Annotated in this window: 207 protein-coding genes, 2 tRNA genes and 2 pseudogenes (2 of these 211 cut by a window edge); 134 read left to right on the top strand and 77 right to left on the bottom strand. The window is 65.1% G+C overall.

Annotation, left to right across the window (positions count from 1 at the left end; translation table 11 throughout):
• Positions 1-1,170, top strand: the 3' portion of a protein-coding gene (locus AB4Z42_RS07355) for a thiolase family protein (protein ID WP_442008468.1). The gene continues 6 nt to the left of window position 1, outside the view; the window shows 1,170 of its 1,176 coding nt (coding positions 7-1,176); its start codon lies off the left edge, out of view; it ends in the stop codon at positions 1,168-1,170.
• Positions 1,171-1,232: 62 nt separating this feature from the next.
• Here AB4Z42_RS07355 and AB4Z42_RS07350 read toward each other — a convergent pair whose 3' ends face one another.
• On the bottom strand, positions 1,233-1,970 hold the full coding sequence (locus AB4Z42_RS07350; protein WP_442008467.1) for a TetR/AcrR family transcriptional regulator: 738 nt from the start codon (positions 1,968-1,970) through the stop codon (positions 1,233-1,235).
• Positions 1,971-2,141: 171 nt separating this feature from the next.
• Here AB4Z42_RS07350 and AB4Z42_RS07345 point away from each other — a divergent pair, with 171 nt between their 5' ends.
• The 10 genes from AB4Z42_RS07345 to AB4Z42_RS07300 all read left to right on the top strand — a co-directional run bounded on the left by AB4Z42_RS07345 (position 2,142) and on the right by AB4Z42_RS07300 (position 12,679).
• On the top strand, positions 2,142-2,903 hold the full coding sequence (locus AB4Z42_RS07345) for a crotonase/enoyl-CoA hydratase family protein (RefSeq protein ID WP_442008466.1): 762 nt from the start codon (positions 2,142-2,144) through the stop codon (positions 2,901-2,903).
• Positions 2,904-2,916: 13 nt separating this feature from the next.
• Positions 2,917-3,714 carry an SDR family NAD(P)-dependent oxidoreductase gene (locus tag AB4Z42_RS07340; protein ID WP_442008465.1) on the top strand — a complete coding sequence of 266 codons (798 nt, stop codon included), beginning with the start codon at positions 2,917-2,919 and terminating at the stop codon, positions 3,712-3,714.
• A 9-nt stretch (positions 3,715-3,723) separates the two neighbouring features.
• Positions 3,724-4,731 (top strand): dihydrodipicolinate synthase family protein, encoded by a 1,008-nt coding sequence (locus AB4Z42_RS07335; RefSeq protein ID WP_442008464.1) that lies wholly within the window; start codon positions 3,724-3,726, stop codon positions 4,729-4,731.
• A gap of 94 nt (positions 4,732-4,825) precedes the next feature.
• A complete protein-coding gene (locus AB4Z42_RS07330) occupies positions 4,826-5,728 on the top strand; it encodes an enoyl-CoA hydratase (protein WP_442008463.1) in 903 nt (300 codons plus the stop codon).
• On the top strand, positions 5,725-6,933 hold the full coding sequence (locus tag AB4Z42_RS07325; protein ID WP_442008462.1) for an amidohydrolase family protein: 1,209 nt from the start codon (positions 5,725-5,727) through the stop codon (positions 6,931-6,933). Before AB4Z42_RS07330 ends, AB4Z42_RS07325 begins: the two co-directional genes overlap by 4 nt.
• 2 nt (positions 6,934-6,935) lie before the next feature.
• Positions 6,936-8,552: an acyl-CoA synthetase gene (locus tag AB4Z42_RS07320; protein ID WP_442008461.1), complete on the top strand. Its 1,617-nt coding sequence runs from the start codon at positions 6,936-6,938 to the stop codon at positions 8,550-8,552.
• Positions 8,549-9,385 (top strand): amidohydrolase family protein, encoded by an 837-nt coding sequence (locus tag AB4Z42_RS07315; RefSeq protein WP_442008460.1) that lies wholly within the window; start codon positions 8,549-8,551, stop codon positions 9,383-9,385. The genes AB4Z42_RS07320 and AB4Z42_RS07315 overlap by 4 nt, the downstream gene beginning before the upstream one ends.
• A gap of 2 nt (positions 9,386-9,387) precedes the next feature.
• The gene (locus tag AB4Z42_RS07310) at positions 9,388-10,452 is read left to right on the top strand and encodes an acyl-CoA dehydrogenase family protein (protein WP_442008459.1); all 1,065 of its coding nucleotides are present in this window, start codon (positions 9,388-9,390) and stop codon (positions 10,450-10,452) included.
• A 12-nt stretch (positions 10,453-10,464) separates the two neighbouring features.
• Complete coding sequence (locus tag AB4Z42_RS07305; protein ID WP_442008458.1) at positions 10,465-11,667, top strand: acyl-CoA dehydrogenase family protein; 1,203 nt, start codon at positions 10,465-10,467, stop codon at positions 11,665-11,667.
• 28 nt (positions 11,668-11,695) lie between these two features.
• The gene (locus tag AB4Z42_RS07300) at positions 11,696-12,679 is read left to right on the top strand and encodes an NAD-dependent epimerase/dehydratase family protein (protein ID WP_442008457.1); all 984 of its coding nucleotides are present in this window, start codon (positions 11,696-11,698) and stop codon (positions 12,677-12,679) included.
• A gap of 12 nt (positions 12,680-12,691) precedes the next feature.
• Here AB4Z42_RS07300 and AB4Z42_RS07295 read toward each other — a convergent pair whose 3' ends face one another.
• Entirely contained in the window at positions 12,692-13,921 is a 1,230-nt protein-coding gene (locus AB4Z42_RS07295) for an amidohydrolase family protein (protein WP_442008872.1), read from the bottom strand.
• Positions 13,922-13,923: 2 nt separating this feature from the next.
• Positions 13,924-15,072 (bottom strand): thiolase family protein, encoded by a 1,149-nt coding sequence (locus AB4Z42_RS07290; RefSeq protein WP_442008456.1) that lies wholly within the window; start codon positions 15,070-15,072, stop codon positions 13,924-13,926.
• Between the two features lie 67 nt (positions 15,073-15,139).
• Between AB4Z42_RS07290 and AB4Z42_RS07285 the strand changes: the two genes are divergently transcribed.
• On the top strand, positions 15,140-17,434 hold the full coding sequence (locus tag AB4Z42_RS07285) for a molybdopterin-containing oxidoreductase family protein (protein ID WP_442008455.1): 2,295 nt from the start codon (positions 15,140-15,142) through the stop codon (positions 17,432-17,434).
• Between the two features lie 47 nt (positions 17,435-17,481).
• On the opposite strand, the gene AB4Z42_RS07280 is transcribed toward AB4Z42_RS07285, so the two are convergent.
• A complete protein-coding gene (locus AB4Z42_RS07280) occupies positions 17,482-18,693 on the bottom strand; it encodes a CaiB/BaiF CoA transferase family protein (protein WP_442008871.1) in 1,212 nt (403 codons plus the stop codon).
• A gap of 180 nt (positions 18,694-18,873) precedes the next feature.
• Between AB4Z42_RS07280 and AB4Z42_RS07275 the strand changes: the two genes are divergently transcribed.
• Positions 18,874-20,337: an aldehyde dehydrogenase family protein gene (locus AB4Z42_RS07275; RefSeq protein ID WP_442008870.1), complete on the top strand. Its 1,464-nt coding sequence runs from the start codon at positions 18,874-18,876 to the stop codon at positions 20,335-20,337.
• Between the two features lie 3 nt (positions 20,338-20,340).
• Here AB4Z42_RS07275 and AB4Z42_RS07270 read toward each other — a convergent pair whose 3' ends face one another.
• The 3 genes from AB4Z42_RS07270 to AB4Z42_RS07260 all read right to left on the bottom strand — a co-directional run bounded on the left by AB4Z42_RS07270 (position 20,341) and on the right by AB4Z42_RS07260 (position 23,035).
• Positions 20,341-20,982, bottom strand: a complete 642-nt coding sequence (locus tag AB4Z42_RS07270) for a TetR/AcrR family transcriptional regulator (RefSeq protein ID WP_442008454.1) — start codon at positions 20,980-20,982, stop codon at positions 20,341-20,343.
• A gap of 3 nt (positions 20,983-20,985) precedes the next feature.
• Positions 20,986-22,194, bottom strand: coding sequence for a cytochrome P450 (locus AB4Z42_RS07265; RefSeq protein ID WP_442008453.1), 1,209 nt, complete (start codon positions 22,192-22,194; stop codon positions 20,986-20,988).
• A 64-nt stretch (positions 22,195-22,258) separates the two neighbouring features.
• Positions 22,259-23,035, bottom strand: coding sequence for a coniferyl-alcohol dehydrogenase (locus AB4Z42_RS07260; RefSeq protein WP_442008452.1), 777 nt, complete (start codon positions 23,033-23,035; stop codon positions 22,259-22,261).
• 117 nt (positions 23,036-23,152) lie between these two features.
• Here AB4Z42_RS07260 and AB4Z42_RS07255 point away from each other — a divergent pair, with 117 nt between their 5' ends.
• Positions 23,153-24,601, top strand: coding sequence for a coniferyl aldehyde dehydrogenase (locus AB4Z42_RS07255; protein WP_442008451.1), 1,449 nt, complete (start codon positions 23,153-23,155; stop codon positions 24,599-24,601).
• An 18-nt stretch (positions 24,602-24,619) separates the two neighbouring features.
• Here AB4Z42_RS07255 and AB4Z42_RS07250 read toward each other — a convergent pair whose 3' ends face one another.
• Genes AB4Z42_RS07250 through AB4Z42_RS07235 form a run of 4 tightly spaced genes read right to left on the bottom strand, consistent with a single transcriptional unit; the run spans position 24,620 to position 28,534 of the window.
• Positions 24,620-26,278 (bottom strand): acyl-CoA synthetase, encoded by a 1,659-nt coding sequence (locus AB4Z42_RS07250; RefSeq protein ID WP_442008450.1) that lies wholly within the window; start codon positions 26,276-26,278, stop codon positions 24,620-24,622.
• Between the two features lie 8 nt (positions 26,279-26,286).
• Complete coding sequence (locus tag AB4Z42_RS07245; protein ID WP_442008449.1) at positions 26,287-26,913, bottom strand: PaaI family thioesterase; 627 nt, start codon at positions 26,911-26,913, stop codon at positions 26,287-26,289.
• A complete protein-coding gene (locus AB4Z42_RS07240; protein ID WP_442008448.1) occupies positions 26,910-27,539 on the bottom strand; it encodes a cysteine hydrolase in 630 nt (209 codons plus the stop codon). The genes AB4Z42_RS07245 and AB4Z42_RS07240 overlap by 4 nt, the downstream gene beginning before the upstream one ends.
• Positions 27,536-28,534, bottom strand: coding sequence for an aromatic ring-hydroxylating oxygenase subunit alpha (locus AB4Z42_RS07235; RefSeq protein ID WP_442008447.1), 999 nt, complete (start codon positions 28,532-28,534; stop codon positions 27,536-27,538). Before AB4Z42_RS07235 ends, AB4Z42_RS07240 begins: the two co-directional genes overlap by 4 nt.
• Positions 28,535-28,712: 178 nt before the next feature.
• Between AB4Z42_RS07235 and AB4Z42_RS07230 the strand changes: the two genes are divergently transcribed.
• The 6 genes from AB4Z42_RS07230 to AB4Z42_RS07205 all read left to right on the top strand — a co-directional run bounded on the left by AB4Z42_RS07230 (position 28,713) and on the right by AB4Z42_RS07205 (position 34,953).
• The gene (locus tag AB4Z42_RS07230; RefSeq protein WP_442008446.1) at positions 28,713-29,645 is read left to right on the top strand and encodes an acyl-ACP desaturase; all 933 of its coding nucleotides are present in this window, start codon (positions 28,713-28,715) and stop codon (positions 29,643-29,645) included.
• A 98-nt stretch (positions 29,646-29,743) separates the two neighbouring features.
• A complete protein-coding gene (locus tag AB4Z42_RS07225; RefSeq protein ID WP_442008445.1) occupies positions 29,744-31,369 on the top strand; it encodes a flavin-containing monooxygenase in 1,626 nt (541 codons plus the stop codon).
• On the top strand, positions 31,366-32,493 hold the full coding sequence (locus AB4Z42_RS07220; protein ID WP_442008444.1) for an alpha/beta hydrolase: 1,128 nt from the start codon (positions 31,366-31,368) through the stop codon (positions 32,491-32,493). The genes AB4Z42_RS07225 and AB4Z42_RS07220 overlap by 4 nt, the downstream gene beginning before the upstream one ends.
• A complete protein-coding gene (locus tag AB4Z42_RS07215) occupies positions 32,490-33,542 on the top strand; it encodes a phosphotransferase (RefSeq protein WP_442008443.1) in 1,053 nt (350 codons plus the stop codon). The genes AB4Z42_RS07220 and AB4Z42_RS07215 overlap by 4 nt, the downstream gene beginning before the upstream one ends.
• The gene (locus AB4Z42_RS07210) at positions 33,539-33,913 is read left to right on the top strand and encodes a nuclear transport factor 2 family protein (protein ID WP_442008442.1); all 375 of its coding nucleotides are present in this window, start codon (positions 33,539-33,541) and stop codon (positions 33,911-33,913) included. Before AB4Z42_RS07215 ends, AB4Z42_RS07210 begins: the two co-directional genes overlap by 4 nt.
• Positions 33,910-34,953 carry a TIGR03857 family LLM class F420-dependent oxidoreductase gene (locus AB4Z42_RS07205; protein ID WP_442008441.1) on the top strand — a complete coding sequence of 348 codons (1,044 nt, stop codon included), beginning with the start codon at positions 33,910-33,912 and terminating at the stop codon, positions 34,951-34,953. Before AB4Z42_RS07210 ends, AB4Z42_RS07205 begins: the two co-directional genes overlap by 4 nt.
• Before the next feature lie 56 nt (positions 34,954-35,009).
• Here AB4Z42_RS07205 and AB4Z42_RS07200 read toward each other — a convergent pair whose 3' ends face one another.
• The gene (locus tag AB4Z42_RS07200) at positions 35,010-36,506 is read right to left on the bottom strand and encodes an acyl-CoA carboxylase subunit beta (RefSeq protein WP_442008440.1); all 1,497 of its coding nucleotides are present in this window, start codon (positions 36,504-36,506) and stop codon (positions 35,010-35,012) included.
• 86 nt (positions 36,507-36,592) lie between these two features.
• Here AB4Z42_RS07200 and AB4Z42_RS07195 point away from each other — a divergent pair, with 86 nt between their 5' ends.
• Both AB4Z42_RS07195 and AB4Z42_RS07190 read left to right on the top strand, forming a co-directional pair.
• Positions 36,593-37,618, top strand: coding sequence for an LLM class F420-dependent oxidoreductase (locus tag AB4Z42_RS07195; protein WP_442008439.1), 1,026 nt, complete (start codon positions 36,593-36,595; stop codon positions 37,616-37,618).
• A 25-nt stretch (positions 37,619-37,643) separates the two neighbouring features.
• Positions 37,644-38,864, top strand: a complete 1,221-nt coding sequence (locus AB4Z42_RS07190) for a cytochrome P450 (protein WP_442008438.1) — start codon at positions 37,644-37,646, stop codon at positions 38,862-38,864.
• Positions 38,865-38,915: 51 nt separating this feature from the next.
• Here AB4Z42_RS07190 and AB4Z42_RS07185 read toward each other — a convergent pair whose 3' ends face one another.
• Both AB4Z42_RS07185 and AB4Z42_RS07180 read right to left on the bottom strand, forming a co-directional pair.
• Positions 38,916-39,521, bottom strand: a complete 606-nt coding sequence (locus AB4Z42_RS07185; protein ID WP_442008437.1) for a chitin-binding protein — start codon at positions 39,519-39,521, stop codon at positions 38,916-38,918.
• Positions 39,522-39,672: 151 nt separating this feature from the next.
• Positions 39,673-40,971, bottom strand: coding sequence for an amidohydrolase family protein (locus AB4Z42_RS07180; RefSeq protein ID WP_442008436.1), 1,299 nt, complete (start codon positions 40,969-40,971; stop codon positions 39,673-39,675).
• Positions 40,972-41,078: 107 nt separating this feature from the next.
• Between AB4Z42_RS07180 and AB4Z42_RS07175 the strand changes: the two genes are divergently transcribed.
• The gene (locus tag AB4Z42_RS07175; RefSeq protein WP_442008435.1) at positions 41,079-41,663 is read left to right on the top strand and encodes a carboxymuconolactone decarboxylase family protein; all 585 of its coding nucleotides are present in this window, start codon (positions 41,079-41,081) and stop codon (positions 41,661-41,663) included.
• A gap of 6 nt (positions 41,664-41,669) precedes the next feature.
• On the opposite strand, the gene AB4Z42_RS07170 is transcribed toward AB4Z42_RS07175, so the two are convergent.
• Both AB4Z42_RS07170 and AB4Z42_RS07165 read right to left on the bottom strand, forming a co-directional pair.
• The gene (locus AB4Z42_RS07170; protein WP_442008434.1) at positions 41,670-41,861 is read right to left on the bottom strand and encodes a YbdD/YjiX family protein; all 192 of its coding nucleotides are present in this window, start codon (positions 41,859-41,861) and stop codon (positions 41,670-41,672) included.
• Positions 41,807-44,122 carry a carbon starvation CstA family protein gene (locus AB4Z42_RS07165; RefSeq protein ID WP_442008433.1) on the bottom strand — a complete coding sequence of 772 codons (2,316 nt, stop codon included), beginning with the start codon at positions 44,120-44,122 and terminating at the stop codon, positions 41,807-41,809. Before AB4Z42_RS07165 ends, AB4Z42_RS07170 begins: the two co-directional genes overlap by 55 nt.
• Before the next feature lie 156 nt (positions 44,123-44,278).
• Here AB4Z42_RS07165 and AB4Z42_RS07160 point away from each other — a divergent pair.
• Positions 44,279-44,699: pseudogene (locus tag AB4Z42_RS07160) on the top strand (pyridoxamine 5'-phosphate oxidase family protein).
• Between the two features lie 21 nt (positions 44,700-44,720).
• Complete coding sequence (locus AB4Z42_RS07155; RefSeq protein ID WP_442008432.1) at positions 44,721-45,167, top strand: pyridoxamine 5'-phosphate oxidase family protein; 447 nt, start codon at positions 44,721-44,723, stop codon at positions 45,165-45,167.
• A gap of 5 nt (positions 45,168-45,172) precedes the next feature.
• On the opposite strand, the gene AB4Z42_RS07150 is transcribed toward AB4Z42_RS07155, so the two are convergent.
• From AB4Z42_RS07150 to AB4Z42_RS07140, 3 genes are read right to left on the bottom strand one after another with little or no spacing between them, the layout of a single operon-like run.
• Positions 45,173-46,720, bottom strand: coding sequence for an ATP-dependent DNA ligase (locus tag AB4Z42_RS07150; protein WP_442008431.1), 1,548 nt, complete (start codon positions 46,718-46,720; stop codon positions 45,173-45,175).
• A gap of 21 nt (positions 46,721-46,741) precedes the next feature.
• Complete coding sequence (locus AB4Z42_RS07145; RefSeq protein WP_442008430.1) at positions 46,742-47,110, bottom strand: glutamyl-tRNA amidotransferase; 369 nt, start codon at positions 47,108-47,110, stop codon at positions 46,742-46,744.
• A gap of 42 nt (positions 47,111-47,152) precedes the next feature.
• Entirely contained in the window at positions 47,153-48,685 is a 1,533-nt protein-coding gene (locus AB4Z42_RS07140) for a molybdopterin-dependent oxidoreductase (RefSeq protein ID WP_442008429.1), read from the bottom strand.
• A gap of 98 nt (positions 48,686-48,783) precedes the next feature.
• Between AB4Z42_RS07140 and AB4Z42_RS07135 the strand changes: the two genes are divergently transcribed.
• The 3 genes from AB4Z42_RS07135 to AB4Z42_RS07125 all read left to right on the top strand — a co-directional run bounded on the left by AB4Z42_RS07135 (position 48,784) and on the right by AB4Z42_RS07125 (position 52,122).
• Positions 48,784-49,551, top strand: a complete 768-nt coding sequence (locus AB4Z42_RS07135) for an SDR family NAD(P)-dependent oxidoreductase (RefSeq protein ID WP_442008428.1) — start codon at positions 48,784-48,786, stop codon at positions 49,549-49,551.
• Between the two features lie 120 nt (positions 49,552-49,671).
• Positions 49,672-51,030 carry a neutral zinc metallopeptidase gene (locus tag AB4Z42_RS07130; protein ID WP_442008427.1) on the top strand — a complete coding sequence of 453 codons (1,359 nt, stop codon included), beginning with the start codon at positions 49,672-49,674 and terminating at the stop codon, positions 51,028-51,030.
• A gap of 24 nt (positions 51,031-51,054) precedes the next feature.
• On the top strand, positions 51,055-52,122 hold the full coding sequence (locus AB4Z42_RS07125; protein ID WP_442008426.1) for a phosphotransferase family protein: 1,068 nt from the start codon (positions 51,055-51,057) through the stop codon (positions 52,120-52,122).
• On the opposite strand, the gene AB4Z42_RS07120 is transcribed toward AB4Z42_RS07125, so the two are convergent.
• Positions 52,119-52,883: a sulfite exporter TauE/SafE family protein gene (locus AB4Z42_RS07120; protein ID WP_442008425.1), complete on the bottom strand. Its 765-nt coding sequence runs from the start codon at positions 52,881-52,883 to the stop codon at positions 52,119-52,121. The two genes, AB4Z42_RS07125 and AB4Z42_RS07120, sit on opposite strands and share 4 nt — an antisense overlap.
• Positions 52,884-52,956: 73 nt before the next feature.
• Here AB4Z42_RS07120 and AB4Z42_RS07115 point away from each other — a divergent pair, with 73 nt between their 5' ends.
• The 4 genes from AB4Z42_RS07115 (at position 52,957) to AB4Z42_RS07100 (ending at position 55,705) form a co-directional block, all read left to right on the top strand.
• Positions 52,957-53,418: a MarR family winged helix-turn-helix transcriptional regulator gene (locus tag AB4Z42_RS07115; protein WP_442008869.1), complete on the top strand. Its 462-nt coding sequence runs from the start codon at positions 52,957-52,959 to the stop codon at positions 53,416-53,418.
• Complete coding sequence (locus AB4Z42_RS07110; protein WP_442008424.1) at positions 53,415-54,233, top strand: ATP-binding cassette domain-containing protein; 819 nt, start codon at positions 53,415-53,417, stop codon at positions 54,231-54,233. Before AB4Z42_RS07115 ends, AB4Z42_RS07110 begins: the two co-directional genes overlap by 4 nt.
• A 58-nt stretch (positions 54,234-54,291) precedes the next feature.
• The gene (locus tag AB4Z42_RS07105) at positions 54,292-55,044 is read left to right on the top strand and encodes an ABC transporter permease (protein ID WP_442008868.1); all 753 of its coding nucleotides are present in this window, start codon (positions 54,292-54,294) and stop codon (positions 55,042-55,044) included.
• Between the two features lie 157 nt (positions 55,045-55,201).
• Positions 55,202-55,705: a homocitrate synthase gene (locus tag AB4Z42_RS07100; RefSeq protein ID WP_442008423.1), complete on the top strand. Its 504-nt coding sequence runs from the start codon at positions 55,202-55,204 to the stop codon at positions 55,703-55,705.
• Here AB4Z42_RS07100 and AB4Z42_RS07095 read toward each other — a convergent pair.
• Both AB4Z42_RS07095 and AB4Z42_RS07090 read right to left on the bottom strand, forming a co-directional pair.
• Positions 55,702-56,082 carry a hypothetical protein gene (locus AB4Z42_RS07095; RefSeq protein ID WP_442008422.1) on the bottom strand — a complete coding sequence of 127 codons (381 nt, stop codon included), beginning with the start codon at positions 56,080-56,082 and terminating at the stop codon, positions 55,702-55,704. The genes AB4Z42_RS07100 and AB4Z42_RS07095 overlap by 4 nt on opposite strands.
• Before the next feature lie 2 nt (positions 56,083-56,084).
• The gene (locus AB4Z42_RS07090; protein WP_442008421.1) at positions 56,085-57,566 is read right to left on the bottom strand and encodes a cytochrome P450; all 1,482 of its coding nucleotides are present in this window, start codon (positions 57,564-57,566) and stop codon (positions 56,085-56,087) included.
• Between the two features lie 119 nt (positions 57,567-57,685).
• On the opposite strand from AB4Z42_RS07090, the gene AB4Z42_RS07085 reads away from it, so the two are divergent.
• Positions 57,686-58,324 (top strand): TetR/AcrR family transcriptional regulator, encoded by a 639-nt coding sequence (locus AB4Z42_RS07085; RefSeq protein WP_442008420.1) that lies wholly within the window; start codon positions 57,686-57,688, stop codon positions 58,322-58,324.
• Positions 58,325-58,334: 10 nt separating this feature from the next.
• Entirely contained in the window at positions 58,335-59,207 is an 873-nt protein-coding gene (locus tag AB4Z42_RS07080; RefSeq protein ID WP_442008419.1) for an SDR family oxidoreductase, read from the top strand.
• On the opposite strand, the gene phoA is transcribed toward AB4Z42_RS07080, so the two are convergent.
• The 3 genes from phoA to AB4Z42_RS07065 all read right to left on the bottom strand — a co-directional run bounded on the left by phoA (position 59,204) and on the right by AB4Z42_RS07065 (position 62,434).
• Positions 59,204-60,712 carry an alkaline phosphatase gene (phoA, locus tag AB4Z42_RS07075; RefSeq protein ID WP_442008418.1) on the bottom strand — a complete coding sequence of 503 codons (1,509 nt, stop codon included), beginning with the start codon at positions 60,710-60,712 and terminating at the stop codon, positions 59,204-59,206. The genes AB4Z42_RS07080 and phoA overlap by 4 nt on opposite strands.
• A gap of 91 nt (positions 60,713-60,803) precedes the next feature.
• On the bottom strand, positions 60,804-61,844 hold the full coding sequence (locus AB4Z42_RS07070; RefSeq protein ID WP_442008417.1) for a DNA polymerase IV: 1,041 nt from the start codon (positions 61,842-61,844) through the stop codon (positions 60,804-60,806).
• A complete protein-coding gene (locus AB4Z42_RS07065; RefSeq protein WP_442008416.1) occupies positions 61,841-62,434 on the bottom strand; it encodes a helix-turn-helix domain-containing protein in 594 nt (197 codons plus the stop codon). The genes AB4Z42_RS07070 and AB4Z42_RS07065 overlap by 4 nt, the downstream gene beginning before the upstream one ends.
• 91 nt (positions 62,435-62,525) lie before the next feature.
• Between AB4Z42_RS07065 and AB4Z42_RS07060 the strand changes: the two genes are divergently transcribed.
• The 4 genes from AB4Z42_RS07060 to nrdE all read left to right on the top strand — a co-directional run bounded on the left by AB4Z42_RS07060 (position 62,526) and on the right by nrdE (position 66,372).
• Positions 62,526-63,068: an NADPH-dependent FMN reductase gene (locus tag AB4Z42_RS07060; protein WP_442008415.1), complete on the top strand. Its 543-nt coding sequence runs from the start codon at positions 62,526-62,528 to the stop codon at positions 63,066-63,068.
• Positions 63,069-63,517: 449 nt separating this feature from the next.
• Positions 63,518-63,766 (top strand): redoxin NrdH, encoded by a 249-nt coding sequence (locus tag AB4Z42_RS07055; protein WP_442008414.1) that lies wholly within the window; start codon positions 63,518-63,520, stop codon positions 63,764-63,766.
• A gap of 30 nt (positions 63,767-63,796) precedes the next feature.
• A complete protein-coding gene (nrdI, locus tag AB4Z42_RS07050; RefSeq protein WP_442008413.1) occupies positions 63,797-64,240 on the top strand; it encodes a class Ib ribonucleoside-diphosphate reductase assembly flavoprotein NrdI in 444 nt (147 codons plus the stop codon).
• On the top strand, positions 64,207-66,372 hold the full coding sequence (gene nrdE, locus AB4Z42_RS07045) for a class 1b ribonucleoside-diphosphate reductase subunit alpha (RefSeq protein ID WP_442008412.1): 2,166 nt from the start codon (positions 64,207-64,209) through the stop codon (positions 66,370-66,372). The genes nrdI and nrdE overlap by 34 nt, the downstream gene beginning before the upstream one ends.
• Before the next feature lie 272 nt (positions 66,373-66,644).
• Here nrdE and AB4Z42_RS07040 read toward each other — a convergent pair whose 3' ends face one another.
• Positions 66,645-67,019 (bottom strand): DUF5997 family protein, encoded by a 375-nt coding sequence (locus AB4Z42_RS07040; RefSeq protein WP_442008411.1) that lies wholly within the window; start codon positions 67,017-67,019, stop codon positions 66,645-66,647.
• 41 nt (positions 67,020-67,060) lie between these two features.
• Here AB4Z42_RS07040 and AB4Z42_RS07035 point away from each other — a divergent pair, with 41 nt between their 5' ends.
• A complete protein-coding gene (locus AB4Z42_RS07035; protein ID WP_442008410.1) occupies positions 67,061-67,774 on the top strand; it encodes a LysR family transcriptional regulator substrate-binding protein in 714 nt (237 codons plus the stop codon).
• 67 nt (positions 67,775-67,841) lie between these two features.
• On the opposite strand, the gene AB4Z42_RS07030 is transcribed toward AB4Z42_RS07035, so the two are convergent.
• The gene (locus AB4Z42_RS07030) at positions 67,842-69,026 is read right to left on the bottom strand and encodes an NAD(P)/FAD-dependent oxidoreductase (protein WP_442008409.1); all 1,185 of its coding nucleotides are present in this window, start codon (positions 69,024-69,026) and stop codon (positions 67,842-67,844) included.
• A 151-nt stretch (positions 69,027-69,177) separates the two neighbouring features.
• On the opposite strand from AB4Z42_RS07030, the gene AB4Z42_RS07025 reads away from it, so the two are divergent.
• The 4 genes from AB4Z42_RS07025 (at position 69,178) to nrdF (ending at position 73,505) form a co-directional block, all read left to right on the top strand.
• Complete coding sequence (locus AB4Z42_RS07025; RefSeq protein ID WP_442008408.1) at positions 69,178-69,918, top strand: TetR/AcrR family transcriptional regulator; 741 nt, start codon at positions 69,178-69,180, stop codon at positions 69,916-69,918.
• Between the two features lie 55 nt (positions 69,919-69,973).
• Positions 69,974-70,720 carry a hypothetical protein gene (locus AB4Z42_RS07020; protein ID WP_442008407.1) on the top strand — a complete coding sequence of 249 codons (747 nt, stop codon included), beginning with the start codon at positions 69,974-69,976 and terminating at the stop codon, positions 70,718-70,720.
• Positions 70,721-70,826: 106 nt separating this feature from the next.
• Positions 70,827-72,353, top strand: a complete 1,527-nt coding sequence (locus tag AB4Z42_RS07015) for a flavin-containing monooxygenase (protein ID WP_442008406.1) — start codon at positions 70,827-70,829, stop codon at positions 72,351-72,353.
• A 189-nt stretch (positions 72,354-72,542) separates the two neighbouring features.
• On the top strand, positions 72,543-73,505 hold the full coding sequence (gene nrdF / locus AB4Z42_RS07010) for a class 1b ribonucleoside-diphosphate reductase subunit beta (protein ID WP_442008405.1): 963 nt from the start codon (positions 72,543-72,545) through the stop codon (positions 73,503-73,505).
• Positions 73,506-74,852: 1,347 nt separating this feature from the next.
• Here the strand turns inward: nrdF and AB4Z42_RS07005 are convergent.
• Together AB4Z42_RS07005 and AB4Z42_RS07000 are read right to left on the bottom strand one after the other, a co-directional pair.
• Positions 74,853-75,455: a hypothetical protein gene (locus AB4Z42_RS07005; protein WP_442008404.1), complete on the bottom strand. Its 603-nt coding sequence runs from the start codon at positions 75,453-75,455 to the stop codon at positions 74,853-74,855.
• 275 nt (positions 75,456-75,730) lie between these two features.
• The gene (locus tag AB4Z42_RS07000) at positions 75,731-76,609 is read right to left on the bottom strand and encodes a DUF6308 family protein (protein ID WP_442008867.1); all 879 of its coding nucleotides are present in this window, start codon (positions 76,607-76,609) and stop codon (positions 75,731-75,733) included.
• Between the two features lie 134 nt (positions 76,610-76,743).
• Between AB4Z42_RS07000 and AB4Z42_RS06995 the strand changes: the two genes are divergently transcribed.
• On the top strand, positions 76,744-78,573 hold the full coding sequence (locus AB4Z42_RS06995; protein ID WP_442008403.1) for a serine/threonine-protein kinase PknH/PknJ: 1,830 nt from the start codon (positions 76,744-76,746) through the stop codon (positions 78,571-78,573).
• Positions 78,574-78,768: 195 nt separating this feature from the next.
• Entirely contained in the window at positions 78,769-79,356 is a 588-nt protein-coding gene (locus AB4Z42_RS06990; protein ID WP_442008866.1) for a recombinase family protein, read from the top strand.
• Between the two features lie 154 nt (positions 79,357-79,510).
• Here the strand turns inward: AB4Z42_RS06990 and AB4Z42_RS06985 are convergent, their stop codons facing one another.
• Complete coding sequence (locus AB4Z42_RS06985; RefSeq protein ID WP_442008402.1) at positions 79,511-79,987, bottom strand: hypothetical protein; 477 nt, start codon at positions 79,985-79,987, stop codon at positions 79,511-79,513.
• A gap of 178 nt (positions 79,988-80,165) precedes the next feature.
• Between AB4Z42_RS06985 and AB4Z42_RS06980 the strand changes: the two genes are divergently transcribed.
• A complete protein-coding gene (locus AB4Z42_RS06980) occupies positions 80,166-81,209 on the top strand; it encodes a DUF2971 domain-containing protein (RefSeq protein ID WP_442008401.1) in 1,044 nt (347 codons plus the stop codon).
• A gap of 799 nt (positions 81,210-82,008) precedes the next feature.
• Here the strand turns inward: AB4Z42_RS06980 and AB4Z42_RS06975 are convergent.
• On the bottom strand, positions 82,009-82,314 hold the full coding sequence (locus AB4Z42_RS06975) for a hypothetical protein (protein ID WP_442008400.1): 306 nt from the start codon (positions 82,312-82,314) through the stop codon (positions 82,009-82,011).
• 491 nt (positions 82,315-82,805) lie between these two features.
• Between AB4Z42_RS06975 and AB4Z42_RS06970 the strand changes: the two genes are divergently transcribed.
• From AB4Z42_RS06970 to mgtA, 5 genes and pseudogenes are all read left to right on the top strand, one after another.
• Complete coding sequence (locus AB4Z42_RS06970) at positions 82,806-83,573, top strand: hypothetical protein (protein WP_442008399.1); 768 nt, start codon at positions 82,806-82,808, stop codon at positions 83,571-83,573.
• A 295-nt stretch (positions 83,574-83,868) separates the two neighbouring features.
• Positions 83,869-83,955: pseudogene (locus AB4Z42_RS06965) on the top strand (hypothetical protein); the annotation flags it as partial.
• A 243-nt stretch (positions 83,956-84,198) separates the two neighbouring features.
• On the top strand, positions 84,199-85,152 hold the full coding sequence (locus tag AB4Z42_RS06960; RefSeq protein ID WP_442008398.1) for a 1-phosphofructokinase family hexose kinase: 954 nt from the start codon (positions 84,199-84,201) through the stop codon (positions 85,150-85,152).
• Positions 85,153-85,304: 152 nt separating this feature from the next.
• Positions 85,305-87,230, top strand: coding sequence for a propionyl-CoA synthetase (locus AB4Z42_RS06955; protein ID WP_442008397.1), 1,926 nt, complete (start codon positions 85,305-85,307; stop codon positions 87,228-87,230).
• Positions 87,231-87,248: 18 nt separating this feature from the next.
• Complete coding sequence (mgtA, locus tag AB4Z42_RS06950; protein WP_442008396.1) at positions 87,249-89,885, top strand: magnesium-translocating P-type ATPase; 2,637 nt, start codon at positions 87,249-87,251, stop codon at positions 89,883-89,885.
• A gap of 107 nt (positions 89,886-89,992) precedes the next feature.
• On the opposite strand, the gene AB4Z42_RS06945 is transcribed toward mgtA, so the two are convergent.
• The gene (locus AB4Z42_RS06945) at positions 89,993-90,613 is read right to left on the bottom strand and encodes a hypothetical protein (protein ID WP_442008395.1); all 621 of its coding nucleotides are present in this window, start codon (positions 90,611-90,613) and stop codon (positions 89,993-89,995) included.
• A gap of 293 nt (positions 90,614-90,906) precedes the next feature.
• Here AB4Z42_RS06945 and AB4Z42_RS06940 point away from each other — a divergent pair, with 293 nt between their 5' ends.
• From AB4Z42_RS06940 to AB4Z42_RS06900, 9 genes are all read left to right on the top strand, one after another.
• On the top strand, positions 90,907-91,365 hold the full coding sequence (locus AB4Z42_RS06940) for a hypothetical protein (protein WP_442008865.1): 459 nt from the start codon (positions 90,907-90,909) through the stop codon (positions 91,363-91,365).
• Positions 91,362-91,496 (top strand): hypothetical protein, encoded by a 135-nt coding sequence (locus AB4Z42_RS06935; protein WP_442008394.1) that lies wholly within the window; start codon positions 91,362-91,364, stop codon positions 91,494-91,496. Before AB4Z42_RS06940 ends, AB4Z42_RS06935 begins: the two co-directional genes overlap by 4 nt.
• Positions 91,497-92,309: a 1-acyl-sn-glycerol-3-phosphate acyltransferase gene (locus AB4Z42_RS06930; RefSeq protein WP_442008393.1), complete on the top strand. Its 813-nt coding sequence runs from the start codon at positions 91,497-91,499 to the stop codon at positions 92,307-92,309. It abuts the gene before it with no gap.
• A 183-nt stretch (positions 92,310-92,492) separates the two neighbouring features.
• A complete protein-coding gene (locus tag AB4Z42_RS06925) occupies positions 92,493-92,783 on the top strand; it encodes a hypothetical protein (protein WP_442008392.1) in 291 nt (96 codons plus the stop codon).
• Between the two features lie 376 nt (positions 92,784-93,159).
• A complete protein-coding gene (locus AB4Z42_RS06920) occupies positions 93,160-94,971 on the top strand; it encodes an NAD(P)H-dependent oxidoreductase subunit E (protein ID WP_442008391.1) in 1,812 nt (603 codons plus the stop codon).
• Complete coding sequence (locus AB4Z42_RS06915) at positions 94,968-95,684, top strand: 2Fe-2S iron-sulfur cluster-binding protein (RefSeq protein WP_442008390.1); 717 nt, start codon at positions 94,968-94,970, stop codon at positions 95,682-95,684. The genes AB4Z42_RS06920 and AB4Z42_RS06915 overlap by 4 nt, the downstream gene beginning before the upstream one ends.
• The gene (locus AB4Z42_RS06910) at positions 95,681-96,298 is read left to right on the top strand and encodes an NADP oxidoreductase (protein WP_442008389.1); all 618 of its coding nucleotides are present in this window, start codon (positions 95,681-95,683) and stop codon (positions 96,296-96,298) included. Before AB4Z42_RS06915 ends, AB4Z42_RS06910 begins: the two co-directional genes overlap by 4 nt.
• Positions 96,299-96,313: 15 nt before the next feature.
• On the top strand, positions 96,314-97,795 hold the full coding sequence (locus AB4Z42_RS06905) for a Ni/Fe hydrogenase subunit alpha (protein ID WP_442008388.1): 1,482 nt from the start codon (positions 96,314-96,316) through the stop codon (positions 97,793-97,795).
• Positions 97,792-98,274, top strand: coding sequence for a hydrogenase maturation protease (locus AB4Z42_RS06900; protein ID WP_442008387.1), 483 nt, complete (start codon positions 97,792-97,794; stop codon positions 98,272-98,274). The genes AB4Z42_RS06905 and AB4Z42_RS06900 overlap by 4 nt, the downstream gene beginning before the upstream one ends.
• Here AB4Z42_RS06900 and AB4Z42_RS06895 read toward each other — a convergent pair.
• Positions 98,265-100,031: an AMP-dependent synthetase/ligase gene (locus tag AB4Z42_RS06895; protein WP_442008386.1), complete on the bottom strand. Its 1,767-nt coding sequence runs from the start codon at positions 100,029-100,031 to the stop codon at positions 98,265-98,267. The two genes, AB4Z42_RS06900 and AB4Z42_RS06895, sit on opposite strands and share 10 nt — an antisense overlap.
• A 263-nt stretch (positions 100,032-100,294) precedes the next feature.
• Between AB4Z42_RS06895 and AB4Z42_RS06890 the strand changes: the two genes are divergently transcribed.
• Positions 100,295-101,659 carry a wax ester/triacylglycerol synthase domain-containing protein gene (locus AB4Z42_RS06890; RefSeq protein ID WP_442008385.1) on the top strand — a complete coding sequence of 455 codons (1,365 nt, stop codon included), beginning with the start codon at positions 100,295-100,297 and terminating at the stop codon, positions 101,657-101,659.
• On the opposite strand, the gene AB4Z42_RS06885 is transcribed toward AB4Z42_RS06890, so the two are convergent.
• Entirely contained in the window at positions 101,608-103,560 is a 1,953-nt protein-coding gene (locus AB4Z42_RS06885; protein ID WP_442008384.1) for a pyruvate kinase, read from the bottom strand. The two genes, AB4Z42_RS06890 and AB4Z42_RS06885, sit on opposite strands and share 52 nt — an antisense overlap.
• 533 nt (positions 103,561-104,093) lie before the next feature.
• Here AB4Z42_RS06885 and AB4Z42_RS06880 point away from each other — a divergent pair.
• On the top strand, positions 104,094-104,741 hold the full coding sequence (locus AB4Z42_RS06880; RefSeq protein ID WP_442008383.1) for a DUF5994 family protein: 648 nt from the start codon (positions 104,094-104,096) through the stop codon (positions 104,739-104,741).
• Positions 104,742-104,843: 102 nt separating this feature from the next.
• On the opposite strand, the gene AB4Z42_RS06875 is transcribed toward AB4Z42_RS06880, so the two are convergent.
• From AB4Z42_RS06875 to ppsA, 5 genes are read right to left on the bottom strand one after another with little or no spacing between them, the layout of a single operon-like run.
• Positions 104,844-105,854, bottom strand: a complete 1,011-nt coding sequence (locus AB4Z42_RS06875) for a dihydroorotate dehydrogenase-like protein (protein WP_442008382.1) — start codon at positions 105,852-105,854, stop codon at positions 104,844-104,846.
• Complete coding sequence (gene nifJ, locus AB4Z42_RS06870) at positions 105,854-109,426, bottom strand: pyruvate:ferredoxin (flavodoxin) oxidoreductase (protein WP_442008381.1); 3,573 nt, start codon at positions 109,424-109,426, stop codon at positions 105,854-105,856. The genes AB4Z42_RS06875 and nifJ overlap by 1 nt, the downstream gene beginning before the upstream one ends.
• Positions 109,423-111,054, bottom strand: coding sequence for an NAD(P)-binding protein (locus AB4Z42_RS06865; protein ID WP_442008380.1), 1,632 nt, complete (start codon positions 111,052-111,054; stop codon positions 109,423-109,425). The genes nifJ and AB4Z42_RS06865 overlap by 4 nt, the downstream gene beginning before the upstream one ends.
• Entirely contained in the window at positions 111,054-114,731 is a 3,678-nt protein-coding gene (gene otsB / locus AB4Z42_RS06860) for a trehalose-phosphatase (protein WP_442008379.1), read from the bottom strand. Before otsB ends, AB4Z42_RS06865 begins: the two co-directional genes overlap by 1 nt.
• Positions 114,728-117,124 (bottom strand): phosphoenolpyruvate synthase, encoded by a 2,397-nt coding sequence (ppsA, locus tag AB4Z42_RS06855; RefSeq protein WP_442008378.1) that lies wholly within the window; start codon positions 117,122-117,124, stop codon positions 114,728-114,730. The genes otsB and ppsA overlap by 4 nt, the downstream gene beginning before the upstream one ends.
• 327 nt (positions 117,125-117,451) lie before the next feature.
• Between ppsA and AB4Z42_RS06850 the strand changes: the two genes are divergently transcribed.
• Entirely contained in the window at positions 117,452-118,852 is a 1,401-nt protein-coding gene (locus AB4Z42_RS06850) for a WS/DGAT/MGAT family O-acyltransferase (protein WP_442008377.1), read from the top strand.
• Positions 118,853-118,860: 8 nt separating this feature from the next.
• Complete coding sequence (locus AB4Z42_RS06845; protein WP_442008376.1) at positions 118,861-119,196, top strand: dsRBD fold-containing protein; 336 nt, start codon at positions 118,861-118,863, stop codon at positions 119,194-119,196.
• 29 nt (positions 119,197-119,225) lie between these two features.
• Here AB4Z42_RS06845 and AB4Z42_RS06840 read toward each other — a convergent pair whose 3' ends face one another.
• The 4 genes from AB4Z42_RS06840 to AB4Z42_RS06825 form a co-directional block, all read right to left on the bottom strand.
• Complete coding sequence (locus AB4Z42_RS06840; RefSeq protein ID WP_442008375.1) at positions 119,226-120,122, bottom strand: 3-oxoacyl-[acyl-carrier-protein] synthase III C-terminal domain-containing protein; 897 nt, start codon at positions 120,120-120,122, stop codon at positions 119,226-119,228.
• Positions 120,106-121,209: a 3-oxoacyl-ACP synthase III family protein gene (locus AB4Z42_RS06835; RefSeq protein ID WP_442008374.1), complete on the bottom strand. Its 1,104-nt coding sequence runs from the start codon at positions 121,207-121,209 to the stop codon at positions 120,106-120,108. The genes AB4Z42_RS06840 and AB4Z42_RS06835 overlap by 17 nt, the downstream gene beginning before the upstream one ends.
• A gap of 137 nt (positions 121,210-121,346) precedes the next feature.
• A complete protein-coding gene (locus tag AB4Z42_RS06830; protein ID WP_442008373.1) occupies positions 121,347-122,585 on the bottom strand; it encodes an NRAMP family divalent metal transporter in 1,239 nt (412 codons plus the stop codon).
• Positions 122,582-123,433, bottom strand: coding sequence for a magnesium transporter (locus AB4Z42_RS06825; protein ID WP_442008372.1), 852 nt, complete (start codon positions 123,431-123,433; stop codon positions 122,582-122,584). The genes AB4Z42_RS06830 and AB4Z42_RS06825 overlap by 4 nt, the downstream gene beginning before the upstream one ends.
• A 273-nt stretch (positions 123,434-123,706) precedes the next feature.
• On the opposite strand from AB4Z42_RS06825, the gene gap reads away from it, so the two are divergent.
• Entirely contained in the window at positions 123,707-124,723 is a 1,017-nt protein-coding gene (gene gap, locus AB4Z42_RS06820; RefSeq protein ID WP_442008371.1) for a type I glyceraldehyde-3-phosphate dehydrogenase, read from the top strand.
• A 20-nt stretch (positions 124,724-124,743) separates the two neighbouring features.
• On the opposite strand, the gene AB4Z42_RS06815 is transcribed toward gap, so the two are convergent.
• The 6 genes from AB4Z42_RS06815 to AB4Z42_RS06790 form a co-directional block, all read right to left on the bottom strand.
• Entirely contained in the window at positions 124,744-125,379 is a 636-nt protein-coding gene (locus tag AB4Z42_RS06815; RefSeq protein ID WP_442008370.1) for a cutinase family protein, read from the bottom strand.
• Between the two features lie 95 nt (positions 125,380-125,474).
• The gene (locus AB4Z42_RS06810) at positions 125,475-126,935 is read right to left on the bottom strand and encodes a sugar transferase (RefSeq protein ID WP_442008369.1); all 1,461 of its coding nucleotides are present in this window, start codon (positions 126,933-126,935) and stop codon (positions 125,475-125,477) included.
• Positions 126,936-127,057: 122 nt separating this feature from the next.
• Positions 127,058-127,426: a GAF domain-containing protein gene (locus AB4Z42_RS06805; RefSeq protein WP_442008368.1), complete on the bottom strand. Its 369-nt coding sequence runs from the start codon at positions 127,424-127,426 to the stop codon at positions 127,058-127,060.
• 154 nt (positions 127,427-127,580) lie between these two features.
• Positions 127,581-128,627, bottom strand: coding sequence for an NAD(P)-dependent alcohol dehydrogenase (locus AB4Z42_RS06800; protein WP_442008367.1), 1,047 nt, complete (start codon positions 128,625-128,627; stop codon positions 127,581-127,583).
• Positions 128,628-128,742: 115 nt separating this feature from the next.
• Complete coding sequence (locus AB4Z42_RS06795) at positions 128,743-129,018, bottom strand: YciI family protein (protein ID WP_442008366.1); 276 nt, start codon at positions 129,016-129,018, stop codon at positions 128,743-128,745.
• Between the two features lie 10 nt (positions 129,019-129,028).
• The gene (locus tag AB4Z42_RS06790) at positions 129,029-130,156 is read right to left on the bottom strand and encodes an iron-siderophore ABC transporter substrate-binding protein (RefSeq protein ID WP_442008864.1); all 1,128 of its coding nucleotides are present in this window, start codon (positions 130,154-130,156) and stop codon (positions 129,029-129,031) included.
• 161 nt (positions 130,157-130,317) lie between these two features.
• On the opposite strand from AB4Z42_RS06790, the gene ctaD reads away from it, so the two are divergent.
• Entirely contained in the window at positions 130,318-132,063 is a 1,746-nt protein-coding gene (ctaD, locus tag AB4Z42_RS06785) for an aa3-type cytochrome oxidase subunit I (protein ID WP_442008863.1), read from the top strand.
• Between the two features lie 106 nt (positions 132,064-132,169).
• Positions 132,170-133,384: a phosphoserine phosphatase SerB gene (serB, locus tag AB4Z42_RS06780; protein WP_442008862.1), complete on the top strand. Its 1,215-nt coding sequence runs from the start codon at positions 132,170-132,172 to the stop codon at positions 133,382-133,384.
• Between the two features lie 3 nt (positions 133,385-133,387).
• Here serB and yczR read toward each other — a convergent pair whose 3' ends face one another.
• Positions 133,388-134,830: a MocR-like transcription factor YczR gene (gene yczR, locus AB4Z42_RS06775; protein WP_442008365.1), complete on the bottom strand. Its 1,443-nt coding sequence runs from the start codon at positions 134,828-134,830 to the stop codon at positions 133,388-133,390.
• Between the two features lie 88 nt (positions 134,831-134,918).
• Between yczR and AB4Z42_RS06770 the strand changes: the two genes are divergently transcribed.
• From AB4Z42_RS06770 to AB4Z42_RS06735, 8 genes are all read left to right on the top strand, one after another.
• A complete protein-coding gene (locus AB4Z42_RS06770) occupies positions 134,919-135,050 on the top strand; it encodes a hypothetical protein (RefSeq protein ID WP_442008364.1) in 132 nt (43 codons plus the stop codon).
• Between the two features lie 56 nt (positions 135,051-135,106).
• Positions 135,107-135,775 (top strand): membrane protein YczE, encoded by a 669-nt coding sequence (gene yczE / locus AB4Z42_RS06765; RefSeq protein WP_442008861.1) that lies wholly within the window; start codon positions 135,107-135,109, stop codon positions 135,773-135,775.
• On the top strand, positions 135,733-136,575 hold the full coding sequence (locus AB4Z42_RS06760) for an ABC transporter ATP-binding protein (protein ID WP_442008363.1): 843 nt from the start codon (positions 135,733-135,735) through the stop codon (positions 136,573-136,575). Before yczE ends, AB4Z42_RS06760 begins: the two co-directional genes overlap by 43 nt.
• 100 nt (positions 136,576-136,675) lie before the next feature.
• Positions 136,676-137,467, top strand: a complete 792-nt coding sequence (locus AB4Z42_RS06755; RefSeq protein WP_442008860.1) for an NUDIX hydrolase — start codon at positions 136,676-136,678, stop codon at positions 137,465-137,467.
• Positions 137,464-138,111: an enoyl-CoA hydratase gene (locus tag AB4Z42_RS06750; protein WP_442008362.1), complete on the top strand. Its 648-nt coding sequence runs from the start codon at positions 137,464-137,466 to the stop codon at positions 138,109-138,111. Before AB4Z42_RS06755 ends, AB4Z42_RS06750 begins: the two co-directional genes overlap by 4 nt.
• Positions 138,112-138,122: 11 nt before the next feature.
• Positions 138,123-139,127, top strand: a complete 1,005-nt coding sequence (locus AB4Z42_RS06745) for a class I SAM-dependent methyltransferase (RefSeq protein WP_442008361.1) — start codon at positions 138,123-138,125, stop codon at positions 139,125-139,127.
• Positions 139,124-140,287, top strand: coding sequence for a THUMP-like domain-containing protein (locus AB4Z42_RS06740; protein ID WP_442008859.1), 1,164 nt, complete (start codon positions 139,124-139,126; stop codon positions 140,285-140,287). Before AB4Z42_RS06745 ends, AB4Z42_RS06740 begins: the two co-directional genes overlap by 4 nt.
• Positions 140,288-140,373: 86 nt before the next feature.
• On the top strand, positions 140,374-141,078 hold the full coding sequence (locus tag AB4Z42_RS06735) for an esterase (RefSeq protein WP_442008360.1): 705 nt from the start codon (positions 140,374-140,376) through the stop codon (positions 141,076-141,078).
• Here the strand turns inward: AB4Z42_RS06735 and AB4Z42_RS06730 are convergent.
• Entirely contained in the window at positions 141,075-142,361 is a 1,287-nt protein-coding gene (locus AB4Z42_RS06730; protein ID WP_442008359.1) for an outer membrane protein assembly factor BamB family protein, read from the bottom strand. The genes AB4Z42_RS06735 and AB4Z42_RS06730 overlap by 4 nt on opposite strands.
• A gap of 138 nt (positions 142,362-142,499) precedes the next feature.
• Between AB4Z42_RS06730 and AB4Z42_RS06725 the strand changes: the two genes are divergently transcribed.
• Positions 142,500-143,237 (top strand): acyltransferase, encoded by a 738-nt coding sequence (locus tag AB4Z42_RS06725; RefSeq protein ID WP_442008358.1) that lies wholly within the window; start codon positions 142,500-142,502, stop codon positions 143,235-143,237.
• Positions 143,238-143,254: 17 nt separating this feature from the next.
• Positions 143,255-144,568 (top strand): carboxylesterase family protein, encoded by a 1,314-nt coding sequence (locus AB4Z42_RS06720; protein WP_442008357.1) that lies wholly within the window; start codon positions 143,255-143,257, stop codon positions 144,566-144,568.
• Here the strand turns inward: AB4Z42_RS06720 and AB4Z42_RS06715 are convergent.
• The 4 genes from AB4Z42_RS06715 to AB4Z42_RS06700 form a co-directional block, all read right to left on the bottom strand.
• Entirely contained in the window at positions 144,552-144,863 is a 312-nt protein-coding gene (locus AB4Z42_RS06715; protein ID WP_442008356.1) for a hypothetical protein, read from the bottom strand. The two genes, AB4Z42_RS06720 and AB4Z42_RS06715, sit on opposite strands and share 17 nt — an antisense overlap.
• Positions 144,864-144,938: 75 nt before the next feature.
• Complete coding sequence (locus AB4Z42_RS06710; protein ID WP_442008355.1) at positions 144,939-146,180, bottom strand: glycosyltransferase family 4 protein; 1,242 nt, start codon at positions 146,178-146,180, stop codon at positions 144,939-144,941.
• Positions 146,177-147,676 carry a 1,4-alpha-glucan branching protein domain-containing protein gene (locus AB4Z42_RS06705; RefSeq protein ID WP_442008858.1) on the bottom strand — a complete coding sequence of 500 codons (1,500 nt, stop codon included), beginning with the start codon at positions 147,674-147,676 and terminating at the stop codon, positions 146,177-146,179. The genes AB4Z42_RS06710 and AB4Z42_RS06705 overlap by 4 nt, the downstream gene beginning before the upstream one ends.
• Before the next feature lie 53 nt (positions 147,677-147,729).
• On the bottom strand, positions 147,730-148,500 hold the full coding sequence (locus AB4Z42_RS06700) for a class I SAM-dependent methyltransferase (protein ID WP_442008354.1): 771 nt from the start codon (positions 148,498-148,500) through the stop codon (positions 147,730-147,732).
• Positions 148,501-148,694: 194 nt separating this feature from the next.
• Between AB4Z42_RS06700 and AB4Z42_RS06695 the strand changes: the two genes are divergently transcribed.
• The 6 genes from AB4Z42_RS06695 (at position 148,695) to mnmA (ending at position 154,696) form a co-directional block, all read left to right on the top strand.
• Positions 148,695-149,486 (top strand): electron transfer flavoprotein subunit beta/FixA family protein, encoded by a 792-nt coding sequence (locus AB4Z42_RS06695; RefSeq protein WP_442008353.1) that lies wholly within the window; start codon positions 148,695-148,697, stop codon positions 149,484-149,486.
• A gap of 41 nt (positions 149,487-149,527) precedes the next feature.
• Entirely contained in the window at positions 149,528-150,484 is a 957-nt protein-coding gene (locus AB4Z42_RS06690; RefSeq protein ID WP_442008352.1) for an electron transfer flavoprotein subunit alpha/FixB family protein, read from the top strand.
• 189 nt (positions 150,485-150,673) lie between these two features.
• The gene (locus AB4Z42_RS06685; protein WP_442008351.1) at positions 150,674-151,534 is read left to right on the top strand and encodes a GNAT family N-acetyltransferase; all 861 of its coding nucleotides are present in this window, start codon (positions 150,674-150,676) and stop codon (positions 151,532-151,534) included.
• Entirely contained in the window at positions 151,531-152,361 is an 831-nt protein-coding gene (locus AB4Z42_RS06680) for a lysophospholipid acyltransferase family protein (RefSeq protein WP_442008350.1), read from the top strand. The genes AB4Z42_RS06685 and AB4Z42_RS06680 overlap by 4 nt, the downstream gene beginning before the upstream one ends.
• 47 nt (positions 152,362-152,408) lie before the next feature.
• Positions 152,409-153,629: a cysteine desulfurase family protein gene (locus AB4Z42_RS06675; RefSeq protein ID WP_442008349.1), complete on the top strand. Its 1,221-nt coding sequence runs from the start codon at positions 152,409-152,411 to the stop codon at positions 153,627-153,629.
• The gene (mnmA, locus tag AB4Z42_RS06670) at positions 153,629-154,696 is read left to right on the top strand and encodes a tRNA 2-thiouridine(34) synthase MnmA (protein ID WP_442008348.1); all 1,068 of its coding nucleotides are present in this window, start codon (positions 153,629-153,631) and stop codon (positions 154,694-154,696) included. The genes AB4Z42_RS06675 and mnmA overlap by 1 nt, the downstream gene beginning before the upstream one ends.
• Positions 154,697-154,702: 6 nt before the next feature.
• Here the strand turns inward: mnmA and AB4Z42_RS06665 are convergent, their stop codons facing one another.
• A complete protein-coding gene (locus AB4Z42_RS06665) occupies positions 154,703-155,344 on the bottom strand; it encodes a sensor domain-containing protein (RefSeq protein ID WP_442008347.1) in 642 nt (213 codons plus the stop codon).
• Between the two features lie 57 nt (positions 155,345-155,401).
• Between AB4Z42_RS06665 and AB4Z42_RS06660 the strand changes: the two genes are divergently transcribed.
• The 4 genes from AB4Z42_RS06660 to AB4Z42_RS06645 all read left to right on the top strand — a co-directional run bounded on the left by AB4Z42_RS06660 (position 155,402) and on the right by AB4Z42_RS06645 (position 158,321).
• On the top strand, positions 155,402-156,412 hold the full coding sequence (locus tag AB4Z42_RS06660) for a methionine synthase (RefSeq protein ID WP_442008346.1): 1,011 nt from the start codon (positions 155,402-155,404) through the stop codon (positions 156,410-156,412).
• An 81-nt stretch (positions 156,413-156,493) separates the two neighbouring features.
• A complete protein-coding gene (locus AB4Z42_RS06655) occupies positions 156,494-156,988 on the top strand; it encodes an SRPBCC family protein (protein WP_442008345.1) in 495 nt (164 codons plus the stop codon).
• The gene (locus AB4Z42_RS06650; protein ID WP_442008344.1) at positions 156,985-157,311 is read left to right on the top strand and encodes an ArsR/SmtB family transcription factor; all 327 of its coding nucleotides are present in this window, start codon (positions 156,985-156,987) and stop codon (positions 157,309-157,311) included. The genes AB4Z42_RS06655 and AB4Z42_RS06650 overlap by 4 nt, the downstream gene beginning before the upstream one ends.
• 116 nt (positions 157,312-157,427) lie before the next feature.
• On the top strand, positions 157,428-158,321 hold the full coding sequence (locus AB4Z42_RS06645; protein ID WP_442008343.1) for a hypothetical protein: 894 nt from the start codon (positions 157,428-157,430) through the stop codon (positions 158,319-158,321).
• Here AB4Z42_RS06645 and AB4Z42_RS06640 read toward each other — a convergent pair.
• Positions 158,307-159,914, bottom strand: a complete 1,608-nt coding sequence (locus tag AB4Z42_RS06640) for a 4-coumarate--CoA ligase family protein (RefSeq protein WP_442008342.1) — start codon at positions 159,912-159,914, stop codon at positions 158,307-158,309. The genes AB4Z42_RS06645 and AB4Z42_RS06640 overlap by 15 nt on opposite strands.
• A 33-nt stretch (positions 159,915-159,947) precedes the next feature.
• Positions 159,948-160,355, bottom strand: coding sequence for an MmcQ/YjbR family DNA-binding protein (locus tag AB4Z42_RS06635; RefSeq protein ID WP_442008341.1), 408 nt, complete (start codon positions 160,353-160,355; stop codon positions 159,948-159,950).
• A gap of 103 nt (positions 160,356-160,458) precedes the next feature.
• Between AB4Z42_RS06635 and ligA the strand changes: the two genes are divergently transcribed.
• Positions 160,459-162,531, top strand: coding sequence for an NAD-dependent DNA ligase LigA (gene ligA / locus AB4Z42_RS06630; RefSeq protein ID WP_442008857.1), 2,073 nt, complete (start codon positions 160,459-160,461; stop codon positions 162,529-162,531).
• A gap of 9 nt (positions 162,532-162,540) precedes the next feature.
• Here ligA and AB4Z42_RS06625 read toward each other — a convergent pair whose 3' ends face one another.
• Positions 162,541-163,197, bottom strand: coding sequence for an amino acid-binding protein (locus AB4Z42_RS06625; RefSeq protein WP_442008340.1), 657 nt, complete (start codon positions 163,195-163,197; stop codon positions 162,541-162,543).
• Between the two features lie 129 nt (positions 163,198-163,326).
• Between AB4Z42_RS06625 and gatC the strand changes: the two genes are divergently transcribed.
• Genes gatC through gatB form a run of 4 tightly spaced genes read left to right on the top strand, consistent with a single transcriptional unit; the run spans position 163,327 to position 167,683 of the window.
• Positions 163,327-163,626 carry an Asp-tRNA(Asn)/Glu-tRNA(Gln) amidotransferase subunit GatC gene (gene gatC / locus AB4Z42_RS06620; RefSeq protein WP_442008339.1) on the top strand — a complete coding sequence of 100 codons (300 nt, stop codon included), beginning with the start codon at positions 163,327-163,329 and terminating at the stop codon, positions 163,624-163,626.
• Positions 163,623-165,107, top strand: a complete 1,485-nt coding sequence (gene gatA, locus AB4Z42_RS06615; protein ID WP_442008338.1) for an Asp-tRNA(Asn)/Glu-tRNA(Gln) amidotransferase subunit GatA — start codon at positions 163,623-163,625, stop codon at positions 165,105-165,107. Before gatC ends, gatA begins: the two co-directional genes overlap by 4 nt.
• Positions 165,108-165,124: 17 nt before the next feature.
• On the top strand, positions 165,125-166,156 hold the full coding sequence (locus AB4Z42_RS06610) for an ATP-dependent 6-phosphofructokinase (protein WP_442008337.1): 1,032 nt from the start codon (positions 165,125-165,127) through the stop codon (positions 166,154-166,156).
• A 24-nt stretch (positions 166,157-166,180) separates the two neighbouring features.
• Positions 166,181-167,683, top strand: a complete 1,503-nt coding sequence (gene gatB, locus AB4Z42_RS06605) for an Asp-tRNA(Asn)/Glu-tRNA(Gln) amidotransferase subunit GatB (protein WP_442008336.1) — start codon at positions 166,181-166,183, stop codon at positions 167,681-167,683.
• Between the two features lie 18 nt (positions 167,684-167,701).
• Here gatB and AB4Z42_RS06600 read toward each other — a convergent pair whose 3' ends face one another.
• On the bottom strand, positions 167,702-168,823 hold the full coding sequence (locus tag AB4Z42_RS06600; RefSeq protein WP_442008335.1) for a PQQ-dependent sugar dehydrogenase: 1,122 nt from the start codon (positions 168,821-168,823) through the stop codon (positions 167,702-167,704).
• Between the two features lie 139 nt (positions 168,824-168,962).
• Between AB4Z42_RS06600 and AB4Z42_RS06595 the strand changes: the two genes are divergently transcribed.
• Positions 168,963-169,796 (top strand): DoxX family protein, encoded by an 834-nt coding sequence (locus AB4Z42_RS06595; protein WP_442008334.1) that lies wholly within the window; start codon positions 168,963-168,965, stop codon positions 169,794-169,796.
• Between the two features lie 4 nt (positions 169,797-169,800).
• Here AB4Z42_RS06595 and AB4Z42_RS06590 read toward each other — a convergent pair whose 3' ends face one another.
• Entirely contained in the window at positions 169,801-170,142 is a 342-nt protein-coding gene (locus AB4Z42_RS06590; RefSeq protein ID WP_442008856.1) for a PH domain-containing protein, read from the bottom strand.
• Positions 170,143-170,476: 334 nt separating this feature from the next.
• On the opposite strand from AB4Z42_RS06590, the gene AB4Z42_RS06585 reads away from it, so the two are divergent.
• From AB4Z42_RS06585 to ilvC, 3 genes are read left to right on the top strand one after another with little or no spacing between them, the layout of a single operon-like run.
• A complete protein-coding gene (locus tag AB4Z42_RS06585; protein WP_442008333.1) occupies positions 170,477-172,342 on the top strand; it encodes an acetolactate synthase large subunit in 1,866 nt (621 codons plus the stop codon).
• Entirely contained in the window at positions 172,342-172,848 is a 507-nt protein-coding gene (ilvN, locus tag AB4Z42_RS06580; protein ID WP_442008332.1) for an acetolactate synthase small subunit, read from the top strand. The genes AB4Z42_RS06585 and ilvN overlap by 1 nt, the downstream gene beginning before the upstream one ends.
• 54 nt (positions 172,849-172,902) lie before the next feature.
• Positions 172,903-173,904 carry a ketol-acid reductoisomerase gene (gene ilvC, locus AB4Z42_RS06575; RefSeq protein ID WP_442008855.1) on the top strand — a complete coding sequence of 334 codons (1,002 nt, stop codon included), beginning with the start codon at positions 172,903-172,905 and terminating at the stop codon, positions 173,902-173,904.
• A gap of 54 nt (positions 173,905-173,958) precedes the next feature.
• Here the strand turns inward: ilvC and AB4Z42_RS06570 are convergent, their stop codons facing one another.
• Positions 173,959-174,408, bottom strand: a complete 450-nt coding sequence (locus AB4Z42_RS06570) for a phosphoribosyltransferase (RefSeq protein WP_442008331.1) — start codon at positions 174,406-174,408, stop codon at positions 173,959-173,961.
• A 54-nt stretch (positions 174,409-174,462) separates the two neighbouring features.
• Positions 174,463-174,849 (bottom strand): hypothetical protein, encoded by a 387-nt coding sequence (locus AB4Z42_RS06565; RefSeq protein ID WP_442008330.1) that lies wholly within the window; start codon positions 174,847-174,849, stop codon positions 174,463-174,465.
• 160 nt (positions 174,850-175,009) lie between these two features.
• On the opposite strand from AB4Z42_RS06565, the gene AB4Z42_RS06560 reads away from it, so the two are divergent.
• Complete coding sequence (locus AB4Z42_RS06560; protein WP_442008329.1) at positions 175,010-175,864, top strand: MerR family transcriptional regulator; 855 nt, start codon at positions 175,010-175,012, stop codon at positions 175,862-175,864.
• A gap of 15 nt (positions 175,865-175,879) precedes the next feature.
• On the opposite strand, the gene AB4Z42_RS06555 is transcribed toward AB4Z42_RS06560, so the two are convergent.
• On the bottom strand, positions 175,880-177,310 hold the full coding sequence (locus tag AB4Z42_RS06555) for a phytoene desaturase family protein (protein WP_442008328.1): 1,431 nt from the start codon (positions 177,308-177,310) through the stop codon (positions 175,880-175,882).
• A 30-nt stretch (positions 177,311-177,340) separates the two neighbouring features.
• On the opposite strand from AB4Z42_RS06555, the gene serA reads away from it, so the two are divergent.
• From serA to AB4Z42_RS06540, 3 genes are read left to right on the top strand one after another with little or no spacing between them, the layout of a single operon-like run.
• A complete protein-coding gene (serA, locus tag AB4Z42_RS06550) occupies positions 177,341-178,927 on the top strand; it encodes a phosphoglycerate dehydrogenase (protein WP_442008327.1) in 1,587 nt (528 codons plus the stop codon).
• Complete coding sequence (locus tag AB4Z42_RS06545; protein WP_442008326.1) at positions 178,924-179,934, top strand: 3-isopropylmalate dehydrogenase; 1,011 nt, start codon at positions 178,924-178,926, stop codon at positions 179,932-179,934. The genes serA and AB4Z42_RS06545 overlap by 4 nt, the downstream gene beginning before the upstream one ends.
• Before the next feature lie 8 nt (positions 179,935-179,942).
• Positions 179,943-180,539, top strand: coding sequence for a hypothetical protein (locus AB4Z42_RS06540; RefSeq protein ID WP_442008325.1), 597 nt, complete (start codon positions 179,943-179,945; stop codon positions 180,537-180,539).
• On the opposite strand, the gene AB4Z42_RS06535 is transcribed toward AB4Z42_RS06540, so the two are convergent.
• Positions 180,527-181,708 (bottom strand): MFS transporter, encoded by a 1,182-nt coding sequence (locus AB4Z42_RS06535; RefSeq protein WP_442008324.1) that lies wholly within the window; start codon positions 181,706-181,708, stop codon positions 180,527-180,529. The two genes, AB4Z42_RS06540 and AB4Z42_RS06535, sit on opposite strands and share 13 nt — an antisense overlap.
• A 114-nt stretch (positions 181,709-181,822) precedes the next feature.
• On the opposite strand from AB4Z42_RS06535, the gene AB4Z42_RS06530 reads away from it, so the two are divergent.
• The 4 genes from AB4Z42_RS06530 (at position 181,823) to AB4Z42_RS06515 (ending at position 184,411) form a co-directional block, all read left to right on the top strand.
• Complete coding sequence (locus AB4Z42_RS06530; RefSeq protein WP_442008323.1) at positions 181,823-182,611, top strand: fumarylacetoacetate hydrolase family protein; 789 nt, start codon at positions 181,823-181,825, stop codon at positions 182,609-182,611.
• An 11-nt stretch (positions 182,612-182,622) separates the two neighbouring features.
• A complete protein-coding gene (gltX, locus tag AB4Z42_RS06525; protein ID WP_442008854.1) occupies positions 182,623-184,089 on the top strand; it encodes a glutamate--tRNA ligase in 1,467 nt (488 codons plus the stop codon).
• 116 nt (positions 184,090-184,205) lie between these two features.
• Positions 184,206-184,280 (top strand) — tRNA-Gln (locus AB4Z42_RS06520).
• Between the two features lie 58 nt (positions 184,281-184,338).
• Positions 184,339-184,411 (top strand) — tRNA-Glu (locus tag AB4Z42_RS06515).
• A gap of 134 nt (positions 184,412-184,545) precedes the next feature.
• Here the strand turns inward: AB4Z42_RS06515 and AB4Z42_RS06510 are convergent.
• Complete coding sequence (locus AB4Z42_RS06510; protein WP_442008322.1) at positions 184,546-185,247, bottom strand: IclR family transcriptional regulator; 702 nt, start codon at positions 185,245-185,247, stop codon at positions 184,546-184,548.
• A gap of 38 nt (positions 185,248-185,285) precedes the next feature.
• On the opposite strand from AB4Z42_RS06510, the gene leuC reads away from it, so the two are divergent.
• The 3 genes from leuC (at position 185,286) to AB4Z42_RS06495 (ending at position 188,155) form a co-directional block, all read left to right on the top strand.
• On the top strand, positions 185,286-186,719 hold the full coding sequence (leuC, locus tag AB4Z42_RS06505) for a 3-isopropylmalate dehydratase large subunit (protein WP_442008321.1): 1,434 nt from the start codon (positions 185,286-185,288) through the stop codon (positions 186,717-186,719).
• 11 nt (positions 186,720-186,730) lie between these two features.
• Positions 186,731-187,324, top strand: coding sequence for a 3-isopropylmalate dehydratase small subunit (leuD, locus tag AB4Z42_RS06500; RefSeq protein ID WP_442008320.1), 594 nt, complete (start codon positions 186,731-186,733; stop codon positions 187,322-187,324).
• A gap of 192 nt (positions 187,325-187,516) precedes the next feature.
• Positions 187,517-188,155 (top strand): HU family DNA-binding protein, encoded by a 639-nt coding sequence (locus tag AB4Z42_RS06495; protein WP_442008319.1) that lies wholly within the window; start codon positions 187,517-187,519, stop codon positions 188,153-188,155.
• A gap of 93 nt (positions 188,156-188,248) precedes the next feature.
• On the opposite strand, the gene AB4Z42_RS06490 is transcribed toward AB4Z42_RS06495, so the two are convergent.
• The 3 genes from AB4Z42_RS06490 to cofC are packed head-to-tail and all read right to left on the bottom strand — an operon-like array spanning position 188,249 to position 192,151.
• Complete coding sequence (locus tag AB4Z42_RS06490) at positions 188,249-189,178, bottom strand: NUDIX hydrolase (protein WP_442008318.1); 930 nt, start codon at positions 189,176-189,178, stop codon at positions 188,249-188,251.
• A 51-nt stretch (positions 189,179-189,229) separates the two neighbouring features.
• Entirely contained in the window at positions 189,230-191,449 is a 2,220-nt protein-coding gene (locus tag AB4Z42_RS06485; protein WP_442008317.1) for an RNA degradosome polyphosphate kinase, read from the bottom strand.
• A 54-nt stretch (positions 191,450-191,503) separates the two neighbouring features.
• On the bottom strand, positions 191,504-192,151 hold the full coding sequence (gene cofC / locus AB4Z42_RS06480; RefSeq protein WP_442008316.1) for a 2-phospho-L-lactate guanylyltransferase: 648 nt from the start codon (positions 192,149-192,151) through the stop codon (positions 191,504-191,506).
• A gap of 44 nt (positions 192,152-192,195) precedes the next feature.
• On the opposite strand from cofC, the gene AB4Z42_RS06475 reads away from it, so the two are divergent.
• The 3 genes from AB4Z42_RS06475 to AB4Z42_RS06465 all read left to right on the top strand — a co-directional run bounded on the left by AB4Z42_RS06475 (position 192,196) and on the right by AB4Z42_RS06465 (position 195,493).
• Complete coding sequence (locus tag AB4Z42_RS06475) at positions 192,196-193,194, top strand: NAD(P)H-dependent glycerol-3-phosphate dehydrogenase (RefSeq protein WP_442008315.1); 999 nt, start codon at positions 192,196-192,198, stop codon at positions 193,192-193,194.
• A 6-nt stretch (positions 193,195-193,200) separates the two neighbouring features.
• Positions 193,201-194,304 carry a cystathionine gamma-lyase gene (locus AB4Z42_RS06470; protein ID WP_442008314.1) on the top strand — a complete coding sequence of 368 codons (1,104 nt, stop codon included), beginning with the start codon at positions 193,201-193,203 and terminating at the stop codon, positions 194,302-194,304.
• Between the two features lie 61 nt (positions 194,305-194,365).
• Positions 194,366-195,493 carry a D-alanine--D-alanine ligase family protein gene (locus AB4Z42_RS06465; protein ID WP_442008313.1) on the top strand — a complete coding sequence of 376 codons (1,128 nt, stop codon included), beginning with the start codon at positions 194,366-194,368 and terminating at the stop codon, positions 195,491-195,493.
• On the opposite strand, the gene AB4Z42_RS06460 is transcribed toward AB4Z42_RS06465, so the two are convergent.
• Positions 195,490-196,071, bottom strand: a complete 582-nt coding sequence (locus AB4Z42_RS06460; RefSeq protein ID WP_442008312.1) for a DUF3515 domain-containing protein — start codon at positions 196,069-196,071, stop codon at positions 195,490-195,492. The two genes, AB4Z42_RS06465 and AB4Z42_RS06460, sit on opposite strands and share 4 nt — an antisense overlap.
• A 10-nt stretch (positions 196,072-196,081) precedes the next feature.
• Complete coding sequence (locus tag AB4Z42_RS06455; RefSeq protein WP_442008311.1) at positions 196,082-196,324, bottom strand: Lrp/AsnC ligand binding domain-containing protein; 243 nt, start codon at positions 196,322-196,324, stop codon at positions 196,082-196,084.
• A gap of 75 nt (positions 196,325-196,399) precedes the next feature.
• Between AB4Z42_RS06455 and AB4Z42_RS06450 the strand changes: the two genes are divergently transcribed.
• Together AB4Z42_RS06450 and AB4Z42_RS06445 are read left to right on the top strand one after the other, a co-directional pair.
• On the top strand, positions 196,400-197,374 hold the full coding sequence (locus AB4Z42_RS06450) for a thiamine-phosphate kinase (RefSeq protein ID WP_442008310.1): 975 nt from the start codon (positions 196,400-196,402) through the stop codon (positions 197,372-197,374).
• Between the two features lie 11 nt (positions 197,375-197,385).
• Complete coding sequence (locus tag AB4Z42_RS06445) at positions 197,386-198,069, top strand: uracil-DNA glycosylase (protein ID WP_442008309.1); 684 nt, start codon at positions 197,386-197,388, stop codon at positions 198,067-198,069.
• A 23-nt stretch (positions 198,070-198,092) separates the two neighbouring features.
• Here AB4Z42_RS06445 and rpmB read toward each other — a convergent pair whose 3' ends face one another.
• Positions 198,093-198,287, bottom strand: coding sequence for a 50S ribosomal protein L28 (gene rpmB / locus AB4Z42_RS06440; RefSeq protein WP_442008308.1), 195 nt, complete (start codon positions 198,285-198,287; stop codon positions 198,093-198,095).
• 224 nt (positions 198,288-198,511) lie between these two features.
• Between rpmB and AB4Z42_RS06435 the strand changes: the two genes are divergently transcribed.
• Genes AB4Z42_RS06435 through AB4Z42_RS06425 form a run of 3 tightly spaced genes read left to right on the top strand, consistent with a single transcriptional unit; the run spans position 198,512 to position 203,090 of the window.
• The gene (locus AB4Z42_RS06435) at positions 198,512-200,146 is read left to right on the top strand and encodes a DAK2 domain-containing protein (RefSeq protein ID WP_442008307.1); all 1,635 of its coding nucleotides are present in this window, start codon (positions 198,512-198,514) and stop codon (positions 200,144-200,146) included.
• 2 nt (positions 200,147-200,148) lie between these two features.
• A complete protein-coding gene (gene recG / locus AB4Z42_RS06430; protein WP_442008306.1) occupies positions 200,149-202,386 on the top strand; it encodes an ATP-dependent DNA helicase RecG in 2,238 nt (745 codons plus the stop codon).
• Complete coding sequence (locus AB4Z42_RS06425; protein WP_442008305.1) at positions 202,383-203,090, top strand: HNH endonuclease family protein; 708 nt, start codon at positions 202,383-202,385, stop codon at positions 203,088-203,090. Before recG ends, AB4Z42_RS06425 begins: the two co-directional genes overlap by 4 nt.
• Positions 203,091-203,098: 8 nt before the next feature.
• On the opposite strand, the gene AB4Z42_RS06420 is transcribed toward AB4Z42_RS06425, so the two are convergent.
• Together AB4Z42_RS06420 and AB4Z42_RS06415 are read right to left on the bottom strand one after the other, a co-directional pair.
• Complete coding sequence (locus tag AB4Z42_RS06420) at positions 203,099-205,954, bottom strand: MMPL/RND family transporter (protein WP_442008304.1); 2,856 nt, start codon at positions 205,952-205,954, stop codon at positions 203,099-203,101.
• Positions 205,951-206,385: an MmpS family transport accessory protein gene (locus AB4Z42_RS06415; protein ID WP_442008303.1), complete on the bottom strand. Its 435-nt coding sequence runs from the start codon at positions 206,383-206,385 to the stop codon at positions 205,951-205,953. Before AB4Z42_RS06415 ends, AB4Z42_RS06420 begins: the two co-directional genes overlap by 4 nt.
• A gap of 205 nt (positions 206,386-206,590) precedes the next feature.
• Here AB4Z42_RS06415 and AB4Z42_RS06410 point away from each other — a divergent pair, with 205 nt between their 5' ends.
• Complete coding sequence (locus AB4Z42_RS06410; protein ID WP_442008302.1) at positions 206,591-207,199, top strand: TetR/AcrR family transcriptional regulator; 609 nt, start codon at positions 206,591-206,593, stop codon at positions 207,197-207,199.
• An 11-nt stretch (positions 207,200-207,210) separates the two neighbouring features.
• On the opposite strand, the gene AB4Z42_RS06405 is transcribed toward AB4Z42_RS06410, so the two are convergent.
• Positions 207,211-208,053, bottom strand: coding sequence for an aldo/keto reductase (locus AB4Z42_RS06405; protein WP_442008301.1), 843 nt, complete (start codon positions 208,051-208,053; stop codon positions 207,211-207,213).
• A gap of 5 nt (positions 208,054-208,058) precedes the next feature.
• Positions 208,059-208,889, bottom strand: a complete 831-nt coding sequence (locus tag AB4Z42_RS06400; protein ID WP_442008300.1) for an aldo/keto reductase — start codon at positions 208,887-208,889, stop codon at positions 208,059-208,061.
• On the opposite strand from AB4Z42_RS06400, the gene AB4Z42_RS06395 reads away from it, so the two are divergent.
• From AB4Z42_RS06395 to smc, 14 genes are all read left to right on the top strand, one after another.
• Positions 208,888-209,985 (top strand): alpha/beta hydrolase, encoded by a 1,098-nt coding sequence (locus AB4Z42_RS06395; RefSeq protein WP_442008299.1) that lies wholly within the window; start codon positions 208,888-208,890, stop codon positions 209,983-209,985. The two genes, AB4Z42_RS06400 and AB4Z42_RS06395, sit on opposite strands and share 2 nt — an antisense overlap.
• Positions 209,986-210,019: 34 nt before the next feature.
• Positions 210,020-210,805 (top strand): DsbA family protein, encoded by a 786-nt coding sequence (locus tag AB4Z42_RS06390; RefSeq protein ID WP_442008298.1) that lies wholly within the window; start codon positions 210,020-210,022, stop codon positions 210,803-210,805.
• Positions 210,802-211,434, top strand: a complete 633-nt coding sequence (locus tag AB4Z42_RS06385; RefSeq protein ID WP_442008297.1) for a vitamin K epoxide reductase family protein — start codon at positions 210,802-210,804, stop codon at positions 211,432-211,434. The genes AB4Z42_RS06390 and AB4Z42_RS06385 overlap by 4 nt, the downstream gene beginning before the upstream one ends.
• A gap of 23 nt (positions 211,435-211,457) precedes the next feature.
• Complete coding sequence (locus AB4Z42_RS06380; RefSeq protein ID WP_442008296.1) at positions 211,458-214,853, top strand: pyruvate carboxylase; 3,396 nt, start codon at positions 211,458-211,460, stop codon at positions 214,851-214,853.
• Positions 214,850-215,401 carry a 16S rRNA (guanine(966)-N(2))-methyltransferase RsmD gene (gene rsmD / locus AB4Z42_RS06375; protein WP_442008853.1) on the top strand — a complete coding sequence of 184 codons (552 nt, stop codon included), beginning with the start codon at positions 214,850-214,852 and terminating at the stop codon, positions 215,399-215,401. Before AB4Z42_RS06380 ends, rsmD begins: the two co-directional genes overlap by 4 nt.
• Before the next feature lie 81 nt (positions 215,402-215,482).
• The gene (gene coaD, locus AB4Z42_RS06370; RefSeq protein WP_442008295.1) at positions 215,483-215,968 is read left to right on the top strand and encodes a pantetheine-phosphate adenylyltransferase; all 486 of its coding nucleotides are present in this window, start codon (positions 215,483-215,485) and stop codon (positions 215,966-215,968) included.
• An 84-nt stretch (positions 215,969-216,052) separates the two neighbouring features.
• Complete coding sequence (locus tag AB4Z42_RS06365) at positions 216,053-216,619, top strand: hemerythrin domain-containing protein (protein ID WP_442008294.1); 567 nt, start codon at positions 216,053-216,055, stop codon at positions 216,617-216,619.
• 198 nt (positions 216,620-216,817) lie between these two features.
• Positions 216,818-217,555, top strand: coding sequence for a cell division protein SepIVA (gene sepIVA / locus AB4Z42_RS06360; protein WP_442008293.1), 738 nt, complete (start codon positions 216,818-216,820; stop codon positions 217,553-217,555).
• Between the two features lie 32 nt (positions 217,556-217,587).
• Positions 217,588-218,163 (top strand): YceD family protein, encoded by a 576-nt coding sequence (locus tag AB4Z42_RS06355; RefSeq protein WP_442008292.1) that lies wholly within the window; start codon positions 217,588-217,590, stop codon positions 218,161-218,163.
• The gene (rnc, locus tag AB4Z42_RS06350) at positions 218,156-218,860 is read left to right on the top strand and encodes a ribonuclease III (RefSeq protein ID WP_442008291.1); all 705 of its coding nucleotides are present in this window, start codon (positions 218,156-218,158) and stop codon (positions 218,858-218,860) included. Before AB4Z42_RS06355 ends, rnc begins: the two co-directional genes overlap by 8 nt.
• Positions 218,853-219,725, top strand: coding sequence for a DNA-formamidopyrimidine glycosylase (gene mutM, locus AB4Z42_RS06345; RefSeq protein WP_442008290.1), 873 nt, complete (start codon positions 218,853-218,855; stop codon positions 219,723-219,725). Before rnc ends, mutM begins: the two co-directional genes overlap by 8 nt.
• 103 nt (positions 219,726-219,828) lie before the next feature.
• Positions 219,829-220,245, top strand: coding sequence for an OsmC family protein (locus AB4Z42_RS06340; protein ID WP_442008289.1), 417 nt, complete (start codon positions 219,829-219,831; stop codon positions 220,243-220,245).
• Positions 220,229-220,513: an acylphosphatase gene (locus tag AB4Z42_RS06335; protein WP_442008288.1), complete on the top strand. Its 285-nt coding sequence runs from the start codon at positions 220,229-220,231 to the stop codon at positions 220,511-220,513. The genes AB4Z42_RS06340 and AB4Z42_RS06335 overlap by 17 nt, the downstream gene beginning before the upstream one ends.
• A 26-nt stretch (positions 220,514-220,539) precedes the next feature.
• Entirely contained in the window at positions 220,540-224,127 is a 3,588-nt protein-coding gene (gene smc, locus AB4Z42_RS06330; protein WP_442008287.1) for a chromosome segregation protein SMC, read from the top strand.
• A 51-nt stretch (positions 224,128-224,178) separates the two neighbouring features.
• On the opposite strand, the gene fni is transcribed toward smc, so the two are convergent.
• Entirely contained in the window at positions 224,179-225,180 is a 1,002-nt protein-coding gene (gene fni / locus AB4Z42_RS06325; RefSeq protein WP_442008852.1) for a type 2 isopentenyl-diphosphate Delta-isomerase, read from the bottom strand.
• Between the two features lie 76 nt (positions 225,181-225,256).
• Between fni and ftsY the strand changes: the two genes are divergently transcribed.
• The 4 genes from ftsY to AB4Z42_RS06305 form a co-directional block, all read left to right on the top strand.
• A complete protein-coding gene (ftsY, locus tag AB4Z42_RS06320) occupies positions 225,257-226,570 on the top strand; it encodes a signal recognition particle-docking protein FtsY (protein WP_442008851.1) in 1,314 nt (437 codons plus the stop codon).
• Positions 226,571-226,744: 174 nt separating this feature from the next.
• Entirely contained in the window at positions 226,745-228,127 is a 1,383-nt protein-coding gene (locus AB4Z42_RS06315; RefSeq protein WP_442008286.1) for an ammonium transporter, read from the top strand.
• Positions 228,128-228,133: 6 nt separating this feature from the next.
• Positions 228,134-228,472 carry a P-II family nitrogen regulator gene (locus AB4Z42_RS06310; protein WP_006242172.1) on the top strand — a complete coding sequence of 113 codons (339 nt, stop codon included), beginning with the start codon at positions 228,134-228,136 and terminating at the stop codon, positions 228,470-228,472.
• A gap of 79 nt (positions 228,473-228,551) precedes the next feature.
• Positions 228,552-230,686, top strand: the 5' portion of a protein-coding gene (locus AB4Z42_RS06305) for a [protein-PII] uridylyltransferase (RefSeq protein WP_442008285.1). Its footprint extends 343 nt past the window's final position; the window shows 2,135 of its 2,478 coding nt (coding positions 1-2,135); the start codon lies at positions 228,552-228,554; its stop codon lies off the right edge, out of view.

Here is a 230,686-nt window from a genome sequence, read left to right as displayed (position 1 = left end):
ACACCCGTCATCGTCGGTGCAGCCAGAACGGCAATCGGCCGTTCCTTCAAGGGGACGTTGGTCAACACCCCGCCCGAGACACTGATCACCACCGTGCTGCCAGAGGTGGTCCGCCGGTCAGGTGTGGACCCCGCCGATATCGACGACATCATCTTCGCCGAATCGCATTACGGCGGCGGCGACCTCGCGCGCTATGCCGCCGATGCCGCCGGGCTGCATCACGTTCCCGGCCAGTCGGTGAACCGGCACTGCGCGGGCAGCCTGACGGCGATCGGCAACGCGGCCGCGCAGATAGGCTCCGGCATGGAGCGGGTGCTGATCGCGGGCGGTGTGCAATCGCTGTCGATGACGCCGCTGACGAACTGGCGGATTCCCGGCCCCGAGCTGAAGTTCGAGGAGCGGTGGATGCCGCCGACGCATGTCGAGACACCCGACGCACCGGCGAAGGACATGTCGATCACGGTGGGCTGGAACACCGCCCAAGCGGTCGGCATCACCCGCGAGGAAATGGACGCATGGGCGGCACGGTCGCACCAGCGCGCCGTCGCCGCACAGGACGCGGGCAAGTTCCTCGACGAGATCATCCCGCTGAAGATCCAGCAGTTCGACGGATCGGTGGTCGACTTCAGCGTTGACGAGCATCCCCGTCGGGACACCACCGTCGAGAAGCTGGCGGGGCTCAAGGTTCTGCACCCCGAGATCGAGGGCTTCTCGATCACCGCGGGAAACAGCAGCGGCACCAATGATGCCGCCGCGGGTGTCGCGCTCGTCGAGCGTGCGTACGCCGAGGCCAACAACCTTTCGGTGATGGGCACTGTGAAGGCTTGGGGCGCAGCGGGAGTCCCGGCTCGCGATTGCGGGCTCGGCGCGGTGAAGGTGATCGGCAAGGTGCTCGACCGTGCAGGTCTCAAGCCGTCGGATGTCACGCTCTGGGAGATCAACGAAGCATTCGCATCGGTGCCGATCGCGGCGTGCCGCGAGTACGGCATCGACGAGGAGCTGGTCAACTTCTCCGGTAGCGGTTGCAGCCTCGGCCATCCCATCGCCGCCTCCGGTGCGCGCATGGTGACGACGCTGCTGTACGAACTTCAGCGACGTGGCGGTGGCATCGGTGTGGCCGCGATGTGCGCGGGCGGCGGCCAGGGTGGCGCTGTCATCGTCGAGGTCTAGACCATTGTGATTTCGGCGTGCTGAGTCTCGCTGAGCGTGACTGGGCACGCCGAAATCGCTGACTAACGCTTGCGGGCGGGTTTCTTCGCCGGCGTGGCATTGGCCTTGTCGATCAGCCGACCAGCGTGGTCGAGAATGCATTCGAGACCGAACTCGAAGTTCTTCTCGTCGGCCGCGCCGAGGTGATGGCCCTTTTCGGTGACCAGGGCGAGCAGCGGAGTGGATTCGCTGTCGATCGCCATCGCTTCGTCGATATCGCTGGGGCCGTCGTCGGTCGCCCGGTTCTTCTCGCGCAGGCGCTGCAGCACCACTGAACCGCGCACGTGCACCGACACCGCGGAATAGGTGTCGAAGGCGTCGTCGGCCGACAGGCCCGCCTCGGTCAGGCTGCCGATCGCCTTCTCTACCTCCTGCACACCGAGGCGCGCGGTCCGCGGGCTCAGCGCTGACCGAATGAGAATCAGGTCGCACAGAATCGGGTTGCCCAGGAACGTCTTTCGCATCGATCGGGCGTGATTGCGAAGCGTCTCGCGCCAGTCCCTGGCTTCGACGTAGGGCGTCGCGAAGACGTACTGGCGCAGCGCCCGGTCCGTCATGGCGTTGAGTAGGTCGTCCTTCTTGCGGAAGTACCAGTAGATGCTGGTGACGCCAACCCCGAGGTGCTTACCGAGCAGCGGCATGGACAGGTTGTCGATGCCCACGTCTTCGGCGAGCTCGAACGCGCCCTTGATGATGTCGTCGGGATTGATGGACCCGCGCTCGCGCCGTGGCCGCTTCTCCGCGGTCGCTTGCCTTGCCACGAACGGCACCTCCATCAAAATCGGCTGGTGGACTGAATGTACCGGCAATCCAGCTCTGATCTGCATCTACGCAGGTGTGTCGCCACTTCGCCGGTGCCGTGCCCACCGTTTCGCTTCTTTACTGTAAGTCCTATAGTAAGTGTTTCTAGCAAGAGAAGCGAAAGGCGAAGTGTGTCGGAGGAAATCCTGACAGAGCGCCGGGGGCGCGTCCTTGTCATCACGATCAATCGGCCGGAATCGCGAAACGCGGTGAATCTTGCAGTCAGCCAGGGATTGGCAGACGCGGTCGACGAACTCGACGAGGACAAGGACCTGTCGGCGGCGGTGCTGACGGGAGCCGGTGGCAACTTCTGCGCAGGCATGGACCTCAAGGCCTTCGCCGCAGGCGAGATGGTCGCGATCCCCGGGCGCGGCATCGGGTTCACCGAGCGACCGCCGAGGAAACCACTCATCTCAGCCGTCGAGGGCTATGCGCTGGCCGGCGGCACCGAAGTGGTGCTCGCGACGGATCTGGTGGTGGCCTCACGATCGGCGAAATTCGGCATCCCCGAAGTCAAACGCGGTCTCGTGGCCGCCGGCGGCGGGCTGTTGCGCCTGCACAGGCGGATCCCGTATCAGAAGGCACTCGAGCTGGCGCTCACCGGCGAAAGCTTCACCGCCGAACAAGCCGAGGCGTGGGGATTCGTCAATGTCCTCACCGAGCCGGGCGGAGCACTGGACGGCGCAATCGAATTGGCCGAACGTATCACCGCCAACGGCCCGCTCGCGGTGGCGACCACCAAGGAGATCCTCGTCAAGTCCGTCGGCTGGAGCGAGGACGAGATGTGGAAAAAGCAACTGGAATACATCATTCCGATCTTCTCGTCGAACGACGCCAAAGAAGGAGCGATCGCGTTCGCGGAAAAGCGGTCGCCCAACTGGACCGGTACCTGACGGCGCGCACGCCATGGATCTCGGGTTGAAGGATGCGGCCGCGGTGGTTGTCGGAGGCGGCCGGGGTATGGGGCTTGCCGCCGCCCGCTGCCTTGCCGAGGACGGCACGCGGGTGGCCGTCGTCGGCCGGACACAGGCGGTACTCGACACCGCAGCAACGGATTTGGCCGAGCGGGGAAGTCCTGACGCGCTGGCACTGGTGGCCGACACCACCGACGCCGACCAGGTGCAGCGGGTGTTCGACGAGCTGAGTGCGCGCTGGGATGGCGAAGTCAACATTCTCGTCAACGCGGTCGGTCCGGGATCCGTCGGCACCTTCGACGATCTCACCGACGATCAGTGGCGCGCAGCGTTCGACGACGGCGTGATGGGGATGGTGCACTGCGTGCGGTCCGCGCTGCCGCTGCTGCGAAAAGCGCAGTGGGCGCGCATCGTCAACTTCTCCGCCCACTCGACACAACGTCAGAGCGCCATCCTGCCCGCCTACACGGCTGCCAAGGCGGCGTTGACGAGCATCTCGAAGAACCTCTCACTGCAGCTGGCGAAGGACGAGATCATGGTCAACGTCGTGTCCCCGGGCAGCATCGCGTCGGAGGCATTGGTCGGCTGGGCGGCGTCGGTCGGGGTCGACGGCGACGATCCGTACGCGTTGATGTCTGCCATCGACGAACACTTCGGGCATCCTGCGCACTTGCCGCGTGCGGGTCAGCCCGACGAAATCGGTCCCGTCGTAGCGTTTCTCGCTTCGCGGCGGAATTCCTACATGACCGGTGCCAACGTCAATGTCGACGGAGGCAGCGACTTCACCTGAGGAGGCAGCATGGCGACGGCCAAGGAAGCGCGTGAGTGGGCCCGCAGCAATCTGCGGGGTATCGGCAATTCCCTCTACACGCCGTTCTGCGGTGAGGACGGCGACGACATCGACTGGGACGCGTACCGAACGTTGGTGCGCCACTGCGTCGGCGAGCTGCGTCACCCGATGCTGTGGTGCACCAGCGGTATCGCGGAGTTCTGGTCGCTGACGTCCGATGAGCGAAAACGCTTGTTGGAGGTGGCGATCGAAGAGGGCCGAGCGGCTGATCCCGATGTCGTCGTGCAGGCGTGCACCGCCGCCACCTCGGCGAAGGACTGTCTGGACCTGACGCTGCACGCCCAGCAGGCGGGGGCCGACATCGTCTACATCCAGACCCCGATGATGGAGGCGCACGGCGGCGAGGGGGTGCTGAATTTCTTCCGGTACATCGCCGACCGCAGCGACATCGCGCTGGGCATGTTCAACTCGCCGTCGTCGGGCTACGTGCTGACACCTGCCGAGGGGGCGCGGATCTACGACGAGATCCCAGCGGTATGCGCGACCAAGGAAGGCGCTTTCCGGCCGACGGCCAGCCGGCAGCTCCACAACCTTGCACCCGACCTGACGATCTGGGAATGCGAGACGACGGTGTACCGCGCCGGCTGGCTACGCGCGGGGGTTGTCGGGCCCGCCCAATTGGGTACGTCCGGCTATCTCTACGAAACCCTGCAACATCGGGTGTTCTCGGAATACTGGGAACTCGTGTGGAGCGACAAGCTGTCCGAGGCGATCGACTACGCGGAGAAGGCGGGGCTCGACCAGTTCACCGTCGACATCGGTGGGTGCTTCACGTGCTATCCCGGGCGGCCGGACTATTTCACCCACTGGGGCGGGGCGTTCAAGTACGCGGCGTCAGTGCTTGGCCTACCCATCGGGTCCTACCCTCACTCGCGGCCGCCGCAGGCCGTGCTGCCTGACGATGCCAAGGCCCGGATCGACGCCGCCTATCAACGGTTTGGGCTGGTCGGCGGCTGAGATGCGCTGCCGTGAGACGGTTGCGGAAGGTACTACCGATAGGTGTACAGTAAGTGCAAACATCCAGTTCGAACCGCCTGAGGAGGGCTGACGGGTGAGCGTTGGAGACCGCGTCGCTGACCCCTTGGACCTCAACGCCTCCGACCAGAGCGCACCGGTGCTCTACGAGGTCCTCGACACCGGCGTCGCGGTCCTGACACTCAACCGCCCCGAACGTATGAACGGCTGGGGCGGCGGCCTGGCCACGACGTTCTATCTGCGTCTCGACGACGCCGAGGCCGACCCCGACGTGCGCGCCGTCGTGGTGACCGGTAACGGCCGTGCCTTCTGTGCGGGGGCGGACATGGGCGACCTGACGTCGATCAGCGCCGCCACTGTCGACGCCGCTGCGGACACAGACGTCGGCAAGTTTGTCGGTGCGCGTCACCCGCACTTCGCGACGACGATGCGAAAACCCGTCATCGCGGCAATCAACGGCGCCTGCGCGGGCATGGGTATGACGATGGCGTTGATGTGCGACGTGCGGTTCGCCGCCGATGGTGCGAAATTCACCACCTCGTTCGCGCGTCGCGGACTTATCGCGGAGTACGGGATCTCCTGGATCCTGCCGCGCATTGTCGGCCAGGGTGTGGCGCTAGACCTGCTGTTGTCCGGCCGGGTTTTCCTGGCCGACGAGGCACAGCGCCTGGGTCTGGTCAAAGAAGTCGTGGCACCCGACGAGCTGTTGCCACGTGCGATCGCCTACGCCGAGGACATTGCCGCCAACTGTGCGCCGAGCTCGCTGGCGGTGATCAAGCAACAGGTGTACGCAGACACCATGCGCGATGTCTGCGATGCCAGCGACATAGCGGAGAAGCTGATGCACGAATCCATGCAGCGCCCGGACTTCATCGAAGGCATCACCAGCTTCTTCGAGAAGCGTCAGCCCAACTTCCCGCCGCCCCAAGGACCAGCCGAAGGATCGGCCCAAGGATCTTTGAAAGGACAGGAACCGTGACCCTGGACTACATGGCCATCGACGTCGACAACCACTACTACGAGACGGTCGACTCGTGCACCCGGCACCTGCCCAAGGAGTTCAAACGCCGTGGCGTGCAGATGCTCACGGAGGGCAAGCGCACATTCGCCGTCATGGGCGGCGTGGTCAACCACTTCATCCCGAATCCCACGTTCGACCCGATCATCGAACCCGGATGCCTGGATCTGCTGTTCCGCGGCGAGATCCCCGAAGGCGTCGACCCGGCTTCCCTGATGAAGGTCGACCGGCTGCCTGACCATCCCGAGTACCAGAATCGCGATGCGCGGGTGAAGATCCTGGACAAGCAGAATCTCGAAACCGTATTCATGCTGCCGACTTTCGCGTGCGGTGTCGAAGAAGCCCTCAAACACGACATCGAGGCGACCATGGCCACGGTGCACGCGTTCAATCTGTGGCTGGACGAAGACTGGGGCTTCGACCGTCCCGACCACCGGTTCCTCGCGGCGCCGATCATCTCGCTGGCCGACCCGGACAAGGCCGTAGAAGAAGTCGAATTCGTCCTGTCCCGCGGCGCCAAGAACGTGTGTGTGCGGCCCGCGCCCGTCCCAGGTCGGGTCAAGCCGCGTTCGCTCGGTGATCCGTTGCACGATCCGGTCTGGGCCAGACTGGCGGAGGCCGGCGTTCCGGTCATCTTCCACCTGTCCGACAGCGGCTATCTCGCGATCGCGGCATTGTGGGGCGGCAAGGCCACATTCGAGGGGTTCGGTAAGAAGGACCCGCTCGATCAGGTGCTGCTCGACGACCGTGCCATCCACGACGCGATGGCGTCGATGCTTGTGCACCAGGTGTTCACGCGGCACCCGAAGCTCAAGGTCGCCAGCATCGAGAACGGGTCCTACTTCGTCTACCGCTTGATCAAGCGACTCAAGAAGGCCGCCAACACCGCGCCGTACCACTTCAAAGAGGATCCCGTCGAGCAGCTGCGCAACAACGTGTGGATCGCGCCGTACTACGAGGACGACGTCAAACTGCTCGCTGCCACCATCGGCGTCGACAAGATCCTGTTCGGCTCGGACTGGCCACACGGCGAGGGTCTGGCTGATCCGATGACGTTCACCGCCGACATCCCGCAGTTCCCCGAATTCAGCTACGAGGACACTCGGAAAGTCATGCGCGACAACGCACTCGAGTTGCTCGGTGCGAACGTGACGGCGTCCGCCTAGCCATGGGCGAATGGACCATCGGGGCGGTACTCGACGCGATCGCCGACGCCGATCCCGACCGGTTGATGACCGTCTGCGGCACGCGTCGCAGCACGTTCGGAGAGTCGGCGGAGCGGACCCGCCGGCTGGCCAACTCCCTGGCCGGGCGGGGTTTGGGCGCGCACCGCGAACGGGCCGACCTCGCGAACTGGGAATGCGGGCAGGATCGTGTCGCGCTCATCATGCACAACGATCTCTATCCGGACATGGTCATAGGTTCGCTGAAGGCGCGAACCGTGCCGGTCAACGTCAACTACAACTACGCCCCGCGTGAGGTCGCCGAACTACTGGACTACCTGCGGCCGAGGGCGGTGATCTATCACCGCTCGTTCGGGTCCAAGTTCGCCGACGTGCTGCCGCCCTCCTCCGCGGACGTGATGATATCGGTGGACGACGACAGCTCTGCGCCGCAGCTTCCCGGTGCCATCAGTTTGGAAGATGCTCTCGCTCAAGGTGATACGGATCACGACATCGCATCATCGCCCGACGATGTGATGATGGTGTGCACCGGCGGCACCACGGGCAGGCCCAAAGGGGTCATGTGGCGACAGAGCGACACGTATGTGGTGTCGATGAACGGTGCCGACCATGACTCCGTCGACGAGATTCACGCCAAGCTCGGATTTCAAGGGCAGCCGTGGTTCGCCGTGTCACCGCTGATGCACGCCGCAGGCATGTGGACGGCTTTCGCGGGGCTCCTCAACGGGCTGCCCATCGTCCTCTACGACAAGACGCGCTTCGATCCGTGTGCGGTGCTCGAGACGGCGGCGCGCGAAAAGGTCGGGATGATGACGATGGTCGGCGACGCTTACGCGGCACCGCTGGTCGAGGAACTGCGCAACGGTTCCTACGATCTGTCGTCGATGTATGCGATCGGAACCGGTGGAGCGGCGACCAACCCGAAACACCAACGCGCGCTGCTCGAATTGCTGCCGCAGATCACCTTGATCAACGGATACGGATCGTCTGAGACGGGCAACGTGGGCTTCGGGCGCAGCCAGCACGGGGAGCAGAAGGACACTTTCGAACTCCGTGAAGGCGCACTGGTGCTTTCCGAGAACTACGGACGCTTCCTGCAACCGGGGGAGCAGGAGGTCGGCTTCGTCGCGCGCGCCGGACGTATCCCGCTCGGCTACTTCGACGACGAGGCCGCCACCCGGAAGACGTTTCCCGTCGTCGATGGCCAGCGTGTGGTGATATCCGGCGACCGTGGCTCACTGGCCGCCGACGGCTCACTTCAGTTGTTCGGGCGAGATTCGCTTGTCGTCAACACCGGGGGCGAGAAGGTCTTCGTCGAAGAGGTCGAAGAGGTGTTGCGTGCATACGCGGGGGTGTCCGACGCGCTGGTGGTCGGCAGAGCGAGTGAGCGATGGGGTGAAGAGCTCGTCGCGCTGGTGGCCCTGCAGCCGGATGTCGACATCACCTCCGAACAGCTGCATAGTCAATGCACATCGCATCTCGCGCGGTTCAAGGCGCCGAAGGAGTTCATCATCGTCGATCAGGTGCGCCGACTCGGAAACGGCAAACCCGACTACCGCTGGGCGAAAGCCACTGCGGCGCAAGAGGCATCCCTGACATGACTCCGAAAGCGATTGATTGTCTGGTCAACGTCCATTTCGGCGAGACCGAGAAGCAGCCCGAGTTCATGCTCAAGGTGCGCGACGACTACTTCAAGGGACCCCAGTCACTTTACGACCAGGTGGAGCTGCCCCAGTTGCTCGAGGAGATGGACGAGCGCGGTGTCGAGAAGGCCATCCTGATGGACAACCTGACGAAGCCGTCGGTGACGGCGCGCAAGTTCGTCGATGAGCGGCCCGACAAGTTCGCACTTGCGATGGGCGGCGTCAACCTGCTGCGGCCGATGCCGTCGCTGCGCGAGCTCAGCGCCATCGTGCGCGATCTGCCGGTGGCGTACACCGCGGTGGGGCCGAGCTTCTGGGGTGATGGCCAGTATCCGCCGAGCGATGCCGTCTACTACCCGCTCTACACCAAATGTGCCGAACTCGGTCTGCCGCTGTGTATCAACACCGGCTTGCCGGGACCGCCGATCCCCGGTGAGGCGCAGAACCCGATCCACCTCGACCGCGTATGTGTGCGGTTCCCGGAACTGAAGCTCTGCATGATCCACGGGGCGGACCCGTGGTGGGACGTCGCGATCCGCCTGATGATCAAGTACAAGAACCTGCGCCTGATGACGTCGGCGTGGTCGCCCAAGCGCCTGCCGGATAGCCTTCTGCACTACATGCGCACCCGCGGACCGGACAAGGTGATCTTCGCCTCGGACTGGCCGGTGCTGCGAATGCATCGGGTGGTGCCAGAGGCGTTGGCGCTGGACCTGCCCGCCGAGGCGCTCGAGAACTACCTCTATAACAATGCGAACGACTTCTTCTTCGGACCGCGAGAGGATCAGTGACGATGGATCGTTACGAACTGCGGAGGCTGGACTACAGCCTGTCAGAGGACCACGAGGCGGTGCAGTCCGCATATCGGGAGTTCTTCAAGACGCACTGCCCGATCGAGACCGTCCGCGCCGCCGAGGAGTCGGGGTTCGACAAGAACCTGTGGGAACGCCTGTGCGCCATGGGCGCAACCAGCATGGCGCTCCCGGAGAGCTCCGGAGGCGACGGGGCCACACTCGTTGATCTGACGTTGGTGGCCGAGGAACTCGGTCGGGCACTTGCCCCGGTTCCGTGGATCGACCATGTCTGCTCGGCGCGACTGCTGGCACGGCTGGGCACGGTCGAGCCGGACGTCGTCAACGGTCAGCAATTGGTGGCGCTCGATCCTCGACAGGACAACGTGGCTGGGGTCCGCCTGATCCCGACGGGGTCGATCGCCGATCACATCATCGTGCGCGACGGTGACGACGTCGTGCGCCTGACGTTCGGGACCCGGCCGGTCAAAGTCGACAACATCGGCAGGCTGCCGATGGCATGGGTCGACCCGGCCGCCGCTGATGACCGAACGGTTCTGGGAAGCGGTGCGGATGTGCTGGCCGCATACCAACGGGCACTGGATGAATGGCGGGTGCTGACCGCCGCGGCATTGGTCGGTCTCGTCGAGGAGACGATGACCATCGCCGCCGAGTTCGCCAAGTCCCGCTACACCTTGGGTGTGCCGATCTCGACGTTGCAGGGCATCTCGCATCCGCTGGCCAACATCGCCATCACCGTGCAGGGCGGGCGCAATCTGGCCCGGCGCGCGGCGTGGTTCCTCGACAACGAGCCCGACGAGCGGCCGGAGCTGGCGCCGTCGGCGTTCGTGTTCATGGCCGAAGAGGCGTCGAAGGCGGCGACGATGGCGGTGCACGTCCAAGGTGGCCTTGGTGTCTCGGCAGAAGCCGCCGCCACCGCGTATCTGGTGCGGGCCCGCGGATGGTCGCTGGCCGGCGGTGACCCCGGTGTCACTGCCAAGTACATCGCCGAGATCGTAGTCGCGCGTGAAAGTCCGATGAGCGCCGGCGCGAAGAGCGAAAGGTAGATAAGGGCCGCAATGGATTTCTCACGGGTCGAACTCTCCGACGACGATCAGGCGTTCCTCGACGAGACGCGCGACTTCCTGCGCACCCAGGTCACCGACGAGGTGCTTCGCCGCGACCGCGAGACCGGCGACAACTTCGACGAGGGCGTGCACCTGGCGCTCGGCGCGGCGGGATATCTGGAAAAAGAGTGGAAGCCGGAATCCGAGGGCGGTTTCGATCGTCTCCGGGCCCGAATCTGGGCACTCGAGAAGCGGCGCGCCCACGTGCCGTGGGTCACCTCGGGTACCACCGCCATGATCGCGCATTCGGTGGAGAAGTTCGGATCGCCCGAACTGAAAGCCGAAGTGATGCCGCTGGTGTACAGCGGCCACGCCCGCCTCTGCCTGGGCTACACCGAACCCGAGGGCGGTTCCGACGTCGCCACCTGTAAGACCCGCGCGGTGCGCGACGGCGACGGTTGGGTGATCAACGGGTCGAAGATGTTCACCACCGGCGCGCACAATTGCCAGTACGTCTTCCTGATCACCAACACCGATCCTGCAGCGCCGAAACACAAGAGCCTCACCATGTTCCTGGTGCCGCTCGATTCGCCCGGCATCGAGATCCAGGGCGTCCGTACCGTCGACGGCGACCGCACGAACATCGTGTACTACAGCGATGTGCGCGTCGATGACAAGTATCGACTCGGGGAGGTCAACGACGGCTGGACCGTGGTGCGCGAACCCCTCAACGTCGAACACGGTGCGGTGCAAGCCGCACAGGACGGTCTGCAGGACGTGTCGATCATGATGCATCAGGCCGGTTTCATGGCTGCCGCGGTCGACAAGGCGGCCGCCAAGGTCGCCGAGGTGGGTCCGGACGGTCGCCGGCTGATCGACGACGGCTCGGTTGCGTACCGGCTGGGGCGAAGCGTCGCCCGAATGGAGGCATCGCTGAGCGCGTCGAGCATCTTCGGCCGTGTGGCGCTCGCCCAGACCATGCGCGACATCTCGCCGGATCTGATGGACATCCTGGGGACTGCCGCGTCGCTGCCCATCGGCACCGACGGGGCCGCCGATGACGGCGCCGCCGAATACGTCTACCGGTTCGCCCCACTCGTCGGCATCTACGGCGGCACCCTCGAGGTGTTCCGAAACATGATCGCGCAGTACATGCTTGGCCTCGGGAAGCCGGCGTACGCACCCCCGACCGATAAAGCGAAGAAGGCGTCGTAACTTGCCTGCTCCGCGTAAGGCTCTCGTCATGGGTGCGAGCGGCTTTGTCGGGTCCCATGTCACCCGGAAACTCGCCGAGCGCGGCGACGATGTTCGGGTGTACCTCCGCAGGTCCAGCAAGACGATGGGTATCGACGACCTCGACATCGAACGGTGCTACGGCGACCTGTACGACGAGAAGGCCTTGCGCGCGGCGATGGCCGACCGCGACGTCGTCTACTACTGCGTGGTGGACACCCGCTTCCATCTACGTGATCCGGCGCCCCTTTTCGAAACTAACGTCAACTGCTTGAAGCGGGTGCTCGATATCGCAACGGAGGCCGATCTGTATCGGTTCGTGTTCTGCAGCACTATCGGCACGATCGCCCTCGGCGAAGGCCGTCCCGCGACCGAGGACGATGCGTTCAACTGGCCGGGAATCGGCGGACCGTATATCGAGTCGCGGCTCAAGGCAGAGGAACTGGTCCTGCGCTACGCCCGCGAACGGGCACTGCCCGCAGTCGCGTTGAATGTGTCGAACCCATATGGACCGCTGGACTTTCAGCCGAATCAAGGGCTGATGGTGAAACTGGCTGCCCATGGCCAGCTTCCGGTGTACGTCAAAGGGGTGTCCACGGAGGTGGTGGGTATCGAGGACGTCGCAGACGCGTTCCTTCTCGCCGCCGAACACGGCCGGGTCGGCGAGCGCTACATCATTTCCGAGACCTACATGCCCATGCGGGAGCTGCTGACGACCGCGGCGACCGGGGTCGGTGCGCGCCCGCCGCGCTTCGGCATTCCGCTGGCGGTGATGTACGCCGCGGGGTTCCTCAACGGTGTGGGGTCCCGATTGCTGCGACGTGATCCCGTCATCGACGTGACGGGTGTGCGACTTCTGCACACCACATCGGCCGCGGATCACGGTAAGGCGACGCGCGAACTCGGCTGGAAACCGCGCCCCGCCGCCGAGTCGATACGCAAGGCCGCGCGGTTCCACGTCGACCATGCAAAGGACGTGTCCCGCCGCGCTTGAACCGGCGATATGTCAGGCGTCGGCCAGCGCAGGCGGTTCGATCGCCGCCGGATCGGGGTTGGCGATCGGCAACCCCATGAAGCGCCGGGCGTTGTCGCCCATGAAGTCGTACGTGCGCCGCTCGTCCATTCCCTCGGCGTACTTCCAGAACCCCTTCGGCTCGGCCAGCCCCTCCGGGTGCGGATAGTCGGAACCGAACAGCACCTTGTCCCAGCCGACGGTAGTCACGACGTCGGAGACGCAGCCCTCCCAGAACGGGCTCACCCAGATATTGCGCCGGAACACCTCGTGCGGATGTTCTGGAAAGTTCTGCGGCATCTTCTTGTACAGGTCTTCGAAGTCGTTGAACAACGGGAAGATCCACGAGCTGCCATTCTCGACACTTGCGATACGCAGCTTCGGGAATCGGGTGAGTGTGCCGTGACAGATCAAGGCGGCGATCATGTCGGAGATCTCGCGGTGGCCAAGCACCATCCAGCGAAATGCACTCTGGACCATGAAGTTCTGGGTATACGGGGGCTCCCATTTGCCGACGTAGTCGTCGAGCGGGGGATAGCTGGCATGTAGGACGACCGGTAGGCCTGCGGCCTCGACGTCGCGCCAGAACGGGTCGAATTCAGGCAGTGCAGGTGAACGCCAGCCGCGAATCCCGTTGACCGGACCTGGTTTGATCAACACCACCTTGACGGCGTTGGTGAGCAGATACTCCAGTTCGCGCCGGGCGCCGTCGACCTCGGAGAGGTTGATGATCGGTGTCGAATACACGCGATCGGCGTAGTTGAACGTCCAGTGCTCCAGCATCCACTGGTTGAGTGCGTGGATGACGGCGAGCGACAGTTCAGGGTCGTCTGCGGTCGCGTGTTCGATGAGGCTGGCCAGCGTCGGGTAGTTCAACGCTTCGACGACGCCCTGGCGGTCGAGTTCGGCGACGCGGTCGACGGGGTTGCGCGTCGCCGCAGGCGCATCGATGGCGGGTCCCTGCATTTCGCGCAGAGTGAGACCTTCGGTGTTCTCGCCTGCGAAGAATTTCTCATGCGCACCGGGCGCCGCGACACGCTCGAATGTCGGGTTGGGGATGAAGTCGTTGACCTTGTTGTTGATCACGATCCTCGTGTGCCGGCCGAACTGAGCGAATTGCACAGCACGCAAGTACTTCTCGGGCAGGAACTTCGTCAGCGATTCTGGCGTCTCGTACATGTGCTGGTCGGCGTCGAAGATCGGCGCGCCGGTGAACTGGGTCATGGTCACCTCGTGAGGATCGTCGCAGCTGCGGTGCCGGGTGCACCGTAGAGCTGGGCGAAGCCGACCTTCGGCTCGCCTGGCACCTGCCGGTCGCCCGCCTCGCCGCGCAATTGGCGTACCAACTCGTGGATCTGGCGCAGGCCCGAGGCGCCGATGGGTTCACCGTTGGCGATCAGTCCGCCGTCGGTGTTGATGGGCAGTGCGCCATGGATTTCGGTGGCGCCGTCGGCCAGCAGCTTCTCCTGGTCGCCGTCGGCGCAGAACCCGCACTCGGCCATGTGGATGATCTCGGCTCCGGCGTCGGTGTCCTGCAGCTGGATCACGTCGACGTCCTCCGGCGCCACACCGGCCTTTTCGAACGCGGATCTGGCGGCGTAGACGGTGGGCGCCACATCCTCCTCGACGGGGGCGAAGGTCGTGTTGACCTCATACGCGCCATATCTCCGGGTCCGCACCTCGACCGCCTTCAGGTACACGGGCTTGCGGCTGTACCGGTGCGCGATGTCGGCGCGACACATGACGACGGCGGCCGCCCCCTCGTCGGGTGCACAGAACATGTATTGGGTCAGGGGATAGTTCAGCATCGTCGAGTTGAGGATGTCCTCCTCGGCGATGGGCTTGCGGCGGAACGCGTTCGGGTTCAGCGCGCCGTTACGGAAGTTCTTGGCCGCGACCTTGGCCAGCGTCTCCTGCGAGATGCCGTGGTCATGGAGATACCTGTTGGCTTTCATCCCGAAGAATTGCGTGGTGAGGTATTGACCGTTCTCGGCGTACCAGCTCGGCATCCCCACCAGCGCCGGGTCTTCGGTGAATGCGCCCCGAGGGTGCTTGTCCAAGCCGATCGCGATGCCGATGTCGTAGTCGCCCAGCCGGATTCCGTCGGCGCAGGCTTTCGCAGCACTCGCGGCCGTAGCGCACGCGTTGAACACATTGGTGAACGGGATCCCCGACAGGCCGACCATGCCGACGATGGCGTCCGGGTTGGCGACGGTCCAGCTGCCGCCGGTGGCGGCCTGGATGTCGTTCCAGTCGATGCCGGCGTCGGCGACGGCGGAGAAGATGGCGTCGACGCCCATCGCCATCGCCGACTTGCCCTCGAACCGGCCGAACGGATGCAGCCCGACACCGATGATGGCGACGTCGTGGTTCATGTGCGAAGCCTCCCTAGTCGGGCGATCAGCCTATCCCAACTGTAACTATTACAGTATCGTAGTCGGCGTGGCACCGGTGATTGAGCACAAGCCCACGTTCTGTCGGATATGTGAGCCGCTGTGCGGCATGATCGCGACCGTCGAGGACGGCCGCCTCGTCGCTTTGCGCCCCGACAAGGAACATCCGCTGTCGGCAGGTTTTGCGTGCCAGAAGGGCATCGCCTTCACCGAGGTGCAGAACGACCCGGACCGCGTGACGACACCGCTGCGGCGCCGGCGGGCTGGGCCCACGCCCGAAGGGCAGGGGAGAGCGGAGCGACCCGGGGATGAAGGGGGGCGGAACGGATTCGAGCCGGTCACCTGGGACGAGGCGATGTCCGATATCGCGGCGCGGCTGTCTGAGGTGCTGCGCCGGCACGGTTCCGGTGGTGTCGGCTGGTACATGGGCAATCCCGGCGCGTTCAGTTACGCGCACACCTTCGCGGCACTGCTCTTCATCAAGGGTCTGGGACGGCATGGGCACTACTTCACCGCCTCGTCGCAGGACACCAACAGCAGGTTGATCGCCAGCCAATTGCTCTACGGCGTGCCGACGTCGGTCCCGATTCCCGATCTGACGCGTACCGACCTGCTGGTGATGATGGGCGCCAACCCGGTCGTCTCGCACGGCAGTTTCCTGACGGCGCCCCGCATCAAGGACCGCATGCACGACATCGTCAAGCGCGGCGGGCGCGTGGTGGTCGTCGATCCCCGCCGGACCGAAACCGCCGTCGCGTTCGAATGGCTCGGCATCGTTCCCGACTCGGATTCCTACCTGCTGCTCTCGCTGCTGCAGGTGATGTTCTCCGAGAACCTTGTCGATTTCGCCCGGGTGAAGCGGGATGCCGACAGCGTGGATTGGCTGCGAGCACTGAGCCAACCGTTCACGCCGGAGGCGACGGCCGACAACACCGGCATCGACCCCGCCAGCGTCAAGGCGCTCGCGCGCGACCTCGTGCGAACGCCACGCGCCGCCGTCTACGGAAGGCTGGGAACCTGTGTCGGCCGTTACGGCACGCTCACCACGTATCTCATCGACGCGGTCAATCTGATCGCGGGAAACCTCGATGTCCCGGGCGGTTCGGTCTTCAGTTCGATGGAAACCGTTGGACAGCGATGGCAGAACGTCATGATGGGCGCCGTGATGCGGCGGTCGAGGCGGCGGAAACGATCGCGTGTCAGCGGGATCCGCAGTGCGATCGGCTCCGAGCCGGCTGCCCTGATCGCCAAGGAGATCACCACCCCCGGTGATGGCCAGATCAAGGCGATGTTCGTATCGGCGGGCAACCCCGTGTTATCAGTGCCGAACGGCGATGAACTCGAGGCGGCGTTCGAAACCCTTGAACTGTCGGTGGCGCTCGATTTCTATGTCACCGAGACGACCGCTCGATGCGACTACATCCTGCCCGTCACGACGATGTACGAGCGCGATGACTTCCCCTATACCTTCCAGGCTTTTCAGGCGACGCCGTTCCGTCAGGCCACCGAAGCGGTCGTCGCGCCGGCGGGCGAGTCGCGCAGCGAATGGGACATCGTCGACGATCTCGCGCGCCGACTCGGACGGCGGGTACCGGCATTCGCGGCCTTCAGCGTTGCGCGAAAGACGTTGAGCGCCTTCGGGACCGCCCTCACACCGCGCCTCATGATGGATGCATTGATCCGGATGTCGCAGGGCGGTGACCGTTTCGGTCTTCGCCGTGGCGGGCTGTCGCTGCGCGGTTTGACCGAAGAGCATCCGCACGGCGTCGTGCTGGCACCGCACATCCGGACCGGGGTGCTGCGTGACGCCGTCGGCTATCTGTCTCGACGTGTCCGGCTGGTCCATTCCGATATCGCCGACGAGGTCGCCAAGCTGTCACACAGTGGGCATCTGGAGGGGTATCCGTTGCGGATGATCGGCATGCGGGAGCCGCGCTCGGAGAACTCGTGGATGCACAACTCACCGTTGTTGATGCGCGGCGAGCGTCGTCACCACGCGCTGATGCACGTCGACGACGCCGCTCAGCTGCAGATCGCCGACGGCGACGTCGTGCAGATCAGCTCGCCCTACGGCCAGATCACCGTTCCGGTCACCTCGACGAAGGACCTCATGGCCGGTGTCGTCGCCATTCCGCACGGCTGGGGTCACAAGGGCACGGGCGGCTGGCAGCTGGCCAACCGCGCGGGCGGGGCGAATGTCAACCGCCTGACGTCGAGTGAGCCCGGCGATGTCGAGTCGATGTCCGGAATGGCCTGGCTGACTGGCGTTCCCATCCGCGTCGAGCGGATTGACTTCCCCAGCTTGCGCGTGGGCCCAGCGTGCACGCCGCAGAACGTCGAGTAAGTACGGCCTGAGCGCTGGGCCCACGCGCAGCTGGGGAAGTCAACGACTCAGGCGATGGCGCCCGAGTCCTTGAGCGCCTCGATACGGTCCCAGTCCATCCCGAGTTCCATCAGCACGATCTCGGTATGCTCGGACGCCTGCGGTGCCCTCGTCGTCTCCAGCGGTTCGTGGTTGAACTGCACCGGCCCGCGTACGACCTTGAACGGTGCTCCGCCGTCGCTGGCCTCGACTTCCACGATCATGTCGTTGGCGATCGCCTGCTCGTCGGAGGCCAGGTCGATGAGGCTCTGGAACGGCGCCCACTGGCCTCTCATCGTCTTGAGGTGCTGGCGCCAGTAGTCGAAGGGCTTGCTCCTAATGGCTTCGGCGATGAGTTCCACACCGGCCTCGGCATTCTGGATCAGCGGCATGACATCGCAGAACCGTGGATCGTCGGCGAGTTCGGGCAGTCCCAGATGTTCGAAGACGTCCCGGATGTATCCGGTCGGGCTGACGATGCACAGATTGATCGTGCCGCCGTCCGACGTCAGATAGTTGGCCATGAACGGGTTGACCGACGCGGTGGTACCCGGCATCAGCGAGCGCATCGTCTCACCGGTCTCCATGCCTTGAGTCACGCTGGCCCCCGCGGCCCACCACGCGGTGCTCAGCAGCGAGACGTCGAGTTCGACCGCTTCGCCCGTGCGTTCCCGGTGGAACAACGCCGCAGAGATCCCGCCCGCGATGTTCATGCCGCCGATCGAATCGCCGAACGCGGGAATGCCCTGCGGCAGCGCCCCGCCGATCTCCTCGGGTGTCAGGGCATGGCCCACACCGCTGCGCGTCCAGAACGCGGTGCCGTCGAATCCGCCGGTGTCGCGTTCGATGCCCTTGTCCCCGTAGGCGCTTCCGCGCGCGTAGATGATGTTCGGGTTGGCCGCCCGGATGTGTTCGATATCGAACTTGTTCTTCTGCCGCTGGGCGGGCATGTAGTTGGTCAGGAACACGTCGGCGGTCTTGGCGATCTCGTACAGGACCTCTTGGCCGCCGGGGGTGGACACGTCGATGCCGACGCTGCGCTTGCCGCGGTTGGGGTGCTCGATCAGCGGATGCCGCTCCGGGTCGAGCTGGAAGCCGCCCATGTTGATGAAGCCGCGCTGGGTATCGCCGCGAATGGGATGCTCCACCTTGATGACGTCGGCGCCCCAATCGGCGAGTATCGCGCCTGCCGCCGGGACGAACGTGAACTGTGCAACCTCGAGGACGCGAACGCCGTCCATCACCTTGATCAAGTCGACTTCTCCGTTGTTGTATTCGCCTACTGTAATAGTTACAGTTGAGCGTCCAGCATTGTTCTGATTGTACGAGGTAAATGGGTGAGTTCCACCGAAGTTCCAGTAGAGCAGTCGGAAACCAGCGTCGATTTCGGTAGGCGGGCGGCGACGCGCGCAGAATCCCGCATGCTCATTGACGGTCACCTCGTGGACTCGGCCTCCGGCGAGACCTTCGACAACGTGAGCCCGGCGACCGGTCTGCTGTTGGGCGCCACAGCCGCCGCCGACCCCAGGGATATGAGTCGCGCCATCGCGGCGGCCCGGCGCGCATTCGACGAAGCCGACTGGGCGACCAACGGCGCCCTGCGAAAGCGATGCCTGGCACAACTGCAATCGGCCATCGAGAACGAGAAGGACGACCTCCGCGAAGAACTGATCGCCGAGGTCGGCTGTCCCGCGATGACAACGCAGTCCGCACAGCTGGACTGGCCGCTCGCTGAAGCGCTGCGCTTCCCGGCGGGTCTGATCGACGACTTCGAGTGGGAGCGCACACTCGACGGCGGTGGGCTGTTCGGCGAGCGCAACGTGCGCACCGTCGTGAAAGAATCGGTCGGCGCCGTCGCAGCGATCACGCCGTCGAACTTCCCGATCGAGGTCATCCTCAACAAGCTCGGACCCGCGCTGGCCGCAGGCAATACGGTTGTGCTGAAGCCCGATCCGCATACACCGTGGAACGCGACCCGGCTGGGCAGGCTCGTCGCCGAGCACACCGATATTCCCGCGGGCGTGCTGAACGTGGTCACCACTCCGTCGAACGACGTCGCTTCGATCCTGGCCACCGATCCCCGCGTCGACATGATCTCGTTCACGGGGTCGACAGCCGTAGGCAAGCTGCTGATGCGTCAGGGCGCCGACACCATGAAGCGGATGTTCCTCGAACTCGGCGGCAAATCCGTGGCCATCGTGCTCGACGACGCCAATCCCGCCGCGATCCTGGGCGCCGCGATCGGAGTGTGCGTCCACGCCGGACAGGCGTGCGCGGCCACCACCCGCATGCTCGTGCATCGGTCGCTGTACGACGAGGCCGTCGCCGCCGTCACCGCCGCGTACCAGGGCGTGCCGGTCGGCGATCCGGTTCTGCCGGAAACCCTTGTCGGGCCGGTGATCAGCGCCGCGCAGAAGGAGCGCGTACTCACGGCTGTGGAGCGGGCGCGAGGCGACGGCGCCGAGATCACCACCGGGGGAGGCGTGGTCGAAGCGTTGCCCGAGCATCTTGCGGGCGGGCATTATGTGCAACCCACGGTGATCGTCGGGGTCGACAACCGCGCGGCGATCGCTCAGGAAGAAGTCTTCGGCCCTGTGCTCATCGTGATGCCGTTCGACGACGACGATCACGCCATCCGCATCGCCAATGACAGTGCGTACGGCCTTGCAGGCGCCGTCATCTCGCGGTCGATGGAGCGAGGCATGAACATCGCCCGGCGTATCCGCACGGGATCCTTCGGGGTCAACGGCGGAATGTTCTACGGCGCCGACGCGCCATTCGGCGGCTATAAGAACAGCGGCGTGGGCCGGCAGTGCGGAATCGAGGGCTTCGCGCAATACCTCGAGACGAAGACCATCGGATACCGGGTGCCCCGGCAGAAATGAGCGTTAGGACGCGTCGATGAGCGTCTGTGCGTGGTCGAGGATGCTCTCGAGGATGTAGTCGAAGTCGATGTCGTCGGCGAACCCGACGTAGCGCTTACCGTTTGAGCGCTGGGCGGGAAAGCCCTCGGTCTTCTGCTGGATGCGCTCCAGCACCGCCGACCCCCGGGTATGCACCGAGATCGCCCCGTACGTGGCGGCGGCCTGCGGGCGGTCGAGGCCCGCCTCGATCAGCGCCGAGATCGGCTGCTCGATCTTCTGCAGCGCTCCGCGCACCGCGCCGCCGCCGAACTGACCGCGTATGAGGACGAGATCGCACAGGATGGGATTGTCCCGGAAGTGGCCGCGCATCGTCTGCGCGTGATCGCGAAGGGAGTCACGCCAATTGGATGCGTCGATGGTGGGCACGGTGAACTCGAACTGCTCCAGCGCGCGATCGGTCATCGCATCGAGAAGGTCGTCCTTGCGACGGAAGTACCAGTAGATGCTCGTGACTCCGACGTCGAGATGCTTGGCCAGCACCGGCATGCTGAGGTTGTCGATCGACACCTGCGTGGCGACGTCGAAGGCACCCGCGAGGATCTCGTCGGCGCTGATGGAACCGCGGTCCCGCCGCTTACGCGTGTCGGTCTTCGCGTTGGCGCCCACAGCTCAGCCGGCTGCGGCGAACGTCACGGGAATGGCCGTCGGGGAGCGGAAGGGCTGTCCGTGAATGTAGGGGTTGTCGTCGGTGACAAGCTGGATGTCGGTCAGACGGTCAAGCAGGCATTCGAGCGCCACACGTGTTTCCATTCGCGCCAGGTGCAGCCCCATGCAGGTGTGCTCGCCTGCGGCAAAAGATATGTGCGGCACGCGTTTGCGGTGGATGTCGAACTCTTCTGAGCGTTCCCAGCGCTGCGCGTCGCGGTTGGCCGATCCGATGCACACGTCGATGACCGCGCCCCGCGGAAGGGTGACACCCTCGAGTTCGGTCTCCTCGGTGGCGTAGCGCTGCACCGTCGTCAGCGGCGTCTCATACCGCAGTCCTTCTTCGATCGCGGGTCCGATGAGGTCGCGGTCCGTCTGTACCGCGTGGAACTGTCCGGGGTGAGTGAGCAGAAGGAACAGCAGGTTCCCCGATGAGCGGTAGGTGGTCTCCAACCCGGCAGGCAGCAGCAGTCGCAGGAAGGAGTAGATAGCTTCGTCGGTCAGCTTCTCGCCGTCGATCTCGGCGCTCACCAGATCGCCGATGATGTCCTCGGTCGGCTTACTCCTGCGCTGCTCGATCTGTTGCAGGAAATAGTCTTTCAGCTCCGCAGACGCCTCGAACGCGCGCTTCCACTTCACGGTGTAGCTGATCAGCTCCACGGCGCGCTTGCGGAACCACGGGAGGTCTTCTTCGGGAAGGCCCAGCAGCTTCGAAATCACCCGGGTGGGAAACTCGAGCGTGAATTGCTTGACCAGATCGGCGTGCCCGACATCGATGAACTCGTCGATCAGCCCGTTGACGACCGGCCGGACGATCTCGGGTTCCCACCTTGCCAGCGATCTCGTCTTGAAGGCGGCGGAGACGAGATTGCGGTGCTCCCAGTGCTTCTTGCCTTCCATCGCCAGGATTGTCGGACCGATGAACAGGCCGATGGTGCTGTCGTAGATATGAGAGTTGAACACCTTGCTTTCCCGGAACACCCGGTTCACCGCGTCGAAAGACACCGCGGCGTAGAGGTGTTCGGGGAGCATGGACTCGGGTGTCTTTGACCAGTCCATGACGCTGCCCTTGAAGACGCCGAACTGCTGCCGCCTCCGCGCGAACAAAGGGTAGGGGTCACGAACGAGGTCAGCCGCCTCCTCGACCGTGACGTTGTGCACTGTGCTCTCCACAATTGCTCCAGCATCTCCGGGTCCGGGTGGGTCCTGCGAACGGTACTGTAAATCTTACAGTAGACTATAACAGCTGGACAGGGGGTCCAGCCGTCATCGAGGTGACGAAGCCCGCATCGACGTGAATGTCCTGGCCGGTGATCCAGCGGGCTTCCGGGGAGCCGAGGAACGCGATCACGGGAACGACGTCGTCGACGCTGGCGTGGCGACCCACCGTGGCGCGACACATGTCGAGGATCTCCTTACCCATCGTCTGCTCGAAGTCGGAGAGGATCGGTGTCTCGACGGGGCCCGGACTGACGGTGTTGATCCGGACTCCATATTTGGCCCATGCGGGCCCGGCAAGTCGCTTGGCGTAGAGGATCGCCGCCTGCTTGGACGTCGTGTACACCGGAAACGCCGGATCCTGGCCTTCTTGCCATCGTGCGACGGCCTCGCTGTCGGTGAGTTCGAGCAGTTCGGTCAGGATGTCGATCCGCTGATCCCAGCCGAGCGCGGCCGTCGAAGCGACCGTGACGATCGATCCGCCCTCAGACAGCAGCGGCAGCATGCCTTCGGCCATCAGCCGCATGCCGAGATAGTTGACGTTCAAGACGTCTGCGGCAGGTGCGGTGCCGGGGATCCCGGCGACATGGGCGAGCATGTCCCAGCCGGAGCCGATATCGGCGAGGAGCGCGCTGATGTTTTCGGCGTCGCGAAGATCGCACTGCCGGTACTCGGAGGCCGACGTCTGCTGTTCGCGGATGTCGACCGCAAGCACGTGGTCGCCCAGGCGATGAAAGTGTTTCGCAACGGCGGCACCGATACCCGATCCCGCACCGACGACAACGATTCTGCTCATCTGCACCCAATTCTTTCGACCCAGCGCACTGCCGTCGTAACATCGAATGGCCGACAGTAAGCTCGACAGTAAACAATTCTGGTGGCCCAGACAATCACCTCTCCGAACGGTGGTGCGATGAACACGAGCATGGCCGACGTCTTGGACCGCCAACGACAGGCGTTCATGGCCGACGGTCCAGTGAGCGTTGCCGTGCGGCGTCATCGCATCGACCGACTGCTGGCGCTGGTGCTGGAGAATGCCGACGCATTCGTCGACGCCATGGCAGCGGATTTCGGTACCCGGCCCCGGGCGGGGACGCTGTTCACCGAGGTCCTGGGCATGATCTCGGTGATCGAGCACACCAGATCACATGTGCCGCAATGGATGCGCGCGACACGGCTCATGCGCGCCGGACGGCTTTTCGGGCTGCGGGCAGAGGTGCAGCCGTCGCCACTGGGTGTCGTCGGAATCATCGGACCGTGGAACTTTCCGCTCAATCTCGTGGTGCTGCCCGCGTCGGCGGCATTCGCCGCAGGCAACCGTGTGATGATCAAGATGTCGGAGGTGACGCCGCGGACGGCTGACCTGATGGCGGTGACCGCACCGAACTATTTCGACCCGGCCGAGCTGAGCGTGGTCACCGGTGGGGCCGACGTCGCCGGCGCCTTTTCGGCGCTGCCCTTCGATCACCTGTTTTTCACGGGTTCGCCGTCCGTCGGCGCACTCGTGCAGCGCGCCGCAGCCGACAATCTCGTACCGGTGACGTTGGAGCTGGGCGGCAAGAACCCGGTCGTGGTGTCGCGCGATGCGGATCTCACCCGCGCGGCGACGCGAATCACGCAGGGACGCATGATCAACGGCGGGCAGGTCTGCGTATGCCCGGATTACGTCTTCGTGCCGGAGGACAGGATGGAGGCGTTCGTCGGCGTCGCGCGGGCGACATTGCGTGGCATGTTCCGATCGATCGTCGACAACGACGACTACTGCTCCTCGGTGAACGAGGCGAACTTCGACAGGGTCGTCGGCCTCATCGATGATGCGCGTGACAACGGCGCCACCGTCGAAAGTGTCGTCCCGCACGGTGAGTCGCTGCCCGACCGCGGATCCCGCAAGGTCGCACCCACCATCGTGTGCGATGTCGACGACCGGATGCGCATCGCCAACGAGGAGATTTTCGGTCCCGTGCTTGTCGTGCGGCCGTATTCGGAGGTGGCCGACGCCATCGACTACATCAACCGGCGGCCCGCACCGCTCGTCGCGTACTGGTACGGCCCCGACGACGATGACTTCCGCCATTTCGTGCGCAATACCCGCAGTGGCGGTGTCGCCCGCAATGACTTTGCCGCGCAGATGATTCCGTCGGCCGCGCCGTTCGGCGGCGTCGGCCGCAGCGGGACGGGCGCCTACCATGGCAAGGCCGGGTTCGACGCCTTCAGTCACTACCGCACGGTGGTGGGCACCGATCTGCCGTTCACCATCACGGGCCGGGCCGCTCCGCCGTACAGCGGGTCGATGCAGGCGGGATCACGCTTCGCACTGCGGATGGCGCGCAACCGCACACGTCGTCGGCTGCGGCGCGGATGATTCGCTCGCAAGCGTCGCTCAAGCGCTCCCGCTGATCGCCTGCTCACGTGCCCAGCGGTAGTCAGCCTTCCCCGCGGGGCTCCGTTCGATGACGGGCCGGAACACCACTGCCTTGGGCAGTTTGTACCGCGCGATGGAGTTCGATGCGTGGTCGATCAGCTCCTGGGCGTCCGCATTCGCACCGTCCACGAGCGCCACGATGGCGACGACCTCCTGGCCCCACCGCTCGCTCGGTCGACCGGAGACCACGACATCGGCCACCGCAGGATGGGACAGAAGCGCGGTCTCGACCTCTTCGACGAAGATCTTCTCCCCGCCCGAGTTGACGGTCTGAGACTCGCGGCCGAGCAGTTCGATTCCGCCGTCGGCGAGGTGGCGTGCACGGTCGCCCGGTATGGAGAATCGCACGCCGTCGATCACCGGAAATGTCTTGGCCGTCTTGGCTTCATCGCCCTTGTAGCCCAGCGGCACAAACCCACGCTGTGCCAGCCAGCCGATTCCGTCGTGACCCGGCTCGAGAATTGAATCGAGCTCCTCGGACGCCACGAAGGTGTCCGGTCCCGCGCTGAACTTGCCGGTCGACACTGCACCCGGAGCAGACATGTGACTCATCTGGATCCCGGTCTCCGATGAACCGACACCATCCATGACGATCAGGCCCGGCTTGACGTCGATCAGGCGTTGTTTTGCGGTCGGAGTCAGCAGCGCGCCGCCGTTGGCCACCACGGCCATCGAGGACAGATCCGCCGAGGAACGTTCCAGGGCGTCGGCCAGCGGCCGTGCCATCGCGTCGCCGACCACCTGCACCGCCAGCACCTTTTCCTGCTCGACGAGTCGCACGACCTCGTCGGCGTCGAATCGACTCGGGTTCGTGGCGAACACGATCGTCTGTCCGGTGGTGAGCGCGGTCATCACGCTCCACTGCGCGGCGCCGTGCATCAGCGGCGGCAGGGTGAAGATCTTCGTGCCCGGGTTCTCTTGGACGCGCTTGGCGATCTCGTCATAGGACTGGGTGAGTTCGCCCGTGGCCATGTTCCGGCCACCGAACGAGGTCATGAAGATGTCGTGCTGGCGCCACAGCACGCCCTTGGGCATGCCGGTTGTGCCTCCGGTGTAGAGGACATAGAGATCGTCGGGGGATGGCTGCACCGGCGGCGGCTCGGCAGATCCCGATCCGACGATCGACTCGTAGTCGACGGCGCCGTGCACGAGGTCGTTGCCGGAGTCGTCGGCGATCTGGATGAGGACACGCAGTCGCGGAAGCGCCCGCTTGACGTCGGCGACCCGCGGCGCGAAGGTCGCGTGGTAGATCAGCGCGGTCGCACCGGAATCGTTGAGCAGGTACTGAAGCTCGTTCTTCACGTAGCGGTAGTTGACGTTGAACGGCGCGACCCTGGCTCGCCACGAACCGAGCATCGACTCGACGTACTCAGGGCCGTTGTAGGCGTAGATGCCCAGCAGATCCTGGCCGACCTCGTGCCCGGGAAGCTCTGAACGTTCGGTCTTGACGCCCAATCCACGAGAGTGCAGGTATCTCGCGAGCCGGTTGGACCGTTCCACGACCTGCGCGTAGGTGTACCGGCGATTGCCCTGAACGATGAATTCACGGTCGCCGATCACCGCAGCGACGGCGTCGGCGGTGGCCGGGACGGTGAACTGCGATGCGGAGTCGGACATCGTGCCTCTCATGGCTGGTGGGGAAGCAGGCGGATCATCAGGCCGTTGGCTTCGCTGAGAACGTTGCCGTCAGAGTCTGTCATCGTCGCGGTGACGAAGGCTTTCCGCCCATCAATCGAATCTATCCGACCGTGAGACACAAGTGGTTGGTCTATCGGCGTGATCTTGCGGTAGTCGACGTGCAGGTATGCGGTGCGGCTGTTGGCACGGCCCGCGGCCGACACGATCATCCCGAAATGCCAGTCGAAGAACAGTGGGATGACGCCGCCGTGCACGGCGTTGTTGCCGCCGACGTGGAAGCGGCTGAAGTGGCCTTCCATGACGACGCCGTCGGACCCGAATTCGGTCATCGTCCACGGCGGCATCAAGGGGTGTCCTAGACCCGGCAGATGCGGCCCGCGCCCGGCGGGAGCGACACCCTGCGGAGCGCGATGGTCTTCCAGACGCGCGCTCAGTTCTTCGATCTGGGCCGCGGCGTCGGCCCACAGCGCTTCGCCGGGGTTGGTCGACACGACGATGTCCTGCAGGCGTCGCATTGCCGTCATGAACCGGCCCAGTTCGGGTCCGCTGTCGACGGGTTTGATCTCGGGGAAGGCTGTGCTCTGGGCGGGGCTCTGATTGTCGGTATCGGTCACTGCTGCTTCCACACCTCGAGTAGGTCGTCAGTGGTCGTGATCGTCGCGAGCAGCGACAGCATGTTGTCGATGATCGTGTTCGCGTAATCGGTGGGGATTCCTGCGATGGCGTCGCGGGGCAGCACGACGCGGTAGGCCTTGTTCACGGCGTCCATGCAGAGATTGGTGATGGCCAGGTTCACCGAGACGCCGACGGCGACGATCGTCGTCACGCCGAGGTTTCGTAGGACCGCATCGAGGTCGGTGCCACCCATGGGACCGATGCCGTGCCATCGGCGCAGCGTGAGATCGGTTGGCACCGGCCCGAATTCGGGCAGCAGCTCGGCTCCGGGGGTGCCCGGCGTGATGCCTACCTCGCCTCCTGAACCGTCGCCGATCGCGAAGATCTTGGCATTGTGGTTGCCGCCGAGTCCGTCGGGTCGGCGTTGGACGAGGCAGTGCACGACCTTCACGCCTGCTGCCCTGGCGGCCGGAAGCAGCCGTTCGATGTTCGGGAGGGCTTCCCGGCGTGCTTCCTTCGCGAGTACGGCAAGGCCGGCGTTCGGTCCGACGACGGCGCCCTGGCACTCCTGGGTGACGATCGCAGTGTGCGTGGGAGCGGCGAGTTCAGCGAGGGGGATTCTCATACCGATGCGGGGACCTCATAAAACTGTTGGGCCCACTTCCTCAGCGCCATATAGGGTTTCGCGTCGATTTTGGCCAGCGGCGGATTCTCGACGTATTCCTGATAGCGCCAGATGTCCAGGTCTTCCCACACCGTGCCCAGGAATTGCTTCTCGACTCGTTCGCGGACCTTGTCGGGTGGTACGTCGGATGTCTCGCCGTCCACCTTCGGCCACCATATCGAGTAGAACATCGTTGAGAGTCCGTCCTCGACAGGCGTGACGGCGAAGATCAGCCGGTGATTCGACGACCCCTCGAACACGCTGATCGCGCCGCCGAGGCCGAACATGTGGCTGTGGATGTGCAGCGCCATCTTGTTCGGGTCGTCGCCGCGCGCGTCCGGCCAGCCGGTGAGGAACTGCCATTGCTCGTCGACGATCCGCCACTCCAGGTTCACCGGTGTCACCGTCGCGCCGTGCACGTAGTGGAAGTGCGAGCTGTCCGGGCCGTTCTCGGCCACGATCTGTGGGTGCACAGGCTCGTTCTCGGTCCGTCGTGAAAACTCCGGGTAGGGGCGGTAATACGCCGACGGGTCGGTCTCGAACTGCGGGAACGACGTGAAGATGTCCGGCATGTCCCACTGCGGCTCTTTGCCCTGGGGTTGGTGCCATAGAAACACGCAGCCGTGCTGTTCGTTGACCGGGAACACCCGCAGCGTGAGCGCGCGATTGGGCCGATCCGGTTGGTAGGGGATGTAGCGGTTGGTGCCGTCGGGGCCCCACCGCCATCCGTGGAACGGACACTCGACGCAGTCGCCGACGACCTTGCCGCCGTGTCCGATGTGTGCGCCGAGATGCCTGCAGTGCGCGGACAGCACGTGAAGTTCGCCCGATTCGTCGCGATACGCGACGAGGTCTTCACCGAAGTACCGAAGGGGACGGGCCTCGCCCTGCGGGAATTCGGCCGACCAGCCCGCCATGAACCAGCCGGTGACTTTCCAGGTGAACGGGACTTTCACGTCGCCTCCTATGACCCAACGTCGTCAACGGAAGATCTTACGGTAGAGGTTTCGACAGCGGGAATTCGCCATGGCGGCAGTGGTCTGCCGGTCCGCTCGAAATCCCCGCCCGGCACTTGATTTCCGGCCGACCTACGGTAGCGTAGGTTACGTAGCCGTAGGTATTGGAGAGTCTCAGATGACGACATCCCAAAGTGCATTGCTCGCCGAGCTGGAGCCGGTGGTGGAGGCCAATCTCAACCGCCACCTCGACATGGCGAAGCCCTGGAATCCGCACGATTACGTTCCCTGGAGCCGCGGGCGTGACTTCGCACTGCTCGGCGGACAGGACTGGGTCCCCGAGGACTCGCCCCTCGACGATGTCGCAAAGGCGGCCATGGTCGTCAACCTGCTGACCGAGGACAACCTGCCGTCCTATCACCGCGAGATCGCGGTGCGCTTCGGGCCCGACGGTCCGTGGGGACAATGGGTCGGTCAATGGACGGCCGAAGAAGCGCGGCACAGCATTGCGTTGCGCGACTACCTCATCGTCACTCGCGGAGTCGATCCCGTGGCACTCGAGGCCGGCCGCATGGTGCACATGAAGGCCGGCTACGACTCGGGTGACAAGTCGATGCTCGAGGCGCTGGCCTATGTGTCGTTTCAGGAACTGGCGACGCGGATCAGCCACCGCAACACGGGCAAGGCGTCGGGCTGTCCCATCGCCGAACAACTCCTGACCCGAGTGGCCACCGACGAGAACCTGCACATGGTCTTCTACCGGAACCTGGTCGACGCGGCGTTCGACATGGCGCCGAACGCGACCATGGTCGCGGTTGCGCACGAGGTCATCAACTTCCAGATGCCGGGAAGCACCATGCCCGGGTTCGCCGATAACGCGCTGACGATCGCCAAGGCCGGCATCTACGACCTCCGTTCACATTTGGACGACGTCGTGCGTCCCGTGCTGCGGTTCTGGAGAGTGTTCGAACGCGACGATCTCGACGGCGATGGTGCGCGAGCGCGAGACGAACTGGCCGCCTTCCTCGACCTGGTGGAGGACAAGGCCGCGTACTTCGACCGACGTCGCGAGGAACGCCTGGCGGGAGCGGGAGCAGCTGCCGGCCGCTGATCCTCGGCCGCGCGCTTCGTGAATTCACCCCACGGCTTGGCTGAGATACTGTAATCGTTACAGTACCTCCAGCAGCCGCGAACGTGAGGTGACGCCCCGTGACCAACCCCAGTCATGCCCGCTTCGATGCGATCGTCATCGGAGCAGGATTCTCCGGCCTGTACGCGCTGCACCACTTGCGGCAACTCGGCGTGCGGACATTCGTACTCGAGGCGGCCGAGAACGTCGGTGGAACATGGCTGTTCAACCGTTACCCCGGCGCACGTTGCGACATCGAGAGCATCGAATACTCGTACAGCTTCTCCGACGAGATCCAGCAGGAGTGGGTGTGGACGGAGACCATGCCTGCGCAGCCGGAGATCGAGGCCTATCTCAACTTCGTCGCGGACAAACTCGATCTGCGCCGCGATATCCGGTTCAACACCGAGGTCGTGGCGATGGGCTTCGACGAGACGACCGCAGAGTGGACGGTGACGACGGCGGCAGGTGACTCGCTCGTCGCGCCGTTCGTGGTCGCCGCCGCGGGGATTCTCTCCGTGCCGCTCGATCCTGACTTCCCGGGGATGGACACCTTCTCCGGCGCGTCGCTGTTCACCAGCCACTGGCCGAAGGAGCCCGTCGACTTCGCCGGGAAGCGGGTCGGTGTCATCGGCACGGGTTCGACGGGGGTACAACTGATCCCGGTCGTGGCGCGCGAGGCCGAGCACCTGACGGTGTTCCAGCGCTCGCCGGCGTATACCTTGCCGTGGGTCGTGCGGCCATTCGATGAGGGCGAACTCGACGAGTTGAAGGCCAACTACGCAGAGATCCGGGCCGCGCAGCGGGCGCACATGATCGGAGCGGCGCGGCTGAGCGCCTTCTCGGTGATGTTCGAGATGATGGCCAGCCCGCCGCTGAAATCCGCATCACGTGAAGACCAACTGCGGGCGATCGAGCAGAACGGTGTCGTCGGCGCGCTCAGTTGGGGCGACGTGTTCTTCGACATCGAGGCCAACCGGATGGCCGCGAAGCTGTACGGCGAGGCGGTCGCCCACATCGTGAAGGATCCGGAGACGGCCGCGTCCCTGACGCCGACCCATCCGTTCGGGTGCAAACGTCCGATCATCGATCAGGGCTACTACGAGACGTTCAACCGCGACAACGTGACACTCGTCGATCTTCGCAAGGGGCCGATCGTCGAGATCACCGCGACGGGCATCCGCACCGAGCAGGGGCGCCATGATCTGGACGCGATCATCTACGCGACCGGTTTCGACGCGATGACCGGTGCGCTGAGCCGGATCGACGTGCGTGGCCGCGACGATATGTCGCTTGGCGACTTCTGGGCCGCCGAGGGTCCGTACACGTATCTGGGGATCGCCGTGGCGGGGTTTCCGAACCTGTTCATCGTCCAGGCGCCGGGAAGCCCTTCGGCGGCAACGAACTTCGTGACCGCACTCGAGCAGCACATCGAGTGGATCGGCGACTGCGTCACCTACCTGCGCGACAACGGCTACCGAACGATCGAGGCGCTCCCGGATGCGCAGCGCGAGTGGATCGAGCACACGACTGCACTCGTGGAGCCGACGGTTCTGGTCGATCCGTCGTGCAACTCCTGGTACAACGGGGGCAACGTTCCCGGCAAGAAACGGATGTACATGGGCTACACGGCGGGTATCCCGGAGTACCGGCGGCGGTGCGACGAGATCGCGGACGCCGGCTACGCGGGCTTCAAGCTCGCGTGAAGGCATCCGAACGCGCCCGACTCATCGGCCGCGATTTCGCCGGCGTCCTGCCGAGGGCGCATGCCGCTGTTGCGAAGTCCGGCGACTGGAAGCCGGTGTCGCAACGGGGAGCCCGCCAACTCGGCGAGGTGGTGCTCGACGAACTCGCCCTTTCCGGCATGACGTTGACCGCTCCGCCGCCGAAACTCGAACGGACCGTCGACGCCTGCGCTGTGGCGGCGAACGAATTGGCCGGGCTCAGCGTGGCAGAGGCGAACGCAGAGCCAGAACCGTTGCAGATCAAGTCCGTTCGACGACGCCGGATCGGGCGGCTGTCCTACGAGCAGTTGAGATTCGATCACCATCCGCAGCTACCGTCGTCGCTGGCGGCCGAGGGCTTGGGCGGTTCCGCCACGGCCGTCGTGCATCTTTGCCGCACGGGTGACGACCAGCGTCCCTGGCTGGTCTGGGTGCATGGTGCGGGCCAAGGCCAACCGATCGACCTGTTGTTTTCGCGGGCCCGTCGGATTCAGGACGAACTGGGCTTCAACATCGCACTACCGGTACAACCCGGCCACGGTGCCCGCCGCGACGCATGGCCGGCCTATCCCGACATGGATCCGCTGAGCAACGTCGCGGGCATGATGCGGGTGGTGTCCGAGGTTCGCGCGGTGGTCCGATGGTTGCGGCCACAGGCCAGTGCGATCGCGGTGTCGGGAGTGTCCATGGGAAGCCCGGTCGCCGCGCTGGTAGCGCATCTCGAGAAGGTCGACGGCGTAGCGGTTTACACGCCGATCTCCGGGCTCAACGGGATGATTGCTCAACATCTCGGCCGATGGGGGCCGTCGGTGGACGACACCATCGAGCTCTTGCAGTCCGACAACGTGGCGTCGGTGGCGTCCGTCGTCGATCATCTGGACGTCGAGCCGACTCCGCCCGCACCGAGCCGTCTGATCGTCGGCGCCTGGCATGACCGCATGGCGATGCGCGAACCCGCCCAGCTGCTGCACGACCGGTGGGGCGGCGAGTTGTACTGGCACCCGGGAAGCCACGTCGGACATCTTTTCGCCGGAGGTGTCCAGCGAGCGTCGGAGCGGTTCCTGCGCGGAGTCAGCGAGCGGGTGCGGAAAGGGGCGCAACCGTGACGTCAGCGACGACCGATGTGCCGTCGGGCATCGCAGGCATCACCCCGCAGTGGCTGACCGCCGCGCTCGGCGCCGACGTGACCGACGTCCGCGTCGAGCAGATCGCCATGGACAGCGGCTTCTCCTCGCTCTTGTTCCGGCTGCACCTGACCGGCGATGGTGTCCCGTCGACGTTGATCGCGAAGCTTCCGGCGGTGTCCGAGGCCCGTGGGGCGATGGACATGATGGGCGGATATCGGAGAGAAGTCGCCTTCTATCGAGACATCGCCGGTCGGGCGCCGATGAAGACCCCAGACGTGCACGTCGCCCGCATCGCCGACAATGGTGTCGACTTCGTGTTGCTGCTCGAGGATCTCGGCGGTTGGGACAACGCCGATCATCTGGCCGGGCTGTCTGTGGACCGGGCGCGGACGTGTCTCGAGTCCTTGGCGGGACTGCACGCGTGGTCCTGTCAAGCGGCTAACAGGAATGTGCTGCAGCAGTTTCCGAGCATGGACAATCCGATGATCCGCGAGGCTATGGTGCCGGCCTTCGGATACGGATGGCAGTTGTACCTCGAGAAGACCGGTAGCGCGGTTCCGCCGGCGCTCGCCGAGTTCTTCGAGCATTTCGCGGATCGCGCTCCGGCAGCGCTTTCCACGTTGACAGAACGCGACATGTTGATACACGGGGACATTCGAGCCGACAACCTGTTCTTCGACGGCCACGCACTCAAGGTGGTGGACTTCCAGTTCGCGGCCCGCGGGGCCGGTGTCGCAGACGTGGCGTACCTGCTGACGCAGGGGTTACCCATCGAGACGCGCGCCGGCCGAGACGAGACCCTGCTGCGTGAGTATCTGGGCCACATGGCCGATCGCGGAGTCGATTACGGATTTGACGCCGCATGGCGCGACTACCGGATCGGCGCGGTGTACCTGACGCTGATGCCCGTCGTCGCCCTGCTGACCTGGGAGGTCGTGCCGGAACGGTCGCGGCAACTCTGTCTTACGCTGACCGACCGTGCTCTGGCCGCCATCGACCAGATCGATGCACTGGAGGTGTTCGAGTGACCCGTAGCGCACGGGAAGTAGTGGAGCTGTACAACCTCGTGGTGTGGAACGAACGCAACTTCGCCCTCGCCGAGGAGTTGATGGGGGACAGTGTGATTCGCCACGATGTGGGCGAGTCGACGACGTTGTCCCACGAGCAGGCCGTGGCGCGCATCATCGATCACTGGGACATGTTCGAGACGATCCGCTTCGATCTGAACCTGGTGGTGGCGGGCGACGACGGCGAACACGTGGCGATCGTGTACCAGTCGCCGATGGAACTGAAGGACGGCACGAAGACCGACGTCGGAAGCATGGAGATCTTCCGGGTGGTCGACGGCCGGATCGTCGAAGTGTGGAATTGCGGCTACAAACAAGGGATCTGGGAATGAGTGATCGCGTTTTGACCGAGCTCGGCTATTACCTGCTGGCCGGAGCAGGCGGGGAGGGGCCGGCCGGACTGATGGACGAGGCGCGTCGCGGGGAGGAACTGGGATTCGGCACCGGATTCATCTCCGAACGCTGGAACGTCAAAGAAGCGTCGTCGCTGACCGGTGCCGCGCTGGCGGTCACCAGCCGGATGCAGATCGCCACCGCCGCAACGAATCACAACACCCGCCATCCGCTGATCACCGGGTCCTACGCGACCACCATGCATCGGCTCTCGAAGGGCCGCTTCACGCTGGGAATCGGCCGCGGTGTGGGGGCGATGTACGCGGCGTTCGGGGTGCCCGCTGTGACGACCGCGCAGATGGAGGACTTCGCGCAGGTGATGCGAAGGCTCTGGCACGGAGAGCTCGTCTTCAACCACGACGGGCCGATCGGCAAGTATCAGTTGCTGTTCCTCGATCCGGACTTCAACGAGGACATCCGGCTCGCGATCGTGGCGTTCGGTCCACAGACGCTGGCGTTGGGCGGGCGGGAGTTCGACGACGTCATCCTGCACACCTACTTCACGCCCGAGACGCTGCAGCGCGCGGTGAAGATCGTCAAGCAAGCCGCGGAGAAGGCCGGCCGCAACCCCGATGACGTGAAGGTGTGGTCCTGTTTCGCGACCGTCGGCGATCATCTGCCCGAGGACCTCCGGCTGAAGAAGACGGTGGCCCGGCTGGCGACGTATCTGCAGGGTTACGGCGAGCTCTTGGTCAACACGAACGGCTGGGATCTCTCGGTGCTGCAACGTTTCCGGGATGACGCGGTGGTGCAGTCCGTCGCGGGCGGCATCGACCACAAGGCCACCGCCGAGCAGATCGAGCACATCGCCACGCTCATTCCCGACGAGTGGCTGGAACCTTCGGCCACGGGGTCGGCGCAGCAGTGTGTGGATCGCATCCGCAAGGAATTCGACTACGGTGCCGATGCGGTGATCATGCACGGCGCCACGCCGGACGAACTCGAGCCGATCGTCGCCCAATACCGCGCCTCTGAGTGATTTCGGCGTGCTGAGTCACGCTGAGCGTGACCAGCCACGCCGAAATCGCAAGAGAGTCAGGGTGTGATGACCGTGCGGCTCACCGGTTCTGCCGCCGCCTGCCTGCTGTAGATCCCGCGCTGCAGCGCCGACAACAATGCGTTGCGGGTCTCCTCCGGATGGATCAGTTCGTCGAAGCCGAGGTGGCCCGCCGACCGGAACGACGCCTCGACCTCCGCCTTGCGCAGCTTGGCCTCCACGTCCTCGGCGGCGTGGGAGGCCTTGCTGAGGGCTGCGGCGCTCATCGCGCCCATCGTGGCGCCCGGATAGGCGAACGTGGCGCCCTGGTTGTCGAAGCCCAGCAGCGACATCACCATCGACCCGAAACCGTAGGCCTTGCGCAGGGTCACATGCAGCTTCAGCGTGGTCGCCGCGGTCTGGGCGGCGAACATGCGTGCGCCGCTGCGCAGCACACCGGTTTTCTCCGATCGGCTGCCCGGCAGCATGCCGGGATTGTCGGCGAGGAACACGATCGGCAGGTGGAATGAATCGGCGACATTGATGAAATGCGCTGCTTTGTCGGCGGCGTCGGCGTCGATCGAGCCGGCGATCACCTTGGGCTGGTTGGCCACCACGGCGACCGGGTGTCCACCGAGATGGGCGAGCGCGCAGATCATCGCCTGGCCGAACTTCGGCTGCACCTCGAACCAGCCGCGGTCGTCGAACACGACGTCGAGCACGGCACGCATGTCGTACACGCGTCGATTGCCGCGCGGCACGATGTCGAGCAGTTCGGGTGTCGAACGCGGTTCGCTCGCCTCGTCGGGCGGCAACGACGCCGGATACGACCATGCGCTCGGAGGAAAGTAGGACAGATACCGGCGAATGTCGTCGAGGACGGCCTCATCGTCGTCGGCGATGTTGTGGATCACTCCGCTGGCGAGCGCAACCTTTGGTCCGCCCAGATCTTCCTTCGAAATGTCTTCGCCGGTGGACTCTTTCACGACCGGCGGGCCTGCGGTGAAGATCGCGCCCTGATTGCTCATGATGGTCCAGTCGCACACGGGAGCGACCAGCGCACCGTGCCCCGCCGACGGTCCGAGCAGACCCCCAACCATCGGCACCTTGCCGGAGCACTGTGCCTGTGCGAGGAGATCGGTGGGGGTGCGCCCGTAATGCTCGCCGCTGGGCCGGAAGCCGGCGCCCTCGAGAAGCATCACCAACGGAATCCGGTCGCGCAGTGCCAACTCCGCGAGCCGGTATCGCTTGGCGTTTCCGCCCGGCCCGATACTGCCCGCCAGGGTGGTGAAGTCCTCGGCTCCGATCATCACCGGTGTTCCGTTGATGAGGCCCGAGCCGGCGACAATGCCGTCGGCGGCGATCTCACCGCCGACCAGGGTGCCGAATTCCCGGAAGCTGCCCTTGTCGAGAAGGTGGTCCAGCCGCGCGCGGGCGTCGAGCTTGCCCTTGCCGTGATGCTTGGCCAGTCGTTCTGCGCCACCCATCGCGCGCGAACGCTCACGCCGAAGATCGAGGTCTTCGAGCGTCTCCTTCCAGCCCTGTTCGTTCGTCATGCGCTCTTCCCGTCGTGGTGAGGCGATCGTCGCACCGGCATGTTCACGTTGACCATACTGAATTGCTTACTGTAGCGTCTGCGGGCATGGGTACCGGCGCCGGCCTCAAGGTCGACGGCGGCGTTTTCAGCCAGCTCGCTGCCGTGGTGGACGCTGCGGTGACCCTGGAACGGCGCGGCTACGACGGGTGTTGGACCGCCGAGGTGAACCACGATCCTTTCCTGCCGTTGACGCTCGCCGCCGAACACACCGACACCATCGAGCTGGGCACCAGCATCGCCGTGGCGTTCGCGCGAAATCCGATGACCGTCGCCAACGTCGGCTGGGATCTCCAGGACTACTCGAAGGGCCGGCTGAACCTGGGTCTCGGCTCGCAGATCCAGCCGCACATCGAGAAGCGCTTCAGCATGCCGTGGAGTCGGCCGGTACCGCGGATGCGCGAGTTCGTCCTGGCGATGCGCGAGATCTGGGCCTGCTGGCACGAGGGGTCGAAATTGCGAGTCGAGGGCGAGTTCTACACGCACAAGCTCATGAAGCCGATGTTCACGCCCGAGCCGCATGACTACGGCATACCGAAGGTGTTCATCGCCGCAGTGGGTGAAGCGATGACGGAGATGACGGGCGAGGTCGCCGACGGACTCCTCGCCCATGCCTTTACGACCAAGCGCTACTTCGAAGAGGTGACCACTCCGGCGCTGATGCGGGGGATGAGCCGATCGGGCAGGCAGCGCAGCGACTTCCAGGTGTCGTGCCCGTTGTTCGTCGTCACGGGTGAGGACGAGTCAGAGCTGAACGCCGCCGCTGTCGGCAGCCGCAAGCAGATCGCGTTCTACGGTTCGACGCCCGCGTACAAGAAGGTGCTCGACCTGCACGGCTGGGGTGCGCTGCACGACGAGCTGCATGCCCTGTCGCTGAAGGGCGACTGGGACGCCATGGGGGAGCTGATCGACGACGACATTCTCGCCACGTTCGCGGTGGTAGCTCCGATCGACAAGCTGGCAGCCAAGATTCGCGATCGGTGCGACGGTCTGATCGACCGCGTCATGGTCGGCTTCCCGCGTACGACTTCCGAAGAGACAGTGAAGGCCGTGTTGCACGAGCTGCGGCAGTGAGGAACCCGTTGTGACTATCCGGATCATGGATGAAGCGGCGCGGGTGTTCGCCGACCCACAGGCCTATGCCGATGAAGCGAACTTTCATGCCGCACTGACACATCTGCGTGCCAATGCCCCGGTGTCATGGGTGGACGTGCCCGACTACAAGCCGTTCTGGGCGATCACCAAACACTCCGACATCATGGATATCGAGCGGGCCAACACGGTTTTCACGAATTCACCGCGTCCGGTACTGGCCACCATCGAGGGCGACGAGCAGCAGGCCGCCATCGGCGTCAGCACGCTCATCCACATGGACGATCCGCAGCATCGTGCGGTGCGGGCGATCGGGGCCGATTGGTTCCGCCCGAAAGCGATGCGGGCGCTCAAGGTCCGAATCGACGACCTGGCGAAGCGGTTCGTCGACCACATGTTGGAGGCAGGCCCGGAGTGCGACTTCGTTCAAGAGGTCGCGGTGAATTACCCGCTGTACGTGATCATGTCGATGCTCGGAATTCCCGAATCGGACTTTCCTCGCATGCTGAAGTACACCCAGGAACTGTTCGGCAGCGAAGACGCCGAGTTTCAGCGCGGCACCACCAAAGACGAGCAGATGCTCGTGCTCCTCGAGATGTTCCAGTACTTCAACGAACTGACCGCGTCCCGGCGGGAGAACCCGACCGAGGACCTGGCGTCCGCGATCGCCAACGCCACGATCGACGGTGAGCCGCTCTCCGACATCGACACGGTCTCGTACTACCTCATCATCGCCACGGCGGGCCACGACACGACCAGCGCGACGATTGCGGGCGGCCTGCACGCTCTGATCGAGAACCCGGATCAGCGAGAGCGATTACGCGCCAACATGGATCTGATGTCACTGGCGACCGAGGAGATGGTCCGGTGGGTGACGCCGGTCAAAGAGTTCATGCGCACGGCACGCGAGGACACCGAAGTGCGTGGTGTTCCGATCGCGGCAGGCGAATCGGTGCTGCTGTCTTATGTGTCGAGTAACCGCGACGAAGAAGTCTTCGACGATCCCTTCCGGTTCGACGTCGGCCGAGAGCCGAACAAGCACAACGCCTTCGGCTACGGTGTGCACTTCTGTCTGGGGGCGGCGCTGGCTCGCATGGAGGTCAACAGTTTCTTCTCCGAACTCGTGCCGAGACTGAACTCCATCGAATTGGCGGGGGACCCCGCGCACGTCGCGACCATCTTCGTCGGCGGACTCAAGCACCTGCCGATTCGCTACTCACTCAAGTGAATCGAAGATGGCCGCCCCGTAGTCCGGGACGGCCATCTCGGGCGGCTCGTGTCAGATCGGGAGCGGAATCCAGATCCCGAAGAAATAGAAGCCCCACTGGTTGTAGCCCTGATCCCATACCGGCTGCTCGTTGAAGCCGTAGTAATTGATGGGCGCCGGTGGCGGTCCCCACGGCTCGGGGAGAGGTCCGTCCCAGACCGGCGGCGGCGGTGCGCCCCAGCCCCACGGCGGCAGTCCGGCGCCCCACGGTGCGCCGTTGAAACGGCCGCGCCAATCGTTGTCGTTGGGATTCCACGGCGGTCGCCAGTCATGGTTGTCGGGCGTGCGGAAGTTTTGGCCTCCGCCGCCAGGTCCGCCGAAGTTTCCGGGCGGTCCGCCGGGCCCACCGCCACCGGGTCCCCGGTTGTCTCCAGGGGGACCACCGGGTCCACGGTTGCCACCGGGTTGGCCGCCAGTGCCCCGCTCCCCACCCTGTGGCGGGCCGCCCCGGTCCCCGCCTGGTCCTTGGCCACCGGGTCCGCCACCAGGGCCGCATTGGCCGCCGGCCCCCGGATTGCACGGAGGTGCGGCGCTGGCCACTGCCGAGGTGGCGCCGATGCCTGCGGTTCCCAGCGCGCAGGCGACCGCCGCACACGCGACCAGTTGTTTGAGTTGCATTGCCGAGCCCTCCTCGTCGGTAGACGCCCCGACCCGAACGCGAGGTTAGGAAGGCTCCCTAAGAGTGAGCTATGTCGTCACTAGCAAGACGCTGTACAGATGCGCCGCGGCAAAGTAAAAGGAGGTCAACGGGTTTCGGCTGTGACGGCGATCACTTCTGCTGCGCGGTGGCTCGGTCCAGTTGGGCTTGCAACGAATTCGCCCCAAGACCCTCCCCGCCGTGTTCGTGCTTGCTCAGTGCCTGGATGGACACGTCGTGGCCTTCGGCGGCCTTGCGCAGGGCGCCGACCGACGCCTGTTCCTTGCTGATGTGGGTGAACGGTTCGAAGTGATACCAGCGCATGGCGTTCTCGTAGGTCATCTTGTCGATCTCGTCGTCGGTGGCGTTGTGCGCTTTCAGGACCTCGTCGAGTTGCTCTGGCGCACTGGGCCACATCGAATCGCTGTGCGGGTAGTCGGCTTCCCAGCAGATGTTGTCGATGCCGATCTCATTACGCAGCGCCACACCGACCGGGTCGGAGATGAAGCACGTCAGGAAGTGATCGCGGAACACCTCGGAGGGCTTCTGCTTGCCGAAGTCCTGTCCGGTCCACGTCGAGTGCATCTCATAGGTGCGATCGGCGCGGTCGAGGAAGTACGGAATCCAGCCGGTGCCGCCCTCGGACAACGCGATCTTCAGATCGGGATATTTTTTGACGGGCTTGGACCACAACAGATCTGCAGCGGCTTGCACGATGTTCATCGGCTGCAGCGTGATCATCACGTCCATCGGGGCGTCGGCGGCGGTGATGGCGAGCTTTCCCGAGGAGCCGATGTGCACGTTCATCACCGTGTCGGTGTCGACGAGCGCCTCCCACATCGGCGTCCAGTAGTCGTCGTGAAAGGACGGGTAGCCCATCGCGGCGGGGTTCTCGCTGAATGTCAATGCGTGCACGCCGCGTTCGGCGTTGCGGCGGATCTCCTTGGCGCATGCTTCGGCGTCCCAGATGACCGGCAATGTCATCGGGATGAAACGGGCCGGGTAGGCGCCGCACCACTCCTCGACATGCCAGTCGTTGTACGCCTGCACCAGAGCCAGGCTGAACTCCTGGTCCTCGGTCGCGAACAATCGCCCGGCGAAGCCGCAGAAGGTCGGAAAGCAAATGGAGCCCAAGATGCCGCCGGCGTTCATGTCCTTGACCCGCTCGTCGACGTCATAACAACCCGGCCGGATCTCATCGAGACCCTGGGGCTCCAGGCCGTACTCCTCCTTGGGCCGCCCGGCCACCGCGTTCAGCGCGACGTTGGGAATGACGATGTCGCGGAACTGCCAGGTGTCACTGCCGTCGGGGTTGTGCACCAGACGCGGCGCCTCATCCAGGTACTTCTTCGAGAGGTGGTTCTTGAACATGTCGGGCGGCTCGACGATGTGGTCGTCGACGCTGATCAGGATCATGTCGTCCTTGTTCAAGGCGGCGCTCCTCTGTAGTTGCTTACCGTATGGCCAACAGTTTAGCTTTCACGGGTTGCGCGTTACGGTGTTTCGGTAGCGCTAACCTACGGCGACGTGAGGTGAAGATGTCTCGAATTGCCCCTTCTACGGCTTTCTCCGCGGTCCCGACCGAAGGCCTCGGCCAGGGCGACCGGATCAACCTCGGCGTGGCGTCGATACTCGGCCATCGGCCGGAGGTCGCGGGCGCTCTGGGAGCGTTGAAAGCGGCGCTGCAATCGAGCGGGACGCTGCCTCCGCGGCTCGTCGAACTGGTCCGCCTGCGGATCGCGTTCCACAACCAGTGCCGAAGTTGTATGTCGGTGCGCTATCAAAGTGCCATCGACGACGGGCTGACCGAGGACGCGGTGTGCTCGCTCGAGCGGCCCGCCGACGCCCAGAACCTGTCTCCTGCAGAACAGAGTGCACTGCGTTACGCCGACCTGTTCGCCACCGACCATCTGTCGATCGACGACGCGGTATACGACGACTTGCGCAACCATTTGACGGAGGACGAAATCGTCGAACTCGGTGTGCACTGTGCATACGCGGTGGGGATGGGGAGACTGGCGGCGACCTGGAGCGTCACCGACGATGTGCCCGACGCATTCCGCGTACCGTCGGAATCGCCACTGGCGCCGTGGAATTCCGACGGCGTGGTCGCAACCGGGTAGTATTCCCTAGCAGCAGCGCGGGTTGGGGCTGGATTCCGTCGCGGCGTGGCGCATCCGCCAGTATTCGCGTTCGGACATGACCGGTTCGCCGGGATGGGTCACCGCCCGATGCTCGACGTAGCGGCGATAGTGATTGTCGCCCATCAATGAGCCCCAGTACCAACTGATTTGGCGGCCGATTTCGGCAACGCGTCCCATTGCTTCTGCACCTCCTTCTCGACCTTGGTCGGAATCAGACCGGAAGGGGCGAATATCCGTGACGGCACCGGCTCGTCCTCGGTCGATGTCGAACCGCCGCCACGGATCGCCCGCAACGCCACGATCACCCCCGCGATGACGACGATGACCACCAGAGTGGCGAACAGGATCGACAGTGAGCCCTGGATGAAGGTGTTGCGAACGATCTTCTCGACATCGCCGGGGGTTTTCGCCGTCGAACAGAGCTTGCCCGCCTCCTGCGCAGCGCTGCAGATGCTGTGCAGCTTCCAGTAACCCAGCTTCGGGTCTGCGGAGAAGATCTTCTGCCAGGACGCCGTCAGCGTCACCACGAGGTCCCACAGCAGGGGAATCGCCGGAATCCAGGCCCATTTCAGAAGGCCCTTCTTGATCACCACCACAGTGACGACCGTCAGCGCAATCGCTGCGAGCAGCTGGTTGGCGATACCGAACAGCGGGAACAGCGTGTTGATGCCGCCGAGCGGATCGGTGACGCCCATGATCAGGATCGAGCCCCAGCCCGCGACGACGATCACACTGCAAATCCACGCCCCCACACGCCAACTCGGATCCTTCAGCCTGCGCAGTGGCCCGCCGAGGTTGCTCAGTCCGTCGGACAGCATGAAGCGCGCCACCCGGGTACCGGCATCGACCGTGGTCAGGATGAACAACGCCTCGAACATGATCGCGAAGTGGTACCAGAACGCCTTCAGGCTCGCCCCGCCGAAGACGGAGTGCAGCACCTCGGACATGCCGAACGCCAACGTCGGTGCGCCGCCGGTGCGTGACACGATGCTCTCCTCGCCGACGCTCTCGGCGGCGCTGCTTATCTCCCCGGCGGTGATCGGGGGGCCCGAAAGTCCCAACCCGTTGACGTAGTCGGCGGCCGTCTGCGCGGTGGAGCCCGTCTGTGCGGCAGGGGCGTTCATCACGAAGTACAGGTGCTGATTGATGATGGCCGCCGTGATCAGCGCCATGATCGCCACGAACGACTCGGTGAGCATGCCGCCGTAGCCGATCAGCCGCATCTGGCTTTCCTTCTCCAGCAGCTTCGGCGTCGTGCCCGAGGAGATCAGCGAGTGGAAGCCCGACAGCGCACCGCATGCGATCGTGATGAACAGGAACGGGAACAGCGAGCCTGCGAACACCGGGCCGGTGCCACTGCTGGCGAACGTCGAGATGGCCGGGGCCTCCATGATCGGGCGGGCGAGCAGGATGCCGACGGCCAGCAGTGCGATGGTGCCGACCTTCATGAACGTCGACAGATAATCGCGCGGCGCGAGCAGCAGCCACACCGGCAGCACCGACGCGGCCAGGCCGTAGATGATGATGCACCACGACAGCGTCACCTTCGACAACGTGAACCAGTCGGTGCCCCAGTCGGTTCCGGCGACCCAACCGCCCGACGCGACGGCGAGCAAGAGCAGCACCACGCCGATCAAAGACACCTCGGAGACCCGACCCGGGCGAAGGAATCGGAGATACAGGCCCATAAAGAGCGCGATGGGGATCGTCATGGCGATCGAGAAGACGCCCCACGGACTCTCGGCGAGTGCGCCGACGACCACCAGCGCCAGCACCGCCAGCAGGATCACCATGATGGCGAGAACGCCGATGATGGCGGCCGCACCGCCGATGGCGCCCAACTCGTCGCGGGCCATCTGACCCAGCGAACGGCCGCGCCTGCGCGTCGAGATTGCCAGCACCAAGTAGTCCTGCACGCAACCGGCGACGACTGCGCCGACGATGATCCAGATGGTGCCGGGCAGGTAGCCCATCTGCATGGCCAGCACCGGGCCGACGAGTGGTCCCGCGCCCGCGATCGCCGCGAAATGATGGCCGAACAACACCCGGCGGTCGGTCGGCATGTAGTCGGTGTCGTTCTCGAAAATCTCAGCGGGAGTGGCAGTTTCGTCGCGCGGCTTGACGATGTTCATCTCGATCAGCCGCGCGTAGAACCGGAACCCGATCACGTAGGTGCAGATCGCGGCGATGACGAACCACACCGCATTGACGGTCTCCCCGCGGAAGAACGCGATGATCGCCCACGCCGCAGCGCCGAGCACTGCGATGATCGCGAAGATGATCTTGTGCTTGGTGGTGATCGGCGATCGGTCGATGATCGCCACCGGCGGCAAATCCTTGTCGGTGCGGATGTAGGTGACGTCGCCCTTGGTTTCCTCGGTGCGGTCCGACGTGCTGGGTGCGGTCACGTGCCCTCCCTCGATGGCGCGAAATGTCATGCCTTTCCCGATCCTTGCACCGACAAAATCGGCGTTGGGCGGATTCGGGGTTTCTCATCGACGCGCCCGCCATCAATCGATTTGCTGCGGCGGACACCTCGGCGGAATTCTGTTGCTGTCCAGCTGAACTGGGCGACAGATCCCTACACTGCTTTTATGGTCGGCAAACCGATGGACGTGCTATCGGGTGAAGAGAGCTGGAACCTGCTGTCGAGTGTGGCGCTGGGGCCGACTGGTCGCCTGCGTATACGGCTAGCGGGAGATCTTTCCCGTCAATTCCGACGTGCAGCGCAGGACAGTGCTGTTTCGTACTGCGGAGTTTGCCACCAAGCTGTTCACCGTCGTGATGAACTGCCGGGTGGCGTTCGAAGCCGACGATCACAACGTGGCGGAAGGCTGGAGTGTGATCGTCAAGGGCGCGGCGCAGGTGCTGAATACGAGCGCCGAGATCCAGGATGCCGAGCGAGCACAATTGCTGCCGTGGACGGCAGGTCAGAAGCCCCGCTACGTGCGGGTGCACCCGTCAGAGATCAGTGGCAGGCGCTTTCGGTTCGGACCCGAGCGAAACGCCGGCTGACCGTACAAGGAGGTTGATCCCATGCCTAAGGGTCACGAACTCGATGTCCTCAACCGCAGACAGTGTCTGGACCTCTTGCAGGAGGTCCGGGTAGGGCGTCTGGTATTCACCGAGGACGCAGTCCCTGCGGTGCAGCCGGTCAACTTCCGGCTCTGGCGCGACGACGTGGTCATTCGTGTCGCCGGTGGGGCGAAACTCGCCGCCGCGACAGACGGCGCCGTCGTCGCTTTCGAAGCCGACGAGCTGGACCCGGACCTGCGCACAGGATGGAGCGTGACCGTCGTCGGGCACGCGCAGCCTGTCACCGAAGTAGATGAGTTGGTGGAGCTCGCAGGGACCTTCCTTGCGCCATGGGCCGAAGGCCGTCGTGATCATTTCGTGCGGATCCGCACGGAAAAAATCACAGGGCGCCGCTTCCGCGAACCCGGCTTACCGCAATACGGCAGTGATGCCCCGGGGACCGCGTAGCGCCGCTAGTCGCTGCGCTGGTAGAGGGCTCTGACGGTGTCGATCGTGTCGACCTCGGCCGGGCTCTTGTCGTCGCGGTAGCGTAGAACGCGGGCGAACCGAAGCGCCATGCCGCCGGGATAGCGCGACGATGTCTGCACACCGTCCAACGCGATCTCGACGACCTGCTCGGGCCGCAACCTCACGACGTAGCCGTCGGTCGGTCCGTCGGCCAGTTCGGTGAAGCGTGCGGTCTGCCAGTCCAGCATGGCGTCGGTCATCCCCTTGAAAGTCTTGCCGAGCATGATGAATTCGCCGGACTCGGGGTCTCGAGCGCCGAGGTGGATGTTGGAGAGTTTGCCGGTGCGTCGGCCAGAACCCCATTCGACGGCGAGTACCACCAGATCGAGCGTGTGCACCGGCTTGACCTTCAGCCACCCGGCACCGCGACGACCCGCCTCGTACGGCGCGCTCAACGACTTCGCCATCACACCCTCGTGGCCCGCGGCCAGCGTCGCGTCGAGAAAATCCTGGGCGGCGCCGACGTCGTCGGTGATCAGTCGGTCGACGCGATGCACGCTCGGCACGACCGCGTCCAGCGCGGCGACGCGCTCGCTGGTCGGCAGGTCGAGCAGGTCGGTGCCGTCGAGATGCAGGAGGTCGAAAACGAACATCGACAGCGGTTGGGCCGTTCTCGCGGCCGCGATGTCCACCGAACGCCCGAAGCGCGACGCGGTCACCTGAAATCGGTGCGGGCGATTGTCGGGGCGCAGCGCGATGGCCTCGGCGTCGGCGATCAGATCCGTGACCGGCAGGGCGAGCGTGGCTTCGACGACCTCGGGCAGCCGCGCCGTGACATCGTCGAGGCTGCGTGTGTAGATCGACACCGCATCGCCCGAGCGGTGGATCTGCACGCGAGCACCGTCCAGCTTGGCCTCGAGAACCGCTGTGCCGCCGAGACGTTCGAGCGCATCGGAAACGCCGGTCGCAGTCTGGGCCAGCATGGGTCCGATGGGCCGCCCGACCGTCAGGGTGAATTGTTCCAGCGCGGCCTCACCAGCCGTCAGCGCCGCCGCCGCGACCGAGGGCAGCGCGCCGCCGAGCATCGCCGCGCGACGGACCGCAACCGCGGGAACGTCCGCCGCCTTCGCGACCGCGTCCGCCATCACCCCGATGAGGGCGCCCTGACGCAACTCGCCACTGAGCAAGCGGCGCATGAAGGTCTGCTCGACGTCGGTGGCCGCACTGAACAACCCGGTGACGAGGTCGGCCCTGCGCGCCTGCGATCCGTTGCCCGCGACGGCGCCGATCTCACTGAACCGGGCGTCGACGTCGAGCACGGTCAACGTGGCCTCCGCGGCGGCGGTAGGCAGCGAGCGCACCGCGGCCCAGCCGACTCCGATCTGGCGTTGCGGCAGTTCGCCCGACAGCCACGACACCACGACCGCGACCAGCGTGGCGTCGCCCTCTTCGCCGGCACGGCGCAGCAGATCGGCGATCCTGGCGATCTTCTTCAGCCGGGCCGAGGAGGCGCCGACCTCGGTGGACGCGGTGGCGACGTCAAGCAGCTGCACGACCTCAGCCTGGCACGGCCCTCAGACATCTCGGAGCAGGCCGGTGAGCACCGCGGCTTCGGCGCGCAGCCGGGCTGCGCGTTCGGGACGCCCACCGTTGGTGACCTGCTGCATCGCCGCCAGCCGCTCGTCGATCTCGGCCCGCAGCAGGCGGCGGATCTGCGCGTCGGACAACTCCCGGCGCGCGACCTCGGCAGCGCCGAGCCCCACCACACCACCGGCGATCGTTGTGCTCGCCGGTGCATCGACCTCGACAGCGTCGGGGGTCTCCGCATTGTCGATCGCACTCAGGGCCGAGCGCAACGCGGACACCCGCGTGGCGTCGCGCTGCTTACGAGCGGCGAGCAGCGCCTCGCGCAGCGCCGTTCTCCAGAATTGAGCGGCAGTCACGGCACGCCAACATAGGCGCCGATGTAGGCAATCGCACGCGAATTATGTGACGGCGAACGACACCGTGTGCCAGCCGGTGGCGCCGTCGGGAACCGGGTCTGCGAGCTGCGAGGTCTGGACGGCACCGGTGTCGTCGGTCGCGCGTACCGAGATCGTGTGCGGCCCCGGCTGGGTGGTCTGCCACGGGAAGCTCCAGAGCCGCCAGGTGTCGTTGGCATAGTTCGCGCCGAGATCAGCCTGCTCCCAGTCGCCCTCATCGATGCGAACCTCCACGCCTCGCACGCCGCGGTTCTGGGCCCACGCGACACCGCCGAATGTCACGGCTCCCTGTGCCACGTCCTGACCGCTGCGCGGTACGTCGATGCGCGACTGCGTCTTGATCGGCCCGAGGGCGGACCAGCCCAGAGGAGTCCAGTACCCATGGGCGCGATCGAACCGGGTGAGTTCGAGATCGACGACCCATTTGGTGGCCGACACATAGCCGTAGAGACCGGGGACCACCAGTCGCGCGGGGTAGCCGTGTTCGGTGGGCAACGGCTGGCCGTTCATGCCGATCGCAAGCAGCGAGCCGCGATCGTCGGTCAGGGCCTCGACGGGGCTGCCTGCCGTGAACCCGTCGATCGACTTCGACAGCACCATGTCGGCGTCAGGGTGAATGCCGGCCTTGGCCAGAAGATCTCGCACGCGATAGCCGGTCCATGCCGCGTTCCCGACGAGGTCCCCGCCGACGGGATTGGACACACACGTCAGCGTCACCAGCTTCTCGACGACCTCGAAGGACTCCAGATCGTCGAAGCGATAGGTGATCTCGCGGTCGACCATGCCGTGGATCTTCAATTCCCAGTCGGCCCGGCTCAGCTGAGGTACCGACAGGGCGGTGTCGATCCGGTAGAAGTCGCCGTTGCCGGTGACGAAGGACGGCAGCGCGACGCCCTGCGGTTGCACAGCCGGCGGGACGGACGGTGCGGCCACGTCGATCTTCGGGAGCGTGAACGCTTTGCGATCGCCGGCCACGGAGGTCGTCAGCCGCGACAGCACCGCGCCTCCGACGCCGGCCAGTGCTCCCGCTCCGAGAAATCCGAGGGTGACGAGAGACAGTCGTCTCCCACGATCGGGGGCGTCCGCCCCGGGATCGGCGTCGGACTCGTCGGTGAAGCGACCGGATGTCAGCAATCGCAGCACGACAACGCCGCAGGCGGTGCCGACGACCGTCGGTGCGATGTCTATGACGGTCGCCCCCTGGCGAGACAGTACGGCCGCACTGCCCGCGATCCCGGCGAGCACGATTGCGGCACTGCCCACGGGAGCGCGACGCGTCTCGTACTGCCCGGCCACCGCTGCAATCGCCGCGATCACGGCCACCACCATGACCGTCAACACCAGCTTGTCGGCCGTACCGAAGCTCTGGATGGCCCATTCTTTGATCGGGCCCGGCGTGAGGTCGATGACGGCGGATCCGACGGCGTTGCGGGCGTCGGCTTCGGGTCCGAGGAAAACCGCGAGCAGCTGTGTCACGCCGAGCGACACCGCGCCCGCGGCGACGCCCGCCATCGCCTTGGCGCCGCGCGAAGTCATGAGGCCAAGCTACCCACGCACCGACCCGAAAGGCTTGACGAAAAGTGTCATCGGATAGGTTGCTTTACGAATCGAGCACTTTTTGGAAAGGAAGCCAGGTGGAGATCCAGGGCAAGAAGGCCATCATTGTCGGCGGGGCGTCGGGCTTCGGTAAAGCCACGGCCGAGTTGCTGGCCAACCGTGGCGCGGACGTGGCGGTGCTGGACCGCCCGCAGTCGAACGGCAAGGAGGTGGCTGACGCCATCGGCGGCTCGTTCTTCGAGGTCGACGTCACGGACTTCGACGGCACGGAGAAAGTGCTGCAGCAGGCCATCGACGCGTTGGGCGGACTGCACATCATCGTCACCACGGCCGGCGGCGGCGCCGCCGAGCGGACCGTCAAGAAGGACGGGCCCCACAGCCTGGAGTCCTTCCGCAAGAGCGTCGACCTCAACCTGATCGGCACTTTCAACATCAGCAGGCTCGCGGGCTGGCAGATGAGCAAGCAGGATCTCGTCGACGACGAGCAGGAGGAGCGCGGCGTCATCATCAACACCGCCTCGATCGCCGCATTCGAAGGGCAGATCGGACAGGTCGCCTACACGGCGTCCAAGGCCGCGATCGCCGGCATGTGCCTCACGATGGCCCGCGATATGGGCAGTTTGGGCATCCGGGCCCTGGCGATCGCGCCGAGCCTGTTCGCCACCGGTCTGACCGAGGGCATCCCCGACGAGTTCGCGAAGGCACTGACGAAGGACGCGGCGTTCCCGAAGCGTCTGGGCCGGCCGGAGGAATACGCGAAGCTGGTCGCTGCGATCGTCGAGAACCCGATGCTGAACGGGCAGTGCCTGCGCCTGGACGCGGGCCAGCGCTTCGCCCCCAAGTAGCAATTGTGATTTCGGCGTGATTGGTCACGCTACGCAGGACTGATCACGCCGAAATCGCAGTCTGGCGACCCGCCGCGCGTTTGCTGTCCAAATTCTGATCTTGCCCGCTAATGTCTGCCCATGCGCATAAGGGTGGCCGCGGTGGCGGCTGTTGTTCTGCTCGTGGCGGGCTGCGGTGGTGGTCTCAAGACGGAGGCCCCGTCGCAGACGCAGGCGAAGGGCGGGCCGCCGGATACCAGCGACGTCAAAATCGATGGTGACGCGTCGGCGCCAGTGAACAAGATCGCGATCCAGACCATCGCCGATCTGGAGAAGTTCTGGGGCGAGCAGTTCCCGAAGCTGTACGGCAAGGACTTCGACCCGATCAAGGGCGGCTACTACGCCGTAACCGCTAGCAGCCCCGCGCCGCCGTGCACGACCGACCCGGCAGAGGTCGCGGGCAATGCGTTCTACTGCTCGACCGAAGATGTCGTGGCGTGGGACGCGCAGGGACTGCTGCCCGAATTGCAGCAGAAATACGGCGATTTCGTCATCTCGGTCGTGATGGCGCATGAGTGGGGCCATGCGGTTCAGGCGCGGTCGAACTTCACTGCCCGCACCGTCACGAGCGAACTGCAGGCCGACTGCTTCGCGGGGGCATGGTCAAAACATGCGAAGGACGACAAGATATTCGACGTCAACGCCGCCCAGCTGGACACCGCCCTCGCCGGTGTCCTGGACCTGCGGGACACCCCCGGCACCCCCAAGATCGACCCGAACGCCCACGGCAGCGGGTTCGATCGGGTCAGTGCGTTCCAGGACGGTTTCGACAACGGTCTGGAGAAATGCAAGAACTACCGTGACGACGAACCGATGGTGCTCGCACTGCCGTTCAACGATGCGGAGGACGAGTCGCGAGGCGGGGACGCCCCCTACGACTCGACCGTCAACGGCGTGCCGTACGACATCGAGGACTACTTCACGCAGCTCTACCCCGAGATCTCCAACGGCAAGCAGTGGACGCCGCTGAAATCCATCGAGCCGTTCGACCCGGCGAAGCCGCCGATGTGCGGGGATCAGTCGGCCGAAGGGTATTCGCTGTTCTATTGCGTGCCAGACGATTACGTCGGCTGGGACAATGTGATCGCGATGCCGGAGGTGTACAACCAGGGCGGCGACTATGCGGTCGTGACGCTGCTGGCCACCCAGTGGGGACTGGCGGCGTTGACCAGGCTGGGTGATCAGTCCGACGAGAAGACGTCGACGTTGCGCGGCGATTGCCTCGCGGGCGGTTATACGGCGAGTGTGATCCTCTACAACCGTCCCGAGACCAGCACGTACCACATCTCGCCGGGCGACCTCGACGAAGGCATCAAGGCGCTGCTGGTATTCCGTGGCGACGGCGACGTCGAACGGCAGGGTGCGGGCTGGGCCAGGGTTGAGGCGTTCCGTAAAGGTGTGATCGACGGCGCCGAATCCTGCCTGAACTATCAGGCGTAGCGACTGGCCTGACAATATGTCTGCATGCCCGATGACGCGCAGCAGCTGCCGACACTGAGCGACGACGACCAGGCTGCGGTGCAGCGCTGGGCGCAACGGCAGGGCCTCGGGTCGACGATCACCGGCGTGGAACCGCTGACCGGTGGCACCCAGAACATCGTGGTGCGTGTGCACATCGACGGGCGCCCGATGGTGCTGCGGCGTCCACCCCTTCACCCGCGGCCGACCAGTGACAAGACGATGCTGCGCGAGATCGCGGCGCTGCGCACGCTGGCGGGTACGGACGTCCCGCATCCCGGCTTCATCGCCGGCTGCGAGGACCTCGACGTACTCGGCGTCGTCTTCTACCTGATGGAAGAGGTCGACGGCTTCAACCCCGGCAGCGAGGTGTCCGAGGCTTACGTCCGCGACGAGACGCTACGCCACGACGTCGGCCCTTCCTACGCCGCGAGCCTCGCGCGGCTGGGCAACGCTGCATGGGAGGGAAAACCGCTGGCCGAGCTGAGACGGCCGGGATCCTTTGTGGAGCGCCAGGTTCCGCAGTTTCTCCGGCTGTTGGAGAGCTACCGCCACGAGCACTACGATCCCGAGTCGCTTGCGGTCACCGACCTCACCGATTGGCTGCAGGCGAACCTGCCTCCGGACAGCGAGCCCGGAATCATGCACGGCGACCCGCACCTGAGCAATGTCCTGCTTCGTCGGGACGAACCGGAGCTGGCGGCGTTCGTCGACTGGGAGATGTGCACCGTCGGCGACCCTCTGCTCGACCTGGGCTGGATCCTGATCACGTGGCCCCTGCACACCAGCATGATCACGGCCGGGGGCGCGCTGGCCGCGCTCGGCGGACTGGCGACCAGGCGCGAACTGCTCGAGGCCTATTGGAAAGCCGGCGGGCGTCAGACGCAGAAACTGGACTGGTACATGGCGATGGCGTGTTTCAAGCTCGGCGTCGTCATCGAAGGCACGTGGTCGCGCTACCTGATGGGCAAGGCGAGTCGGGACGCCGGAGAGGCGTTACACGCCAACGCGCAGAACCTCATCGATGTCGGTACGCGGGTTGTCAAGGGCGACAACCCGTTCGACCTGGACTAGCCGTAGGCATCGACACCGAGCTTGACCGCCAACGCCAGTCCCGCAGCGCCGATCGCCACCCTGATAGGGCCGGCTGGCGCGTGGCGGACGACGATGGGGCCGAGCCGCGATCCCACGAGGCAGCCGAGTCCGAGCGGAATGACCGCAGACCACTGCACAGGTGCCAGAAACACGAACAGGATGGCCGCGGCGACATTGGCCATTCCGAGGATGACGTTCTTGCTCGCATTGGCGTGCGCCAGGGTCGCACCGCCCGCGCGCAGCAACATCGAGAGCAGCAATATGCCCGCCGCCGCTCCGAAATAGCCGCCGTAGACGCAGATTACGAAGATGGCGGCGGATTCGAGTATCACTGTCACCGTATGTCTTCGGTGGCTCGCTACCGTCGCATCCTTGCGGGGGCGGGCCGGGATGACTATCGCCACCGATGCGAACGCGAGGAGTAGCGGAACCACCTTCTCGAAACCCTCGGCGGGCATGGACAACAGCAGGACCGCGCCGACCAACCCGCCCAACGCGGCAACCGGGGCGATGCGTTTCAGCCACCGCCCCTGACCTTCGAGTTCCGGCCGGGAGCCCCATATCGAGCCCACGCCGTTGAACACCACGGCGACCGTGTTCGTCACGTTGGCGGTCACCGGCGGAAGGCCGACCAACAGCAATGCGGGATAGGTGGCGACTGACGCCAAACCGGCAATGCTGCCGGTGAGGCCGCCGAGCACGCCCGCCGCAGCGAGAAGGGCCACATCCCACCACGTCATCGGGCGTTGACGTTACTTCGCGGCGGCGTCGGTCCATCGGCCGGGGCAGAGATACCTCTGAAACAGAGGTATCATCGCCCGAGTGGACAGCACTGCCGATCTCGCGAGTGAGCTGTTCGACGTCGTCGGGCGATTTCGTCGGCAGTTACGACGTTCGGCCGGGCGAGGTTTCGACACCACGGGCCTGACCCAGTCCCGAGCCGAACTGCTGCGACTGGTCGGTCGCCGGCCGGCCATATCCGTCAGGGAGGCGGCCGAGGAGTTGAGTCTGGTGCCCAACACCGCGTCCACTCTGGTCAGCAGGCTCGTCGCCGATGGATTGTTGATCCGCGACGCCGACGCCGACGACCGCAGGATCGGACGCCTGCGGCTGACAGCGCCGGCGCAACGCATCGCCGACCGCTCGCGCGCGGCGCGTCGGGCGACGTTGGCCGGGGTACTCGGGGATCTGGACGCCGCGCAGATCGACCGACTGGAAAGCGGACTCGGGGTGCTCGCCGAAGTGACACGAATGCTGCAGAAGGGGGATGCGTGACTGCTCTCGGCGCACCGGCGATCGATTGCCGCAATCTCGTCCATTCCTATGGCCGCTTCACGGCGGTCGACGATTTCAGCCTTCAGGTCAACGCGGGGGAGACGATGGGCCTGCTCGGGCCCAACGGCGCGGGCAAGACGACGGTCGTGAAGGTGCTGACGACCTTGACGCCCGTCCAGGGCGGCGACGTGAAGATCTTCGGTATGGATGCGCGCCGTCGCACGATGGATATCCGGCACAACATCGGGTATGTGCCGCAACAGCTTTCGATCGAGTCGGCATTGACCGGACGGCAGAATGTGGAGCTGTTCGCCCGCCTATACGACGTTCCGCGTCATGAACGCCGCAACAGGGTGGACGATGCGCTGGAGGCGATGAGCCTGCTCGATGTGGCCGACGGGTTGGCCGGCACCTACTCCGGCGGCATGGTGCGGCGCCTGGAACTGGCCCAGGCGCTGGTAAACAGGCCGTCGTTGCTGCTGCTCGACGAGCCGACGGTCGGCCTGGATCCGATCGCCCGTGACGGCGTCTGGGCGCAGGTTCGGCGTATGCAGCAGGAGTTCGGCATGACGGTCCTGCTGACCACGCACTACATGGAGGAGGCCGACGCGCTCTGTGATCGGGTTGCGCTGATGCACCACGGTCGACTGCAGGCCGTGGGGACACCGGCCGAACTGAAGCAGACGGTGTCCCCGCAAGCGACTCTCGAGGACGTGTTCCGGCGTTATGCCGGAGCCGATTTCGACGACGACACATCGCAAACGGGGATGCGCGACGTGCGCTCGAGCCGAAGGACGGCGCGCCGTGTCAGTTGAGCCCCGTGCCGAGACCGCGCTGGTCCTCGCGCCCCGGGGGTGGCGCCGGATCCGTGGAATGGCCGTGCGGGTGGGCGCTTTCGCGCTTGTGGAACTGCAGAAGCTGCGCCACGACCGCACCGAGCTGTTCACCCGCATGGTGCAACCCGCCCTGTGGCTGCTGATCTTCGGGCAGACCTTCTCGCATCTGAACGTCATCGACACCGGCGACGTGCCCTATCTCGCGTTCCTGGCGCCCGGCATCATCGCGCAGTCGGCGTTGTTCATCTCGATCTTCTACGGCATCCAGATCGTGTGGGACCGCGACGCGGGGATACTCGCCAAGCTGATGGTCACGCCCGCGCCCGCGTCGGCGTTGGTGACGGGCAAGGCGTTCGCCGCCGGTGTGCGCTCGGTGGTTCAAGTGATCGGCGTGGTGGCGCTGGCCTACCTCCTCGGCGTGAGCATGACCGTCAACCCGTTGCGCATCCTCGGGGCGATGGGTGTCGTCGTGCTGGGATCGGCGTTCTTCGCATGTCTGTCGATATCGCTGGCGGGCCTGGTGCGTAACCGCGACCGCCTCATGGGCATCGGGCAGGCGATCACGATGCCGCTGTTCTTCGCGTCGAACGCGCTGTATCCGGTTGACGTGATGCCGGTGTGGCTGCGGTGGCTGTCGATGGTCAACCCGCTCAGCTACGAGGTCAACGCGTTGCGTGGGCTGCTCATCGGCACGCCGACGAACATGGCGCTCGACGTCGCGGTGCTGGTCGTCGCCGCGATCGCCGGTATCGCGATGGCCTCGTTTCTGTTGCGCCGCCTGGTGCGCTGAAATGTGTTTGCACCCTCGCAGATGGGCGTCTAGAGTCGCGAACGTGCCGAGGCGACTCGTAGTAGCAACCCGCAGCGGGGTCTGATCCTGACCGACCCCTCGCTGTGGGTCGTCGCTACCTCGTCGGTCTCTACCTCTGAACTGAGAAGACCGGCACATGTCATTCGAACCCGCAATCAATGCAGGGCCCTTACCGGGCGCAGCCCCGTTCGCGACTCACGTGGACGGACCTCTGCCCCGCGGTCTGCGCCAGGAGGCCGATGCAATGTCGTTCGAAACGTTCCTCGATCAATACGCACCCACCACGGGACCGCTGCGGCTGGGCCAGTGGGCCTGCACCGACGCTGAGCGTCCCGCCAGCCGGTTGGGTCCGCAGGCGCGCAACTATCAGGCCACGCTGGCGCTCGGCGACCGCATCAGCACGTCGTCGGCCAAGGCGTCCGGACCCGTCGCCGCGCTGACGGAGATGCTCCACGCGCGGGGGATCGCGGTCGAGATGACGGCCTTCCACCAGTTGCCCGCCGGCGACAACACCGCGACGTTCATCTGCGGATCCGACGGTGGGCACTCCGAGTGGGCGATGGGCCTCGCCGACGACCCGACGCAGTCGGCGTTGCGGGCCATGATCGCCTGCGCCAACCGCCTGCTCGCCTGCGCCTAACGGCTGATACTGCGCAGCGTCCACGCGCCGAGGGCGACCGCGAGCACAGGCACGGTGACCGGTGCGCCCGCCGTCGATCGCGTGAAGTCGCCGCGCGACATGGCGACGGCACCGGCGGCACCGTCGCCCACGTCGCATGCGAGACCGGCGGTCACGAAGGCCCGCCGCTGCGCACCCGACGACAGCAGCGTGCCGAGCCCGATGGCCACGTCACGCACACCGAAAAGCCGCCACGCGTAACGCGATTGACCACCGTCGGCGTCCATCCCGAACACCTTCGAGGTGAGGCTGGGGCTGATCCAGGACAGCGCACCGGCAGCGATACGCCCGACCGCCAACGCGTCGATCGTGCGGTCGGCCAATGACTTCTCGCTCATCGTCAGTGCAGCGGACGCAGCACGATGTGCATACCGTCCTTGGGCACCGGCATGCCGCCGTAGTCCCATTCGGTCGTGTAGCCCTTGTGCGGCAGTTCGAGGCGGTACTTGCGCAGCAGCCGGTGCAGGATCGTCTTCACCTCGAACTGGCCGAACGTCATGCCGATGCACTTGTGCGCGCCGCCGCCGAACGGGCTGAACGCGTACCGGTGCGATTTGTGCTCGTTGCGCGGTTCCGTGAAGCGCAGCGGGTCGAACTTCATCGGCTCGGGGTAGAACTCCTCGAGCCGGTGGTTCATCCCCGGGTAGGCGATGACGTTGGTGCCCTTGGGTAGGTAGTAGCCCAATAGTTCGGTGTCGCGCACTGTTTGGCGCATCGCCCACTGCACGGGTGTCACGAGTCGGATGGACTCGTTCATCACCAGATCGAGGGATTCCAGCTTCTCCAGCGAGTCGATGTCGAGCGGCCCGTCGCCGAGGCGGTCGGACTCGTCGCGGCAACGGTCCTGCCACTCAGGGTGTTTCGCCAGGTGATAGATCATCGTGGTGGCCGTCGACGTCGACGTGTCATGCGCGGCCATCATCAAGAAGATCATGTGGTTGACGATGTCGTCGTCGGAGAACTTGTTGCCGTCTTCATCCTCGGTCTGGCACAGCACCGTCAGCAGGTCCGAGCCGTCCTTGCCGCGGCGTTCCCGGACCCGCTCCTGGAAGTAGTCCTCGAGGAGCTTGCGCGCCTGCAGTCCGCGCCACCACGTGAACGGCGGCACCCCGGTGCGGATGATTGCGTTCCCGGCGCGGGTGGTGGTGGTGAACGCGTTGTTGACCTTGGTGACGAGTTCGTGGTCGGTCCCCGGCTCGTGACCCATGAACACCATCGACGCGATGTCGAGCGTGAGTTCCTTCATGGCGGGATACATGAGGAACCGCGAGTCGTTGGTCACCCAGTCGTTTGCGATGACCTGAGACACCACCTTGTCGACCTGCTCCTGATAGCCGACCAACCGCGTCCGGACGAACGCCTCCTGCATGATCCGCCGGTGGAACATGTGCTCTTCGAAGTCCAGAAGCATCAGGCCGCGGTGAAAGAACGGACCGATCACCGGGACCCAGCCCTGCTGGTTGAAGTCCTTGTTGCGGTTGGAGTAGATGGCCTGGGCGGCGTCGGGGCCGAGAGCCGTGACGGCGGGCAGGACGGGCGAGTCGGCGTAATACAGGGGGCCGTACTTGCGGTAGATGTGCAGGAGATATTCGGGTCCGCCGCGGAACATCTCGATCATGTGGCCCAGGATCGGCAGGCCAGCGTCGCCTGCGACCGCTTTGAGGTCGCTGCCTGCGGGCGGCTCCGTCATTTTCTTCTGCGGGAAGTCGGTCTTGAGCAGCCGCTTCTCGACCGTGCCCAGACCTGGAAAGTTGGTGATCGACGGGGTGAACCGCCGCTTCGCCTGGTCGAGCAGGTAGTCCCTGGTACTGATGGTCGGCATCTGCGCTCCCTCAAGCCAAAATGACTGTGGCCGTTGTCACTCCTATCCTCATCCTGAATGGCAGACTTGACGCATGTCAAGTTTGGATCGAGCGTGTCGCGGTGCGAAGGTCTAGGACCATGACTGCTGAGTCCGCACCCACCGAGCTCCGCCGCAGCAGGGGCGACCGGCAACGCGATGCGATCGTCACCGCGGTGCGTGAATTGCTTCACGAGCGTTCGTTCGCCGATTTGTCCGTCAGCACGATCAGCGAGCGTGCAGGTGTCGCCAGGTCGGGCTTCTACTTCTACTTCGATTCGAAGTACGCGGTGCTGGCCGTGATCCTCGCCGACGCGGGCGAACTTCTGGACAGCCTGACCCACCACTTCGCTCCCCGCGAGCCTGGTGAGACCCCGTCGGCGTTCGCCAAGCGGATGGTCGGCAGCGCCGCAGCGGTGTACGCGAACGACGATCCGGTGTTGCGGGCGTGCGCGGTGGCGCGGAACACCGATGCGCAGATCCGCGAGATGATGGACGACTTCTACGACGGCATCATCGACAAGCTGATCACCCTTCTCGAACAGGATTCCGAGGCGCGCCCGATTTCCGACGATCTGCCTGCCCTGGTGCGGACGATGTCGGCGGTCACCACGATGACGTTGACGCATGACAGCACGTTCGTCGGACGCGGGCAGGATTCGTCGCGCGCCATCGACATCGTCGAGAAGTTGTGGTTGAACGCGCTGTGGGGCGGATCGGACCCGAAGAGCACTAGGTAGGGTCAGCGTCATGGCCGGGGTGTTTTCGGGGAGCGATTTCGCCGGTAAGCGTTGTCTTCTCACCGGAGCCGCCAGCGGCATCGGGCGCTCGACCGCGCTGAAGCTGGCCGCCGAGGGGGCCGAGCTCTTTCTCACCGACCGCGACGCCGAAGGCCTGGAGAAGACCGTGGCCGATGCCCGCGCGCTCGGCGGGGTAGTCCATGCGTACCGCGCATTCGACATCTCCGACTACGAAGCCGTCGACATATTCGCCGCCGATGTTCACGCCGAACACCCTGCGATGGATGTGGTGATGAACATCGCGGGTGTGTCCGCCTGGGGCACGGTCTCGACTCTCACGCACGAGCATTGGAAGTCGATGGTCGACATCAACCTGATGGGGCCGATCCACGTCATTGAGTCGTTCGTCCCGCCGATGGTCGCCGCGGGAAAGGGCGGGCATCTGGTCAACGTCTCCTCGGCGGCCGGCCTGGTCGCGCTGCCGTGGCACGCCGCTTACAGCGCAAGCAAGTACGGGCTGCGGGGTCTATCCGAAGTGTTGCGGTTCGACCTGGCGCGGCACCGGATCGGGGTGTCGGTCGTGGTGCCGGGCGCCGTGAAGACGCCTCTGGTGCAGTCGGTGCACATCGCCGGCGTGGATCGTGAGCATCCGCACGTGAAAAAGTGGACCGACCGATTCGGCGGTCACGCCGTATCACCCGAACACGTCGCCGACCGCATCCTGAGGGGCGTGCGCCGCAACCGGTTCCTCATCTACACCTCGCACGACATCCGGGCGCTCTACCTGTTCAAGCGGACCGCGTGGTGGCCCTACAGCGTGACGATGCGCCAGGTGAACGTGTTGTTCACCCGTGCGCTTCGGCCACCGGCGCGGCCGCGCTAGCGCTTGATGCCCAGCGCGTCGGTCATCGTGAAGAACAGATCGGTCTGATCCGTCAGGCCGACGACGTTGGCCGCCCGTGGGCCGTAGGCCGCGATCCGCACCTGAGTTCCGGTGTGCGTCTCGTCCTGAACGTTGACGTCGGCGGACGTGCCGTAGCTGACGGTCATCTCCGCGTCGTCGGCGGTGGTCAGCTTGCGGGTCAGTCCGGGATACATGATGTCGCGCACCCGCTCGATGGGTTGCTTGGCGTCCTCGGCCATCCCTTGCAGGTCTTCCTCGCTGACCGGTTCGACGATCTGGCTGGTGTGCCCGTGATCGGCGGTCGCGATCACCAGCGTGTTGCCGTCCTGCTTGGCGAAGTCGAGTGCCGCCTTGACCGCTTCGTCGAACACGACGGTCTCGCCGATCTGACCGCATGGATCCGCGGCGTGGTCGCGCTTGTCGATCGACGCGCTCTCGACCTGCAGGAAGAAGCCCTTGTCCGACCCCTTCTTGCTGCCCTTCAGCAGGTCGATCGCCTTCTTGGTCATATCCGCCAATTGCGGTACGTCCGAACCGTGTTCGGGATTGTCGGCACACTTGGCGGCGGGCTGCAGGTACCCCTGTCGAACGGCAGGCGGACCGGAGAGGGTGACCGGCATGTTGCCGTCGGCGAACAGCCCCAGCAGCGGAGCATCGTGGTCGGCCTTGCTTACATTTGCGAGTTCGCCTGCGGTGCGCACGATTTGGTAGCCGCGCTCCTTGGCCTGAACCTCCAGCGTCTTGCCGGCGTATTCACCACCGGTCGCAGACTGCGCGAACGTCTCCGCGCCGCCGCCCATCGTGATGTCTGGCCTGGTGGCGAGCATCTGTTCGGTGACAGATCCTTTGCCGCCCTTCTCGAGCGTCTCGTCGGCGCAGTCGTCGGCCATCTCCTCGGGGCCGTAGCAGTCCCGCTCGCTGATGTGCGAGAACAACGACGCCGGTGTGGCGTCCTGGATTTCGGAAGTGGTGATGTCGCCGGTGGCGAAACCCTGATCGATGGCGAGTTCCAGGATCGTCTTCTGCGCCTCGCCCTTGATGTTGATGCCCAGCGCGCCGTTGTAGGTCTTGGTGCCGGTGGACCAGCCCGTCGCGCTGGCCGCCGAGTCGGTGACGTAGTTCGGCTTGCCGTCCTTGTTGAGCGCGTAAGTGGTGTACGACCCGGTGAGGGGCAGCGCGTCGATACCCGCGAAGAATCCACCCGCACCCTTCTCGTAGTTGCGCGCGATGGTGACCTCGGAATCGCCCATGCCGTCGCCGATCAACAGGATGATGTTGCGTGCGCCAGAGCCGTTGATGGCTTCGCGGATCGCGTCGGTCTGGTCGCCACCGAGGCGGGCGGCGCCACCGTTGGCGGACAGATCGCCCTTGGCCGGACGGTCGAGCGGGTTGCCGTTGGAGTCGGCTTTGTCGTCGCTGCCGCATCCTGCGAGCAAAAGCACCGCGGCCGCGCTGACAACGCCGACCAGCTTGTACACCGACATGTAGATCTCCTCGGTCCGGGGATGAGCCGTGCGCATTGAACGGCACGCCGGTGAACGCCGGCTGTCTTGTGAGGAAACTTCTGAGAGGGACTCAGTAGCCATCCACGGGCGCCGCCAGCTCGAGCCGTACCCCGAGCAGGCGGATGGGCCGGTCGAGTTCGAACTGCCCGAGGAGATCGAGCGCCGTGCGGATGATGACGTCCTCATCGGTGCTCTCCGACGCGAGCTTGCGAATCTTGGTGCGCGTGAAGAACGTCTTGGTGCGGACCGTCACAGCGACTCGCGAGACGATGCGGCCCTGACCGACGATCTCGGCGAGCGTCTGCTTCGCGAGTTCGATCACGGCCGAGTCGATTTCGGTGCGGTCGGTCAGATCCTCGGGGAAGGTGATCACATGGCTGCGTGAGCGCGGAACCCACGGTTGAGCACTGACATTGGCGTCGCCGCCGCCTTTGGCCAGCAACAGGATCCACAGCCCGGTGGTGGGGCCAAAGGTGGACGTCAGCAATTGCGCGTCGGTGGAGGCCAGATCGGCGACAGTGTTGATGCCCATGCCGGCAAGCTTTTTCGACGTCTTGGGGCCGACGCCCCACAGCGCATCGACGTCGCGGTCGCCCATCACCGCCATCCAGTTGTCCTCGGTGAGTGCGAAAACGCCTGCAGGCTTGCCGAAGCCGGTTGCCACCTTCGCCCGCTGTTTGTTGTCGCTGATGCCGACCGAACATGACAAACCCGTCCCGGCCGCCACGACCTCACGAATCTGCTCGGCCAATGAAAAGGGATCGTCGACATCGGCGCCGAGGTAGGCCTCATCCCAGCCCCACACCTCGACCGGGTGGCCGAAGTCGCGCAATAGACCCATCACCTCTTCGGAGGCTTCGTCGTAGGCGTCGGTGTCGAGCGGTAGGAACGTCGCGTCGGGGCATTTGCGCGCCGCACTGCGAAGCGGCATCCCGGCGTGCACGCCGAACTCGCGCGCCGGATACGAAGCGCAGGTGACGACCTTTCGGGGCTCGTTCGGATCGCCGTTGCCGCCGACGACGATCGGCAGTCCGGCCAGGTCGGGATTCCGCCGCACTTCGACCGCAGCCTGGAACTGATCGAGGTCGACGTGCAGCACCCAACGCGTCATGTTCCGCAGAGCTTGCGCGCCAACGACTCCCACGCGTCACCGAGGCTCTTCAGTGTCTGGCCGCGCTCGTTGAGCTGGTGGTGCACGTAGTCGGCGTCGAGCAGTGCGAGCAGGGCCGTTGCCTGCGCATTGAGGTCGCCTGTCGTATCCGCATCCTGTAGCAGCACTATGACGTGACGGAGGTGCAGTGTGGCCGGGGCGTTGAAACGCATCTGCGGGTCTCGGTTGGCATCCGACAGCAGTGCCTGATGGGCCGTCACGAACTTCAGCCGGGCACGGCCGTATGCCAGTAGGCGCTCCAGCGGTGGTGCGCCCGGCCCCAGCGGCGGCGGCCCGAAGAGGAAGGCCTGCTGTTGGACTTTCTCGTCCTCGTCGAGCAGAACGATCATCAGTCCCGCACGGCTGCCGAAGCGGCGGAACAGCGTGCCCTTGCCGACGCCCGCGGCCACGGCGATGTCGTCGGTGGTGACGGCGTCGGCACCGCGTTCGGTGATCAACCGCCGCGCCGCCTCGAGCAGTAACGTGCGGTTACGCGCGGCGTCGCCCCGCTCTTGCGGCTCATCCGAGATCGGCAGCGCATGGGGAGGCACGTCACCAGTTTAATTCAGCGGGATGAATTCGGACCACAGTCCGGTTAAACCGTGTGAAGATCATCCGCGAAGACCGAAGGGGAATGTGAATATGTCGGACATCAACGTGCTGGTGCTGGTGGGCAGCCTCCGCAAGGCCTCGATCAATCGCCAGCTTGCCGAGCTCGCCGCCGAAACGGCTCCCGACGGTGTGCGCTTGGTGTTGTTCGACCGGCTGGGGGAGTTGCCGTTCTATAACGAGGACATCGACAACGAGGACGTCGCCGAACCGGTGGTGGCGTTGCGCCAGGTGGCCGCCGAGGCGGACGCTGCCCTGGTCCTCACCCCCGAATACAACGGCAGCATTCCGGGCGCGCTGAAGAACGCGATCGACTGGCTGTCGCGGCCGTTCGGCAACGGCGCGCTGAAGGGAAAGCCGATCGCGGTGGTCGGCGCTGCTCTCGGGAAGTTCGGCGGTGTGTGGGCGCACGACGAGACGCGCAAGTCGTTCGGGATCGCCGGCCCGCGAGTGGTCGAGGACCTCAAGCTGTCGATTCAGGCGACGACACTCGGTGGCAAGCACCCGCGCGAGAACGACGAGGTCGTCGCGCAGCTGCGCGACATCGTGGGCAAGCTGGCCGCCGAAGTCGGCTGACCCTCACGGCTGAGCGCGCCCGTTCGTAGCCGTCGCGCAGCTTTGCTGTTATGTCACTGTGACGGTTGGTGGCGACCTGCCTGTCGGTGGCCGGTGGTAGATCTGGTCGTTGAGCGCGACACACCTCAGGATGTGACGTGCGACACGCCGAGAGGCCGAACCATGAGAAGCTTACGACCAGCGAATTTCAGAATTGTTATTCAGAACATCTGGTATCCGCTCGCAATGTCGGACACTAGGTGTAGTGTTTCGAACACCGACAGACCCCCACGGTTTCCAAGCTTCAAAGGTCGGCCGGAGTGCAGAAATCCACTGGTGTCGGCTGTTCGGCCCCAAGGACCACGCCTCCGGGCGACAGGAATTTTGAGGGCCTCCGGGCCGCTGAACTTTAGCGAGACGCAGTTCATGAGTAGTTGCCAGTCTCAGGTCGCAGAGGAGCCGTAGAGCAGATGACTCAGCATTCGATCACCGTTTACACCAAGCCGGCATGCGTGCAGTGCAACGCCACCTACAAGGCGCTGGACAAGCAGGGCATTGCCTACGAGAAGGTCGACATCAGCCTGGACTCCGAGGCGCGTGACTACGTCATGGCGCTCGGCTACCTGCAGGCTCCGGTCGTGGTCGCCGGTAGCGACCACTGGTCCGGATTCCGGCCCGATCGCATCAAGGCGCTCGGCGCAGTCGCGGCCACGGCTTAGGGGTAACCGGACAGCGGAGAGGAGAAGACGATGAGCAACCTCGTTTACTTCTCGAGCGTGTCGGAAAACACCCACCGCTTCGTCCAGAAGCTGGGTTTGCCCGCCACCCGGATCCCGCTACACGGTCGCATCGAGGTCGACGAGCCTTACGTGTTGGTGCTGCCCACCTACGGTGGTGGGCACGCCACACCGGATATCAACAGCGGGGGCTATGTCCCCAAACAGGTCATCGCTTTCTTGAACAACGAGAACAACCGGTCGTTGATCCGCGGCGTCATCGCCGCGGGCAACAACAACTTCGGTGAGGAATTCGCCTACGCCGGCAATGTGGTGTCCGCCAAGTGCGGCGTGCCGTACCTCTACCGCTTCGAATTGATGGGGACCCCGGACGACGTCGATGCCGTCCGCGTGGGATTGCAAGAGTTTTGGAAGGAACAGACGTGTCACCAACCGTCACAGCTGCAGAGCCTGTAACCGCCGCCCCTGCCGGATCGGGCGAGACGGATTACCACGCGCTCAATGCGATGCTGAATCTGTACGACGCGGACGGCAAGATTCAGTTCGACAAGGATCGCGAAGCTGCGCACCAGTACTTTCTGGAGCACGTCAACCAGAACACCGTGTTCTTCCACGATCAGGACGAGAAACTCGATTACCTGATCAAGGAGGACTATTACGAGCGCGAGGTACTGGACCAGTACTCACGCAACTTCGTCAAGACGCTCGTCAGCCGCGCCTATGCGAAGAAGTTCCGGTTCCCCACGTTCCTCGGCGCGTTCAAGTACTACACCAGCTACACGCTGAAGACTTTTGACGGTAAGCGCTATCTGGAGCGCTTCGAGGACCGCGTTGTCATGGTGGCGCTGACGCTGGCCTCAGGTGACACCACGCTGGCCGAGAAGCTCGTCGACGAGATCATCGACGGCCGGTTCCAACCGGCCACGCCGACGTTCCTGAACTCGGGCAAGAAGCAGCGCGGCGAGCCGGTGAGCTGCTTTCTGCTGCGCATCGAGGACAACATGGAGTCCATCGGCCGCTCGATCAACTCGGCGCTGCAGCTGTCAAAGCGCGGCGGCGGAGTTGCGTTGCTGCTCACCAACATTCGTGAGCACGGCGCGCCGATCAAGAACATCGAGAACCAGAGCTCGGGCGTCATTCCCATCATGAAGCTGCTGGAGGACTCGTTCTCCTATGCCAACCAGCTCGGTGCCAGGCAGGGTGCCGGTGCGGTGTATCTGAACGCCCATCACCCCGACATCTACCGCTTCCTGGACACCAAGCGCGAGAACGCCGACGAGAAGATCCGCATCAAGACGCTGAGCCTCGGTGTGGTGATCCCGGACATCACGTTCGAACTGGCCAAGCGCAACGAGGACATGTACCTCTTCTCGCCGTACGACGTCGAGCGTGTCTACGGGGTGCCGTTCGCCGACATCTCGGTCACCGAGAAGTACTACGAGATGGTCGACGACGCACGTATCCGCAAGACGAAGATCAAGGCGCGCGAGTTCTTCCAGACGCTGGCCGAGCTGCAGTTCGAGTCCGGCTACCCGTACATCATGTACGAGGACACGGTGAACCGCGCCAACCCGATCGAAGGCAAGATCACGCACAGCAATCTGTGCTCGGAGATCCTGCAGGTGTCGACGCCGTCGTTGTTCAACGATGATCTGTCGTATGCCAAGGTCGGCAAAGACATTTCGTGCAACCTCGGCTCGCTGAACATCGCCAAGACGATGGACTCGCCTGACTTCGCCCAGACCATCGAGGTGGCGATCCGCGGACTGACCGCCGTGAGCGATCAGACGCACATCACCTCGGTGCCGTCGATCGAGCAGGGCAACAACGATTCCCACGCGATCGGCCTGGGGCAGATGAACTTGCATGGGTACCTGGCGCGGGAGCGGGTCCACTACGGCTCCGAAGAGGGTGTGGACTTCACCAATATCTACTTCTACACCGTGCTCTATCACGCGCTGCGGGCGTCGAATCGCATTGCGATCGAGCGTGGCTCGCACTTCAAGGGTTTCGAGAAGTCGAAGTATGCGTCGGGTGAGTTCTTCGACAAGTACACCGAGCAGGTGTGGGAACCCAAGACCGACCGGGTCAAGGAGCTGTTCGACAAGGCCGGCATCCGGATTCCGACACAAGAGGATTGGACGCGACTCAAGGAGTCGGTGCAGAAGAACGGCATCTACAACCAGAACCTGCAGGCCGTTCCGCCGACGGGGTCGATCAGCTACATCAACAACTCGACGAGCTCCATCCACCCGGTGGCGAGCAGGATCGAGATCCGCAAGGAAGGCAAGATCGGCCGCGTCTACTACCCGGCGCCCTATCTGACGAACGACAACCTCGAGTACTACGAGGACGCGTACGAGATCGGTTACGAGAAGATCATCGACACCTACGCCGCGGCGACGCAGCACGTCGACCAGGGACTGAGCCTGACGTTGTTCTTCAAGGACACCGCGACCACCCGCGACGTCAACAAGGCGCAGATCTACGCATGGCGCAAGGGAATCAAGACGCTCTACTACATCCGGCTACGCCAGATGGCCTTGGAAGGCACCGAGGTCGAGGGCTGTGTCAGCTGCATGCTGTAGCTCGGATTGATGCAATTGCTCAAACCATCGACGGGGGCCTAGTGCAGGCATAGGCTCGATTCATGGCTGATCAAAAGCAGGGCTATGACCCGAAAAAGGGCGGCAAGTTCGAGCCGACCACTAAGGCTCAGCCGGCCCCTGCCGCAAAACCCGGCGATAACAAGAACAAGAACAAGTAGCGACTCGGCCGAGAGGCCGGTGCGCCTGCCGAGTGTCCACCTAGGGACGCCCGGAGCCCAAATCCGTCGTATAGGTGGCCCGCTCGTCGCCCGCTAACGCCTTGCGCGTGCGGCTTTCAGGCGTCGTTGCTCTTCCAAAACCGTTCGATAGCTCTCGCGTTCGGCGATCAGCCACGGCGGTTTCTCCTCGAGCAACGCGTTGATCTGCTCGGTGGTCAGCGCATCGCCGACGTCGCCCCGCGCAAGACCGGCGATCGAGACACCCAGCTTGGCTGCGACGAGGTTCTTCGGGTGCGGCCCGTTCTTTCGAAGATCCTGAAGCCACTGGGGCGGATCCGCCTGGAGCGCGGCGAGCTCACTGCGGGTGATCGAGTTGTCCTGGAACGCCGCGGGCGTCGCAGGCAGGTACACGTCCAGCTTCTTCGCCGCCGTCGCGGGCTTCATGGATTGCGCGTTCGGCCTGCTCATGATCCGAGCTTATCGACGGGGCCCAACGGTAGCCTGATGCGGTGCTGGCCAGCTCGCTCACCCTCGGTTACGTCCCCGGTGGGACGCCCGCGAAGTGGGTTCGGATCTGGGCGGAGCGGCACCCCGACGTCCCGCTGCGCCTGCGTACCTTCGCCGCTGCGGATGCGGCTGACGAAGTGCGAGCCGGCATCGTCGACGTGGCGGTGCTCCGGCTGCCGGCCGACACGTCCGGACTGGCCGTCATCCCTCTGTACGAAGAAACCACAGTGGCCGTCGTGCCGACCGGCCACATCCTGAGTGCAGCCGACGAACTCACCGCCGCGGACTTCGAGGGCGAGCCGACACTGCTGCCGCTCGACGACGTCGTCGACTGGGCGGACGCTCCTGGCTCCCCGGTCGACCACCGGCCCGAAACCACCGAGAGCGCAATAGAACTCGTCGCCGCGGGGATCGGCGTGGTCATCGTTCCGCAGTCGTTGGCGCGGCTGTATCACCGCAAGGACCTCACGTATCGTCCGATAGCCGATGCGCCCGCCTGTCCGGTCGCGCTCGCCGTTCCCGAAGGGCCGCAGTCTGCGCTGATCGAGGATTTCATCGGGATCGTGCGGGGTCGCAAACCTGGCTCGTCGCGTGCGCAGGCCGAGCAGGCACCGAAACGCACCGCGCGGGAGAAGGCTCTCGCCAAGCAGGCCGCTCGCGCGGCGGCGGGCAAGGTCGCCCGCAAGCCGGGCCGGGTGGAGCGCGGCAGACGCTGACGCGAGTGCACGCTTTGTGTACACGAACGTCGAGAAGCGCTGCAAACAAGCGTGCGCTCGGCGACAACTACTTGAGGGTGTGTTGCGGCCCTTGGGCTTTCTTGTAGAGCGCCTTGAGCATCCGGTCGCGGAACGCAGCGTTGTCGATCATCTTGATGCCTGCGTTGGCGAACCTCGGGTAACCCAGAAGCTTATGGAAGTAGCGGCCCCGCTTGTACTCGCGGCCCCACGCGGCTTCCATCCGCTGCGCGTAGTTGGTGAAGTCGTCGGGTCCGCCGTTCTGCAGCGCCGCGATAGCGCATTCGCCTGCGGCGAGCCCGGATTCGAGTGCTTTGGAGATGCCCGCGCCGGAGGCCGGCTTGCCCGCACCTAGCGAGTCGCCGGTGAACAGCACGCCCGGTCGCCACGGTGGCCACGCCGTGAAGCCCATCGGCAGCCGCCACGCCCGCACGCTCTTGTTCTTCTTGAGCTCCTCGATCGGCGGCAACTCCCAGTCGCCGGGGAGCGTGCGCAGGAACTCGCCGAGGAACTGAGTGGCGTTGATCGACTGCCAATTCTTGTAGCTGTTGACGTAGCCGAGGCCGATGTTGAACACACCGCCGCCCATCGGGAACACCCAGCCATAGCCCGGCAGCTGGTCTCCCTGGAACGCCAGCTTCAGGTAGATGTCGAGGCTGTCGGAATCGGGGCGATTGGCGTGCATCTCGGAGCGGATCGCGATCGCCGAGTAGCCGTTGTACTCCGAATCGATCTTCAGTGCGCGCTTGATCGGGGAGTAGGCGCCGTCGGCCGCAATGACCGCGTCGCCGTACACCTTCTCGCCGCTCTTGAGTGTCACGCCGACCACACGGCCGCTGGGATCGAGTTCGGGGCCTGCCACCTCGGCGCCCTGGCGGACCTCGGCGCCCGCCGACTCGGCATGCTTGAGCAGCAGGGTGTCCAGGTGCTCGCGGCTGACGGTGTGCCCGTGGTCGGGCATGCCAGGGCGCTTGGGGAAGGACAGTTCCCACTGCGACGGGCTGAACACCGTCACCCGGTTCACCCGGTGAAAGGTGGCGACCTCGTCGGCCAGCCCCATCTTCTGCAGGTAGCTGACGGCACGCGCGGTGAGCCCGTCGCCGCAGGGTTTGGCGCGTGGGAATTCGGCCTTGTCCAGGACCAATACCTTGGCGCCGGTCTGCGCGGCCTGCCACGCGGCGGCCGAGCCCGAAGGCCCACCACCTGCGATGACCAGGTCATATCGCTGCGTCATGAATCTCGTCTCTTCGGTCGACTGTCGCAGAGATAGTACCCAAGCTGAGGCAACCGATCTCGCTGAGAGAAATGCCCTAATACATCGGTAATTATCGGGACCCTCGCAGGGTCTGAGCAGGTCAGCGGTGTCTGGGCGGTACAGTGATCGGGTGCGACGAGGGTCCAGGCCACGTTCCAGCAGCGAGCCGGGTGTCAAAGTGGACGCCCGCAGTGAGCGCTGGCGTGAGCATCGCAAGAAAGTGCGGTCGGAAATCGTCGATGCCGCGTTCCGTGCGATCGACCGCCTGGGGCCCAATGTCAGCGTCCGAGAGATCGCCGAAGAGGCGGGTACCGCTAAGCCCAAGATCTACCGCCATTTCGCCGACAAATCCGACATGTTCGCCGAGATCGGTCAGCGGATGCGGGACATGTTGTGGGCCGCGATCATCCCGTCGGTAAATGTCGAGACCGACTCCGCTCGCGAGATCGTCGGCCGCGGGGTCGAGCACTATGTGGATCTCGTCGATCAGCATCCGAACGTTGTCCGGTTCCTGCTGCAGGGCCGCTTCGCCGACCAGTCGGCGGCCGCGATGACTACCGTCAACAAGGGCAGCGAAATCACCCTCGCCATCGCCGACATGATCAGCACCGAACTCGAAGACCTCGCGCCGGAGCCGGAAGCCTTCGAGCTGGCGGCATTCGCGATCTTCGGGACCGCGGCGTCCGCGACGGACTGGTGGCTGGGCGTCGACGACGACAGCCCCCGGCGCATGCCGGCCGACAAGTTCATCGCGCACATGACGACGATCATGGTGGGTGCCATCAACGGGACCGCCGAACTGCTCGGCATCAAGATCGACCCCGACCAGCCGATCAACACCGCTGTCCGCAGGCAGCAACCGGTCGCCTGAGAGTTGAGGCAGTCGCCTCATGTGTTGAGCTCTTGTGCCGCATGACCATTGGTGCATGACAAAACAACACACCCCTCAAGAAGCTGTTTCGGCCGTGCTGGCCAACCCGGTGCTGCCGTTCGGCAACGACGAGCGTTTCACCGGATTCGGGATCATGGGTCTTCCCTTCGCCAATGGGCACTACCTGGCGATGCGCCATTTCCCCGCAACAACTTTCGCGCCGCCCTACCTATCTGTGTGGCACCGCGACCCGTCGTGCAACTGGACGTTCTACGCAACGACGCCCGGACAGCAGAGCTGCGCACGCTATTTCGGCTCTGCCACCCCGAACGATGCCGTTCAATGCGACATCGGCGTCGAGTGGACCGGGCAGTGGTCGGTGCGCATCGACATCCCCGACATGCTGCACTGGACCGTCGACCTGCAGTCCACGCGGGCAACTCGTCTGATGAACAGAATCAGCGGCCGGCTGTCCGAGAGGGCGTGGTCCGACCCCGCGATGCTCAACCGGCTGGGCCGGGTGGCGGGGCGGACACTCGACGTCGGCGACGTGCGGCTGACCGGCCGCGCGCCGAACGGTCAGTGCTATTCGATGGCGCCGAAGCAGCTGTGGCTGGTCGCCGACTCGCGCGCGGTATTGCGCGGGCGCGACCTCGGCCCCAGCGGGCCGCTGTTGCGGCAAGCCCGCCTCGGCGACTTCCGGATGCCGCAGCGCGGAATTGGCATGGTTGGATCGGGTCACTTCGAGACGTTCGACCCCGACCGGCATCTCAGCAGCCAGCGAGCCCTTTCGTTCGCTTGACCAGCGGCTCGGCGCCGTCATGAACGATGTACCCTGGGGCCTGGAAAGTATCCGGTACCGGCGTTCCCAGGAATGGGGGCCCACGACGAAGTCAGGGGAGTCGTTCATGACGGTTGCCGAGCACACGCCAGAGGCGACGGCGGCTGAGCCGGTGCACACCCGCGCGCTGATCATCGGCAGTGGCTTCTCCGGGCTGGGCATGGCCATCGAATTGCAGCAGCAGAACGTGGACTTCGTGATTCTGGAGAAGGCCGACGATATCGGCGGCACCTGGCGGGACAACACCTATCCCGGCTGTGCGTGCGACATCCCGTCGCACATGTACTCGTTCTCCTTCGAGCCCAAAGCCGACTGGACCCACATGTGGTCATTTCAGCCGGAAATCCAGGAGTACCTGCAGGGCGTGACGAACAAATACGGACTGCGGCGCTACATAGAATTCAACTCCCACGTCGACCGGGCGCACTGGGATGACGACGAAATGCGTTGGCACGCATTCACCAAGGACGGCCGCGAGTTCGTCGCGCAATTCCTGATCTCCGGTGCCGGGGGACTACACATCCCGCTGATCCCCGAGTTCGAGGGTCTCGACGAGTTCGAGGGCAAGGTCTTCCACTCCGCGCAATGGGACCATACCGTCGACATCTCCGGTAAGCGCGTCGCGGTCATCGGCACCGGCGCCAGCGCCATCCAGATCGTGCCCGAGATCGTGAAAGACGTTGCTGCGCTTCAGCTCTACCAGCGCACTCCGGCATGGGTGATGCCCCGTCCCAACAACCCGATTCCGCCCTGGATGCGGCGGACGTTCACCTACGTCCCCGGCACGCGTGCCGCGATGCGGGCGGGGATCTACTGGATTCACGAGGGTGTCGGGTTCGCGATGACCCAGCAACCGCGGCTGCTCAAGCTCGGAGAGCTGATGGGCAAGTGGAACATTCGTCGGTCGGTCAAGGACCCGGCGGTGCGCAAGAAGCTGACACCGAACTACCGCGCCGGGTGCAAGCGCATCCTGAACTCCGATACGTACTACGTCGGGATCGCCGATCCGAAGACCGAAGTCATCACCGACCGCATTTCACGGTTCACCAAGACCGGCATCGTCACCGACGATGGAACCGAGCGCGAGGTCGATGTCGTGGTGTCCGCCACGGGCTTTCACGTCACCGACTCCTACACGTACGTCGACATCAAGGGGCGCGACGGCGAAGATCTGGTCGACCGGTGGAACCGTGAGGGCATCGCCGCGTTGCGCGGCATCACTGTCGCGGATATGCCGAACCTGTTTTTTCTGCTCGGGCCCAACACGGCGCTGGGGCACAACTCTGTGGTGTTCATGATCGAATCGCAGATCCGCTATGCGGCCCACGCGATCGCGGCGGTAGACAAGAAGGGCGCCCAGGCGCTGGCGCCGACGCGGGCGGCGCAGGACGCTTACAACGAGGAGTTGCAGCATGACCTCGAGGGCACGGTGTGGAGCACCGGAGGGTGCCATAGCTGGTACATGGACGAGCACGGGGTGAACCGGACGCTGTGGAGCGGGATGACGTGGCAGTACTGGCTGGCGACCCGCAAGTTCGACGCGTCCGAGTACAACTTTCTCGACGCCCAGACGTTGTCGCCGAGTATGCGCTGACATCGATGATTCGCTCGATTTCCGGCGGTTTTGCGATCTGGTTGGACACCAGGCAGCCGACACGTCGAACACATGATGTTGTGTTGCACTCGAAAGTCGGACCCCAGTTGTAGTGTTGAGAGCGCGACGGCAGTCCCGTGGCTCAGACCAAAAAAGACCAGGTGAAGTGGGGTTCTCGTGAGTGATGGCATGAAGCTGATCGACCGCGTCTCGGCCATCAACTGGAACCGGGTGCAGGACGAGAAGGACGCCGAGGTCTGGGACCGGCTGACGGGAAATTTCTGGTTGCCGGAGAAGGTTCCGGTGTCCAACGACATCCCGTCCTGGGGCACGCTGAACGGCCACGAGAAACAGCTGACGATGCGGGTCTTCACCGGCCTGACGCTGCTGGACACCATCCAGGGCACCGTCGGCGCGGTGAGCCTGATCCCCGACGCGATCACCCCGCACGAGGAAGCCGTGTACACCAACATCGCGTTCATGGAGTCCGTGCACGCGCGCAGCTACAGCAACATCTTCTCGACGCTGTGCTCGACTGCCGAGATCGACGATGCGTTCCGCTGGTCGGAGGAGAACACCAACCTGCAACGCAAGGCCGAGATCGTCATGCAGTACTACAAGGGTGACGAACCGCTGAAGCGCAAGGTGGCCTCGACGCTGCTGGAAAGCTTCCTGTTCTACTCGGGCTTCTACCTGCCGATGTACTGGTCGAGCCGGGCCAAGCTGACCAACACCGCGGACATGATCCGGCTGATCATTCGCGACGAGGCCGTGCACGGCTATTACATCGGCTACAAGTACCAGCGCGGGCTTGCCATGGAGGATGCCGCCACGCAGGCCGAGCTCAAGGACTACACCTATGAGCTGCTCTTCGAGCTCTACGACAACGAGGTCGAGTACACCCAGGACCTTTACGACGAGGTCGGCCTGACCGAGGACGTGAAGAAGTTCCTGCGCTACAACGCCAACAAGGCGCTGATGAACCTCGGCTACGAGGCGCTGTTCCCACGCGACGAGACCGACGTCAACCCGGCGATTCTGTCCGCGTTGAGCCCCAATGCCGACGAGAACCACGATTTCTTCTCCGGATCGGGTTCGAGCTACGTCATCGGCAAGGCCGTCAACACCGAAGACGAGGACTGGGACTTTTAAAAGACTAGCTCAAAGTCTGTCTTTGCCTCTCCTCACGAGGTTATGGCCGACGCGTTGCCCACTGATCGAGGTTAGCGTCTGAGGCCTCGAGCCAGTCCGAAGAAGCGGCTTATCGCCGAGGTCGTCTTCTCTTGCGAGGCTGCTGTTTCCGAGCGTTCACAGGAACCATTGGCGTCGGGTCGGGTTTCGTGGTGAACGCTAGCGGCGCAAGAACTAGCGTCGTGCCGATACCTACCAATAAGCCACCCAAAAATGTCTTGACTGCTGCGGTCCTATCCCAACGAGCGTCTCGGAGCACTATGTTCGCAAAGAAGCGTCGTTCGATCTGCCACGTCATCGGAGGCTCGTACGTCACAGGTGGATTCACCTTGACTTCGCTGAGATCTGGATCGAAGTCGACGTAGGGCATCGCCACCGCCCATACACCCAGTCTGGGTGGATACACAGGCATCCCGCCTATTTGGGGTAGCTCATCGATCGTTGCACCGGGTGTTTCTGTGTGGCCTGACCCCTCGATAGTAGGAAAGAGGATTCGACGATATGGACCGCTGGAAACTGTGCGGTTGGCATGGTCTGTCAACTCGAACTCTAAAACTGGTTGCTGCGCCGTAAATTGGCCCTTTAGTACCAGCGAAGAGCCAGCACCTTCTCGGTCCTCCGTCGGCACTAACTCCTGGTCGGGTGCAGACGTCGCAAACTGTGTGAATCCCCGTTTAACCTTCCATCCAAAATCTTGAAATGACTGGATATTCACCCAGAGTGGAGGCCGTCCATCCGCCGAAAAGCTGCTGTCTCCCTGCTCAATACGATCTAGCGTTGTTGGGAAGACCATGAACTTCAAGACGTGCTCATCGCGAAAGTCTGCGCGTACTACGAACTCGTCGCCGTCCTTCGTCGCAAAAAATGCCACTTCGGGGTGTTGGATTTGGTTCTCTCCGTACGAAGGGACGCGGTAGACAGACGCGGAAATCACCAGCCACCCGGCCACGGCTAGAAATAGCAAGCCTGCAACAACGATGACTACATGCCGCCAGCTCCGCTGCAGCGCCGACTTCAAGCGCACCGATCCCCCCGAGGCCCACCACAACTCTGCAGTCTTCCAATTCGCTGCGAAGTTACCATCGAGCTGCCTCGTCTACGCCCAGAACAGATGGTCATCATTGGCGCGGTGCAAATTGTCGAAGACCCAAGTACAAGTCGTCGTTGTTGCGGAGAGCTCACTCATAGGTGGTGTTGATAGTCCCCACCTCACCGGTGCGCTCCGAGGCCCGCAGGGCGTGCGCCGCCGCAACCATGGTGCAGGCCCGGCGAAAATGTCTCCGACCGCACCACGCCGTCGCCTTAGCCCTATTCGATGGCCGGTTCCAGCACCAGATAACGGAACTCCGCCCGTTCGACCGCGCTATAGGGATGCCATTGGCATTGGTATGCCGACGACGTCTCCACTCTGGTGCCGGACAGCGTTCCGGCGACGGCTCGCATCACCGATCCTGCGGGCACCATGCGCTGGTTCCAGAGTCGGAAGTCGTGAAGGTGTCCCCCCTGCTTCAGCGAGGTCTCGTTCCAGAAGTCGAAATTCGAAAGGGCGACAACGGCTCCGGCCTGGATCGCATCACCCTCGATCATGATTTCAATCCGCCTGGCGTCCTGCCATATGGCCATAGCATCGTCGCCGGGTGCATCTGAGGCCCTGAGCGCAAAGTGCTCGTCGTAACCGTCTGCGGACACAGTGCCGGTGAAAGCTCTTTTGGGATACTTAAGTTCGAGCGCGATCCGGCGGTCGTCTAGATGCGCCAGGATGTCGACACGCATTGGACCAAAGCCGTCGACCTGAATGCGAGGTTCCAGTCGGATTCGTTCTATGCCCGCTTCTTTCATGGTCCATGCGAGCGCAAACTGAAAATCGAACTCTGCGTGAAATATCGGTCTGACGGCTGCCAGTGAGGTCATCCATTCGTGGATACTCCCAGTCAACTCGCGCACGGTGGTCTCATCCCGCTGACGTTGAGTGCGGTTCCGGAAGAGTCGTCACCCGGGTGGTCTTCAATCCGCACGGGTGTGCTCGGTGGCGCGCGTTTGGACCCCGCGTAGAAATCTGAGTCGCCCACGGTGATAACGATATCGCCGTGCCTCCACAGTCAGATCGCCAACGACGACGTAGCCTCGCGGCGGCCATCAGCGCGCGCTAGCTGTACCCGGCGTGATGGGGGTGGGCTGCCAAGTGGTCAGTTCCTGGTCCCTTGGGTTGCGGCCATCCAGAGCGCGACGTCGATGCGTCGGAGCAGGCTGACGTGAGGTGGGGCCGATTGGCAGGCGTCGATGATGGCAGCACGTCGCGACGCATCGGACAATTCGTCGTGCAGCTTGACCCAAAAGAGTCCATCGGGCGGTCTGATGAAGTCCTTGACCTTATTGTCGAGGATCGGCACTAGCTTTGGGCGTTTGGCGGCCATCAGCTTTCCTGCCGTCACCCAATCGACCTTGGGCAACTTCCGCCGTAACAGGTCGTGGAGATCGGCAGCCGGACCACCGTCCATGACCGTCAAACGGCTCACTTCCCATAAGTCCTGATCTCGGGGGATCTGCCGAAGCAGGCTGTTGAATTGGTCAGCCTCAGTGATAAGGAGGATGGATGCCGCCTCGGGTGGGACTTCCACCGACAGGGCCTCGACAGCAAGGACGTCGGAGGCTACAAACCTATTTGGCTCACCGACAGCCGCGAACTCGTCAAACCATCGGCCCGCGAACCTGTCCTTGCCCTGTCCGCCGAAGTAGCGCCTGAGGTGGCGGTCGACTTGATCGGCATTATCGCTGAACCATGCCGCGAGATCTAATCCAAATTCATGCACGAAGGAAGCATCGCACGGCTGGCCGACAATGAACGCGTGCGTTTCAGCCGCGGAGATCGGGGGTGATCGCCCGGTCATGAGCTGCGCTGCGTCCGTACTGGTGATGACGCGTGCGTCAGTCCTTTCGATACCCGGTTCCAGCGCCAGATAACGAAACTTCGCCCGTCCGACCGAGCTGTAGGGATGCCATTGGCATTGGTAGGCCGACGACGTCTCCACCCTGGTGCCGGACAGCGTTCCGGCTACGGCCTGCATCACCGAGCCTCAGTGAGGTCATCCATTCGTGGATATGCCCAGTCAACGCGTGGCTCAGGGTTCCCATACGAGGACGGTACTAATTGGTCCTGATAATGGACCTCAATCGTGACACGCCTAGCTAACATCTGGCCATGCCGCTGAGGATTGGGGACACCTTCGCCGGATACAGGGTGCTGCGGCTGCTGGGGTCCGGAGGAATGGGCGAGGTCTACTTGGTCCAGCATCCTCGACTCCCTCGTCAAGATGCACTCAAGGTTCTACGCCCCGACATTTCCAGCGACAGCTCGTTCCGGGAACGGTTCATCCGAGAAGCCGACCTCGCCGCCGGACTACGTCACCCGCACATCATCGGGATTCACGACCGGGGAGATCACGATGGACGGCTATGGATCTCGATGGATTTCGTGGACGGCACGGATCTGGCCCATCAAGTTGCACCACACTATCCGGCAGGCATGCCCGTCGATCTCGTAGCAACCATCACAACTTCAGTTGCGAGCGCCCTGGACTACGCCCACAAAAAGGGCCTCCTGCACCGGGATGTCAAGCCCGCCAACATCATCGTCGCCGATCTCGATAGCGATGATCGGCAGATATTCCTCGCCGACTTCGGTATTGCCCGGCCAATCGATGACATCAGCGGCATCACCACAACCAATATGACGGTTGGCACGGTGGCTTACGCAGCCCCTGAACAGTTACTGGGTGAGGAGATGGACGGTCGAGTTGACCAATATGCCCTTGCTGCGACCGCCTACCACCTCTTGACCGGCCTGCAGCTGTTTCCACACTCCAATCCGGCGGTTGTCATCAGCCGACACCTCCACACAACCCCGCCCACAATGGGTGATCGTCGCCCGGACCTTGCAGGCCTCGACGCCGTGCTCGCGATAGCGCTGGCCAAGGACCCCGCCGACCGATTCCCATCTTGTTCGGCCTTCGCCCAAGCCCTCCTCGATGAGTCGCCCGGACTGGGAGCCGCGTCTGCTGGGGCCACCACCCAGGCCGCGTCGAAACCACGCAAGTTTGCGCCGACGACATCGTTTCGGCGATCTAGCACACAGCTGCCAGCCACCAGTACACGGCGCAGCTGGATGATCTTTGGCAGCATCCTCGCGGCCATCGTATTGCTGGGGGCTGCCGCCCTGGTATGGAGGCCTGGGGAGAATGAAGATTCCAACGTCGCCGGTACTACCTCGTCGACGGCCATATCCAGCACGTCGGCTCCAGCGCCAACGGATAACACCACAACAACGATCACCACGGCCACGACTCCACCAGGGGCGGTGAGGCCTTCAGCGGTCGACTCATTGACGCTCACTCCGGCGGAAATCAACGCCGCCACTGATGGATTGTTCAGCGGGTTATACGGCGGGGACATGGTCGTCAAGAATTCCTCTTACGGAATGGTGGACAATTCAGCCCAAGTCCGCCCGCCCGAATGCGTCGGCGTGATCTTCGGCAACGATCACTCGGTGTACGGCGACAGCGGTGTTGAAGAGATCCGTGACCAGACGCTCGCACCAAGCAACTACACCTCCGACAAGACGGTCGAGCAGTCCATCGCAGTATTCCCCGACCAGGCCAGCGCTCAGGCCTCAGCGGCCAGCCAAATCCGGCAGTGGCACAACTGCTACCGCCACACCGACGCCGACATCCCTCCCTCCGCCGCTGGCACCATGCAAGTCGGGCAGCGCTACAGCGAAGGCGGCATCACCTGGACCCTCGGCGACGTTAGCGACGACGAAGCCGCACCCGCACTGCCCATGGTCGGCTACGACAACGAATCGGGTTACCACGGCGGGTGTCAAGTCGCGCTGGGATCGAAGTCGAATGTCGTTGTCTGGGTGCGGGCCTGCCAGACCGTGGACAGCCCACCCGTCTTGACGGATCTTTCTTACGCAAAAGGCACCTATGCCCAGCGTCTTGTTGCGGCGATAGTTGACAAAGTCGCGGCATAATGGAGCAGCGCTACCGACTCGCCTAATTCGGCAAGCAGCAGGAGGAGGCAACGGGCGGGTCTCGAAAACGACCGCATTTGAGACAGCCTGACTCAGCGGATACCTGACGACTCTCGTCGAGGTCACCTTGTCTCAATAGTCTGTCTCGGAATGAATTGTCTCGAATAGGTGTTGAAAAGCGTTGTGAGACAGCCAATACAGGATATCGGTCAGCGATCGACCGGTACGAGCGTCGGTTACACGCGGGTCTCAACGGTGACCCAGACCCTCGACCAGCAGAACCAGGCGGTGGCCAATGCCGGTGTCACAAAGGTGTTCTCGGACGTGATGTCTGGCGCTCGTGACGACCGGCCCGGCCTGGTGGCGCTTCTGGAATACGTACGTGAGGGCGACACCGTCGTGGTGTGGAAGCTCGACCGTCTTGGTCGTAACATGCTCCACATCTTGCAGACCGCCAAAGAGCTGACCGGGCGCGGGGTGATCCTCGTGTCGACCTCCGACGGGATCGATTCATCGACGCCAGCGGGTCGCATGATGATCGGCGTTCTGGGATCTCTCGCCGAGTATGAGCGTGAGCTGGTCAGGGAGCGGACTGCGTTGAAACGAGAATCATCTCGCCGCAACGGCACCAAGTTCGGTCGACCGCGCAAGGTCATCGACCCAAGCAACATCGCTACTGCCGGAAGGATGAGGGCCGATGGCCACACCGGCAGGGACATCGCGAAGTACCTCGGGGTTAGCAGGGCGACGTTGTATCGCTACTTTGAGGAAAGCGCAGCCTGAGTCTTTGGGAGCGGGGCCTATACACGCCGCTACTGGAGCTGTGGTCCTTGCCAGCAGGACGAGATCGCCGACGCTATTAACCCCTCCGGCATTGGTAGAACACCTCGGCGACAAGACCGCGCACGAAGTATTGCTCGGCAAGACACCCCGCGCGCTAGGGGGCTGGCAGTGGTGGCCGACTGGAGACGAGACCCTTGCGCAACGTCCTGATCTGGCTGATGAGTTCATCGAGCCACTCATCCGAAACCATGTGCGGTTCTTCATATTCGGTCTCATTGATACGCCACCTCAGCAGCCGTACCCGTTCCCGGGGATCACGACCATCGACACCAATCCACGAGTGCAGCATCGCATTGCGCTTGGGTGCAATCTCAAGCAAAGCCTCACCACCTCGGCGGAAGTAGCCACCGACCTCAGCGTCCCCAATCTCCGAGGCGAGGTCGATGAGCCACTGGCCCAGCTTCGTCGTGGTCTTACCCGTGAGCCTCGGGAACTGCGTGTTGAAGTCCAAGTCAGTTGGCAGCACAGACTGAAACCGGACCAAATCGCCCTTCAGCACGGATTCCAGGTCCGCGACCAGGAACACCACCATGCCAATCCTGGCTAGGTAGGGCTGGTCTGGTAGTTCCATTACGGGCCTCTAGACGTGATCCTGAGCTGCCTGTTTGGGCTCGTCGATACTGCGGAAGATCCCGATGTCCTTTTCAGGTGAGCCTCGGTGCCCTTGGCTGATTCACCCAGTGACCAGCATACGAACCGACTATGACGAGACCACGAAGTGGCAGTACTCCGACTGGCATCGTGGGGGCATGAGCGAAGACGCCAGCACCAGCATCGCCGCAGAAGAAGACGTGGACGAGGAGGAAGACGAAGACGATGAGGACGTAGACAATGAGGACGAAGAAGATCCGTCTGTCCTCTATCACTACACCAACGCCCAGGGTTTTCTGGGAATCGTCAATCCGTCCTGGCCGCAGAACTTCAAGGTGCAAGAGCAGGGCGACCGAATGCTCCGCTTCCTAGCTTCAGACGTGAGGTTCATGAATGACACCCAGGAGTTGAGATTCGGCGTCCGGCGACTTCGCAACCGCCTCCTCCGTGCAGCCAAGGACAGTGCCACTCCCGAGGAGTCCCGAGAGGCGTTCACCGATATGGCGCAGTACCTCGATCCCGATGGGGTTTTGCCGGTATTGGAATGGCCGCAGAGGTGTTTTGCCACCTGTTTTTGCGCAGAGGGAGACCTACTGAGCCAGTGGAAGGGCTACACAGGCGGTGTTGGGGGCTTCGCCATTGGCATCTCCAAGCATGCGCTGGAGTACCGCACACTTGCACTCCACCGAGAAGGCTCGTCGCCCGAGTATCAAAACCTGGTCGAGACGACCCTTCGGCCCGTGGTCTACGGAAAGAAGGCTGCGACCGTGGCTCTCGACGAACACATTCAGTCGGTCATCGCGATGGGACTGAAATCCCCCCTGCGAGAAGAAGTCCCACTCGCCCAGGGGCAGGCCCGGGGACAGCTCTTCACGGCGCTCATAGAGGCCGTGATCACCATCAAGGCCCGTAGCTTTCGGGAGGAGAAGGAGTGGAGGCTGTTCTCGATGAACCATATGGAGAATCTGGTCGATGTGCGTGCCCGAGCGAATGGCCTCGTTCCATACGTCGACTTCGCGGTCGACCATCCTGAGAGTGGTTCGGAGCAAGATCCGCCCTCCAGCGGCCAAATCATCCATGACGTGATCGTCGGGCCTGGACCAGATCAGGCAGAACAATTCGTTGCCGCCAGGGAATTGCTGAGGCTCGCTGGCCACCAAGTCCAGGTCCGTGCATCGAAGATTTCTTATCGCGGCTGGTGACCGGCATCGGTGACACGGTGTGTGCCCACCTCCGCGTGGCCTTGGCAGGGAATGTGGCTGACGAGGACCTGGCCCGGACCCAATTCATGGCCTGTAGCGCAGTGCGTCGGCGTGAGGGTGCCCCACTCACCCCAGACCCCTCGCCACGTCTCTCCCGCGTCGGGCACATCGCCGAACATGCACTGACCCTGAATCTGTCCTCGGACACGCTCGCTCGGACCGCCAGCGTGTCTGCAGCCACGGCTAGCGTTGAAGGCATGCATTACTACGAACCGACGGGCGAGACTTGCCCCGAATGTAAGAGACCGATCTCCTGGCAGGTGGTTCGTGAGGGCACCATGGGTGGAGAGCCAATCGAGGCGCGATCAGGTCCCAGCTGCTGGGCCGCCTGGTGCTCCAGGAACAACTAGTCAGTCATCGACCAGCGCAGCTCTACGGGGAGGCTGGTACTTCCTTCGCCAATCGTCTAGTCCACGCTAACCGAGCGCTCGGACACTTCCCGGCCACTAGATCTGGCCAGTACCGTTGAGAAGTGGCGAAAGACGATGAGTTGGCGGAACGGCTCAGGCCGTCATCAAGGAAAAGAACGGCCATTACGTGCTGCGCTGCGGTCGCCAAAACCGCTGATTAAGCCACACAGCCCCACCCGAATTACTTCAAGGTGGAGCTATTGGTCGTTGTAGGGGCTACTCGTCGAGATCGGCGACCTCGGCCCTGGCGCGCTCCTCGGCCTCGATCTGGCGCTGGTGCTCGCGGATGTGGGCGAACTTCGCGAGAGTTCTTTCGTCGCCCTCCGCGTTCACGGCTTCATCTCGGGACACACGTCGTACGCGGCGAGTGCGATCTGCTCGGCGGTGGCCAGGCCGAAGTTGTACTCACTGGCGATTCCGTTGGCCGATGATCCCTTGCACACCGCCTCGGCTGCCAGGGCCGTCATTATGCCGCGATCCTCGATGAGATACCCCAGGTCGTGGTTCCGGAGCGCCTCTGCGTACGGATCAGCCCATGCAAACTCGTCCTCGCAACAGTCGGCTGTAGATACCGGCGCTCCGGCCAGCATGACCGCGAACGCCGCGACGCTGCCGATGATGATGATGCTCCTCATATCTCCCCCTGCTACTCGTGAATCCTGCGCGAGGGGATTTCCACGAGACCCCGTCACGCTCCCCATGTTGATGTACATATGCAGCTCGGTGGCCTCCGCCGGGCGACGACGACCACGTCCCTGAGGACGGTCGGCACGGCATTCGCGTTAGACGATGTTGAGTCCACCTCTCCCTAGCATCCCTGATATCCCACCACTTTGGAGCAACTGAGACCACAGGCGAGGATCAAGCGCTTTTACGGGCGGACCGCTGTGGCGGCCTTGTCCTTTGTCGGCCGCTGCTCAATGTCGCGCTATCGTCGGCAAACATGAGTGACGGTGCTTCTTTTACCCTCAACACGGAGTGGTCTGCATGGCCTGAGGATCTTGACCCGGCTACACAACTGAACCCCATGGAGACTGACGATCCCCACGAGTCGCTATTCCGACTCCTCCAGAAGGTCCCCATCACAATAGGCGCAAAACCAGCCCCCATTAACAACGGTAGTCAGATGGCTGAGGATAGGGACGCGGCACCGGACCTACTCAACCTGCCGATGATGTCCCACAACTACCTCGCGGGATCGGCAGACTTCCTGAAGGGCTTGTACCGGATTATGCGGCCAGGCCCAGGTGTCCTAGAAGTACCGAGAGTTGCGACCTACCCGCTAATACGTGGGGTGATTGAATCGAGCGCTCAGACCGTGTGGCTGCTGGGTCCTATCGAGCGGCGCGAACGCCTCCGGAGGTTGTTACAGCTGGAGAAGATGGAGATGGACCACGATGGTAGGTATTTCAAGGTTGCTACTGCTCCACACGAAGCCGATAGCCATGAGCAGCGCTCTCATGTCGCCAAGGTTCTTGCGGGTGCCGCGCAAGACCGGGCACAGCGCTGGAAACGTCTTTGCGACGCGGCTCATGCCCTAGATATCGACCAGTCGGAGTTTGAACACCCAGTGCCCGGCGGGTGGGACACGGTGATCAGCGAAGCCATAGCCCAGGAGTACGACCGCGACCGTGGACAGGCCCCCGGGAACGATAGCCACTGGCAAGGTCGATACAGCGCGAGCGTCTGGTTCTTCATCAGCGGGATGTCGCACCCGTCGATGTCCCGCGCTTGGGCGGGTTCCAAAGTTGAGCACGGGGAGATCGGCGAAGATGGGCTGATGTCGATTAAATGGTCGGCAAACCCGGTGATCATCCGCGACGCACTGTCGCTGGGACTCAGGCTGCACATGCGCGCTGTGCGTCTGTGGGCAGAGGCCAGCGCCGCGAGATGAGCAAGTGGTCTCCCGACCGGCTGGCCCGGCAACGCCAGCGCGCCGAGTCCGATCACCGTCGGGAGCTATTACACGCGGATGAATCGCCCTGCAGCGCTGCGAAAGCATTGGAGAAGAGCGAGACCCAAAGTGTGGGGATCTGGCGTATCAACATTTAGGGCTGTGGCCACCAAACAGTGATCCTGTGCCCACATTTTGCCCACATCTTGTGATCATCCAGGTTATCTGGAGTAATCGGCGGTCATGAGTTTTCACAGTTAGATCGCACTTTTGACTCTCTGGCCAGGTAACTGTGCAGAACCGCGACTTCTTCTCCGGCTCGGGGTCCTCGTACGTCATCGGCAAGGCCGTCAACACCGAAGACGAGGACTGGGACTTCTAAACACGTCGGTGCGAACGCTTTAGGGCTGTACTGTCATCGACCCTTGCTGGGGTCTCTTCTCAGGTACTGCGCCGCTGGAATCCGACGGCCGTCGCCTCCCGGCCAAGATCACGCTGTACATGTCGAAGCCTCGCTTCTGATGTCGCGGCCGAATGGCTCCTACACCTGGGACTTCGGCCTCTACTGTCAGCGGCCGCGATGTAGTCGGATTAGTGGCGGCTCGCGAACCGAGGAGGCAGGTCCATGGATTCGATCGTCACGTTGACGATGAACCCGGCGCTCGATATCACCACCGACGCCGATGTGGTTCGGCCAACGGACAAGGTCCGCTGCAGCGGGGTTCGGTACGACCCGGGCGGCGGCGGTGTCAATGTGGCGCAAGTCGCTCGTAGCCTCGGTGCAGCGGTCACAGCGGTGTTTCCAGCGGGCGGCGCAACCGGCGACGTGTTTGGCGATCTCCTTGATGCGCGGGGGGTTCACTTTCACCGCATCAAGATCGAAGGTTCGACCCGCGAAAGTTTCACGATCGACGAGATCAGCACCGGCCTGCAATACCGGTTCGTGCTCCCGGGGCCCTCCCTGACGAATGTCGAATTACAGCAGTGCCTCGTTGAACTTCGCCGCCTGGCCACGTCGGCCAGTTTTGTTGTGGCGAGCGGAAGTCTTCCGCCGGGCGCACCCAGCGATTTCTATCAGCACGTGGCTGCGGTCTGCCGGGATCTCGGGGTGCGATTGGTTCTGGACACATCCGGCGGTGGCCTCAGGAACATCACCTCCGGTGTGTTCCTGCTGAAGGCGAGCGTAAGAGAATTACGGGAATGCGTTGGGCGCGAACTTGTCACTGAATCAGAGCAGATGGCCGCGGCGCACGAGCTCGTTGATTGCGGCCGCGCCCAAGCCGTGGTCGTATCGCTGGGATCGGAGGGCGCGTTGCTCGCTACTTCCGGTGAGAGCAAGCGCTTTTCGGCAATTCCCGTGCGTGGCGTCAGTGGTGTTGGGGCAGGAGATGCGATGACGTCGGCGATCACGGTGGGTCTGACCAGGGGGTGGTCACTGAGCGACTCGGTACGTTTCGGTATCGCCGCTGGCGCAGCGATGGTGCTGACGCCCGGCACTGCCCCGTGCACACGGGCCGACGCGGAGAGGCTGTTCGAGGTCGCCGAAATGCCCGTGGATATCGGTGCCGTATGCGTGTGAGGATCCACGATGAGCACTTGCCATCCACAGCGGTCGGGACCTTTGGACTCCCGCGTAGGGACCAACGGCCTCGTTCAGATTGCCTCCGGAATGGATACATTTGAACCGGCCCTGATCGCCGAGGCCACCGTTCATGCGATGAGGAATGCGAAATGCCCTACGGTGCAGATCTTTCGGACCGGCTCGCGACGGCACGCGATGATGGAGCCCGACGGTATCCCCCTCTCTTCGAGACGAGCATCGCCGACCCGGACGCATTCTGGGCCGACGCCGCGCGGGACGTGACCTGGATCCGTGAGCCCCGTAGGATCCTCGACGACGCCAACCCGCCGTACTACCGATGGTTCCCCGACGCCGAACTGAATACGTGCGCGAATGCTTTGGATCGCCACGTAGCCGACGGTCGTGCGGATCAACCGGCATTGATCTACGACTCCCCGGTGGCGGGTACGCAACGCACCTACACATACGCCGAACTGCTGGACGAGACCGCACGGTTCGCCGGGGTGCTTCACGAGCTTGGGGTCGGCAAGGGCGATCGAGTCGTGGTGTACATGCCGATGATTCCCGAGGCCGTCATCACCATGCTGGCGTGCGCGCGGATCGGCGCGGTGCACTCTGTGGTGTTCGGGGGTTTCGCACCGCACGAACTCGCCACCCGAATCGACGACGCCCGCCCGGTGGTCGTCGTCTCGGCTTCCTGCGGGATCGAACCCTCCCGCACCGTGGAGTACAAGCCGATGCTCGACGCTGCGCTCGACACGGCGCAGCACCCGCCCCGCGCCTGCGTCATCGTGCAACGGGATCGGCTGCGCTGCAGCCTAACCGAGGGCCGCGATCTGGACTGGCACGACCTGATGGCCACCGCGGAGCCCACCGATCCGGTGCCGGTCGCAGCCACCGACCCGCTGTACGTGCTCTACACCTCGGGCACGACAGGGACGCCGAAGGGCGTCGTCCGCGACAACGGAGGACATGCGGTGGCCCTGCTGTGGAGCATGCGCCACATCTACGACATGCACCCCGGTGAGGTGTTCTGGGCCGCTTCCGATGTGGGCTGGGTGGTCGGCCATTCCTACATCGTGTACGGCCCGCTCCTCCTCGGGGCGACAACGGTTCTCTACGAAGGCAAGCCGGTAGGCACCCCCGACCCCGGTGCGTTCTGGCGGGTGGCCGCTGAGCATCACGTGAAGGTGCTCTTCACCGCGCCGACGGCCATCCGGGCGATCCGCAAGGAGGATCCGGACGGCACCTACATCTCTCAACACGACCTGACCTCGCTGAAGTATCTATTCTTGGCCGGCGAGCGGCTGGACCCCGACACGTACCACTGGGCATTGCAGAAGCTGGGCATCCCTGTCGTCGATCATTGGTGGCAGACCGAGACGGGGTGGGCGATCGCCGCCAACCCGATGGGGGTGGAAGCGCTGCCGTTCAAGGCCGGTTCACCAACGGTGCCCATGCCGGGCTACGACGTGCACATCCTGCACGCCGACGGCGACCCCTGTGAAGCGGGCGAGGAGGGCGTCGTATGCCTGAGGCTCCCGTTACCGCCAGGCACGCTGCCGACACTATGGGGCGACGATGCCCGCTACCAGGCGTCCTATCTGTGCGAGCATCCCGGGTACTACCTCACCGGTGATGGAGGATATCTCGACGAGGACGGGTATCTGTTCGTGATGGGTCGTGTCGATGACGTGATCAACGTTGCCGGACATCGCCTTTCGACGGGCTCGATCGAGTCCGTGCTCGCCACCCATCCTGCTGTGGCAGAGTGCGCGGTGATCGGCGTCGCCGACGAGATCAAGGGTCAGGTTCCGCGTGGCCTGGTGGTGTTGAAGGCCGGCGCTTCGGCCGATGGTTTGGCCGCAGACCTGGTGAAGTCGGTCCGCGACGAGATCGGAGCGGTGGCGTGCTTCAAGCTCGTTGATGTCGTCGCGGCGCTGCCGAAGACCCGCTCGGGCAAGATCCTCCGCAAGACGATGCGGGGCATCGCCCACGGCAAGGACGAGCCCATGCCCTCGACGATCGAGGATCCTGCCGTGCTTCACGCACTACGGCCGATCCTGCAGCCGTGACGGCCGGGGAGTAGACGAGTGACGAGAGCACTCGGTTCTGCTCCTGCGCAACCGGGGACAACCGGCACCGAAGCAGCGCTCGCCACGGATCGGGTGGCTGCAGCTGCATTGGGAGACGTGCTGGGATGGTTGCACAGCTCGACTGAGGGGCTGTCCAGTGTCGAGGCGTCGGCGCGTCTGACGAGCCACGGACCCAATGCCGTTCGCACGCATCGGGTCAGCGCCCTCGCCGTGCTCGGTCGTCAACTCCGCAGCGCCCTTCTCATTCTGCTGGCAGCCACCGCAGCGCTGTCGTTCGTCCTCGGTGACGGCACCCAAGCGATCATCATCGGTGTAATTCTGGTGGCCAGCGTCGGGCTGGGATTCTTCAACGAGTACCGGGCCGAACGCGCTGCTGCGGAACTCCATTCGAGCCTGCACCACACCGCCGCTGTTCGACGCGACGGGCATTTCACCGAAGTCGACGTTACCCACCTGGTGCCCGGCGACGTCGTGAGGCTCAGTTTGGGTGAGGTGGTGCCCGCCGACATACGGCTGATCGAAATTTCCGGGCTGGAATGCAACGAGAGCATCCTGACCGGTGAATCGACCGCCGCCGAAAAGTGGTCCGAACCGGTCAATCCGGGCGGTGCACTGGCGGATTGGAACGACGTCGCCTTCATGGGCACCGTCGTCAGCGCCGGGGCAGGATGCGGGATCGTCTACGCAACCGGAGCCGACGCGCAATTCGGCCGCATCGCCGCCGGACTCGGTGAGCGCCAACCCGAGACGGCCTTTCAGGTTGGCCTGCGCAAGTTCTCCTACCTACTGCTCTGGGTAGCGCTCACGTTGACTGCCGTCATATTGATCACCAATCTGCTGCTGCACCGGCCCATCATCGAATCGGTTCTGTTCGCGTTGGCGATCGCGGTGGGCATCACGCCCCAACTGCTGCCAGCTGTCGTCAGCACAAGTCTGGCGACGGGCGCGCGCCGACTCATCAAACAGAAGGTTCTGGTCAAGAGGCTGGTGTGCATCGAGGACCTTGGTGACATCGACTTGCTGATCACCGACAAGACGGGCACGCTGACCGACGGACACATCACCCTCGTCGACGCGGTGGACCCCGAGGGGCAGTCGTCCGACGGGGTTCTTCGGTTGGGCCTCATGGCTACCGCGGTCGACCCAGCCGCAGGCGGCGGATCCGGAAATGCACTGGATTCCGCGCTGTGGGAGGCGCCGCGCGCTGCGCAACTCACCACGGGGAGTTTGGAGCTCGTGGCATCGCTGCCGTTCGACCACAGGCGCCGCGCGGCGTCGGCACTCATCGGCAATGGAGGCCAGCGCGTACTTGTGGTCAAGGGGGCCCCGGAGCAGGTCGTTGCCAACTGCACCGCGGTGCCCGACTCGGTGGCACCAACGCTGTCGGCACTATTCGCGGACGGCCGGCGGGTGGTGGCCGTCGCCAGCAAGCCGGCCACCGAGCTGTCGTCGATCACCCCGGGTGACGAATGTGAATTGACGCTGAACGGCTTCCTGGTCTTTTCCGACGAGCCCAAGGCTGCCGCTCGTGATTCCCTTGCGTCGCTGGCTGCATTGGGTATCGAAGTCAAGGTCGCCACCGGAGACAACCCCCAGGTCGCGGAGAAGGTCTGCGCTGATCTGGGTTTGACGAGCAAGGGCACCGTAACCGGTGCGGAGTTGGAGTCTCTGGACGATGCGGCATTCGACGAAAAAGCCCAGAATTGCAGCATTTTCGCCCGCATCACTCCCGAGCAGAAGGCACGGCTGATCGGGTCGGCACGACGACGGGCGCGCTCGGTGGCCTTCCTCGGCGACGGCGTCAACGATGCGCTCGCCCTGCACGCGGCGGATGTCGGAATCTCAGTGGACACGGCCACTGACGTCGCCAAGGATGCGGCCGACGTGGTGCTGATGGAGAAGGACCTCGGGGTCCTGGCGACCGGCGTGGCGGAAGGTCGACGCATCTTCGCCAACACCATCAAGTACGTGCTGATGGGCACCTCAAGCAATTTCGGCAACATGTTCAGTGCGGCGGCGGCCTCTGCGGTGCTGACCTTCCTGCCGATGCTGCCCGGCCAGATCCTGCTCAACAACCTGCTCTACGACAGCTCTCAACTCGCCATCCCCACCGACCGCGTCGACGCTGAACAACTGCATGCTCCTGCGCACTGGAATATCGGATTCATCCGCCGCTTCATGCTCACGTTCGGGCCGATCAGTTCATTGTTCGACTTCCTGACCTTCGGTCTCATGCTGGGCGTGTTGCACGCGGGACCGGTCGAGTTCCGTACGGGTTGGTTCGTCGAATCCCTTGCGACGCAGACGTTGATCATCTTCGCGATCCGCACCCGACGAATCCCGTTCTACCGCAGCAGACCCTCTGGGATCTTGACGTTGGCGACGATCACGGTGATCGTTGTCGGTGTCGTCCTGACCTTCTCCCCACTCGCCGCTGCACTGGGATTCACCGCACTGCCATGGCTCTTCTTCACCGCGCTCGGGTTGATGGCCGTGGCATACCTGGTGCTCATCGAGCTGACCAAGAAGGTGTTCTACGGCGAGCCCATCGAGTTGGCTGGTCAGCCTTCCCGCACCCGCGGACGCGAACACCGCATACACCGGCGAGCAGCACGATTCAGTCACGCCGGCTAATTGTGATGTCCGGCCTGGTCTTCGCCATCGCGCGGGCCGGGAACCCGCTGGCATCGGGGCTTAGGTGGCACCGCCGGGCTTGGATCCGAACGCGATGAGAATGTGGGTCATCTGGCTGGCCTCAACTGGGTGGTTTCGGGTGCTGAGGACGCCTCGGCGTTGGTCGCGATCTGCCGAAGAGTGGCCCGTAGGACGTGGCCGACGAAGGGCCGGATCAGGCGCCAGTAGCGCAGAAACCGGCGACGGGAGTCGGGATCTGTTGTCACCGTCCGACATTCGTACGTGAGCAGCGTCGCAGAGGTGCCGTAGGGCAGGACAGAGAAGTTCGCGGCGATCTTGCCCCAACCAGGTTCGTCGAAACCACCGAAGTCGGCCACCGGCACATCGAGCCACTCGATGGTGGGCTGCCAGAATCTACCGATGGCGCCGAAGGCGATCTCACGGTTCGAGCGTTCGCCGAGGAATGTCCATCCCGGCAGTGACATGTCCGCGTCGATGACGAGTGTGGGCGCGGTCGGCGCAGCTTGGCCGGTGAGTCGGGCCGGCAGTCCTCGTATCCACATCGACGCGTCCAGCAATGGTGAGTGCACGGTGAGCAGGTCGAGTTCGCGTGCCGCGGCGAATGTCGTTGCCGGACCGGCTGCTACCACCATGTGCTCGGCAATCACGGCGTCGTAGGCGGGCATCGCTGAGTCGATGAGAAGTGGGCCGTAATCAGAGGTGGTCATGCGGACCATGGTCGACCGGACGGCCGGACAAACCTAGGGTCCATGGTCCCCGGCCCGCAGTTCAATTGAACTCCCCGTGTGGCGCGCTGGGGCCGCTCGGGCGATCACGATCTGGTGTCCAAAGTCCCTATCCAGGGCTGGTAAGTGAGCGAAAAGTGGAGGCGCGCCGCGGCGAGTGCCCGCTGGCATAACGAAGGGCACCCTGTGGCTGACCAACTGGGGTTCGATGAACTCTGGAACGCCGATTACGTTCGAAAGAATGCTGGCTCGATGGGGTTGGCGCGGTGACGTCGATGGATGGTCGAGGCGTCGCCGTGGCCGGCATCGTCTGCGCCGCGGGCCTCGCGGCGCTGATGCTCGTGCCGGGGTTGCGACTCGGAGCGGACATGCCGTGGCTCGGTGCGGCGGTCATGCTGGCTCCCACGGCGACGCTGTTGGCGTTGACGGGATATAGGCATTACGGGCTTGGGCGTGCGGTGGCCGTCGCCCTGGTCGTCGCGGCTGCCGCGGGCGGGATGAGCTGGATCGTCGCGATCTTCACGCTGGTGAAGGCACTCAGCGGTGCAGGCTTCGAGCTGGCCTGGGCGATACTGCTGTTAGTCACTCCTGTCGTGTCGGTGCTGGCACTCGGCGTGCTGGCGTTGCGCGTCGTGCCACCGCGGACCACATCCGGTGATATGTCAATGGTCCCCGCGGACCGGGAACCGGTGCGCCCAGCCCACTCGCCTGGATCTTACGAGGCTCGAGAATGACACCGACACAAGCGAATACCGAACTCGCGATGCCCGCGGTCGAGGACCTCGGGAACCGCACCAACATGCGAATGCCGCTCGTCAAGGAGATCGCCGATCAGCTGCGGCTCGGGTACTACGGCGCCGAGTAGATGTCCGACGACGAGCGTTCGGTAGTCGAGAAGTGGGACCCCTGGCTGACCAAGCGCGTGGTGGATCTGCACCGCCCGATCATGAAGACCTACTTCCGTTCTCAGGTACTCGGCCTGGAGCACGTTCCGCCCGGGCCGGCGCTGATGGTGGCGAACCACTCCGGCGGGCTCATCACCGTCGACATGTCGGTGCTCTCCGTCGACTACTACAGGACCTTCGGATACGACCGCCCGCTCTTTGCGCTCGCTCACGACAACATGTTTCGCGGACCGCTGGCTGGCTTTCTCGAGCGTACCGGCGTTATCCGCGCCACCCCCGAGCACGCTGCCGAGGCACTCGCGACTGGCGCGGTGGTACTGGTCTTTCCCGGCGGCGACTACGACGCCTACCGACCTAGCTCACAGGAGAACGTCATCTCTTTCGGAGGTCGCACCGGGTATGTGACCACAGCGATCAAGGCCGGCGTGCCCATCATTCCAGCGGTGTCGATCGGCGGGCAGGAGAACCAGTTCTATCTGACCAGGGGGCGGCGGATCGCCCGTGTGCTGCGGCTGACGGCGTTTGAGCGCAGACTCTTTCGGACCAACATTCTTCCGATCACCATCGGGTTCCCGTTCGGCCTCAGCGCGGTGTTGCCGATCAACATGCCGCTGCCCACGAAGATCGTCACGCAGGTGCTGCCCCCGATCGACATCGCCGCCGAGTTCGGAGAGGACCCCGAGGTGCGACGGGTCGACGCCCACGTGCGTGCGGTGATGCAGCACGCTTTGGTCGCCCTCGCCCGCAAACGACGGCTGCCCGTCATTGGGTGAGTTGAATGAAATCAGGGTCAGTCACACTCGCTCGTACACGCGTGAGTGCACCACGGGGCAGTCTTGGGAATCACCATCCAAAGGGGACTATCGTCACCAGTAGAGGGACCTTCGTCTGTAGTGGCCGACCGCGGTGATCAATAGCGTGGACAGCGGTAACAAATCCACTATGAAGGGATCCACATGGTCCAGGCAGTTGAGTCGCAGCACGCGACGTCCCATTCGATCGACCTTCTCGACGATGTGCGCGATGCGGCCAAGGTCGGCCAGCACGCTGCGGCCGAGGCTTTGCGGGCATTTCGTCAAACGGTCGACGAGGCGGTACCGCAGGCAGTCCAACCGTTGCGCACGCAGATCGTTGATGCCGCGGTCGAACTGGCTGACAAGCTCGTCGCAGCGCAGTTTCAGCTCAATCGCAACCTGATCCACAGTGCCGAGCGGGCCCTGACCAAGTCCGACGGTAACCCGAAGTAGACGTCCGACATCTCAGCCCGGGGCGGCGGAATCGCTGGGGCCGCCGCTCCGCGCTGTGGTCACTATCGTGAATGGCGGGGATACACTGCTAGGTGGACGGATTCGCAATTGACGACGGTGCGTTAGGCAGTAGCGCTCCGCTGGGAGTCGAGACCGTGGAATGTCCCTGGAATGTCGCGGATCTTTTCGGCGGCACCGCTGCTCCCATTGGCGTACGCAAGCTTGGAGTGACGCACACCGGTGAGTCAGCCCGGGGGACATCGATCGATGGCCGAGAGGATCTTCAGATGACGATCGCGCCAACTGGAATACATGGTGCCGGCCGTGTTGCCGTGCACGCGTCCTGCATCGGATTCGGACGGGCGAACGTCGCTAGATGAACGCAGACGTCGACATCGTGCTCCGGCGCTACCGCTACGACGGAACCCGGCTGATCGACATATTGTGGGATGTTCAGCATCTGTACGGCCATATTCCCGATGAGCTGTTGCCGCAGCTGGCAACCGCGTTGAATCGGTCCCCGCTGGACATCGTGGAGACGGCCTCCTTCTATCACTTCTTCCACAGCACGCCATCCGGGCGGCATCGGATTTACCTGAGCAACACGGTAATTGCGAAGTTGCGTGGCTATGAGGCGGTGTACGACGCGCTCGAGCGGGAGACCGGGGTCCGCTTCGGAGAGATCGATGAGACGGGGATGTTCGGTCTGTTCGAGACGCCATGCATTGGGCTCAGCGATCAGGAACCGGCCATGATGATCGGCAGCGTGGTGTTCACGCGCCTGACGCCCGAATCCGTCGCAGACATCATCGCGCAGTTGAAAACGGGAAGAGCGGCCGCTGATATCGCGAACCCGACTGGGTTACCCGACGAAGCCCTGGCCTACGTCGACGCCCTGGTGGAGTCCAACGTCCACACGCGGGGGCCGGTGTTCTTCCGTGGCGAGCCCGATTACACGACATTGCTCAAGAACTGCCTCGCCGGTACTCCCGAGCAGACGATCGGCATTGTCACCGAATCGGGGCTGCGGGGGTATGGCGGTGCAGGGTTTCGAACCGGGCTGAAATGGCAGTTGTGTAGGGCCGCGCCGGGCGACGAGAAGTACGTCATCTGCAACGCCGATGAGGGGGAGCCGGGCACGTTCAAGGACCGCGCGCTCCTGACCCGATCGCCGAAAGACGTCTTCATGGGGATGGTCATTGCGGCCTACGCGATCGGAAGTAGACACGGAATCCTGTATCTCCGTGCCGAATACGTCTACCTCAAGCGCTATCTGGAACGTCAACTTCAGCAATTACGTGACGACGGCCTCCTCGGATACGGTGTCGGCGGACGACCAGGATTCGACTTCGACATCCGTATCCAGATGGGCGCCGGTTCCTACGTCTGTGGTGAAGAGTCTGCGCTGATCGAGTCCTGCGAAGGGAAACGGGGCACGCCCCGGCTGAAACCGCCCTTCCCCGTCCGAGAGGGCTACCTCGGAAAGCCGACCAGCGTCAACAACGTCGAGACCTTCGCTGCCGCAACCCGCGTCGTTGAGGAAGGAGCCGAATGGTTCCGCCGAATGGGCACACCCGACTCGGCGGGCGCCCGCCTGTTGAGCGTGGCCGGGGACTGCGACCGTCCGGGTGTCTACGAGGTCGAATGGGGCATCACCCTCGACGAGGTGTTGATGATGGTCGGCGCGCGTGATGCCCGCGCCGTCCAGATCAGTGGTCCATCGGGGGAGTGTCTGTCGGTGGCCGCGGACGGCGGACGCCGCATCGCCTACGAGGACATCCCGTGCAATGGCGCCGTGACCATCTTCAATAGCACCCGTGACCTGCTGGACTCCGTCAGGGACTATACGAAGTTCTTCGCCGACGAATCTTGCGGCATATGTGTTCCCTGTCGCGCAGGCACGGTCAATTTGCACGACAAAGTGAACCTCGTCATCACGGGCGCCGCGAACCAGGAGGATCTGGACAACATGGCGAATTGGGGTGCGGTGGTGCGCTCGGCCAGTCGGTGCGGACTCGGGGCCACGGCGGCCAATCCCATTCTGACGACCATGGCGAAGTTTCCCGAGATCTATCGGAGCAGGTTGCGGACCCAGGAAGGGGCACTGCGACTTTCGTTTGATCTCGACGCTGCCCTCGCCGGGTACGACAAGGCAGTGACCGAACTGGAGGCGGACGGGACAGCATGACCATCCACATCGAGATCGATGGAGTATCGGTGCCGACCGAGGAGAACTGCAACCTGGTCGATGTTGCCGCCGATGCGGGTGTGTACATCCCGACGCTGTGCTACCTCAGGGGCAAGCCGTGCCTCGGGACGTGCCGGGTGTGCTCGGTCAAGGTGAACGGCGCGGTCGCCGCGGCGTGCACCGTCCGTGTTTCGGACGGCATGACGGTCGAGGTCGACGAACCGGAAACGGCTGACATCCGCAAGGCGCTGGTGGAGCTGCTCTTCACCGAAGGCAACCACAATTGCCCGAGTTGTGAAAAGAGTGGCCGCTGCACACTGCAGGCCGTCGGCTATGAGGTGGACATGTTGGTCTCACGCTTTCCCTACCGGTTCCCGCAACGAGAGCGCGACCACGCTTCGGAGAAGATATGGCTGGAGCGGGATCGCTGCATCTTCTGTCAACGCTGCGTGGAATTCGTCCGCGATGAAGCAACCGGCCAGAAGATCTTCAGTATCAGCCACCGCGGTTCCGAGTCACGGATCGAAGTCGATACCGAGCGCGCCAACGCGATGCCGGATGAGCAGGTCCGCTACGCCGTCGAGATCTGCCCTGTCGGTGCCATCCTCGAGAAGGGTGTCGGATTCGACGTCCCGATCGGCCGGCGCAAGTACGAAGTCCAATCCGTCCGGGAACGGGCGCTGGACCCCGCAGACGATTCTGGTGCACCGTGACCGACGAACTCGCATCGCACGAAATGTCGTCAACGCCAGCGGATCCAGTGCTGTCAGCGGCCCGCGAGGGCAAGATCAACGTGGCAATGATCGGCTTGTGTGGCTGCTGGGGATGCACGCTGTCGTTCCTCGATATGGACGAGCGGATCGTCGCGCTCCTGACGAAGGTCACCATCCACCGGTCTTCACTCACCGATATCAAGAGAATCACCGAGCGTTGCGCGATCGGCTTCATCGAAGGTGGTGTCGCTAATGAGGACAACATCGAAACGCTGCGGCATTTCCGGGACAACTGCGACATCCTGATCTCCGTCGGAGCCTGCGCCGTCTGGGGCGGCGTCCCAGCGATGCGCAATGTCTTCGAGTTGAAGGATTGTCTCTCCGAGGCCTACATCAACTCGCCCACTGCGGTACCGGGGGCCACACCCGTCATCCCTTTCCACCCCGACATCCCACGGCTCACCACAAAGGTGTCGCCCTGTCACGAAGTGGTCAAGATGGACTACTTCATCCCCGGCTGTCCGCCGGATGCGGATGCCATCTTCACGGTCCTCGAGGATCTGATCGATGGGCGCCCGGTTGCGCTGCCCCGCTCGCTCAATCATTACGACTGATCTCGGAGGCTTCGCGTGAGCAGAAAACTGATCATCGATCCCGTCACCCGGATCGAGGGCCACGGCAAGGTCACCGTGTACCTCGACGACGATAACAACGTTGTCGATGCCAGGCTGCATGTTGTCGAGTTCCGAGGCTTCGAGAAGTTCGTTCAGGGCCACCCGTTCTGGGAGGCACCCATGCTGATGCAGCGGATTTGCGGAATCTGCTTCGTCAGCCACCATCTGTGCGGAGCCAAAGTCCTCGACGACATGATCGGCGTCGGCGTGAACACGGGAGGCGGAATAACACCGACGGCGGAGAAGATTCGCCGGCTCGGACACTACGCGCAGATGCTGCAGTCCCATGCGACGGCGTATTTCTATCTGGTCGTGCCCGAGATGATGTTCGGCATGGAGGCTGCGCCTGAACAGCGCAATCTCGTTGGCCTCATCCAAGCCGACCCGGCGTTGATGCGAAGAGTGATCATGCTGCGCAAGTGGGGGCAGGAGGTCATCAAGACCGTATTCGGCAGGAGAATGCACGGCATCAGCTCGGTGCCCGGAGGTGTCGACAAGAATCTGAGCCGCGCCGAATGCGACCGTCTGCTCAACGGCGAGGAGGGACTCCCGTCGATCGACGAGATCATCGACTACGCGCAGGACGGTCTTCGACTGTTCTACGAGTTCCACGAAAAGAACCGAAGCGCGGTGGACGACTTTGCGAACGTTCCCGCCCTCAACATGTCCCTGGTCGACGACGAAGGCAACGTGGACTACTACCACGGCATGCTGCGCATCGTCGACGGGGACAAGAACGTCGTCCGTGAGATCGATTATCACGACTACCTCGACCATTTTTCGGAAGCGGTCGAAGAATGGACGTACATGAAGTTCCCCTTCCTGAAGGATTTGGGGAGACAAGACGGCTCGGTCCGAGTGGGGCCGCTCGGACGGATGAATGTCACGAAATCGCTCCCGACACCGCGCGCTCAGGCGGCCCTCGAGCGCTTCCACGCGTACACCGGCGGTGTCGCGAATAACATGACGTTGCATACAAATTGGGCGCGGACCATCGAAGTTCTGCACGCCGCAGAGCTGATCGAAGGATTGTTGCGCGATCCTGATTTGCAGAACGAGGACCTGATTGTGACTCCCGCTGCCGACGCGTGGGTCGGTGAGGGCATCGGTGTCGTCGAAGCCCCGCGTGGGACGTTGCTCCATCACTATCGTGCCGGAGCCGGAGGCGACATCACCTTCGCCAACCTGATTGTGGCCACCACTCACAACAATCAGGTCATCAACCGCACGGTGCGCTCCGTGGCCGAGGACTATCTGGAGGGACGCGCGGTGATCACCGAGGCCATGATGAACGCCATCGAAGTCGGGATCCGTGCCTACGACCCATGTCTGAGCTGCGCGACACATGCCTTCGGGCAGATGCCGCTGATCGTCACCGTCCACGATCCCGCGGGAAACGTGATCAACGAACGTATCCGCTCGGCCTCCGTCTCATGAGACTTGACGACTTCGACGACGACTCCTGCCTGATCTACGGCATCGGCAACGTGGGTCGGCAGGACGACGGCTTGGGCTGGGCGTTCATCGATTGGCTTCAGGCCGAAGGACTCTGCTCAAGCGCAGAGTTACAACGCGGCTATCAGCTTCTGCTCGAGGACGCCGAACTGATCAGCAATAAGGAACGCGTGTTGTTCGTCGATGCCACCAAAGACACTTCTGTGGCGACGTTCTCACTGGAGCTCGCGGCGCCGCGAATGGACTTCAGCTTCACGTCGCACGCCATCTCGATCCCCGCGATCATGGCGACCTGCCTGCAGTGCTTCGAGCGCCTTCCGACAGTCCACGTCCTCGCGATCAGGGGATTCGAATTCGAGCTCGAATTGGGGCTGACGGAGGCGGCGCAGCAGAACCTGGATGAGGCGGCGGCCTATTTCTCGTCGGGATCGAATCGACGTTCGTGCGCCGCTCAGGTGTAGAGGGCATCGAGGATGTGCTTGTTCTGTTCGGCGACCACCGACCGTTTGACCTTCAGTGAAGGTGTCAGCTCACCGCCCTCGACGGATAGATCGTGCTCCAGCAGCGCCCATTTCTTGACGGTTTCCCATCGGTTGAGTTCGGCGTTGAGTGCATCGATGTGTCCGGCGATCATGTCGTGCACTGCGGGTGATTTGACCAGTTCCGCGTAGGTCACGCCGGTGAGACCGTTCTCGGCTGCCCACACAGACATCAGGTCGGCATCGAGGGCGATCAACGCCACGCAATAGTTGTGGGCCTCCCCGAACACCAAGAACTGACTGGCGTAGGGACACATTGCCATGAACTTCGCCTCGATGGCCGGTGGAGCGATGTATTTGCCACCGGACGTCTTGAAGATCTCTTTGATCCGGCCGGTGACGGTGAGGAACCCGTCGGTGTCGATCGTGCCCACGTCTCCGGTGCGCAGCCATCCGTCGTCGGTGAACGCGTCCGCCGTCTTGTCGGGCAGGTTGTGATAGCCGTCCATCACTGCGCCGCCCCGGATCTGGATCTCCCCTTGGTCGGCGCTGATGCGTAGCGACGTACCGTCGAAGGGCAAGCCAACGGTGCCCAGCTTGTAGTGATCGGGCCGGTTGATGCACGCCCCGGCCGTGGTCTCGGTCAAGCCGTACCCTTCCAGGATCAACAGCCCAGCCGCGTGGAACCACTCGCCGATGTCGCGGTTCAACGGTGCTGCGCCGGAGATGAAGAACCGGATACGCCCCCCGAATGCCTCACGCACCTTGCTGAACACCAGCCGGTCGAACAACCTGTGGAGCAAAGACATTGGCAACGGAACGGCCCGGCCGCCGCGCCGTCGGCGGTCCACCTCAAGTCCTACGGAGAACGCGGCCGCGAACAGCCGCGCCCGAAAGCCACCCTTGGCCTGCTGGGTGGTGACGATGCGAGCGTGCGCCTTTTCGAAGATGCGGGGTGCTGCCCCCATGAACGTCGGCCTGACGACCGCAAGGTTGTCGACGATCTTGTCCACGCGACCATCGATCGCGGTGACGAACCCGCACGCCAGCTGGGTGGTCACCAGGACTTTGCCGAACGCGTGCGCCATCGGCAACCACAACAACTGCAGATCGTCCGCGCCGAGGATGTTCAGTCCCGCGACTGCCGACCCCTCGTACGCCCAGACCGAATGCGGCAATCGCACGCCTTTGGGCCGTCCGGTGGTACCTGAGGTGTAGATCAAGGTCGCCAACTGCCCCGGGGTGATCGCGTCGCTACGTGCCTGCACCGCGGTCGGATGCTCGAGCAGATACTTCTCGCCCAACTTGTCCAGATCGGCCAGGGTGATCACCCAGTCGCTGTCGTCGGTGCCGTCCAACAGGACCACCTTGGTGATTTCGGGCAACTCGGCGCGGCGTTGGGTCAGCTTCGCCAGCTGCCCGGTGTCCTCGGCGAAGACGATGCGGCACTGCGAGTCGGCCAGGATGTAGGCGGTGTCGCCGGCGTTGGAGCTGGGATACACGGTGGTGGTGGCGGCCCCGGCACACATGATCGCCAGATCAGCCAGGATCCACTCGTATCGCGTGTTCGACGAGATACCGACCCGTTGCTCAGGCTCGATGCCAAGCGCCAGCAGTCCTGCCGCCAGCGCCTCGACGCGGTCCGCGGTGTGCCGCCAGGTCGCCGAGACCCATTCGCCGGAAACAAGATAACGGAAGGCCACCTTGTCCGCCGACGCCTGGACGCGGTCGCGAAACATCGAAGCCACATTCGTCGCGGTAACCATAGTGGATGTGAGGTTGCCATCAATAGTCATACGGGTTCGCTTGCTCCTACCCTTGCTGACCTCGACTCAACACCGCCGTCGGCTACGTGATAAGGGCCGAAAGACCTTTGGTGGCAGTGTCATGCTGCTTTGACGAGTGATGCTCTCGGCGGAACCGTGGGGCACAAAGTCCTCAGTTGCGCAGAGTGTGGTGACGTGTCGCGTCGCGGGACGTACGTTGACGTGTGGGAGCAAAAATGACTGAATTCATGCGCAGTACCGATGCATTCACCTGGGCGATGGAAAGCGATCCACGACTGCGATCGACCGTGGTCACTGTTCTGCTACTGGACAAGTCGCCGGACTGGGATGTGGTGCGCGACCGGGTCGACCTCGTCACGCGGAAACTGCCGATGTTCCGGCAATATGTGGTTGAGTCGCCACCTCCGGCGCCGCCACGGTGGGAAAGTGACGCGGACTTCGATCTCGACTTCCATATCCGGCGGATGGCAGCGCCTGTACCGGGCACCCTCGACGGCGTACTCGAGATCGCCAGGGTCGCCGCGATGGAGGACTTCGACCGGGCCCGCCCGTTGTGGACGGTCACGCTGATCGACGGCCTCGAGGGCGGAGGCGCGGCGGTGCTGTGCAAGTTCCATCACTCGCTGACCGATGGCGTCGGCGGCGTTCAGATCGGGATGACGCTGTTCGACCTGTCCGAACTGACCGGAGAATACGAGTCACTGCCGTCACCCCCGGCGGTGCGCCGGCCGCCGTGGTTGAGCGGATACCGAGACGTGCTCGGATACGATGCGGGACTCGTCGCATCGACGATGACGGGAGCCATCACGTCGGCCCCGAAACTGATCTACAACAGTGTCCGACACCCGCTGGACACCGTCGAATCCGCAACGGCCACAGCGGCTTCGATCTATCGAACCGTTCGACCAGTGAATAGCACCGGTTCTCCTCTGATGAAAGACCGGACCCTGACCCGTCGCCTCGGCGTGCATCAGGTGCCGATGCAGCAACTACGGGAATCTGCCCATCTCAGCGGGGGGGCGTTGAACGACGGGTTCGTCGCCGGATTTGCAGGCGGGTTGCGGCGGTACCACGAGAGGCACGGTGTGCCCGTGGGCGACCTACACCTGTCGATGCCGATTAGCCTGAGGGCCGAAGGAGACGAGATGGGTGGCAACCGGATCACGTTGATGCGGTTCGATGTGCCCGTCGGCATCGTCGATCCGGCAGAGCGGATCAGCGCCATCCACGAGCAGACCGGCAAGGTGCGCCATGAGCGATCCCTGCCCTATACCCAGTGGATTGCCGGTGCGCTCAATCTGATGCCCCGCTGGTACATCGGATCGATCCTGCGCCACGTGGACTTCCTTGCCAGCGATGTCCCCGGCGTCCCGGTACCGGTGTACCTCGGCGGCGCGCGGGTTCAGATGCAGTACGCGTTCGGCCCGACGATCGGCTCTGCGGTCAATGTCACGCTGCTCACCTATGTCGACACCTGTGCGCTTGGTATCGATGTCGACACTGGGGCGATACCCGACTACGACGTCTTCTACGAGTGCCTCGTCGAAGGTTTCGACGAAGTGCTGGCGATCGCGGGCTGAACGGTCACCAGGCCCGACTCGGTGTCAGGGTGCCATGAGTGAAGTGACGGCATGAGGGCGGTCTTCTTGTAGTGGTGGTCCACCATTCGCGCAAGGATGCTGTCGAGCGCGACGACGGCGTCGTCGATATGAGGACCCTTGTTCAGCATCACGCACTCGGCCCGCTCACTCATGGCCGCATCACTTATCTCGGCGCGGGATGGATGCCCTGTCTGGGCTAACTGCTCGAGGACTTGGGTCGCCCAAATGACCGGGAGGTGCGCGGCCTCGCACAGCCACAGGATCTCCTCCTGCAACTCGGCCAGTCGTTCGTAGCCACACTCGACGGCAAGATCACCTCTTGCGATCATCACCCCGACACGCGGGCGCTGCATGACCGTGAGCAATAGTTGCGGAAGCTGTTCGAATGCTTGCCGGGTTTCGATCTTCAGCACGATTCCTACCGACTCATTCCCGAGACGGTCCAATTCGTCGAGCAATCGTGAAACATCGGAAGGGTCTCGCACGAAGGACATCTCGACCAGGTCAGCGAGTTCCACCACCGTCGATAGGTCCGAAGCGTCTTTTTCGGTGAGGGCGGAGATCGGCAGTCTCGCATCCGGCACATTCACACCCTTGCCCGCACGAAGCCGGGACCCCCCATCTGCGGCGTGGTCGATCCGCAATCCCAGCGCATCGGGGCCAACGCGGACTATCTCGCCGCTGATCCGGCCGTCGTCGAGAAATACCTTCTCACCCAGGCGTGCGCAGTCGAAGATTTCGGGCAGGGTGCAGCCTATGGACGGCAGGCGCCCGGACTCCACCGGTGCGGGCGAGCAGTCCTTCGTCAGCTCGAGAATGTCACCAACGTGCAGAACGAGCCGCTGCTCGCATCGGGGGAGTTCGCCGACGTGTGTTGGATCGTCGGCGCCCCTGACGTTCAGAGTGGTCCCGGTCGCAAGGTAGGTGGTCTTCTGGGCCGTCACTACGAAACCGCTGCGGTCGCCAGTTGATTGAGTTCCGCTCTTCAGTTCCAGCCGCCGCCTCGACCCTCGAGTGTCGTGCAGTTGCAGGACGTCGCCATGGCATCGGCGGCCAAGCCACTCTCCGGGCACTTTGATCGACGACATTCCGGCTTCTGGTGGCTCGAGCGGGTCCTCCGACGACGTCAGCCAGGCCCGTGCCGGGCTGGTTACCTGTCCGAGCGCGTTCCTGATCGGTCGGAGCTTTACACAACGTGGACCGAGTTCCAGCGGTCCGGTTCGGATCTTGGGGCCTGCAAGGTCCATCGCGATGACGCAACTCCGCCCCGTGGCCGCCGTGGCCTCGCGTACGTGCCGTGCCATGGAACGCCAGGCCTCGGCACTGTCGTGTGCACAGTTGATACGCGCGACGTTCATGCCTCGTTCCACCAACCGCCGGACCATCGCTGGATCAGTGGCGGCTGCGGAGGGCAGCGTGACCATGATGCGTGTCACTCGGGCCTCTGGGTCGGGTCCCAGCAGCTTCTGCGTCGCGATCCGGAGTAGGTCGTCGCCTTGGGCGGCGGTCGAACCGGCTGGGAACGGATTCGGAAGACCTTCGCCGAGCATGGCGCCGATGGCCGATTTGACCGAGACGAGCGTTGCCTCGACGTGCGGCTCGCTTCGGCCCAACGAGGAGAGCCCGTACGATGAAAGGCGATACTGCAAGTCGCGAAGGTCGCGTTGACGAAGTGACCAGTAGTGAACCATGTTTCGTGCACTCGCCCGATGGACGCTTGCGACGTCCGCGAGCCTGCGAGACCACGTGCACTCGGCACGGGACAACTGGTTGAGTAGTTCGTCCACATCGTCGCGCAGTTGAATCAACGGGCGCCTCGCACTGTCGTAGTCGGCCTGCAAACCCCGCACCGTGATCTCCTTCGAATGATGCCGTGCCATCGTTCGTGACGGTCTGCGGCCCCGGATGCAACTGTAGGAAGTCTGGGCACTGGAGGTTAGAGTCGTTGTGCCCTAAGGGCAGTGAGTGAAATTGCGTTCTGGTGAACAATGAGTGAACGTAGACGTTGTAGCGCCCGGTTTGGCTGAATTTGACGACTCTCGAGGTGCCGTTCACCCCGGACGGGAGCACGCCGATACCGCGACGTCAATAGCGAAAAGTAAACCCACACAGCATATTCAACGGATGTTCGTCTCTGCTTAACCCATCGCGAGGCGGCATCGACGATGGTTGGGCGCAAGCGTAATCGCCACATAGATTTGCGCATCTATATGAGAACTCATGCAGCACAACGTATTTAGATATGCGTCAGAAGTGGGGGCAATTGCGCGCAGGTCGAAGTGAGGCGTCCGTCACGGTCGGCTGCGAGGTTCGTGTGACCAAAGGCCGTAGTGCGCTTGACCGACGTGCGTGCATTCTGGGCCGGTGCGCGACGACCGCACGGGTCGAAGGCACCAGAGGAAGGGAATTAGTGATGCAGGACCATCTGCAGGTCAGTGAGCGCGGTTCCGATGCCATTCATGGCCGCCGCGTGCGCCTCACGTCGCACCGAGGTGGTACGGCGGCCGTGGACGGAGCCTGGTGGCCGTATTCTCGCGAACTGGTCTCCGAGCTGCCTGAACTGCTGGCCTCATTGGGCGATCGCCTGGGGCCACTCGTTGGCGTCGGGTACCGCCGCGACGACTGGACGGATACCCCGCCAGCCACTCTGATCGACGGCCGTACGGTGGACTTACTGGGATTCGACGGCGCCGAGGCGCCCAGCGTCATTCTGATCGGAAATGACGGCCACCACGTCACGTTAGCTATCGTCGCTCCCGAAGTCGGCGAGCGGGTGGCCCGCCAGGTACTGGACGCCGTGCCCGTAGGGGGAGCGGGCGTTGCGGGTAGCGCTCGTGAGGCAACTGCCGCACGATTCACGACCGATGTTGCGCGCCGATTGGCGGCACACGAAGGTCTCGATGACGACGAGCGCACCGCACAGATCCGGCGCTGGTGCGACCAGGCTGCCACTCAGTTCGCGACGGCCCGAGTCCAGAGTTTTGTGCCGATTCTCGTCGAGCACATCGTCCACGAGCAGATGCTGCGGACGCGCTCGCAGAATCATTCGCAATCGAGCTGACGACAGTCGGATTGGCAACATTGCAGAATGGGTCGGGGTGCCCACAGCTGAGCAGAGTCGGCCGCTGGACCAGCCGCGCATTTATCCGGCGAATTCCATGTGTCACCACGACCCGACATCGGCGCTGTTGGCCCGCCGCAGTGCGCTGACGTAGTCATCGCGTTCGCGGGCGGTTTCGTCAGCTCCGATGGGGACAGCAAGCAGTCCACGAAAGTCGTCGATCGTGGCGTATCCCTTGCGCCGCATCCATCGGCACAAACCGTCGAGCATCACGGCAGCGTAGTCGGGGCCGTGACGCAGGAGTGCTGACGCCGTCATCACGACATCCGCGCCGGCGAGAAGGTACTTGATCAATTCCTTGGACCCCTCGACGCCCGTCGTCGCGGCAAGAGAAGCGCCAATGCGTCCGTGCAGAAGGGTAATCCACGTCAAAGGCAGCCGCGCCTCACCCGCTCGCGACAACGATGTCCCCGGCGCCACCGCGAGCGTGTCAGTGTCGATGTCAGGCTGAAGGAACCGGTTGAACAGCACCAACCCGTCCGCACCGGCCAGGTCCAGGCGACGTGCCATTTCCGCGGTCGCGCTGAAGTAGGGGCTGAGCTTCACAGCGACCGGAACGGTCACTGCGTCCTTGACCCGCTCCAGGATGTCGATGTGACGCTGTTCGACGTCGCGGCCGCTGACGTGCGGATCGCCCGGTAGATAGTAGATGTTCAATTCGACGGCGGCTGCGCCGCAATCCTGCATCGATCTCGCGTATCCAGCCCAATTGCCGGGCGTGCTGCCGTTGATGCTGCCGATCACGGGAACCGAGACCGCGGCGGCAGCGCGTTCGAGCAGGCTCAGGTAGCTGCGCGGGCCGTGGTCCTCGTCGGCCGTCGCGGGGAAGTACGTCAGCGACTCGGGGTAGCTCTCCGTGCCGGCGCCGGCCATCCGCGCATTTTGTTCTGCCTCGCGCCGGACCTGCTCCTCGAACAGCGAATAGAGCACCACCGCACCGACTCCGGCGTCGGCCAGGCGCCGGACACCGTCGACGGTCTTCGATAGTGGGGACGCCGACGCGATGAGCGGGTTGGGCAGGTCCAGGCCCAGATAGCGAGTTGACAGTTCCATCATTGCTCCTTGCGGGCGTCAGGGTGAAAGTGCTCTGGACCGCGGGAGGCCATCTCCTCGTAGACGTTCCACCGCTGTTCGATTGCCTGCTCTGCCAGGCCGAGTAGCCGTTCGCCTTCGACGGGATCGGAGTTGGCCAGCGAGCGGTAGCGCAGTTCCCGATACACGTAGTCGGCAAGGGGAATCCGCGGTCGGTGCGAATCGAGCAGGAAGGGATTGTTCCCCGCGGTGTGCAGTACCGGGTCGTAGCGGAGCAGAGGCCAGTGACCGCTGGCGACGGCCCGGTATTGCTGGTCCATCCCGAGTCGCATGTCGATGCCGTGCGCAATGCACTGGCTGTAGGCGATGATCAGCGACGGGCCGTCGTAGGCCTCCGCTTCGCGGAATGCCTGCAGGGTCTGCTGCGGGTCGGCGCCCATCGCGACCTTCGCGACATAGACGCTTCCGTAGGCGATCGCCTGCAGCGCAAGGTCTTTCTTCGGCACTGTCTTGCCCGCGGCGGCGAACTTGGCGACCGCGCCCAGCGGAGTCGACTTGGAACTCTGGCCGCCGGTGTTCGAGTACACCTCGGTGTCGAGCACCAGCACGTTGACGTTGCGTCCGGTCGCCAACACGTGGTCGAGCCCGCCGGATCCGATATCGTACGCCCAACCGTCGCCGCCGACAATCCACACGCTGCGCCGCACCAGCTGGTCCACCACGCTGAGCAGGTCAGCGGTGACAGCCGGATCAAGGCCGCCGAGGCGGTGTTTCAGCTCGGTCACCCGCTCGCTTTGCGCAGCCAACTCCGACTCCCGCAGCTGGGGCGCCGCCAGGATGTCGTCGACGAGATCGGCGCCGAGCGCGCCGCGCAGTTCACCGAGTCGCCGCCGAGCAAGTTGAACATGCACGTCGCTGGCCAAGCGCAGTCCGAGCCCGAACTCGGCGTTGTCCTCGAACAGGGAGTTCGACCAGGCTGGGCCCCGCCCGTCGGCGTTGGTGGTCCAGGGCGTGGTTGGCAGGCTGCCGCCGTAGATGGACGAGCATCCGGTCGCGTTGGCGACCATGAGCCGGTCTCCGAATAGCTGGGAGAGCAGTTTGAGGTACGGAGTCTCGCCGCAACCCGCGCACGCTCCGGAGAACTCGAAAAGCGGCTCAAGAAACTGGGTTCCACGCACTGTGCCGAAGTCCACCCGCGAACGGTCATTGGTAGGTAGGGACTCGAAGAAATCGATGTTCTTGCGCTCGGTGACCACCCGCGGCTCGGCGGGACCGAGGTTGATCGCCTTGGTGACGGCGGGGCCGGGAATGACGACCGGGCAGGCCTCGACGCATAAGCCGCAGCCCGTACAGTCCTCGACGTACACCTGCAGCGAGAACCGGGCGTTGGGCAGGCCGACGGCGTCTAGCGGCGCGGAGTCGAACTCCTCCGGCGCTCCGGTCAGTTGTGACTCGTCATAGAACTTGGATCGGATCACACTGTGCGGGCACACGAACGCGCAGTTGCCGCACTGGATGCAGCTGTCCGGATCCCACACCGCCACCAGGTCGGAAATGTTGCGTTTCTCGTAGGCCGTCGTGCCGCTCGGGTAGGTGCCGTCCACCGGAAGTGCGCTGACCGGCAGTAGGTTTCCGCGTCCGGCCATCATTTCCGCGGTCACGGTGCGGACGAAATCCGGCGCGGACTCCGGCACCATCGGTTGCGGTTCGCGGACGGAGGTGACCTGCGCGGGCACGTCGATCCGGTGCAGGCCGGCGAGGGCGCCGTCCACTGCGGCCAGCTCTTTGGCCAGCACGTCCGCGCCGCGGTTTCCGTATGTCTTCTCCACCGATTCCTTGATCCTGGCGATGGCACGCTCGTGGGGCAGCACGTCCGAGATCGCGAAGAAACAGGTCTGCAGGACAATGTTGATGCGGCCGGCCAGCCCGGCTTCGCGCGCGATCCGGTCGGCGTCGACGGTGTAGAGCGTGACCCGCTTGTCCAGGATCTGTTCCTGGACAAGCCGAGGCAATGCCTCCCAGACCTTTGCGGAAGGCAGTCGGCAGTTCAGCAGCAGCTTTGCGCCGGGGGCAGCCCGACCGAGCACATCGATCTTGTCGAGGAACCGGAACTGATGGCAGCCAACGAAATTAGCTCCGGTCACCAGGTAAGGAGCCCGGATGGGATGCGGCCCGAAGCGCAGGTGCGACTCGGTCTGCGACCCCGACTTCTTCGAGTCGTAGACGAAGTAGGCCTGGGCGTGCAGACCTTCTTCGGATCCGAGGATCTTGATCGTATTCTTGTTCGCCCCGACCGTACCGTCCGAACCCAGCCCGAAGAAGATCGCGCCGACGGTATCCGGCGACTCGATACCGAACGACGGGTCGTAATCGATGCTGGACCCGGAGACGTCGTCGTCGATACCGATGGTGAACCGTCGCTGCGGCTGCTCGCGGGCGAGTTCGGCGAACACGCCGGCAACCATGGCGGGGGTGAACTCCTTGGAGGACAGGCCGTAGCGCCCCCCGGTCACCCGCGGCATGACAGGCCTCTCTCCGTCGGCGTGGGCCTCGGCCAGCGCCGCGACGACGTCCAGATACAGTGGCTCACCGATCGAACCGGGCTCCTTGGTGCGGTCCAGCACACCGACCGTACGCACCGACGTCGGCAATGCGTCTAGGAGTGCTCGCGTGGGGAACGGCCGGTACAACCGCACCTGCACCACGCCGACCCGTTCGCCGCGTTCGACGAGTGCGTCCACGGTCTGCTTGACCGTCTCGGCACCCGAACCCATCAGCACCAGAACGTGTTCCGCCTCGGGGTGGCCCTCGTAGTCGACGATGTGCATCGTCCGGCCGGTGCGTTCGCCGAGCCGGGCCATCAGGTTCTCGACCACATCAGGAACCCGCGCGTAGAACGGGTTGACCGTTTCCCTGGCCTGGAAGTAAATGTCCGGGTTCTGGGCGGTGCCGCGGATGAACGGCCGTTCGGGGGTCAGTGCCCGCCCGCGGTGTGCCCGGACCAACTCTTCGGGAACCAGGGCACGCAGGTCGTCGTCGGAGAGAGTCTCAATCGTGTTGATTTCGTGGGAGGTTCGGAATCCGTCGAAGAAGTGCACGAACGGTATCCTGCTGGCAAGCGTGGCCGCCTGCGCGACGAGCGCCAGGTCGTGCGCCTCCTGTACCGACGCCGACCCGAGCAGTGCGAACCCCGTCTGCCGCACGGCCATCACATCCGAATGGTCTCCGAAGATCGACAATCCCTGTGCTGCAATCGATCTGGCGGCCACGTTGATGACGGCCGAGGTCAGTTCGCCGGCGATCTTGTACATGTTGGGAATCATCAGCAGCAGGCCCTGCGACGAGGTGAAGGTCGTCGTCAGCGCGCCGCTCTGCAGGGCGCCGTGTAGGGCGCCCGCCGCTCCACCCTCGCTTTGCATCTCGACCACCGTCGGCACGGTGCCCCACGCGTTGGGCCGCTGCGCGCAGGACCATTCGTCGGCCAACTCGGCCATCGGCGACGACGGTGTGATCGGGTAGATGCAACACACCTCGTTGAGCCGGTAGGCGACCGAAACGCATGCCTCGTTGCCGTCCACCGTGGCACGGGTCATTTCGGCTCCGGAAACATCTCGATGGCGTGAACCGGGCACTGATCGAAGCACTCCGCGCAGCCGGTGCATCGGTCGTAGTCGAACTCGTATCGGTGCCCAACCCCGAGTTTTATCACCGCGTCTTCGGGGCACGCGGCGAGGCAACCGTCGCATTCGAAGCAGTTTCCGCAGGAGAGGCAACGCCCCGCCTCGTAGGTCGCTTCCTCGTCGGAAAGTCCGCCGATCACTTCCGCGAAAGATTCGACGCGTTCCGCGGGCTCGAGTTGCGGCTGCCGACGTTGTGCAGCGTCACCGAAGTACCAGAGGTTCAGCGCATCGAACGTCACCGTCGGGTGTTTCGGCTGTCGTTCGGCCTGCGCGCCGCGCAGCCAGGCGTCGATGTGATGAGCCGCCTTCTTCCCGTGTCCGACGCCGACGGTGACCGTGCGCTCACTGGGTACCATGTCGCCACCGGCGAACACCCCGGGACAGCCCGTCATTAGCGACGCCGAGACGCGAACGCTGCCGTCGGCGTCGAACTCCACCCCCGGCAGGGTCCGCATAAAGGCCGATTCCGTTTCCTGGCCGATCGCCATGATCAGGGTGTCGGCGGACAGTGTCTCGAAACGCCCGGTCGGCCGCGGGTGGCCCGAATCGTCGAGTTCCATGACCTCGACCTGCAATTCGGGGCCGTCGAATGCCGTTATCGTCCGCAGCCAGTTGATCCGGATGCCCTCACGTTCGGCATCCTGGGCTTCCTCGGGGTGGGCGGGCATCTGGTCGCGGGTGCGGCGGTAGACGATCACCGCGTCCTCGGCGCCGAGGCGTCGGGCCACGCGGGCCGCGTCCATCGCGGTGTTGCCACCGCCGTAAACCGCGACATGCCGTCCTATGACCGGCTTCTGGCCCGAGGCGACGCTGCGTAGGAACGACACCGCATCCACCATCGTGCCTGCATCGCGGGTCGGGATGTCGACCCGTTTGGCCAGATGTGCGCCGATGGCGACGAACACCGCGTCGAAGCCGCCCTCGTCTCGCTCGGCCGCGAGGTCATCGACCCGATGGTTACAGGTCAGCCGCACGCCCATCTCCGCCACCCGGTTCAGTTCGTCGTCCAGCACGTCCCGGGGAAGTCGGTAGCTCGGGATGCCGTACCGCATCATCCCGCCGGGCACGGCACCTGCGTCGCGGATCTCGACTTCGTGGCCCATGCGCGCCAAATGGTAGGCGGCGGACAGTCCGCTCGGCCCCGCGCCGATGACCAGGACCCGCTTACCGGTTCGGGTGGGCGGTGGCTCGAACACCCAGCCGCGCTCCCGGGCCAGATCGCCGAGGAACCGTTCCACCGAATGGATCGACACCGAGGTGTCGAGATGGGCACGGTTGCAAACGGTTTCACACGGGTGATAACACACCCGACCGTGAATCGCGGCGAAGGGGTTGTCGGTGACGAGTTGGCGCCACGCGGCTTCGTGCCGACCGGCGGTGGCGTGCGCCAGCCAGGCCTGGATGTTCTCCCCGGCCGGGCACCCGGCATTACAGGGCGGGAGCAGATCGAGGTAGACGGGCCGGTGCTCGCGCACCGGACCTGCCCGGGCATACCCGTGGCTCAGGTCCGGGAGCGGGGTGACGTCTCTGGAATCAGCCATCAGCCCGGGAATCGGACGGTGGTGCCGGGCATCAGCTCAACGACGCGACCGTGGCATTCCACTTCGATCCCGGCCGCGTCGCGTGGATCGACGCTGATGATCACGCCTTTACCACTGACGCGCAGGTGCAGGTGCAGCCCGCGATAGTGAATCGGAATAGCCAGCACGCCAAGGTGTTCCGGCCAGTACGGGGACAGGATGATCCGGTTGGACCGGGTCTCCAGACCGGTGAAGCAGCGCTGCATGAGGTCGACCGTGCCGGCCATGGCCGCTAAGTGGATTCCCTCTGAAGTGGTGCCGCCCTGAATGTCGGACACGTCGGACTTCAGCGCCTGGGTGAAGAACTCCATGGCCCGGTCGCGGTTGGCTCTGGCCAGCACCCAGGTGTGCACGACACCACTGAGCGTCGACCCGTGCGAGGTGCGGGCCAGGTAGTAGTCCACCATCTTCGGCACCTGCTCCGGCGCGAAGCGATAGCCGAGCCGGGCGAGCAGCTCACGCAGCTCGTCAGCCGACAGCAGATAGAGCAGCATCAGCGCGTCGGCCTGCTTGGACGCCTTGTAGCGGTTCACGTCGTCGTCCTCGGCCTCCAGGATGCGGTCCAGCCGTTGAATGTTGCCGTACCGGCTGCGGAGGCGGTCCCAATCCAGATCCGCCAGATCGCCATAACCTTCGAACTGGCTGATCACACCGTCGTGGAACGGGACGAACATTCGTCGACTGACGTCGTTCCAGTGCGCGAGCTCGGCACTGTGCAGGCCGAGCGTCTCCATCAGATCGAGGCGGTTCGGTAGCGGCAGCAGGTTCAGCGCGTCGAGGGCGCGCATGATCACCCAGACCGCCATGACGTTGGTGTACGCGTTGTTGTCGATGCCGTCGTACGGGGCGTCGGGGTAGCCGGAATGGAACTCGTCGGGGCCGATGACGCCCTTGATGCCGAAGCGTGCGCGCTCGTCGTCGTAGGTGGCCAGGCCGACGAAGAACCGTGCGATCTCGGCCAGCAGTTCCGCGCCGTAGTCGATCAGGTACGCGAGGTCGCCGGTGACCTGATAGAACTTCCACGCGTTGTAGGCGACCGCGATACCGATGTGGTGCGCGCGGGCGCTGGCATCGGGGTTCCAGTGGCCGCTGCGCGGATTTAGGTGCAGCCGTTGACTTTCCTCGCGACCGTCGCTGCCGGACTGCCAGGGAAACATCGCGCCCGAATGGCCTGCTGCGCGGGCGGCGTGCCTGGCTTCCGGCAGCCGCCGGTAGCGGTAGGCGAGCAGCGACCGGGTGACCGTCGGGATCCGCAGGTTGAGCACCGGGAAGATGAACAACTCGTCCCAGAAGATATGGCCGCGATACGCCTCGCCATGCAGTCCGCGGGCCGGCACCCCGGCGTCGAGGTCGGCGGTGTTCGGTGACACCGTCTGCAGCAGGTGCAGCAGATGCAGCCGCAGAATCCGCACTTCGTCGGTGAAGTCGTCGAATTCGATGGACAACCGCTCCCACAGATGCGTCCAGGCGGTCAGATGTCCGTCGAGCAGTTCGGCGAAGCCGCCGAGCCTGCCGACCCAACGCTGCGCATCGATGCCGGGTTCGGAGGTGGCCACGTCCCGGCCCGTGTAGACGGTCACGACCTTCTCGATCGTCACCGACTCACCGGCCGACAGCTTTACCGCGATGTCGTGACCGATCTCCGCGTCCTGCTCGAACAACGCGAAGACCGCCGGGACGGGCTCACCGTCGCGCAGCGCGGTGTTGCGCGCGGCCATCGCGATGGGGATGTGGGACTGGTTGGTCTGCACGGTCAGCAGGACTGAGTTGTTCGAGATTTCGCGGGTGACCGGCGACCCCAGATGCTCGCTGGCCAGGTCGCGGTAGCGCTCGACGAGTGAGTTCGTCACGTTGCCGTCCACCGTTGAGCGGAACTCGATCGTTCCCGACCAGTCGTCGGCGACGACCGTCGTCTCGAGGGCGCCGACGTGGGGCAGGTGCATCGCCACGAACCGTCGTTGTCTCAGGGAGCTCGTCCGGCCTGCGTCGTCGCGGAAGCGCACCTCCCGATGCAGCACGGCGCCGCGAAGATCGAGCGTCTGCCGGTGGGACAGCACGGTGACCGCGTCGATGTCGAACCAGCTGCCGCCGTCGATGCGAAAGGTCAACGAGAGCCAGTTCGGCAGATTGACGAGACTCTCGTTGTCTATCTCGGTCCCCGACACGTTGTCGACGAGCCGGTTGAACACCCCGGCCGCGTAGGTGCCCGGGTAGTGCACCTGCCCGGCCTTCGACTCGGGCGCTGCTCCCCGGGTGGCGAAGTAGCCGTTTCCCAACGTGCACAACGCCTCACGGAGCTTCTCGTCCTGCGGATCGTATCCGTCGAAGACGTAATCCCACGCCTCACCTGAGACCCGATGCTTGTACGCAAGCCATCGCGATCCGCGCCGAAGGATCTCGCAGACTTGGTCAGGACTCCGAAGGGCAAAGTGGGCAGCCGTCTTGCGGTCCCCGTCCTCGTCGTGCCCCACGACGATCCCGATGCCGTCGAATTTGATCGCGTCGAAGGCGTCTTCGTCGGTGAGGTCGTCACCGATGTAGATCGGCAGCAGTGAACCGGAAGGGTCGATGCGGTCGCGAATCCAGGCCAGGGTTGTCCCCTTGTCCCAATCGAGGTCGGGCCGCAACTCGACGAGCATGCGCCCGTTGGTCACCCGCAGTCCTGCCCGCTGTCCGAGTTTGTGCGTGGTAGAGACGATCTCGCCGACACGCTCCGCTGCGACCTCGCGGTAGTGAACCGCCACGGCGAAGCGCTTGTGCTCGACTCGGACTCCCGGAATCAGCGCCAGGTTCTGGCTCAGTTCGGCGGCGGCGCGCTCGAGGATGGGTACGAACACGGCCGCGGCTTCGTTCTGGTGATATGTGCCGTCTGGTCCGGTCAGCTCGAAGCCGTGACTGCCCGCATACCAGATGCCCGGTATGTCCACCCGGCCGCGGATGTCCGCAAGGTCGCGACCGCTCAGGATGGCCACTGGGCAAACCGCCGCGACGTTTTCCAGCGCATCGGCCGCACCGTCGACGAGCGCGGCCGCGTCGGGATCGGAAACGATCGGGGACAGCGTGCCGTCATAGTCCAGGAACAACATCGACTCACGGGCACTGGTGATGCCGATCAGCTGGCCGTAGGACGTCAGCGCATTCGGGAGTTCGGAAATGCGTCTGGCGCCCGTTCGCACGGCGACATCGGCCAAGTCGGCGAGCACGACGTCGGCGCCGGCGCGCGCCAGCTCGTCGGCACGCCCGGTTCCGTCGATGCCGATGACGAGCGCGAACCCGCCGTCACGGCCGGCCGCCACTCCTGCGGCGGAGTTCTCGAGTACCACGCAGCGTTGCGGTCGCGCGCCGAGTTGCCGGGTCGCCTCCAAGAGCACTGCGGGATCAGGTGTCTCGGCTGTCCCACGTTCGCCGGTAACCCCGTCGATGCAGGCGCCGAACAGGTCACCGATGCCAGCCGCTGTCAATGCCTGCTGGCAACGCGGGCTCGACGAATAGGCAGCGGTAGCGATGCCGATGCTCTGCAACTTCTTGGCCAGGTCGACCGTCGCACCGACGAGCGGCACGTCGCGGGCAAGTTCACCGTCGAGATCGAAAAGCACCGCATCGTGATACCGCGGATCGATGGTGATCGGCAGCTTCATGGCGTCGGCACGAGCTGTCGTTCCAATTCCAGGACCTGGCGAGTGGTCTTCACCACCGTGTCGGGGTTCAGGCTCATCGAGTCGATCCCGAGCCGGACCAGGAACTCGGCCATGTCCGGGTAGTCCGAGGGCGCTTGTCCGCACAGCCCCGAGTGAATTCCGTTGCGGCGACAGCCTTCGACGGCAAGCCGGATCATCTCTTTGACGCCCTCGTCGCGTTCGTCGTAGTCGAACGCCACGATTTCGCTGTCGCGATCGACTCCCAGGGTGAGCTGAGTCAGGTCGTTGGATCCGATCGAAAAGCCGTCGAAGCGCTTGGCAAAATCGTCGATCAGGATCACGTTGTTCGGGATCTCGCACATCGCGTACACCTTGAGCCCGTTCTCGCCGCGTCGGAGACCGAGGTCGGCCATCGTCTCGAGGACGAGGTCCGCCTCGGCGATTCGACGCACGAACGGAAGCATGAGAATGACATTGGTCAGGCCCATCTCATCGCGCACGCGCCGCATCGCTCGGCATTCCAGCGCGAAACCCTCGGCGTAGGCCGGGTGCGCATACCGTGAGGCACCGCGGAAGCCGATCATCGGATTGCTCTCGGACGGCTCGAAAGCCTGTCCGCCGAGCAGGCTCGCGTACTCGTTCGACTTGAAGTCCGACATCCGCACCACCACGGGCTTGGGCCAGAAGGCTGCGGCGATCGTGCCGATGCCCTCGGAGAGGCGTTCCACGAAGAACGCGCTCCCATCCGGGTAGCCCGCAGTGAGTCGATCGATCGTCCTGCGGTCCTCGGGATCGTCGACCTTCTCCGGATGTAGCAGGGCGAGCGGGTGGACCTTGATGTACTCGCTGATGATGAACTCCATCCGGGCGAGTCCGACACCGTCGTTGGGCAGGAATGACGTCTTGAAAGCCAGGTCGGGATTACCCAGATTGAGCATGATCTGCGTGCGTGGGCGCTCGACGTCGCCGACCTCGGTGCGATCCACGTGGAATCCCACCGCGCCCTTGTACACCCGGCCGGAGTCACCCTCCGCGCACGACACTGTCACGACTTGGCCGTCGGGCACGGTGGTGGTCGCGTCACCGGTACCGACCACCGCGGGGATACCGAGTTCACGGGCGATGATCGACGCGTGGCAGGTGCGACCACCACGATTGGTGACGATCGCCGCCGCGGTCTTCATGACCGGTTCCCAGTCTGGTGTGGTGGTGTCGGCGACCAGCACCTGACCGGGCTTGAATTCCGCTAGGTGCGTGAGGTTCTCGATTCGCTTCACCGCACCCGAGGCGATCCGCTCGCCTACCGAGCGGCCTTCGGTCAGTATCTCGCCGCGGCCTTCGAGCACATACGTCTCGAGTGCCGTCACGCTGTGCTGGGAGGCCACCGTCTCGGGGCGGGCCTGGACGATATAGAGCTTTCCATCGATCCCGTCCTTGGCCCACTCCATGTCCATCGGCCTGCCGTAATGCTGCTCGATCGCACACGCGTAGCCGGCCAGCTCCAGAACGTCGGAGTCGGTGAGGCAGAAGCGGGCGCGGTCGGCCTTCGGGGTCGGGATGTTTCGCGTCGTGTTCTTCGTCTCGCCCTCGACGAGGATCATCTTCACGGCCTTGTCGCCGAGCAGGCGGCGCAACACGGTGCGATGACCGGCTAGATAGGTCGGCTTGTGGACATAGAACTCGTCGGGGTCGACGGCGCCCTGGACTATGTTCTCGCCGAGGCCGTAAGCGCCTGTAACGAACACGGCGTCACGGAAGCCCGACTCGGTGTCGAGGGAGAACATCACACCGGACGATGAGATGTCAGAGCGCACCATCTTCATCACGCCGATCGAGAGCGAGACCTTGAAGTGGTCGAAACCCTGGTCGATCCGGTAGTGAATGGCGCGATCGGTGAAGAGACTGGCGAAACACCGGCGGCAGGTGTCGAGCAGACTCTCGTCGCCCTTGATGTTGAGGTACGAATCCTGCTGGCCGGCGAAGCTGGCCGTCGGCAGATCCTCGGCAGTCGCCGAGCTCCGGACCGCGAGGCTGACGTCTTCGCCGTACTCCTTCTGGAGGGAGCGGTAGGCCTCCAATATCTGGGCTGCAAGGTCATCGGGAAGGCCTGCACCGTATACGATCTCTCTGGCGTGCTTGGCTTTTCGTGCCAGCGCCGCCACATCGGCAGGGTCGATGTCGTCGAGTTCGGCGTGCAACCGGTCCCAGGCGCCGGCCTTGTCCAACATGTGCCGATAGGCCGCAGCGGTGATGGCGAACCCGTGCGGGATGCGGACATTCTGGCTGGACAGCTTCCGGAACATCTCGCCCAGCGAGGCGTTCTTGCCGCCGACGAGCGGCACGTCCTCGATACCGATCTCCTCAAAAAAGCTGACGTACCCGGACGTACTCATGATTGTCCTCTCGTAGCGTTGTCAAGCAGTGGCGACCCACCCGGAGTCGATGCACCACAACGCCGTATTCGTCGCACATGCCAACCTCCCATAGCGGGGTGCGGGGGACACAGGGCCGAAGGTCATCCGATGGTGGCCGACGGCGGGCTGCGCGACGCGCCGACCGAGGACCTTGTGCTCTGTTGCCGGGGATCCCGGTCAGAACCTGCAGGACGGTCCGCAGCCGGGACTTGGTCGCGGCGCTGCTGGTCCCGCGCGACGTTGTGCCTACGGGTTGAGGACTTGCGGCCCTGTCGCGACGACGGCCGCCGAGTGCATCGTCACAGCATGGAGCATCTGAGCATGCTGGACGCGAGCTTTTTGCAGGCTGAGGATTCCGATCCCCATGTGAGTCTTGCGGTCGGCGCTGTATCGATCATCGAAGGTCCGCCCCTTGACTACACCGAGCTCGTTTCGGCGTTCACCGAACGCGCGCAGGGCATTCCACGCTGCACCCAAGTGCTGCATACGCACCCATTCGATCTCGGCTCACCGGAATTGGTCGACGACCCCCGTTTCGACATCGCGCATCACCTTCACCGCGTCGCGCTGCCGCATCCGGGCGATGACGCCGAGCTGTTCGGGATGATCGCCAGCATCATGGAGCGACGTCTGGACCGCGATCTCCCGCTGTGGGAGTGCTGGATCATCGAGGGACTCACCGACGATCGGTGGGCAGTGTTGATGAAGATCCACCACTGCCTCGCCGACGGGATCGCCACGGCGCAGATGCTGTCGAAGTTGACCGACGACGGCGCACACGAGACTTTCGCCACCGACATTCGTGCCGCGAAGGAGCCCGGTAACTCGATCCTCGACCTGCTGCGGCCGCGCATGAATCCGCTGAACTGGATGAACGATGTCTGGCGGGCAACCCTTGCCGTCACGAGCGCCGCTGAACACGCCGTGGTGGGTGCCGCTGAGCTGACAGCCCACGTGCTCATCGCAGCTCCGGAGTCGTCGCTGAACGGGCCTGTCGCCAAGATGCGGCGCTTCAGTGCCGCTCGGGTGGACCTCGACGTCATGAAACAGGTGTGTCGGGATTTCGACGTGACGCTTAACGACGTGGCGCTGGCGGCGATCACGAGCAGTTACCGGTCCGTGCTCCTCGGCCGAGGGGAAACGCCCGGAGCCCACGCATTGCGCACGCTGGTTCCCGTGTCGATGCGATCGGCCGACGACCTCGATGCTACCGACAACCGGGTGTCGGCAATGCTGCCGTTGTTGCCGGTCGACGAACCCGACCCGGTGAGGCAACTGGAGATCGTGCACAGCCGTCTGACGAGGGCCAAGGGGAGTGGTCAGCGGGAGGGCGGCAGCGTCGTACTCGCGGCCGCAGGCAATGTTCCGTTTGCTTTCTCGGCGTGGGTGATTCGACTGCTGACTCGACTGCCGCAGAAGGCGGTGACCGCACTGGCGACGAACGTGCCCGGGCCCCGTGGGCGGCAGACAATGATGGGCCGGAAGGTGTTGGAGATCCTGCCGGTGCCGCCGATCGCCCTTCATCTGCGTACCGGTATCGCGATGGTGAGCTACGCCGACAGGTTCTTCTTCGGTATCACCGCCGACTATGACAGCGCGCCCGACGTCGACGCTCTCGCCCGCGGGATCGAAGACGGCGTGCAGCGCCTGGCGGCCCTAGGCAGCTCGGCTACAGCCTCGGTCGGCCCGACCCGACCGCCAACGTAGGAGCTGCCATGGGCAGAGACAACTCGGGTCATATCCGCAACGAGTGGACCATCAAGATCTCGCTTGACGGTCACGACGGCCAATCCAGAGCCACGGCGCTGTTGCGCGGACGCGAAGGGGAGGCGATGGGCGTTGGGGTGTCAAGGCTCAAGACAGAGGATCACTTCGTCGCAACTATCGGAGGCGAGTTGGCTGTCGCGCGTGCTCTGTCGGACCTGGCGAGAAAGTTGCTGGCCGCGGCGGCCCGAGACATCGAAACAGTCATGACACGTCGAGATGACATCGATCCGGCCAAACGGGGGCTGAGGGCTGGAGCACCGCAACGACTTGGGCGTGAGGGCTAGACCCTGGCTGCACCGCGCGGCGATGCCGGCTACAGCTGACGTGGGTCCTCTGCGTCCGGCATTCGATAGAGAGCGGCGCCGGCAGTGATACCCGCCCCGGCTGCGACGAGAAGAACCCGACCGCCCGGCCGGATCTGATCACTGGCACGGTCGAATGCCGCGGCCAACGAGACGGTGTGCGTTCGCCTGTCTTCGGCGACGATGATCTGGGTCTCGGGGACTCCCAGACACGCGGAAAGCGCGGCTCGGAACCCGCTGTGTGCGGGCGCCACCACCACCGCGTCAATGTCGTCGAGTGTGAGCGCCGATGCCTGTAGGCACGCCTGGGCCGCTTGTGCGCCGGCAGCTGCGAACAGCTCGTCAGAGTTCTCCGATTCAGCGAACCGCAGGACATTGTGGCCATCGAGGAGTCCAACTGTGGCGCTGAAGGTTTCGCCGTCATCGGGCCTGTTGACCCAATGTATGGTCTCGAGGCCGCGCTCATCGTCGGACCAATCACACAGGAACGCCACACCGGCCGGTGAGAACGGAAAGTTCTCGCTCATTCCATGGCCGGGGTCAGCATCGCTGGCCACCACAAGGGCCAGGTCGATCGAGCGTGACTTCAGGAAGCCGTCAACGATCTGCAATGCGGTGAGTACTCCGCAGGTTCCGTTTGAGACATCGAACGAGAATGTGCCGTGTGCCTGCTCGTGCGGGTCTTCGGGATTGGCGCCGATGTCCTCTTGAATCATCGCCGCGAGAGCTGGCTCGGCCAGGTTGCGGTCGCGGTATATACCTGCGTTGATCAGGAGATCGATATCGCGGGGGCTTCGCCCCGCCTCGAGGAGGCAGTGCTTGGCCGCCTTTACTGCCAGCCGGAGGGCACTGTGCTGAGTCCGCCACCCGCCGTCTGTCAGCGAAACCTGCTCAATCACCGTGCCCATAGCGTTCCACCAATTCCTCGTCGAGTGTCAGGAGCACGATGCCGATCTCCAAGCCAGATGCCAAAGCGATAAGCGCAACGGTCTCGCCGGGCCGGATGTGCTGCGCCTCAAGTTCTTCCACGAGGGCGACAGTGTGGGTCGTGGAGGCGGTGTTGCCATACCGATCGACGGTGATCACAGCGTCGTGCTGCGGGCTCTCGCCGAAGTAGGCGGACATCTTCGCCATGCCCTTGCGTATCGCGCGTGCGGAAGTTTGATGAGTGATCACATGATCTATGTCGTGCAGCGAGATACCCACGGTGTCAAGCACTTCTTCGAGCAACAGTGGGGTGTTGGCCATGGCCGCCCGGTGGATGCCCCTGGCATCGGTGAACATTCGCGCCGCCGGCTCACCGCCCTTGGGGTAGGCGGTACACAGTCGGCTGTAGTCGGCGACGGTCGTGAATCCGGCGAACTGTATGCCTTCGGACCCGGCCGGTGCTCTTTCGAGGAGAAGTGCCGCCCCTGCGTCGCCAAGGGTCAGCGATGCCAGCTCCTTGCTCATGATGTTCCGGATATGCCGGGCTGCATTCTGGCCGAGTTGCGAGATGTACTCCCCGCTGACCACCAACGCGCGCTCGATACTTCCCTGACGAATCCAGTTGTTCGCAACGGTCACACCGGTGAGCATTCCTGCGCAGGCGTTCGAGATGTCGAACGTCATCGCCTTGTCGGCTCCGATGGCATGCGCGACTGCGCTACTCATCGTGGGTTCCATCTGCTGCGTCAGGCCGTCCCGAAGTTTCGTGATGCTGCAGCTGATTACCGCGTCGAGCGAAGCGGCGTCGCACTGAGCCCTGTGTAGTGCGTCCGTCGCGGCCGCGACGGCCAGACTGTGGGAATCGTAGTCACCCACCGAGACGCGACGTTCATGTATTCCGGTCAGCCGCTCAAGGTCGATGTGCGTGTGATGGCGCGTGGTCGACATCAAGTCGTCTGTCGTGAGGTGCGTCGTCGGAAGACACCGTCCGGCGCTGGCCACACGCGTACGAAACGGGGTGGCGGGCCCTCCACTCGAGGGCTCTTCGACCATCCAGTTCGTGCGCATCCTCGAATGGTGCGCCGCGGGTGCAAACGACAGCTAGGGCGTTTCGGGCACCGTCGCGAGGACCTTCGACCCTTCGTCGCGCGCGTTTCGTGGTTCCTCGCCCTTTGCCTTTACACAGGAAATGATGGCGCTCGGCGTCAGCCTGTGAGCGATGTGAACGCCAGCGCACCCACGCACAGCACCACTACGGCTGTGGTGATGGAGTAGGCGATGGTGCTGGTGCGACCGATGGTGAAGCGGCCCATGAGATCGCGGTCCCGCCCGATGCCGATCATCGCGAACAGCAGTGGCACCAGCAGCACCGCGTTGAGCACCTGGGTGGCGACGAGGATCACCACCAGCGGGATGTTGGGGATCAGGACGGTAAGCGCGCCGACGAGGGTGACGATCCCGAACGTCAGATAGAAGGGCCTTGCCTCGGTGTACGAATCATCAACAGCGGCTTCGATGCCTGCGTACTCGCACACCGAGTAGGCAGTCGAGAGCGGAAGCACCGAAGCAGCCAGGAACGCCGCGCCGATCAGACCTACGGCGAAAAGTGTCGAAGCCGCTGCACCGGCAAGCGGTTCAAGCGCGACGGCGGCGTCGGCAGCGTCCCGGATCGAATGGCCGTCGCGGTGCAGTGTTGCCGCACACGCCACCACCACGAAGAAACCGATGATGCCGGTGAGCAGAGCCCCCGTGACCACGTCTACCCGCTCGAGCGACAGGTCGTCGGTGCGGAGCTTTTTGTCCACCGCGTAGGACTGGATGAACGAGAGACCCCACGGAGCGAGGGTGGTGCCCACAGTGGCGGTGACGATCGCGATGGCCGCGCCGTTGGTCGGCAGGGTCGGTACGAGCGTGCCGTGGAATGCAGCACCCCAGTCTGGTTTGGCCAGCACACCGGACGCGATGTACGCGAGGAAGACAGTCGAGATCAGCAGCAGGAAATGCTCGACGCGGTGAAAGCTGCCACGCAGCACCAGTAGGGAAACGATGACCGCCGCCGCGGGAACGCTTGCGTAGCGGCTGATCCCGAAGAGTTCGGCGCCGGCGGCGATGCCGGCGAACTCGGCACACGTCGTGCCGATGTTGGCGACGACAAGCGCGGCTAGCGCCGCACCTCCCAGGCGCACCCCATACCGCTGACGTACCAGACCGATGAGCCCCTGCCCGGTGACCACACCCATACGTGCTGCCAGGCCATGAAAGAGCACGAGGGCGATGGTGGACAGCAGCAGAACCCACAACAATTGGTAGCCATAGTCCGCTCCGAGCACGGAGTAGGTCGTTATCCCCGCCGGATCATCGTCGGACAGACCGGCCAGCAACCCCGGACCGACCACAGCCAGCAGTGCGCCGAGGCTGAATCCTTTGCGCCCAAGCTTTTTCACATCGCTCCGTCCCCGGTACCGGTGACGCCGGTCGCGGTGTGGCGGCGGCGTGGCCACACCCGGGAGCGTAAGAAGCGCCTTCCGAGGGCAGGAGAGTGCGCGAGGCGGGCTCGCCATCGGGTTGCGTGCTTTGCGGGCATGGCGGCCAAGATCTCTGCGGCGTCGGCGTCCGGCATCGCTCTGAGCACACGCTCCCCGACTGCTGGATCGGCGCGGACGACGTCGGCGGCGATGCGGGATCCCCCGGCCGACAGGACCTCTGCCGCCGACTCGGTGTCGAGCCGGCTGACCAGCGCAGCGAGCGCGGCCGCGTTGAGGCGTCTAACCGCGGATCGTGGCGTCGCGAGCTGTACGGCGTGACCGCGCTCGGAGGTCAGGTGCAGCTCGTTCCATGCAACGCAGTCCTCTCCGTCGCGAACCGCCAATCGGCCCAGACCGAGTCGCCGCAGTACTCCTCCGAAGCCGACCTCGGCACCGACCAGTTGGAGTCGGTCATCGGCGGTACGAGTGAGGATGACGTCGGCCACCCGCGCGAGCCGCTGGCCCACGACGTCGACGATCTGAGTGTCTAGCACATCGCGTACGAGCAGGATCTCGTCATCACATAGCGCATCGGTGGTCGAGATGATCGCGAATGTGGTCAGGTCCGCAGGCCCGTCTACCAGCACGTGGGCGCTCTCAAAGCTCTCGATTGCGGCCCACGGCACCAATAGGTCGGACGCGCGGCGGCGCTTCACCAGGAGTCGCTCGACCCGAAGCGCGCCGTTTTGCTCGCCCAGGCGGACCGTCAGATCGGCAAGGCGCCCGACCACCCGGCCGTCGGGCCCCAGCACGTCTTGGCCGGTCATCCGGCTGAGCAATAGCACTCCAGGAGCATGCCCGAGTGACGGTGATGGGATGGACGTCGGGTCTCCGAGGGGACTATTGGCGGCTTTGCCGCGCTGCCGAGCGGTTCCAGTGCCGACGACCGCCAGGACTCGCTCGAGCGAATCGTGTCTTCTGCGAGGCCTGTTGGAACGAGGGCGAGGACCTTAGCCTCTGCTGCTCGGTCGCGAGGTGTCGTCAGACTCGCGGTGGTGTGCAGGCACGCGGCACCTAAACCACAATCTTGAGGAGACATCATGGCGATCCGGGTGGGTGTGAACGGTTTCGGCCGTGTCGGCCGAAACTTCTTCCGCGCGGTAGATGCGCAACATGCAGCAGGCACCACCGACATCGAGATCGTGGCGGTCAACGACCTCACCGACAACAAGACGCTGGCGCACTTGCTCAAATACGATTCCGTCCTCGGACGCTTACCGCACGACGTGTCGGTCGACGGCGACGACCTCGTGATCGGAGAACGGCGGATAAAGGCGTGGTCCATCGCTGACGGGCCGACCGCATTGCCGTGGGGAGATCTCGGCGTAGACGTCGTGATCGAGTCCACCGGCCGATACACCGCCGCAGAGCATGCCAGGGGCCACCTACACGGAGGAGCGAAGAAGGTGGTGGTGTCCGCGACGTCGAAGGGTGCGGACCTCACCGTCGTCATGGGAGTAAATCACCGCGACTACGACGGCACACAGACGGTCGTCTCGAACGCCTCGTGTACGACGAATTGCCTTGCGCCGATGGCGAAGGTACTGGACGAGGTGTTCGGCATCGAGCGCGGTCTGATGACGACGATTCATGCATACACACCCGACCAGAACTTGCAGGACGGTCCTCATAGGGACCTTCGGCGAGCGCGCGCCGCCGCGATCAACGTGGTGCCAACATCTACTGGGGCCGCCCGCGCGATTAGCTTGGTGCTTCCACGACTCGAGGGCCGGCTCGACGGCTACGCGCTGAGAGTGCCGGTCCCCACCGGTTCAGCAACCGATCTCACCGTGATCGTCCGCGAGCCGGCGACAGCCGAGGCGGTTAACGCCGCGTTCTCCGCCGCCGCCGACGGTGAGCTCAACGGGTTCCTCACCTATACCGAAGATCCGATCGTCTCCTCGGACATTGTGACCGACCCATCGTCGTGCATCTTTGACGCTGGACTCACCAAGGTGACTGGTGAGCTTGTGAAGATCGTCGGCTGGTACGACAACGAGTGGGGTTACTCCCACCGCCTCGCCGACCTGACCACCCTTGTGGCATCTACCCTCTAGGTCTGCTGGTCGCTGTCCGGCTATAGCTTGCCGGCGATGTAGCCGGCGGCCTGGTCTACCAGCCCGGAGCCGATGTATGAGGGCTGCAGATGCGAGTCCCAATTGAAGCCGTTCCCACAGATGGGGTCGCCGTCCGCACACTGGTCGATCGTCCGATCGGCGTAGGCCGGCGCGGGACCGAGCAGCCTGGCGCCGTTGCCGAATAACACAACCGCTGCAACGTGCTGCCTCTCACTCGGCGACAGTCTGTTCGCCCTGGTCATGAGATCAGCCGCGGTGGCACCCAGGGAGTAGCCGCCGAGCACCATGCGTGTGTTCGGACAGCTTTTCGCCATGGATTGAACGTGGACGCGCATATCGGTGGCGCCGGCCGCGGCGTCTGTGTCGGCGACGTAGTTGACTCCGTACACCCCGATCGACATCGGCGTCTTGGAGCGCAGCGCATTGACCAACACATCGCCGACGGCGCCGACGCCGGGTGGTTCCTGCCGGCCGCGGGCGAAGACCACTTCGGCGTCGGGGCATGCTGCCGATGCCACCGGGATCAGCGGCGTTGTCTGAAAGGGCATTGCTGTCGGAGCGAGGAGCAATATCGCGGCGAGCGCGGCGGAGGCCGCCAGATTGAGGACACGCAAAAATATAGGCCTGGGACTCATAAATGATTTTCGCGTGGCGGGCGGCGTACGTTACGTCTTGTTCGAAACTCCACACCGTCGCCCGACGCGGCCACCACATCCCGACTCGCGGCGAGTCACTCTGCGCGCTTCAGCACCGCAATGGCCGTGAGCAGGAGGATCTTTATGTCCAGCCAGAACGACCAGTTCTCGATGTAGTAATTGTCCCATTCCGCCCGGTCGGCGATTGAGGTCTGCCCGCGTAGGCCGTGCACTTGAGCCCAGCCGGTCAGGCCCGCCTTGACCCGATGCCGGTGGCCGTAGCGGTGGATCTGGATTGCGAAGAACTCGACAAACTCCGGCCTTTCGGGCCGCGGGCCCACGAGGCTCATGTCGCCGCGCAGAACGTTGATGAGCTGTGGCAGTTCGTCCAGCGACGACGCGCGCATGACTTTTCCGACTCGGGTGCGCCGGTCGACGCCCTCCACCCCGCCCGGCGCTGTGTCCGCCTTCAGCTCGAAGGCGACATCGGCATCGCTGGCCGGGCGCATCGACCGGAACTTCAGGCAGTCGAACGGTTTGCCGTCGCGCCCGATGCGCTTCTGGCGGAAGAAGATCGGACCGGGCGAGCTCAGCCGCACCAGGAGTGCCAATGTCAGGAACAGCGGCGACATGAGGAGGAGTAACGCGGCGGCGCCTCCACGGTCCATCGCGTACTTCATCGCGAACTGCCATCCTCCGGGGTTGACCGGGGGAAGCACCAATAGGGGTACGCCGCCGAGATGATCGATCCGGGCCTTCTTGCCGACCGCGTCATGTATCGGAGGGACCACCCATACCCGGACGTTGTGTCGGTGGGCCTTGCTGATCAGCTCGACCAGTTCGTCGTCTGTGGTATCGCTCTTGGAGATGACGACCTCTTCGACGCCCATGGACTTCGTGATCCGGCCAAACAGCGCAGGGGGGCCGAGGTAGGGCACCGACGGGTGACTGGTCGACGCCTCGGACGGTCGCGGCGCCTCGGATGCCAGGATCCCGACAGGGCGTAGCCCGTATTCGGGCAGGGAGTACATGTGCGAGATCAGGTGGTCAACCATCTCGGTGTCGCCGACGAGCAGTGTGGCCGAGGCCGATCTGAGCGATCGGCGAAGGTGGCGCTGAAGGAAATTGCGGGCCAGGCGGACGAGCTGAATCAGAATTGCGGCGTACAACCCGATCCAGACCACGTGGTAACCCGGGTGCTTGTGTCCGGCCAACAGAAGTATGCCCAGCATGGTGAAGGACGCGATCGCGATGGAACTCACGATCGGGTATCCCTCGTCAAGGAAGTTGCGGGTCAGGTTGCGCTGGTACAACCGCTCGCGGGCAAACAGCGCGAGGGTGAGCGGAACGAACAGCCAGGTAACCCGGTCGGCCGGTCCTGGCGTGTGACTTCCCTCCCAGAAATCGGACGCGGCCACCGCGATGGTCAGCGCCACGATGTCGAGCGTGATTGTGAGCGCGACACTCCCGGTTCTGCTGCGAGCGTGGTCGAGCAAAGTAAGGCGCCGCGGCGTCGGTGTGCCCGTGCCGCTGTGCGGGTCAGCGTGAACTGTCATGGATGCAGATCGTCTTCCAAGCAGGTCCATCACGGTACGAACCGGTTCTCGCCCGGTTCCGATCGTCGTCGTCCTTTGAGGACGTTGCCGCGGGTCCCACCAGTTTGCTGTCCGAATTCCTATCAGGCTGGCGCGATGCCGAATATACGCGCGCGGATCATCATGACGAAGTCACGCATCACTTGGGTGTGTCCTGACGTCCACCGTCGCGGCCGGGTGTCCCAGGTGGCCAGCGTGCCGATGGTGTGTCCGTGTTGGTCTGTCAGCGGGAAACCCGCATAAGCCACGACGTAACCTTCCCGCACCGCGAGATGATCGATCAACAGCGGCTCTCGACGGGCATCCTCGATGAGGAGGGGTTTGCCGGAAGCGACGATTTCGCGGCCGAGCGACCCGTCGAGGCGCTGTCGTAGCGCGCGAAGCCGGTCCGGATCGGAGATGACGGTGCTGCCCGTGATGCTTATGACGGGACCGGGCACGTCCAGATTCACTCGTCGAACCCCGGCAACGTCGACGTCATCGCTGTCACGCTAGCGCGCACGGGGGCGCGTACAACAGCGCTTCAACCGAAGTCCGTCAGGTCCCGGGCGTCCAGCTGCCGCGCGATGATCTCGAGACAGCGCGCGTTGGCGGGTAGCGGGGCGACTACCGCAGCGTTGCCGTGTCGATCACGAACCGGTAGCGCACGTCGCTTGCGATCACTCGCTGATAGGCCTCGTTGATGTAATCCGGTGTGATGACCTCGATTTCGGGTCGAACGTCATGCTCGGCGCAGAAGTCGAGCATCTCCTGCGTTTCGGCGATGCCGCCGATCAACGAGCCTGCCAAGCGGCGTCGCCCCATAACCAGAGACGGAGCCGTGACGCTCATGGGACGCTCGGGCATCCCGAGTTCGACCAGGGTGCCGTCGAGCTTCAACAGTCTGAGATAAGCATCGAGATCGAGGTTGGCCGACACGGTGTTCAAGATGAGGTCGAATGAACCGGCGAGCGTTTCGAACGTCGACGGATCGGAGGTCGCGTAGTACTCGTCGGCGCCCAGTCGCAGGCCGTCCTCCATCTTCTTCAAAGACTGGCTCAGCACGGTTACCTTCGCGCCCATCGCGTGGGCAAGCTTGACCCCCATGTGCCCCAATCCGCCAAGACCGATCACCGCGACACTTGTGCCGGGACCCGCATTCCAGTGGCGCAGAGGCGAATACAGCGTAATGCCTGCGCACAGCAGCGGCGCGGCGGCATCCAGCGGAAGGTTCTCGGGAATGTGCAGGGCGTAGTTCTCGTCCACAACGATCGCGCCGCTATAGCCGCCCTGGGTCGGCTCGCCGTCGCTGCCCACGCCGTTGTACGTGCCGACCATTCCGGGGTTGGTGCAGTACTGCTCCTCACCGGCCCGGCACTGCGTGCACTCACGGCAACTGTCCACGAAGCAACCGACGCCAACCCGATCGCCCACCGTGAACTTGGTGACCTCGGATCCGACCTCGGTGACGATGCCCGCGATCTCGTGCCCCGGCACCATCGGATAGCTGACGTCACCCCACTCACCCTTGACGGTGTGGATATCGGAGTGACAGATGCCTGCGAAATGGATGTCGAATGCCACGTCATGCGGCCCGACGTCGCGGCGGGTGATCGTGGTCTTGGCCAGCGGCGCAGTCGCCGACGGGGCGGCGTAAGCGGAAACAGTTGTCATCGAAACAGCCTTCTACCTCGGGTAATCACAAAGGAAATTCGCCGCGACAATGCGGTCTACTCAAAGGAACGGCCGAACGAACCCCGTTCTTCCCCGTGGAACTGTGAGTTATTTCCTAAAGTCCCGGCGCGCGGAACGCGCCATTGAACGACAGGCGCTCATAGCTCGCGGCCCCGGCCGCCGTGTAGGGGTCGTCGTCGACGATGGCTTGCGCCTCGTCCGCGCTGACGTCGCCGGTGATGAGGATCGCTCCCGACTCGTCCTCCAGGCGTCCCGCGAGCACAATTCGACCGGCGGCAACCTCGCCTTTGAGCCACTCCAAGTGCGCGGGCCGGGTCTCGTTGACGACATCAGGCGATTGCAGATAGGTGGATTTCAAGATATGGAACATCTGCGCCACGCTAATTGATCGGGGCGTTGATCCACGGTAGGTCCGCGAGTATTCCGCGGGCGGCGACGATGCCCTCGCCGGTCTGCCACACCTCGTTGTTGACCGCGAAGATCCGGTTGTCGCGGTTGGCGGACAGCTTCTTCCACGCGTCGCTCTCCAGAATGCGCGGTGCACGGTCTTTGGCCGCGGGGGAGTCGAACGAGATGTAGATGATGTCGCCGTCGGCGGCGGAGAAGTCGGGCGAGTTGTCCAAGTCGGTGTCGGTGATGCCGATCTCGATGTACGGCTTGTCGGTAAACCGTTGTGACGCAGGACGATCGACGCCGACTGCAGCCAGCACGCTGCCGGGGAAGTTGTCGGGGCCGTACACCCGCATCGCGGTCTCGGTGAACTGCACGACCGACGCCTGAAAATGCGTGGCGTCATTCTCGGCGCCGGTTTTGTCGGCGGCCCGCTCGAAGCCGTCGATCATTTCGTTCGCCGCGTCAAGTCGACCGGTCGCCGCCCCGACCGTGCGCGTGTTGTCCTGCCACCTGGCGCCCGGCGGGCCGGTGAACACCGTCGGCGCGATCGCCGAGAGCTCACCGAAATCGTCGGGTGTCAGCGCTTGGGATCCGAGGATCAAGTCCGGGGTCGCGGCCTTGATCGCATCGATGTCGGGTGCGCTGCGGCTCCCCGCGCTCGGCACATCGTGGATGACCGTGCCGAGGTAGGACGGTTGGCTGTCAGAACCGTCGGGCACCGCGGCGGCCACCACACGTGACTGAAGGCCGAGTGCGCACAGCGTGTCGAGCTGGTCGCCGGAGAGCACCACGATGCGCTGCGGATCCGCGCGCACCACGGTTTCGCCTGCGGCATGGGTGACCGGACGGTCGGGCTGGCCGGGGTCGACGGGGGCGGGTTCGGGCGCGCAGGATTCGTCTGGCCTGCGCTGATTGCCGAGTACGCCGGCGTTGGCGATCTTCGTGGTGCTGGTGACGGGCGCTTTCTGACCTTCTGGTGGCGACGTTTCTCCGCCAAGCGATCCGCACCCGCTGACGACGGTGATGGCCAGCGCGGCCGCGATCGCCGTCGACGAGGCAAGCAGGCCGGCGCGCCGAGCCGGAGGGCTGGCGACATTCAGCTTCCGCCCGCTGATCAGCACGTCGCCGACGGTAACATCTGGCCTTCTTGCGGCAGGTCAGGCCACATCGCGAACCATTTACGACAGTTTGTAGGACCACTACGACTTCCGGGCGCACCGGGAGTTAGGATTCATCAAGATGGCCGCCCGGCCGATGAGGATGTTTGGAGGACCTGTTGGTAGCCGAAGCGCCCCCAATCGGAGAACTCGAGGCTCGCCGTCCGTTCCCGGCCCGTCTCGGCCCCAAGGGCAACCTGGTCTACAAGCTGATCACGACGACCGATCACAAGATGATCGGCATCATGTACTGCGTCGCCTGCTTCATCTTCTTCTTCATCGGTGGGCTGATGGCGCTGTTCATGCGCACCGAATTGGCGATGCCAGGACTGCAATTCCTGTCCAACGAGCAGTTCAACCAGTTGTTCACGATGCACGGCACCGTGATGCTGCTGTTCTACGCGACCCCGATCGTGTTCGGTTTCGCCAACCTGGTGCTTCCGCTGCAGATCGGTGCGCCCGACGTGGCGTTCCCGCGTCTGAACGCGTTCTCGTTCTGGCTGTTCCTGTTCGGCGCGATGATCGCGATCGCCGGCTTCATCACCCCCGGCGGCGCCGCCGACTTCGGCTGGACCGCGTACTCGCCGCTGACCGACGCCATTCACTCACCCGGCGCGGGCGGTGACCTGTGGATCATGGGACTGGCCGTCGGCGGTCTCGGCACCATCCTCGGTGGTGTCAACATGATCACCACGGTGGTCTGCATGCGCGCACCGGGTATGACCATGTTCCGCATGCCGATCTTCACCTGGAACATCCTGGTGACATCGATCCTGGTGCTGCTGGCCTTCCCGCTGCTGACCGCGGCGCTGTTCGGCCTGGCGGCCGACCGCCACCTCGGTGCGCACGTCTACGACCCGGCCAACGGCGGAGTGTTGTTGTGGCAGCACCTGTTCTGGTTCTTCGGACACCCAGAGGTGTACATCATCGCGCTGCCGTTCTTCGGCATCGTCACGGAGATTTTCCCTGTCTTCAGCCGGAAGCCGATCTTCGGTTACACCACGCTGATCTACGCGACCCTGTCGATCGCCGCGCTGTCGGTGGCGGTGTGGGCGCACCACATGTACGCGACGGGCGCCGTCCTGCTGCCGTTCTTCAGCTTCATGACGTTCCTGATCGCGGTGCCCACCGGTATCAAGTTCTTCAACTGGATAGGCACGATGTGGAAGGGCCAATTGACGTTCGAAACACCGATGCTCTTCTCGGTGGGCTTCCTCGTCACCTTCCTGCTCGGCGGCCTGTCAGGTGTTCTGCTGGCCAGCCCGCCGATCGACTTCCACGTCACGGACTCCTATTTCGTCGTCGCGCACTTCCACTACGTGCTCTTCGGCACGATCGTGTTCGCGACCTATGCGGGCATCTACTTCTGGTTCCCGAAGATGACGGGCCGCCTGCTCGACGAGCGCCTGGGCAAGCTGCACTTCTGGCTGACCTTCATCGGTTTCCACACCACCTTCCTGGTTCAGCACTGGGTCGGTGACGAGGGCATGCCACGCCGCTACGCGGATTACCTGCCGTCCGACGGCTTCACCACGCTGAACGTCATCTCGACCATCGGCGCGTTCATCCTCGGTATCTCGACGATTCCGTTCGTGTGGAACGTGTTCAAGAGCTGGCGATACGGCGAGCCGGTCACGGTCGACGATCCGTGGGGCTACGGCAACTCGCTGGAATGGGCGACCAGTTGCCCGCCACCGCGGCACAACTTCACCGAGCTGCCCCGAATCCGTTCGGAGCGGCCCGCGTTCGAGCTGCACTATCCGCACATGGTGGATCGGATGCGCGCCGAGGCCCACGTGGGCCGCGCGCATGGCCCGGGCGACGGGGACGTGACGCGGCTCGACGGCGAGAACGTCCGCACCTGACGGGACCGCAGGACTACCGGGGGTGAATGGTCGAGAGGTGGATTCACCAGTCGGTCCCCCTGCCCTTCGGGCGGGTGGTACCCCCACTTCGCGCGACCGCTCATCGGTGTTGATCACCGTCACCGGTCCTGATCAACCGGGCGTGACGTCGGCGCTATTCGAGGTCCTGTCACGGCACAAGGTCGAGCTCCTCAACGTCGAACAGGTGGTCATTCGTAGCCGGCTGACCCTCGGCGTGCTGGTCGTGGGTTCTGACGAGGTCGCAGGCGGGGCCGAACTGCGCGACGAGGTGCGCTCCGCCATCGAAGGTTTCGGCCTGGATGTCACGATCGAACGCAGCGACGATTCGCCGGTTCTGCGGGAACCGTCCACCCACACCATCGTCGTGCTGGGTCGTCCGATCAGTGCTGAGGCCTTCGGTGTGGTGGCCCGCGAAGTCGCGGCGCTGGGCGTCAACATCGATTTCATCCGCGGCGTCTCCGACTACCCGGTGACCGGCCTCGAACTGCGGGTCTCGGTGCCACTGGGCGGCACCTACGAACAGCTGCAGGCTGCGATGGCGCGCGTCGCGGTCGCCGAGGGTGTCGACATCGCGCTCGAGGATTACAGCCTCTCGCGACGGGCCAAGCGGCTCATCGTCTTTGACGTCGACTCGACCCTGATCCAGGGTGAGGTCATCGAGATGCTCGCCGATCGGGTCGGAGCGCATGCGGCGGTCGCCGAAATCACCGAGGCGGCGATGCGGGGTGAGCTTGACTTCGCGGAGTCGTTGAATCGTCGGGTCGCGACGTTGGCCGGGCTACCCGCCAACGTGCTCGAGGAGGTCGGCGAGCAGATCGAGCTGACCCCCGGTGCGCGAACGACGCTGCGGACGTTGCGGCGCTTGGGTTTTTACTGCGGCATTGTGTCCGGCGGTTTCCGACAGGTCATCGAGCCTTTGGCGCATGAGCTCGAGATGGATTTCGTCGCGGCCAACGAACTCGAGATCGTCGACGGGAAGCTGACCGGCCGCGTGGTGGGGCAGATCATCGACCGGCCCGGAAAAGCCAAGGCGCTGCGCGACTTTGCGCAGCAGGCCGGTGTGCCGATGGAACAGACGGTGGCCGTGGGCGACGGCGCCAACGACATCGACATGCTCACCGCCGCGGGCCTGGGCGTGGCATTCAACGCCAAGCCGGCGTTGCGGGAGGTCGCCGACGCATCGATCAGCTACCCGTATCTGGACACCGTCTTGTTCATCCTGGGCATCACGCGCGGAGAGATCGAGGCCGCCGACAAGCGCGACGGTGTGGTGCGCCGCGTCGACATCCCCGACGACTAAGCGTTAGACGACAACCGTCGTCGGCTCCGGTGCCGCGGATCCCGTGATGCTGTGCCAGGCGCGGGCGAGCAGTTCGATGGCCTCGGTGAGCTGGTCTTCCGGCAGCGCATAGGGGATGCGTACAAACCGTTCCAGCGTTCCGTCGACACCGAATCGCGGTCCGGCAGGCAGGTCGAGGCCCAGGCGCGAGGCGGCCGCGGACAATGCGGTGCTCATCGGTGCGGGCAGGCGCACCCATAGCGACATACCGCCGACGCCAGGGCCGGGCTCCCAATCGGGCAGGCGGCGATCCAACAGCGACTGTAGGAGCGCGCGGCGGGTCCGCAGGATCTCCCGGCGCTCGGGCAGTATCTCGTCGCGACGGCCGAGAAGTCTTGCAGCGGCGAACTGTTCGAGTACCGGGGTACCCATGTCAATCGACGGCCGCAGCGCGGCGATCGTCGCGATGGTGGCGCGCTCGGCGCGGATCCAGCCGACGCGCAGGCCGCCCCAGAACGACTTCGACATCGAGCCGATGGTGAGCACAAGGTCGCGTCGCGTCGTCATCTCGGCCGCCAGGGGAGTGGGCATCGGCCCGTCCAGCCACATGTCCAGGATCGTCTCGTCGATGATCGTGCGGGTGCGCGTCTCGGCAATGATGCGCGCCAGGCGTTTCCGGTCGTCCGGGGGCATCGTCAGCCCCGTGGGGTTCTGGTTGTCGGGGATGAAGTACGCGAGGTTGGGGGCAAGCTGATTGACCGCGGCCTGCACGGCGTCGAGTTCCCAGCCGGTCTCGGTCATCGCCACCGGAACCGGCCGCGCCCCGGCAGTGGTGATGGCCGACAACGCGCCGTGATAGGTGGGCTGCTCGACCAGCACCCGGTCGCCCGGCTGCACATACGTCGTCAGGATCAACGAGATCGCGTGTAGCGCACCGGTGGTCACCAAGATCTGATCGGCATCGGTGGGAAGCCCACGCTCGCAATATCGTTGCGCGATCGCCTCGCGAAGCGCGCTCACCCCGACGAGTTCATGGCCCGGCTCATGGAGATAAGGCGTGACGTCGTGGGTGGCTTCGACGAATGCCTCCATCACTGCGGCGGCCGGAGCGGACAATGCGGCGGCCGCCAGGCTCATGGTCGGTGGCATCGCGTCAGTGCGGACAGCTGGCGCCACCGGTAGTGCCGTGGTGCTGCGCGCCCCGCGGCGGGCATTGAGGTAGCCGTCCTCGCGCAGTTGGGTGAAGGCGGCGGTGACCGTCGTGCGCGATACCCGAAGCGTGTCGGCGAGCGTGCGCTCGCTGGGCAGCCGTGCGCCGACGGGGACGCGTCCGTCGACGATCAGCAGTCGGATCGCATCCGCCAGCCCTTGATAGGCAGGTCCACTGTGACTGGATGTGCGCCAGTTGCCCAATTCGCGGGCCAATAGGTCCACATCAAGCGCTCTGGCTGGCGTTTCTACGGTCATTTGCAAGCCAGTATGCGCCAACTGGCTATTGAAGAGCAAGCCAGTTGCGCCCGAATATTTAGGCATGAGTACGAGTTGGATATCAAAAGTGAGCCGCAGATTGGCGAGGACGTTCAGTTGGGAGGCGCCGGCAGGGTGCGTCGACTACTTCGACCGCGACGCCGAGCGGATGGCCCGCGAAGTGGACCTCATCCGGATGCGCTTCCCGCACCACTCGTGACGGCCCTGCTGCGCGGGACGGCGCTGCTGGTCGGGTTGGCCGGATACGGCTTCTCCATGGCGATGATGGTGCGCGCCGGTCTGGGTCTGGACCCGTGGGACGTGTTCCACCAGGGCCTGGCCCGGCACACGGGGATGACGATCGGCATGGCGTCCGCGGTGGTCGGGATTGCGGTGCTGCTGGCGTGGATTCCGCTGCGCAACCGCCCCGGGATCGGCACGATCGCCAACGTCATCGTCATCGCGGTCACCGTCGATGCCGGTCTGCTGCTGATGGTGCAACCGACGTCGACGCCGGTCCGCATCGCGATGATGGTCGGCGCGGTGGTGCTCAACGCGTTCAGCACGGTGCTCTACGTGGGGGCCGGACTCGGTCCGGGACCCCGCGACGGATTGATGACCGGGCTGGTGGTGCGAACCGGGCTGTCGGTGCGACTGGTCCGCACGTCGATCGAGGCGACGGTGCTGGCCGCAGGGTGGCTGCTCGGCGGCACCGTCGGCGTCGGCACCGTGCTCTACGCCCTGGGCATCGGCCCGCTGGTCCAGTTGTTCGTGCGCATCACGCCAAAGCGTGTCCTCGCGCTCAGTGGTTGGGCTTCCGTCGCGCAGGCGAGCGATTTGGGCGTGCGCAGTCATGCTGAGCGCGACCGAACACGCCGAAATCGCTTCACTAAGCTAAGCGGGTGCCAGTCGCCGAAGGAGATACAGCCGACCCCGACCTGCTGATCGACTTCGCCAAGGTGTCTTTGCGCCGTGGCGGCCAGGTTCTCGTCGGGCCCATCACGTGGTCCGTCGAACTCGACGAACGTTGGGTGGTCATCGGGCCCAACGGCGCAGGCAAGACATCGTTGCTTCGCATCGCCGCCGCGATGGAGTATCCGTCGTCGGGCACGGCGTTCGTCCTGGGTGAGCGACTGGGCAGGGTCGACATGGCAGAACTGCGCGCCCGCGTCGGTTTGAGTAGTTCGGCGCTTTCTCAACGCGTGCCCGACGATGAGGTGGTGCGCGACCTGGTCGTGTCGGCCGGATATTCGGTGCTGGGCCGCTGGCGGGAACAGTACGAAGACGTCGACTACGAGCAGGCCGTCGACATGCTCGAGAGCATCGGTGCCGAGCATCTGGCCGAGCGCACCTACGGCACTCTGTCCGAGGGGGAGCGCAAACGCGTGCTGATTGCGCGGTCGATGATGACCGACCCCGAGCTGCTGTTGCTCGACGAGCCCGCGGCGGGTCTGGATCTCGGCGGCCGCGAGGACCTGCTCGCGCGGCTGGAGGATCTCGCGATGGACCCGGATTCTCCCGCGCTGGTGTTGGTCACCCACCACGTCGAGGAGATCCCACGCGGTTTCTCCCACGGCCTGATCCTGTCCGAGGGCAAGGTCGTCGACTCCGGTCTGCTTCCCGACGTGCTGACCGCGGAGAATCTGTCGAAGGCGTTCGGGCAGTCGATCGTCCTCGAGCGTTCCGAGGGCCGGTATTTCGCGCGGCGGGCCAGGACCCGGGCGGCTCACAGGAGGCGAGCATGACTTTTCGGAGGGTTGGGCCCACGCCCGCAGGGCAGGGGAGAACGCAGTGACTGGGGATCAGATCCAAGACCCACTGGTTCCGAGACCGGCGGCGACGGTGATGCTGATCCGGGATACCGCGGCCGGCATCAAGGTGTTCCTGATGCGGCGCCACTCGGCGATGGAGTTCGTCGCGGGGGTGATGGTGTTCCCCGGCGGTGGCGTCGACGACCGCGATCGCAACGCCGACATCGCCTGGTTCGGGCCCGAACCCGCTTGGTGGGCAGAACGATTCGGCGTCGAACCCGACCTTGCCAGGGCCCTGGTGTGCGCCGCGGCGCGTGAGACTTTCGAAGAGTCCGGCGTGTTGTTCGCCGGACCCGCCGATGACCCCGACGGCATCGTCAGCGACGCGTCGGTCTACGGCGACGCGCGGGCGGCGCTGGCCAACAATTCCTTGTCATTCGCGGAGTTTCTGCGGCGGGAGAGCCTGGTGCTGCGCGCGGATCTGCTTCGGCCGTGGGCGAACTGGGTGACGCCGAAGGAGGAGCGCACCCGTCGCTACGACACGTTCTTCTTCGTGGGGGCGCTGCCCGACGGTCAGCGTGCCGACGGTGACAACACCGAAGCCGATCAGGCGTTCTGGAGCACACCGCAAGCGGGCCTCGACGAGTTCGCCGAGGGCCGCAGCTTCCTGCTGCCTCCCACGTGGACCCAATTGGACTCGCTCAACGGGCGCACGGTCGACGAAGTGCTTGCCGTCGAGCGCAAGATCGTCGCGGTCGAACCGCACCTGGCCGCTGACACGGACACCGGCAACTGGGAGATCGAATTCTTCAACAGCGACCGGTACAACGCCGCACGCAACCGTCGCGCACCCGACGGCTACAGCCGGGACACACCGCTGGCATGAACGAGTTCGTATCGGTCCACACCAGCGACGAGCACCCGGGCATCGCGACGATGCTGCTGTCGCGCCCGCCCACCAACGCGCTCACACGTCAGGTGTACCGAGAGCTCGAGAGCGCAGCGGCCGACGTCGGTGGTCGCGACGACGTCCGCGCGGTCATCCTCTTCGGCGGTCACGAGATCTTCTCCGCAGGCGACGACGTGCCGGAGCTGTCGTTGCTCGACAGCGCAGAAGCGGCAACGGCGGCCGAGGTCTGCAGGCGCGCGGTCGATGCGCTCGCCGCGATTCCCCGGCCCACCGTGGCCGCGATCACGGGTTACGCGCTGGGCGGCGGGCTGAACCTGTCCCTGGCCGCCGACTGGCGCATCTCCGGCGACAACGTCAGGTTCGGGGTGACGGAGATCCTGGCCGGACTGGTGCCCGCGGGTGGCACGTCGCGGCTGGCCCGCGCCGTCGGCCTGTCCAAGGCCAAGGACATGGTGTTCAGCGGGAGGTTCATAGACGCCAAAGAGGCCCTGGCAGTGGGCCTGATCGATGAGATGGTCGCCCCCGACGGCGTCTTCGACGCGGCGCTGACCTGGGCAAAGCGGCTCGCGGAACATCCTGCCCAGGTACTGGCTGCCGCCAAGGCGACCTTCGACAATTAGGCTCCCCTGTTATGAGCTTTGAGGAATCAGATACTTCCACCGATGTCGCCGCCGAGGCGGCTCCGGTCCCCAATCCGCATGCGACCGCGGAGCAGGTGGAGGCGGCCCGCCACGACTCCAAGCTCGCCCAGGTGCTGTATCACGACTGGGAGGCCGAGTCCTACGACGACAAATGGTCGATCTCCTACGACAAGCGCTGCATCGACTACGCCCGCGATCTGTTCGACGCGACGGTGCCACAGGAGGAGTTGCGCAACCTGCCCTACGACCGTGCGCTCGAGCTGGGCTGCGGTAGCGGATTCTTTCTCCTCAACCTGATCCAGGCTGGGGTGGCCCGCCGCGGCTCGGTGACCGACCTGTCGCCGGGGATGGTCAGGGTGGCCACCCGCAACGGCGAGAACCTTGGTCTCGAAATCGACGGGCGGGTTGCCGACGCCGAAGGAATTCCGTACGACGACGACACCTTCGACCTCGTCGTCGGCCACGCCGTGTTGCATCACATCCCCGACGTCGAGCTGTCGCTGCGAGAGGTCGTGCGGGTGCTCAAGCCCGGCGGCCGATTCATCTTCGCGGGCGAGCCGAGCAACGCGGGGGAGAACTACGCGCGGCCGTTGTCGACCCTGACGTGGCGGGCGGTGACGAACGTGACGAAGCTGCCCGGGCTGTCGGGCTGGCGACGCCCGCAGGAAGAACTCGACGAGTCGTCGCGGGCGGCGGCGCTGGAAGCGATCGTCGATTTGCACACTTTCTCTCCAGGCGATTTGGAGGGCATGGCGCGCAGCGCCGGCGCCGTCGACATCTCCACCAGCACAACCGAGTTCACCGCCGCGATGCTCGGCTGGCCACTGCGCACTCTAGAGGCAGCGGTGCCGCCCGGCCGGTTGGGTTGGGGCTATGCGAAGTTCGCCTTCAACAGCTGGATCACGCTGAGCTGGGTCGACAACAACCTGTGGCGCCGCGTGGTACCGAAAGGCTGGTTCTACAACGTGATGGTCACCGGGGTTAAGCCGTCATAGATTTCCGACCCGACGACGTCGCTTATCTGCGCAGCGAGGTCGGCAGGCAGGCATTGGGCGACGTTGCCGGCCTGCGCTTGGAGGCGGCCACCCTGGTTGCCGACATCGCTTCGGCGCGTGAACGTTTCGGCGACCGGTCGGCCGTGCTGGTGGAGACGACCGTCTTGCGCCGCAAGGCCGCGGCGAAGTTCGACGATCCCGCGGACTGGCTGTTCACCGACGAGGCTCTTCAGCAGGCCACGGCCCAGCCGGTCGCCGTTCACCGAGCCCGGCGGCTTTCGGGTGCGGTCGTGCATGACGCAACATGCTCGATCGGCACGGAGCTTGCCGCGCTTCGACACTCGGCGGCCGCCCTCGTCGGCAGCGACGTGGATCCCGTCCGGTTGGCGATGGCACGCCACAACGTCGGCGATGTGGACTTGTGCCGCGCCGACGCGCTGCGACCGATCACCGGCACCGCCGTCGTCCTGCTCGACCCCGCACGCCGCAGCGGTGGGCGGCGCCGATTCGACCCGCGGGACTACACCCCGGGTCTCGACGCTGTCCTCGACGTGTATCGGGATAGGGATATCGTCGTAAAGTGCGCGCCGGGAATCGATTTCGATGCTCTCGGGCGACTGGGTTTCACCGGTGAGGTCGAAGTGACCTCGGTAGCGGGCGGTGTGCGCGAAGCGTGCCTGTGGTCGGCGGGGCTGGCCGGCCCTGGCGTGACACGGCGGGCCAGCATGCTCGAGGCAGGGGAGCAGATCACCGACGCCGAACCCGACGACTGCCCCGCGGCACCCGCCGGCCGGTGGATCGTCGACCCCGACGGCGCCGTTGTTCGCGCCGGGCTGGTACGGCACTATGCGGCGCGTCACGGGCTGTGGCAACTCGACCCTGACATCGCCTATCTGTCCGGCGATCGGCTGCCGCCCGGGGTGCGTGGTTTCGAGGTGCTCGAGGAGCTCGCATACAGCGAACGCCGACTGCGCCAGGTGCTTTCGGGCCGGGACACCGGCGCGGTCGAGATCCTGGTGCGCGGTGTGGACGTCGATCCCGACACGCTTCGGCGCCGGCTGCGGTTGCGAGGAACGCAGGCGGTCTCGGTGGTCATCACCCGCCTCGGTGCCGGGGCTGCAAGCCGGGCAACGGCATTCATCTGCCGCCCGTCACGTTGATCTTTCGCGGTCCGGCCGAAACGCCACGTACCCTTGGCAGTGATGCGTCGGCGGCGGAGCCGGTGCCGGCTGCGAGGACGTCCACGATGCGCATTCTCAGGTTCGCGGCCGCCTTGCTGGGGGCCTGTGCGGTGGCCGGCACGATCGGCAGTCCAATGGCGTTGGCGCAGTCCGGCTGCGCCGATCTGCGCGGTGTCGTCGGCGCCGATCAGATGTGCCGGGTTCACGTGCAGAACGCGTCGTACACCATCGACATGAACTTCCCCAACGACTATCCCGACCAGCAGGCGCTGGTGAAATATCTGACCCAGTCGCGGGACGGATTCGTCAACGTCGCCCAGGACCCCGACGCCTACAACCTGCCGTACGAGCTCGATGCCGACGGGACCGGTTACCGATCTGGTTCGCTTCTGCCGGGCAGTGGCACCCGCAGCGTGGTCTTCACGACGTATCAGAATGTCGGTGGCGGACATCCGCAGACGTACTACCAGGCGTTCAACTGGAACCTCGCGACGAACGCACCGATCACGTTCGAAACACTGTTCAAACCGGGCACCAAACCGCTCGACGTGATCTACCCCGAAGCCAATCGCGTGCTTGGAGCGGAGCAAGGACTGGTTGACCCGATCGCGCAGTCCGAGGGGCAGGATCCATCCAACTACCAGAACTTCGCGCTGACCGATGACTCGCTGATCTTCTTCTTCAGCCAGGGTGAGATGTTCGCCGAGTCGGCGGGACCGGTGCAGGTTTCGGTGCCGCGCGTGGCCGTTGCGCCGATGCTGGCGCTCTAGGCAGGCGCGAACCCGTACACGCGCCCCTCGCTGGTGGCTGTGACGACGCGGCGGTCATGGCCGATGGACACGCCGACGGGGAAGCCGCCCGCATTGGGCAGTGGATAGCTGTTCAGCGTGCGCCCGTCTGCGGTGTCGAACACGAGCATCGCCTGACCGTTCTCTCCGTCGCGCGCCACGGCGTACGCGACGTGTGGGCCGGATTGACTCGAGGTGGTCAACGGTTCGACATCGTCACGCGTCCACGCCACCTCGCCTCGGTCTCCTGAGTCCTTGATGCCGACCAGCTTGGCCCCGGGACCGCCGCCGGCCACGATCAGCCCATCGGGTGACACCGATGGTGGTGTCTGCGCCAAATAGTCCAGGGGGACCGACCATTTCGGCTTTCCGTCGGCGGTCTTGATCGCCCACAGATGTTCGTCGCGCCCGTTGACGTACGCGGTGGACCCGTCCGCGGACAGCACGGGGCTGGCGAGCGGTCCGCCGCCGACGGCATCGCTGGTCCACTCGCGGGTCATCTCGGGGGTCTGGCCCGGGCGGTAGCGCAGTCCGACGAGGACCGGCGATTCGGCGTCCTGCTCCCACAATCCGAGTACCACGATCCCGGTCTGTTCCGCGAACGCAGGCGCCGCCGCCACCGGACAACGTGCCCGCGCAGGCTTGCAGTCGGCGAGGCCGCGCTCGGAGTCCTTGGGATCGACGCCTTCGATCAGGTCGAGGGGCGATCCGTCGACGACGCCCTTGTGCGCGTCGAACACCAGCACCTGGCCCAGGTGCGTGACCACCAGGAGATGGCCCGGCGTCAGGATCCGCGGTGTGGTCGGCATCCCGATGACCGGCTGGCGCCACCGGATCCATTGCGTGGGCGGGAACGAAATCATGGCCCCGGGCTGGCCGACGTAGAGGTTGTCGAAACCATCGAAAAGAGGACTTGACGTGTCGCCACCCTGCGCCAGGCGGGTGCACCACCGTTGCCGGGCGCGGTTGTCGGTCTCCCACACCATCAGTGAGCAGCCGGCGGCGGTTTGCGCGTTGACCGCCAGGTAGCTGCCGGAGCCCAGGGCGACCGCGGCGGCGAGATCGCCCTTGACCGAGCGAGTCCATTCCAGGCGCAGCGCGTCGGCGCCCGGGTTCGGCTGGTAGCTGCTGTTGTGGGCGTCGCCGTACTGCGCAGACCAGCCCGACGACGCGTGCGCGTCGACCCAGCTGTCGGTGCCCCCGCAACCGGCCAAGAAGGCCGTGATCAGCGCCGTTGACGCCAGCACGATCGATCGCCGGAACACTGCGCCCTTTCGTTGTCGTTGTTCGAGCCCACGTGAGGGTAACCGTTCTGCACCGGGGGCTGGGCCCACGCCCGGAGGGCAGGGGAGAGCGCAGCGACCCGGGATGTGCTCCGGATGGCTCGCGTAGGCTTTCCGGCCATGACGACGATGTGGGGCGCGCCGTTGCACAAGCGGTGGCGGGGTTCGCGGCTACGCGACCCGCGCCAAGCCAAGTTCCTCACCATGGCCTCGCTGAGGTGGGTTGTCGCCAACCGGGCCTACACCCCGTGGTACCTCGTGCGTTATTGGCGGCTGCTGAAGTTCAAGCTCACCAACCCGCACGTCATCACCCGCGGCATGGTTTTCCTCGGCAAGGGCGTGGAGATCCAGGCAACCCCGGAACTGTCCACGATGGAGATCGGTCGCTGGGTGCACATCGGCGACAAGAACACGATCCGCTGCCACGAAGGCTCTCTGCGCTTCGGCGACAAGGTCGTCCTCGGTAGGGACAACGTCATCAACACGTACCTCGACATTGAACTGGGCGACTCCGTTCTGATGGCGGACTGGGTGTACGTGTGCGACTTCGACCACCGGATGGACAGCATCGAGCTGCCCATCAAGGATCAGGGCATCATCAAGGGGCCGGTGCGGATCGGGCCCGACACGTGGATCGCGACCAAGGTGACGATCCTGCGCAACACGACGATCGGGCGCGGATGTGTGCTGGGTTCGCACGCGGTCGTCAAGGGGGAGATCCCGGACTTCTCGATCGCGGTCGGCGCACCGGCGAAGATCGTCAAGAATCGCAAGCTGTCGTGGGAGACGTCGGCGGCCCAGCGCGCCGAACTCGCCGCCGCGCTTGCCGACATCGAACGCAAGAAAGCCGCGCGCTAACGACGCCGGACGGTGCGATGCGGCGCGTGGAACTGTCGACAGGGCCCGCCCTCATCGAGGACGACGGGGCGCTCGTGCGAGCGCGCGGCGTGCCCTACGGCAGCGCAGGCAGGTTCGGCTCGGCGACACCACCCACGCCGTGGGCCGAACCCCGTGCGCTGACCGAGCGTGGGCCCGTGTGTCCTCAACTGCCGTCGCGGCTGGCGTTCGTGACGGGTCCGGTCACCGACGGTCTGCAGCGCAGCGAGGACTGCCAGGTTCTCAGTGTCACCGCGCCCAGCGATGCCGACGGGCTGCCGGTGATGGTCTGGTTCCACGGCGGCGCATATGTCTCCGGCAGCGGTGAGTCTCCGAAGTATGATCCCGACGCCCTAGTCGCCGAGGGCCGGGTCGTGGTGGTCACCGTCAGCTACCGACTCGGCATCTTCGGCTACTGCACTCCGCTCGGCGTGGATGAAGACAATCTCGGCCTTCGCGATCAGCTACTGGCTTTGCGATGGGTCCACGACAACATCGCCGCATTCGGTGGCGACCCGCAGCGCGTCACGTTGTTCGGTCAGTCCGCGGGCGGCGACTCGGTGTACTCGCTGCTGTTGTCGGAGACCGCCGACGGTCTGTACTCGCGCGCGATCATCCAGAGTTCGCCACTGGGTATGCGTGACGGCCGCGATGACATGAGGGCGGCGATGCGGGCCGGCGCGGCGGAATCCCTCGGCGGTGTCGACCCTTTCGCAGCGAGCGTCGAGGAACTGCATCGCGCCCAGGTCGCGTCCCAGCTTGCGGCACAACGGTTCGGCCTCATCAGCGGGCTGGCGTACGCGCCGATCCTGGGCGTCGATCCCCTTCCGGTTCCCGATCGGGTGAGCGCCCGGATCGCGCATGTGGCGCGCACGGTCGACCTGCTTGTCGGCTGCACGAAAGTCGACGCCGCGCCGTTCGTCGAGATGAATCCGAGAGCGGCCCGACTGGCACTTCTGGGTCCGCTGAAGAGGGTCGGGGCGCGCGCCGCATGGGCGGCGATGACCCGCCGAGTGTTCAGCGGGCCTGCAGAACAGCTCGCCCGCAGGTGGCGCGCCAACGGGGGCCGCGCCTCGCTGTATCGGCTCGACTGGTCTCCTCCGGACGCCCCGTTGGGCGCCTGTCACTGCATGGATCTGCCGTTGCTGCTCGGCACGCCCGGCGCGTGGTCGAGCGCACCGATGCTGGGCCCACATACCGATCCGGTTGATCACCGACTCGCGCTCCAGATGCGCCGGTTGTGGAGTCACTTCGCGTACGACGGTTTCGACGCTCTGGGCGCCGAGAAGCTACGGCTCAACGCCGGCCGTTGACACCGGATTCCACGGCGCTCCAGTCGATGGCGAACGCGTCGGCCAGCGCGGTACGCCCGTCGTCGGTGACCGCCAGTGCGCGACCGCGTGGCATCCGCTTTATCCACCCGGCCGACAGGAACCGATCGAACAGCGCGCGTCCAAGCGCACCGGACAGGTGGTGCCGATGCTCGGTCCAGTGCGCCCCTGAGATGCCACCGCCGAGATCGTCGCGGATCGCGGGCAAGGCGAGGTTCATGGCGTTGGCGTCGATGAGCCCGACGAAAAGCCCGAGGTAGGCAGCGATCAGGGTCAACGCGGTGTCGAGGCCGACCCTTTCCTGTCCATACCCGCACGCTAGGCGCAGAATGGTTCGACACCGGTCGAACTGTCAGCGGTCGGGAAGGGCGTGCTCGACGATGACACGGCGCCGATGCGGCTCGCGCTCACCGCGTTTGGCGGCCATATAGACCTGTGCGGTTTCACCCGCGATGGTGTGCCATTCGAAATCGGAGTTCAGCCGCTCGCGAGCGGCGATCGCTCGGCGTTGCGCCGCGTCCGGGTCGTCGAGAACGGTGCGCACGGCGGTGGCGAGTCCGGCGACGTCACGCGGCGCGAAAGAAACACCGGTGCGCCCGTCGATCACCGCCTCACCGAGACCGCCGACATTCGACGTGGCCAGCGGGATTCCGGTCGCCGCGGCCTCGAGTGCGACGATGCCGAACGGCTCGTAGTGGCTGGGCAGCACGGCCAGATCCGCGGTGTGCAGCATGTCTACCAGTTCGTCATGGTGCAGATGGCCCGCGAACGTGACGGCCTTGAGTACCTTGTGCTTTCGGGCCTGTTCGACGAGCCACTGCTGCTGAGTTCCGGTTCCGGCAATGGTCAGCGTGGTGCCCGGATGCGTGCGACGGATCCGGGGGAGTGCGGCAATGAGATCGTGGACACCCTTCTCGAACTCCAGCCTGCCCAGGTACATCAGCTGCGCGGGGCCCTGCCGTGCGCGACGTTTCGCGAACGGCCAACGCGCCGTTTCGATTCCGTTGCGAATCACTCGGGTCTCGGCCAGGCCGGGTCCGAAAAGCTCAACGATCTCATCGCTCATTGACGCCGAACACGTGATGAGCGAATCGGATTCGTGCACGAGCCAGGATTCCGCGGCATGCACCTGTCGACTGATGCGGCCCGAGACCCATCCTGAGTGACGCCCGGCCTCGGTCGCATGGATGGTGGAAACCAGTGGCACGTCGAAGTATTCGGCGAGCGCGATCGCCGGGTGAGCCACCAGCCAGTCGTGGGCGTGCACCACGTCGGGCCGCCACCGTTTGTTGCGGCGGTCGGTGATCGCCAGTCCGGCGCGCACCATCGAATGGCCCATCGCCAGTGTCCAGGCCATCATGTCGGTGCCGAAGTCGAACTCGTGTGGGTCCTGCGCGGCGGCGACGACGCGAACTCCCTCGGCGATCTCGTCGGTCGACGGATGAGTGCTGGGGTCGGTGCCGGAGGGGCGGCGGCTGAGGACCACCACGTCGTGGCCGGCCTCGGCCAGCGCCGTCGCGAGATGATGTACGTGGCGTCCCAGTCCGCCGATCACCACCGGCGGGTACTCCCACGACACCATCAGGACTCTCACGGTCGTGGAAGCCTTCGCGCGTCGAGCGCGCCGAACAGGCCGTCGGCACGGTTCCAGCCGTCGGCGAGCCGCTGTGCGTGGTCGGGGCGGCCCGATGCCATCGCGCCGGCGATCTCGCGGGTGGCGTGGGCGTGCAGATGTGCGCGATAGCGCGCGTAGTCGGCGGCCGAATCCTTGCTGACCATGAACGGCCAGTCGCTGGATACCGTCAGCAGGGTTTCGCGCAGAATCTGGTCGGCGACGAAGTTGCGCGCCGGCGGCGCATCCGTCTCGCCGAGTGTCTTGTCAACCGTCGTAAGTGCGGTGTCGACGACTTCGCTGTTCAGCTGAACCAGGTCGGCGACTTGTTCCCCCGACCACACCTGCCAGTCCTTGCCGGAACCCCAAGAGCTGGGCGGCAATTCGACGGGTGCGCCGACGAATCCGTCGGCGATCGCGTCCGACAGCGTGCCGACTCGCACGCCGGCCTCGGGCAGCGCGCGCAACACCCGCTCCAGCCATACCGGGCCTTCGTACCACCAATGGCCGAAGAGTTCGGTGTCGAACGCCGCGATCACATGCGCCGGCCTGCCAATTCGCTCGCTCTCGTCGATGAGGCGCTGGCGCACGTGCGCAACGAAATCGGCGACATGGCCGTCGACCGCGGCTTCGGCGCGTTCCGGATCGTAGGGCGCCTTGGCGTCAGAACCGACGTTGCGACCCGTGACCCGTGCCGGTTTGAGGCCCGTTGTGTGGTCGTATGTGTGAAAGTCGCGGTATGCGGCATGCCCCGGGTAACCGGATTTCGGTGACCACACCCGATAGCTGACCTGCAGGTCGCGGCCGAACGCGACGACATCAGATGAGCCGACCGGGCGGCCGAGCGCGGTGTCACCGTGCAGTGAGGGCCCGTCAACCATGAAGTGGCCGACACCCGCTGCGGCGTAATCGGTTTCCATGCCCGGCGCGTAGGCACATTCCGGTGCCCAGATCCCGGCGGGAGTGTGGGCGAACCGCTGCTGGGCGTCGGCCAGTCCCTCGCACAGCGCGAACTCGCGCAGTCGCGGATTCAGCAGCGGCTGAAACGGATGCGACAACGGGCCGCCGAGCAGTTCGATGGTCTCGGCGTCGATCAGTTCACGCAGCAACGGGCTGCCGCCGTGCGCCCATAACGTCGCGAAGTCCTCGAGTGCGTGCTCGGCCTCCGCATGCTCGCGAACGCCGAACTCTCGCAACGGGCCACCCAGCGTGGTCGCCTCCATGGCACGCAGGCCCCAATTGGCCAGCCAGTGGTGCATTCCCGTCAGGCAGTACGGGTCGTCGAGTTGTGCGGTGACCACGGGTGTCATGCCCAGCGTCAAGAGGTGGCTGCGGTTCTCGGCGGACAGTTTCCGGAGGACACGCATGAGCGGTACATAGGCCGCCGACCACGACTGGTAGAGCCACTCTTCGCCGACCGGCCAGCGTCCGTGATGGGCCAGCCACGGCAGATGTGTGTGCAGGACGAGGGTGAACATCCCCGGAGCCGGAGGGCCGGTGACATCGGACTGCCCTACGGGTTTTGAGCTGCTCACGGGCGCACCGCGATTGCGACGAGGTCGAGACTGTCGTCGATATGCCCGTCCTCCGCGTCAACGAGATCGAAATCATCCGTCGTCACCGACGCGACGTCATCGAGCAAATCGGCGGGCCAGGGCGCGTCGGCCAACGCGCGTGCGATCTGGGCGTCGATGATCGATCCACCGTGGCGGTGGTCGAGTTCGACCAGCCGTCGACCGTGGAAGACGCCCAGCATCGATTCCACCGAAAAGCCCTCGCCGGTAAGCAATTCCGACAGTTCGGCGGCATTCAATTCCCGTGTGTGGAACGGGTTGATCGGGGTGTCCCGGCCTGGGGAGAAGGTGATCCGGTTCGGAGTCGACATCAACAGCAGGCCGCCCGGCCGTAACACCCGCAGGCATTCGGCAACGAATTGGCCTTGATCCCAGAGATGTTCGATCACCTGGAAGTTCACCACGACATCGACGGTGCCGTCGGCGAGAGGCAGCTCGGCCAGGTTGCCCTGACGCATGTCGACCCGGGGGTAGCGGGCGCGGACGTGGGCGACCGCGGAGTCGTCGTAGTCCAGTCCGACGACGCTGTTCGCGACGTCGGCGATCAGATTCGCGCCATAACCCTCGCCGCAGCCCGCTTCGAGCACGTCGCGGTCGGCGCACAGATCGGCCAGCCGTTCATAGACGACCTCATGGCGGCGGAACCAGTAGTTCTCCTCCGCGAGTCCCGGAACCGTGCGTTCCCCGGTCAGGGGCAGGTCCGGACCATCAGTCACGAATGCGCTCATTGGAAGGCAGGCTAACGTGAAACAGCTCACTGGCGAACTGTTCACCGCCTACGTGCTGCTAGAACACAAACTTCGACCAGCTATGGTGCTAGTGCGATCCACTGAAAGTTACCCGCGAGTAACATGATGTTGGTTGCTTGAAACGTGGTATGCGGGCCGGTCATCGGCCCCTTCGAGGAGGACGAACCAGACTCATGACGAACATCGTGGTCCTGATCAAACAGGTCCCTGACACATGGTCGGAGCGCAAGCTGTCCGACGGGGATTACACCCTCGACCGTGAAGCCGCCGACGCCGTGCTCGACGAGATCAACGAGCGCGCCGTCGAAGAGGCGCTTCTCATCAAGGAGAAGGAAGGCGGAGAGAGCACTGTGACAGTGCTCACAGCCGGGCCGGAGCGCGCCACCGAGGCCATCCGCAAGGCGCTGTCGATGGGGGCCGACAAGGCCGTGCACCTCGTCGACGAGGGCATGCACGGATCGGACATGGTCCAGACCGGCTGGGCGATCGCCCGCGCGCTGGGGACGATCGAAGGCACGGAGCTGGTCATCGCCGGTAACGAGGCGACGGACGGCGTCGGTGGCGCGGTCCCCGCGATCGTGGCCGAGTACCTGGGTCTGCCGCAGCTCACCCACCTGCGCAAGGTGACGGTCGAGAGCGGCAAGGTCACCGGCGAGCGCGAGACCGACGACGGTGTGTTCACCGTCGAGGCGTCGCTGCCCGCCGTGGTCAGCGTCAACGAGAAGATCAACGAGCCGCGCTTCCCGTCCTTCAAGGGCATCATGGCCGCGAAGAAGAAGGAAGTGACGACGCTGACGCTGGCTGAGATCGGTGTCGAGGCCGACGAGGTGGGTGTCGCCAACGCAGGCACGAAGGTCACCAAGTCGACCCCGAAGCCGCCCAAGACTGCGGGCGAGAAGGTCACCGACGAAGGCGAAGGCGGCGCCAAGGTTGCCGAGTACCTCGTCGCCCAAAAAATCATCTAGCCCCAAACGCCGAAAAGAACCCAGAAGGACATCGAAGACCTATGGCTGAAGTACTTGTGCTCGTCGAGCACGCTGAAGGTGCCCCGAAGAAGGTCACCGCCGAACTGATCACTGCCGCACGTAAGTTGGGCGAGCCCTCCGCCGTCGTGGTGGGCAAGCCGGGCACGGCCGAGGGGCTGACCGACGCGCTCAAGGCTGCGGGTGCGGCCAAGATCTACGTCGCCGAATCCGACGACGCCGACAACTACCTCATCACGCCGTACGTGGACGTGCTGGCTTCGCTCGTCGAGTCCGCCAGCCCGGCCGGTGTGGTGTTGGCCGCGTCCGCCGACGGCAAGGAGATCGGGGGTCGGTTGGCCGCGCGTATCGGTGCCGGTGTGCTGACCGACGTCGTGGAGGTCCAGGACGGCGGCAAGGCCATCCACTCCATCTTCGGTGGCGCATTCACCGTCGAAGCCGAGTCGACCGGTGAGCTCTCTGTGATCACCGTGCGTCCCGGTGCCATCGACGCCGAACCGGCCGACGGTGCCGGCGAGGTCGTCAGCGTCGAGGTGCCCGCGCAGGCGGAGAACGCGACCAAGATCACCAAGCGCGAGCCCGCGGTGGCAGGCGACCGTCCGGAACTCACCGAGGCGACTGTCGTCGTGTCGGGTGGACGTGGTGTCGGCAGCGCCGAGAACTTCAGCGTGGTCGAGGAATTGGCCGACTCGCTCGGTGCCGCAGTCGGTGCGTCGCGCGCCGCTGTCGACTCTGGTTACTACCCGGGCCAGTTCCAGGTGGGCCAGACCGGCAAGACCGTGTCGCCGCAGCTGTACATCGCGCTGGGCATCTCCGGGGCGATCCAGCACCGCGCCGGTATGCAGACGTCCAAGACGATCATCGCGGTGAACAAGGACGAAGAGGCGCCGATCTTCGAGATCGCCGACCTCGGCATCGTCGGCGACCTGTTCAAGGTCGCGCCGCAGCTGACCGAGGCGGTCAAGACCCGCAAGGGCTAGCAGTTTCGCTGGAACCGCAAAATCGCACGTTTCGCCTGGCGAGCGTGCGATTTCGCGTTTCGGCCGCGTGCGGCCGGATGTGATTCTGCACACGTGAGCTGGTAGAAAAGCCCAACTCGTCACCTAGCGCTCACGGACACGACACGCGTCCGATGCCATTCGGAGATGCGGCTGGGCGACCGTGCAGCCATGAGCACTGCTTCTGTACTCATCGCCCCCGACGACATCGAACAAGGGTTGGCCGGTTCATCATCGATGCCGCGCTACACCCTGCTGCTCTCCACCGATCCTGCGCTGATCGAAACGGCGCAGCGCCTCCGCCACGATGTGTTCACCTCTGAGCCGGGTTACGCGATTTCGGATACCAGCCCGGGATTCGACGCCGGACGCGACGCCGATCGCTTCGACGAGTACTGCGATCATCTGCTGGTCCGTGAGGACAACTCCGGTCAACTCGTGGGCTGCTACCGGATGCTGCCGCCACCCGGGGCCATCGCGGCCGGTGGCCTCTACACCGCAACGGAATTCGACGTACAGGGTCTCGACGCGTTGCGGCCCTCGCTGGTCGAGATGGGCCGCGCGGTGGTCCGCGAGGATCACCGCAACGGTGGTGTCGTGCTGCTGATGTGGGCCGGAATCCTGGCCTATCTGGACCGCTGCGGCTACGACTACGTGACCGGTTGCGTGTCAGTGCCCGTCGCGGGTGGGAACGGCACCGCGCCCGGCAGCGAGATCCGCGGGGTGCGGGACTTCGTCCGCCGCCGCTACGCCGCTCCCGCGGAGTACACGGTGTACCCGTATCGGCCGGTGACGGTCGGCGGCAGGGACCTGGATGCCATCGATCCGCCCGCGCGGGTGGCTGTGCCGCCGCTGATGCGCGGCTACCTGAGGCTCGGCGCGCAGGTGTGCGGCGACCCGGCGCACGACCCGGACTTCGGAGTCGGCGACTTCCCGGTGCTACTGGATAAACGCAAGGCCGACATCCGATATCTCAAACGCCTGAGGTCGGTCGGCGCGGCGAGCACGATGGCCGACGGGATCGCGTCATGACCATCGACAGTCCCTGGCTGCCGCGCGCCACGTGCGATGTCAGTTGCGTCGCCGCGACGGTGGCGCCCGCCGGTCAGCGGGTGGTCGTCGCCTGGCGGGTCGCGATCCGCGCGACCTTCGCCTTCCTGCTGCTGTCCGCTGTGCCGCTGCTCGCCATTCCGGTGCCGGGCCGCTCGCATGTCCAGCGAAGCTATTGCCGACTGATGTTGCGCTGCCTGGGTGTGCGAATCACGGTGTCCGGTGGACCGATTCGCAATCTGCAGGGAGTGCTCGTGGTCGCGGGCCATGTGTCGTGGGTGGACATCTTCGCGATCGGTTCGGTTCTGCCGGGCCGGTTCGTCGCCAAGTCCGAGATGGTCGACTGGCCGGGGCTCGGCTTTCTGGCGCGGCTGATGAAGGTCATCCCGATCGATCGGGACAACCTGCGGCGCCTGCCCGACGTCGTCTCCATGATCGCCGCGCGGTTGCAGGCCGGTCAGACGGTCGTGGCCTTCCCGGAGGGCACGACATGGTGTGGCCTTGCCTACGGGCAGTTCAGGCCGGCGATGTTCCAGGCGGCGGTGGATGCGGGCAGGCCGGTCCAACCGCTGCGGCTGAGCTATCACGGTCGCGACGGTGCGCCGTCGACCATCGCCGCGTACGTCGGAACGGACACTCTGCTCGCGTCGATCCGACGGCTGATCACCGCGCGACGCACGATCGTCCGTGTGCAGGTCGAGTCGTTGCAGTTGCCGGGCGCCGACCGTCGTGACCTCGCTGCCCGCTGCGAATCCGCGGTGCGGGGTGACGCGGCACGACGAGGACACGGTCACGCACTGGTGGCCTGACCACGCGATCTGGCCGGCCGATCCGGGGCAGCTACCATGGAACGGCTATGACCTCGCCAGATGTTCTTCGCGCTAGCGACTCGTCACCGGTCTATCTGGATCACGCCGCCACCACCCCGATGCACCCCGCCGCCATCGAGGCGATGACCTCTGTCCTGGCGACGGTCGGCAACGCGTCCTCGCTGCACGGCACCGGCCGAACGGCTCGCCGACGCATGGAGGAGGCACGCGAGACGCTTGCCAAGCTCCTGGGCGCGCGGCCGTCCGAGGTGGTCTTCACGGCGGGTGGAACCGAAAGCGACAACCTCGCAGTCAAGGGCATCTACTGGGCACGCCGCGACGGCGACCCACGGCGCAGGCGCATCATCACCACCGGGGTCGAGCACCACGCCGTGCTCGACGCCGTCGAGTGGCTGGTGGAGCACGAAGGCGCCGAGGTCTCCTGGTTACCCGTCGACGCCGACGGATCGGTCTCACCGTCCGCACTTCGCGACGCACTGGCCGAGCACGATGATGTCGCGTTGGTGACGGTCATGTGGGCCAACAACGAGGTCGGCACGATCATGCCGATTGCGAAACTGGCCGCTATCGCAGCCGAATTCGACGTTCCGATGCACAGTGACGCAGTACAGGCCGTTGGTCAGATAGCGGTCGACTTCAGTGTGAGCGGGTTGTCGGCGATGAGCATCGCCGCACACAAGTTCGGCGGACCCACCGGTGTCGGGGCACTGCTGCTGCGCCGCGACACGGCGTGCGTCCCGCTGCTGCACGGTGGTGGCCAGGAACGCGATGTCCGTTCGGGCACACCGGATGTCGCCGGAGCCGTCGCGATGGCCGCCGCGGCGCGCATAGCGGTGGAAGGTCTGGAAGCCAACAGCGCGCGCGTCGCCGAACTGCGCGACCGGCTCATCGACGGCGTGTTGTCGAGTATCGACGATGTTTCCCTCAACGGCGCGGCCGGCGGCGATCGGCTGCCCGGCAACACCCACTTCACGTTCCGCGGCTGCGAGGGCGACTCGCTTTTGATGTTGCTCGACGCCAAGGGTGTGGAGTGCTCGACGGGTTCGGCCTGTACCGCCGGAGTGGCGCAGCCGTCCCATGTGCTGATCGCCATGGGTGCCGACCCTGCCAGCGCCCGCGGTTCGCTGCGACTGTCATTGGGCCACACCAGTACCGACTCCGATGTCGAGGCCGCGCTGGCGGTCTTACCCGCCGCAGTCGAGCGCGCGCGACAGGCGGCGCTGGCGAGTTCGGGAGTCATCGAATAGTGCGGGTGCTCGTTGCGATGAGCGGTGGCGTGGACTCGTCGGTCGCGGCCGCCAGGATGGTCGACGCCGGCCACGACGTGGTCGGCGTGCACCTCGCTCTCTCGTCGGCGCCGGGCACGCTGCGCACCGGATCGCGGGGCTGCTGCTCCAAGGAAGACGCCGGTGATGCCCGGCGAGTCGCCGACGTGCTCGACATCCCGTTCTACGTATGGGATTTCGCTGACAAGTTCAAAGAGGATGTGGTCGACGACTTCGTCTCGTCCTACGCCCGCGGTGAGACACCGAACCCGTGCGTGCGATGCAATGAGCGAATCAAGTTCTCCGCATTGGCGGCTCGTGCGCTGGCGCTTGGCTTCGATTCGGTGGCGACGGGCCATTACGCCCGGCTGTCGGACGGACGGCTACGCCGCGCTGTCGACGCCGATAAGGACCAGTCCTACGTTCTCGCGGTGCTGACCGCGCAGCAATTGCGCCACGCCGTGTTTCCCATCGGCGACACACCCAAGCCGCAGATTCGCGAGGAGGCGGCGAGCCGAGGGCTGGCCGTCGCCGAAAAGCCCGACAGCCACGACATCTGCTTCATCCCGTCGGGCGATACGCGTGCCTTCCTCGGCGCGCGGATCGGTGTCCGCCGCGGATCGGTGGTCGATGCAGGCGGAACGGTGCTGGCCGAGCACGAGGGTGTGCACGGTTTCACCGTCGGCCAGCGCAAGGGGCTCGGGATCGCAGGGCCTGGGCCTGACGGGCAGCCGCGTTACGTCACGGGCATCGACGCCGACAGCGGCACGGTGCACGTCGGGAACGCAGCGGATCTCGACGTGTGGACGCTGACCGGCGAACGGCCGGTGTTCACCTCGGGCGTCGCTCCGTCGGGCCCGCTGGAATGTCAGGTGCAGGTGCGCGCGCACGGCGGCATCGGCGACGGTGTCGCAGAACTGCAGGACGGCCGGCTTTCCGTCGAATTGCGTGCCCCGATTCGTGGCGTCGCCTCCGGCCAGACAATGGTGCTCTACCGTCCGGACCCCGACGGTGACGAGGTGCTGGGTAGCGCAACGATCATGCGCTAGCGGCGATCATTCCGGCACGTTCGCGAGGATATTCGTCATCACGAGGTCGGGCACCGAGGCAGAGAAGTGGCAGAACGTGACCTCGACCAAGACGACAGATTTCACGCGGTAGTCGCGACCACACGCGCCGGGCCGCGTCGTCAGCGCGTCGTTCCCGGCAGACCATTCGCCGACCAGCGTCGAACCCAAACCGGTCGAGCCGCAGCCGTCGACAAGTCCGACGAGGGAGTCGAACGCGGCGCGGGCCACGACCGGGTCGCGGTACGCGGCCACGGCCTCCGAGATCTGGCCGCCGTCGGGTGGATTCTGGAATGTGGTCTTGTGGAATTCCTCGACCCCAGCGCCGAACGTCTGCGACTCGGCGAAGAGCCATTGACACTGCGGGGGAGAGCCTTTGACGAGTGGCTCGATGTCGACGGGAATCTTGCCGTCCATGCTCGGAATGATCGAAAGGTCATCGCCGGCCCCGGTGATCGCCCGCATCTGCGATTGATCGAGCACGACCGCCTCGACGTCCACCGGCGACAACGAATCGTCGTCGATGCCCGGGATCGCCCGAACCGCCGTACCGGTGACCGACTGGGTACATCCGGCAGCCAACAGGGCCGCCGCACCCCAGACCATCAACGGCCTCGCCGCTACGGGCATGGCGCACCTCCCAACCCTTCCAGACTGAGATTAGTCGCATCGAATACTGTTCTACGAGTGAGTGTTTTCGCCGCCGCCACCGGCATCGGTTCGTGGCCGGGTACCTCACCGCGCCAGGCCGCCGAGATCGTCGTCGGTGAATTGCACACCCTGCCGCATCTCGTCGAGTTGCCGGACCGAGGCGTCGGCGCCGACATGATCGGGCGGGCCGGTGCGCTGCTCGTCGACATCGGTATCGACACGGTGCCGCGTGGCTACCGTATCGCCCCGGGGCGTAGCTCGGTGGTGCGGCGGGCCGTCAGCCTGCTCAACGAAGATCTCGACGCGCTCGAGGAGGCCTGGGAGAACGCCGGGCTGCGCGGCGGTACGCGCACGGTGAAGGTCCAATCGCCGGGCCCGATCACACTGGCAGCCCAGTTGGAGCTGGCCGGCGGGCATCGTGCGATCACCGACGCGGGCGCCGTACGCGACCTGACAGCCTCCCTTGCCGAGGGTGTGAAGAATCATCGAGCAGAGGTCGCAAGGCGGCTGGACACTGCCGTGGTGGTTCAGTTCGACGAGCCGCTGTTGCCTGCCGCGCTCGAAGGACGGCTGTCCGGGGTCACCAGCTTCACGCCGGTGCATCCGGTGGACGAGCCCGTCGCGATCGGGCTGATCGATGACTGCATCGCGGCCGTGGGCACCGAGGTGGTGCTGCACAGCTGCTCCGCGGGGCTGCCATGGAAGCTGCTGCAGCGCAGCGGTATTCACGGCCTTTCGGTCGACGTGGCGACGCTCTCCGTGGCTGATCTCGACGGCATCGGCGAGTTCGTCGAATCCGGACGTACTGTGCTGCTCGGAGTCGTCCCGTCGACCGCGCCTGCCGCACGCCCGTCGCCCGAGGAAGTGGCGAAGGCGGCGTTCTCCGTCACCGACCGGCTCGGATTCTCGCGATCGATATTGCGTGAGCGGATCGGCGTCACGCCCGCCTGCGGCCTCGCGGGAGCCACCGCGGAGTGGGCCCGTATCGCCGTCGAACTGGCGCAAAAAGCTGCCGACGCGTTCGCCGACGATCCGGACGCCATCTAGACCGAGCCAAGTCATACGCAACCAAAAGGTTGCGCGTTTAGGCGATCGTCGCTAGCGTAAAAGGCGACCAGGAGGTTGCACATGAATCCAGATCGGATCGAGAAGGAAGTGTTGTTGAAGGCGTCGCTGGACCGGGTGTGGCGCGCAATCAGCGACGCCGACGAGTTCGGCCAGTGGTTCGGAGTGCGCTTCGACGGTCCGTTCGTCGCGGGCGCGTCGGTCACCGGAACAATGACGCCGACCGCGGTCGACGAGGACGTCGCCAAGGCGCAGAAGCCCTACGCCGGGCAGGCGGACGCATGGCAGATCGTCGCCGTGGAGCCGAAGCGGCGGCTGGCGTTCCGGTGGCACCCGTTCGGGATCGAGGACAGTGCGAACCACGCGGAGGAACCGGCGACGCTGGTGGAATTCACCCTCGAGGACACAGCCGACGGCGTGCTGCTGCGCATCGTCGAGTCCGGGTTCGAGGCGATCCCCGCCGACCGCCGCCAGTCGGCGTTCGAGGGCAACAGCGAGGGCTGGGCCGCCCAGACGGAGCTGATCCGCAAGTACCTCGCCCTCAGCGAGAAGGTGTGAGTACATCCGCCGTCGCCACAGCACCGTTGTTCGACGCGCTGGGCGATCCGAATCGTCTGCGCATCGTCACCCGCTTGTGCGACGGCGGACCCTGCTCGACGACCAAGATCACGGAGGTCGTGTCGGTTAGCCGGCAGGCGGCGACCAAACATCTGCTGCTGTTGGAGGCGGTGGGACTGGTGACCAGTCAGCGTTACGGCAGGGAACGAATCTGGCGAATACAGCCGAAGCCGCTGACCGATGCCAGCGAATTTCTCAACGTGCTGTCGCAACGGTGGGACAACGCAATTGACCGATTGCGAATTTACGTAGAAGACAAATAGACCGCTCGGTTACGATCTTCGCGCATTCGCCGGGCGGGGGGAGCCAAAGACCCCGCCCGCGTGCGACAATGCATCGACGAAACGTCGAATTATCTTTGCCACTGGCAGGAGAAACTGTGGCCCGATTCAGCCATTACCTGGCGGCAGGTGTGGGTGTTCTCGTGGCGTTTTTCCTGTTGTGTGGCTTTCCGACCGTGGCGCTCGCAGATCCCGGCGGCCCGCATTCCGATCGCGGCAGCAGTTCTGACCGTGGCAACGGGGGCGGCAAAGGCCGAGGTGGGTCTGAGCGCAATGATCACGACCGCCGTGGCAACGGAAATCACGAAAACCGCGGCCCGCGTCGCCCGGGTGACGCAAGTAACAACAGGCGTGACGACCGCGGCAGCGTTAGCAGCGGTAAGCCCGACAGCGGCAAGGGCGGCAACGGAAACGACACCGCCGAGCCGGGCATCATCGAGAGCCCGCAGGCTCGCGTCGGATCGGGCCGCGTCGCCGCCACCGATACCGAGGACTCGGCGCCAAGCCTCGCCGCGACCTCGGATGTGTCCGACGTCAGCACATCGCGTGTGAGCGAATCCGCCACGACCGTCACTGTCGAAGCCATCTCACCCGGCGGGTCCGGGTCGGGTCTCGCAGGCACGCCGAGCCCGCAATTCAGTCCACCCCGCGTCACCGTGGGGAACGGGCGGGAGCCATGGACCCAGAGCCGTCAACCCGGACCGCAGGCGCCGGTTCCCGCATCACAGTGGCAGGCCCCCGCTGTGCCGTTGGCTCCGCCTCCGCCCCCGCCAACCGTGTCGCCCGCACCACCGGCGTCGCCCATGACTGAGAGCTCAGCGCCGCGAGTGCTGACGCAGCAACTGGGTGGGGTCGGCGCAACGACGGATTGGTCGAATCCGCTGTGGGGGCTAGCCGGGCTGCTGTTGATCCCGGCCGCAGGCGCTGCGCTCGGTTACCGGCAGGCATGCGCCGCGCACGCGGCGGAGAGACTACGGCTACGACGTGCGTAAGTCCTTGCGCAGGATCTTGCCTGCCGCGGACTTCGGGATCGCCTCGATGAACTCCACCTGGCGCACCTTCTTGTAAGGGGCCACCTGGCCTGCGACGAAGTCCATCACCTCGCCCGCGTCCAGTTCGGTCTCGGATTGCTTGACCACGAAAGCCTTTGGCACCTCTTCGCCTTCGTCGTCGACGACACCGATCACCGCCGCGTCGGCAATCGAGGGATGACTCAGCAGCACCGCTTCGAGTTCGGCGGGCGGCACCTGATAGCCCTTGTATTTGATGAGTTCCTTGAGCCGGTCGACGATGTACACGCAGCCGTTCGCGTCGACCTGGGCGAGGTCGCCGGTGTGCAACCAGCCGGCGTCATCGATGGTTTCGCTGGTGGCCTCGTCGTTGTTCAGATAGCCCGCCATCACGTTGGGCCCCTTGAACCAGAGTTCTCCGGTCGCGCTGAGCCCCTCTGCGGGGACACCGATCTCGTCGCCGGTCTCGGGGCTGATGATCTTGGACGCGGCGTTGGACACCGTCCATCCGACCGAACTCAGCGGCGCCGTCGCCTTCATCTCATGCGTGCCCGCGTCGAACGGCGTGATGTGGCTGACGGGGCTGAGCTCGCTCATGCCGTACCCCTGCACCACGCGGCAGCCCAACCGGTCGGCCACCGCCTGACCGAGGTCGGCATCCAACGGTGCGGCACCGGACATGACGACCTTCAGTGAGCTCAGGTCGTAGTCGTCGATCAGCGGATGCTTGGCGAGCGCCACGGCGACCGGCGGCGCGATGAACGCGATCGTGACCTTGTGTTTCGCGATGTTGGCAAGAAACTCGCCAAGATCGAAGCTTCCCATGATGACCAGTCGCGCCCGGGAATGCAGTGCGGCGTTGAGCAACACCGTCATTCCGTAAATGTGGAAGAACGGCAGGACCGCGATGACGACGTCGTCGGCGACCATCCCGTGCAGCGGACGGATTTGTGCGACGTTGGACACCAGGTTGCGGTGGGTCAGCATCACGCCTTTGGGATTGCCGGTCGTGCCCGAGCTGTACGGCAAGGCCGCGAGATGAGACGACGGCGCGAAACTCACGTCCGGTGCGGGCAGTCCATGCTGCATCAGGTCGGCGGCATTGGGATGACCGGCGATCTCATGGCCTTCACCGTCCAGCACGACGAGGTCGCTGTCGGCCAGCCCGACTGCGGCGGCCGCTTCCTTGGCCTGCTCGAGCAGCGGTGTCACCGTCACCAGCATCTTGGCGTTCGAGTCGGTCAGCTGCTTGGCGATGTCTTTGGCGGTGAACAACGCGTTGATGGTGGTGGCGGTTGCGCCCGAGCGCAGGATGCCGTGGAAGGACACCGCGAAGACCGAACTGTTCGGAGACAACAGGCCCACAACATCGCCGACGCCGATACCACGGCCGGTCAGCGCACCGGCGAATGCGTCGACACGATCGATCAATTCGCGGTAGGAGGTCTGCGTGCCCGACTTCGCGTCGACAAGGGCGACCCGGTCGAGGTCGGCCTCGCCGACGCGACCGAACAGGAAGTCGTAGACGCTGCTGGACGGGATGTCGACTTCGGGGAAGGGGCTCGCGAAGCTCATGGCCTGATCGAACCATGGCCTACCGGTCGCGGGTCAAACTTCGTCGAGTGCAGCGATGAGCTTCTTGGGTGCGGTCAGCCGGTACGACGCATCGATCAGTTCGGTGACCTCACCCCAATCGATCTTCTTCTTCGCGTCGAGATCCAGACCCAGCCACCCCGACGGACCGAGATAGGCGGGGAAGAAGAAGCGCCGATCTTGCTGGAGCGCCCGCCGGTCGCTGTCGTCGACCTTGACCATGACCGAGTGCGGGTACTGGGTGTAGTCGGCGCCCTTCGTGGCCGGTTTGACGCTGCCGCCGTACATCAAGAACATCTTCGTGACGAAGAACGACGGTCTGCCGTGCGACACCTTCTCGAACGCCTCGGGGAAAGCGAGGGCGATCTCGCGTACCTTCGCCAGCACCGGGTCGTCGTCGCGAAACATCGTCGGGTGTGGCATCGGGTCAGGATATCCGCTCGCCACGACGTGTCAGGGGGTTGTCCGGGGCCTCGGATAGCCTGCCAGGGTGAGCCCGAAGGCGACTCCTGACGCGAAGACCACGCTGGCAGAACAGGCCGAAGACGCGCCCGACGCGGATCTGCGTCGCCGGTGGCAGGAGCTGGCCGACGAGGTGCGCGGCCATCAGTTCCGCTACTACGTCCGCGACGCCCCGGCCATCTCGGACGCGGAGTTCGACAAGCTGCTGCGTGAACTGCAGGCGCTCGAAGACGGGCATCCGGAGCTGCGAACCCCCGATTCGCCGACGCAGCTGGTGGGCGGCGCCGGCTTCGCCACCGACTTCACCTCGGCCGATCACCTCGAGCGGATGCTGTCTCTGGACAACGTGTTCACCCCCGACGAGCTCGCGGCGTGGGCTGCGCGCACCAAGGGTGAGATCGGTGACGACGCGCACTACCTGTGCGAGCTCAAGATCGACGGTGTCGCGCTGGCGCTGGTGTATCGCGACGGACGGCTGGAGCGCGCGGCCACCCGGGGCGACGGTCGCACCGGCGAGGACGTCACCCTGAATGCGCGCACCATCGACGATATTCCTGAAAAGCTCACCGGCTCAAAGAAATTCCCGATCCCGAAGGTTCTCGAGGTGCGCGGTGAGGTGTTCTTCCGTGTCGCGGACTTCGAAGACCTCAACGCCGGCCTCGTCGCAGAGGGCAAGCCGCCGTTCGCCAACCCGCGCAATAGCGCGGCCGGGTCGCTCCGGCAGAAGAATCCCGCCGTCACCGCGCGCCGCAGGCTACGGATGATCTGCCATGGCCTCGGACGCACCGAAGGTTTCAGCCCCAAAACTCTGCACGACGCGTACCTAGCGCTGGATGCGTGGGGGCTGCCGGTCTCCGATCACACCGCGCGGGTCAAGGGCATCGAAGCCGTCACCGAGCACATTGCGTACTGGGGTGAGCACCGCCACGACGTCGAGCACGAAATCGACGGCGTGGTCGTCAAAGTCGACGAGATCGCGCTGCAGCGGCGGCTCGGTTCCACCTCGCGCGCACCGCGGTGGGCGATCGCCTACAAGTACCCGCCGGAGGAGGCGACCACCAAGCTGCTCGACATCAAGGTCAACGTGGGCCGCACGGGACGGGTCACTCCGTTCGCCTTCATGGAGCCCGTCAAGGTCGCGGGCTCCACCGTCAGCCAGGCGACGCTGCACAACGCCTCGGAGGTCGTCCGCAAGGGCGTCCTGATCGGAGACACGGTGGTGATCCGCAAGGCGGGCGACGTGATTCCGGAGGTGCTCGGCCCCGTCGTGGACCTTCGTGACGGCTCCGAACGCGAATTCGTCATGCCCACAACATGTCCCGAATGCGGCACGACCCTCGCCCCGGCGAAGGAGGGTGACGCCGACATTCGCTGCCCCAATACGCGGTCATGCCCCGCACAGTTGCGTGAACGTGTGTTTCACGTCGCGGGCCGTGGCGCCTTCGACATCGAAGGCCTCGGCTATGAGGCGGCCGTCGCGCTCCTGCAGGCGAAGGTAATCACCGACGAAGGCGACCTGTTCACGATCGGCAGTCCCGACCTGTTGCGCACGGACCTGTTCAAGACCAAGGACGGCAACCTGTCGGCCAACGGCAAGCGGCTGCTGGTGAATCTCCATGAGGCCAAGTCGAAACCGCTGTGGCGGGTACTGGTCGCCTTGTCCATCCGCCACGTCGGTCCGACGGCCGCCCGCGCACTGGCCACCGAGTACGGCACTCTGGATGCGATCATGGCCGCGTCGGAGGACGAGCTGGCGGTCGTAGAAGGGGTGGGGCCGACGATCGCCGCAGCGGTCACCGAATGGTTCACCGTCGACTGGCACCGCGCGATCGTCGACAAATGGCGCACGGCCGGTGTGCGGATGGCCGACGAACGCGATGCCAGCATCGAGCGCACACTCGAGGGACTTTCGATCGTCGTCACCGGATCGCTGACCGGATACTCCCGCGACGATGCGAAGGAGGCGATCGTCGCGCGCGGCGGCAAGGCTGCCGGCTCGGTATCGAAGAAGACGGCCTACGTCGTGGCGGGCGATGCCCCGGGCTCAAAGTTCGACAAGGCTGTCGAACTCGGCGTGCCGGTTCTCGACGAAGACGGCTTCACCCGGCTGCTGGAGATCGGGCCCGACGGCGTCTAGGACGTCGGCTCAGCGCAGCAGCGTCGCGACGATGCCGGCCAGATACCCCAGCCGCGCGACTTCCGAAGGCCGGAACAGGGGGCCGCCGGGCCTGCCGAGCACCACGGCGGTGCTGGGGCTGCCGAGTGGTGCGGCGGCCAGCGTGGTGTCCATGTCGCGCCACAGTTGCGGCACCCATTCGGCCGCGCCGTCCAGCGCCTCCGCGTGATCCAGCGGCAGCCACGGAGTCTCGGCGGCCTGAGTTTCGGGAGCTCCGTGGCTTCCGACGATTCGTTCGGGACCGTATTCGGTCAGCCGAACGACCGTGCACCATCCGACACGAAGAACACGGGGCGACTCGTCGGCCAGCACCTGCAGTCGGTCCTTCGCGTGCGCGGCGGCGATGTGGTCGATGAGCTCGAGCTCGCGGTGCGCCTCCAGCAGACCGAGGTGCGGCCGGATGGCGTCGACGTAGACCCCTTTGATCTGCTCGGCTGCGGTGATCAGCAGGTCAGGCATCGCACCAGGGGGCAGATCGACGACCAGATCATCGACGGCGTAGCCGGCCCCGCGCTCCACGACGTCGAGGGACAGGATGTCGGCGCCCACGGTGCCGAGCGCCACGGCTAGTGAGCCGAGACTGCCCGGTCGGTCCTCCAGCTGGACCCGCAGCAGATAGGAAGGCACGGGCAACACTGTTTCACAGCGCCTGAAGCTGAGCATTTCCAGCGATGAGCGCTTGCGTGAAGAGCAGAGGGCTGGCGATGAGCGCTTGCGTGAAGAGCAGAGGGCCGGCGATGACTAGGCTTTGCAGTCGTGTCACAGATCTCCCGAGACGAGGTAGCCCACCTGGCGCGCCTTGCGCGCCTGGCGCTGACCGATGACGAGCTCGACAGCTACGCCGGCCAGTTGGACGCCATCCTCGGCCACGTCAGCCAGATCCAGGCCGTCGACGCCGCAGGGGTCGACCCGACCGGCAATCCGCTCAAGGACGTCAACGTCTTTCGACCCGATGAGGTCGAGCCGTGCCTGACCCAGGAGGAGGCACTGGCCGAGGCCCCCAAGGCGGTCGACGGAAGGTTCGCCGTTCCGCGGATTCTGGGGGAGGCCGAATGAGTGACGATGTGATCCGGTTGGATGCGGCGACGCTGGGCGCCAAGATCGCCGCCAAGGAGGTGTCGTCCACCGAGGCGACGCGCGCCTGCCTGGACCAGATCGCCGCCACCGACGGCGATTACCACGCGTTCCTGCACGTCGCGCGGGAGAAGGCGCTGGCCGAGGCGGCGCGGGTGGACGCCCTCGTCGCTGCGGGCGAAACGCTGCCGTCGCCGCTGGCCGGTGTGCCGCTGGCGCTCAAAGACGTGTTCACCACCACCGATATGCCCACCACGTGCGGCTCCAAGATCCTCGAGGGCTGGACGTCCCCGTACGACGCCACCGTCACGACGCGGCTGCGCGCTGCGGGCCTCCCGATTCTCGGTAAGACGAACATGGACGAGTTCGCGATGGGCAGCTCGACCGAGAACTCCGCCTACGGCCCGACCCGCAACCCGTGGAACACCGATCGCGTGCCCGGTGGTTCCGGCGGCGGCAGCGCCGCTGCGCTCGCGGCGTTTCAGGCGCCGCTGGCGATAGGGTCCGATACCGGTGGGTCGATCCGTCAGCCCGCGGCGCTGACCGCGACCGTCGGTGTGAAGCCGACCTACGGGACCGTGTCGCGCTACGGATTGATCGCATGCGCGTCGTCGCTGGACCAGGGCGGGCCGTGTGCGCGGACGGTGCTGGACACCGCGCTGCTGCACGAGGTGATCGCCGGACACGACCCGAAGGACTCGACCTCGGTGGACGCCGCGGTGCCCGACGTGGTCGCGGCGGCACGGGCAGGTGCGGCGGGTGATCTCAAGGGCGTGCGGATCGGCGTGGTGAAGCAGTTGCGCGGCGACGGCTACCAGGACGGTGTGCTGGCGTCGTTCAATGCCGCCGTCGAACAGCTGACCGCGCTTGGCGCCGAGGTCAGCGAGGTCGATTGCCCACACTTCGACTACTCGCTGCCCGCGTACTACCTGATCCTGCCCTCGGAGGTGTCGTCGAACCTCGCACGCTTCGACGCGATGCGGTACGGGTTGCGCGTCGGCGATGACGGCACGCACAGCGCCGAGGAAGTGATGGCGTTGACGCGCGCCGCAGGGTTCGGCCCAGAAGTGAAGCGCCGCATCATGATCGGTACCTATGCGCTGTCGGCGGGCTACTACGACGCCTATTACAACCAGGCGCAACGGGTCCGGACGTTGATCGCGCGCGATCTCGACGAGGCCTACGAGAAGGTCGATGTGCTGATCTCACCGGCCACCCCGACGACCGCCTTCCCGCTGGGGGAGAAGGTCGATGATCCGCTGGCGATGTACCTGTTCGACCTGTGCACATTGCCGCTGAACCTGGCCGGGCATTGCGGAATGTCGGTGCCGTCGGGGCTGTCAGAAGACGACAACCTGCCGGTGGGGCTGCAGATCATGGCCCCGGCGCTGGCCGATGACCGGCTCTACCGGGTGGGCGCCGCGTATGAAGTTGCGCGAGGTCCGCTGCCAACGGCGCTCTGACAGGGGAGGATGGGCAAATGCGGATCGGAACACTCACCGGTGGGGGCGACTGTCCTGGGCTGAACGCGGTGATCCGCGCGATCGTGCGGACATGCGACGTGCGCTACGGCTCGTCTGTCGTCGGGTTTCAGGACGGTTGGCGCGGACTGCTGGAGAACCGCCGCATCCAGCTGGCCAACGACGACCGCAACGATCGACTGCTCGCCAAGGGCGGAACCATGCTGGGCACCGCCCGGGTGCACCCCGAGAAACTGCGGGCCGGGCTCGACCAGATCAAGCAGACACTCGACGACAACGGCATCGACGTGCTGATCCCGATCGGCGGCGAGGGCACGCTGACCGCCGCGCACTGGCTGTCCGAGGAGAACGTCCCCGTCGTCGGCGTGCCCAAGACCATCGACAACGACATCGACTGCACGGACGTCACGTTCGGGCACGACACCGCACTCGGCGTCGCCAGCGAGGCAATCGACCGGCTGCACAGCACCGCCGAGTCCCACCAGCGGGTGATGCTGGTCGAGGTGATGGGCAGGCACGCCGGCTGGATCGCATTGAACGCCGGTCTGGCATCCGGCGCCCATATGACGTTGATTCCCGAGCAGCCGTTCGATGTCGAGGAAGTTTGCCGGCTGATCAAGCAGCGCTTCGTGCGGGGCGACGCACACTTCATCTGCGTCGTGGCCGAGGGTGCCAAGCCCGCCGAGGGCTCAATGCAGTTGCGCCAGGGCGGAATCGACGAGTTCGGTCACGAGAAGTTCACCGGTATCGCCCAGCAGCTCGCCGTGGAGGTCGAGAAGCGGATCAACAAAGAGGTACGCGTCACCGTGCTCGGGCACGTGCAGCGCGGCGGGACTCCGACGCCATACGACCGGATACTGGCCACCCGCTTCGGGGTGAACGCCGCCGACGCCGCACACGCAGGCGAATACGGGATGATGGTGTCGTTGCGCGGCCAGGAGATCGGCCGTGTCGCGCTCGCGGACGCGGTGCGCCAATTGAAGCTGGTGCCGCAGAGCCGTTACGACGACGCCGCCGAATTCTTTGGCTGAGATCTGCTCACTAGACTTGCTTGCATGACTGTCGCCGCCTCTGAGCTTCTCGACTACGACGAGGTCATCGCCCGCTACGACCCTGTGATGGGCATGGAAGTCCACGTCGAGCTCTCCACCGCCACCAAGATGTTCTGCGGATGCACCAACGAGTTCGGCGGCGAGCCCAACACGCAGGTGTGCCCGGTGTGTCTGGGGCTCCCCGGATCGTTGCCGGTGCTCAACCAGTCCGCGGTCGAGTCGGCCATCCGGATCGGACTGGCGCTCAACTGCGATATCGCCCCATGGGGCCGGTTTGCGAGGAAGAACTACTTCTACCCCGACCAGCCGAAGAACTACCAGATCAGCCAGTACGACGAGCCGATAGCGGTCGACGGTTACCTCGAAGTGCCGCTCGATGATGGCACCACGTGGCGCGTCGAGATCGAACGCGCGCACATGGAGGAGGACACCGGCAAGCTGACGCACCTCGGTAGCGACACCGGTCGCATCGAGGGCGCGACGACGTCGCTGCTCGACTACAACCGTGCGGGCGTGCCGCTGATCGAGATCGTCACCAGACCCATCGAAGGCACCGGCGAGCGGGCACCGGAAATCGCAAGGGCCTATGTGACCGCATTGCGGGATCTGTTGCGTGCCTTGGGTGTTTCCGATGTCCGGATGGACCAGGGCTCGATGCGGTGCGACTCCAACCTGTCACTGAAGCTCAAGGGCGCGACGGAATTCGGCACGCGCACCGAGACCAAGAACGTGAACTCGCTCAAGAGCGTCGAGGTCGCCGTGCGCTACGAGATGCGGCGCCAGGCAGCGATTCTCGAGGCAGGCGGCACGATCACGCAGGAGACCCGGCACTTCCACGAGGCCGGCCACACCACGGCGGGCCGCAGCAAGGAGACGGCGCAGGACTACCGGTATTTCCCGGAGCCCGACCTCGAACCGGTGGCCCCGAGCGCGGAACTCGTCGAACGGCTGCGCGGCACCATTCCCGAGTTGCCGTGGTTGACGCGCAACCGCATTCAGCAGGACTGGGGTATCTCCGACGAGGTCATGCGCGATCTGGTCAACAACGGTGCCATCGACCTGGTGGCCGCCACCGTCGAACACGGCGCGTCCAGTGAAGCGGCCCGCGCGTGGTGGGGAAACTTCTTGGTGCAGAAGGCCAATGAGTCCGGCGTCGAGCTCGACGTGCTGCCGATCACCCCGGCCCAAGTGGCCGCGGTGGTCGAACTCGTGGACGAGGGCAAGCTGTCGAACAAGTTGGCCCGCCAGGTCGTCGAGGGTGTGCTTGCCGGCGAGGGCGAACCCGGCGAGGTGATGAAGGGTCGCGGTCTCGAGGTCGTGCGCGACGACTCGGCACTCCAAACCGCCGTCGACGAAGCCATTGCCGCCAATCCCGATGTCGCGGAGAAGATTCGCGGCGGCAAGGTGCAGGCCGCGGGCGCCATCGTCGGCGCGGTGATGAAGGCGACCAAGGGTCAGGCCGACGCCGCCCGTGTGCGCGAGCTCGTGCTGGCCGCCTGCAGCTAGGGTGTCGACCTTCTAGCGTTACGTGTTGTCGGCGTTGGTGCGCGGGAACCCGCCGCCCTGCGGGAACAACGGGAAGACGACGTCGTCCAACTTCTCGGCGTCGCCTGCAGTCTTGTTGACGGTCGCGCCCCAGACGTTGCCGTCGGGTGACACCGCCATACCCCAGGCATGCCCGTGCAGATCCTGACGGACCACTTCGGGATCCCCGGTGACCGCCCCGGTTTCGGGGGCCAGGCGCACAGCGACGGACTGCTTGCTGTTCACCAGGTTCACCAGCACGGTGCCGTCGAGTGCCGCGCAGCCGGCGACGCCAGGACGATCCGGCCACGTCCACACCGTCGACACCTTGGAGTCCTTGGTGATGCGCTGCAGGCGGTCACCGGTCGGTGTGCGATCGGTGACGTACAGCGACTCGTCGGACGGGTCGATACACATTCCCCCGCCTGCGCCGAGGCCGGACAGCGCCGTGGTGGTGGGCGCCTGGTCGACCGTGGTCGGCTGCTCGATCCGCAGTATCTTGCCCGCCAGCGAACGAGGATCGCCCGCTTGAGCGGGATTGCCTGCGTCACCGGTCTGCACCAGCAGCGTCGTCGGGCTGGTGAAGATCAGCGAACCCGTGTTTCCGGTCGCGCCCTTGGGGATGCCGGTCAATATCGGCTTGGGGATGTCGCCGTCGGCGATGCGGATGACCCGGTTGTCGGTCGGAGTGCTGATGTAGGCGTACATCAGCCGGTCCTGCGCGTAGGTCGGGGACATCACGATGTCCATGAGCCCGCCGTCGCCGCTGCCGTCAACGGGAAGCACGACCTTGACCTTGGGTTCGGCGCGGACCGACACCTCTTTCACCGCGCCGGTGGTCCGCTCGCCGACCAACGCCGACTGGCTGTCCGGCAGCATGATCAGGCCGCTGGTGCTTTCCAGGCAGCCCTGCATGACACCCTGCGCCGGGCATTCCTTGGGGAACGGCTTGGGCGGGAGCGGTGGCGGCGGTGGAGGCGTCGACGTCGGTCCCGGCGCCAGTTCCGGTTCGGTGGTGAACGGCTGCGACTGTGCATTGTCGAAACGCGCGCATCCGGACCCGACGAGCAACGCCGCGCACACCACGGCCAACACAGCCCGCATCGGCCGGCGCAGTCTCATGCGAGCCAGGTTACGGATCGTTCGGCAGTGCGCGCCACGCACATGCCGCCCCCACGCCTGTGGAAGGCCCGCGAATAGGGGCCCGAAAGCACCGCGCCAATGCCCGGTTCACGGGTTAGGAGCCCTTACGCTGGCAGTTGTGACCAGTAATCCCCACGAATCAAGCGGATGGCAGCGCCCCGACGACGCGGCCGGGCGCCCGACGTCGGCAAGCCTGGTCGACCCCGACGACGATCTTCCTACGGCGCATTACGCCGGCGATTTCGAAACCACGGCGATCCCGTCGTACGACTCGGGCCGGTCCTCGACCGAGACATCCGGCTACGGGCTGCTCAACGACCCCGAACCGTTGCCGTATGTACAGCCGACCACCGGGCGGCACTCGCTGACCTCCTATGGTGCGGAACCGGCCGAATTCGGACCCGACCTCGACTCCGCGGTTGCAGAGCGTCGCGGGACCCAGGACCTCGGTCTTCTCATCCTGCGCCTCGGCGCCGGCGCGATCCTGATCGTGCACGGGCTGCAGAAGGCATTGGGCCTGTGGGGCGGCCCCGGTCTGGACGCCTGGGGGGATTCGCTGACCGGAATGGGGTTCAAGTACGCCGAAGTCCTGACCTACGTCACGACGGTCGGACAGATCGCGGCGGGACTGCTGCTGGTCCTTGGGCTGTTCACCCCGGTGGCGGCGGCCGGTGCGCTGGCATACCTGGTGACCGGCCTGCTGGCGGACGCCATGGCGGCACACGAAGAGGCCAGGCTGGCGTCGTTCCTCACCGACGGCCATGAGTACAAGGTCTTTCTGGCGGGTGCGGTCGCGGCACTCATCCTGACCGGCCCCGGCAGGTACGGATTCGACGCCGGGCGTGGCTGGGCCCGTCGCCCGTTCGTCGGCTCGTTCATCGCGCTGCTGCTCGGCATCGGTGCGGGGGTCGCAGTGTGGGTGCTCCTCAACGGCGGCAATCCGCTGGCCTGAGGGTCTAGCTGTACGGGTTGGGCACCCGACCCGCGCTCACCTCGGTGAGTCGGGGCAGTGTCGCGAAGGTCACCCCGGGAAGCCGCAGATCCTGCCCGTTCTTGAGGTGTGCGCGCGCCCAGGAAGACCTGTCGAATCGCAGGCCGTCGATGTCATCCCAGTCCACGGTCTCGCTACTGAGCAGAGAACGTGCCGTCACCGTCTTGCTGTCGGCGACGGTCCGGTACCTGGCAACCGCCACCGACAACAAGATCGGGATGACGAGCAGCAGGGCAACCCAGGACGGACCGGCCAGAATCACCGTCAGCAGCCCCAGCGTGAGAAAGCCGACCGCGAAATGCGCCATCGGGGAGATCTTGATGACGATGGGCTTCTGGTCGGCGTCGGCGTTCACACCGCCATCTTTCCACCGGTGGCGGGTGGGCCGGGAATGCGACCACGCCGACGCCGGCGGTAATTTGACCGGTGACCAGTGCGGAGGCTACCGTCGAGTGTTATGCAGGCCCCGGGAATGCTCGTAGTAATTGGGAAGCGCGTTGATGCCGCGCTTGCCCTCGCCCGGGCATAGCCAACAGCATCGACGCGCGACCCTCGTACAGCAGCCCTGCTGACGGGGGTTTTTTCTTGCCCCACCACCGATTTGAGATCCTAGAAACCGCCAGGAACAGAGAGAGAAGATCGTGAGCGCACCCACCACGCGACCACCCGAGCAGTCGGCGACCGCGCCGAACGGGACATCCGGCGCCGCCGCTGCGGCAACGCCAGGTTCGGCTGCATCCAAACGCATTGCGCCGCATCAGCTCACCGGAGCGCAGGCGGTAATCCGGTCGCTGGAGGAACTCGACGTCGACATCATCTTCGGTATCCCCGGTGGGGCCGTGTTGCCTGTCTACGACCCGCTTTTCGACTCGCAGAAGCTGCGCCATGTGCTGGTGCGCCACGAACAGGGCGCGGGGCATGCCGCCAGTGGTTACGCGCACGCCACCGGCCGGGTGGGGGTCTGCATGGCGACGTCGGGTCCTGGTGCCACGAATCTGGTCACTCCGCTCGCCGACGCGTACATGGACTCGATCCCCGTCGTCGCGGTGACAGGTCAGGTCGGCCGTGCGCTGATCGGCACGGATGCCTTCCAGGAGGCCGACATCTCCGGCATCACGATGCCGATCACCAAGCACAACTTCCTGGTCCGCAACGGCGACGACATCGCACAGGTGATGGCCGAGGCATTTCATATCGCGCGTTCGGGTCGTCCGGGCCCGGTACTCGTCGACATCCCCAAGGATGTGCTTCAGGGGCAATGCACGTTCAGCTGGCCGCCGCAGATCGGTCTGCCCGGCTACAAGCCGAACACGAAGCCACACCATCGCCAGGTTCGCGAGGCGGCCAAGCTGATTGCGGCATCGCGCAAGCCGGTGCTGTACGTGGGCGGCGGCGTGATCCGCGGCGAGGCCAGCGAGGAATTGCTGAATCTGGCCGAGCTGACCGGCATCCCGGTCGTCACCACGCTGATGGCCCGTGGCGCGTTCCCGGACAGCCACCCGCAGAACATGGGCATGCCGGGAATGCACGGCACTGTCGCCGCGGTCGCCGCTCTGCAACGCAGCGATCTGCTGATCGCGCTGGGCACCCGTTTCGACGACAGGGTGACGGGCCGGCTGGATTCCTTTGCGCCAGAAGCGAAGGTCATCCACGCCGACATCGACCCGGCCGAGATCGGCAAGAACAGGCACGCCGATGTGCCGATCGTGGGAGACGTCAAAGCGGTGATGATCGACCTGATCGACGTCTTGCGACGCGACGGCAGTGTCGATTCGATCGAAATCGACAACTGGTGGGAGTATCTGCGCGGCGTGCAGACGACCTACCCGTTGAGCTACGGGGCGCAGAGCGACGGAAGCCTGTCGCCCGAGTACGTCATCGAAACGCTCGGCAAGATCGCGGGTTCGGACGCCGTGTACGTCGCCGGCGTTGGGCAGCACCAGATGTGGGCCGCGCAGTTCATCAAGTACGAGAAGCCCAAGACGTGGCTGAACTCGGGCGGTCTGGGCACCATGGGTTACGCCGTTCCCGCCGCGATGGGCGCCAAGTTCGGCAGGCCCGAGGCCGAGGTGTGGGCGATCGACGGCGACGGCTGCTTCCAGATGACCAACCAGGAGTTGGCCACCTGTGCTGTCGAGGGCGCGCCGATCAAGGTGGCCATCATCAACAACGGCAATCTGGGCATGGTGCGGCAATGGCAGACGCTGTTCTACGAAGAGCGGTACAGCCAAACGGATCTGGCGACGCATTCGCGTCGCATCCCGGATTTCGTCAAGCTGGCCGAGGCGCTCGGCTGTGTCGGATTGCGTTGTGAGAGAGCAGAAGACGTCGAATCCGTCATCCAGCAGGCCCGGGAGATCAACGACCGTCCGGTGGTCATCGACTTCATCGTCGGCGCCGATGCCCAGGTGTGGCCGATGGTCGCCGCAGGCACCAGCAATGACGAGATCCAGGCCGCGCGCGGCATCCGTCCGCTGTTCGACGATCCCGCAGAAGGACATGCATGATGGCGACTCCCACGCATACTCTCTCGGTGCTCGTCGAGGACACGCCCGGCGTGCTCGCCAGGGTGGCGTCACTGTTCTCCCGGCGTGGCTACAACATCCAGTCACTGGCGGTCGGCGCGACCGAGCAGAAGGACATGTCCCGGATGACGATCGTGGTCAGCGTCGAGGAGTCGCCGCTCGAGCAGATCACCAAACAGCTCAACAAGCTCGTCAATGTGATCAAAATCGTCGAGCAGGATGAGGACAACTCGGTTTCGCGCGAGTTGGCCTTGATCAAGGTGCGAGCCGACGCGACCACGCGCAGTCAGGTCATCGAGGCAGTGAATCTTTTCCGCGCCAAGGTCGTTGATGTCTCTACGGAGTCGGTGACCGTCGAGGCCACCGGCACCCCGGAGAAGCTCGAGGCGCTGCTGCGGGTGTTGGAGCCGTACGGAATCCGCGAGCTCGTGCAGTCCGGTGTGGTGTCACTGTCGCGCGGTCCGCGCGGTATCGGCACGGCCAAGTAGTCCCGAATCAAATAGAAGAGTCAAAGAGAAGGAAAATCACGAATGCCAGTTGAGATGTTTTACGACGACGACGCGGACCTGTCGATCATTCAGGGCCGAAAGGTCGGCGTCATCGGCTACGGCAGCCAGGGCCACGCCCACTCGCTGTCCCTGCGCGACTCCGGTGTGCAGGTGAAGGTCGGACTGAAAGAAGGGTCGAAGTCCCGCGCGAAGGTCACCGAGCAGGGACTCGACGTGGATACGCCGGCCGAGGTCGCCAAGTGGGCTGACGTGATCATGCTGCTGGCGCCCGACACCGCGCAGGCTGACATCTTCGCCAGCGACATCGAGCCGAACCTGGCGGACGGCAACGCGCTGTTCTTCGGTCACGGCCTCAACATTCATTTCGACCTGATCAAGCCGCCCGCCAACGTCACCATCGGCATGGTGGCACCGAAGGGCCCGGGCCACCTGGTGCGCCGGCAGTTCGTCGACGGCAAGGGTGTGCCGTGCCTGATCGCGGTCGACCAGGATCCCAAGGGTGAGGGTGAGGCGCTCGCGCTGTCCTACGCCAAGGGCATCGGCGGTACCCGCGCAGGCGTCATCAAGACGACGTTCAAGGACGAGACCGAGACCGACCTTTTCGGCGAGCAGGCCGTGTTGTGCGGTGGCACAGAGGAACTCGTCAAGACTGGCTTCGACGTGATGGTGGAGGCGGGCTACGCGCCCGAGTTGGCCTACTTCGAGGTGCTGCACGAACTGAAGCTCATCGTCGACCTGATGTACGAGGGCGGTATCGCGCGGATGAACTACTCGGTGTCCGACACCGCGGAGTTCGGCGGCTATCTGTCGGGGCCGCGCGTCATCGACGCCGACACCAAGAAGCGGATGCAGGACATCCTCTCCGACATCCAGGACGGCACCTTCGTCAAGAAGCTGGTGGCCAACGTCGAAGGCGGCAACAAGCAGCTCGAGGATCTGCGCAAGCAGAACGCCGAGCACCCCATCGAGGTGACCGGCAAGAAGCTGCGTGACCTCATGAGCTGGGTCGACCGCCCGATCACCGAGACCGCCTAATTGCGATTTCGGCGTGCTGCGTCACGCTCAGCGTGACCAGCCACGCCGAAATCGCTAGGTCCAGGGGAAGTCGATCCAGAGATCCGTCTGGCGCCAGACGTACTCGCAATCGACTTCCGACTGCGACTTCTGGTAGACGACGGCGCACCTGACCTCGGCAACGTGCTCGGCACAGAAGTCGCGGACGAAACGCAGAGTCGCGCCGGTATCCGCGACGTCGTCGGCGATCAGTATGCGGGCGCCAGCCAGATCGGCGACTTCGGGTAGCGGTGGCAGCAGCACCGGCGCATCAAGGCGCTCGTCGATTCCGGTGTAGTACTCGACGTTCATCATGTGCACGTTCTTGACGTCGAGCGCGTAGCCGAGTGCACCGGCGACGAACAGACCGCCGCGCGCGACGGCAAGGATCAGATCGGGTGTGAAACTGTCCGCGGCGACGGCGGCAGCGAGTTGTCGTGTGGCGGCACCGAACTGGTCCCACGACAATTCTTCCCGATCGTTCATTGGCAAACCGTAATCGGTGGTGGGCCTTTTCGCGCGGATGAGCGCGATCGACCGTTACGGCCGGCGTTCGTGGCCCGGCTGTCCGCGGGTACGCCGCCGCTCTTTCATCTCGGCCTCGAACACGTGGCGAACACCCTGCTGCAGTTCGTCGCGAACCCGTCGCTCGTGATCGCGGAACACCGTCCAATAGTCGTCGTCGAATTCCTCGACAATCTGAAACGTCCATCGCCCGTGGAGGGCATTGCGCCCGACGACCTCGGTTTCGAGCCGGTCGGCAACGGCTTCGTGGCCTGCCTTGCGGAGTTTGTCGCACGCCTCGCCGAGCAGAAGGTCGGCATGACCCATCAACTGGTGAAACGAGTACAAGTGGCCCCGTGCACGCTCCACGAATTCCAAGGCCTCCGACACGGCGCCGACGGCCTCGACCGTCGCATCGTCCATACCTTCTGGTCGGCGGGCTTTGCCCCCTTCGGGCTGGTCAGTCACGGTGGAACACATACCCGATATGCGAAGCGGGACACCAATCTGCGAAGAGTTTGCATCGATTCTGCGTTGAATGCCGAAATGGGTGGAGCGAAGTCCTATTCTGGCGGCGTTGACCATGTCTGAGAAGACCGAAAGCTACGACGCCGACGAACCCCTGTTCACCGTCAGCGCCGTCGCTGAGCGCGTGGGCGTGCCGACCGCGACGCTGCGCAGCTGGAATCAGCGTTACGGCGTAGGCCCTCCCGAACACAGCCCTGGTCAACACCGCCTCTACAGCGCGACCGACATCGCCGTCGTGCGCCGGATGTATGAATTGATCGTGGAGGGCGCCAGCCCGCGCAGTGCGGCCCGGACGGCGATCGACTCGGTGCGACCGGCGCGAGGTGATGCCGCAGCGCTGCTCGTCGCAGCCTTCGATTTGGATGTGTTGACGGCAGGCCTGCTGCTTGATCGTCACCTGCGGCACTTCGGTGTGCTCGACACGTGGGATCACCTGATACGTCCGGCATTCGATGCGATCGCGCTGCGGCAGTCCGAGGGAGAGGGCTGCATCGACGTCGAACACGCGCTGTCCTGGACCGTCTCGCGGTCTCTACAGCGATTCCCCCTCGTCGGCACTGAAGAATCCTCGCCGATCATTCTTGCGTGCACGTCGCGCGAAACACACGTTCTCGCTCTCGAAGCCCTGCGCGCGGCGCTCGTGGAGCGCGGACGCGGCGCGCTGATGCTCGGGACCGACGTCCCGCGGACAGCGCTCATCGATGCCGTCGAACGCAAGGGTCAGCCGGTGACGACGCTGTTGTGGTCGCAGACAGCGGACACCGCCGACGTCCGCTCGGTCAACGCCCTAGCCGCGCATGCATCGGTCACCGTTGGAGGGCCGGGCTGGGATGCGGTGGTCGACCAGATCGAGGTGCCGCTACTGAAAAGCCTTCGCGCGGCCGTCGATTACTTCGCGCCTGTCAACTGATGTACCGAGAAAGCGCTATGGCGATAGCCGTGGCAACGCCTTGATGCCGAATTCGCGGCGCAGCACCGTGCGGGCCGCGTACATGCCCGCCATACCGTGCACGCCCCCGCCTGGCGGAGTCGCCGACGAGCACAGATAGACCTTCGGGATCGGGGTGGCCCAGGGGTTCACCCGCGGCGTCGGCCCGGCCAGCGCGTGCAGCAGCGAGTTGCCACCGACACCGATGTCACCCCCGACGAGATTGGCGTTGTGATCGGCCAACCGTGAGGCGGGTACCGACCGCACCGCGACCACGACGTCGCGGAATCCCGGCGCGAATCGTTCGAAGACCTTGGTCACCGCTTCTGCCTGGTCGACGGTCGATCCGTGCGGAACGTGCGCGTACGTCCACAGCGGCCTGCGTCCCTGCGCGTCGATTCGGCTCGGATCCGCCAGGTGAGGCAGGGCGGCGAGGACCATCGGCCAGTCGGCGTGCCTGCCCTCGGCGATCTCTTTTTCGGCATGCGCCATCTGTTCGCGGCTGCCGCCCATGTGCAGCGTCGGGGCGTCCGCCGCGCGGGGGTCCTTCCATGGAATCTCGCCGGACAGAACGAAATCCACCTTGGCGACCCCTGGGCCGAACCGGTAGCGCCGCAATGCTTTTTCATATCTGGCGGGAACCTTGTCCCGATAGATTTCCAGCAGAGCTGTGGGGGAGGTGTCGAAAAGCACTACGCCGCAGGGCGGTTCGGTGATCTCCTCGCCTGCCGTTATGGTGCCGCCGTGAGCGCGCAGATCGGCGATCAATGCGTCCGGGATGGCCTGGCTGCCACCGACGGGGATCGGCCAGCCCACGGTGTGCGCAAGGGTCGAGAGCATCAGTCCGGCACCGGTGGTGACGAACGACGGCATCCGGTTGATGGCATGTGCCGCAACGCCGGTGAACAACGCGCGGGCATCAGCGCCTGCGAGTTTGCCCCACAGTGGGGTGCCCTGTTCGAGCATGTTTCGCGCGATGAACGCTGCCGCGATCGGGTCTTGCGGAATCGAACGCTTGTCGCCGAGGAGAAAGTCGACGACGCCGCCATCGCGTTTGGTGAGTGGGCCCAATAACCGGCGCCACGAATCCCCGTGGACCAGCTCCGCACATGTGCGGTCCAGGTCGTGATACCCGACGGCGGTCGGCTTGCCTGGAAGCGGGTTCGCGTACGAGACGGGGGGCACCTTCAGGGTCACACCGCGGGCGGGCAGGTCGAATGCCGCGAGGAACGGCGATGCAAGCGCCAGCGGGTGCACGGCCGAGCAGATGTCATGCGAAACGTCGCTGAATTCGGGGTCGGGCAGGGTCCGCGCACCGCCGCCCAGAGTCGCCTGAGCCTCGAAAACCTGCACCGATAGACCGGCGCGGGCACAGATGACAGCGGCCGCCAGCCCGTTGGGCCCGCTGCCGACGACGGTGACGTCCACCCCGCTATTACAGCCCATTAGGCTGGCCGCGTGAGCCTGCCCGTTGTATTGATCGCTGACAAGCTGGCCGAGTCGACCGTTGCCGCCCTGGGTGACCAGGTGGAAGTGCGCTGGGTCGATGGTCCGGACCGAGAGAAGTTACTGGCCGCGGTGCCCGAGGCCGACGCGCTACTGGTGCGCTCGGCGACCACCGTGGACGCCGAGGTGCTGGCCGTCGCACCGAAGCTCAAGATCGTCGCCCGCGCCGGCGTCGGTCTGGACAACGTCGACGTGGATGCCGCCACCGCCCGCGGCGTCCTGGTGGTCAACGCGCCGACCTCCAACATCCACAGCGCAGCCGAGCACGCGGTGGCTCTGCTGCTCTCGGCGGCCAGGCAGATCCCCGCCGCCGACGCGACACTTCGCGCGCACACCTGGAAGCGTTCGGCCTTCAACGGCACCGAGGTCTTCGGCAAGACCGCGGGCGTCGTCGGTCTCGGCCGCATCGGGCAGCTGGTGGCCCAGCGGTTGGCGGCCTTCGGCACGCACATCGTGGCGTACGACCCGTACGTATCCGCGGCGCGTGCCGCCCAGCTGGGTATCGAACTGCTCACCCTCGACGAACTGCTGGCCCGCGCCGACTTCATCTCGGTGCACCTGCCCAAGACCAAGGAGACCGCAGGCCTGATCGGCAAGGAGGCGCTGGCCAAGACGAAGCCCGGCGTCATCATCGTCAACGCGGCACGCGGTGGCCTCGTCGACGAGGCCGCGCTCGCGGATGCCATCGAGAGCGGGCATGTGCGTGCTGCCGGCCTAGACGTTTACTCCACCGAACCGTGCACGGACAGCCCGCTTTTCGAGCTGTCTCAAGTGGTGGTCACGCCACACCTCGGCGCGTCGACGGCCGAAGCGCAGGACCGGGCGGGCACCGATGTCGCCGAGAGTGTGAAGCTGGCGCTGGCCGGGGAGTTCGTGCCCGATGCGGTGAATGTCGGCGGCGGTGTCGTCGGCGAAGAGGTCGCACCGTGGCTGGATCTGGTCCGCAAACTGGGGCTGCTCGTCGGTGTGCTGTGCACCGAATTGCCAGTGTCACTGTCGATTCAGGTGCGTGGCGAGCTGGCCGCGGAAGAGGTTGACGTACTGCGTCTTTCAGCACTGCGCGGCTTGTTCAGCGCGGTCATCGAAGATCCGGTGACGTTCGTCAACGCGCCCGCGCTTGCCGCTGAACGCGGAGTCGAGGCCGACATCAGCACGGCCACGGAAAGTCCGAATCACCGCAGCGTCGTCGACGTCCGGGCGGTGTACTCCGACGGCGCTGTCGCCAACGTCTCCGGTGCGCTCTCCGGTCCGCAGCTGGTGGAGAAGATCGTCCAGATCAACGGCCGCAACTTCGATCTGCGCGCCGAGGGCGTCTATCTGATCGCCAACTACATCGATCAGCCGGGCACACTCGGCAAGATCGGCACCCTGCTCGGAACCGCCGGCATCAACATTCACGCCGCCCAGCTCAGCGAGGACGCGGAGGGGCCGGGCGCAACGATCCTGCTACGCATCGACCGCGACGTTCCAGAGGACACCCGAGCCGCGATCACCGATGCCGTCGGCGCCAAGCTGCTGGAAGTGGTGGATCTGACGTGAAACTGGCGATCATCGCCGGCGACGGCATCGGGCCCGAGGTCGTCGGCGAGGCGCTCAAGGTGCTCGACGTCGTCGTTCCCGGAGTCGACAAGACCAGTTACGACCTGGGTGCGCGGCGCTACCACGCCAGCGGCGAAGTCCTGCCCGAATCCGTGCTCGACGAACTTCGCGCACACGATGCGATCCTGCTCGGCGCGATCGGCGATCCGTCGGTTCCCAGCGGTGTGCTGGAACGCGGTCTGCTGCTGAGGATCCGGTTCGAACTCGACCACCACATCAATCTGCGGCCCGCCCGGCTCTATCCCGGGGTGACAGGTCCCCTGGCAGGCAACCCGGACATCGACTTCGTCGTGGTCCGCGAAGGCACCGAGGGCCCGTACACGGGAACCGGTGGCGCGATCCGGGTCGGCACACCCCACGAGATCGCCACCGAGGTCAGCGTCAACACCGCGTTCGGCGTGCGACGGGTCGTACACGACGCATTCGGCCGCGCGTCACGGCGCCGCAGGCAGCTGACCCTGGTGCACAAGAACAACGTCCTGACGTATGCGGGTGCACTGTGGTGGCGCACGGTGCAGGAGGTCGGCACGGAGTACCCCGAGGTCGAGATCGCCTATCAGCACGTCGACTCCGCGACCATCCACCTCGTCACCGATCCCGGCCGGTTCGACGTCATCGTGACCGACAACCTGTTCGGCGACATCGTCACCGACCTTGCCGCCGCCGTATGCGGCGGCATCGGATTGGCGGCGAGTGGCAATATCGACGCGACGCGGACCAACCCATCGATGTTCGAACCCGTGCACGGGAGCGCACCCGACATCGCGGGACAGGGCATCGCCGATCCGACCGCGGCGATCATGTCGGTGGCGCTGTTGCTTTCTCACGAGGGTGAACTGGACGCGGCGGCTCGCGTCGACAAAGCCGTCGAGCAGCATCTGGCCACGCGGGGCGACGAGTCGCGGTCCACCAGTGAGATCGGCGACCGAATCGCGTCGCTTCTCTGAGTCGCACCATGGCGACCCTGCGGCGGCAGTGCTGGCTGTTCGCCATCGGTTCGTTGTTGTTCGCGATCGCGACGATTCCGGGATTGCCCGCGACGACCGGCGCCGGCCTGCCCAACCTGCTGTGTTTCCTGGGATCCTGGTTCTTTACCACCGCGGCGTGGATGCAACTGGTGCTGTCGGGCGTGCCCCTGCGGATCGGGTGGTACTCGGCGGCCGTGCAATTCGCCGGGACGATCCTGTTCAACATCAGCACCGGGTCCGCATTGTGGGCACATGCGGTGAAGCGGGAGCGGCGCCTGGTGTGGGCGCCGGATGCATTGGGGTCGCTGGCGTTTCTGGTGAGCGCCGTACTCGGGGTCGCCGCGGTGACGGCGGTAGTGGGGCTCTTCGAGCTGAAATCCCGTGATTGGCAGGCGGAGTGGATCAACCTGCTGGGCTGCGTCGCGTTCGGGGTGTCCGCGCTCGGTGCATTCATCACCGAGTCCGGTGTGACCGTGGACGCCCTCCTGGCCAATGTCGGCACATTCATCGGGGCGCTGTGCTTCATGGTGGCTGCGCTACTGATCCTGCCGAGGGAACACCGCGGCGACGGTCAATTGTCCTGACCAACAGGCACGATCGGTATCGCGAGCAGCGGAAGCAGGGCAGACACTGCGAACGCGACCGGATAACCCGCGACCCCGATCAATCCACCGAAGAGTGGGGCGGCGGCGGCGGTGGCCAGATGCTGGCTGGTGTTCTGCGTACCGAGGGCCCGCCCGCTCCAGAACGGTCCCGCGATCTCGGCGATGGCAGTGAACGCCAATCCGTTGTCCGACACGGTGATCACCGACGCGATCATCATCATCGCCACGCTCACCGGCGAGCTGAGCCAGTCCGTCAGCGCCAGAAGGCCCATCGAGACCGCGGCGGCCAGCGCGATGGTGCGGATCGGTCGCAGCCGCGAAGCCACGACGTCGGACCAACGTCCCGCTGCGATGCGGCCGATCGCGCCGAACACCTGTGTCACGGTGATCAGTGCTCCCGCCGATGCCGCCGACCATCCGCGGTCGGTCATCAACCAGGCCAGCGCGAACGTCCAGAGCACGCCCTGAGGCACGACGAGCAGTACCGAGACGGCGTGGATGCGCGTGAGCACGGACGACGCGCGGTACGGGTTGGCAAGATGTTCCGCGGGCGCCTCTGAACGAGGTGGTCGTGGCGGATCGAGGACGCCGAACGCGCACACCACCGCCGAGATCGCGCACACCACCGCAGGGAACAACAACGCGACCGAGATGCCCTGGCTTTCGGCCAACCGCGGTATCACCAACGCGCCGAAGCCCACTCCCAGCGGTGTCGCGGTCTGCCGGATGCCCATGACCAACCCGCGCTGGTCGGGCGGAAACCAGCCGACGACCAAGCGCCCGCTGGCCGAATTGCTGCTTGCGGCCGCCATGCCGCCGAGAAACAGGAACACCCCGACCGCGAACAATGAGTCGACGGAAGCGGCCGCGAATGCGGCTGCGGCGATGAGAACCGAACCGACGGTCAGGACGATGCGTTCGCCGACCCGGTCGACGATGTATCCCCACGCGATGAGTGTGAGCACCAGGCCGAAGCTCGGCATCGATGACAGCAGGCCAGCTTCCGCGAGATCGAGTCCGCGGTCTTTATGCAGTATCGGAATCAGGAATGCCGCACCGTTGATGAACACGTTGGCACTCGTCGTCGCGAACAGTGCGATGAGCAGCATCGACCAGCGTCGCGCGGTGCTGATCGTGTCGGCGGACATGGACCCATGTTTGCACGCCCATCTCATCTAGCTGAATTTCTATCTCATTATTTGAGACATTTACAGAGCGGGAGCGGCCGCAGCTCCGATGATCGCGGCCACTAGGCTGAGGTCATGCGCCTTGGACGTATCGCCAGCCCCGACGGGGTCGCCTTCGTCAGTATCGAGGGTCCACCCGATGATCTGAACGAGACAGTCGCCAGAGAAATCGCCGAGCACCCGTTCGGGACACCGACCTTCACGGGTCGGCAGTGGCCGCTGGCCGATGTGCGACTGCTGGCGCCCATCCTGGCCAGCAAGGTCGTGTGCATCGGGAAGAACTATGCAGCCCACGTCGCAGAGATGGGCGGGGGCGACTTCCCCGACCCGGTGATGTTCATGAAGCCCAACACCGCGATCGTCGGCCCGAATGTGCCCATCCAGCTGCCGGCCGACTCGAACCCGGTGCACTTCGAGGGCGAACTCGGCGTCGTCATCGGCCGACCGTGCAAGGACGTTCCCGCCGCCCGCGCTGCGGAGAACATCCTGGGCTACACGATCGGCAACGACGTGTCGGCGCGTGACCAGCAGAAGAAAGACGGTCAGTGGACCAGGGCGAAAGGGCACGACACGTTCTGCCCGGTCGGTCCGTGGATCGTCACCGATCTCGATCCAGCCGACCTCGAACTGCGCACCGAGGTTAACGGAGAAACCAAACAGCTCAGCCGGACGTCGCTGATGATCCACGATGTCGGCGCGATCGTGGAATGGATTTCGGCGGTGATGACGCTGCTGCCCGGCGACCTCATCCTGACCGGCACACCCGAGGGAGTCGGCCCGATCGAGGACGGCGACACCGTGAACATCAGCATCGAGGGCATCGGAACGTTGTCCAATCCGGTTGTGCGCAAAGGAAAGTCATAGTGTCCACCGGAATGCGGGTGCGATTCTGCCCGTCGCCGACCGGCACGCCCCACGTCGGCCTGATCCGCACGGCACTGTTCAATTGGGCCTACGCCCGCCATTGCGGCGGTGCGTTCGTGTTCCGGCTTGAGGACACCGACGCCGAGCGGGACAGCGAGGAAAGCTATCTGGCGCTGCTGGACGCACTGAGCTGGCTGGGTCTCAACTACGACGAGGGCCCCGACATCGGTGGCCCGTACGCGCCCTACCGGCAGTCGGAGCGCAGTGAGATCTACCGTGACGTGCTGGCACGCCTTCAGGAATCCGGTGAGGCGTACGAGGCATTCTCGACGGCCGAGGAAGTGGAGGCCCGCCATGTCGCCGCGGGTCGAAACCCCAAGCTGGGCTACGACAACTACGACCGCGAACTCACGGACGCCCAGCGCGCCGCGTTCGTCGACGAAGGCCGCAGACCCGTCCTTCGGCTTCGGATGCCCGCAGAGGACATCACCTGGCGCGATCTCGTCCGCGGGGAGACCACGTTCGCGGCGGGTGTGGTGCCCGATTTCGCGTTGACCCGCGCCAGCGGAGATCCGTTGTACACCTTGGTCAACCCGGTCGACGATGCGCTGATGAAGATCACCCACGTCTTGCGCGGCGAGGACCTGCTGCCGTCCACGCCGCGCCAGATCGCGCTGTATCAGGCACTGATCCGAATCGGCATTGCCGAACGTGTCCCCGAGTTCGCCCACCTCCCAAGCGTTCTCGGAGACGGCAACAAGAAGCTGTCCAAGCGCGATCCGCAGTCGAACCTGTTCATCCACCGCGAACGCGGCTTCATTCCCGAGGGGCTGCTGAACTATCTGGCGCTGCTCGGTTGGGGTATCGCCGAGGATCGCGACGTGTTCAGCCTCGACGAGATGGTGGCGGCCTTCGACGTCGTCGACGTCAACTCCAACCCCGCCCGGTTCGATCAGAAGAAGGCGGACGCCCTCAACGCCGAACACATTCGTCTGCTGAGCGAGGACGAGTTCACCGCGCGACTGGCGGCATTCTTCGCCGACCACGACCACGACACGGGGCTCGACGAGACGCAGTTCGCGGAGGCCGCCCGGCTTGTACAGACCCGAATCGTGGTGCTCGGCGACGCGTGGGACCTGCTGAAGTTCCTCAACGACGCGGAGTTCGCCCTCGACGAAAAGGCTGCCGCCAAAGAGCTGGGCTCCAATGCGGTCGCGGTTCTCGACGCCGCGCTGAGCGCCCTCGACGAGCTCGGCGAATGGACCACCGCCGAGATCGAAAACGCACTGAAGGTCTCGTTGTTGGAGAATCTGGCGCTCAAACCACGCAAGGCGTTCGGCCCGATTCGGGTCGCCGCCACCGGTGCGACCGTCAGTCCACCGCTGTTCGAATCGCTCGAACTGCTGGGCCGAGACCGCAGCCTTCGCCGGCTGCGAGCGGGCCGCGACCACGCCGCGGCCGTTGCCGCCCACGCGTGAAAGCGGCCGGTGAATCTTTGATAGTCTGCACGTCGGCCCGAAACAACGCGCGGCGTCGCCGCCGATTGCTTAGGAGGGTCGAAAAAAGCCTGTGACCTGCGGTTACAGGCTGCCAATGGGGTATGGTGTAATTGGCAACACAGCGGTTTCTGGTACCGCCATTCTAGGTTCGAGTCCTGGTACCCCAGCCATTGCACTGATTATGTCGGCATTCCCACCTGGGCTATGCTGCTCTCCGGAAATGTTCTGGCCCCCGTCGTCTAGCGGCCTAGGACGCCGCCCTCTCACGGCGGTAGCGTGGGTTCGAATCCCATCGGGGGTACAAGCGAGTGAGCCGAGAGCAGAGAGCTTGCTCTCGTGCCGAGGTGATTGAGCTTGCGGACAAGCGAGTGAGCCGAGAGCAGAGAGCTTGCTCTCGTGCCGAGGCGATTGAGCTTGCTGACAACGCTCGAAATATCAGAGTCGGCGCGTGAGCGCGTCGGCCGCCGCCAGGAGATCCGCGGCCCATCTCGCACCCGGTCGTCGTCCCATTCGATCGATCGGTCCGGACACCGACACCGCCGCGACAACCGCGCCGTGAGCGTCGCGCACGGGCGCCGATACGCTCGCCACTCCGGGCTCACGTTCGGCAGCACTCTGCGCCCATCCACGTTTCCGTACTTCGGCTAGCGTCCGATCGGTGAACTTGGCCGTGGGCAGCACCGCCTGCTGGGTGGCGACGTCGGCGTAGGCCAGCAGCACCTTGGCCCCCGAGCCCGCTGTCATCGGCAATCTCGCGCCGACCGGGACGGTATCGCGAAGCCCGGCAGGTGGTTCCAGGGCTGCGACACAGATGCGCGCAGTGCCTTCGCGGCGATAGAGCTGCACGCTTTCTCCGGTGATCTCGCGCAGTCGCGGCAGCACCACCGCGCCCGCGGCCAACAGTGGGTCGTTGACCTGGCCGGCCAATTCGGTGAGCGCGGGCCCGAGCCGCCACCGGCCGTCTCCGTTGCGGATCAACAGCCGGTGCACTTCCAGACCCGCCGCCAGCCGGTGCGCGGTGGCACGCGGCAGGCCGGTGCGCTCGCAGAGCTCGGCGAGTCCGCATGGCGAATCCGCGACCGCGTGCAGCACGCCCACCGCTTTGTCCAGCACGCCGATGCCGCTATCCTGTCTCACAGGGAGATACTACCGTCCCAGAATGTGAGAAAGTCAAGATGTCCACCGCAGAAAAGCCGCGCACCCTGGCAGAAAAGTTGTGGGATGACCACGTCGTCGCCCTCGGTTCCGGACAAGGCGATGCGCGCGAGCCCGACCTCATCTACATCGACCTGCACCTGGTGCATGAGGTGACCAGCCCGCAGGCGTTCGACGGTCTGCGACTCAACGATCGTCCCGTCCGCAGGCCGGACCTGACCATCGCCACCGAAGACCACAACGTGCCGACGGTCGACATCGACAAACCGATCGCCGACCCCGTCTCGCGTATTCAGGTCGAGACGCTTCGCCGCAACTGTGAAGAGTTCGGCATCCGTCTGCACTCGATGGGTGACGCCGAACAAGGCATCGTTCACATCATCGGGCCGCAGCTGGGACTGACGCAGCCCGGCATGACGGTGGTGTGCGGCGACAGTCACACCTCGACGCACGGTGCGTTCGGTGCGCTTGCGATGGGAATCGGCACGTCGGAGGTCGAGCATGTCCTCGCGACGCAGACGCTGCCGCTGCGACCGTTCAAGACGATGGCGGTCAATGTCGACGGCCGGCTTCCCGCCGGAGTGAGCGCAAAGGACATCATCCTCGCGGTGATCGCAAAGATCGGAACCGGCGGGGGACAGGGATTCGTCATCGAATACCGGGGCAGCGCCATCGAATCGCTGTCGATGGAAGGTCGCATGACGATCTGCAATATGAGTATCGAGGCCGGCGCGCGAGCGGGAATGGTCGCGCCCGACGAGACAACATTTGAATTCTTGCGTGGTCGTCCGCACGCACCGCAGGGTGCCGACTGGGATGCCGCGGTCGCGGCGTGGCACGAGCTGCGCACCGACGAGGGTGCGGAGTTCGACAGCGAGGTCTACATCGACGCCTCGACCTTGAGCCCGTTCGTCACATGGGGGACCAATCCCGGACAGGGCGTCCCGCTGTCCGCGTCGGTGCCCGACCCTGAGCTGATGTTCGACGAAGGAGAACGGCAATCCGCCGAAAAGGCCTTGGCCTACATGGATCTTCGTCCCGGAACGCCGATGCGTGACATTCCGGTCGACACCGTTTTCGTCGGCTCGTGCACCAACGGGCGCATCGAGGATCTGCGTGTGGTCGCCGACGTTCTGCGCGGCCGCAAGGTCGCCGACGGTCTTCGGGTGCTGATCGTGCCCGGTTCGATGCGTGTGCGCGCGCAGGCCGAATCAGAGGGCCTCGGCGACATCTTCACCGCCGCGGGCGCCGAGTGGCGACAGGCCGGCTGCTCGATGTGCCTTGGAATGAATCCAGACCAACTGTCCCCGGGACAGCGTTGCGCATCGACGTCGAACCGCAATTTCGAAGGACGGCAGGGCAAGGGTGGACGCACACATTTGGTGTCGCCTGCGGTTGCCGCGGCCACCGCTGTGCGCGGCACTTTGTCTTCGCCCGCCGATTTGAATCAGTAAAGGAGCCCGTCATGGAACCATTCCGCACCCATACCGGCATCGGCGTTCCGCTTCGGCGATCCAATGTCGACACCGACCAAATCATTCCCGCGGTCTATTTGAAGCGGGTAACCCGAACAGGTTTCGAGGACGGCTTGTTCGCGGCATGGCGTTCCGACCCGACGTTCGTGCTGAATCTTTCGCCGTTCGACAAAGGGTCGGTGTTGGTGGCGGGTCCGGATTTCGGCACCGGTTCGTCGCGCGAGCATGCCGTCTGGGCGCTCATGGACTTCGGATTCAGAGTCGTCATCTCGTCTCGCTTCGCCGACATTTTTCGGGGTAACGCGGGCAAGGCGGGCCTCTTGGCGGCACAAGTCGCACAAGATGATGTCGAACTGTTGTGGAAGCTCATCGAGGAGCATCCCGGCGTGGAAATCACTGTGAATCTTCAAGATCGGAACGTCGTCGCGGGAACGGTCATGGTGCCGTTCAACATTGACGATTACACCGCCTGGCGACTTCTCGAAGGACTCGACGATATAGGCATTACGCTGCGGAAATGCGAACAAATCGACTCGTACGAAGCGCGTCGTCCCGACTGGAAACCGCGCACTCTGCAGCCGTGACGAAATAGCTCAGCGAGCCGAAATCGTCATCACTTAACCCGGTTATCCGGGCCCCGACAGGAGCCCAAGGGGGGCAAGAAAGTTCGCTAGTTTTTACTGAAATTGCGCGTGGCTCTTGGAAATCAGTAGCTAATGGGTTTACCGTGTCCTCTAGTCGGCCCAGAGTGGGCTACTGGTTTTCGGAGGTTTTGCATGAACAAAGCAGAGCTCATCGACGTACTCACGGAGAAACTGGGCTCGGATCGTCGGTCGGCAACCCTCGCGGTGGAGAATGTCGTAGACACCATCGTGCGTGCGGTTCATAAGGGTGACAGTGTCACTATTACCGGCTTCGGCGTTTTCGAACAGCGCCGTCGTGCCGCTCGTGTTGCGCGTAACCCGCGTACCGGCGAGACCGTGAAAGTTAAGCCAACGTCCGTGCCGGCATTTCGGCCCGGAGCTCAATTCAAGGCGGTTGTCTCTGGCGCACAGCGCCTCCCAGCGGAAGGACCAGCAGTGAAGCGTGGCGTGACCGCGGGCGGTGCCCGCAAGGCCGTGAAGAAAACGGCGGCGAAGAAGGCGGCCAAGAAGACGGCTGCGAAGCGCGCCCCGGCCAAGAAGGCCGTGAAGCGCACAGCAGCCAAGAAGACGGTCAAGAAGGCAGCAGCCAAGAAGACCGTCAAGAAGGCAGCAGCCAAGAAGACGGTCAAGAAGGCAGCAGCCAAGAAGTCGACTGCGAAGCGCGCCCCGGCCAAGAAGGCCGTGAAGCGCACTGCAGCCAAGAAGGCTGTGAAGCGTTCCCCGGCCAAGAAGGCCGTGAAGCGCGCGCCGGCCAAGAAGGGCCGCAGGTAAGTTCAGCATCAAACGCGCCGTGGGTCATACCGACCCACGGCGTGTTTGTGTGTAACGAGGTCTGGCGGCCCGAGCGACTGCCGACCGCTGAATCTATTTCTTGACGGCGAGCGGACTGCCGATGTGGTCGGCGGCGATGAGGTGCCCGTCGAACAATGACATCACCCACGTACTGCCCTTGCGGTTACGCGACTTGTCCGGACGTACGCCGTCGCGCTCGCACCACCATGAGATGAGATCCGGAATCACCTTGCCCTGCGTGCAGATCACCGGTGTGCCGTCGACCGCGGCGATCTCGAGGAAGCGATTGCGCGCAGCTTTCCGGTTGTCCGCGTACGCCTCCTCGGTCAGCAGCGGTTCGCTGTGGATGGTGACGCCGAGCTCCTCGGAAAGGGGTCCGAGCGTCTGATGACAGCGTGTCCGATCGGCGGCGTAGAGCGTGTTCGCACCGAAAGCCAGCAGCTGTCCGACGAGTGACTCGGCCTGAGCGCGCCCGTGCTTGTCCAATGGACGCTTGCGGTCGTCACCCTTGTAGCGGGACTTGCTGCCCGCGGTGCCGTGCCGGACAACCAAGACAGTCTTCGTATCGGCGGGCAGCTTCACGAAGCGGCGTAGCACTTTTCGGTCTTGTGGGTACCCGAGGGCTTTGACGGCTTGTGCAACGGGAAGCCATTTCATTTCGTCGACTTCCGCGTTGGGGCTGAACTCGCCGCCGACGGCGCGCGCCGTCCAGTACCGAACCTTCTTTACGTCGTGTTCTATGGGATAGCTGACTGTGGCGAGGCGCCGACCGAGATGCGCGCCGTAGCCCGTCTCCTCGGCGATCTCGCGCACTGCGGTCACGGGTTCGGTTTCGCCGGGGTCGACCTTGCCCTTGGGAAGTGACCAGTCGTCGTATCGGGGACGGTGAATGATCGCGACCTCCGGCGCGGCGGGATCGTCACCGGGTCGCCACAGCACTGCGCCCGCGGCAAGAACGGTCTTGCTCGCCGGAACGGAGCGGGTTGGGGTATCCCTCGGCACGTCAACTCCTGCTGGTCATTCGGGCCCTGGAGAGCTCAGCGCCGAGGGATCTCAAGGATGTCGGTGGCGTTCCATCAACGACACCTGGTGGTCGCGGACCGTCTCACCCGCTTTTGGCGATGCCGTCCATTTACCGTCCATGTCCAACTCCCAGCATCGGGTGGCCGGATCAAGGGCGGAATCGAAGACGTCGTTCAGCTGCGAAGCCAGCCTCGGATCCTTGACCTGAGCCATCACCTCGACTCGTCGATCGAGATTACGATGCATCATGTCGGCGCTTCCGATCCAGAACTCATCGGTGGCGCGGAAGTGAATAATCCGCGAGTGCTCGAGGAACCTGCCCAGAATCGAGCGCACCGTGATGTTTTCGGAGAATCCGGCCACGCCGGGACGCAACGCGCAGATGCCGCGAACCACAACCTCGACGCGAACCCCCGCCTGCGACGCCCGATAGAGCGAATCGATCACCTGCTCGTCGACCAATGCGTTGGCCTTGAGCCGAATGCCTGCGTCGGCACCGGACTGCTTCGCGGCGATCTCCGCTTCGATTCGCTCGATGATGCCCTTGCGGACGCCATAGGGCGCGACCAACAGGTTGCGGTACGACTCTTTGCGCGAGTAGCCGGTCAGTGAGTTGAACAAATCGGTGAGGTCCGCGCCGATGTCCGGCGCAGCCGTCAGCAGGCCGACGTCCTCGTAGAGGCGCGCTGTCTTGCTGTTGTAGTTGCCGGTGCCGATGTGGCAGTAGCGCCGGATCGTGGATCCTTCGCGGCGCACGACGAGGCAGGTCTTGCAGTGGGTCTTCAATCCGACCAGTCCGTAAACCACGTGCACGCCCGCCCGCTCCAGGGCGCGGGCCCATTTGATGTTGGCCTGTTCGTCGAAGCGCGCCTTGATCTCCACCAGTGCGACAACCTGTTTGCCTGCCGCGGCGGCATCGATGAGTGCGTTGACGATCGGCGAGTCACCCGATGTCCGATAGAGCGTCTGCTTGATGGCCAGCACGTTGGGATCCGCGGCGGCCTGTTCTATGAAGCGTTGCACCGAGGTGGAAAACGAATCGTAGGGGTGGTGCACCAGCACGTCGCCGTCACGCAACGTCGAGAAGATGCTCTTTGGGGTTTCCCGCTCGCCGAACGCAGGGGGTGTCGCCGGCACGAACGGACGGTCCTTGAGTGCGGGGCGATCCTGATCGTAGATCTGCCAGAGCGACGACAGGTCGAGAAGGCCCGGGACCTCGATGACATCGCCGGAGTCCACGTCTAGTTCGCGCTGAAGCAATTCGAGCATGCTCTCGGTCATGTCGTCGGACACCTCGAGGCGAACGGGAGAACCGAAGCGTCGGCGCGCCAGTTCCCGCTCCAGCGCCTGCAACAGATCTTCGTCACGGTCCTCTTCGACCTCGAAGTCCGCGTTGCGAGTGATGCGGAACGCATGATGCTCGACGACCTCGAGACCGGGGAACAGCACCGGCAGGAACGCCGCGATCAGTTCCTCCATCGGGAGGAACCGCACGACATCGGAGCTGCCTTCGCGCCGCGCCAACTCGACGAACCGGTCGACGTTGTCGGGCACCTTGATTCGCGCGAAGTGCTGCCCGCCGTCTTCGGGCTTCCGGATGGTGACGGCAAGGTTCAGACTCAGCCCGCTGACGAAGGGGAACGGGTGTGCCGGATCGACCGCCAGCGGTGTGAGCACTGGGAACACCTGCTCATGGAAGTACGTCGACAACCGCGCGCGCTCGTCCTCGTCGACCTCGGCCCACGTGACGATGACGATGCCCTCGTCGGCGAGCGCGGGGCGCACCGCGTCGAGGAACACATGGGCATGCCTGCTGGAGATCTGCTGGGTGCGCTCGTTGATCCGGCGCAGTTGCTCGCGTGGCGTGAGGCCATCGGCAGACCGCACCGACAAACCCATCTCGTCGCGCCGTTTCAGTCCCGCCACCCGAACCATGTAGAACTCGTCGAGGTTCGACGCGAAGATCGCAAGAAACTTCGCCCGCTCCAGCAGCGGCAGGGAGGGGTCGGCCGCGAGTGCGAGTACCCGGGCGTTGAAGTCGAGCCAGCTCAGCTCGCGGTTGAGGTAGCGGTCTTCGGGCAGCGCGTTGTCGACTGCGAGCGACGTCGCCGCGGGTGGGGCTTCCGGCGCTGAGTCTCCCGACTGTGGTGCGCCAGGGCGTGTGAGAGTCGTATCTGCTGTCGCCGACTGCGTGCTTGGAGCCGTCGACCCGGTGTCGTTGGCGAGGGTCTCGGTTTCGGCTTCCGTCATTCCTCAGATGATTCCCTATTAAGTAGTCGCCCTGCCACCGCGATGAGATAACCGTTACCTGGCACCGGCGATGGCCTGCGCCGTTGTCGCGCCGACACCCAGGCGACGAGCCACTAACAGGTCGTCGGGCGTGTCGATGTCGCAGCGCAGGCCGGGCCATGCGCCCGTCAATTCGATGGCACCCGAATCGCGATGGCGCTGAGCCGAATCTGCGCCCAGCCGCGGATCCAGCGCAACGCCGCCCAGAGCGATCAACGCCGATGTGCCCGTGCCATGCCGATCTCCGACGAAGCTGCGGGGGTAGGTGCGGGCGGCCGCAATCGCCTCACTAAGTTCCTGAGATTGCAACGCGGGCAGATCACCCTGCAGCACAACGATGTTCGACGTCTCAGCGCGCACCTTCTCCTCTGCGGCGGCAATGGCGTTGTTCAGCGGGTTCGCATGGCCAGGTGGCGTCGGGTCGGCGAGCACTCGCGCACCGAGCTGGCGGGCGGCATCGCCCGCGACCTCGTCCGGTGTCACCACGGTGATCGACTGCACCGCCGGCACCGCCGAGGCGGCCGTGAGGGTGTCGATCAGCATGGCCAGCACGACGCGCTCGCGTGTGGATGCCGAGAACACCGGGGCCAGCCGGGTCTTGGCGGCGGCCAGCCGTTTGACGGCGATCACCAGCCCGATATCGGCATCAGATGGCCCGCCCATGAACGTCATCCTGCCAGCCGAGCGCACCGGACTAGGGTGAAGGCGTGGTCGACGCGGCGGTGCTGGGGGCAGGAGCATGGGGAACGGCACTCGCCAAAGTGCTGGCAGACGCGGGTAACGACGTGCGGTTGTGGGCCCGTCGCCCCGAACTTGCCGCCGAGATCAACGACACACATCGCAACCCTTCATATCTGGGCGACGCCGAACTGCCGGAGACGATCCGCGCGACCAGCGACCCAGTCGACGCGCTGACCGGCGCCTGCACCGTACTTCTGGCCGTGCCCGCCCAGACGTTGCGCGCCAATCTCCTCGAGTGGACACCTCTGATCGGCGATGACGCCACGCTCGTGAGCCTGGCCAAGGGCATCGAGCTGGACACGTTGATGCGGATGAGCCAGGTGATCGTTCAGGTCACCGGTGCAGACCCGTCGCGTGTCGCGGTGATCTCGGGTCCGAACCTGGCCAGTGAGATCGCCGACGAACAACCGGCCGCCACCGTCGTCGCGTGCAACGACTCGGGACGGGCGGTGACGTTGCAGCGCGCGTTCTCGACCGGATACTTCCGGCCCTATACCAACGCCGACGTCATCGGCGCCGAAGTCGGCGGCGCGTGCAAGAACGTCATTGCGCTGGCCTCGGGAATGGCGGCGGGAGTCGGGCTGGGGGAGAACACGGCAGCAGCCATCATCACCCGCGGGCTCGCCGAGATCATGCGACTCGGAATCGCGTTGGGCGCCAAGCCGGCAACGCTGGCCGGTCTCGCGGGCGTCGGCGACCTCATCGCCACGTGTACATCACGGCATTCCCGCAACCGCTCATTCGGCGAACGACTGGGCAAGGGCGGCACCATGGAATCGGCGCTGCGCGCAGCGGAGGGGCACATCGCCGAGGGCGTGGCGTCATGCCAGTCTGTCTTGGCCCTGGCGGACAGCTACGACGTCGAGATGCCACTCACCGACGCCGTACATCGGGTCTGCCACAAGGGCGCATCGGTATATGAGGCCGTTGCGCTCCTGCTCGGGCGCAGCACCAAACCGGAGTAGGGGATCATGGACGGCCGATACGGTGATTCCACCCGCAGCGTCAAAGCCGTTGGTTCGGAACCGATTCCGGGCAGTCCGGTGGCACCGCTGCCGGTGCCCGCGTCGACGTATCATCTGTCGGCTGATGAGTCCGAGCCGTTGGACAAGTACGGGCGCTACTCGAATCCAACCTGGCGACAGTTGGAATCGGCGCTCGCCGAACTCGAAGGAGCCGCCGCAGCGCTGACGTTCGGCTCGGGGATGGCCGCCATCACCTCGGTGCTGCGCGTGCTCGCCAAACCGGGTATGAAACTGGTGGTGCCCGCCGACGGCTACAACCAGGTGCGCCGCTATGCAAGGGAATACCTTGCACCACAGGGGGTCACGGTGGTCGAGGCCGTAAGTGCCGCGATGTACGCCGCGGCATCCGACGCCGACGTGGTGCTCGCGGAGACGCCGGCCAATCCCGGGCTCGATGTCGTCGACCTGCACCGGTTGGCGATGGACTGCAGACGCAGGGGTTCGATCCTGGTGGTCGACAACACGACCGCGACACCGCTGGGTCAACAACCGCTGTCATTGGGCGCCGACCTCGTGGTGGCCAGCGCCACCAAGGCGTTGTCCGGGCACAGCGATCTGATCGCGGGATACGTCGCAGGCAGCCTTCCCGACCTGATGGCTGCGGTGGAACAGGAGCGCCTGCTCGCCGGCCCGATCCTCGGCCCGTTCGAAGCATGGTTGGTGCTGCGGAGCCTCGGGAGCGCCGGCCTGCGGTTCGAACGGCAGTGTCACAACGCGCAGGCGCTCGCGGTGATGCTGCGGGCTCATCCTGCTGTCAAATCGGTCCGCTATCCGGGCCTGCCCGAAGACCCCTCGCATCAGATCGCGACGCAGCAGATGAAGCGGTTCGGGGGGCTGGTCGCGATCGAGCTGGAGAACGCCGAGGCCGTGTACAAACTCGTCGAGCGCAGCGGACTTCTGATCGCGTCGACGAGCTTCGGCGGCATCCACACTTCGGTCGACCGCCGCGCCCGCTGGGGCGATCCGGTCGGTGATGGGTTCGCCCGCATCTCGCTGGGTATAGAGGACACGGACGATCTGATCGCCGATTTCGAGCAGGCATTGGGATGAAACTGCAGGTCAACGTATTGAAGCGGCCCCTGTCGAGGCTGGGCGGTAGCCTCTCTAGGTTGTGACTGCCCGCAAAGACCCCGACGCGACCGGACGCGTTCGCGTCGCCGTCGTCTACGGCGGACGCAGCTCCGAGCACGCTATTTCCTGCGTTTCCGCAGGAAGCATCATCCGTAATCTCGATCCGCAGCGCTTCGAGGTGATCGCCGTCGGCATCACCCCGGAGGGGGCGTGGATGCTCACCGACGCCGAGCCCGACACCCTTGCTATCGCCGACGGCAAGTTACCGCAGGTCACGGGCGCATCGGGTACGGAGCTTGCCCTTGCCGCCGATCCTGGGCGAGGCGGTCAGCTGCTGTCAGTGGGCCAAGGCGCGGGCGAGGTGCTCGACGCCGTCGACGTCGTGTTCCCGGTGCTGCACGGTCCGTATGGCGAAGACGGCACCATCCAGGGGTTGCTCGAGCTGGCGGGTGTGCCGTACGTCGGCGCCGGTGTCTTGGCGAGCGCAACGGGGATGGACAAGGAGTTCACGAAGAAGCTGCTCGCCGCCGAGGGTCTGCCGATCGGCGACCAAGCCGTGCTGCGACCGTCGCAGGAGACGGTGACGCTGGAGGACCGCGAACGACTCGGACTGCCCGTGTTCGTCAAACCCGCCCGCGGCGGATCGTCTATCGGGGTGAGTCGGGTGACGGCGTGGGATCAGCTGCCCATGGCGATCGAGCTGGCCCGGCGCCACGACCCCAAGGTGATTGTCGAGGCCGCGATCGGCGGACGTGAATTGGAGTGCGGGGTACTGGAATTCCCCGACGGCCGGATCGAAGCGAGCACAGTCGGAGAGATCCGGGTCGCGGGTGTGCGCGGACGCGAGGACTCGTTCTACGACTTCGCGACGAAGTATCTCGAAGACGCCGCCGAGCTCGACGTGCCGGCCAAGGTTGACGACTCCATCGCAGATGAGGTGCGCCAGTTGGCGATTCGGGCGTTCCGGGCTATCGACTGCCAAGGTCTGGCCCGCGTCGACTTCTTCCTGACCGAGGACGGCCCGCTCATCAACGAGATCAACACGATGCCGGGATTCACCACCATCTCGATGTATCCGAGGATGTGGGCGGCCAGCGGCATCGACTATCCCACGCTGCTGGCCACCATGGTCGAGACCGCTCAGAAACGTGGCACAGGTCTGCGCTAACGCACTGGCGCGGGGTCAACGGCCTTGGCAGGCAACGACTTCGCGATCAATCGCGAAATCTCCTGAATCGGTGTCGGACCCGACCCTGCGGGCAGTGTCAATGCGACGTACACCCGACGGTCCACCGCGAACCACGTGCTGCGGCCTTGGTCGGCGATCGGGTCGCCGCCGGGCTCTTCGCCCGCCCCTGCTTCGCCCACCCGGAACCACGACACCGCGTCGACGACCTGCAGGGGACTGCCGACGACGAACTCCGTGGGCCGGTCCAGACCGCACCGCAGGATCACAGCCTCTGCATCGGGCGCCGTACGCCACGCCGCGGCTGCCGGCGGTGCGGGGTCGGCGACGGTGGTGCGCTGGTAGTCGCCGAGCCGTTCGGGAAGTGCGTCGACCAATGCATGGCAGTCTGCGCTGTCTGCTTGCGGCGCAGGCACCGAGACGATCGCGACCGGTTGTTCGGCGGCGGGACTCTGTCGCATCGCCGCCACGACCAGGACCGCCACGACGGCGCCGACGGCCACCACGATCGCCCCGATCATCAGCGCCCGGGGTGGGCCGTCGCGGGTTTCGGTGTCCACGCCCAAAACTCTAGGGGCGCACTCCGTTGGCGATCGGGCAGGTCAGCGTGCGGGTGATGCCCGTGACCTGCTGGACACTGGGAACCACGCTGGCCTGCAGTTCGTCGAGGCTTTGCGAGCCGATTCGCACGACGACGTCGTAGGGGCCGGTGACGTATTCGGCGGACAACACGCCGGGTAGGCCCGCGAGCTGCTTGGCGATGACTTCTGCGCGGCCCACTTCGGTCTGGATCAGCATGAAAGCCTCGACCACCCGGCTGTCCTCCCTCCTGGCTGCATAGACTCCACGCCGCAGGGACCAAACGTACCGCAGCTCAGGGGAGGCGACATGGTGAGCGATGAGCCCCCCGAGACGCTTGCCGGGGTTGGCGAGTTCGCCGTGATCGACCGGCTCGTCGCGGGCCGGACGCAGCCGGAGGTGGTGGCGCTTGGGCCGGGCGACGACGCGGCGGTGGTGCTGGCGCGCGACGGCGCCGTGGTGGTCTCGACGGACATGCTCGTCGAGGGAAGCCATTTCCGGCTGGACTGGTCGACGCCACACGATGTCGGCCGCAAGGCGATCGCACAGAACGCCGCGGACATCGAGGCGATGGGTGCGACGGCCACAGCGTTCGTCGTCGCATTCGGGGCCACCGGTGACACGCCCGCCGCGGATGCGGTCGAGCTGGCCGATGGTTTGTGGCACGAGGCGGGACTGCTGGGTGCGGGCATCGTTGGTGGTGACCTGGTGACGGCACCGCAGTGGGTGATCTCGGTGACCGCACTGGGTGATCTGGGCGGCCGTGCGGCGATCCGTCTCGACGGTTCTCGCGCCGGTGACACCGTTGCCGTCGTCGGTGACGTGGGCTGGTCGGCCGCCGGATATGCCCTGTTGCTCAACGACATCGAGGGTTTCGAGGTGCTGCGTCATCGTCATCTGGTGCCCGAGCCGCCGTACGGGCAGGGCCGCGTCGCGGCAGACGCCGGTGCGACGTCGATGACCGATGTCTCCGACGGACTGGTGGCCGACCTCGGCCACATCGCGCGGGCGTCGGGTGTGGGTATCGATCTGTCGTCGGACGCGCTGGGCGCAGAGGGCGCGCCTCTCACCGCAGCGGGCGCCGCCGTGGCGGCGGATCCGTTGGTCTGGGTGCTCGGGGGAGGTGAGGACCATTCGCTGGTCGCGACGTTCCCAGGTTCGCCACCCGCCGGCTGGCGGGTGATCGGTCGCGTGCTCGATGGCCCGGCGCGGGTTCTAGTGGACGGCGAGCAGTGGCACGGGGATCCGGGATGGCAATCGTTCGACAACGACGGCGCACGCTAAGTTGACCCATCGTGACCGCACGACCGCTGAATGAACTCGTCGACGAAGGCTGGGCGCGCGCGCTGGAACCCGCGGAACCTGCGGTCGGCCAGATGGGGGAGTTCCTGCGCGCGGAACTGGCGGCGGGCCGACGCTATCTGCCCACCGGTCAGAATGTCTTGCGCGCCTTCACTTTCCCGTTCGAACGTGTTCGGGTTCTCATCGTCGGCCAGGACCCGTACCCGACGCCGGGCCATGCCGTCGGCCTGAGCTTCTCGGTGGCGCCCGAGGTGCGGCCGTTGCCACGCAGCCTGGCCAACATCTTCACCGAGTACACCGCTGATCTGGGGCATCCCACACCCGCGACAGGAGACCTGACGCCGTGGGCCGAACGCGGGGTGATGCTGCTGAACAGGGTGCTCACCGTTGCACCCGGGACCCCGGCATCGCATCGGGGCAAGGGATGGGAGGCGGTCACCGAGTGTGCGATCCGGGCCCTCGTCGCGCGGCAGCAACCGCTGGTCGCGGTGCTGTGGGGCCGTGATGCGTCAACGTTGAAGCCGATGCTCGACGGCACCGACTGCGCGGCGATCGAGTCGCCGCATCCGTCGCCGTTGTCGGCTTCGCGCGGTTTCTTCGGCTCGCGACCGTTCAGTCGCGCCAACGAACTACTCGAGAAGATGGGCGCCGAACCGATCGACTGGCGACTTCCCTAGCCTCTCGCGGTGAGGTCAGCGCGTCAGCCGCGCGAGACCTTTCCGGCCTTGATGCAGGACGTGCACACGTTGACACGCTTCTTGTTGCCACCGGGATGAGTCACGGTGCGCACGGTCTGGATGTTCGGATCCCACCGACGGCTGGTCCGGCGATGGGAGTGCGACACCGACTTGCCGAAGCCGGGGCCCTTCCCGCAGATATCGCACACGGCAGCCATATGTAGAACTCCTCAGAATCAGTACTTGGGGGTCTGGGTTTCCGCCGCGACCGGCGACGGGTCGACCCGACAACCTGACCAGGATACCGGCCGCTGCGGGGATCACCAAAATGGTCTCCACAGGCGCGAACGTTCGACCGGGGCTGTCAGCAGGAGTGGATAGGCTTGCGCGCACGGCGACGCCTCGAGCCAACGGGTGCCGCCACAGCGGGCTGGAGGTGGGCATGTCGGACCGGCGGCTTGACGCCTCGGCATTGCGGGATTGGGCGCACACCGCCGTCGGTGACCTCATCACCCACACCGACGAGATCAACCTCCTCAACGTTTTTCCGGTCGCCGATGCCGACACCGGCACAAACATGCTGTTCACCATGCGTGCGGCGTGGGCACAGGCCGACGCTCTGGCGGGCTCGGACGACGTCGTCGAAGTCGCCGCCGCGCTGGCCCGCGGCGCGCTGCAGGGCGCGCGCGGGAACTCCGGTGTCATCCTGTCCCAGATCCTGCGCGGGCTGGGCGACGTCACCGCGACGGCGGCCGCCGACCGGGACGGCGCACTCTCAGACATCGGTGGAGCACTTTTCGCGGCCGCTTTGCGGCATTCCGTCGCCCTGGTCGTCAGCTCGATGGGTGAAGCCGTTCCCGGCACGATCACCTCGGTGCTGCAGGATGCCGCAGGCGCTGCCGAGCATGCGGCCGCCGATGACTCCGGGCTGGCCGACGTGGTCTCGGCGGCCGGTGACGCCGCGGCTGTCTCGCTGGCCAAGACCACCGGGCAACTCGACGTTCTGGCCGAGGCCGGCGTGGTTGACGCAGGCGCGCGGGGGCTGCTGGTACTGCTGGACGCGATGAGCGCCACGCTGACCGGGCACACCCGGCCCCGCGACAAATATGTGCCCGCCCCACCGCATGACCACGCCGTCGCCACTGCCGCGTCCGCCGTGCCGCAATTCGAGGTGATGTACCTGCTCAGCGGCTGCGACGCCGCGGGGGTGGACGCGCTTCGCAGGCGTCTGGACCGGCTCGGGGAGTCGGTGGCGATCGCGACGACGACCGGCGCAGGCCAGTACTCCGTACATGTGCACGCCGACGATGCCGGAGCCGCGGTCGAGGCGGCACTGTCGCTCGGGACGCTGAGCCGCATCCAGATCACATCTCTCACCGGCGCGGATGGTGCGCGGCCGTCAGGAGGGTGGGCCAGGGAGCGGGCCGTGCTCGCGGTCGTGGACGGTTCCGGCGCCGAGGAATTGTTCGTGGGTGAGGGCGCGCACGTCCTTCAACTCGACGCACAGGGGCCCGTCAGTGCAAAGAATTTGCTTCATGCGCTGGTCAACACCGGTGCGGCGCAGATCATGGTGCTGCCGAACGGATACGTGGCCGCCGAGGAACTGGTTGCGGGCTGTACCGCCGCCATCGGCTGGGGAATCGACGTCGTGCCGGTGCCGACGGCGTCGATGGTGCAAGGTCTGGCCGCACTGGCGATGCATGAGGCAGACCGCCAAGCCGTCGACGACGGCTACACGATGGCGCGCGCCGCTGCGGCCGCCCGGCACGGATCGGTCCGGGTCGCGACGGAGGAGGCGCTGACGTGGGCGGGGACCTGCGAGCCCGGTGACGGGCTGGGCATCTCAGGGGACGAGGTGCTGATCGTGGGGAAGGACCTCGCCTCGGCCGGCGCCGGTCTGATCGACCTGCTGCTGGCAGCCGGCGGTGAACTCGTGACCGTGCTCACCGGGGCGGGCATCGACGCGGCGGTCGGCGAGGCGCTGGCAGAACACGTCCATCGCGAACACCTCGGCGCCGAACTCGTCACGTACCACACCGGCCATCGCGGTGACGCTCTGCTGATCGGCGTCGAGTAACCGTGGCCAAGCTGACCGACCGGCTCGACTTCGTCATCGGCAAGAAATCAGCGGACATGCTGGAAGAGCACTTCGGCATGCGCACCGTCAATGACCTTCTGCGGCACTACCCGCGCAAGTACAGCGACGAGATGACAACGGCCCTTGAAGGTGAGGAACTCGAGGAAGGCGAACACGTCACGTTCGTCGACCGCATCACCAACGTGGAGCTCAGATGGACGAATCGTTCGCCGAAGCGTGAGTACATGGTCGTCACGATCGGGGACCGCAAGCCGAAGGTGACCGCGACCTTCTTCAACGTGAGGTTCATCAAGAAGACCCTCGAAAAGGGCCAGCGGGTGATGTTGTCGGGCGACGTCGGATATTTCAAAGGCACGATGCAGCTGACACACCCGGCGTTTCTGGTGATCCACGACGACGGCAGGGTCGCCGGAACGCGATCGCTCAGGGTCATTGCGCAGGCGACAGGGACATCCGACGAGAAGGAACTGCTCTCCGTCTTCGACCGTGACTTCTTCCCGATCTACCCTGCCAACAGCAAGGTGCAGAGCTGGGACATTTACGCGTGCGTGCGCCAGGTGCTCGACGTCCTGGACCCGATCGACGAGTCGCTGCCGGATTCTTTTCTGCGGGAACACAATCTGGTCAGCGAGGACCAAGCGCTGCGCGCGATCCACACCGCAGAGAAAGTGGCGGAACGCGACGCCGCGATCGCGCGTCTGACATATGACGAGGCCATCGGTCTGCAGTGGGCGCTGGCGCAGCGCAGGTTCGGCGAGCTGAGTGAGGCCGGGCCGGTCGCAGCCCCGACGGACGACGGTCTGGTCGCCCAGATGCGTACCCAAATGCCGTTCGAACTGACCGAAGGTCAAAAGGATGTCCTCGAGGTTCTGAGCGCCGAGTTGACGGGCAGTCGACCGATGAATCGGATGTTGCAGGGTGAGGTCGGCTCAGGCAAGACCATCGTCTCGGTCCTTGCGATGCTTCAGATGGTCGACGCCGGGTATCAATGTGCGCTCCTGGCCCCCACGGAAGTCCTTGCCGCCCAACATGCCCGATCGATTCGCAGTGTGCTCGGCCCGCTGGCGATGGCCGGACAGCTCGGTGGCAACGAGAAGGGGACGCGGATCGCGTTGTTGACGGGATCGATGTCGCCGCAACAGAAGAAGCAGGTGCGCGACGAAGTCGCCTCCGGCGAAGCGGGCATTGTGATCGGAACGCACGCGCTCCTGCAGGATGCCGTCGAGTTCGGGCGCCTCGGCATGGTCGTCGTCGACGAGCAGCACCGGTTCGGTGTGGAACAACGAGACCGGCTGCGGGCCAAGGCGCCGCAGGGTGTCACTCCGCATCTGCTGGTGATGACCGCGACGCCGATACCGCGCACTGTCGCGCTGACTCACTTCGGCGACCTCGAGACGTCGATACTGCGTGAACTCCCACGAGGCCGTCAGCCGATCACCACCAACACCATTTTTCTCAAGGAACATCGGTCCTGGCTCGACCGCGCGTGGCAACGGATCACCGAGGAGGTGTCCGAAGGCCGGCAGGCCTACGTCGTGGCGTCACGCATCGACGAAGACGACAAGAGCCCCAAGGGCCGAGGTAAGAAACGCGACCAGGACAAGGAACAGGGCCCACCCGCAACGACTGTCGTCGAGTTGTTCGAGCGGCTGCGGCACGGCCCGCTGTCGGGACTGCGGCTCGGGCTCATGCACGGCCGGCTTTCCGCCGACGAAAAGGACGCGGTGATGGCGGCGTTCCGCGCCGGGGACATCGATGTCCTCGTCTGCACCACCGTGATCGAGGTCGGCGTCGATGTTCCCAACGCGACGGTGATGCTGGTGATGGATGGCGACCGGTTCGGCATCAGCCAGCTCCACCAGCTGCGCGGTCGCATCGGCCGGGGCGAACATCCCAGTCTGTGTCTGCTCGTCACCCAGTTACCCGAGACCTCGAAGGCGGGGGATCGCCTCAAGGCGGTCGCCTCGACGCTCGACGGGTTCAAACTCGCCGACCTCGATCTCGCCGAGCGACGCGAGGGTGATGTGTTGGGCTACAACCAGTCCGGGCGTGCCATCACCTTGCGCTTCCTGTCACTCTTCGACCATCTCGACCTCATTCTCACCGCGCGTGATTTCTGTGACTTCCGATACGAGAACTATCCGGACGACCCCGGGATGGCCATGCTGGCGGCGCCGTTCGTCGACACCGACCGCATCGAGTATCTGGAAAAGGCGTGAACCGCAAGCGCCTGCTGTGGCTGGCTGCAATCGTCGCCATCGCGGTGCTCGTCGCCATTCAGGCCACCCATTCGTCTATCGACCGCTCGCAGTTCATCGCCAGCGCCGACATCCCCACTGTCACACCCGGAGTCGACGTGCTCGCCGGTATCGCCCTGATACCGCTGCGCATCCGCGGCTACGACTACCGGCGGGATGCGTTCGGCGACAGCTGGTCCGACGACAACTCCGCACCCGGTGGCCACAACGGCTGTGACACCCGTAACGACATCCTCGATCGCGACCTCGTCGACAAGTCCTACGTGTCCATCAAGCGATGCCCCAACGCCGTGGCGACGGGTCTGCTTCACGATCCCTACACCAACGCAGAGGTCGCATTCACGCGAGGCGAGCAGACCGGGGCGTCGGTCCAGATCGACCACATCGTGCCGCTGGCCCTGGCATGGGATCTCGGCGCCAGGTACTGGACCGACGATCTGCGCCTGCGGTTCGCCAACGATCCCGCGAATCTGTTGGCCGTCGCCGGAGGAGCCAACCAGGACAAGAGCGACAGTGAACCGGCGACGTGGATGCCGCCCAACACAGCCTTCCGCTGCCAGTACGCCATGCAGTTCATCGCGGTGCTGCGCGGCTACGCGCTGCCGGTGGACGCGCCCTCGGCGGCAGCGCTGCGTGACGCGGCGTCGACCTGCCCGACCGGCTAAGTGCCCGTTTACGTTTCGGGCCGTCCACCCGACCCGGCCGATGCCATCACGCCAGGCCGGCGGGCAGGTCGAGTCCGAACGTTCTGTGGCCACCAGAACCATCGACCCAACAGCGCCGCTATCGACGGTGTCATGAAGGATCGGATCACCAGGGTGTCGACGAGAAGACCGAGCCCGATGGTGGTTCCGACCTGGGCCATCACCTTCAAGTCGCTGATCGCGAACGACATCATCGTGAACGCGAACACCAGACCGGCTGAGGTCACCACGCTTCCGCTGCCCGCGATCGCCCGGATGATGCCCGTGTTCAGCCCGGCGTCGCGTTCCTCTTTGAACCTCGACACCAGCAGCAGGTTGTAGTCCGACCCCACCGCCAACAGGATGATGACGGACATGGCCAGCACCATCCAATGCAGTTCGAGGCCGATCACGTGTTGCCACAACAAGACCGACAGCCCGAACGACGCGGCCAGCGACAGCGCCACGGTGCCGACGATCACCAGTGCGGCGACCGCTGCTCGGGTGATGATCAACATGATGACGAAGATGAGGCACAGCGCCGAGACCGCGGCGATCATGAGGTCGTAATTGGACCCGTCGCGCATGTCCTTGTAGGTCGCGGCGGTACCTCCGAGGTAGATCTTCGAGGTTTCCAGGGGAGTGCCCTTGATCGCCTCGAACGCGGCGTTCTTGATTTGGTCGACGTGCGAGATTCCCTCAGGCGTCGCGGGATCGCCCTGGTGGGAGATGATGAACCGCACCGCCTTGCCGTCCGGCGATACGAATTGCTTGAGGCCTCTCTTGAAGTCGGGGTTGTCGAAGACCTCGGGCGGCAGATAGAAGGTGTCGTCGATCTTGGATTCGTCGAAGGCTCTGCCGATGGCGTTGGGGTCCGACTGCTGCCTGTCCTGCAGCTTCTGCTGACCTTCCTGCGTCGCGTAGTTGGTCAGGATCTGATTGCGGTTGTTCTCCTGGGTCGCGATCTGCGGAGGAAGCAGCGCAAGCAGTTTGGGCTGCAGAGCGTTGATCTTGTCGAGGCTGGCCGTCGTCTGCCCGAGCAGGCCGGACAGTTGGTCGATTCCATCGAGCGCGTCGAATAAAGACCGCAGTGTCCAGCAGATGGGGATGTCGTAGCAGTGCGGTTCCCAGTAGAAGTAGTTCCGGATGGGCCTGAAGAAGTCGTCGAAGTTGGCGATCTGGTCCCGCAGTTTGTTGGTCACCGCCACCGTCTGCTTCAAGAGATCGGCTTGTTCCTGCTGGGCGTCGGCGCTTTGCGTCTGCAGGGTCAACTGCTGACGCAGAATGTCGATCGATTTGGATATGTCGGCGGCCTGCGTCAACAGATCGGCCGTGCGGGCTTGCGAATAGGACTGGCTGAGCTTCTGGTTGACCCCCTGCTGGCCCACGATGTACGGGATGGAGGTGCCGTCGAGCGGTGTGCCCAGCGGTCGGGTGATCGTCTGCACTCGGGCGATTCCGGGCAGGTGGAAAACGTCCTTGGCGACTTTGTCGACGATGAGCATGTCGGTGGAGTTGCGCAGATCGTGGTCGGCCACCAGCATCAGTATCTCGGGGTTGAGCCGGGCCTGCGGGAAATGTCGTTGCGCTGCTTGGTATCCGACGTTCGCCTCGACGTCCGACGGAAGGTAGCGCTTGTCGTCGTAGCTTGTGGTGTAGGACGGTAGCGCCAGCAGACCCACCAGGGTGATCGCGGTCGAGCCGACCAGGATGGGGCCCGGCCACCGGACGACCGCAGTCCCGACTCGCCGCCACCCTCGGGTCTTGGTCTTTCGCTTGGGGTCGAGCAAGCCGAACCTGGAGACGATGGTCAACAACGCCGGCGCCAAGGTGAGCGCTGACATCGTGACGACGAACATCCCGATCGCCAGGGGTATGCCCAGGGTCTGGAAGTAAGGCAGTCGGGTGAAGTGCAGGCACAGTGTCGCGCCGGCGATGGTCAGTCCGGACCCCAGGACGACGTGAGCGGTGCCGTGGTACATGACGTAGAACGCAGTCGCACGGTCTTCGCCGAGATTGCGCGCCTCGTGGTAGCGGCCGACGAAGAAGATGGCGTAGTCGGTGGCCGCCGCAATGGCTAGCAACGTCAGGAGGTTCACCGCGAAGGTGGACAATTCGATGATGTGGTAGTAACCCAGGAACGCGACCACGCCCCGTGCAGCGGCCAGTTCGAGCAGCACCATGAGCATCACCATGACCACGGTCACGATCGAGCGGTACACCAGCAGCAGCATGAGGATGATGACCCCCATGGTCAGCGCCGTCACGAGCTGAAGACTCTTGTCGCCCGCGTGCTGCTGGTCTGAGGACAACGGCCCCGAACCGGTGACGTACACCTTCAGACCCGGTGGCGGCGGATGCTTGGCGACGATGTCCTTCACCGCCTGGACCGATTCGTTCGCCAGCGTCTCACCCTGGTTGCCGGCGAGGTACAGCTGAACGTAGGCCGACAGGTTGTCCGCGCTCTGCGAACCCGACGAGGTGAGCGGATCGCTCCAGAGGTCCTGGATGTGCTGGATGTGGGTCTTGTCTTTGTTCAAGTCCGCGACCAGGCCGTCGTAGTACTGATGGGCCTCGGCGCCAAGGGGCTTGTCGCTTTCCAGGACGATCATCGCCGAGCTGTTGGAGTCGTATTCGCCGAACAGCTCGCCGACCAGCTTGGTGGCCTGCAGTGACGGCGCGTCGTCCGGAGCCAGCGACGTCGAATTCGCCTCTCCCACAGCCTCCAACTGAGGCACCACGACGTTGACGACAGCGGTGATCGCCAGCCAGGCCAAGAGGACCGGGACGCAGAACAGGCGCAGAAACCGCGGAACCCCGGAACGGCTGATCTTGGAATCGCTCATGCCGACTTCACCAAGCACGAGGTTTGAGCGTTGACTCCAGTCGACGTCTGCTCGTCTCTCACCTCGTCGTCGACGATGACGCGGCAGCTGATCCGGTCGCCGTCACCCTGGGCGATGATGGTCGCGCCTGCGGACGGTTTGGTGGTTTTCAACGTGATCGACCAGGGCAGGACTGCGTCGTCGACCCGTATCGGGTTCGAATCGAGGTCGAGGTAGTTGATGGTCGCCACAGCGCCTTCAGTTCCGGAGATCTCATAGGTCACGACCTTGGGGTTGAACGGCTCAGCGTCCTGCGCCAGACCGGCACCAGGCCGAGTGATCTCGTTGTTCGATCCGAAGAAACCGTGCATCCGGTAGACCACGGCACCGGCGACCGCTACCACCACCACGATGAGTAGCGGTATCCAGGCCCGCTTCAAAATCCCGACCACAGAGGCCCTTCCGTCGCACTGGGCGCGTTCTCATGATGAGCTCGCGGCCCCGTATCTGGGATGCGATTGCGCGAAAGCACGTTAATTGATTAGCGGATCAAACAATAGACGGAGCGGTGAAGTTGGGCAAGCCGAACGGCTAACTTGAGTTGGGCGCGTGGACTACTCTCTGTGCGTTGCGCGATATTCGGGAGAGGCAACTCGATTGGCTAGACCCACGGCACAGCGGGGCACCGCCCGCAGTCGTGTACTCGACGCCGCGCTTGCGCTATTCGCCGAGCACGGGGTACACGGCACGTCGCTGCAGATGATCGCCGACCGTGTCGGCGTGAGTAAGGCCGCTGTCTACTACCAATTCCACTCGAAGGAAGACATCGCCCTCGAAGTTCTTCGCCCGTCCATCGAGGACACGGCTCGCGTCATCAGAATCGCCGAAGCACTTCCCGACGCCCAGCAGCGACGCGCTGTCGCCGTGAGCGGGCTGATCGAAATGACGGTGCGGCACCGACAGTTGGCGGTGTTCTTCTGCGGAGACCCAGCCATCGATCTGATGGTGCTCAACAGGCCCGAACTCAAGGAAGTAGCTGACCGCCTGCGTGAACTGCTGGAGGGGCCGGATCGCACGACCGCCGACCGCGTCGCCTACGCGGTGTTCCTATCCGGGGTAGCGAGCGCCGTCGCCGATCCCGAGTTGGCCGACATCAGCGATGCCGACTTGCACACGGCACTGCTCGACCTGTCCGAACGAATCCTCGCGACCTCCACCCAGAGCGCCGCCGACGGCAAACGTGCCAGCCGTCTTGGTCGCGTCTGACTGCGCGCAGGCTAAGTGCCCGTGTATGTTTCGGGGTCCGGGCGGAAGCGGGTGCCGTCATTCAGCCCGTTGAGGGTGGCCATGTCGTCGTCGGTCAGCTCGAAGTCGAAGACGTCGAAATTCGACCTGATCCGCTCCGGTGACGAGGAACGCGGGATGACGATGTTGCCGAGCTGAATGCTCCACCTGATGAGCACCTGCGCGGCCGTCTTCCCGTGGGCCTGCGCCACCGATCCGATCGTCGTGTTGTCCAACAGGTTTCCGACGCCCAAGGGGCCGTAGGCCTCGGTGACGATGCCGTATTCGGCGTTGGTGGCGCGCAACTCGGCCTGGTTCAGCAGCGGATGCAATTCGATCTGGTTGACCGCGGGGGTGAAGAACGACAAGTCGATGACGTTCGACAAGTCTTCGGCGTGGAAGTTCGCCAAACCGATCGACTTGGTGTCGCCCTCTTCCTTCCGTTTCATCAGCCCGCCCCAGCTGTCGACGTACTTACCGGGGTTTCCGGCCGGCCAGTGGATCAGGTAGAGGTCGACGTAATCGAGGCCGAGCTGCTCCAGGCTGGCCTTCAGGGCGTCCTGCGACTTCTGGAAGCCCTGATCGCTGGTGGCCAGCTTGGTCGTGACGAAGATTTCTTCGCGCGGAATCCCCGACGAGGCGATCGCCCGGCCGACCGCGGCCTCGTTCCCGTAGGCCGACGCGGTGTCGATCAACCGATAGCCCGCCTCCAGCGCGGCGGACACCGACTGTTCGGTTTCGGATTCCGACAATTCGCCGACCCCGAGACCGATCACCGGAAGGGTATTTCCGTCGTTGAGTGTGATCGCTGCCGTGGAGCCGGGCGATTGGGTCATGTCACCTAACCTGTGAAGTCGAAGGTCCGTGGATCGGGACCCAACCGTGTTCCATCGCCCAGCGAGGTGATGGACGCCATGTCCTGCTCGCTCAGTTCAAGATCGAACACGTCGAAGTTACTCACAATTCGCTCGGGGGTCACCGATTTCGGGATGACTATATTGCCGATTTGGATATGCCACCTAATCAGTACCTGCGCCGGCGTTTTTCCATGTCGTTCGGCGACCTCTGTCACCTTCGGGTTGTCCAGGAGGGCACCCTGGCCGAGCGGCGCCCACGCCTCGGTGGCGACTCCCATCTGATGGTGCACCTCGCGCAGCTCCTCCTGCTGTAGCAGCGGATGCAGCTCCACCTGGTTCACGGCGGGCACGATTCCGGTGGCGTCCACCAGGATTCGCAGGTGCTCGGGTTCGAAGTTGCTCACGCCGATGGAGCGCACGCGGCCTTGGTCGCGCAGCTGCGAGAACGCCTTGAAGGTTTCGACGAACGTGTTGCGTGCCGGCATCGGCCAGTGGACCAGGTACAGGTCGACGTAGTCGAGGCCGAGGCGGTCCACGCTGGCGTCGAAGGCCTTGAGCGTGCTGTCGTAGCCCTGATCGGAATTCCACAGCTTCGTCGTGATGAAAACGTCCTCGCGCGGCAGGCCGGATTCGGCGAATGCCTTACCCACACCGCGTTCGTTGCGATAAACCGCAGCGGTGTCGACGTGCCGGTATCCGGCCTCGAAGGCGATAGACACCGCGCGTTCGGTCTCGTCCGGCGGTGTCTGGAAAACACCGAATCCAACCTGCGGTATCGCATTACCGTCATTGAGCGTGAGCGAGGGAGAAGCCATGACTTCGAGTCTGCCAGTTCAGTCGTCCCCGGCGCCGACGGGGCGCAAAGCCCGGTTGGTGAAGATCGGCGCCAAAACCATGCGTGCGCTTCCCCGTATCCCGGACCCAGTCAAACGGCTGCTGGTCGGCGGCCGTTCGGTCGTCATCGACGGCAACACCCTGGACACCACGCTGCAGTTCATGCTCTTCGGCCAGAACGCCTTGGGGCTCGGGAGTCTGATTCTGGACGAGGATGTCCCGACAGCTCGTGCGCTGTTGCGGATGTTGACCGACGGCTTCAAACAGGACATCCCGGTCGCATCGGTGACGAACCTTGTCATCGCCGGCCCGGACGGGCCCATCCCCGCGCGCCATTACCGGCCGATCGACGGCGACGGCGCGCCGCTGCTGGTCTTCTTTCACGGCGGCGCAATGGTGATCGGCGATCTCGAGACGCACGATGACGTGTGCCGACAGATCTGCCGGGAGGGCGGGCTGCATGTCTTGGCGGTCGACTACCGGCTGGCGCCAGAGCACAAGGCGCCGGCAAGTGTCGACGACGCGTTCGCCGCGTTCACGTGGGCACTCGACCATGCTGGGGAGTTGGGGGCCGATTCCGGCCGGGTGGCGGTCGGCGGCGACAGCGCCGGTGGCAACCTCGCCGCGCTGGTCTCGCTACGCGCGCGCGACGAGGGTGTTCGGCTGCCTGCGGTGCAAATGCTGTTCTACCCGGTCACCAACTGGGGCGCCCAGACGCGGTCGCGAACGTTGTTCGGCGACGGGTTCTTTCTCACCGGTGGCGATCTGCAGTTCGGTGTCGAGAAGTACATCGACGGCGGGCTTGTCGACGCCTCCGACCCACGGGTATCGCCACTGCTGGCCGACGACCTGTCCGGGCTGCCGCCTGCGCTGGTGCTGACCGCGGGGTTCGACCCATTGCGCGACGAGGGCAGGCAGTATGCGGACGCATTGCGCGCGGCAGGTGTGGCCGTCGACCACCGGGAGTTCGGCTCGCTGATCCATGGCTTCGTCAACTTCTTCCCGGTCGGGGGTGACAGCGCGACCGCCGCCGCGGAATCGATCTCGGCGCTGCGCGCTCATCTGGCCCGCAGGTGAAAGAGACGGGAGGGGCCGCCGGTACTCTTGTCGCGTGGCTTCGAAACCGAAATACGACCTGAAGGCCTCCGACCGCAGGCGCAACCTGGCGGTCCAGATCGGACTGACGGCGATCGTGGTGATCTTCGCCGTGGTGCTCGTCATGTACATCGTGTTGTCGGCCGACGACAAGCCGACCGCGGGCGAGGCCCAATCGATCAGGGTCACGTCGGCCAGCTTGATCAAGAAGGACGGCACTGACGAGCCAAAGGCCGTGCTCGGGCTGTACGAGGATTTCCTGTGCCCGGCGTGCCGCAACTTCGAGCAGAATTTCGGTCCCACGGTCAACAAGCTGATCGACTCGGGAGCCGTCGCCGCGGACTACTACATGGTCGCGATCCTGGATCGTCAGGGCGACGGGTACTCGTCGCGGGCGTCCAACGCGGCGTACTGCGTCGCGGGAGATTCGATCGAGGCATTCCGCCGGTTCCACGCCGCGCTGTACGCCCAGCAGCCCCAGGAGGGCGTCGGTCCGTTCCCCGACAACGGCCGGCTGGCCGAGGTCGCGCGCCAAGCCGGCGCCGGCGGTCAGGTCCCCGAGTGCATCAACAAGGAGACCAATTCCGACATGGTTTCGGGGCTTGCCGCCGCCACCAACGTGAATTCGACGCCGACGATTCGCATCAACGGCGAGGACTACAGCCCCACCACTCCTGAAGCATTGATCGCCAAGATCGAGGAGATCGTCGGGAACGTGCCCGCCCTCGACTCCGGTGCGCCGCCTCCTGCCGCCGACCCCACCACCCCGGTCGCTCCTCCCGCACCCGCGCCAGCCCCGTGACCGTGGCCGTACCCAGCACCGTCGAGCCGAGCGAATCCGCATCGGCATCGTCGGCGCGTGTTGCGGTCGGTAGAGCCAGCGCGATCTGGGTGCTGATCGCGGGGGTGCTCGGCCTCACCGCCGCGGTGACGCTCACGATCGAGAAGATCGAGATCCTCATCGACCCCGACTATGTGCCGTCCTGCAGCCTGAATCCGGTGCTGTCGTGCGGTTCGGTGATGATCACCCCGCAGGCGTCGGCGTTCGGCTTCCCCAACCCGCTCATCGGCATCGTGGCGTTCACCGTCGTGCTGGTGACCGGGGTGCTCGCGATCACCAAAGTCGAGCTGCCGCGGTGGTATTGGGTGGGGCTGTCGATCGGCGCCCTGCTCGGCACCGTGTTCGTGCACTGGCTGGCGTGGCAGAGCCTGTACAGCATCGGCGCCCTGTGCCCGTACTGCATGGTGGTGTGGGCCGTGACGATCCCGCTGCTCGTCGTCGCAACATCGATCGCGGTCGCTCCCGCGACGTCCAACGGCGTTGTGCGCGCGCTCTATACGTGGCGCTGGTCGCTGGTGGCGTTATGGTTCACCGGTCTGATCTTGCTGATACTGGTGCGCTTCTGGGACTACTGGTCCACGCTCCTCTAGAACACGACGGGGGCTGATAGCGCGTGATATCCAAAGTTCTGGTGGCCAATCGCGGTGAGATCGCGATCCGTGCGTTCCGGGCCGCCTACGAGATGGGCATCACCACCATCGCGGTCTACGCGCACGAGGACCGCAACTCCCAGCACCGGCTGAAGGCCGACGAGTCGTATCAGATCGGGGATACGGGACACCCCGTTCGCGCCTACCTGTCGGTCGACGAGATCATCCGCGTCGCGCAACAAGCGGGCGCCGACGCCGTCTATCCCGGCTACGGATTCCTGTCCGAGAATCCTCAGCTCGCTGCTGCGTGCGCCGATGCCGGCATCACCTTCATCGGCCCGAGCGCCGACATTCTCGAACTGACGGGGAACAAGTCCAGGGCGATCGCGGCGGCACGCGATGCGGGGCTGCCGGTGCTGAACTCCTCGGCGCCGTCGTCGTCGGTCGAGGAGCTGGTGGCGGCCGCCGAGACGATGGAGTTCCCGCTGTTCGTCAAGGCCGTGTCCGGCGGTGGCGGGCGCGGCATGCGGCGCGTGACCGACCCGTCGTCGCTGCCCGAAGCCATCGAAGCGGCGAGCCGCGAGGCCGAGTCGGCGTTCGGCGATTCTTCGGTGTATCTCGAACAGGCGGTGCTGAACCCGCGTCACATCGAGGTGCAGATCCTCGCCGACAAGCACGGTGCCGTGATGCACCTGTTCGAGCGTGACTGCAGCGTGCAGCGGCGCCACCAGAAGGTCATCGAACTCGCCCCTGCGCCGAACCTTCCCGCTGAACTTCGCGACAAGATGTGCGCGGATGCGGTCGCGTTCGCGCGGCAGATCGACTACACCTACGCCGGCACCGTCGAGTTCCTCCTCGACGAGCGCGGGCATTACGTGTTCATCGAGATGAACCCGCGCATCCAGGTCGAGCACACGGTCACCGAGGAGATCACCGACGTCGACCTGGTCGCGAGTCAATTGCGCATCGCGGACGGCGAGACCCTGGAAAGTCTGGGTCTGAGTCAGGACGGGTTGGCGGCGCCGCGGGGTTTTGCCATGCAGTGCCGGATCACCACCGAGGATCCCGCGAACGGGTTCCGCCCTGACACCGGGCGCATCACCAGCTACCGATCGCCGGGCGGTGCTGGCATTCGCCTCGATGGCGCAACACATTTGGGCGCCGAGATCGGGGCACACTTCGACTCCCTTCTGGTCAAGCTGACGTGCCGCGGGCGTGACTACGCGACGGCGGTCGCCCGGTCCCGCCGCGCGCTTGCCGAGTTCCGGGTGCGCGGGGTGTCGACGAACATCCCGTTCCTGTTGGCCGTGGTCAACGATCCGGATTTCCGTGCGGGCCGCGTCACCACGTCGTTCATCGATGACCGCCCGTACCTGTTGACGTCCCACACCCCGGCCGATCGCGGCACCAAGATCCTCAACTACCTGGCCGACGTCACGGTCAACCAGCCGCACGGACCGCGGCCGTCGACGGTCTATCCGCACGACAAGCTGCCCGACGTCGATTTGACGCCGCCTCCGCCGCCGGGATCCAAACAGCGACTGACCGAACTGGGGCCGGAAGGGTTCGCGGCGTGGATGCGCGAATCGAAGGCGGTCGGTGTCACGGATACGACGTTCCGCGATGCGCACCAGTCGCTGTTGGCGACCCGGTTGCGGACCACCGGCCTGCTCATGGTGGCGCCCTACATCGCGCGGATGACCCCTCAACTGTTGTCGGTCGAATGCTGGGGCGGCGCGACATACGATGTGGCGCTTCGGTTCTTGAAGGAGGACCCGTGGGAGCGGCTGGCCGCGCTGCGTGAGGCGATGCCGAACATTTGCCTGCAGATGCTGCTGCGCGGGCGCAACACCGTTGGCTACACGCCCTACCCGGAGACGGTGACCAAGGCCTTCGTCGAGGAGGCGACGGCAACGGGTATCGACATCTACCGCATCTTCGACGCGCTGAACAACGTCGAGTCGATGCGGCCCGCCATCGATGCGGTCCGCGAAACCGGCACGTCGATCGCCGAGGTCGCCATGAGCTACACCGGTGACCTGACCGACCCCGGCGAAAACCTCTACACACTGGACTACTACCTCAAGCTGGCCGACCAGATCGTCAACGCGGGCGCGCACGTCCTGGCGATCAAGGACATGGCCGGGCTGCTGCGACCGCATGCCGCCACAGTCCTGGTCGGCGCATTGCGCGGCCGCTTCGACCTGCCGGTGCACGTGCACACCCACGACACCCCCGGTGGCCAGCTGGCCACCTATCTGGCGGCATGGCAGGCCGGCGCCAACGCCGTCGACGGTGCCTCGGCTCCGCTGGCAGGCACCACGAGCCAGCCCGCGCTGAGCTCGATCGTCGCCGCAGCGGCGCACACCGAGTACGACACCGGGTTGTCGCTGTCGGCGGTGTGCGATCTCGAGCCCTACTGGGAGGCGCTGCGAAAGGTGTACGCGCCGTTCGATGTTGCGGCGTCTGGTCCAACAACCCCGACCGGACGGGTGTATCACCACGAGATCCCGGGCGGCCAGCTGTCGAACCTGCGCCAGCAGGCGATCGCCCTGGGGTTGGGGGACCGGTTCGAGGAGATCGAGACCAACTACGCCGATGCCGACCGGATCCTCGGCCGGCTGGTCAAGGTCACGCCGTCGAGCAAGGTCGTCGGTGACCTTGCGCTTGCCTTGGTGGGTGCGGGTATCACCGCCGACGAATTCGCCTCGGACCCAGCGCGGTTCGACATCCCCGATTCGGTCATCGGATTTCTTCGCGGTGAACTCGGCGACCCGCCGGGCGGCTGGCCGGAACCGTTGCGCACCAAAGCGCTCGACGGGCGGCCACCGGTACGGCCCACCGAAGAGCTGAGCGCCGAGGACGAGAAGTTGCTGGCGCAACCGGGCGTTACGCGGCAAGCCACGTTGAACCGGCTGCTGTTCGGTGGGCCGACAAAGGAATTCGAGGTCCACCGGGATCTGTACGGCGACACCTCCAGCCTGTCGGCCAACCAGTTCTTCTACGGTCTGCGTCACGGCGACGAGCATCGGGTGAGGCTCGAAAAGGGCGTCGAACTGTTGATCGGGCTCGAGGCGATCTCCGATCCCGATGAACGTGGCATGCGCACCGTGATGTGCATCTTCAACGGTCAGCTGCGGCCGGTGGTGGTGCGCGACAACAGCATCGCCAGCGAGGTACCCGCCGCCGAGAAGGCCGACCGGTCCAATCCCGACCACGTCGCCGCGCCCTTCGCCGGCGTCGTGACCGTGGGCGTCTCGGCCGGTGAAAAGGTCGACGCGGGGCAGACCATCGCCACGATCGAGGCGATGAAAATGGAGGCCGCTATCACCGCGCCCAAGGCCGGCGAGGTCAGCCGCGTCGCGGTGTCGCAGACAGCACAGGTCGAGGGTGGCGACCTGCTGGTGGTGGTCAGCTGACCCGCATCGTCGCCGGCGCCCTGGGTGGACGGCGAATCACGGTGCCGCGCACCGGTACCCGCCCCACCACCGATCGGGTCCGCGAATCGCTGTTCAACCTCCTGACCGCACGTATCGACCTCGACGGGCTCTCGGTGCTCGATCTGTACGCCGGCTCGGGAGCATTGGGTCTCGAAGCGCTGTCGCGCGGAGCGGTCTCGGCCGTGTTCGTCGAATCCGACCAGCGTGCCGCCGGCGTCATCGAGAAGAACATCACCGCGCTGGGTGTGACCGGCGCGAAAGTGCGCCGCGGCCCGGTGACGGCGGTGCTAGCGGGCAGCGCGCAATCCGTGGACCTGGTGTTCGCCGACCCGCCCTACGACATGGACGCGGGGGAGGTCGAAGCCGTGCTCGCCGCACTGACGGACGGGGGGTGGACAGCGTCAGGGACCGTCGCCGTCGTCGAACGCCCGACCTCCGGACCGATGCTCGCGTGGCCGAGCCAATGGCAGGTGTGGCCGTCGCGCTCGTATGGCGACACCCGGCTGGAACTGGCCGAACGGGGTTGATCCCCGGGTCGTCCCCTCGCAAGCGGTGGGCCCAGCGCTCCTGCCCGCCGAATGTTAGCCGGCCCTGTAGCGTCGTTCCCCATGAGCGGCGCCGTATGCCCGGGCTCCTTCGACCCGGTAACCCTCGGCCATATCGACATCTTCGAGCGTGCGGCGGCCCAATTCGACGAGGTCGTCGTGGCGGTGCTGGTCAACCCCAACAAAAAGGGGATGTTCGGCCTCGAGGAGCGCATTGCGATGATCGAGGAGTCCACCACGCACCTGCCGAATCTGCGCGCGGAGTCCGGCGAAGGCCTGGTGGTCGACTTCGTCAAGAGTCGCGGACTGACCGCGATCGTCAAGGGCCTGCGCACGGGGACCGACTTCGAATACGAGCTGCAGATGGCGCAGATGAACAAGCACATCGCGGGCGTCGACACTTTCTTCGTTGCCACGAAGCCGACGTATTCGTTCGTGTCGTCCTCGCTGGCGAAGGAGGTCGCGACACTCGGCGGCGACGTTTCCGCTTTGCTGCCCGAGCCCGTCAATGTGCGGTTGCAGGCCAAGCTCAAGGCCGATCAGGGTTAGTCGACCCGCGACTCGGGTATTCAGAGAGTTGGCGCACAGCCCATTGCGCCGACCAAACCCACCGAATAAATCGGAGATATCGCCGTGGTTCAAACTTTCGTTCAGTCGACCGATGACGTCGTCAGATTTCTCAAGGATCAGCACAATTTGATCAAGGACATGTTCGACGAGGTGCTCAGCGCCTCGGAAACGAAGGCCCGCGAAAAGGCGTTCGTCGAACTGCGCCAGCTGCTTGCCGTGCACGAGACGGCCGAGGAGATGGTGGTTCATCCGCGGGTTCGCCACGAGGCGGCCGACGGCGACGAGATCGTCGACGCCCGCCTGGCCGAGGAGCACGAGTCCAAGGAGATGCTGTCGAAGCTCGAAGGGATGGACATCGATTCCCCGAAGTTCATCGAGGAGCTCACGAAGTTCCGCGACGCCGTAATCGACCACGCGGAGCGTGAGGAGAACGACGAGTTCACCAAGCTCGAGCGCAATCTGACGGCAGACGATCGCGGCCGGATGGCCAAGGCGGTGCTGGCTGCAGAGGCCATCGCGCCGACGCGTCCGCATCCCGGTGTCGAGTCCGCCAAGGCTAACTTCATGGTCGGCCCGTTCGCGTCGATGGTCGACCGCGCGCGCGACGCGATCGCCGCAGCGGTGCGTTAAGCGCTTCTTTGCTCACGGCTCGGGGCATGCGGGGATCCGTCGTGTTGACATAATGTGCGCAGATCAATCCAGACTGGCCTGCGGCCTGGGGAAGCGGTGACGCAGCAAGAAGCAGGCGACACACCGTGTCGCTAGCTGAGTCACAGGCGTAACACCAGGCACACTGGTAACTGTCAACTACGCCTGGAGGGTGTTGCCGTGTACCGAGTATTTGAGGCGCTCGATGAGTTGGGCGCGATTGTGGAAGAAGCGCGCGGCGTGCCGATGACGGCAGGTTGCGTGGTGCCGCGCGGCGACGTCCTCGAGTTGATCGACGACATCAAGGACGCCATCCCCGGCGAGCTCGACGACGCCCAGGACGTCCTGGACGCTCGCGACACGTTGTTGCGAGAGGCCAAGGAGCACTCCGGCTCGATGGTGTCGTCGGCAACGGCCGAGGCGGATTCGCTGGTCAACCATGCCCGCGCCGAGGCCGACCGGCTGCTCGCCGACGCGAAGTCGCAGGCTGATCGCATGGTCTCCGAGGCCCGCCAGCACAGCGAACGGATGGTCGGAGAGGCTCGCGACGAGGCCACTCGTCTCGCCGCGACCGCCAAGCGGGAGTACGAGGCGAGCACCGGACGCGCCAAGACCGAGGCCGACCGGCTCATCGAGAACGGCAACCTCGCCTACGAGAAGGCTGTGCAGGAAGGCATCAAGGAGCAGCAGCGCCTGGTCGCACAGACCGAGATCGTCCAGACCGCGACGTCCGAGGCCACCCGCCTGATCGACTCGGCGCACGCCGAAGCGGACCGTCTGCGCGGCGAATGCGACATCTACGTCGACAACAAGCTGGCCGAATTTGAGGACTTCCTCAACGGGACCCTGCGTTCGGTGGGCCGCGGTCGGCATCAGCTGCGGACCGCCGCGGGAACGCACGACTACGCGGCTCGCTAGCCCCTGCGAGGGTCGCCGTAAGATCGACACTTATGGCGACGCATGCGAAGGCGCCCGCGCGGCGCGCATCACGGTCGCCGCTCGTGCTGAATATTTCCAGGCTGGGGCGGCGGCCCGGGTCGATGATGACCGTCACCGAAACCGTCTTCAGCCCGCTCCGTATCGGGCTCGACCTGATCGCGATCGACAAGGGCGCTCCGCTCGAGCTGGATCTGAGGCTCGAGTCGGTCTCCGAAGGCGTGCTCGTCAGCGGGACGGTGTCCGGACCGACCGCGGGTGAGTGCGCGCGCTGTCTGACTCCGATCACCGGACACGTCGAGATCGAGCTCACCGAACTGTTCGCCTACCCCGACAGTGCCACTGACGAGACCACCGAGGCCGACGAGATCGGCCGCGTCGTGGACGACACCGTCGACCTGGAACAGCCGATCATCGACGCCGTCGGACTGGCGTTGCCGTTCGTGCCGTTGTGCGGACCCGACTGTGCCGGACTGTGTCCCGACTGCGGAGTGCCGCTGGCGACGGCCGAGCCGGGACATCAGCACGAGAAGATCGACCCGCGTTGGGCCAAGCTCTCGGGCATGTTCGACGAGGACACGCGTGACTGACCGCGCCCCGCTACTGAAGGCGTTGGGGGTCAACCTGTCCCCGGATCTGCTCACCATCTCGCTCACCCACCGCAGTTATTCCTACGAGAACGGCGGACTGCCCACCAACGAGCGCCTGGAGTTCCTCGGCGACGCCGTACTCGGACTGACCATCACCGAGGAGCTGTACCACCGCCATCCCGATCGCAGCGAAGGCGATCTGGCCAAGTTGCGGGCCAGCATCGTCAACACACACGCGCTGGCCGACGTCGGTCGTGAACTGTCGGACGACGGGCTCGGTGCCTACCTGTTGCTGGGTAAGGGTGAGGAGAACTCGGGCGGCGCGGGCAAGGCGAGCATTTTGGCCGACGGTGTCGAATCTCTGCTTGGCGCAATCTATGTCGAGCATGGGATCACCACTGCGCGGGAGGTGATTCTTCGGCTGTTCGCCTCGCTGTTGGACACCGCCCCGACGCTGGGTGCGGGCCTCGACTGGAAGAGCAGCCTGCAGGAGCTCACCGCATCCCGTGGCATGGGTGCGCCGTCGTATGTGGTGACGTCGACTGGACCCGATCACGACAAGGAGTTCACCGCGACCGTGGTCGTCGCCGACGCGGAGTACGGCAAGGGCGTCGGCCGCACGAAGAAAGAGGCCGAACTCAAGGCCGCCGCAGCGGCATGGAACGCACTCGAATCCGCTTCCGATGTAGATGCCTGAACTTCCTGAAGTCGAGGTCGTTCGTCGGGGGCTGGACGCACATGTCGTAGGCAAGACCATCAGCGCGGTCCGGGTGCATCATCCGCGCGCGGTGCGCCGTCACGAGGCCGGACCCGCCGATCTGACTGCGCGGCTGCTCGATTCGAGGATCGTCGGCACGGGACGGCGCGGGAAGTACCTGTGGCTGACGCTCGATGACGGGTCGGCCCTCGTCGTCCATCTGGGCATGAGCGGGCAGATGCTGCTCGGGCCACTGCCGCGAGAGGATCACCTGCGCATCGCGGCGCTACTCGACGACGGCACCGCGCTGAGCTTCGTCGACCAGCGCACGTTCGGCGGGTGGATGCTCGCGGAGGTCGTCACCGTCGACGGAACCGACGTCCCGTTCCCCGTCGCGCATCTCGCCCGTGATCCGCTGGATCCGCACTTCAATCGCGATGGTGTCATTGCGGTGTTGCGGCGCAAGCATTCCGAGATCAAGAGGCAGCTGCTCGATCAGACGGTGGTGTCGGGCATCGGCAACATCTACGCCGACGAGGCGCTGTGGCGCGCCAAGGTGAACGGCACACGGCTGGCGTCGTCGCTGACCCGAACGCAGCTCGGCACGGTGCTCGATGCCGCCGCCGAGGTGATGACCGAGGCGCTCGGCCAGGGCGGAACGTCGTTCGACTCGCTGTACGTGAACGTCAACGGCGAATCCGGCTATTTCGAAAGGTCGTTGGACGCCTACGGGCGTGAGGGTGAGCCGTGCCGGCGGTGCGGCGCGGTGATGCGGCGGGAGAAGTTCATGAACCGCTCGTCGTTCTACTGCCCACGGTGCCAACCAAAACCGCGCCAGCCCCGCCCGCACGTCCGCCGGGACTGACCACCCCGAAATCCGAGTTCTGGAGGCGTTTACTCGCACTTCTCCTACAAAAGTCCGATTTCGGCGTGGGAATGGCGATTGGACGCACGTTGTACAAATAGGCATGACCGAACTGTGGGTTGAGCGCACGGGCGCGCGCCGCTACACCGGGCGCAGCACGCGCGGCGCCGAGGTGCTCGTAGGCAACGAAGACGTCGACGGCGTCTTCACACCCGGCGAGCTGATGAAGATCGCATTGGCAGCCTGCAGCGGGATGGCCAGCGATGCGCCATTGCAGCGTCGTTTCGGCGAGGACTACGCGGCGACCATCAGGGTGTCCGGCGCCCCCGATCGTGAGCAGGAGCGTTATCCACTGCTCGAGGAGCGCATGGAACTCGACCTGTCCGCCCTGTCTGACGACGAAAGGGCGCGGGTACTCACGGTCGTCGAGCGGGCCATCGATCAGGTCTGCACCGTGGGCCGCACGCTGAAGTCCGGTGCCAAAGTGACGTTTGAGGTCAATGATGCAGGAGTTAGCTGAGGTACGACTCACCGCGTGGGTGCACGGCCACGTCCAGGGGGTGGGCTTCCGGTGGTGGACCCGGTCGCGCGCTTTGGAACTCGGGCTGACCGGATTCGCGTCGAACAGGCCCGATGGGCGTGTCCAGGTGGTCGCACAGGGTCCGCGGCCGGCCTGCGAAAAGCTGCTTGACCTGCTGCAAGGTGGCGGGACTCCTGGTCATGTCGACAAAGTCATCGCCGATTGGTCAGAAGTCCGCGAAACGCTATCGGGGTTCACCGAGCGTTAGCCTGCGCGACGGTAGTGTGGCACGTCGTGCACCTCAAGAGTCTGACCCTGAAGGGCTTCAAGTCGTTTGCTTCGTCGACGACTCTGCGCTTCGAGCCAGGCATCACCTGTGTGGTCGGCCCCAACGGGTCCGGCAAGTCGAACGTGGTGGACGCGCTCACCTGGGTGATGGGGGAACAGGGCGCTAAGACTCTGCGCGGCGGCAAGATGGAGGACGTCATCTTCGCCGGCACGTCCTCGCGCCCGCCGCTGGGCCGCGCCGAGGTCACAGTCACCATCGACAACTCCGACAACTCGCTGCCGATCGAATACTCCGAGGTGTCGATCACCAGGCGAATGTTCCGCGACGGCGGCAGCGAATACGAGATCAACGGCGCCAGTTGCCGTTTGATGGATGTGCAGGAGCTGCTGTCGGACTCCGGCATCGGCCGCGAGATGCACGTGATCGTCGGCCAGGGCAAGCTCTCCGAGATCCTCGAATCCCGGCCCGAGGACCGGCGCGCGTTCATCGAGGAGGCCGCGGGCGTCCTCAAGCACCGCAAGCGCAAGGAAAAGGCGGTCCGCAAGCTCGACTCGATGTCGGCCAACCTGGCCAGGCTGACCGACCTGACGACAGAGTTGCGCCGTCAGCTCAAACCGCTCGGCAGGCAGGCCGAGATGGCCCGCCGCGCCCAGACCATCCAGGCAGACCTGCGCGACTCCCGGCTGCGGTTGGCGGCCGACGACCTGGTCAACCGGACCGCCGAGTTCGAGAACACCAACCACACCGAGACGACGTTGCGTCGTGAACACGACGATCTGGCGACCCGGCTGGACACCCGAACCGTCGAATTGAACACCCACGAGGCCGCGGTCGGCAGTCTCAGCGAGCGCGCGGAAGCCGCCCAGCAGACCTGGTTTTCGTTGTCCGCGCTGGCCGAGCGGGTCAGCGCCACCGTACGTATCGCCAGTGAGCGCGCCCAGCACCTGGACACCGAGCCGGTTTCCTCCAGCGGCCCCGATCCCGAGGCGCTGGAAGCCAAGGCGGAGGAGGTCGCGAACCAGGAGCGACAACTGCTCGAGGCGCTGAACGAATCGCGAACACGCCTCGAGGCCGCCCGCGCCGAACTGAGCGAGCGGGAAAGCGTCGCCGCCGAAGCCGAGCGCGCCCACATGGCCGCCGCGCGCGCCGAGGCCGATCGCCGTGAAGGTCTGGCCCGGCTGGCCGGCCAGGTCGACACGATGCGCACCCGCGTCGAGTCCGTCGACGAGACCGTGGCGCGGCTGACCGGTGGCATCGAAGACGCCGCGGCGAAAGCCCAGCAGACACAGGCCGAGTTCGAAACCGTGCAGAGCCGAGTGGGTGAACTCGACGCCGGTGAGCTGGGTCTCGACGAGCACCACGACCGAACGGTGACTGCGCTGCGACTCGCCGACGAGCGCGTCGCCGAACTGCAGGCCGCCGAGCGTGGCGCCGAGCGTCAGGTTGCCTCGTTGCGTGCCCGGATCGAGGCGCTGTCCGTCGGTCTGGATCGCAAGGACGGCGCGGCGTGGCTGCAGAAAAATCATGGTGGCTCAGGACTTTTCGGGTCGATCGCCAATCTGGTCAAGGTGCGCCCCGGCTACGAGGTGGCGATCGCCGCCGTGTTGGGTGCGGCCGCTGACGCCGTCGCCGCCGAGAACTCGGGGGCCGCGCGTTCGGCCGTCGCCGCGCTGAAGCAGTCCGACGGCGGGCGGGCCGCCATCGTGCTGGGCGACTGGCCTGTGCACTCCGCGCCTAGCGACGGCCCTGCGCCCGATGGTGCGCTGTGGGCGCTGGATCTGGTCGAGGCGCCCCAACGGCTGCAGGGCGCGATCACCGCCATGTTGTCCGGGGTCGCGGTGGTCCGTGACCTGTCCGCGGCGCTGGACGTGGTCGCGGGGCGTCCGCAACTGAAAGCCGTCACCGCCGATGGTGACCTGGTCGGCGCGGGCTGGGTCAGCGGCGGATCCGACCGCAAGCCCAGCACGTTGGAGATCGCCTCGGAGGTCGAGAAGGCCAGGGGCGAGCTGGTGGCGGCCGAGAAGCAGGTCGGCGAACTGTCGGCCGCTCTGGCCGGTGCGCTGGCAGAGCAGTCCACCCGCCAGGACGCCGCCGAACAGGCGCTCGCCGCGCTCAACGAGTCCGATGCGGCGATCTCGGCGGTGTACGAACAGCTCGGCCGGCTCGGCCAGGACGCCCGCGCCACAGACGACGAATGGCAGCGGCTGATCCAGCAGCGCAACGAGCTCGAGACGGGCCGCAATCGGACCGTGCAGGAGCTCGCCGAACTCGAGCAGCGGCTGTACAACGCCCAGCAGGAGCCGACGTTCGAATCCGAACCCAACACCCGGCAGGAGTCGACGGCGGCGGCCGAGGCGGCACGCGCGGCCGAGGTCGAGGCCCGGCTGGCGGTGCGCACCGCCGAAGAGCGTGCGAACGCCGTTCGTGGCCAGGCGGATTCGTTGCGCAGGGCCGCTGCCGCCGAGCGCGACGCCCGGCTGCGTGCTCAGCGCGCGCGCGAAGCGCGGGTGCATGCCGCAGCGGTCGCGGCGGCCGTGGCCGAGTCCGGCCGTCTCGTCGCTCAGCGGCTCAGCGCCGCGGTGTCGGTCGCGTCGCGGGCACGTGACGACGTCGCCGCGGAGCGTCAGCACCGGGCGGGTGCGTTGGCGAAGGCGCGTGAAGAGGTCAATGAGCTGGGCGCCAAGATCGCCTCGCTGACCGACGCGCTGCACCGCGACGAGATCGCGAAAGCACAAGCGGCCCTTCGTATCGAACAGCTCGAGGAGCACATCCTCGAGAGCTTCGGGATGGCTGCCGCCGACCTCGTCGCCGAGTACGGCCCCGACGTTCCGTTGCCCCCGTCGGAGCTGGAGATGGCCGAATACGAGCAGGCGCATGAACGCGGTGAACAGGTGACGGCTCCCGCGCCCATGCCGTTCGACCGGCCCACCCAGGAGCGTCGCGCCAAGAAGGCCGAACGTGAACTCAATGAGCTGGGCCGCGTGAACCCGCTGGCGCTCGAGGAGTTCGCCGCCCTGGAGGAGCGCTACAACTTCCTGTCCACACAACTGGAGGATGTGAAGGCGGCCCGCAAGGATCTGCTCGACGTCATCGACGATGTGGACGCGCGCATTCTTCAGGTGTTCGCCGAGGCGTACGCGGACGTGGAACGTGAGTTCCAAGAAGTGTTTTCGACGTTGTTCCCCGGCGGCGAAGGCCGGCTGCTGCTGACCAATCCCGACGATATGCTCACGACGGGCATCGAGGTCGAGGCCCGTCCGCCGGGCAAGAAGATCAAGCGCCTTTCGTTGTTGTCCGGTGGCGAGAAGTCGCTGACCGCCGTCGCGATGCTGGTGGCCATCTTCCGTGCACGGCCGTCGCCGTTCTACGTCATGGACGAGGTGGAGGCCGCACTCGACGATGTGAACCTGCGCCGGCTGCTCGGGCTGTTCGAACAGCTGCGCAGCCAGTCGCAGTTGCTCATCATCACGCACCAGAAGCCGACGATGGAGATTGCCGACGCGCTGTACGGCGTGACGATGCGCGATGACGGCATCACCGCGGTGATCAGTCAGCGCATGCGCGGCCAGGAACTGGTCGGCGCCGCCAACTGACTGCGATTTCGGCGTGCTCAGTACCGCTCAGCGAGACTCAGCACGCCGAAATCACACGGGGGTGACGCCGCTCTCGCGCAGTTCGGCGAGATTGGCCGCTCCGCTGCCGTGCAGACAGATCAGCAGTTCGTCGATGAAGCGCTGCAGCCAATCCGCCACGGCGGCAGGCGATTCGATCGCCGGTGCCAGAAGTGGCCGAGCCACCGACACTACGTCAGCACCCAAGGCGAGCGCCTTGGCCGCGTCCATCCCGGTGCGGATGCCGCCGGACGCCACGACAGGAACGCCGGGTAGCGCCCGCCGGACCTCCAGAAGAGCCTGAGCGGTCGGAATGCCCCACTCGGCCAGCGCCTGATACCGGATCTCGCCGTACCGCACGAACTGCTCGACGCGCGCCCATGATGTGCCGCCGGCGCCCGCGACGTCGACGGCCGCGATCGGGCAGTCGGTGAGTTCGGCGGCCGCCGCGGCGCCGATACCGTGCCCGACCTCCTTGAGCATCACCGGATAGCCGATGGCTCCCACGATGTCGCGCAGGCGCGCGATCGAACCCGAGAAGTCCGTATCACCCTTGTGCTGCATGGCTTCCTGCAGCGGATTGGTATGCACCGCAAGGGCGTTGGCGTCGACCTGATCCAACACATCGACGAGCGCGGGCAATGTCTCCGCCGTCAGTTGAGCGAGTCCGATGTTCCCGATCAGCAGCACGTCCGGCGCTATGTCGCGGATACGAAACGACTCGGCGGCCGAAGTGTTGTCGAGCATGATGCGCTGCGAGCCGAGCATCATGCCGATGCCGAGTTGCTGGGCCGCGCCGGCCAGATGGCGATTGATGGTGCCGGACAACTCCGCCCCACCGGTCATCGCGCCGATGAGCACCGGAGCGCGCAGGCGGGCGCCGAGGAAATCGGTCGCCAGCTCGATGGAGCCGAGGTCGGTCTGCGTGAGCGCGTTGTACGGCAGCCGGTAGCGCTCCAACCCGGTGGTCACCGTCTGGTAGTCGACCGCCTCGCTCAGGCACACGTCGATGTGTCGTCGTTTGCGGGTTTCCATAAGGCCGCCGGAGCTCCCGGGCGCAGAAGTCACCGGCTACCGCTCCTGACACAATGACGTGGTGACAGGCTCCGAAATAGGTTTGTGGATCGCGGTCGCGGTCATCGCTGTTCTGGTCGTGGCCGCGGTCGTCGTGGGCTTGGTGCGGTATCGGCGCCGGCGGATCAGCTTGTCGTCTGCGGACACCGCCACTCCTGTCGATCGCTCCGGCGGCTATACCGCCTCGTCAAACATCACGTTCTCGCAGTCAGCGCCTACTGCCGAGCCGGTCGAACGGATCGATACCGGCGGACTGCCCGCCGTCGGCGATGATGCCACCATCCCGCGTGACTCACCGAAGCGGGCCATTGCGGACGTACAGCTGCCCGAGCCGTCGGTCATCGAAGAACCGCAGGCGCCTGTCGAGCCCGCGGCCCCGCCGGCGCCTGCCGAGCCCGTGGCCCCTTCGGCACCCGCGATCGACGAGATCGCCCCGGCCGACGGGCGGCTGGAGCGGCTGCGGGGGCGGCTCGCAAAGTCGCAGAACACGCTGGGCCGCAGCATGCTGGGCCTGCTCGGCGGCGGTGACCTCGACGAAGACTCCTGGCAGGACGTCGAGGACACGCTTCTGATCGCCGACCTGGGCCCGGTGGCGACCGAATCGATCGTCACGGCCCTGCGGTCGCGGATGGCGAGCAGTCGCGTGCGCACCGAGGCCGACGCGCGTGAGGTGCTGCGTGAGGTCCTCATCGAGGAGCTACGGCCGGAGCTGGACCGCTCCATCAAGGCGCTCCCGCACGACGACAAGCCGTCTGTGCTGCTTGTCGTCGGAGTGAACGGCACCGGCAAGACCACCACCGTCGGCAAGCTGGCGCGGGTGCTGGTGGCCGACGGCCGTCGCGTCGTGCTCGGTGCGGCCGACACCTTCCGCGCCGCCGCCGCCGACCAACTGCAGAGTTGGGCATCCCGCGTCGGGGCCCAGGTCGTGCGGGGCCCCGAGGGCGCCGACCCGGCGTCGGTGGCGTTCGACGCCGTGGACGCCGGTGTCGAAGCCGGTGCCGACGTCGTCGTCATCGACACCGCAGGGCGACTTCACACCAAGACCGGGCTGATGGACGAGCTGGGCAAGGTCAAACGGGTCGTGAGCCGCCGCGCCGAGGTCGACGAGGTGCTTCTGGTACTCGACGCCACGATCGGCCAGAACGGACTGCCGCAGGCCCGTGTATTTGCCGAAGTCGTCGACATCACGGGTGTGGTGCTGACCAAACTCGACGGCACCGCCAAGGGCGGAATCGTGTTCCGCGTGCAGCAGGAATTGGGTGTGCCAGTCAAGCTCGTGGGGCTCGGTGAGGGCGCCGACGACCTTGCTCCATTTGAGCCCGCGGCGTTCGTCGACGCACTGCTCGGTTAACGAACATCACGCCAAAATGCGTGATGTAACACCGACGAAACCTCGACTGCCCATCCGTTCACACGAGCGAAACACCGTGGCGTCCTAGACGAAACAACCACTCAGCATTGTCTTGGACCAGGTCAATGGTCGTAAAGCGTTGCGGCCGTGGCATGTCGAAGGAGGAAACTGCGAGTGGATGGATTCCCGACCCTCGGTATACCGGACACCGGTGATACCGCGTGGATGCTGGCAAGCTCAGCGCTTGTCTTGTTGATGACGCCTGGCCTCGCCTTCTTCTACGGCGGCATGGTGCGGGCCAAGGGCGTGCTCAACATGATCATGATGAGCTTCTCCGCCATGGGTGTGGTCACCGTGCTGTGGGTGCTCTACGGCTACTCGATGGCCTTCGGCAACGACGTGTCCAACCTGTTCGGCGACCCGACGCAGTTCTTCGGGCTGAAGGGCCTCATCGGCGGTAACGCCGCTGCCGAGGTCATCGCGGATCCCGCAGCCGGGGTCGAGGCCGCAGAAGTGGTCAACATCCCGCTGGTGTTCACGATGCCGGCCACCGTGTTCGTTGCGTTCCAGTTGATGTTCGCGATCATCACCGTCGCGCTGATCTCGGGTGCGGTCGCCGACCGCATCAAGTTCGGCGGATGGCTGCTGTTCTCGGGCCTGTGGGTCACGGTCGTGTACTTCCCTGTCGCGCACTGGGTGTTCTCGTTCGACGGTGGCACCGCGGAGACCGGCGGCTGGATCGCCAACAAGCTGGCGGCAATCGACTTCGCGGGCGGCACGGCGGTCCACATCAACGCGGGTACCGCGGCGCTGGTCCTCGTGCTGATCCTCGGTAAGCGCAGGGGGTGGCCGAATACTCCGATGCGGCCGCACAACCTGCCGTTCGTCATGCTCGGCGCGGGTCTGCTGTGGTTCGGCTGGTACGGCTTCAACGCCGGCTCGGCGGGTGCGTCGGGCGGGCTTGCCGGTTCGACCTTCGTCACCACCACGGTCGCGACAGCGGCAGCGATGCTGGCTTGGTTGCTCACTGAACGTATTCGCGACGGCAAGGCGACATCGCTGGGTGCCGCGTCGGGTGTGGTGGCGGGCCTCGTTGCCATCACACCGTCGTGCTCCGCCGTCAATGTCGTCGGTGCGCTGGCGATCGGTGTGATTGCGGGTTCGGTGTGTGCCCTGGCTGTCGGCCTGAAATACAAACTCGGCTATGACGACTCGCTCGACGTGGTCGGTGTGCACCTCGTCGGTGGCATCATCGGCACGCTGCTCATCGGCCTCGTCGCGGCACCCGAGGCGGGTGCAGGCGTGGCCGGGCTGTTCTATGGCGGCGGATTCGACCAACTATGGCGGCAGGCCGTCGGCGCTGGGGCGGTTCTGCTTTACAGTGCGGTCGGGACCGCTATCTTGGCGTTTATCGTGAAATTCACGGTGGGCCTGCGACTCGGCGACGAAGAGGAGGCTGCTGGCGCTGATGAAAGCGAACATGCGGAAAGCGGTTATGACTTCGCGACGGTGGGAGCAGGCACGCCACTCGGTCGTCACCCCGGCGTGGAGGGATAAGGGAATATGAAGCTGATTACTGCGATCATCAAGCCGTTCACGCTCGAAGACGTCAAGACCGGACTCGAGCAGACGGGGATTCTCGGAATGACCGTCAGCGAGGTTCAGGGCTACGGCCGCCAGAAGGGGCACACCGAGGTCTATCGCGGCGCTGAGTACTCCGTCGATTTCGTTCCGAAGGTTCGAGTCGAGGTCGTGGTCGATGATTCCGCCGTGGACAAGGTGGTGGACGTGATCGTCCAGGCCGCACGCACCGGAAAGATCGGCGACGGCAAGGTCTGGGTCAGCCCCGTGGACACCGTTGTGCGGGTTCGCACTGGCGAGCGCGGGACCGACGCCCTTTGAGTATCACGGAGAAGTAAGAGGTCGTCTCCCGGCCGTTGCACGGTGAGCGTTTACAGCCAAGGCCGGGGGAGGACACGAAATGACAGAGCAGAGACCAGATTCCGCCGCCGGGCCGCCTCGATGGGTGGCTCCGGCGGCGGACTCGTCACGACCCGCGACCGACCTTGCCGCTGCCGCTGAACAACTGCTGACCAACGATGCACGGCAACTGGATTCGGCTGCGCTGCGGATCGCGCTGCTCGATCTGCACGAATTCTGGCTCACCACAAAGGCCGCCGAGATCGGTATCACCCCGACGAGCGGCTTCGCCATCGTCGCGACCGGAGGGCTTGGCCGCGGCGAACTGGTGCCGTACTCCGATCTGGACTTGACGCTGCTGCACGACAACATGCCTGATGATGTCGTCGGCCAGGTCGCCGAGTTGCTGTGGTATCCGTTGTGGGACGCCAACATTCGCATCGACCACAGTGTGCGCACGGTGCCCGAGGCGCTGGCCGTCGCAGGCGACGACATCTCCGCGGGACTGGCCATGCTCGAAGCACGGCACATCGCGGGCGATTCGGACCTGTCGACTCTCCTGATCGGGGGAGCCCGGCGGCAGTGGCGTACCGGAATTGCTTCGCGTTTCGAGGAACTGGTCGAGCACACCCGGGCGCGGTGGCAGCGCAGTGGCGAGATCGCCCACCGCGCCGAGCCCGACCTCAAATGCGGACGCGGCGGTCTGCGCGACGTTCAACTCCTCAACGCACTGGCGATCGCCCAGCTCGCCGACGTCTATCCCAGCAGATCCCTTGCGTCGCCGACCGAGACTCTCGGTGAGGCGCACATGACACTGCTGAACGTGCGTACCGAGTTGCACCGGGTCGCCGGCCGTGGCCGAGAGCTGGTGCTGGCTCAGCACGCCGACGAAATCGGCGCGGCGCTGCAGATCGGGGACCGGTTCGATCTGGCCCGCATGCTTTCCGACGCTGCGCGCACCATCAGCTTCTACGTCGAGGCCGGGATCCGGACCGCGGCCAACGCACTGCCGAGGCGGGGCCTCGCGGCGTTCCGTCGGCCGGCGCGCCGTCCTCTCGACGAGGGCGTGATCGAATTCGCCGGTGAAGTGATCCTCGCCCGCGATGCCCGACCGGAGCGTGACCCCGGCCTGATCCTGCGGGTGGCGGCCGCCTCGGCCAACACCGGGCTGCCGATGGCGGCGTCGACGCTGGCCCGGCTCTCCGAGAGCGCGCCGGAGCTGCGCACCCCGTGGCCCCGCCAAGCGCTCAAAGACCTCCTGGTCATGCTGGCCGCCGGGCCGACGGCCGTGGCCACCATCGAGGCGCTGGACCGAACCGGTCTGTGGGGCCGGCTCTTCCCGGAGTGGGGCGCGGTTCGCGACCTTCCGCCGCGCGACGTCGTGCACATCTGGACGGTCGACCGCCACCTCGTCGAAACCGTCTCGCGGGCAAGCGCATTCACCACCAGGGTGTCGCGACCAGACTTGTTGGTCCTCGGCGCGCTGTGCCATGACATCGGCAAGGGCCGCGGGGGTGACCACAGTGTCATCGGCGCCGACCTGGCGGTCCAGATCGGCACCCGACTGGGCCTGTGGCCGTCGGATGTCGAGATCCTGTCGAAGGTGGTGCGCCACCATCTGCTGCTGCCGCACACGGCCACGCGGCGAGATCTGCAGGACCCCAACACCATCGCTGCGGTGGTGGACGCGCTCGACGGCGACCTCGTCGTGCTCGAGCTGCTTCACGTGCTCGCCGAAGCGGACTCGCTGGCCACCGGCCCGGGGGTGTGGGGTGACTGGAAGGCCTCCCTCATCGGCGATCTCGTGCGCCGCTGCCGGCTCGTGATGTCCGGCGAACCACTGCCGCAGCCCGATCCCATTGACCCGCGGTATCTTTCGCTGGCAGCCGATGTCGGCGTGCATGTCGAGCTCACGCCGGCCGACAGTCCGCACATCTACAACGTCACGATGATCGCACCGGATCGCCGGGGCCTGCTGTCCAAAGCGGCGGGTGTGCTGGCACTGAACTCGCTGCGGGTGCACTCCGCGTCGGTCAACGGACACGCGGGCTCGGCGATCAACACGTTCGTCGTATCACCGCACTTCGGTACGCCACCGGCGGCCGAGCTGCTGCGGCAGCAGTGGATCCTTGCTCTCGAGGGCGAGCTCGACGCACTCGCGTCGCTGGACAAGCGGGATCGCGACGCTGCCCAGTA

The sequence above is a fragment of the Mycobacterium sp. 2YAF39 genome, from assembly GCF_052114565.1.
Lineage (GTDB): Bacteria > Actinomycetota > Actinomycetes > Mycobacteriales > Mycobacteriaceae > Mycobacterium.
This window is presented reverse-complemented; position numbering and strand designations above follow the sequence as displayed.

Excerpts from the sequence above, each read along its gene's own strand:
- AB4Z42_RS07305 (WP_442008458.1), top strand. The coding sequence starts at position 10,465 with ATGGATTTCTCACGGGTCGAACTCTCCGACGACGATCAGGCGTTCCTC.
- AB4Z42_RS07090 (WP_442008421.1), bottom strand. The coding sequence starts at position 57,566 with ATGCCGACCATCAGTACCAGGGACTACCTGCTCGACCAGGCGAAGCGG.
- nrdI (WP_442008413.1), top strand. The coding sequence starts at position 63,797 with ATGAGCAACCTCGTTTACTTCTCGAGCGTGTCGGAAAACACCCACCGC.
- AB4Z42_RS06960 (WP_442008398.1), top strand. The coding sequence starts at position 84,199 with ATGGATTCGATCGTCACGTTGACGATGAACCCGGCGCTCGATATCACC.
- AB4Z42_RS06565 (WP_442008330.1), bottom strand. The coding sequence starts at position 174,849 with ATGGACGATGCGACGGTCGAGGCCGTCGGCGCCGTGTCGGAGGCCTTG.
- AB4Z42_RS06885 (WP_442008384.1), bottom strand. The coding sequence starts at position 103,560 with ATGGCACGGCATCATTCGAAGGAGATCACGGTGCGGGGTTTGCAGGCC.
- mutM (WP_442008290.1), top strand. The coding sequence starts at position 218,853 with ATGCCTGAACTTCCTGAAGTCGAGGTCGTTCGTCGGGGGCTGGACGCA.
- AB4Z42_RS06925 (WP_442008392.1), top strand. The coding sequence starts at position 92,493 with ATGGTCCAGGCAGTTGAGTCGCAGCACGCGACGTCCCATTCGATCGAC.
- AB4Z42_RS06600 (WP_442008335.1), bottom strand. The coding sequence starts at position 168,823 with ATGAGACTGCGCCGGCCGATGCGGGCTGTGTTGGCCGTGGTGTGCGCG.
- AB4Z42_RS07195 (WP_442008439.1), top strand. The coding sequence starts at position 36,593 with ATGGGTACCGGCGCCGGCCTCAAGGTCGACGGCGGCGTTTTCAGCCAG.
- coaD (WP_442008295.1), top strand. The coding sequence starts at position 215,483 with ATGAGCGGCGCCGTATGCCCGGGCTCCTTCGACCCGGTAACCCTCGGC.
- AB4Z42_RS06560 (WP_442008329.1), top strand. The coding sequence starts at position 175,010 with ATGTCTGAGAAGACCGAAAGCTACGACGCCGACGAACCCCTGTTCACC.
- AB4Z42_RS06840 (WP_442008375.1), bottom strand. The coding sequence starts at position 120,122 with ATGGGCACGGTGATTGAGCAGGTTTCGCTGACAGACGGCGGGTGGCGG.
- AB4Z42_RS06420 (WP_442008304.1), bottom strand. The coding sequence starts at position 205,954 with ATGAGCGATTCCAAGATCAGCCGTTCCGGGGTTCCGCGGTTTCTGCGC.
- AB4Z42_RS06920 (WP_442008391.1), top strand. The coding sequence starts at position 93,160 with ATGAACGCAGACGTCGACATCGTGCTCCGGCGCTACCGCTACGACGGA.
- AB4Z42_RS07200 (WP_442008440.1), bottom strand. The coding sequence starts at position 36,506 with ATGACGAACGAACAGGGCTGGAAGGAGACGCTCGAAGACCTCGATCTT.
- nifJ (WP_442008381.1), bottom strand. The coding sequence starts at position 109,426 with ATGACCCGTGCCACGGTGGACGGCAACGAGGCATGCGTTTCGGTCGCC.
- AB4Z42_RS06955 (WP_442008397.1), top strand. The coding sequence starts at position 85,305 with ATGCCCTACGGTGCAGATCTTTCGGACCGGCTCGCGACGGCACGCGAT.
- ilvC (WP_442008855.1), top strand. The coding sequence starts at position 172,903 with ATGTTTTACGACGACGACGCGGACCTGTCGATCATTCAGGGCCGAAAG.
- gltX (WP_442008854.1), top strand. The coding sequence starts at position 182,623 with ATGCGGGTGCGATTCTGCCCGTCGCCGACCGGCACGCCCCACGTCGGC.
- AB4Z42_RS06810 (WP_442008369.1), bottom strand. The coding sequence starts at position 126,935 with ATGACAGTTCACGCTGACCCGCACAGCGGCACGGGCACACCGACGCCG.
- AB4Z42_RS07015 (WP_442008406.1), top strand. The coding sequence starts at position 70,827 with ATGACGGTTGCCGAGCACACGCCAGAGGCGACGGCGGCTGAGCCGGTG.
- ilvN (WP_442008332.1), top strand. The coding sequence starts at position 172,342 with ATGGCGACTCCCACGCATACTCTCTCGGTGCTCGTCGAGGACACGCCC.
- AB4Z42_RS06880 (WP_442008383.1), top strand. The coding sequence starts at position 104,094 with ATGCAGGACCATCTGCAGGTCAGTGAGCGCGGTTCCGATGCCATTCAT.
- AB4Z42_RS06895 (WP_442008386.1), bottom strand. The coding sequence starts at position 100,031 with ATGTTTCGCGACCGCGTCCAGGCGTCGGCGGACAAGGTGGCCTTCCGT.
- AB4Z42_RS06985 (WP_442008402.1), bottom strand. The coding sequence starts at position 79,987 with ATGGAACTACCAGACCAGCCCTACCTAGCCAGGATTGGCATGGTGGTG.
- AB4Z42_RS06850 (WP_442008377.1), top strand. The coding sequence starts at position 117,452 with ATGGAGCATCTGAGCATGCTGGACGCGAGCTTTTTGCAGGCTGAGGAT.
- AB4Z42_RS07340 (WP_442008465.1), top strand. The coding sequence starts at position 2,917 with ATGGATCTCGGGTTGAAGGATGCGGCCGCGGTGGTTGTCGGAGGCGGC.
- AB4Z42_RS06570 (WP_442008331.1), bottom strand. The coding sequence starts at position 174,408 with ATGAACGATCGGGAAGAATTGTCGTGGGACCAGTTCGGTGCCGCCACA.
- AB4Z42_RS06530 (WP_442008323.1), top strand. The coding sequence starts at position 181,823 with ATGCGCCTTGGACGTATCGCCAGCCCCGACGGGGTCGCCTTCGTCAGT.
- yczR (WP_442008365.1), bottom strand. The coding sequence starts at position 134,830 with ATGACCGTAGAAACGCCAGCCAGAGCGCTTGATGTGGACCTATTGGCC.
- AB4Z42_RS06900 (WP_442008387.1), top strand. The coding sequence starts at position 97,792 with ATGAGACTTGACGACTTCGACGACGACTCCTGCCTGATCTACGGCATC.
- AB4Z42_RS07005 (WP_442008404.1), bottom strand. The coding sequence starts at position 75,455 with ATGACCTCACTGGCAGCCGTCAGACCGATATTTCACGCAGAGTTCGAT.
- AB4Z42_RS07080 (WP_442008419.1), top strand. The coding sequence starts at position 58,335 with ATGGCCGGGGTGTTTTCGGGGAGCGATTTCGCCGGTAAGCGTTGTCTT.
- AB4Z42_RS06815 (WP_442008370.1), bottom strand. The coding sequence starts at position 125,379 with ATGAGTCCCAGGCCTATATTTTTGCGTGTCCTCAATCTGGCGGCCTCC.
- AB4Z42_RS06940 (WP_442008865.1), top strand. The coding sequence starts at position 90,907 with ATGGATGGTCGAGGCGTCGCCGTGGCCGGCATCGTCTGCGCCGCGGGC.
- leuD (WP_442008320.1), top strand. The coding sequence starts at position 186,731 with ATGGAACCATTCCGCACCCATACCGGCATCGGCGTTCCGCTTCGGCGA.
- rpmB (WP_442008308.1), bottom strand. The coding sequence starts at position 198,287 with ATGGCTGCCGTGTGCGATATCTGCGGGAAGGGCCCCGGCTTCGGCAAG.
- AB4Z42_RS06635 (WP_442008341.1), bottom strand. The coding sequence starts at position 160,355 with ATGCCACACCCGACGATGTTTCGCGACGACGACCCGGTGCTGGCGAAG.
- AB4Z42_RS07255 (WP_442008451.1), top strand. The coding sequence starts at position 23,153 with ATGAACACGAGCATGGCCGACGTCTTGGACCGCCAACGACAGGCGTTC.
- AB4Z42_RS06310 (WP_006242172.1), top strand. The coding sequence starts at position 228,134 with ATGAAGCTGATTACTGCGATCATCAAGCCGTTCACGCTCGAAGACGTC.
- AB4Z42_RS07175 (WP_442008435.1), top strand. The coding sequence starts at position 41,079 with ATGTCTCGAATTGCCCCTTCTACGGCTTTCTCCGCGGTCCCGACCGAA.
- AB4Z42_RS07300 (WP_442008457.1), top strand. The coding sequence starts at position 11,696 with ATGGGTGCGAGCGGCTTTGTCGGGTCCCATGTCACCCGGAAACTCGCC.
- AB4Z42_RS07085 (WP_442008420.1), top strand. The coding sequence starts at position 57,686 with ATGACTGCTGAGTCCGCACCCACCGAGCTCCGCCGCAGCAGGGGCGAC.
- AB4Z42_RS07335 (WP_442008464.1), top strand. The coding sequence starts at position 3,724 with ATGGCGACGGCCAAGGAAGCGCGTGAGTGGGCCCGCAGCAATCTGCGG.
- nrdF (WP_442008405.1), top strand. The coding sequence starts at position 72,543 with ATGAAGCTGATCGACCGCGTCTCGGCCATCAACTGGAACCGGGTGCAG.
- AB4Z42_RS06335 (WP_442008288.1), top strand. The coding sequence starts at position 220,229 with ATGCAGGAGTTAGCTGAGGTACGACTCACCGCGTGGGTGCACGGCCAC.
- gap (WP_442008371.1), top strand. The coding sequence starts at position 123,707 with ATGGCGATCCGGGTGGGTGTGAACGGTTTCGGCCGTGTCGGCCGAAAC.
- AB4Z42_RS06975 (WP_442008400.1), bottom strand. The coding sequence starts at position 82,314 with ATGAGGAGCATCATCATCATCGGCAGCGTCGCGGCGTTCGCGGTCATG.
- AB4Z42_RS07120 (WP_442008425.1), bottom strand. The coding sequence starts at position 52,883 with ATGACGTGGTGGGATGTGGCCCTTCTCGCTGCGGCGGGCGTGCTCGGC.
- AB4Z42_RS06825 (WP_442008372.1), bottom strand. The coding sequence starts at position 123,433 with ATGACCGGCCAAGACGTGCTGGGGCCCGACGGCCGGGTGGTCGGGCGC.
- ppsA (WP_442008378.1), bottom strand. The coding sequence starts at position 117,124 with ATGAGTACGTCCGGGTACGTCAGCTTTTTTGAGGAGATCGGTATCGAG.
- AB4Z42_RS06865 (WP_442008380.1), bottom strand. The coding sequence starts at position 111,054 with ATGGCTGATTCCAGAGACGTCACCCCGCTCCCGGACCTGAGCCACGGG.
- gatA (WP_442008338.1), top strand. The coding sequence starts at position 163,623 with ATGAGTGACGATGTGATCCGGTTGGATGCGGCGACGCTGGGCGCCAAG.
- AB4Z42_RS07260 (WP_442008452.1), bottom strand. The coding sequence starts at position 23,035 with ATGAGCAGAATCGTTGTCGTCGGTGCGGGATCGGGTATCGGTGCCGCC.
- AB4Z42_RS06735 (WP_442008360.1), top strand. The coding sequence starts at position 140,374 with ATGCGCATTCTCAGGTTCGCGGCCGCCTTGCTGGGGGCCTGTGCGGTG.
- AB4Z42_RS06875 (WP_442008382.1), bottom strand. The coding sequence starts at position 105,854 with ATGGAACTGTCAACTCGCTATCTGGGCCTGGACCTGCCCAACCCGCTC.
- AB4Z42_RS07100 (WP_442008423.1), top strand. The coding sequence starts at position 55,202 with ATGTCATTCGAACCCGCAATCAATGCAGGGCCCTTACCGGGCGCAGCC.
- AB4Z42_RS06400 (WP_442008300.1), bottom strand. The coding sequence starts at position 208,889 with ATGGCTTCTCCCTCGCTCACGCTCAATGACGGTAATGCGATACCGCAG.
- AB4Z42_RS06655 (WP_442008345.1), top strand. The coding sequence starts at position 156,494 with ATGAATCCAGATCGGATCGAGAAGGAAGTGTTGTTGAAGGCGTCGCTG.
- AB4Z42_RS06690 (WP_442008352.1), top strand. The coding sequence starts at position 149,528 with ATGGCTGAAGTACTTGTGCTCGTCGAGCACGCTGAAGGTGCCCCGAAG.
- AB4Z42_RS06705 (WP_442008858.1), bottom strand. The coding sequence starts at position 147,676 with ATGTTCACCCTCGTCCTGCACACACATCTGCCGTGGCTGGCCCATCAC.
- AB4Z42_RS07020 (WP_442008407.1), top strand. The coding sequence starts at position 69,974 with ATGACAAAACAACACACCCCTCAAGAAGCTGTTTCGGCCGTGCTGGCC.
- AB4Z42_RS06995 (WP_442008403.1), top strand. The coding sequence starts at position 76,744 with ATGCCGCTGAGGATTGGGGACACCTTCGCCGGATACAGGGTGCTGCGG.
- AB4Z42_RS06755 (WP_442008860.1), top strand. The coding sequence starts at position 136,676 with ATGCTGATCCGGGATACCGCGGCCGGCATCAAGGTGTTCCTGATGCGG.
- AB4Z42_RS06395 (WP_442008299.1), top strand. The coding sequence starts at position 208,888 with ATGACTTCGAGTCTGCCAGTTCAGTCGTCCCCGGCGCCGACGGGGCGC.
- AB4Z42_RS06340 (WP_442008289.1), top strand. The coding sequence starts at position 219,829 with ATGACCGAACTGTGGGTTGAGCGCACGGGCGCGCGCCGCTACACCGGG.
- AB4Z42_RS06540 (WP_442008325.1), top strand. The coding sequence starts at position 179,943 with ATGGCGACCCTGCGGCGGCAGTGCTGGCTGTTCGCCATCGGTTCGTTG.
- AB4Z42_RS07140 (WP_442008429.1), bottom strand. The coding sequence starts at position 48,685 with ATGACTTCGCGCGGCGCCAAGGCGATGGCGGGCGTCGCCGCGGGCGCG.
- AB4Z42_RS07185 (WP_442008437.1), bottom strand. The coding sequence starts at position 39,521 with ATGCAACTCAAACAACTGGTCGCGTGTGCGGCGGTCGCCTGCGCGCTG.
- leuC (WP_442008321.1), top strand. The coding sequence starts at position 185,286 with ATGTCCACCGCAGAAAAGCCGCGCACCCTGGCAGAAAAGTTGTGGGAT.
- AB4Z42_RS06700 (WP_442008354.1), bottom strand. The coding sequence starts at position 148,500 with ATGAGCGCATTCGTGACTGATGGTCCGGACCTGCCCCTGACCGGGGAA.
- AB4Z42_RS06980 (WP_442008401.1), top strand. The coding sequence starts at position 80,166 with ATGAGCGAAGACGCCAGCACCAGCATCGCCGCAGAAGAAGACGTGGAC.
- gatB (WP_442008336.1), top strand. The coding sequence starts at position 166,181 with ATGACTGTCGCCGCCTCTGAGCTTCTCGACTACGACGAGGTCATCGCC.
- AB4Z42_RS06610 (WP_442008337.1), top strand. The coding sequence starts at position 165,125 with ATGCGGATCGGAACACTCACCGGTGGGGGCGACTGTCCTGGGCTGAAC.
- AB4Z42_RS07030 (WP_442008409.1), bottom strand. The coding sequence starts at position 69,026 with ATGACGCAGCGATATGACCTGGTCATCGCAGGTGGTGGGCCTTCGGGC.
- AB4Z42_RS06495 (WP_442008319.1), top strand. The coding sequence starts at position 187,517 with ATGAACAAAGCAGAGCTCATCGACGTACTCACGGAGAAACTGGGCTCG.
- AB4Z42_RS06845 (WP_442008376.1), top strand. The coding sequence starts at position 118,861 with ATGGGCAGAGACAACTCGGGTCATATCCGCAACGAGTGGACCATCAAG.
- AB4Z42_RS07155 (WP_442008432.1), top strand. The coding sequence starts at position 44,721 with ATGCCTAAGGGTCACGAACTCGATGTCCTCAACCGCAGACAGTGTCTG.
- AB4Z42_RS07240 (WP_442008448.1), bottom strand. The coding sequence starts at position 27,539 with ATGAGAATCCCCCTCGCTGAACTCGCCGCTCCCACGCACACTGCGATC.
- AB4Z42_RS07320 (WP_442008461.1), top strand. The coding sequence starts at position 6,936 with ATGGGCGAATGGACCATCGGGGCGGTACTCGACGCGATCGCCGACGCC.
- AB4Z42_RS06450 (WP_442008310.1), top strand. The coding sequence starts at position 196,400 with ATGGTGAGCGATGAGCCCCCCGAGACGCTTGCCGGGGTTGGCGAGTTC.
- yczE (WP_442008861.1), top strand. The coding sequence starts at position 135,107 with ATGGCGATGATGGTGCGCGCCGGTCTGGGTCTGGACCCGTGGGACGTG.
- AB4Z42_RS07105 (WP_442008868.1), top strand. The coding sequence starts at position 54,292 with ATGGCCGTGCGGGTGGGCGCTTTCGCGCTTGTGGAACTGCAGAAGCTG.
- otsB (WP_442008379.1), bottom strand. The coding sequence starts at position 114,731 with ATGAAGCTGCCGATCACCATCGATCCGCGGTATCACGATGCGGTGCTT.
- AB4Z42_RS07055 (WP_442008414.1), top strand. The coding sequence starts at position 63,518 with ATGACTCAGCATTCGATCACCGTTTACACCAAGCCGGCATGCGTGCAG.
- AB4Z42_RS06535 (WP_442008324.1), bottom strand. The coding sequence starts at position 181,708 with ATGTCCGCCGACACGATCAGCACCGCGCGACGCTGGTCGATGCTGCTC.
- AB4Z42_RS06680 (WP_442008350.1), top strand. The coding sequence starts at position 151,531 with ATGACCATCGACAGTCCCTGGCTGCCGCGCGCCACGTGCGATGTCAGT.
- AB4Z42_RS07310 (WP_442008459.1), top strand. The coding sequence starts at position 9,388 with ATGGATCGTTACGAACTGCGGAGGCTGGACTACAGCCTGTCAGAGGAC.
- AB4Z42_RS06800 (WP_442008367.1), bottom strand. The coding sequence starts at position 128,627 with ATGACAACTGTTTCCGCTTACGCCGCCCCGTCGGCGACTGCGCCGCTG.
- AB4Z42_RS06930 (WP_442008393.1), top strand. The coding sequence starts at position 91,497 with ATGTCCGACGACGAGCGTTCGGTAGTCGAGAAGTGGGACCCCTGGCTG.
- AB4Z42_RS06675 (WP_442008349.1), top strand. The coding sequence starts at position 152,409 with ATGACCTCGCCAGATGTTCTTCGCGCTAGCGACTCGTCACCGGTCTAT.
- AB4Z42_RS07280 (WP_442008871.1), bottom strand. The coding sequence starts at position 18,693 with ATGGACGGCGTTCGCGTCCTCGAGGTTGCACAGTTCACGTTCGTCCCG.
- AB4Z42_RS06890 (WP_442008385.1), top strand. The coding sequence starts at position 100,295 with ATGACTGAATTCATGCGCAGTACCGATGCATTCACCTGGGCGATGGAA.
- AB4Z42_RS06915 (WP_442008390.1), top strand. The coding sequence starts at position 94,968 with ATGACCATCCACATCGAGATCGATGGAGTATCGGTGCCGACCGAGGAG.
- AB4Z42_RS06665 (WP_442008347.1), bottom strand. The coding sequence starts at position 155,344 with ATGCCCGTAGCGGCGAGGCCGTTGATGGTCTGGGGTGCGGCGGCCCTG.
- AB4Z42_RS06435 (WP_442008307.1), top strand. The coding sequence starts at position 198,512 with ATGTCGGACCGGCGGCTTGACGCCTCGGCATTGCGGGATTGGGCGCAC.
- AB4Z42_RS06640 (WP_442008342.1), bottom strand. The coding sequence starts at position 159,914 with ATGAGCTTCGCGAGCCCCTTCCCCGAAGTCGACATCCCGTCCAGCAGC.
- AB4Z42_RS07315 (WP_442008460.1), top strand. The coding sequence starts at position 8,549 with ATGACTCCGAAAGCGATTGATTGTCTGGTCAACGTCCATTTCGGCGAG.
- AB4Z42_RS07070 (WP_442008417.1), bottom strand. The coding sequence starts at position 61,844 with ATGACGCGTTGGGTGCTGCACGTCGACCTCGATCAGTTCCAGGCTGCG.
- AB4Z42_RS06970 (WP_442008399.1), top strand. The coding sequence starts at position 82,806 with ATGGCTGAGGATAGGGACGCGGCACCGGACCTACTCAACCTGCCGATG.
- AB4Z42_RS07040 (WP_442008411.1), bottom strand. The coding sequence starts at position 67,019 with ATGAGCAGGCCGAACGCGCAATCCATGAAGCCCGCGACGGCGGCGAAG.
- AB4Z42_RS07190 (WP_442008438.1), top strand. The coding sequence starts at position 37,644 with ATGGATGAAGCGGCGCGGGTGTTCGCCGACCCACAGGCCTATGCCGAT.
- AB4Z42_RS06685 (WP_442008351.1), top strand. The coding sequence starts at position 150,674 with ATGAGCACTGCTTCTGTACTCATCGCCCCCGACGACATCGAACAAGGG.
- cofC (WP_442008316.1), bottom strand. The coding sequence starts at position 192,151 with ATGGGCGGGCCATCTGATGCCGATATCGGGCTGGTGATCGCCGTCAAA.
- AB4Z42_RS07250 (WP_442008450.1), bottom strand. The coding sequence starts at position 26,278 with ATGTCCGACTCCGCATCGCAGTTCACCGTCCCGGCCACCGCCGACGCC.
- AB4Z42_RS06945 (WP_442008395.1), bottom strand. The coding sequence starts at position 90,613 with ATGACCACCTCTGATTACGGCCCACTTCTCATCGACTCAGCGATGCCC.
- AB4Z42_RS07095 (WP_442008422.1), bottom strand. The coding sequence starts at position 56,082 with ATGAGCGAGAAGTCATTGGCCGACCGCACGATCGACGCGTTGGCGGTC.
- AB4Z42_RS07230 (WP_442008446.1), top strand. The coding sequence starts at position 28,713 with ATGACGACATCCCAAAGTGCATTGCTCGCCGAGCTGGAGCCGGTGGTG.
- AB4Z42_RS07295 (WP_442008872.1), bottom strand. The coding sequence starts at position 13,921 with ATGACCCAGTTCACCGGCGCGCCGATCTTCGACGCCGACCAGCACATG.
- AB4Z42_RS07060 (WP_442008415.1), top strand. The coding sequence starts at position 62,526 with ATGTCGGACATCAACGTGCTGGTGCTGGTGGGCAGCCTCCGCAAGGCC.
- AB4Z42_RS06835 (WP_442008374.1), bottom strand. The coding sequence starts at position 121,209 with ATGCGCACGAACTGGATGGTCGAAGAGCCCTCGAGTGGAGGGCCCGCC.
- AB4Z42_RS06405 (WP_442008301.1), bottom strand. The coding sequence starts at position 208,053 with ATGACCCAATCGCCCGGCTCCACGGCAGCGATCACACTCAACGACGGA.
- AB4Z42_RS07130 (WP_442008427.1), top strand. The coding sequence starts at position 49,672 with ATGCGCATAAGGGTGGCCGCGGTGGCGGCTGTTGTTCTGCTCGTGGCG.
- AB4Z42_RS06750 (WP_442008362.1), top strand. The coding sequence starts at position 137,464 with ATGAACGAGTTCGTATCGGTCCACACCAGCGACGAGCACCCGGGCATC.
- AB4Z42_RS07000 (WP_442008867.1), bottom strand. The coding sequence starts at position 76,609 with ATGCAGGCCGTAGCCGGAACGCTGTCCGGCACCAGGGTGGAGACGTCG.
- AB4Z42_RS06485 (WP_442008317.1), bottom strand. The coding sequence starts at position 191,449 with ATGACGGAAGCCGAAACCGAGACCCTCGCCAACGACACCGGGTCGACG.
- phoA (WP_442008418.1), bottom strand. The coding sequence starts at position 60,712 with ATGTCGGTGTACAAGCTGGTCGGCGTTGTCAGCGCGGCCGCGGTGCTT.
- AB4Z42_RS07170 (WP_442008434.1), bottom strand. The coding sequence starts at position 41,861 with ATGGGACGCGTTGCCGAAATCGGCCGCCAAATCAGTTGGTACTGGGGC.
- AB4Z42_RS06590 (WP_442008856.1), bottom strand. The coding sequence starts at position 170,142 with ATGGCGCATTTCGCGGTCGGCTTTCTCACGCTGGGGCTGCTGACGGTG.
- AB4Z42_RS07125 (WP_442008426.1), top strand. The coding sequence starts at position 51,055 with ATGCCCGATGACGCGCAGCAGCTGCCGACACTGAGCGACGACGACCAG.
- AB4Z42_RS07165 (WP_442008433.1), bottom strand. The coding sequence starts at position 44,122 with ATGACATTTCGCGCCATCGAGGGAGGGCACGTGACCGCACCCAGCACG.
- AB4Z42_RS06725 (WP_442008358.1), top strand. The coding sequence starts at position 142,500 with ATGACGACGATGTGGGGCGCGCCGTTGCACAAGCGGTGGCGGGGTTCG.
- AB4Z42_RS07275 (WP_442008870.1), top strand. The coding sequence starts at position 18,874 with ATGCTCATTGACGGTCACCTCGTGGACTCGGCCTCCGGCGAGACCTTC.
- AB4Z42_RS07205 (WP_442008441.1), top strand. The coding sequence starts at position 33,910 with ATGAGTGATCGCGTTTTGACCGAGCTCGGCTATTACCTGCTGGCCGGA.
- AB4Z42_RS06795 (WP_442008366.1), bottom strand. The coding sequence starts at position 129,018 with ATGTTCCATATCTTGAAATCCACCTATCTGCAATCGCCTGATGTCGTC.
- AB4Z42_RS06355 (WP_442008292.1), top strand. The coding sequence starts at position 217,588 with ATGGCGACGCATGCGAAGGCGCCCGCGCGGCGCGCATCACGGTCGCCG.
- fni (WP_442008852.1), bottom strand. The coding sequence starts at position 225,180 with ATGGAAACCCGCAAACGACGACACATCGACGTGTGCCTGAGCGAGGCG.
- AB4Z42_RS06720 (WP_442008357.1), top strand. The coding sequence starts at position 143,255 with ATGCGGCGCGTGGAACTGTCGACAGGGCCCGCCCTCATCGAGGACGAC.
- AB4Z42_RS06745 (WP_442008361.1), top strand. The coding sequence starts at position 138,123 with ATGAGCTTTGAGGAATCAGATACTTCCACCGATGTCGCCGCCGAGGCG.
- AB4Z42_RS06695 (WP_442008353.1), top strand. The coding sequence starts at position 148,695 with ATGACGAACATCGTGGTCCTGATCAAACAGGTCCCTGACACATGGTCG.
- AB4Z42_RS06470 (WP_442008314.1), top strand. The coding sequence starts at position 193,201 with ATGGACGGCCGATACGGTGATTCCACCCGCAGCGTCAAAGCCGTTGGT.
- AB4Z42_RS07290 (WP_442008456.1), bottom strand. The coding sequence starts at position 15,072 with ATGAACCACGACGTCGCCATCATCGGTGTCGGGCTGCATCCGTTCGGC.
- AB4Z42_RS06935 (WP_442008394.1), top strand. The coding sequence starts at position 91,362 with ATGACACCGACACAAGCGAATACCGAACTCGCGATGCCCGCGGTCGAG.